The organism is Sulfitobacter sp. EhC04, from assembly GCF_001650875.1.
In the GTDB taxonomy this organism is placed as follows: domain Bacteria; phylum Pseudomonadota; class Alphaproteobacteria; order Rhodobacterales; family Rhodobacteraceae; genus Sulfitobacter.
In genome coordinates this window covers 1-168,211 of the sequence record NZ_LXYI01000005.1, presented here as the reverse complement: position 1 = coordinate 168,211, position 168,211 = coordinate 1, and the positions used below count along the sequence as shown (strand labels likewise).

The 168,211-nt window shown below is 63.0% G+C and carries 156 protein-coding genes and 1 tRNA gene; 90 read left to right on the top strand and 67 right to left on the bottom strand.

Features of this window, described 5'->3' with window-relative positions:
• Window positions 1-66 precede the first annotated feature (66 nt).
• The gene (locus tag A8B82_RS02730) at window positions 67-279 is read left to right on the top strand and encodes a hypothetical protein (protein WP_067287902.1); all 213 of its coding nucleotides are present in this window, start codon (window positions 67-69) and stop codon (window positions 277-279) included.
• A gap of 61 nt (window positions 280-340) precedes the next feature.
• On the opposite strand, the gene A8B82_RS02725 is transcribed toward A8B82_RS02730, so the two are convergent.
• A complete protein-coding gene (locus tag A8B82_RS02725; RefSeq protein WP_067287897.1) occupies window positions 341-967 on the bottom strand; it encodes a J domain-containing protein in 627 nt (208 codons plus the stop codon).
• An 86-nt stretch (window positions 968-1,053) separates the two neighbouring features.
• On the opposite strand from A8B82_RS02725, the gene A8B82_RS02720 reads away from it, so the two are divergent.
• Window positions 1,054-1,311, top strand: coding sequence for a BolA family protein (locus A8B82_RS02720; protein ID WP_067287896.1), 258 nt, complete (start codon window positions 1,054-1,056; stop codon window positions 1,309-1,311).
• Between the two features lie 9 nt (window positions 1,312-1,320).
• Here A8B82_RS02720 and A8B82_RS02715 read toward each other — a convergent pair whose 3' ends face one another.
• From A8B82_RS02715 to A8B82_RS02690, 6 genes are all read right to left on the bottom strand, one after another.
• Window positions 1,321-1,824, bottom strand: a complete 504-nt coding sequence (locus A8B82_RS02715) for a DUF4177 domain-containing protein (RefSeq protein ID WP_067287894.1) — start codon at window positions 1,822-1,824, stop codon at window positions 1,321-1,323.
• A gap of 160 nt (window positions 1,825-1,984) precedes the next feature.
• The gene (locus A8B82_RS02710; protein WP_067287893.1) at window positions 1,985-2,551 is read right to left on the bottom strand and encodes an HNH endonuclease; all 567 of its coding nucleotides are present in this window, start codon (window positions 2,549-2,551) and stop codon (window positions 1,985-1,987) included.
• Window positions 2,548-3,528, bottom strand: a complete 981-nt coding sequence (locus A8B82_RS02705) for a DNA cytosine methyltransferase (RefSeq protein WP_067287892.1) — start codon at window positions 3,526-3,528, stop codon at window positions 2,548-2,550. The genes A8B82_RS02710 and A8B82_RS02705 overlap by 4 nt, the downstream gene beginning before the upstream one ends.
• A 132-nt stretch (window positions 3,529-3,660) precedes the next feature.
• Window positions 3,661-4,128: a thioesterase family protein gene (locus A8B82_RS02700; protein ID WP_067287890.1), complete on the bottom strand. Its 468-nt coding sequence runs from the start codon at window positions 4,126-4,128 to the stop codon at window positions 3,661-3,663.
• 108 nt (window positions 4,129-4,236) lie between these two features.
• Window positions 4,237-5,748 (bottom strand): Asp-tRNA(Asn)/Glu-tRNA(Gln) amidotransferase subunit GatB, encoded by a 1,512-nt coding sequence (gatB, locus tag A8B82_RS02695; protein ID WP_067287889.1) that lies wholly within the window; start codon window positions 5,746-5,748, stop codon window positions 4,237-4,239.
• Between the two features lie 109 nt (window positions 5,749-5,857).
• Window positions 5,858-7,150, bottom strand: a complete 1,293-nt coding sequence (locus A8B82_RS02690) for a hypothetical protein (protein WP_235604601.1) — start codon at window positions 7,148-7,150, stop codon at window positions 5,858-5,860.
• Between the two features lie 253 nt (window positions 7,151-7,403).
• On the opposite strand from A8B82_RS02690, the gene A8B82_RS02685 reads away from it, so the two are divergent.
• The gene (locus A8B82_RS02685; protein ID WP_235604600.1) at window positions 7,404-8,261 is read left to right on the top strand and encodes a transglycosylase SLT domain-containing protein; all 858 of its coding nucleotides are present in this window, start codon (window positions 7,404-7,406) and stop codon (window positions 8,259-8,261) included.
• A 16-nt stretch (window positions 8,262-8,277) separates the two neighbouring features.
• Here the strand turns inward: A8B82_RS02685 and A8B82_RS02680 are convergent, their stop codons facing one another.
• From A8B82_RS02680 to pepN, 3 genes are read right to left on the bottom strand one after another with little or no spacing between them, the layout of a single operon-like run.
• Window positions 8,278-8,715 (bottom strand): hypothetical protein, encoded by a 438-nt coding sequence (locus A8B82_RS02680; RefSeq protein WP_067287933.1) that lies wholly within the window; start codon window positions 8,713-8,715, stop codon window positions 8,278-8,280.
• A 17-nt stretch (window positions 8,716-8,732) separates the two neighbouring features.
• Entirely contained in the window at window positions 8,733-9,476 is a 744-nt protein-coding gene (locus A8B82_RS02675; RefSeq protein WP_067287887.1) for an SDR family oxidoreductase, read from the bottom strand.
• Window positions 9,473-12,028 carry an aminopeptidase N gene (gene pepN, locus A8B82_RS02670; protein WP_067287885.1) on the bottom strand — a complete coding sequence of 852 codons (2,556 nt, stop codon included), beginning with the start codon at window positions 12,026-12,028 and terminating at the stop codon, window positions 9,473-9,475. The genes A8B82_RS02675 and pepN overlap by 4 nt, the downstream gene beginning before the upstream one ends.
• 114 nt (window positions 12,029-12,142) lie before the next feature.
• Between pepN and A8B82_RS02665 the strand changes: the two genes are divergently transcribed.
• The 4 genes from A8B82_RS02665 to A8B82_RS02650 all read left to right on the top strand — a co-directional run bounded on the left by A8B82_RS02665 (window position 12,143) and on the right by A8B82_RS02650 (window position 16,047).
• Window positions 12,143-12,364 carry a hypothetical protein gene (locus A8B82_RS02665; protein WP_067287883.1) on the top strand — a complete coding sequence of 74 codons (222 nt, stop codon included), beginning with the start codon at window positions 12,143-12,145 and terminating at the stop codon, window positions 12,362-12,364.
• Window positions 12,365-12,572: 208 nt separating this feature from the next.
• Window positions 12,573-14,705 carry a malate synthase G gene (locus tag A8B82_RS02660; protein ID WP_067287881.1) on the top strand — a complete coding sequence of 711 codons (2,133 nt, stop codon included), beginning with the start codon at window positions 12,573-12,575 and terminating at the stop codon, window positions 14,703-14,705.
• A gap of 73 nt (window positions 14,706-14,778) precedes the next feature.
• Window positions 14,779-15,204, top strand: a complete 426-nt coding sequence (locus A8B82_RS02655; RefSeq protein WP_067287880.1) for a GlcG/HbpS family heme-binding protein — start codon at window positions 14,779-14,781, stop codon at window positions 15,202-15,204.
• Window positions 15,205-15,270: 66 nt separating this feature from the next.
• Window positions 15,271-16,047, top strand: a complete 777-nt coding sequence (locus tag A8B82_RS02650) for a gamma-glutamyl-gamma-aminobutyrate hydrolase family protein (RefSeq protein ID WP_067287878.1) — start codon at window positions 15,271-15,273, stop codon at window positions 16,045-16,047.
• 53 nt (window positions 16,048-16,100) lie between these two features.
• On the opposite strand, the gene A8B82_RS02645 is transcribed toward A8B82_RS02650, so the two are convergent.
• Complete coding sequence (locus A8B82_RS02645; RefSeq protein ID WP_067287874.1) at window positions 16,101-16,661, bottom strand: REP-associated tyrosine transposase; 561 nt, start codon at window positions 16,659-16,661, stop codon at window positions 16,101-16,103.
• Window positions 16,662-16,971: 310 nt separating this feature from the next.
• On the opposite strand from A8B82_RS02645, the gene A8B82_RS02640 reads away from it, so the two are divergent.
• The 5 genes from A8B82_RS02640 (at window position 16,972) to A8B82_RS02620 (ending at window position 22,773) form a co-directional block, all read left to right on the top strand.
• The gene (locus A8B82_RS02640; protein WP_067287872.1) at window positions 16,972-18,546 is read left to right on the top strand and encodes a Re/Si-specific NAD(P)(+) transhydrogenase subunit alpha; all 1,575 of its coding nucleotides are present in this window, start codon (window positions 16,972-16,974) and stop codon (window positions 18,544-18,546) included.
• Between the two features lie 13 nt (window positions 18,547-18,559).
• Window positions 18,560-20,002, top strand: a complete 1,443-nt coding sequence (locus tag A8B82_RS02635) for an NAD(P)(+) transhydrogenase (Re/Si-specific) subunit beta (RefSeq protein ID WP_067287870.1) — start codon at window positions 18,560-18,562, stop codon at window positions 20,000-20,002.
• Between the two features lie 579 nt (window positions 20,003-20,581).
• The gene (locus A8B82_RS02630) at window positions 20,582-20,956 is read left to right on the top strand and encodes a MerR family transcriptional regulator (protein WP_067287868.1); all 375 of its coding nucleotides are present in this window, start codon (window positions 20,582-20,584) and stop codon (window positions 20,954-20,956) included.
• The gene (locus A8B82_RS02625; RefSeq protein WP_067287866.1) at window positions 20,953-21,333 is read left to right on the top strand and encodes a carboxymuconolactone decarboxylase family protein; all 381 of its coding nucleotides are present in this window, start codon (window positions 20,953-20,955) and stop codon (window positions 21,331-21,333) included. The genes A8B82_RS02630 and A8B82_RS02625 overlap by 4 nt, the downstream gene beginning before the upstream one ends.
• 156 nt (window positions 21,334-21,489) lie before the next feature.
• A complete protein-coding gene (locus A8B82_RS02620) occupies window positions 21,490-22,773 on the top strand; it encodes a DUF3422 family protein (RefSeq protein WP_067287865.1) in 1,284 nt (427 codons plus the stop codon).
• On the opposite strand, the gene A8B82_RS02615 is transcribed toward A8B82_RS02620, so the two are convergent.
• The 4 genes from A8B82_RS02615 to A8B82_RS02600 form a co-directional block, all read right to left on the bottom strand.
• Complete coding sequence (locus A8B82_RS02615) at window positions 22,770-23,810, bottom strand: YeeE/YedE family protein (RefSeq protein WP_067287863.1); 1,041 nt, start codon at window positions 23,808-23,810, stop codon at window positions 22,770-22,772. The genes A8B82_RS02620 and A8B82_RS02615 overlap by 4 nt on opposite strands.
• A 303-nt stretch (window positions 23,811-24,113) precedes the next feature.
• Window positions 24,114-25,112, bottom strand: coding sequence for an ABC transporter permease (locus tag A8B82_RS02610; RefSeq protein WP_067287858.1), 999 nt, complete (start codon window positions 25,110-25,112; stop codon window positions 24,114-24,116).
• Window positions 25,105-26,142 (bottom strand): ABC transporter permease, encoded by a 1,038-nt coding sequence (locus tag A8B82_RS02605; protein ID WP_067287857.1) that lies wholly within the window; start codon window positions 26,140-26,142, stop codon window positions 25,105-25,107. The genes A8B82_RS02610 and A8B82_RS02605 overlap by 8 nt, the downstream gene beginning before the upstream one ends.
• Window positions 26,143-26,269: 127 nt before the next feature.
• Complete coding sequence (locus A8B82_RS02600) at window positions 26,270-27,982, bottom strand: peptide ABC transporter substrate-binding protein (RefSeq protein ID WP_067287855.1); 1,713 nt, start codon at window positions 27,980-27,982, stop codon at window positions 26,270-26,272.
• A gap of 308 nt (window positions 27,983-28,290) precedes the next feature.
• On the opposite strand from A8B82_RS02600, the gene A8B82_RS02595 reads away from it, so the two are divergent.
• The 5 genes from A8B82_RS02595 to A8B82_RS02575 all read left to right on the top strand — a co-directional run bounded on the left by A8B82_RS02595 (window position 28,291) and on the right by A8B82_RS02575 (window position 35,303).
• A complete protein-coding gene (locus A8B82_RS02595) occupies window positions 28,291-30,123 on the top strand; it encodes an ABC transporter ATP-binding protein (protein WP_067287853.1) in 1,833 nt (610 codons plus the stop codon).
• A gap of 85 nt (window positions 30,124-30,208) precedes the next feature.
• Window positions 30,209-31,372, top strand: a complete 1,164-nt coding sequence (gene argE, locus A8B82_RS02590; RefSeq protein ID WP_067287852.1) for an acetylornithine deacetylase — start codon at window positions 30,209-30,211, stop codon at window positions 31,370-31,372.
• A 130-nt stretch (window positions 31,373-31,502) separates the two neighbouring features.
• The gene (locus A8B82_RS02585; protein WP_067287851.1) at window positions 31,503-32,846 is read left to right on the top strand and encodes an NAD(P)/FAD-dependent oxidoreductase; all 1,344 of its coding nucleotides are present in this window, start codon (window positions 31,503-31,505) and stop codon (window positions 32,844-32,846) included.
• A 24-nt stretch (window positions 32,847-32,870) separates the two neighbouring features.
• A complete protein-coding gene (locus tag A8B82_RS02580; RefSeq protein ID WP_067287849.1) occupies window positions 32,871-34,037 on the top strand; it encodes a M20 aminoacylase family protein in 1,167 nt (388 codons plus the stop codon).
• A 102-nt stretch (window positions 34,038-34,139) separates the two neighbouring features.
• Complete coding sequence (locus A8B82_RS02575; RefSeq protein WP_067287847.1) at window positions 34,140-35,303, top strand: M20 aminoacylase family protein; 1,164 nt, start codon at window positions 34,140-34,142, stop codon at window positions 35,301-35,303.
• 136 nt (window positions 35,304-35,439) lie between these two features.
• On the opposite strand, the gene A8B82_RS02570 is transcribed toward A8B82_RS02575, so the two are convergent.
• Genes A8B82_RS02570 through moaA form a run of 3 tightly spaced genes read right to left on the bottom strand, consistent with a single transcriptional unit; the run spans window position 35,440 to window position 38,768 of the window.
• A complete protein-coding gene (locus A8B82_RS02570) occupies window positions 35,440-36,474 on the bottom strand; it encodes a glycosyltransferase family 4 protein (protein WP_067287846.1) in 1,035 nt (344 codons plus the stop codon).
• On the bottom strand, window positions 36,467-37,753 hold the full coding sequence (locus A8B82_RS02565; protein WP_067287844.1) for a 3-deoxy-D-manno-octulosonic acid transferase: 1,287 nt from the start codon (window positions 37,751-37,753) through the stop codon (window positions 36,467-36,469). The genes A8B82_RS02570 and A8B82_RS02565 overlap by 8 nt, the downstream gene beginning before the upstream one ends.
• A 7-nt stretch (window positions 37,754-37,760) precedes the next feature.
• Window positions 37,761-38,768: a GTP 3',8-cyclase MoaA gene (gene moaA, locus A8B82_RS02560; RefSeq protein ID WP_067287842.1), complete on the bottom strand. Its 1,008-nt coding sequence runs from the start codon at window positions 38,766-38,768 to the stop codon at window positions 37,761-37,763.
• Between the two features lie 85 nt (window positions 38,769-38,853).
• Between moaA and A8B82_RS02555 the strand changes: the two genes are divergently transcribed.
• On the top strand, window positions 38,854-39,378 hold the full coding sequence (locus A8B82_RS02555; protein ID WP_067287841.1) for a lipoprotein: 525 nt from the start codon (window positions 38,854-38,856) through the stop codon (window positions 39,376-39,378).
• Window positions 39,379-39,718: 340 nt separating this feature from the next.
• Here A8B82_RS02555 and A8B82_RS02550 read toward each other — a convergent pair whose 3' ends face one another.
• Genes A8B82_RS02550 through glmU form a run of 4 tightly spaced genes read right to left on the bottom strand, consistent with a single transcriptional unit; the run spans window position 39,719 to window position 44,127 of the window.
• Window positions 39,719-40,405, bottom strand: a complete 687-nt coding sequence (locus A8B82_RS02550; RefSeq protein WP_067287839.1) for a DNA alkylation repair protein — start codon at window positions 40,403-40,405, stop codon at window positions 39,719-39,721.
• Window positions 40,398-40,952, bottom strand: a complete 555-nt coding sequence (locus A8B82_RS02545; RefSeq protein WP_067287837.1) for a pyridoxamine 5'-phosphate oxidase family protein — start codon at window positions 40,950-40,952, stop codon at window positions 40,398-40,400. Before A8B82_RS02545 ends, A8B82_RS02550 begins: the two co-directional genes overlap by 8 nt.
• Window positions 40,952-42,772: a glutamine--fructose-6-phosphate transaminase (isomerizing) gene (gene glmS / locus A8B82_RS02540; protein WP_067287836.1), complete on the bottom strand. Its 1,821-nt coding sequence runs from the start codon at window positions 42,770-42,772 to the stop codon at window positions 40,952-40,954. Before glmS ends, A8B82_RS02545 begins: the two co-directional genes overlap by 1 nt.
• 2 nt (window positions 42,773-42,774) lie before the next feature.
• Window positions 42,775-44,127, bottom strand: coding sequence for a bifunctional UDP-N-acetylglucosamine diphosphorylase/glucosamine-1-phosphate N-acetyltransferase GlmU (gene glmU, locus A8B82_RS02535; RefSeq protein ID WP_067287834.1), 1,353 nt, complete (start codon window positions 44,125-44,127; stop codon window positions 42,775-42,777).
• Window positions 44,128-44,256: 129 nt separating this feature from the next.
• On the opposite strand from glmU, the gene A8B82_RS02530 reads away from it, so the two are divergent.
• Window positions 44,257-44,931: an HAD-IA family hydrolase gene (locus A8B82_RS02530; protein WP_067287833.1), complete on the top strand. Its 675-nt coding sequence runs from the start codon at window positions 44,257-44,259 to the stop codon at window positions 44,929-44,931.
• Window positions 44,928-46,121, top strand: coding sequence for a DegT/DnrJ/EryC1/StrS family aminotransferase (locus A8B82_RS02525; protein ID WP_067287831.1), 1,194 nt, complete (start codon window positions 44,928-44,930; stop codon window positions 46,119-46,121). The genes A8B82_RS02530 and A8B82_RS02525 overlap by 4 nt, the downstream gene beginning before the upstream one ends.
• 32 nt (window positions 46,122-46,153) lie before the next feature.
• Here the strand turns inward: A8B82_RS02525 and A8B82_RS02520 are convergent, their stop codons facing one another.
• Complete coding sequence (locus A8B82_RS02520; RefSeq protein ID WP_067287829.1) at window positions 46,154-46,627, bottom strand: pyridoxamine 5'-phosphate oxidase family protein; 474 nt, start codon at window positions 46,625-46,627, stop codon at window positions 46,154-46,156.
• A gap of 149 nt (window positions 46,628-46,776) precedes the next feature.
• On the opposite strand from A8B82_RS02520, the gene A8B82_RS02515 reads away from it, so the two are divergent.
• From A8B82_RS02515 to A8B82_RS02320, 41 genes are all read left to right on the top strand, one after another.
• Window positions 46,777-47,940 (top strand): isovaleryl-CoA dehydrogenase, encoded by a 1,164-nt coding sequence (locus A8B82_RS02515; protein ID WP_067287930.1) that lies wholly within the window; start codon window positions 46,777-46,779, stop codon window positions 47,938-47,940.
• Window positions 47,941-47,943: 3 nt separating this feature from the next.
• Window positions 47,944-48,228: a hypothetical protein gene (locus A8B82_RS02510; protein WP_067287827.1), complete on the top strand. Its 285-nt coding sequence runs from the start codon at window positions 47,944-47,946 to the stop codon at window positions 48,226-48,228.
• Window positions 48,229-48,253: 25 nt separating this feature from the next.
• Window positions 48,254-48,655: a DUF1622 domain-containing protein gene (locus A8B82_RS02505; protein WP_067287825.1), complete on the top strand. Its 402-nt coding sequence runs from the start codon at window positions 48,254-48,256 to the stop codon at window positions 48,653-48,655.
• A gap of 66 nt (window positions 48,656-48,721) precedes the next feature.
• Window positions 48,722-50,239: an AMP-binding protein gene (locus A8B82_RS02500; RefSeq protein WP_067287823.1), complete on the top strand. Its 1,518-nt coding sequence runs from the start codon at window positions 48,722-48,724 to the stop codon at window positions 50,237-50,239.
• On the top strand, window positions 50,236-50,712 hold the full coding sequence (locus tag A8B82_RS02495; RefSeq protein ID WP_082899098.1) for a lysozyme inhibitor LprI family protein: 477 nt from the start codon (window positions 50,236-50,238) through the stop codon (window positions 50,710-50,712). Before A8B82_RS02500 ends, A8B82_RS02495 begins: the two co-directional genes overlap by 4 nt.
• Before the next feature lies 1 nt (window position 50,713).
• Window positions 50,714-52,318 carry a carboxyl transferase domain-containing protein gene (locus A8B82_RS02490; protein WP_067287819.1) on the top strand — a complete coding sequence of 535 codons (1,605 nt, stop codon included), beginning with the start codon at window positions 50,714-50,716 and terminating at the stop codon, window positions 52,316-52,318.
• 152 nt (window positions 52,319-52,470) lie between these two features.
• Window positions 52,471-54,417 (top strand): acetyl/propionyl/methylcrotonyl-CoA carboxylase subunit alpha, encoded by a 1,947-nt coding sequence (locus A8B82_RS02485; protein ID WP_067287817.1) that lies wholly within the window; start codon window positions 52,471-52,473, stop codon window positions 54,415-54,417.
• Window positions 54,414-54,698, top strand: a complete 285-nt coding sequence (locus tag A8B82_RS24125; RefSeq protein WP_161489408.1) for a hypothetical protein — start codon at window positions 54,414-54,416, stop codon at window positions 54,696-54,698. Before A8B82_RS02485 ends, A8B82_RS24125 begins: the two co-directional genes overlap by 4 nt.
• A 19-nt stretch (window positions 54,699-54,717) precedes the next feature.
• A complete protein-coding gene (locus A8B82_RS02475) occupies window positions 54,718-55,383 on the top strand; it encodes a glutathione S-transferase family protein (RefSeq protein WP_067287814.1) in 666 nt (221 codons plus the stop codon).
• A 47-nt stretch (window positions 55,384-55,430) separates the two neighbouring features.
• The gene (locus tag A8B82_RS02470) at window positions 55,431-56,297 is read left to right on the top strand and encodes a hydroxymethylglutaryl-CoA lyase (protein WP_067287812.1); all 867 of its coding nucleotides are present in this window, start codon (window positions 55,431-55,433) and stop codon (window positions 56,295-56,297) included.
• Window positions 56,290-57,072 (top strand): crotonase/enoyl-CoA hydratase family protein, encoded by a 783-nt coding sequence (locus A8B82_RS02465; protein WP_067287811.1) that lies wholly within the window; start codon window positions 56,290-56,292, stop codon window positions 57,070-57,072. The genes A8B82_RS02470 and A8B82_RS02465 overlap by 8 nt, the downstream gene beginning before the upstream one ends.
• A 77-nt stretch (window positions 57,073-57,149) precedes the next feature.
• Complete coding sequence (locus A8B82_RS02460) at window positions 57,150-58,121, top strand: ABC transporter transmembrane domain-containing protein (protein ID WP_235604599.1); 972 nt, start codon at window positions 57,150-57,152, stop codon at window positions 58,119-58,121.
• A 68-nt stretch (window positions 58,122-58,189) separates the two neighbouring features.
• Complete coding sequence (locus A8B82_RS02455; RefSeq protein ID WP_067287809.1) at window positions 58,190-59,089, top strand: NAD-dependent epimerase/dehydratase family protein; 900 nt, start codon at window positions 58,190-58,192, stop codon at window positions 59,087-59,089.
• A gap of 158 nt (window positions 59,090-59,247) precedes the next feature.
• Window positions 59,248-59,613 (top strand): NADH-quinone oxidoreductase subunit A, encoded by a 366-nt coding sequence (locus A8B82_RS02450; RefSeq protein ID WP_067287807.1) that lies wholly within the window; start codon window positions 59,248-59,250, stop codon window positions 59,611-59,613.
• Window positions 59,604-60,149: a NuoB/complex I 20 kDa subunit family protein gene (locus tag A8B82_RS02445; protein ID WP_067287805.1), complete on the top strand. Its 546-nt coding sequence runs from the start codon at window positions 59,604-59,606 to the stop codon at window positions 60,147-60,149. The genes A8B82_RS02450 and A8B82_RS02445 overlap by 10 nt, the downstream gene beginning before the upstream one ends.
• A 24-nt stretch (window positions 60,150-60,173) precedes the next feature.
• Complete coding sequence (locus tag A8B82_RS02440) at window positions 60,174-60,782, top strand: NADH-quinone oxidoreductase subunit C (protein ID WP_067287804.1); 609 nt, start codon at window positions 60,174-60,176, stop codon at window positions 60,780-60,782.
• Window positions 60,782-60,955: a hypothetical protein gene (locus A8B82_RS24305; protein WP_162841701.1), complete on the top strand. Its 174-nt coding sequence runs from the start codon at window positions 60,782-60,784 to the stop codon at window positions 60,953-60,955. The genes A8B82_RS02440 and A8B82_RS24305 overlap by 1 nt, the downstream gene beginning before the upstream one ends.
• Window positions 60,956-61,070: 115 nt before the next feature.
• Window positions 61,071-62,315: an NADH-quinone oxidoreductase subunit D gene (locus A8B82_RS02435; protein WP_067287802.1), complete on the top strand. Its 1,245-nt coding sequence runs from the start codon at window positions 61,071-61,073 to the stop codon at window positions 62,313-62,315.
• An 82-nt stretch (window positions 62,316-62,397) separates the two neighbouring features.
• Complete coding sequence (locus tag A8B82_RS02430) at window positions 62,398-63,657, top strand: NADH-quinone oxidoreductase subunit E (RefSeq protein ID WP_067287800.1); 1,260 nt, start codon at window positions 62,398-62,400, stop codon at window positions 63,655-63,657.
• Window positions 63,658-63,696: 39 nt separating this feature from the next.
• On the top strand, window positions 63,697-64,545 hold the full coding sequence (locus A8B82_RS02425; protein ID WP_067287798.1) for a hypothetical protein: 849 nt from the start codon (window positions 63,697-63,699) through the stop codon (window positions 64,543-64,545).
• Between the two features lie 27 nt (window positions 64,546-64,572).
• Entirely contained in the window at window positions 64,573-64,800 is a 228-nt protein-coding gene (locus A8B82_RS02420; RefSeq protein WP_067287797.1) for a DUF5337 domain-containing protein, read from the top strand.
• A gap of 66 nt (window positions 64,801-64,866) precedes the next feature.
• On the top strand, window positions 64,867-66,162 hold the full coding sequence (gene nuoF / locus A8B82_RS02415) for an NADH-quinone oxidoreductase subunit NuoF (RefSeq protein WP_067287795.1): 1,296 nt from the start codon (window positions 64,867-64,869) through the stop codon (window positions 66,160-66,162).
• Window positions 66,159-66,569, top strand: coding sequence for an MAPEG family protein (locus A8B82_RS02410; protein ID WP_067287793.1), 411 nt, complete (start codon window positions 66,159-66,161; stop codon window positions 66,567-66,569). Before nuoF ends, A8B82_RS02410 begins: the two co-directional genes overlap by 4 nt.
• Window position 66,570: 1 nt before the next feature.
• On the top strand, window positions 66,571-67,062 hold the full coding sequence (locus A8B82_RS02405; RefSeq protein ID WP_067287791.1) for a DUF3291 domain-containing protein: 492 nt from the start codon (window positions 66,571-66,573) through the stop codon (window positions 67,060-67,062).
• Between the two features lie 15 nt (window positions 67,063-67,077).
• Window positions 67,078-67,566, top strand: coding sequence for a DUF3291 domain-containing protein (locus A8B82_RS02400; RefSeq protein WP_067287790.1), 489 nt, complete (start codon window positions 67,078-67,080; stop codon window positions 67,564-67,566).
• 67 nt (window positions 67,567-67,633) lie between these two features.
• Window positions 67,634-68,347 (top strand): class I SAM-dependent methyltransferase, encoded by a 714-nt coding sequence (locus A8B82_RS02395; protein WP_082899097.1) that lies wholly within the window; start codon window positions 67,634-67,636, stop codon window positions 68,345-68,347.
• Window positions 68,344-68,685: a hypothetical protein gene (locus A8B82_RS02390; protein WP_235604598.1), complete on the top strand. Its 342-nt coding sequence runs from the start codon at window positions 68,344-68,346 to the stop codon at window positions 68,683-68,685. Before A8B82_RS02395 ends, A8B82_RS02390 begins: the two co-directional genes overlap by 4 nt.
• A gap of 102 nt (window positions 68,686-68,787) precedes the next feature.
• On the top strand, window positions 68,788-69,189 hold the full coding sequence (locus tag A8B82_RS02385; RefSeq protein ID WP_067287788.1) for a DUF5333 domain-containing protein: 402 nt from the start codon (window positions 68,788-68,790) through the stop codon (window positions 69,187-69,189).
• A gap of 4 nt (window positions 69,190-69,193) precedes the next feature.
• Complete coding sequence (nuoG, locus tag A8B82_RS02380; protein ID WP_067287787.1) at window positions 69,194-71,209, top strand: NADH-quinone oxidoreductase subunit NuoG; 2,016 nt, start codon at window positions 69,194-69,196, stop codon at window positions 71,207-71,209.
• Window positions 71,210-71,229: 20 nt separating this feature from the next.
• The gene (locus tag A8B82_RS02375) at window positions 71,230-71,589 is read left to right on the top strand and encodes a hypothetical protein (RefSeq protein ID WP_067287921.1); all 360 of its coding nucleotides are present in this window, start codon (window positions 71,230-71,232) and stop codon (window positions 71,587-71,589) included.
• A 6-nt stretch (window positions 71,590-71,595) separates the two neighbouring features.
• Window positions 71,596-72,636, top strand: a complete 1,041-nt coding sequence (gene nuoH / locus A8B82_RS02370; RefSeq protein ID WP_067287786.1) for an NADH-quinone oxidoreductase subunit NuoH — start codon at window positions 71,596-71,598, stop codon at window positions 72,634-72,636.
• 1 nt (window position 72,637) lies between these two features.
• Window positions 72,638-73,132, top strand: a complete 495-nt coding sequence (gene nuoI, locus A8B82_RS02365; RefSeq protein WP_067287785.1) for an NADH-quinone oxidoreductase subunit NuoI — start codon at window positions 72,638-72,640, stop codon at window positions 73,130-73,132.
• Window positions 73,129-73,530 carry a carboxymuconolactone decarboxylase family protein gene (locus A8B82_RS02360; RefSeq protein WP_067287783.1) on the top strand — a complete coding sequence of 134 codons (402 nt, stop codon included), beginning with the start codon at window positions 73,129-73,131 and terminating at the stop codon, window positions 73,528-73,530. Before nuoI ends, A8B82_RS02360 begins: the two co-directional genes overlap by 4 nt.
• Window positions 73,527-74,129, top strand: coding sequence for an NADH-quinone oxidoreductase subunit J (locus A8B82_RS02355; RefSeq protein WP_067287782.1), 603 nt, complete (start codon window positions 73,527-73,529; stop codon window positions 74,127-74,129). Before A8B82_RS02360 ends, A8B82_RS02355 begins: the two co-directional genes overlap by 4 nt.
• 240 nt (window positions 74,130-74,369) lie before the next feature.
• Window positions 74,370-74,675 (top strand): NADH-quinone oxidoreductase subunit NuoK, encoded by a 306-nt coding sequence (gene nuoK, locus A8B82_RS02350; protein WP_025048953.1) that lies wholly within the window; start codon window positions 74,370-74,372, stop codon window positions 74,673-74,675.
• 5 nt (window positions 74,676-74,680) lie between these two features.
• On the top strand, window positions 74,681-76,807 hold the full coding sequence (nuoL, locus tag A8B82_RS02345; protein ID WP_067287781.1) for an NADH-quinone oxidoreductase subunit L: 2,127 nt from the start codon (window positions 74,681-74,683) through the stop codon (window positions 76,805-76,807).
• A complete protein-coding gene (locus A8B82_RS02340; protein ID WP_067287918.1) occupies window positions 76,807-78,369 on the top strand; it encodes an NADH-quinone oxidoreductase subunit M in 1,563 nt (520 codons plus the stop codon). Before nuoL ends, A8B82_RS02340 begins: the two co-directional genes overlap by 1 nt.
• A gap of 13 nt (window positions 78,370-78,382) precedes the next feature.
• On the top strand, window positions 78,383-79,825 hold the full coding sequence (gene nuoN, locus A8B82_RS02335; protein WP_067287780.1) for an NADH-quinone oxidoreductase subunit NuoN: 1,443 nt from the start codon (window positions 78,383-78,385) through the stop codon (window positions 79,823-79,825).
• 52 nt (window positions 79,826-79,877) lie between these two features.
• Window positions 79,878-80,612, top strand: coding sequence for a biotin--[acetyl-CoA-carboxylase] ligase (locus tag A8B82_RS02330; RefSeq protein ID WP_067287779.1), 735 nt, complete (start codon window positions 79,878-79,880; stop codon window positions 80,610-80,612).
• A gap of 17 nt (window positions 80,613-80,629) precedes the next feature.
• A complete protein-coding gene (locus A8B82_RS02325; protein ID WP_067287778.1) occupies window positions 80,630-81,406 on the top strand; it encodes a type III pantothenate kinase in 777 nt (258 codons plus the stop codon).
• A 1-nt stretch (window position 81,407) separates the two neighbouring features.
• Complete coding sequence (locus A8B82_RS02320) at window positions 81,408-83,075, top strand: ribonuclease J (protein WP_067287777.1); 1,668 nt, start codon at window positions 81,408-81,410, stop codon at window positions 83,073-83,075.
• A gap of 225 nt (window positions 83,076-83,300) precedes the next feature.
• Here the strand turns inward: A8B82_RS02320 and A8B82_RS02315 are convergent, their stop codons facing one another.
• The gene (locus A8B82_RS02315; RefSeq protein ID WP_067287775.1) at window positions 83,301-84,107 is read right to left on the bottom strand and encodes a class I SAM-dependent methyltransferase; all 807 of its coding nucleotides are present in this window, start codon (window positions 84,105-84,107) and stop codon (window positions 83,301-83,303) included.
• A 100-nt stretch (window positions 84,108-84,207) separates the two neighbouring features.
• On the opposite strand from A8B82_RS02315, the gene A8B82_RS02310 reads away from it, so the two are divergent.
• Window positions 84,208-84,897: a winged helix-turn-helix transcriptional regulator gene (locus A8B82_RS02310; RefSeq protein WP_067287771.1), complete on the top strand. Its 690-nt coding sequence runs from the start codon at window positions 84,208-84,210 to the stop codon at window positions 84,895-84,897.
• 254 nt (window positions 84,898-85,151) lie between these two features.
• Here A8B82_RS02310 and A8B82_RS02305 read toward each other — a convergent pair whose 3' ends face one another.
• The 8 genes from A8B82_RS02305 to A8B82_RS02270 all read right to left on the bottom strand — a co-directional run bounded on the left by A8B82_RS02305 (window position 85,152) and on the right by A8B82_RS02270 (window position 93,998).
• Window positions 85,152-85,877 carry a hypothetical protein gene (locus A8B82_RS02305; protein WP_067287769.1) on the bottom strand — a complete coding sequence of 242 codons (726 nt, stop codon included), beginning with the start codon at window positions 85,875-85,877 and terminating at the stop codon, window positions 85,152-85,154.
• 102 nt (window positions 85,878-85,979) lie between these two features.
• Window positions 85,980-87,482: a DEAD/DEAH box helicase gene (locus A8B82_RS02300; protein WP_067287767.1), complete on the bottom strand. Its 1,503-nt coding sequence runs from the start codon at window positions 87,480-87,482 to the stop codon at window positions 85,980-85,982.
• A gap of 135 nt (window positions 87,483-87,617) precedes the next feature.
• Complete coding sequence (locus tag A8B82_RS02295; RefSeq protein ID WP_067287766.1) at window positions 87,618-88,556, bottom strand: glycosyltransferase family 2 protein; 939 nt, start codon at window positions 88,554-88,556, stop codon at window positions 87,618-87,620.
• Window positions 88,553-90,172 (bottom strand): peptide chain release factor 3, encoded by a 1,620-nt coding sequence (locus A8B82_RS02290; protein ID WP_067287764.1) that lies wholly within the window; start codon window positions 90,170-90,172, stop codon window positions 88,553-88,555. Before A8B82_RS02290 ends, A8B82_RS02295 begins: the two co-directional genes overlap by 4 nt.
• Window positions 90,173-90,228: 56 nt before the next feature.
• A complete protein-coding gene (locus tag A8B82_RS02285; RefSeq protein WP_067287914.1) occupies window positions 90,229-90,996 on the bottom strand; it encodes a DNA repair protein in 768 nt (255 codons plus the stop codon).
• A 167-nt stretch (window positions 90,997-91,163) separates the two neighbouring features.
• A complete protein-coding gene (locus tag A8B82_RS02280) occupies window positions 91,164-91,598 on the bottom strand; it encodes a paraquat-inducible protein A (protein ID WP_067287763.1) in 435 nt (144 codons plus the stop codon).
• Window positions 91,595-92,629, bottom strand: a complete 1,035-nt coding sequence (gene alr, locus A8B82_RS02275; protein ID WP_067287761.1) for an alanine racemase — start codon at window positions 92,627-92,629, stop codon at window positions 91,595-91,597. Before alr ends, A8B82_RS02280 begins: the two co-directional genes overlap by 4 nt.
• A 31-nt stretch (window positions 92,630-92,660) precedes the next feature.
• Entirely contained in the window at window positions 92,661-93,998 is a 1,338-nt protein-coding gene (locus A8B82_RS02270; protein WP_067287759.1) for an MBL fold metallo-hydrolase, read from the bottom strand.
• Here A8B82_RS02270 and A8B82_RS02265 point away from each other — a divergent pair.
• Together A8B82_RS02265 and A8B82_RS02260 are read left to right on the top strand one after the other, a co-directional pair.
• Complete coding sequence (locus A8B82_RS02265) at window positions 93,975-94,796, top strand: sterol desaturase family protein (protein WP_235604596.1); 822 nt, start codon at window positions 93,975-93,977, stop codon at window positions 94,794-94,796. The two genes, A8B82_RS02270 and A8B82_RS02265, sit on opposite strands and share 24 nt — an antisense overlap.
• Before the next feature lie 73 nt (window positions 94,797-94,869).
• Window positions 94,870-96,183, top strand: coding sequence for an alpha/beta hydrolase family protein (locus A8B82_RS02260; RefSeq protein ID WP_067287757.1), 1,314 nt, complete (start codon window positions 94,870-94,872; stop codon window positions 96,181-96,183).
• Window positions 96,184-96,286: 103 nt separating this feature from the next.
• Here the strand turns inward: A8B82_RS02260 and A8B82_RS02255 are convergent, their stop codons facing one another.
• The 9 genes from A8B82_RS02255 to A8B82_RS02215 form a co-directional block, all read right to left on the bottom strand.
• Window positions 96,287-97,786: a replicative DNA helicase gene (locus A8B82_RS02255; RefSeq protein WP_067287756.1), complete on the bottom strand. Its 1,500-nt coding sequence runs from the start codon at window positions 97,784-97,786 to the stop codon at window positions 96,287-96,289.
• A 150-nt stretch (window positions 97,787-97,936) separates the two neighbouring features.
• Window positions 97,937-98,614, bottom strand: a complete 678-nt coding sequence (locus A8B82_RS02250) for an orotate phosphoribosyltransferase (protein WP_067287754.1) — start codon at window positions 98,612-98,614, stop codon at window positions 97,937-97,939.
• A 52-nt stretch (window positions 98,615-98,666) separates the two neighbouring features.
• The gene (gene pyrC / locus A8B82_RS02245) at window positions 98,667-99,698 is read right to left on the bottom strand and encodes a dihydroorotase (protein ID WP_067287752.1); all 1,032 of its coding nucleotides are present in this window, start codon (window positions 99,696-99,698) and stop codon (window positions 98,667-98,669) included.
• Between the two features lie 247 nt (window positions 99,699-99,945).
• Entirely contained in the window at window positions 99,946-100,878 is a 933-nt protein-coding gene (locus A8B82_RS02240; RefSeq protein WP_067287750.1) for a phosphoadenosine phosphosulfate reductase, read from the bottom strand.
• A 370-nt stretch (window positions 100,879-101,248) separates the two neighbouring features.
• On the bottom strand, window positions 101,249-102,298 hold the full coding sequence (locus tag A8B82_RS02235; RefSeq protein WP_067287748.1) for a glycosyltransferase family 2 protein: 1,050 nt from the start codon (window positions 102,296-102,298) through the stop codon (window positions 101,249-101,251).
• Window positions 102,299-103,009 (bottom strand): FkbM family methyltransferase, encoded by a 711-nt coding sequence (locus tag A8B82_RS02230; protein ID WP_067287747.1) that lies wholly within the window; start codon window positions 103,007-103,009, stop codon window positions 102,299-102,301. It abuts the gene before it with no gap.
• Between the two features lie 3 nt (window positions 103,010-103,012).
• A complete protein-coding gene (locus tag A8B82_RS02225) occupies window positions 103,013-105,367 on the bottom strand; it encodes a glycosyltransferase family 2 protein (RefSeq protein ID WP_067287745.1) in 2,355 nt (784 codons plus the stop codon).
• On the bottom strand, window positions 105,368-106,003 hold the full coding sequence (locus A8B82_RS02220; RefSeq protein WP_067287743.1) for a sulfotransferase: 636 nt from the start codon (window positions 106,001-106,003) through the stop codon (window positions 105,368-105,370).
• Complete coding sequence (locus A8B82_RS02215) at window positions 106,000-107,034, bottom strand: glycosyltransferase family 2 protein (protein WP_067287741.1); 1,035 nt, start codon at window positions 107,032-107,034, stop codon at window positions 106,000-106,002. The genes A8B82_RS02220 and A8B82_RS02215 overlap by 4 nt, the downstream gene beginning before the upstream one ends.
• Before the next feature lie 232 nt (window positions 107,035-107,266).
• Here A8B82_RS02215 and A8B82_RS02210 point away from each other — a divergent pair, with 232 nt between their 5' ends.
• Both A8B82_RS02210 and A8B82_RS02205 read left to right on the top strand, forming a co-directional pair.
• The gene (locus A8B82_RS02210; RefSeq protein WP_067287740.1) at window positions 107,267-108,175 is read left to right on the top strand and encodes an AAA family ATPase; all 909 of its coding nucleotides are present in this window, start codon (window positions 107,267-107,269) and stop codon (window positions 108,173-108,175) included.
• A 63-nt stretch (window positions 108,176-108,238) separates the two neighbouring features.
• A complete protein-coding gene (locus A8B82_RS02205; protein WP_067287738.1) occupies window positions 108,239-109,516 on the top strand; it encodes a vWA domain-containing protein in 1,278 nt (425 codons plus the stop codon).
• 222 nt (window positions 109,517-109,738) lie between these two features.
• Here the strand turns inward: A8B82_RS02205 and purL are convergent, their stop codons facing one another.
• Window positions 109,739-111,898 carry a phosphoribosylformylglycinamidine synthase subunit PurL gene (gene purL / locus A8B82_RS02200; protein WP_067287736.1) on the bottom strand — a complete coding sequence of 720 codons (2,160 nt, stop codon included), beginning with the start codon at window positions 111,896-111,898 and terminating at the stop codon, window positions 109,739-109,741.
• Window positions 111,899-112,211: 313 nt separating this feature from the next.
• Window positions 112,212-113,117, bottom strand: coding sequence for a LysR family transcriptional regulator (locus A8B82_RS02195; RefSeq protein WP_067287734.1), 906 nt, complete (start codon window positions 113,115-113,117; stop codon window positions 112,212-112,214).
• A gap of 165 nt (window positions 113,118-113,282) precedes the next feature.
• Between A8B82_RS02195 and A8B82_RS02190 the strand changes: the two genes are divergently transcribed.
• The 9 genes from A8B82_RS02190 to A8B82_RS02150 all read left to right on the top strand — a co-directional run bounded on the left by A8B82_RS02190 (window position 113,283) and on the right by A8B82_RS02150 (window position 124,107).
• Complete coding sequence (locus A8B82_RS02190) at window positions 113,283-116,696, top strand: indolepyruvate ferredoxin oxidoreductase family protein (RefSeq protein WP_067287733.1); 3,414 nt, start codon at window positions 113,283-113,285, stop codon at window positions 116,694-116,696.
• Between the two features lie 467 nt (window positions 116,697-117,163).
• The gene (locus A8B82_RS02185; protein ID WP_067287731.1) at window positions 117,164-117,973 is read left to right on the top strand and encodes a glutamate racemase; all 810 of its coding nucleotides are present in this window, start codon (window positions 117,164-117,166) and stop codon (window positions 117,971-117,973) included.
• 38 nt (window positions 117,974-118,011) lie between these two features.
• Entirely contained in the window at window positions 118,012-119,040 is a 1,029-nt protein-coding gene (gene argC / locus A8B82_RS02180; RefSeq protein ID WP_067287729.1) for an N-acetyl-gamma-glutamyl-phosphate reductase, read from the top strand.
• A 15-nt stretch (window positions 119,041-119,055) separates the two neighbouring features.
• On the top strand, window positions 119,056-119,499 hold the full coding sequence (gene ccmE / locus A8B82_RS02175; protein WP_067287728.1) for a cytochrome c maturation protein CcmE: 444 nt from the start codon (window positions 119,056-119,058) through the stop codon (window positions 119,497-119,499).
• A gap of 79 nt (window positions 119,500-119,578) precedes the next feature.
• Window positions 119,579-120,190, top strand: coding sequence for a holin-associated N-acetylmuramidase (locus tag A8B82_RS02170; RefSeq protein WP_067287726.1), 612 nt, complete (start codon window positions 119,579-119,581; stop codon window positions 120,188-120,190).
• Window positions 120,181-120,753, top strand: a complete 573-nt coding sequence (locus A8B82_RS02165; protein ID WP_067287724.1) for a holin family protein — start codon at window positions 120,181-120,183, stop codon at window positions 120,751-120,753. Before A8B82_RS02170 ends, A8B82_RS02165 begins: the two co-directional genes overlap by 10 nt.
• Before the next feature lie 85 nt (window positions 120,754-120,838).
• Window positions 120,839-122,806: a heme lyase CcmF/NrfE family subunit gene (locus A8B82_RS02160; protein WP_067287909.1), complete on the top strand. Its 1,968-nt coding sequence runs from the start codon at window positions 120,839-120,841 to the stop codon at window positions 122,804-122,806.
• A complete protein-coding gene (locus tag A8B82_RS02155) occupies window positions 122,803-123,255 on the top strand; it encodes a cytochrome c-type biogenesis protein (protein WP_067287723.1) in 453 nt (150 codons plus the stop codon). The genes A8B82_RS02160 and A8B82_RS02155 overlap by 4 nt, the downstream gene beginning before the upstream one ends.
• Before the next feature lie 75 nt (window positions 123,256-123,330).
• A complete protein-coding gene (locus tag A8B82_RS02150) occupies window positions 123,331-124,107 on the top strand; it encodes an enoyl-CoA hydratase-related protein (RefSeq protein WP_067287721.1) in 777 nt (258 codons plus the stop codon).
• Window positions 124,108-124,745: 638 nt separating this feature from the next.
• Here the strand turns inward: A8B82_RS02150 and A8B82_RS02145 are convergent.
• The 3 genes from A8B82_RS02145 to gltX all read right to left on the bottom strand — a co-directional run bounded on the left by A8B82_RS02145 (window position 124,746) and on the right by gltX (window position 128,366).
• Entirely contained in the window at window positions 124,746-125,057 is a 312-nt protein-coding gene (locus A8B82_RS02145; protein ID WP_067287719.1) for a hypothetical protein, read from the bottom strand.
• A gap of 495 nt (window positions 125,058-125,552) precedes the next feature.
• Window positions 125,553-126,848 (bottom strand): citrate synthase, encoded by a 1,296-nt coding sequence (gene gltA / locus A8B82_RS02140; RefSeq protein ID WP_067287718.1) that lies wholly within the window; start codon window positions 126,846-126,848, stop codon window positions 125,553-125,555.
• 117 nt (window positions 126,849-126,965) lie between these two features.
• Complete coding sequence (gene gltX, locus A8B82_RS02135) at window positions 126,966-128,366, bottom strand: glutamate--tRNA ligase (RefSeq protein ID WP_067287716.1); 1,401 nt, start codon at window positions 128,364-128,366, stop codon at window positions 126,966-126,968.
• Between the two features lie 113 nt (window positions 128,367-128,479).
• On the opposite strand from gltX, the gene A8B82_RS02130 reads away from it, so the two are divergent.
• A complete protein-coding gene (locus tag A8B82_RS02130) occupies window positions 128,480-130,591 on the top strand; it encodes a ComEC/Rec2 family competence protein (RefSeq protein WP_067287714.1) in 2,112 nt (703 codons plus the stop codon).
• On the opposite strand, the gene lexA is transcribed toward A8B82_RS02130, so the two are convergent.
• From lexA to A8B82_RS02095, 7 genes are all read right to left on the bottom strand, one after another.
• Window positions 130,555-131,250 (bottom strand): transcriptional repressor LexA, encoded by a 696-nt coding sequence (lexA, locus tag A8B82_RS02125; RefSeq protein ID WP_067287713.1) that lies wholly within the window; start codon window positions 131,248-131,250, stop codon window positions 130,555-130,557. The two genes, A8B82_RS02130 and lexA, sit on opposite strands and share 37 nt — an antisense overlap.
• Before the next feature lie 82 nt (window positions 131,251-131,332).
• A complete protein-coding gene (locus A8B82_RS02120) occupies window positions 131,333-132,505 on the bottom strand; it encodes a molybdopterin molybdotransferase MoeA (protein ID WP_067287711.1) in 1,173 nt (390 codons plus the stop codon).
• Window positions 132,502-132,975 carry a cyclic pyranopterin monophosphate synthase MoaC gene (moaC, locus tag A8B82_RS02115; RefSeq protein WP_067287710.1) on the bottom strand — a complete coding sequence of 158 codons (474 nt, stop codon included), beginning with the start codon at window positions 132,973-132,975 and terminating at the stop codon, window positions 132,502-132,504. Before moaC ends, A8B82_RS02120 begins: the two co-directional genes overlap by 4 nt.
• On the bottom strand, window positions 132,975-133,787 hold the full coding sequence (gene trpC / locus A8B82_RS02110) for an indole-3-glycerol phosphate synthase TrpC (protein WP_067287708.1): 813 nt from the start codon (window positions 133,785-133,787) through the stop codon (window positions 132,975-132,977). The genes moaC and trpC overlap by 1 nt, the downstream gene beginning before the upstream one ends.
• On the bottom strand, window positions 133,784-134,449 hold the full coding sequence (locus A8B82_RS02105) for a uracil-DNA glycosylase (RefSeq protein ID WP_067287707.1): 666 nt from the start codon (window positions 134,447-134,449) through the stop codon (window positions 133,784-133,786). Before A8B82_RS02105 ends, trpC begins: the two co-directional genes overlap by 4 nt.
• On the bottom strand, window positions 134,449-135,465 hold the full coding sequence (gene trpD, locus A8B82_RS02100; RefSeq protein ID WP_067287705.1) for an anthranilate phosphoribosyltransferase: 1,017 nt from the start codon (window positions 135,463-135,465) through the stop codon (window positions 134,449-134,451). Before trpD ends, A8B82_RS02105 begins: the two co-directional genes overlap by 1 nt.
• Window positions 135,462-136,043: an anthranilate synthase component II gene (locus A8B82_RS02095; protein ID WP_067287704.1), complete on the bottom strand. Its 582-nt coding sequence runs from the start codon at window positions 136,041-136,043 to the stop codon at window positions 135,462-135,464. Before A8B82_RS02095 ends, trpD begins: the two co-directional genes overlap by 4 nt.
• Before the next feature lie 175 nt (window positions 136,044-136,218).
• Between A8B82_RS02095 and A8B82_RS02090 the strand changes: the two genes are divergently transcribed.
• Entirely contained in the window at window positions 136,219-137,892 is a 1,674-nt protein-coding gene (locus tag A8B82_RS02090) for a divergent polysaccharide deacetylase family protein (protein ID WP_067287702.1), read from the top strand.
• Window positions 137,893-138,227: 335 nt separating this feature from the next.
• Here A8B82_RS02090 and A8B82_RS02085 read toward each other — a convergent pair whose 3' ends face one another.
• From A8B82_RS02085 to fabI, 8 genes are all read right to left on the bottom strand, one after another.
• The gene (locus tag A8B82_RS02085; protein WP_067287701.1) at window positions 138,228-138,728 is read right to left on the bottom strand and encodes a hypothetical protein; all 501 of its coding nucleotides are present in this window, start codon (window positions 138,726-138,728) and stop codon (window positions 138,228-138,230) included.
• 55 nt (window positions 138,729-138,783) lie between these two features.
• Window positions 138,784-139,824 (bottom strand): succinylglutamate desuccinylase/aspartoacylase family protein, encoded by a 1,041-nt coding sequence (locus A8B82_RS02080; protein WP_067287699.1) that lies wholly within the window; start codon window positions 139,822-139,824, stop codon window positions 138,784-138,786.
• Between the two features lie 2 nt (window positions 139,825-139,826).
• Window positions 139,827-141,338, bottom strand: coding sequence for an anthranilate synthase component I (gene trpE, locus A8B82_RS02075; RefSeq protein ID WP_067287698.1), 1,512 nt, complete (start codon window positions 141,336-141,338; stop codon window positions 139,827-139,829).
• 12 nt (window positions 141,339-141,350) lie between these two features.
• Complete coding sequence (locus A8B82_RS02070) at window positions 141,351-143,192, bottom strand: peptidyl-prolyl cis-trans isomerase (protein ID WP_067287696.1); 1,842 nt, start codon at window positions 143,190-143,192, stop codon at window positions 141,351-141,353.
• Between the two features lie 88 nt (window positions 143,193-143,280).
• Window positions 143,281-144,459, bottom strand: a complete 1,179-nt coding sequence (locus A8B82_RS02065; protein WP_082899095.1) for an aminotransferase — start codon at window positions 144,457-144,459, stop codon at window positions 143,281-143,283.
• Window positions 144,460-144,530: 71 nt separating this feature from the next.
• Window positions 144,531-145,049 carry a xanthine phosphoribosyltransferase gene (gene gpt / locus A8B82_RS02060; protein ID WP_067287695.1) on the bottom strand — a complete coding sequence of 173 codons (519 nt, stop codon included), beginning with the start codon at window positions 145,047-145,049 and terminating at the stop codon, window positions 144,531-144,533.
• 4 nt (window positions 145,050-145,053) lie between these two features.
• Entirely contained in the window at window positions 145,054-145,659 is a 606-nt protein-coding gene (locus A8B82_RS02055) for a LysE family transporter (protein ID WP_067287693.1), read from the bottom strand.
• Between the two features lie 9 nt (window positions 145,660-145,668).
• Complete coding sequence (gene fabI, locus A8B82_RS02050; RefSeq protein ID WP_067287691.1) at window positions 145,669-146,475, bottom strand: enoyl-ACP reductase FabI; 807 nt, start codon at window positions 146,473-146,475, stop codon at window positions 145,669-145,671.
• 209 nt (window positions 146,476-146,684) lie between these two features.
• On the opposite strand from fabI, the gene pdxH reads away from it, so the two are divergent.
• The 5 genes from pdxH (at window position 146,685) to A8B82_RS02025 (ending at window position 153,060) form a co-directional block, all read left to right on the top strand.
• Entirely contained in the window at window positions 146,685-147,290 is a 606-nt protein-coding gene (gene pdxH, locus A8B82_RS02045) for a pyridoxamine 5'-phosphate oxidase (RefSeq protein ID WP_067287690.1), read from the top strand.
• Window positions 147,291-147,430: 140 nt separating this feature from the next.
• Window positions 147,431-147,940, top strand: a complete 510-nt coding sequence (locus A8B82_RS02040; protein ID WP_067287904.1) for a cold-shock protein — start codon at window positions 147,431-147,433, stop codon at window positions 147,938-147,940.
• Window positions 147,904-148,416, top strand: a complete 513-nt coding sequence (locus tag A8B82_RS02035; RefSeq protein ID WP_067287688.1) for a DUF192 domain-containing protein — start codon at window positions 147,904-147,906, stop codon at window positions 148,414-148,416. The genes A8B82_RS02040 and A8B82_RS02035 overlap by 37 nt, the downstream gene beginning before the upstream one ends.
• Window positions 148,417-148,461: 45 nt before the next feature.
• A tRNA-Pro gene (locus A8B82_RS02030) sits at window positions 148,462-148,538 on the top strand.
• An 871-nt stretch (window positions 148,539-149,409) separates the two neighbouring features.
• The gene (locus tag A8B82_RS02025; RefSeq protein WP_067287687.1) at window positions 149,410-153,060 is read left to right on the top strand and encodes a vitamin B12-dependent ribonucleotide reductase; all 3,651 of its coding nucleotides are present in this window, start codon (window positions 149,410-149,412) and stop codon (window positions 153,058-153,060) included.
• Window positions 153,061-153,758: 698 nt separating this feature from the next.
• Here the strand turns inward: A8B82_RS02025 and A8B82_RS02020 are convergent.
• A complete protein-coding gene (locus A8B82_RS02020) occupies window positions 153,759-154,670 on the bottom strand; it encodes a LysR family transcriptional regulator (protein WP_067287685.1) in 912 nt (303 codons plus the stop codon).
• A gap of 127 nt (window positions 154,671-154,797) precedes the next feature.
• Here A8B82_RS02020 and A8B82_RS02015 point away from each other — a divergent pair, with 127 nt between their 5' ends.
• On the top strand, window positions 154,798-155,196 hold the full coding sequence (locus tag A8B82_RS02015; RefSeq protein ID WP_067287683.1) for a RidA family protein: 399 nt from the start codon (window positions 154,798-154,800) through the stop codon (window positions 155,194-155,196).
• Between the two features lie 16 nt (window positions 155,197-155,212).
• On the opposite strand, the gene A8B82_RS02010 is transcribed toward A8B82_RS02015, so the two are convergent.
• Both A8B82_RS02010 and A8B82_RS02005 read right to left on the bottom strand, forming a co-directional pair.
• The gene (locus A8B82_RS02010) at window positions 155,213-155,737 is read right to left on the bottom strand and encodes a CatB-related O-acetyltransferase (protein WP_067287681.1); all 525 of its coding nucleotides are present in this window, start codon (window positions 155,735-155,737) and stop codon (window positions 155,213-155,215) included.
• 47 nt (window positions 155,738-155,784) lie between these two features.
• Window positions 155,785-156,306: an RNA polymerase sigma factor gene (locus A8B82_RS02005; RefSeq protein WP_067287679.1), complete on the bottom strand. Its 522-nt coding sequence runs from the start codon at window positions 156,304-156,306 to the stop codon at window positions 155,785-155,787.
• Between the two features lie 240 nt (window positions 156,307-156,546).
• Between A8B82_RS02005 and A8B82_RS02000 the strand changes: the two genes are divergently transcribed.
• Complete coding sequence (locus A8B82_RS02000) at window positions 156,547-156,804, top strand: hypothetical protein (RefSeq protein WP_067287678.1); 258 nt, start codon at window positions 156,547-156,549, stop codon at window positions 156,802-156,804.
• A gap of 115 nt (window positions 156,805-156,919) precedes the next feature.
• Here A8B82_RS02000 and A8B82_RS01995 read toward each other — a convergent pair whose 3' ends face one another.
• The gene (locus tag A8B82_RS01995) at window positions 156,920-158,458 is read right to left on the bottom strand and encodes a trimethylamine methyltransferase family protein (RefSeq protein ID WP_067287676.1); all 1,539 of its coding nucleotides are present in this window, start codon (window positions 158,456-158,458) and stop codon (window positions 156,920-156,922) included.
• Between the two features lie 429 nt (window positions 158,459-158,887).
• On the opposite strand from A8B82_RS01995, the gene A8B82_RS01990 reads away from it, so the two are divergent.
• The gene (locus tag A8B82_RS01990; RefSeq protein WP_067287674.1) at window positions 158,888-159,487 is read left to right on the top strand and encodes an outer membrane protein; all 600 of its coding nucleotides are present in this window, start codon (window positions 158,888-158,890) and stop codon (window positions 159,485-159,487) included.
• 74 nt (window positions 159,488-159,561) lie between these two features.
• Here the strand turns inward: A8B82_RS01990 and A8B82_RS01985 are convergent, their stop codons facing one another.
• Complete coding sequence (locus tag A8B82_RS01985) at window positions 159,562-160,740, bottom strand: pyridoxal phosphate-dependent aminotransferase (RefSeq protein ID WP_067287672.1); 1,179 nt, start codon at window positions 160,738-160,740, stop codon at window positions 159,562-159,564.
• Window positions 160,741-160,964: 224 nt separating this feature from the next.
• On the opposite strand from A8B82_RS01985, the gene cysS reads away from it, so the two are divergent.
• The 5 genes from cysS to A8B82_RS01955 all read left to right on the top strand — a co-directional run bounded on the left by cysS (window position 160,965) and on the right by A8B82_RS01955 (window position 166,634).
• Window positions 160,965-162,350 (top strand): cysteine--tRNA ligase, encoded by a 1,386-nt coding sequence (gene cysS, locus A8B82_RS01975; RefSeq protein ID WP_067287669.1) that lies wholly within the window; start codon window positions 160,965-160,967, stop codon window positions 162,348-162,350.
• A gap of 184 nt (window positions 162,351-162,534) precedes the next feature.
• Window positions 162,535-164,148 carry a citramalate synthase gene (cimA, locus tag A8B82_RS01970; protein WP_067287668.1) on the top strand — a complete coding sequence of 538 codons (1,614 nt, stop codon included), beginning with the start codon at window positions 162,535-162,537 and terminating at the stop codon, window positions 164,146-164,148.
• Window positions 164,149-164,153: 5 nt separating this feature from the next.
• Window positions 164,154-165,134: an alpha/beta hydrolase gene (locus tag A8B82_RS01965; protein WP_082899093.1), complete on the top strand. Its 981-nt coding sequence runs from the start codon at window positions 164,154-164,156 to the stop codon at window positions 165,132-165,134.
• Entirely contained in the window at window positions 165,124-165,870 is a 747-nt protein-coding gene (locus A8B82_RS01960) for a class I SAM-dependent methyltransferase (protein WP_067287664.1), read from the top strand. Before A8B82_RS01965 ends, A8B82_RS01960 begins: the two co-directional genes overlap by 11 nt.
• Entirely contained in the window at window positions 165,870-166,634 is a 765-nt protein-coding gene (locus A8B82_RS01955; RefSeq protein ID WP_067287663.1) for a squalene/phytoene synthase family protein, read from the top strand. Before A8B82_RS01960 ends, A8B82_RS01955 begins: the two co-directional genes overlap by 1 nt.
• 10 nt (window positions 166,635-166,644) lie before the next feature.
• Here A8B82_RS01955 and A8B82_RS01950 read toward each other — a convergent pair whose 3' ends face one another.
• Entirely contained in the window at window positions 166,645-167,916 is a 1,272-nt protein-coding gene (locus A8B82_RS01950) for an MFS transporter (RefSeq protein ID WP_067287661.1), read from the bottom strand.
• Window positions 167,917-168,211 lie beyond the last annotated feature (295 nt).

Sequence of the window (168,211 nt, the reverse complement as noted above, 5' to 3'; positions counted from 1 at the left end):
TGAATAAGAGACTGGGAGGGGGGCGCGGGCCTGCTGCGCGCGCTGCTCAGCTTTCTTGGGGCCACTGTGCTGGGGGCCGTGCTCGCGGTGTTGCTGATACCGCTGGATTTGCTCTGGTCCCAGGTCGTGCTTTTGGCGGCTCTGCGGGATTGGATGGCAGGCAGCGTTGCCGGACCGATTCATGTTCTGGGGGTTCTGGCAGATGATCTGCTGGTCTTTGCCGTCTGGGCGGGCGGGGTTGCGGCCAGCCGCGCCGCTCACCTGATTTCCCGAACCTAAGGTGCGGGGACCCGTACCTTACCGGGTCGCGTAGGGTGCAGCCATGCTGCACCCTGGCCGGTCAGTCCTTGAAGCTGCGGCTGCCCTTGATCTGGTCCCAGGCCCACATGACCTGCTGCAACTGGTCCTCCTGCGACCGGTCGCCGCCGTTCATGTCGGGGTGCAGCACCTTGATCAGCAGCTTGTAGGCCTTGCGGATCTCGGGCTTGGTCATCGTGTCCTTGACCTCCAGGATCTCGACCGCGCGGCGTTCGGTGGGGGGCAACCTGCGCCCCGCCTGACCACCGCGACCGGGGTTCTGGGTGGCGTTCTTGCCCAACACCTGATGCGGGTCCTCGATGCCCAGCCGCGCCCATGCCCGCGCCTCCGGATCGCCCAGCGGCTTGGTCTTGCGTTCCCAGACCTTGTCCTCGGAAAGCTGCGCGTTCATCTCCGCCTCGGTGGTGCCGTCAAAGAAGTTCCACTTGAGGTTGTATTCACGGACATGCTGCTGGCAGAACCAGAAGTAATCGTCCAGCACATCGGGCGCTTTCGGCGCACGGTATTTCCCGGCCTCCTCGCAGCCCTCGTGATCGCAGATCCGCGTCGATGTTTCGGATGCGCCCGACATGCCACGGCGGCCGCGGGGGTTTTTCTTTTTCGAAGACGACACGGACATGTCGAATCCGAAGGGATCTGGTTTGGACATAACGATTGACCTTTTCGACTCGAAGAGAGGAGTTTAGACTTTCCGGGCAGAGATAGAAGGGGCTTGACAGGAAAATGACGGTAAAAATGTCGAAGACGGAAGAGATCAGATCGGCATTGCAGTCCGCCTTCGATCCGCGCGAGCTGGAGGTGGTGGACGACAGCGAGAGCCACCGGGGGCATGGCGGCTTTCGCGAGGGCGGGGAAACGCATTACAACCTGCGCATCCGGTCGGCGGCTTTCAAGGGGCAGTCGCGCATCGCGCGGCATCGTGCCGTTCACGCCGCACTTGGCCCCGACCTGATCGGGCGCATTCATGCGCTGGCGCTTGATCTGGACGTTTAAGTACGCCGCTTAAGGACCTGAATCAGAAGGTTTCCTTGCCGCTGCCAGTTTCTCCAGCGAGGTGCTCACATTGCGCACATCGCTGGTGTCCTCGACGCCGTTGTCCCAGGGCTGATCATCGGATGGCGCTTGAGTGACGTCGGGTTTCCGTGCGGGATTCGGCGCGGGTTCGACCGGCGTTTCCGCCGCCGCCGCCACCGGTTTTTCCGCCACATCCCCCGGCGCCGGGTCCTCTGCCGGGGCGGGCAGCAGCTCGGGGGAGAAGGCCTCTGCGTCGCTGTTGCGCAGGCGGCGGAAGACCAGCACGTTGCGCCATTCGGTGGTGGTGGAGGTCAGGCCAGCGCGTTCGACCGAGGGCAGGGTCTCGGCCCGCTGATATTCCCATCCATCGCCCGCAAGCCCGTTCATAAGCTCTTGCAACGCATGGGAAAACCGGGCCTCGGCCCCTTTCACACCTTTGCCCTTGAGACCCCTGGAGGGGGCGGGGACAACTTTGTACTCGTAACGGGGCATGGGCATCCTTCGACGGAGGTTTCGGAGGGGTTCTTAACCGATTGGAAAGGGTCACACAACGTACACAGGGCGTGCACAGGCCGTGCACCGAAAGGACACCGGCGCGCCGGGGTCATTCCGGTGGCATGGCGGCGAGGCGATAATCCGCCCATTTCCATAGTCAGCTTTCAAACTTGGACTTTAGCCATAGCATCACTTCCTTCTGGTCGGATGCCGTTGCACGTCGCACTTGCACCAACAATTTGTGAAGCGACGGACGGTCAAGCGTCAGGTTTGCGGCCCCTTCATTGCAGACGGAGCAGAGCGCGCGCAGATTGTTCGGCTCATCGCTGCCGCCTTGCGACTTGTCGATGACATGCCCGATCTGAAGGCGGGTCTTGCGGGATTGATCGTAAGGATGCGCTTCGCCGGCAACGGCGCCGCATTGCTGACAGGTGAATCCATTTCGGTCGAGAACGTAGGCTCTGGTTTCCTTGGAAATGCCACGCTCGAAGGCTGGTTGCGGCTTTGGATCTCGCAAAACATATTGTCCGGGCTTCAGTTCCGCGAGATCGTTGTGGGTAAGGATGCGATATCCTTCTTCCGTTCGCAGTTCCCTGATCCTGCGCGCCCATTCTGTTATTCCGCCAGCCACTTCCCTAAGTTCGTCAGACCCCATGACCCTGCCGAGGTTGTCGAGAAAGTGCTGACGGAGAAGTGTGCGCGCTCCACCCTTCTTGTTGGTCATTCTGCTGCCGCAAGCGACGAGGTCGCAGCATCCGCATCAGAGATCGCTTGTGAGATTGCAGTGCCCAACACGCGTGCCACTGGCGGCGGGAAAGCATTGCCAACCTGCCTGTAGGCTGCTGTCTTTTTCCCTGTGAATATCCAGTCATCAGGAAATCCCTGAACACGTGCGACCATCCGATTTGTCAAACGCGGCAGATCGGAATGCCCTTTGGGGGGAGCCATTTCGGCAATGGAACTGCCGTTTACGCCTAGGCTGCGCCACGCTTGTCTGGCACGGGTTGGCCCCAGATCGGGACCGCCGTGTTTTTTGGAACCACCCACAATCGTTGGCGCGATCCCTCTTGCGCGGGCTTGCCAATTTGGCGCACCCTCCCAGTGATTTTCCGCCATCAGGTCAACCAAGAGGTCTCCGACTGTCTGAACAGGTTGGGCAACCGGCGTAGGGAATGAGAAATACGGCCAGTCATCCTTGCGCGCCGCGACAATTGCGACGCGCGAGCGGCTTTGGCAAACACCGAAGTCCCTGGAATTGAAGAGCCGCCAGTCCACGTCATACCCGAGTGCATTGAATGCAGATTTGAGCTCGTTTCGATAAGGCGTAAAAGACTTTGATAAGAACCCGCGCACGTTCTCTATGAGAACAAAACGCGGTTGATATGCTTCGATCAACTGCAACGCTGCGGGAAAAAGATTGCGATCATCCTTGGCCCCAAGTTGTTTGCCCGCAATCGAGAAAGGCGGGCAGGGCAGGCCTGCGGCGAAAAGATCGACCAATCCCAGATCGTTTGGTTCGAATGTCGCCATGTCCGCACAGACCACATTCCATCGCGGACGGTTTTCGGCCAGCGTATTGCAGCAATCCTGATCGTTGTCGACAAGCAGGCGATGTGAAAAGCCCGCTTGTTCCAGACCCAGTGCTTGACCGCCCGCGCCAGCACAAAACTCAACAGACGTAAGAGAACGGCTACTTTTCATTCACTCCACATACCAGACCATAATCATTGAGATCAACTATATCTTGTGCCACATTTGTCCATACTCCCGGTTTCCGCTTAAGGTAGTGTTAACCACGAAACGGCAGCAGATATTGAGTCGGTAAACCCCACCCTACCGCCGGATGCCGATGCGTCGGCCCACGCGGGCTTCGGGGGGCAGCGCGCCCTGGCGGGCCTTGAAGGCCGCCAGCGCGTCGAGGATGTTTTGTGGCATCGGCGCGACGCGGGGGCCGGATTGGTCCACATGCAGGGTCAGCCCCTCGGCAGTGGCGGCAAGCCAGCCGTCCTCGTGGAACAATTCCTGATAGCAGTGAAAGCGTTTCTCATCGAAATCAATAAGATGGAAGGAGGCGTTCACCCGGTCGCCCGCGTGTAATTCACGCAGGTAGCAGATGTGGAATTCGGCCACATAGGTGGTGCAGCCGGTCTTTTGATACTCCGGACCAAAGCCCAACTGCCCATAAACCTCATCCACCGACTGGTCGAACAGCACGGAATAATAGGCCATGTTGAGGTGGCCGTTGAAGTCGATCCACTCGGGCTTGACGGTCTGGATGCTGGATCGGAAGGGGGCTTTCATGGGGGCTTCTCCGGCGGCTTTTGGCGTTGGTGGCGATGCGGGCAAGGGGCGCGAACGGGCATCTTTCAGATGCCCTGCCTCGCGCTGATCGTGTCGTCCAGGCGGGCGCTACGCGCCGAGCTTGGCCGCCACGATCTGGTTTACCGCCTTGGGGTTCGCCTTGCCGCCGGTCGCCTTCATCACCTGGCCCACAAACCAGCCCGCCAGCTTGGGGTTCTCGCGCGCCTTGGCGACCTGATCGGGGTTGGCGGCGATGATCTCATCCACTGCCGCCTCGATGGCACCGGTGTCGGTGACCTGCTTCATGCCTTCGGTCTCGACAATCTCGGCGGGGTCGCGGCCGGTGGTATAGCAGATCTCGAAGACGTCCTTGGCGATCTTGCCGCTGATCGCGTCAGAGGCAATAAGGTCAACGATACCACCCAGTTGGGCGGGGGTGACGGGGCTTTCCTCGATGTCCCTGTCGTCTTTTTTCAGGCGGCCGAACAATTCGTTGATCACCCAGTTCGCCGCCATCTTGCCGTCGCGCCCTGCGGCCACGGCTTCGAAGTACCCTGCGCTGTCCAGATCGGCGGTCAGCACGGAGGCGTCATAGTCGGTCAGGCCGAAGTCCCCGATAAAGCGGGCTTTTTTGGCGTCGGGCAGTTCGGGCAGAGTGGATTTGATCTGGTCGACCCAATCCTGTTCGATCTCAAGCGGCAGCAGGTCGGGATCGGGGAAGTAGCGGTAGTCGTGGGCTTCTTCCTTGGACCGCTGGGTGCGGGTCTCGCCCTTGACGGGGTCAAAGCCGCGGGTTTCCTGATCGACCGTGCCGCCCGCCTCCACAATCGCGATCTGACGCCGGGCCTCGACCTCGATGGCCTGCTGGATGAAGCGGGTGGAGTTCATGTTCTTGATCTCGCACCGCGTGCCGAGATGCGCGAAATCGCCGGTTTCGCGGTAGCGTTCGTAGGCGCCGGGCCGGCAGATCGAGACGTTGACGTCGGCGCGCAGGTTGCCGTTCTGCATGTCGCCGTCGCAGGTGCCGAGATAGCGCAGGATCTGGCGCAGTTTCAGGATGTATGCGGCGGCCTCTTCCGGGCCACGGATGTCGGGGCGCGACACGATCTCCATCAGGCAGACCCCGGCGCGGTTCAGGTCGACAAAGGAGCTGTCGGGGTCCATGTCGTGAATGGATTTGCCCGCGTCCTGTTCCATGTGGATGCGCTCGACGCGGACCAGCCGCGCGGTGCCGTCACCCATTTCCACCAGCACTTCGCCTTCGCCCACGATGGGTTCGTAAAGCTGGCTGATCTGATAGCCCGCCGGTTGGTCGGGGTAGAAGTAGTTCTTGCGGTCGAAAGCCGATTTCAGGTTGATCTGCGCCTTCAGGCCCAGCCCGGTGCGGACCGCCTGTTCGATGCAGTATTCGTTGATCACCGGCAGCATGCCGGGCATGGCGGCATCCACGAAAGCGACGTTGGAATTGGGTTCCGCCCCGAAAAGGGTGGAGGCGCCCGAGAACAGTTTGGCACTGGAGGAGACCTGGGCGTGCACTTCCATCCCGATGACCAGTTCCCAATCGTCCTTGGCCCCGGCGATGCGTTTGGGTTTCGGGGTCTCGTAGGTCAGGTCAAGCATGGCGCACCTTGGTCTGGGATAAATAGGTTATCCGGGTCATAGGATAGCGCGCGATATGTCGCAAGAGCCGTCAGAAACCGCTGGCCCCCGCAGCATGAAGATACAGGCCCTAGGCCGGGATCACCTGCGGGCCGGCGTCGGTAAAGACGATGCGCTGGCCGGCGGCGATTTCGCGGCTGAACAGCGAGGTGATGATGCGCATGGCGTCCTCGCGGCCGGTGGCGGCAAAGCGCGCGGGCGAGCGCACCCGCAGGTTGTTGTCGAAACCCTGCGCTGCATGGGCCCAGATCATCGGATGCAGTTCGGTCAGGTGGTCGCGCACGATGTCATGGGCGCAATCCGCGATCTGCATGCGGTTCTGGTCGGCATGATCGTTACCCGAAAAGGCCTGGCCGACGGAATTGGCGCAATAGGCGGCCAGCAGGTTGGCGGTATAGGCATTGGGGCGACGTTTGAGAATGTCGTGCAGCCCTTCGATGAAAAAACCCACGTCGAGGTTGGCACAGGCCTGATCATCGCAGGCGATGGCGTCGAACTGGACCCAGGTATAGCCACCCGCGCCCCAGATATCTTCGGTACGCGATGCGGTGCGGCGCGCTTCCAGCTCAAGCTCGGCGTAGGACCCGAACCAGCGCGGCAGCATGTGATTGCCCAGGGCCCGCATCGAACGGGGGTTGGCAGGGTTCAGGTCGATCAGGGCCTCGTAGTGATTGGCAATGCGGTGTTCGCTTTGCGAGGCATTGGCCAGCAGGGCGCAGCTTGTCGATGCCAGCAGGGGCGAGCCGCGGTCCTGGTCGAGGTAGGTTGCCACGATATCGCGTGCGCGATCGAAATGCGCGGCAAAGGCGGCGCGGTTGCGTTCCGGGATTTCCGCGTCCCAGCCGGTGCCGCGCCAGGCCCAGCCAATGTCCATATGTGCCTGGGCGACAATTGCGCCGACGATGTGGTCATCCGGGCGTTCGGCCAGGATATGTTCCAGCGCTTCGATCCCGGCCATCAGCGGTGCGCCCTTGGCCGGTTTGCCGTCAAGCAGCGCATGTTCTGCCGCCATGATCACATCCGAGCGCGCGCCATAGGCAAGCAGTTCGGCCACCGGCATGAAGCCTGGTGTCAATTCGCGTTTCATGTCGGTTTGGCGGATCAGATCCGAGAGTGCGTCCCAGTCTTCCTGCCGGGCCATGCGCTGGCCGATATTGAGATAATGGTCGCGCAGCTTTTCTTCCGCCGTGGGATCGGGGCAGGAAATGCTCAGCATGGCGGAGGGCACGCCGTTGGCGGGGCGTGGGCGGCGGCGCAGAATGGTGGTTTTCAGCGGCAGCACCGGCTCCGGTTCCGGGCGGGGTCGCAGCCGGTTCCCCAAGGGGTGGAGGTGTTTGCTCAGAAGGGTGCGCAGCGTTTTCATTCAGGGAAAGTCCGACAGATTTCTCGATAGGTTCGAACCTGCCCTCGCAATCGGGCTGAAACATGGCTGGGGTGCGGAGATATCGGGGAATTAGTTCAGCCTGAGCGTGTATTTTCCACACCAGTGTCTCAAACTTTAACGATTGTTCCGGGCCTCACACCGATCAGGCCGAAACGCGGGTATTGTTGCGTTTTACCGCCGCTTGTCGGCAGCATGCTTGCCAGCCTGAAACCGGCGGCACATAGTGCGCGCCATGAGATTTATCGGATTGACCATCGGGCTTGTCATGATTTCAGAGCCGCTTTGGGCCGAGACGCGTTCGCCGCTTCGGCCGCAGCCGCGCGCGATTCCGGTTGAACAACCGGTGGTTGATGTCGTTCCGGTCGAACCTGGTGAGGTGGACCCTGTTGGAGCCGCCGCCGTTCCGACGCTTCCTGTCCGGGCGCAGGCCGCGCCGCTGGACCTGTCAGACGACGCGGGAGTTCCCGACTTGGCTGTTGTACCTGATGTGCCAGATCTGCCTGTTGTAATGGTGCCTGGCCCGCCACCGCTGCGCCCGAAAGCGCGCGCGCCGAACCTGCCGCGCACACGGTGGCAGCATATGGCGGGTCATGCGCTGTGGACCCGGACCGCGCTGGCGGCGCTCAAGGCGCATGGCAAGCCGCTGGTGGATATGGTGCCGGGCGACATCAAGACCTGGTGTCCGGCCTATCCGCAGGCGGACGCGCGCGGTCGGCGCGCCTTCTGGGTCGGATTTCTGTCGGCATTGGCGAAGCACGAAAGCACCTACAAGCCCTGGGCTGTGGGCGGTGGCGGGCGCTGGTACGGGCTGTTGCAGATTCTGCCGGGCACCGCGCGGGGCTACAAATGCAACGTCGGGGATGGTGCGTCGCTGAAGAACGGAGCGGCGAACCTCAGCTGTGCTGTGCGGATCATGGCGCATACCGTGCCGCGTGACGGGGTGATATCCGGCCCGCGCGGCAACAGGGGGGTTGGTGCCGACTGGGGGCCGATGCGCTCTGCCGCCAAGCGGCGCGAGATGGCCGGCTGGCTGCGGCAGCAGAGCTATTGCAAGCCGATCAGCACAACCCGGCCACGGGCACGCCCCTGAGCGGCCTTTCGGGCGGTTATTGCAGTAGTTGAAAGTGGAACCGTTTCACGCTGACGCCCTGGGCGGTCAGCGCGTCTTCGAAGGCCTGATGCGGCGGCGTTGCTTCAAAAGGCACCCTGACCTTGCGGCCATTTGGCAGGACGATGCTGGCGCGCACGGAAAAATCGAGCCGCGTGTCCAGCCGGATATGATCAACCTCGGTGAGGGCGACAAGCGCATCGCGCGGGCCGGTGAACCAGCGCAGATGGGTTGCGCTCAGGTCGATGCCTGCCAGCGGGTTGCGGATCAGGTCCCAGAGTGCGGGCAATGTAAAGACGGCAAGGATTGCCACCACCACCGGCGCGGCCTCAAGCGCGATCAGCAGATACAGCAGCACCGCCCAGACTCCGGCCAGGGTTGACATCCCCCGCAGGCTGCGTCCCGCACGGCGGTAGCTGAAGACAGTGTCGGTCATGGCCTCGGTCACGGGGCCTATCTGCCGCCCGATACATCGAGGGTAGAGCCGGTGACATAGCTGGCCTCGTCCGACAGCAGCCAAAGGGCGGCCTGCGCGACTTCCTCTGCCGTGCCCGCGCGGCGCATGGGGACGTTCCCGGACAGGCGGATGGCGCGGTCGGGGGTGCCGCCCTTGGCGTGGATGCCGGTCTCGATCAGACCGGGGCGCAGCGACATGACGCGGATGCCCTCGGCGGCGACCTCATCGGACAGGCCCTTGGTAAAGGTGTCGATGGCGGCCTTGGAGGCGGCATAATCCACGTATTCATTGGCAGAGCCCAGCCGGGCCGCCGCCGACGAGATATTGACGATGGCCCCGCCGTCGCCCTGCGCCTGCATCCGTCTGACGGCGGCCCCCGCAATCAGGATCGCGCCGATCACATTGATGTCGAACATCCGGCGCAGGCGGTCATGGGTCAGCGCGGCGACGGAGGAGGGATGATCGACAATGCCTGCATTGTTGATCAGCGCATCAAGCTGGCCGAACTCGGCGTCGATCTGGGCGAACATGTCCTCGATTGCATCCGGGTCGGCCACATCGGCGGGACAGAGCAGGGCATGCGCCCCGGCCTTTTCCACGTCGCTTGCAACCAGATGGGCGCTGTCATGGTCGGATCGGTAGTTCAGCACCAGGTCATAGCCGCGCGTCGCCGCCAGCCGCGCACAAGCCGCGCCGATCCCGGAGGAGGCCCCGGTGATCAGGCAGACAGGCCGGGTCACGAGGCCCCCCGGATACGTGTCAGCATCTCGGTGGTGTCGCGGCTGAGGTTCGGTGTGGCCAGCATCCGGTCCAGTTCGGCGGCGATCAGCACCTGACGGTCGGCGTCATAGCGTTTCCAGGTCTGGAAGGCAGAGCACATGCGCGCGGTGGTCTGCGGGTTTTTCGGGTCCAGCCGGATCAGCCAGTCGGCCAGCAGCCGGTAAGCCTTGCCCGAGGCGTGGTGGAACCCGGCGTGATGCATGGCCAGCGCGCCAAAGACCGCGCGGAAACGGTTCGGGTTCTGCCAGTTGAAATCCGGGTGGCGGGTCAGGTTCTCCGCGACATCGGCGGCATCCTCCGGCTCCGCCTGCTGCACCTGCAGGCCAAACCATTTGTCCATCACAAGGCGGTCGTCCTGCCACTGTGCCTCGAAGGCGGCGAGGGCCTTGTCGCCCTTGCCAATGTGCAGCAGGGCCGCCAGTGCGGCCAGCTGGTTGGTCATGTTGTCCGCCGCATCATATTGTGCCTGTGCGGCCTCGCCCCCGTCGCGGCGGGTGATCAGGGACAGCATCGCATTGGCAAGGCTGCGCTGGCCGGCCTGTTCGGCGCCGGGATCATAGGGCGCCGTGACCAGGTTGGCGGCGTGGATCTGCTGTGCGGCACCGCCCAGGGCATCGGCCATCGCATCGCGCATCCCCTCGACTCCTGAATGGATGTTCTCGGGCGTCGGGGTGCCGCCCTGGGCGTGGATCAGCGCGGCCAGTTCGGACTGTGTGGGCAGGCCCAGCATCAGCGCGCGATAGGCGGGGTCCAGCGATGTGTCGCTGACCACTGTGGTGATTGCGGCCAGATAGGCGGGATCGGCATCGGCCCCGTCGTGGATCATCGGCATCAGCGCCTTGCGGGCCAGCATCCGCGCGGCTTCCCACCGGTTGAAAGGGTCTGTGTCATGGCTCAGCAGATGGGCGCGGTCGGCGTCGCTGAGATCGTGTTCCAGCATCACCGGCGCGGAAAAGCCGCGCAGGATCGACGGGGTCGGACGGGCGGAGAGCCCTTCAAAGGTGAACCGCTGCGTCGCTTGCGACATCTCAAGGATGCGGGTTTCGGCCACTTCGGACCCGTCCGGGCCGATCAGGCCGGTTGCAATGGGGATCACCTGCGGCATCGGATCGGGGGAGGCGGCGCTGGGCTTGGTATCCTGCCGGAAGGTCAGGGTCAGGGTGCTGCCGTCCCAGTCTTCGGTGACCGTCAGGCGCGGGGTGCCCGCCTGGGCATACCAGCGCTTGAACTGCGACAGGTCGCGCCCGGTGGTTTCCGCGAACACCTGCAACCAATCCTCGATGGTGCAGGCCTGACCGTCATGGCGTTCGAAATAGAGGTCCAGCGCCTTGCCATAGGCATCGTCGCCCACAAGCGTCTTGAGCATGCGGATGACCTCGGCCCCTTTTTCATAGACCGTGGCGGTGTAGAAGTTGTTGATTTCCTGAAAGCTTTCGGGCCGCACCGGATGGGCAAGCGGGCCCTGATCCTCGGGGAACTGGCGTGCGCGCAGGTCGATGACGTCATGGATGCGCTTGACCGGGGCAGAGCGCATGTCGGAGGTGAACTGACTGTCCCGGAAAACCGTCAGCCCTTCCTTGAGGCACAGCTGGAACCAGTCGCGGCAAGTGATCCGGTTGCCGGTCCAGTTGTGGAAATACTCATGCGCGATGATCGCCTCGATCCGCTCGAAATTCATGTCGGTGGAGGTTTCGGGGCTGGCCAGCACAGCGGAAGAGTTGAAGATGTTCAGCCCCTTGTTCTCCATCGCGCCCATGTTGAAATCGTCCACCGCGACGATGTTGAACAGCTTTAGATCGTATTCACGGCCATAGACGTCTTCATCCCATTTCATCGAGGCCTTGAGGGCCTGCATCCCGAAGGCGCATTTGCCCTCGTCGCCGGGGCGGACATAAAGGTTCAGGTCCACCTCGCGGCCATTCATGGTGGTGAAATGATCGGAATGCGCCACGAGGTCCCCCGCCACCAGCGCAAAAAGATACGCGGGCTTGGGCCAGGGGTCGTGCCATTCGGCCCGGTGTTCTGAGGCGCTGACCGGGTTGCCATTGCTCAGCAGCACCGGATGGGGGCCGTTGATGGTGACGGTAAAGACGCTCATCACGTCCGGGCGGTCGGGATAATAGGTGATCTTGCGAAACCCCTCGGCCTCGCATTGGGTGCAATACATGCCGTTCGACATGTAGAGCCCCTCAAGTGCGGTGTTGTGCGCCGGGTCGATCTCAACTTCCGATTCCCAGATGAAAGGGGTGTCGGGGACATCGCAGGTCAGCCCGTCTTCTGACAGGCTGGGTGTGACGTCCTTTCCGTCGATGCGGGCAGCGATCAACGACAGGTTTTCACCGTGCAGAAAGAACCGCCGGTCGGTTGCATCGGGGTTGGGGCGGAATGCGATCCTGGATTTTACGCGGGTCTTGTGCGGGTCAAGGTCAAAGTCCAGTGCGACACTGTCGACGACAAACCCGAAGGGCGTGTAGTCGGACAGATATATCGTCTTGGGGGCCGCGTCGCGCATGGAAATACCTCTTTTTGCCGGAACGGTTCGGTTGGCCTGCACGTTAGGTCCATGAGACGTGCCCTGCAACGGGTCGAATGGAACGAAAGATCAAACGACAACGAGGAGAGAGTCATGTCTGCACCCGACACAAATATCGACAAGCAAGAACAGCGCCACAAGCCAGCATTGCTGGGGATCAAGGGGGCCATGATATTCGGCCTTGTGATGGTGCTGATTGTCTTCTTTCTGGCCGTGATGGGCGGCGGTGATGACACTGCGCCCGCAATTGAGACGGGCAGCACGGTAAACAGCACCGATGACACGGTGGCCCCTGTGACAAGCGATTCCAACTAGGTTTTTGCCTGAATTCACCATCATGGCGGCATCCGTTTTTTCGGCGCCGCCATTTTGTTGTGCATTGCGTGAGGCGAAGGAAGGGTCGGGTGCGCCGGGGGCCGGTCAGGTTTGTTCGAACTGGTAAGATTTTATTACCAAGAAACTTGTCGGGCAGAAGCAATCGCCGTACACCTTTGGAAATTTCCGGGTGAAGGGAGCGCAAGCAATGTCAGACAGGATGAACAAGCACGATTTGCAGGTGGATTCTGCCCTTGTCTCTTTCATCGAGGAGGAAGCCCTTCCGGGCAGCGGTGTGTCGCCTGACACCTTTTGGCAGTGTTTCTCGCGGCTTGTGCATGGGATGGGCGACAAGAACCGCGCGCTTCTGGCTGAGCGGGCGGCGCTTCAGCAGCAGATTGATGATTGGCACATCGCGAACAAGGGCAAGATGCATGATGCCGAAAGCTACCGCAGCTTTTTGACTGATATCGGCTATCTGGTGCCGGAAGGCCCTGATTTCACGATAGAAACCGCCAATGTGGACTCCGAGATCGCAACGGTGCCGGGGCCGCAACTGGTGGTGCCGATCACAAAAGCGCGGTTTGCGCTGAACGCCTGCAACGCGCGCTGGGGCAGCCTTTATGATGCGTTTTACGGCACCGACGCGCTGGGCGATCTGCCTCCGGCGGGTGGCTATGACGCGGCGCGCGGCGCACAGGTGGTGGCGCGGGCCAAGGCGTTTCTGGATGATGCGACACCACTGGCCAGCGGATCGCATGTCGATGTGACAGGCTATGCCGTGGAAGGCGGCGCATTGGTGCCCGCGCTTGCAGATCCTGCGCAATTAGCGGGCTATCGCGGGGAAGCTGCGGCACCCTCTGCCATCTTGCTGCGCAACAACGGGTTGCATGTTGAAATCACGGTCAATGCGGAGCACCCGATCGGCAAGACCGACCCGGCCCATGTGGCCGATGTCCTGCTGGAAAGCGCGGTCTCCACCATCATGGACTGCGAGGACAGCGTGGCGGCAGTGGATGCCGAGGACAAGGTGGGGGCCTATCGCAACTGGCTGGGCCTGATGAAGGGCGATCTGTCGGAGACTTTCGAGAAGAACGGCAAGCCGATGACACGGGTGATGCACCCGGACCGGAGCTATACCGCGCCTGATGGCGGGGAGGTGACGCTGAAAGGTCGCGCGCTGATGTTGGTGCGCAACGTGGGCCATCTGATGACCAACCCGGCGGTGCTGGACCGCGCGGGCCGCGAGGTGGGCGAGGGGCTGATGGATGCCATGACCACCACGCTGATCGCGATGCACGACCTTGCCCGCGAAGGCGGAAATTCGGTGCAGGGGTCGGTCTATGTGGTCAAGCCAAAGATGCACGGCCCGGCAGAGGTCGCCTTTGCGGACGAGATTTTCACTCTGGTTGAAAGCGTGCTGGGATTGCCAGCCCATACCGTGAAGCTGGGCATCATGGACGAGGAACGCCGCACCAGTGCCAACCTCAAGGAATGTATCCGCGCGGCGAAACATCGGGTGGCTTTCATCAACACCGGTTTTCTGGACCGGACCGGCGACGAGATCCATACCTCGATGGAGGCCGGGCCGATGGTGCCCAAGGGCGACATGAAAAACGCTGTCTGGATCGGTACTTATGAGGACCGCAATGTCGATATCGGTCTGGCCTGTGGCTTGCAGGGGCGGGCGCAGATCGGCAAGGGCATGTGGGCGATGCCGGACTTGATGGCGGACATGATCGCGGCCAAGGTGGGCCACCCGATGGCCGGGGCCTCCTGTGCCTGGGTGCCGTCACCGACTGCGGCCACCCTGCATGCGATGCATTATCATCAGGTCGATGTTCTGGCGCGGCAGGATGAGATCCGGGCAGGCGGGCCGCGTGGCACGCTGGCTGATCTGCTGGAGATCCCGGTGATGGAGGGCCGCAACCTGAGCGATGCGGAAATCACCCGCGAGATCGAGAACAATGCCCAGGGGATTCTGGGCTATGTCGTGCGCTGGGTCGATCAGGGGGTTGGCTGTTCCAAGGTGCCGGACATCAACGATGTCGGCCTGATGGAAGACCGCGCCACCTGTCGCATTTCGGCGCAGGCGCTGGCGAACTGGCTGCATCACGGGGTGATCGACGCAGGGCAGGTCATGGCCGGGCTGAAGAAGATGGCCGAGGTGGTGGACCAGCAGAACGCCGGTGATCCGGCCTATCGCCCGATGGCGCCCGGTTTTGACGGCATTGCCTTTCAGGCGGCCTGCGATCTGGTGCTGAAGGGGCGGGAGCAGCCTTCGGGTTATACCGAGCCGGTGTTGCACGCGCGCCGGCTGGAGCTGAAGGCGGCAGGCTGAGCGCGGGTTGAAACCTGCGTGGGGCGCTGCCCCACACCCCGGGAATATTTTTTGCCAAAAAGAGGAGAGGCACGTGGCCATTTCATTGAGAAAAGCACGCACGATCATGCGCAAGGCGTTGGAGAAGGGGCGTGAGATGGAGCTGAAACCGCTCTCTGTGGTGGTGCTGGATGCAGGCGGACATGTGCAGGCATTCGAGCGTGAGGACGGGGCGGCACCGGGGCGTTTTGCGATTGCCCATGGCAAGGCTTACGGCGCGGTGATGCTGGGTATGGCGGGGACCGCGCAGATGAAACGCGCGGAGGATCAGGCCTATTTCATGGCGGCGGTGAACGGGGTCTATGGCGGGCAGGTGATTCCGGTGCCGGGCGGCGTGTTGCTGCGCGACCGCAAGGGGGCGGTGATCGGCGCGGTCGGCGTGACGGGGGATACGTCTGAAAAAGATGCAGAATGTGCCATGGCAGGCATTGCCGCTGCCGGGTTGCAGGGCGAAATCTGACGCAGCGCTTGAGCACGCGGCGGGCATGGCCTATGTTTGTGCAATTGCAGCAATAGTAGGTGACCCATGGCGCGTCCTGTCGTTGGCATTATTGGAAATTCGCACCTGATCAATGATCAGTACAAGGTGCATGCGGGGGGGCAGATGAACACCGATGCGGTGTCTGCGGTTTCTGACTGTGTGCCTGTCATCATTCCCGCCGACCCCAAACACCTGTCGGTCACCGAGTTGATGGAGGTCTGCGACGGGTTTCTGTTCACCGGCGGGCGGCCAAATGTTCACCCCGAGGAATATGGCGAGGCGGCAACCGAGGCGCATGGCGCATTCGACCGCGCGCGCGATGCGATTGTCCTGCCGCTGATCCGGGCCTGCGTGGAGCGCGGACAGCCGTTTTTCGGCGTTTGCCGGGGGTTTCAGGAAGTGAACGTGGCGATGGGGGGCACGCTCTATCCCGAGATCCGCGACCTGCCGGGGCGGATGAACCACCGCATGCCGCCCGACGGCACCATCGAGGAAAAGTTCGAACTGCGCCATGATGTGACCTTTTCCCAGGGCGGCGTCTTTCACAGCTTGATGGGGTCGCAGAAAGTGCGCACCAACACGCTGCACGGGCAGGGGATCAAGACGCCCGGTGCGCGGATCGTGATGGATGGTTTCGCCGATGACGGCACGCCCGAGGCGATCTATGTCAAGGGAGCCTGCGGGTTCACCCTGTCGGTCCAGTGGCATCCGGAATGGAATGCCGGGCAGGACCCGGTGTCGCGCATTCTGTTCCAGGCCTTTGGCGACGCGGTGCGCAGCTGGGCGGCGGGCGAAGTGGCACCTGCGCTGAAAGCAGTCTGAGCCGGGCATGGGGCCGGGTTGTCCGGCGTGTCGGTGCTGGCGGGGCGACCGCCTTATTGCAGAACAAAAACCTGATCTCGTTCAAGGGCCGGTGCGACCAGTGGCGCGGTCGTGCAATGGCCGATGGCGGCAGGTGCGGGCAGGCCGCGTTTGAGGTCGCGGTGCAGCGAGCTATGCGGCCAGTCCTGCGGTCGCGCGACCAGACCTGCTTGCACCGGGGCGATGTGAATCAGATCGCGGTGGCGGTTGAAATCGGCCCTGTCCCGAATTTCGTGTTCCCAGTAGCGGCGTTGCCATATGCCCTTTTCCCCGCGCGCGATCTGCGCTGGCGTGCGATGCGGCGGCATCGGCAGGGCGCGGGAGAAGCGCGACTTCAGCATTCCGATGCGGTTGGGGTAATCGGCGCTGTCCCCCGGCAGGGTCCAGATCGTGTGGATCAGCGCAGGCAACACGGCAATTGCATCAATCCGGAACGGGTGGTGTTTCAGCGTGTGGCGCATGGCGCGGCGCAGGTCGGCGATACGGCGGACCAGTGCATCATCCTGCGGGTTGGCCAGGCGGATGGTGAAGAAGTATGTGCCGCACGTGCGGCGTCTGTGGATGAAATTCGGCATGACAAAGGCTAGGCGCGCGTTGGTTAAGACGGGGTTAAACCCAGTGGCTGGACGCCTTCATGCTGCGCTGCGGAATTTTCTTGCTGTCTTTGGGGTTTCATTGTTGCGTTTCTCTCCGCTCATGTGAAATAAAGTTTCGAAGTCGAATCCGCGTCCGCTGCCTGATAATGAGGCGCTTCAGCGTTTGGTTCCGGCCTGCAGATTACCTGTCGGTTGGTGTTCTACTTGTGGATCAATGGGGCGCGCGGTAAGTGCAAACAAAGCGGGACCACTGCGCGTGCGTCTGCGTGTCCAGAATGGGGGAAGAAGTGTGAAGATCGGTACGCCGAAGGAATTATTCGAGGGTGAGAACCGCGTTGCGATGACGCCTGAGTCAGCACTGCAGTTGCAAAAGCTGGGTCATGATTGCGTGATCGAGAGCGGTGCAGGCATGGCAGCGGGATTTGCCGACGCCGCCTACAAGGATGCGGGCGTCGAGGTGGTCAAGACCGCCGCCGCCCTGTGGAAGGCCGCTGATGTGGTCGCCAAGGTGCGGGTGCCGTCCGACGCGGAAATGAAAAGACTGCGGGACGGGCAGACGCTGATCTCCTTCTTCAGCCCGGTGGCCGATGAAGCCAAGATGAGCCAGGCCGCCGATTTGGGTGCCACTGTTGTCGCGATGGAGATGATCCCGCGCATCAGCCGTGCCCAGAAGATGGATGCGCTGTCTTCAATGGCCAATATCGCGGGTTACCGTGCGGTGATCGAGGCCGGCAACAACTTTGGTCGTTTCTTTACAGGTCAGATCACGGCGGCGGGCAAGGTGCCCCCGGCCAAGGTTCTGGTTGTGGGGGCCGGTGTGGCCGGTCTTGCCGCGATCGGCACGTCCACCTCGCTGGGTGCGATCACCTATGCCTTTGACGTGCGCCCCGAAGTGGCCGAACAGGTCGAGAGCATGGGCGCCGAGTTTGTCTATCTCGATTTCGAGGAAGAACAGCAGGACGGGTCCGCTTCGGGCGGCTATGCCTCTGTTTCCTCACCGGAATTCCGCGAGGCGCAGCTGGCCAAGTTCCGCGAACTGGCCCCCGAAGTGGACATCGTGATCACCACCGCGCTGATCCCGAACCGCGAAGCGCCGGAATTGTGGACCGAGGACATGGTCAAGGCGATGAAGCCGGGATCGGTGATCGTGGACCTTGCGGCGGAAAAGGGCGGCAACTGCAAGCTGACCGTTGCGGACGAAAAGATCGTCACTGACAATGGTGTCACCATCATCGGCTACACCGATTTCCCCAGCCGGATGGCGACCCAGGCCTCGACGCTGTATGCGACCAACATCCGTCACCTGATGACCGATCTGACGCCGGAAAAAGACGGCGTGATCAACCACAACATGGATGACGACGTGATCCGGGGGGCGACGATTGCCCACGGCAAGGCCGTGACCTTCCCGCCGCCACCGCCCAAGGTTGCGGCGATTGCCGCCGCACCGAAAAAGGACAAACCGAAAGAGTTGACCCGCGAGGAGAAGGCGGCGCAGGAACTGGCAGCCTTCAAGACGCAGACCCGCAATCAGGTGAGTTTGCTGGCCATCGGCGGTGCGCTTTTGCTGGCGGTTGGTCTGGTGGCGCCTGCCAGCTTCATGCAGCACTTCATCGTTTTTGTGCTGGCGGTCTTTGTCGGCTTCCAGGTAATCTGGGGCGTTGCGCACAGCCTGCACACGCCGCTGATGGCCGTGACCAACGCGATTTCGTCGATCATCATCCTGGGCGCGCTGATGCAGCTTGGATCAAGCGCGGGCATCGTGGTGATCCTTGCGGCGCTGTCGGTCTTCATGTGTGGCATCAACATCTTTGGTGGCTTCCTCGTGACACGGCGCATGCTCGCCATGTTCCAGAAATCTTAAAGGAGCCAGAGCAATGGAATTTGGTTTTACAACAGCGGCCTATGTTGTCGCGGCTGTCCTGTTCATCCTCTCGCTCGGGGGGCTTTCGGGCCAGGAGAGTGCAAAACGTGCGGTCTGGTACGGCATTGCCGGCATGGGGCTGGCGGTGCTGGCCACGCTGATCGGACCCGGTTCGGGGCTTTGGATCCTGTCGGTGGTTCTGGTGGCTGCCGGTGGGGCCATCGGCTATCAGCTTGCGACGCGGGTACAGATGACGCAGATGCCCGAACTGGTCGCGGCGATGCACAGCCTTGTGGGTCTGGCGGCGGTTTTCGTCGGATTCAACGCACATTTCGAGATCGCGAACGTGCAGGAAACCCTGCTGAACCCCAACTATGACGTCTCGCAGTTCGGCACTTTTGCCGCGCTGATCGCCAAGAAGACGGCGGTCGAGATCAACATCCTTCGGGTGGAGCTGTTCCTGGGCATCTTTATCGGTGCGGTCACCTTTACCGGATCTGTCATTGCCTATGGCAAGCTGGCGGGGCGGGTGAATTCATCGGCGGCGAAACTGCCGGGCGGGCATATCCTGAACGCATCTGCGGCCGGTCTCTCGGTGATCTGCCTGATCTGGTATTTCAGCACCGGCGGGTTCTTTCCGCTGTTTGTCATGACGCTTTGCGCGCTGTTCATCGGGTATCACCTGATCATGGGCATCGGCGGGGCGGACATGCCTGTCGTGGTGTCGATGCTGAACAGCTATTCCGGCTGGGCGGCGGCGGCGATCGGCTTCAGCCTTGGCAACGACCTGCTGATCGTGGTTGGCGCGCTGGTCGGCTCGTCGGGTGCGATCCTGTCCTATATCATGTGCAAGGCGATGAACCGCAGTTTTGTCAGCGTGATCCTGGGCGGCTTTGGCGGTCCGGCGGGCGAGCAGATGGCAGTCGAGGGCGAACAGATCGCCATTGAGGCCGACGGTGTCGCCACGGCGCTGAACGAGGCCGACAGCGTCATCATTATTCCGGGCTACGGGATGGCGGTGGCCCAGGCCCAGCAGGCGGTCAGCGAGCTGGTCAAGAAGCTGCGCGCCCAGGGCAAGAACGTGCGTTTCGCCATTCACCCCGTTGCGGGGCGTCTGCCGGGGCACATGAACGTGCTGCTGGCGGAGGCCAAGGTGCCCTATGACATCGTGATGGAGATGGACGAGATCAACGATGATTTCCCGTCTACGGATGTGGCGATCGTGATCGGGTCCAATGACATCGTGAACCCTGCCGCTCAGGACGATCCCAACAGCCCCATTGCCGGGATGCCGGTGCTGGAATGCTGGAAGGCCAAGACGGTCTTTGTTTCCAAGCGGGGGCAGGGCACAGGCTATTCCGGGATCGAGAACCCGCTGTTCTTCAAGGAGAACACACGGATGTTCTATGGCGATGCGAAGGCCAGCCTGGACAAGCTGCTGCCGCTGATCGACTAGACGATTTTTTCGAAAAAATCGGTCCGGAGGTTTTGAAACCTCCGGCGCAGATTGAAGACACCCCGTTTGATAGAGCGGGGTGTCTTTTCGTCTGGGGGTCCGTTTTCTTCGAAGAAAACGGGTCGGAGTTTTTGAAAACTCCGGTGCAGGCGGATGGCGCCCCGTTCAACCTGACGGGAGCCTCTAGCGTTTGGGATCGCTGCGGGTGCTGCCTTGCAGCGTTTTCTTTGAAGAAAACGGGCCGGAGTTTTTGAAAACTCCGGGGCAGACGGATGGCACCCTGTCCAACCTGACGCGCGCCTCTAGCGTTTGAGATCGCTGCGGGCGCTGCGTTGCAGCGTTTTCTTTGAAAACTCCGGTGCAGCCACACGGCACCCCGTTCAACCTTATGGGTGCCTCCGGCTTTTGAGATCGCAGTGGGCGCTGCCTAGCAGCGTTTTCTTTGAAGAAAACGGGCCGGAGTTTTTGAAAACTCCGGTGCAGGTCGCAAAACCTTACAGCGCCGCCAAAAATTCGCTTGAGCTGGAGTGCACTCCAGCTTGTACAGTCGATTCGTGACCTGGAAAAAGGAACAACGACATGATGATCGGCGAAGTATCCGACCGCACCGGGCTCAGCGTCGACACGCTGCGGTTCTACGAAAAGATCGGCCTGATCGCGCCACCGATGCGCAATGACGCGGGCAGGCGAGTCTATGGAAATGACGTGTTGGGCTGGGTCGGTTTTCTCGAACAGCTTAACGCCACCGGGATGAAACAGGCTGACCGCATCCTTTATGCCAGGCTGCGCCAGCAGGGTGACAGCACCCTGCGCGCCCGGCGCGAGATGCTGGAGGCGCACCGCGCAGTGATCCGGGAGAAACTGCATCTGATGCAGCAGACCATGGCGCTTATGGACCACAAGGTCGCAATTTATGAAACGCTAGAGGCAGAAACGGAGACACCACAGATATGACCGATGCAACCTTGATACGCGGCCGGGCCCATGTGGCTGAAATGAACCCCGGTCTGGAAGCCGCGCTGGCGGGAAAATACGATGACCTGGTTCCAGGCATGTCCGAAAGCCTGATCGACTGGGCTTACGGGCAGCATTACACCCGCGACGGTCTGGACAACCGCACCCGGCAATTGTGCACGGTGGCTGCACTGGTGTCGCTGGGCGGCTGGACCGGCCCGCAGTTGAAGGTCAACATCGAACATACCCTCGCCGCCGGGGCGAACCCGCGCGAGATCGTCGAGGCGATCTGGCAGATGTCGGTCTATGCGGGGATGCCTGCGGCGATCAACGGGCTGAATGCGGCGCTGGAGGTGTTTGACGCGGCCAAGAGCTGACGCTTTACGGAGAGCCGGCTGTGGATTGCGGCCTTTCAGCGGGTTGTCGGTATACATTGGTGTACCGACAACCTGTTGAATAAGTTCACTTTTCTATACCAAAACTGGATAATTCGCCTATGGTCCGTCGAATCGCAACTGCAAGCCGGACCCACCATGGCCCCGATCAAGGACTATCCACAACGTTATGCGCTCACGGGCGAACTGCACGCGCGGCCTTTTCCGTCGCTCAAGGCCCCGGCGACGGCGGCTTTTCTGGCGATCAAACAACCCAGTGATGCGGCATCCCGTGACCGAACTGCGGACTTTGAGCATCTGGCGGCCCTGCTGGATCACTATGGCGCGCCGCGCCCTGATGCCAATGCGACGCATTACTTTGGCGCGATGGGGAAGTACTGGCTGAAGTGGGAGCAGCACACCGAGTTGGTCACATATATGGTGATCCGGGAGGACCTGAGCGCGCGGCCCTTCGATCCTGCGGAATTCGATGTCTTTCCTGACTACTGGTTGAATGATGCGCCCGGCGGACGGATCACCTCGGCGTTGTTGCGGGTCATGGAGCGGCCTCAGGAGGACGAGACCATATCGGCCCACCTGCGCGACTGGTTTGTGCCGGAAAGCCTTGCCGTGGCCTCGGTGCTGGACGGGGCGGCGGTGGTGGCCAGCGATTTCCGCATCGATTCATCGGGCCATCTGCGTATCGCTGTCTTTCCCGACGCCGCCACCGGCAGCCGCCGGATTGGTCGCATTGTGCAGCGGCTTTGCGAGATCGAGCTCTATAAGTCCGCCTCCATGCTGGGCTTTTCCATGGTGCGCGAGGTCGGCCCGCAGTTGAATACGCTGGACACCAAGCTGACCGACCTGATGGCAGAGATGCGCGGGCCGGCGGCGCGGGCCGAAGACACGCTGCATGCGCTGTTGGACATTTCGGTGGACCTTGAGACATTGGCGGCACAATCCGCGTTCCGCTTTGGGGCGACGGGGGCCTATCAGGCGATTGTGGATCAGCGCATAGAGGCGCTGCGCGAGACGCGGTTCATGGGGCGGCAGGGCTTTGCCGAATTCATGATGCGCCGCTACGAGCCTGCGATGCGCACGGTGCAATCGGCAGAGCGGCGGCTGGGCACCATGTCGGCCCGGTCGATCCGCGCTTCTGATCTTTTGCGCACGCGGGTGGATGTGGAACGCTCGGCCCAGAATCAGGCGATCCTGGCCAGCATGGACAAGCGTGCCGATCTGCAACTGCGCCTGCAGCGCACCGTTGAGGGGTTATCGGTGGTGGCGATCAGCTATTACGCGGTGTCGCTGGCGGGATACCTGCTTTATCCGGTTGCCGAGGCGACGAGCCTCAGCAAGGGGGTGCTGACCGCCGCCGTGACCCTGCCGGTTGTGGCGGTGGTTTGGGGGCTCATCCGTCGCCTGCGCAAGCATCTGGATTAGCCTATGACTGGGTGGGCCGCGTCTCTGAGCAGGGCATGGGTCGCCTTGGCCCCCAATGCGATCATCACAATGGCGAGGATGGCGGCGACGGACAGGGTCGGCACGCCGGACAGGCCCGCGCCCAGAGTACAGCCGCCTGCCAGCACGCCGCCGATGCCCATCAGGACCGCGCCCAGCAGGTAGCGCCCGGTCTGGCGCGGCGTCTCGAAGCTTTGCCAGGCGAAGCCGCCAAAGATCAGGCTGGCCAGCAGGGCACCGGCGACAACCCCGCCCAGCAGCCCCACACCGAATCCTGCCGGGATCGAGGTGCTGGCGATGCCCCAGAACAGGGTTTCGGCAGAGGGAGAGGTGAAGGACAGGCTTTCCATCGCGATGGGATCAAAATCGTCGAAGAGGATGAACCCGGTGCCGACCCATGCCAGCGGCACCAGCAGGCCGATAAGCACCGCCAGAGCCAGGTGCAGCGGGCGGTTGCCCGACCGCAGGCCGATGGCCAGTGCAGCCGCCGCGATCAGCCCGGACCAGAGCAGCGGGCCGCCGGGCAGGGCGGCAAGGCTGACGGCTTCTCCCATATTCACCGTGACCTGACCCAAAGCGACGCGAATAGGGGCCAGCACCCCTTTCAGGGTCATATGCGCCACCACGGCAAAGCTGAGCAGGACAAGGGCGGCGCGCAGGTTGCCGGTGCCACTCAGCACCGTCAGCCGCGAGATGCAGCCACGGGTAAGGACCATGCCAGCGCCGAACAGCAGCCCGCCCACTGCAATGGCTAGCACGGGAACCTCGGACACCATGAAACGATGCGCGTCAAAGCTGATCCAGCCCAGCGCGACCGCGCCCTGGGTGCCCAGAACTGCCACGGCAAGTGCCGTGAACCAGACACCGGCGGCGGCGCGGCTGTCCTCTCCGACAAGGGAGCGACGAAAGCAGAATTTGGTGATCTGTGCCAGGATGCCAAAGACAACCCCGATGGCCAGGGCAAAATAGACAACCGCCTGAGGCGCGGTCAGAGTCTCGAAGCCGAATGATTCAAACATCGCCAAAATCCCCCAAGGCGCCCCAAACTGCGCCGGTCATGCAGATAATCTGTCTTGCTTTCAGCATGATTTCCGGCCTGATCCGGCAGGAAATTCGCGAATGTCGGCAAATCCAGAATTATTTCCCATTTGGCGGGGTGCGGGGCAGGGATCAAGCGCCGCTGTGCGGGTCACCACCACATTAGAGGGAATGGTATTCCGGAAAGGGCTTGGGAAACGGGAAATCATTCAGCCCATTGCGCGCCGATGGGGCAACCCGCCCCCGGTCAGGGGCGGGGGCGGTGTCGTGGTCCTTTTTTGCGGTTATCTGCCCCGGATGCGGGGGTCGAGCGCATCGCGCAACCCGTCACCAAGGTAGTTCACGCCCAGCACGGTCAGCGATATCGCGATCCCCGGCAACAGCACCCTTTCGGGGAAATCCTGCATCCGCGGCACCGCGTCGGCCAGCAGCTTGCCCCAGGTGGGGTAGTCTGACGGGAAACCGACGCCAAGAAAGCTGAGCGCGCTTTCGGTGATGATCGCGGTGGCCAGGCCCAGCGTGGCCGAGACCATGATCGGCGAGATCACATTGGGCAGCAGGTGGCGGCGGATGATCTTGCCCGATGTCGTCCCGATGGAGCGGGCGGCAAGGATGAACTCCCGTTCCTTCAGCGCCAGAATGTCGCCGCGCACGATCCGCGCGGTCTGCATCCAGGAGGTCAGCCCGATCACGGAGACGATGAGGATGAACATGCCGCCCTCGGGTCCGAAACGCGAATTCAGCGGCTGTCGGAACAGGGTCACGGCCAGCAGCACCAGCGGCAGGATCGGCAGCGACAGGACCAGATCGGTAAAGCGCATCAGCCAGAAATCGAGCCATTTGAAATAGCCTGCGATCACCCCGACCGCGGTGCCGATCACCAGCGCCAGCCCCATGGCAAGCCAGCCCACGGCCATCGACACCCGCCCGCCAGAGATCATCTGCGCAAGGATGTCGCGGCCCAGTTGATCGGTGCCAAAGGGATGTGCCCAGCCCGCGTTGGCCCCGCTCTCCCAGAGCAGGGTGTAGACGGGACGCCAGTTCTTGTTGCGGATGTCCAGCGCCTTGGGGTCCACATCCCAGATATAGGGGCCGAAAACCACTGCGAAGGTGATAAACAGCAGGAACCCACCGCCAAAGACAGCGCCCTTGTGTTTGCGGAACTGGTCCCAGACGTCGCGCCACTGGCTTCGCGGCGGTTTGGAAGGTTCCTTGTCCATCAGCGCGCCGATGGTTTCGATATCGGCTTCCAGCGGGCTGGCAGGTGTCGCTTGCTCAGTCATAGCGGATCCTCGGGTCAAGCAGACCGTAAAGCACGTCTGCGATGAGGTTGAACAGCACGATCAGGATCGCAAAGATGAAGGTCAGGGTCATTACCATCGGCAGATCGTTGGCAAAAAGCGCGGTCAGCAACAGCTGGCCGATACCGTTCACCTTGAACACGTTCTCGGTGATGATCGCGCCGCCAAAGATCGCGGGCATCCCCAGCGCAATGACCGTGACGACAGGGATCATCGAGTTGCGCAGCACATGAACCATGACCACCACGCCTTCCTTCAGGCCCTTGGCGCGGGCGGTGCGCACGTAGTCCTGATTGAGGTTGTCCAGCATAGCCCCGCGCATGTAGCGGCTGATCTGTGCGGTGGTTTGCAGTGCCAGCACCATCACCGGCATGATCATCTGAAAGAACTGCACCTTGAAGCTGGCCCAGTCGTTGACGACATGGGTGGTGTCATAGATCGAGGGCAGCCAGCCCAGATAGACCGAGAAAATCACGATCAGCAGGGGGCCGGTAAAAAACGGCGGAATGGAAAAGCCGACCATGGTGATGAACGTCCCGGCCTGATCGAACACCGAATAATGCCGGTAGGCAGAATAGATGCCGATCGGAATGGCGATCACGATCCCCACGATATAGCTGAGGCCGACAACCCAGAGGGTCTGCGGCATCCGCTGGGCCACGATGTCCATGACAGGGCTGCGGGTCTGCCAGGAGATCACGCGCAATTCACCATTGTACAGCGATGTGTCCGGCAACCAGCCCAGCAGGGTGCTGGAATTGGTCAGGTAATCGACAAAGACCTTGGGTTCGATCCAGAAGAACTGGACCAGCCACTTGTAGTATTGCACGTACCAGGCCTGCCCCAGGCCAAGCGCCTCGCGCATCTTCTGTTTCACTTCCGGTGGCACGGTCAGCGGAACCTGCGCCATCGGGTCGCCGGGGGCCAGTTGTAACAGGCCGAAAATAACAAGACTGATCAGCAAAAGCGTCGGGATCGACAACAGCAATCGTCGGATGGTGAAGGTCAACATAAGCGCCGCCTTTGCTTATCGTTCTTGGGGAGGAAATGTGGGTCGGATCGGGTTGGGCAACCGCAAACCGCGACGGGACAGCCACCGGATAGGAGCGCGCAATTGCTTGCGCGCCCCACCGGCTACATCATTCCTTGATGCGATACCAATCGGCAATGTTCCACAGTTCGGAATCCCATGTATTCAGGATCACACCGCCCAGCGTGTTGGACGCCGCAGAGACACGGCCACGGTCCACCAGCGGCACGATGGTCATCGTGTCCTTGGTCACCATGTTGTTGAGCTGCTTGGCGATCTCGCCGCGCTTGTCCAGCTCGCCTGTGCGGGACAAATCGTCCAGCAGGGCGTCGTATTCTTCCGAACAGAAGCGGTTGATGTTCTCACCCTGCCACTGGCTGCTTGGCTTGGGTTCGTTGCCGCAGCGGTACGCCGCCAGATAGGCCTGCGGGTCGGTGCCGTCGAAGTTGTTGGCGTACATTTCCACGTCCGCATAGAACTTCTGGAAGGTGTCGGGCGAACCGGGGTCACCGCCAAAGAACACGGAAGCATCGAGGTTGCGCAACTCGGTTTCGACACCGATCTGGCTCCACCAATCCTTGATCAGCGCCTGAAAGTCCTGACGCACGGCGTTGGTCGATGTCTGATAGAGCAGGGACAGTTTCTTGCCGTCCTTGTCGCGCACGCCGTCACCATCGGTGTCGGTCCAGCCGGCTTCTTCCAGCAGCGCCTTGGCCCCATCAATGTCCTGCGTCAGACATTCGGTGTTGTCAGAGGCATAAAGCGCCGGTGCGGGCACCAGGTTGCAGGTCGGGCGACCGGCCTGGCCATAGCCCACTTCGACCAGCAGTTCGCGGTCGATGGCCATGGACAGCGCCTTGCGCACCTTGAAATCCGACAGGATCGGGTGCGGATGCGCCACGGTGGAGCGTTCACCCTCTGCCAGATCAGGCGAAGGATCGGTCAGGTTCATCTCAAGCCGTTCGACCAGCGTACCAAAGGCCGAGATCGGCTTGCCCTTGCCCGCTTCGGCCATCTTGGCCAGTACGTCGGGGGCCAGTTGCATGTTCCAGGCATAGTCGTATTCGCCTGTTTCCATGACGGCACGACCCGCCGCGACGGCATCGCCGCCACCCTTGAAGGTCACTGTCGCAAAGGCAGGCTTGCTTGGGTCGCGGTAATTCGGGTTGGCTTCCAGCTGGATCACGTCGTTGGGACGGAAGTCTGTCACCATGAAGGGACCGGTGCCGATCGGGTTGAAGTTGGCCTCGGTGCACTCGGGTGCCTTGGCACCAAGGCAATCGGCGAACTGGGCTGCCTGAATGATGGGCGATTGCGCGCCCATGAAGGGGCCATAGGGGTTTGGCTTGGCTTCGGTGAAGTTCACCGTCAGCGTCAGGTCGTCGATGATCTCGATGGTGTCGACGCCATCGAACTTCGCACCCTGTGCACAGCCGCCTTCGGGATGCATGCAGTATTCGGCGGTGAATTTCACATCAGCCGATGTCACCGGTGTGCCGTCGGACCACAGCAGACCCTCTTTCAGCTTCCAGGTGATGGATTTCAGGTCTTCGCTGACGCCGCCGTTTTCGACGGTGGGGATTTCGGTCGCGAGAAACGGCACCAGAGCGCCGGTTTCGTCGTAGCGGCCCAGCGGTTCGATCACGAGGCTGGCCGCCTCAAGATCCTTTGTGCCGCCGGACAGATAGGGGGTCATGATGGAGGGGGCCTGCCAATAGATGATCTTGACCTCGCCGTCCCTGCCGCGCTCGCCCTCGGCCAGCGCGAGTGGTGCAAAGGCCGTTGTGGCGATTGCACCCATCAGTATGGTTCTCAGTTTCATATTATACTCCTTGTTGGACGCTTTGGTGCGCCGCGTTCTGCAACGGGGTTGTACCCGTCTTGTCTTGCCACCCGAAGGCCGGATTAACTTTGGTCCCTAACCTTGCGTAAACTTGGAAAAATACCAAAAAAGTGCGGACCCGCCCGCCGGAGCGCATGCGCAGTATCGAAACAGTTTTTCGCAGAAATGCAAGCCCAGAGATTTGCCGAATGCAATTTCAACCCTGTTCGGGCGACAGTGGTTTGACGCAGGTTCGGATTGGCCGTAGCGTTTGCCAACTGCATTCGCGGATCTCACCGGGGGAAGTCATGCTGGATTACTCAAGCGCGGCACCGATAGCGCAAATCAAGGGCTTACGTGTCGAATTTCAAACCAAGGACGGTCCGGTTGTAGGGGTCGAAGATGTCAGTTTTGACATCAAACCCGGCGAAACCGTCTGTGTTGTGGGCGAATCCGGTTCCGGGAAATCGGTGTCCTCGCTGTCGCTGATGCGCCTGATCGAATATGGCGGCGGCGAAATCGCGGGTGGTCGCCTGCTTTTTAATCGCTCGGAGGGAGGGGAAATCGACCTCGCCCAGACCGATCAGGCCCTGATGCGCCGCATCCGGGGCAATGAGATCGGGATGATCTTTCAAGAACCGATGACCGCGCTGAACCCGGTTTTCACGGTCGGCCGCCAGATGACCGAAGGGCTGCGCCTGCACAAGCACCTCAGCAAGGCGCAGGCGGAAGAACGCGCGCTGGCGCTGCTGAAACAGGTCCGCATCCCGGAGCCGGAGCGGCGGTTGAAACAATATCCGCACGAGCTGTCGGGCGGCATGCGCCAGCGCGTGGTGATCGCGATGGCGCTGGCCTGCGAGCCGCGCCTGCTGATCGCGGATGAGCCGACCACGGCGCTGGATGTGACGATTCAGGCAGAGATTCTGGCCCTGATGGACCGCCTCAAGCGCGAGACCGGCACGGCGGTGATGTTCATTACCCATGACATGGCGGTGGTGGCCCAGATGGCGGACCGCGTGGTGGTGATGTTCCGCGGTCTCAAGGTCGAGGAGGGCCCCGTCGAGGAGATATTCGAAAACCCCAAGCACGCCTATACCAAGGCGCTGCTGGCGGCTGTGCCCAAACTGGGCGAGATGACCGGCAAGGCCTATCCCGAGCCGATGAAGCTGTTGGGCACCAGGGGCCAGGAGATCAAGCCGATCAAGGGCACCAACGAGACCCTGCTGACGGTCAGGAACCTGACCACGCGGTTTGCGGTCACAGGTGGGTTCCTGCGCCGCACGGTGGCCAATGTTCATGCGGTGGAGGATCTGTCGTTCAGCATCAACAAGGGGCAGACCCTGAGCCTGGTGGGGGAATCGGGCTGCGGGAAATCCACGGCGGGCCGGTCGATTCTGCGGCTGGTGGAGCCGCTGTCGGGCGAGATCAACATTGACGGCAAGGACATCATGGCGCTGAACCAGCGCGATCTGCGTACCGCGCGGCTGGACATGCAGATGATCTTTCAGGATCCTTTCGCCTCGCTCAACCCGCAGATGCAGCTTGCCGATCAGGTGGCGGAGCCGATCCACAACTTCAGAACGCTCAAGGGGGCCGATGTCGGCAAACGGGTCGAGATGCTGTTCGACCGGGTCGAACTGCCACGCAGCTTCATGCGCCGTTTCCCCCATGAATTGTCGGGCGGGCAACGCCAGCGGGTCGCGATTGCCCGTGCGCTGGCGCTGAACCCAAAGCTGATCATCGCCGATGAGGCGGTCAGCGCGCTGGATGTGAGCGTTCAGGCGCAGGTGCTGAACCTGATGATGGAATTGCAGGCCGAACTGGGGCTGTCGTTCCTGTTCATCAGCCATGACATGGCGGTGGTCGAACGGGTCAGCCATCAGGTCGGCGTGATGTACCTGGGGCGCATCGTGGAACTGGGGCCGCGCAGCAGCGTTTTCGAAAATCCGCAGCATCCCTATACCCAGGCCCTGATGAAGGCCGTGCCGGTGGCGGACCCGCGCCAGCGCAAGAAGGAGAGCGAGCTGAATTTCAAACCGATCCCGTCGCCGATCCATTCGGTCGATTACGTCGCGGGCCCGTCTGAGTACAGGGAAGTCGAGCCGGGGCATCTGGTGCTGACCAGCGACAGCGGCTATTGACGGTGGGGGTCCGGGTGCCGAAATTTTGGAAAATTTCGGTCCGTTTTCTTCGAAGAAAACGGGCCCCTTAGCAGATGGAGCCGTAATGACCGACCGCATGACCCCGTTTCAGCTGATGGAGAAACTGATCAGCTTTCCGACCGTCAGCCGCGACACCAATATTCCGCTGATTGACTGGGTGGCGGATTACCTCGGCAGCCACGGCATCGAAACCCACCGCTACATCGACCCCGAACAGCCCAAGCACGCGCTTTTTGCCCATGTGGGCCCGTGGGAAGAGGGCGCGGTGGTCCTGTCCGGGCACACCGACGTGGTGCCGATCGACGGGCAGCCCTGGGACAGTGACCCGTTCACCGTGGTCGAAAAGGACGGCAAATACTTTGGCCGTGGCACCTGCGACATGAAGGGATTCGACGCGCTCGCGCTCTGGGCGCTGGTGGAGGCGAAATATGCCGGTGTCACCCGGCCTTTGCAGGTGGCGCTGAGTTTCGACGAAGAGGTCGGCTGTACCGGCGCGCCGCCGATGATCGCGGCGATGCAGCCGGTGCTGCCCAAGGGCTCTGCCGTGATCGTGGGTGAGCCATCAAGTTTGCAGGCTGTGACCGGGCACAAGGGTGGCATCGGTTTTGACACCCATCTGATCGGCTTCGAGGTCCATTCCTCGATGCTGCACAAGGGTGTGAATGCGATCATGGCCGGTGCCAAGCTGATCGAATGGGCCAATGAAATGAACACCGAAAACATGGCCTCCAAACCCACGGCGCTGGCCGCGATGTTCGATCCGCCCTTCACCACCTTGCATGTGGGTGTGATCTCGGGGGGGACGGCGCATAACATCACCGCCAAGGACTGCAACTTTGCGATGGATTTCCGCGTGGTCCCCGGCGAGGACAAGGATGCCTGGGCCACCGCCTATCTCAAGAAGGTGCGCACGGTGGAAAAGCAGATGCAATCGGTGGTGCCGGAGGCGCGGATCGACATTTCCGAGCGTTTCGACGTGCCTGCATTGCAGCCCGAGGAAGAGGGTGCCGCCGAGACGCTGGTGCGCCAGATCACCGGCGACAATGCCAGTCACAAGGTCAGCTATGGCACCGAGGCCGGGCAGTTCCAGGCGGCGGGCTATTCCGCCGTGATCTGCGGGCCGGGCAGCATCGACCAGGCCCATCAGCCCAATGAATTCATCGAGGTCAGCCAGTTCGAGGCGGGCCATGATTTCATGAAGAAGCTGGTAGCGCGTCTGGGGGCCTGATGCAGCTTAGGGATGAATGCCGGGGTAAGAGATCATCCTTGCCGTGGCGATCTGTGGCGGCCTTCGTTCCGAGTATTTCTGGCATAAAGAAGTGGGGCCTGCGCCCTGTTCCGGGACGGGGGCACCTGAATTGAGCGGGTTTCCGATCACGCTGGACAATCGGGCGGTCTATCCCGGACCGCCGCCATCGCAGACCGATGTGGTGGTGATCGGTGGCGGCGTCATCGGGGTCTGCACCGCGCTTTATCTGGCGCGCGCCGGGCGCCGCGTCACCCTGTTGGAAAAGGGACGCATCGCGGGCGAGCAATCCTCGCGCAACTGGGGCTGGATACGCCAGCAGGGCCGCGACCCTGCGGAATTGCCGATCATGATCGAGGCGCTGCGGCTGTGGCGCGAACTGGCTGACGAGGCCGATATGGATATCGGATTGCGCCAGACCGGGGTGACCTATCTTGCCGACAACGCCCGGCAGATGGCGGGTTATGAGGCCTGGGCCGGGATCGCGACGGCACATGGGGTGGACACGCGGATGCTGGACCCCGGCGCGGTGGCGGCGATGTTTCCGGGGCTTGCGCGGCGTTATGCCGGGGCAATGACCACGCCCTCCGACATGCGGGCCGAGCCCTGGCTGGCGGTGCCGGCACTGGCGCGCATTGCCGCGCGCGCAGGCGTGCGAATCGTGGAGGGCTGCGCGGTGCGTCGGCTGGACGTCGCGGCGGGGCGGATCACCGGGGTTTTTACCGAAGCCGGGCGCATCACCTGCGCACAGGTGGTTCTGGCAGGCGGGGCCTGGTCGGCCTTGTTCCTGCGCAATCACGGCATTTCCCTGCCGCAACTTTCGGTGCGCGAGACGGTGGTGGCGACCGCCCCGATCGCGGATGTTCATGCCGGGGCCGCAGCGGACAAACGGCTGGCTTTCCGGCGGCGTGCGGATGGTGGCTATACGCTGGCGGCGGGCGGTGTGGCGGAACTGTTCATCGGGCCGGATGCTTTTCGCGCATTGCCGCATTACCTGCCGCAGTTGCGTGCGGCCCCCTTCGATCAGACCTATCGCCCGGCCGCGCCGCGCGGTTTTCCCGATGGCTGGCGCACGCCGCGCCGCTGGGGGGCAGAGGATCAAAGCCCGTTTGAGCGGATGCGGATACTGAACCCCGCGCCGAACGCCCGGCTGGTGGCGCGGGTCCGGCGCGATTTCGCGGCTCTGTATCCGGGTCTGGGGCCGGTCACGGTCAAGGCGGCCTGGGCAGGGATGATCGACACCATGCCCGATGTTGTCCCGGTGCTGGACCGCAGCCCCGACATAGAGGGGCTGGTGATCGGCACCGGCATGTCAGGCCATGGATTTGGGATCGGGCCGGGGGCGGGGCGTTGCCTGGCCGCTCTGGTCATGGGGGACGAGGTGGGCCATGATCTGACCAGATTCCGCGCCAGCCGATTCACCGATGGAAGCCCGATCCGGCTGCCGCCTCTCTGACACACTTCATGCGAAGGACATTTCATGCCTATCAAGAATCGTTTTGCCGAGACCCATGCCGAGATTACCGCCTGGCGCAGGCATCTGCATGAAAATCCGGAACTGCTGTTCGATGTGCATGAGACGGTGAAATTCGTCGAGGAGAAGCTGCGCAGTTTTGGCATCACGGATATCACCACTGGCATCGGCAGGACCGGGCTTGTGGCGGTGATCGAGGGGCGCACGAACACCTCCGGGCGGACGCTGGGGCTGCGGGCGGATATGGATGCGCTGCCGATCACCGAGGCGACGGGGCTGGACTATGCGTCGAAGGTGCCGGGAAAGATGCATGCCTGCGGTCATGACGGGCATACCGCGATGCTGCTGGGCGCGGCGCAATATCTGGCCGAGACACGCAATTTCGATGGCCGCTGTGTGCTGATCTTTCAGCCCGCCGAAGAGGGCGGCGGCGGCGGCAACGAGATGGTCAAGGACGGCCTGATGGACCGTTGGGGTGTGCAGGAAGTTTACGGCATGCACAACATGCCGTTCTTTCCGGCGGGTGAATTCGCGATCCGTCACGGGGCGCTGCTGGCGGCGGCGGATGAATTCGAGGTCATTATCGAAGGGCGCGGCAGCCATGCGGCGGCCCCGCATAACGGCGCGGACAGCAACCTTGCGGCGGCGCATGTGGTGGTGGCGCTGCAAAGCATTGCCTCGCGCAACGTGGACCCGGTGAAACAGGTGGTCGTGTCCGTCACCACGGTCCAAAGCGACACCGACAGCCACAACATCCTGCCTCAGTCCGTGCGGCTTCGGGGCACGGTGCGCACGCTCGACGAAGAAGTGCGCAACCTCGCCGAAGCGCGGTTTCACGAGGTGGTGACCCATACCGCAGCGGCCTATCAGTGCAAGGCAGGGATCACTTATACGCGCGGCTACCCGGTGACGGTCAACCACCCCGACCAGACCGATTTTGCCGCCGACATGGCCGACAAGGTGGCCCCCGGCGTGCTGCGCGACCTGCCGCCGGTGATGGCGGGCGAGGATTTTTCCTACATGCTGAACGCGCGGCCCGGTGCCTATATGATGATCGGCAACGGCGACAGCGCATCGCTGCACCACCCGGAATACGACTTCAACGACGAAGCGATTCCGGCGGGTTGTACGTGGTTTGCCGAACTGGTGGAAACCCGGATGCCGGTGGGATAGACCAAGGCGAAAGGTGGGCGGATCGCCCATCTGCCGGACATTTTGCAGGCAGCCGACTCTTCGAGGCGGCCCCGTGCCCCAAACCATCGAAAAGGATACCCGATGCCCGTCAAGAACCGCTTTGCCGAACTGCATGATGACATCACCGCCTGGCGGCGTGATCTGCATGAACACCCCGAAATCCTGTTCGAGACGCATCGCACCTCGGCCACGGTCGCTGAAAAGCTGCGCGGCTTTGGCTGTGACGAGGTGGTCGAGGGGATCGGCCGCACCGGGGTGGTGGGCGTGATCAAGGGCAAGTCCACCGCATCGGGCAAGGTGATCGGGCTGCGCGCCGACATGGACGCGCTGCCGATTCACGAGCAGACGGGGCTCGACTATGCCTCCAAGACAGCGAATGCGATGCATGCCTGCGGCCATGACGGCCATACCGCGATGCTGCTGGGGGCAGCGCAATATCTGGCGGAAACGCGCAATTTCGACGGTACGGCGGTGGTGATCTTTCAGCCCGCCGAAGAGGGCGGCGGCGGTGGCAAGGTCATGTGCGATGACGGCATGATGGAGCGCTGGGGCATTCAGGAGGTCTATGGCATGCACAATTGGCCCGGCATGCCCACCGGCAGTTTCGGCATTCGCACCGGTCCGTTCTTTGCCGCGACCGATCTGCTGGAGATCGAGGTCGAGGGCCTGGGCGGCCATGCGGCCAAGCCGCAAGAGACGATTGATACCGGGGTGGTGACGGCGCATATCATTACCGCGTTGCAGACCATTGTCAGCCGCAATGCGGACCCCATCGGCAATATCGTGGTGTCGATCACGTCCATTGAATCCTCCTCCAAGGCGTTCAACGTGATCCCGCAGCGGGTGAACCTGATGGGAACCGTGCGCACCCTGAGCAACGATCTTCGCGATCTGGCAGAAAAGCGCGTGACCGAGATTTGCGAAGGGATCGCGGCAACGTTCGGGGCCGTGGCGCGGGTGAACTACAAGCGCAACTATCCGGTGATGGTGAACCACCCCGAGCAGACCGACTTTGCCGCCGATGTGGCGCGCAGCGTGTCTGGCCAATGCGACGAGGCACCGCTGGTCATGGGGGGGGAGGATTTCGCCTTTATGCTGGAGGAACGGCCAGGGGCCTACATCCTTGTCGGCAATGGCGAGGGCGCGATGGTGCATCACCCGATGTACAACTTCAACGACGAGGCGATCCCGGCGGGATGCAGCTGGTGGGCGGGCGTTGTCGAACAGCGGATGCCTGCGGCCTGATCATTTGCGCGGGGCGGGCCGGGATCCGTCCCGTTTCGCGTGACCCGGGTGGTGCGCGCCGCGCAGGCGTTTTTCTGGAGTATTTTTGGCATAAAGAAGCGGGGGATGCGCCAGGAAGCCAACCGGAGCGCCCGTGTCAGCCCTGCCAGAGCGATTGATAGACCGCATCTATACCATCGGCTTCGGCGCGGGCGCTGAACCGGGTCAGGGCCGTTTGGCGGGCGGCCTCTGCAATGTCATCGGTTCGGTCAAGCAGGGCCGCTGCGGCGGCGCTGGCGGCTTCGGCATTGTCGAGGGGCACAATTGTGCCGGTGCGGCCCGCATCGGAAAAGCTGCGGTAATAACCAGCCTCGCTGCCCACGAAGGGGGTGCCGCTGGCCATCCCTTCGAGCGGGACCATGCCATAGCCTTCGTAGCGGGGCAGTTGCATGACCAGCGACAGGGCGCGCATCAGGGCGGGCAGGTCGGGGGCCGGGATTTCACCGACAAAGCGCAGGCGATCTGTCAGCCCCGCCGCCGTGACTTTGTTCCTGAGACTGGACAGAAAGCTCTCGAACTTGCCGCCCGCGCGCCCGACAACAAGGGCGGTGACATCCGGATGATCGGGCAGGAAACGCAGCATTGCCTCGACAAAGACATCTGTTCCCTTTTCGGGGCGGATGCGCCCCACGGTGGCGATCCCGCGCCTGCCGCCGAACCCCAGGGCGCGCCATGCGGCGGCGCGGTCCGGTGCCGGGGTGAACAGATCGGTATCGACCCCGTGCGGCACAACGGCGCGGACATGGGGGACAAATCCGGCGGCCTTGTCGGTGGTGGCGATGACCGCATCCATGCGGCTGATCAGCCAGCGCGGATAGGCGGAATGCAACCGCTGTGCCGCAGAGGTAAAGACGATGCGGATCGGCGCGCGGCGGACATCGCGCAGCCAGATCGCGCTGCGCATCTCGGGGTTGCGGCGGACGTGCCAGATCGCGAAAGGGTGGTTTTCCGGCGGGCCGATGCGGCTGGCTAGATGGGCCTGTGCCGGGGACAGCGGCACCGGGCAGCCGGGCAGGGGCTGGCCCACCAGCGCAAGCTCGTAACGCGTCATCTGCTGCCGGATCACATTGGCCGCTGTTGCCGAGACGCCGGTGAAGTTGGGATTGTAGTTGGTGACAAAAAGCTCAGGCATCGGGGCCAAGCTCCAGCGCCTTGACCAGCCGCGCGGTGATGCTGTCGAGCAGGTCGGTCTGGTCGCGGGCATAGGCAGCGGCGGCGGCCCTGGCCTTTTGCAGGGCGTCCTTGTCGGCCAGCAGGTCTGCAACTCGGTGGGCCAGGTCGTCGCCATCCGCGATCAGCCGCGCCGCGCCGCGTGTTTCCATCACCGCATAGGTTTCCGCAAAATTGGTGACATGGGTGCCGGACAGGACCATGGCACCTGCCTGTGCCACTTCGAACGGATTATGCCCGCCGATGGGCCGCAGGGAACCGCCGAGAAAGACGATATCGCCAAGGGCATACCATGTGCCCAGCTCGCCCATGGTGTCGGCTAGGAAAACCTGCCCCCCCGGCATGTCGCCGCGGGTGCGGCGGGTCAGGCTGAGGCCCGCGCCCGCGATCAGGTTCATCACCTCCTGACCGCGTTCAGGATGGCGCGGGGCCAGGATCAGGCAGAGGTCGGGCCAGCGGTGCAGCAGGTTTTGGTGCGCGGCCAGCACCGCCTGTTCCTCGCCCGGATGGGTGGAAGAGGCGATCCAGACCGGGCGGCGGCCAAGGGCGGCGCGGGCCTCGAACAGGGTGTCCTCGTCCTGGGGCAGCGGGCCTGCCATCGACTTGAGATTGATGCCGCGGGCGACCCGGTCGGGGGGCGCGTTGATTTCGACCATGGCCTTTGCCATCGCGTCATTCTGGGTCAGGATCAAGTCGAAGACCGAGAACAGATAGCGGGCGGTTTTTGGAAACCTGCGCCAGTTGGCGATTGATTTGGCCGAAAGGCGGGCGTTGACCAGCGCCATCCGCGCGCCCTGGGCGCGGGTGCGGCGCAGCATCTGCGGCCAAAGCTCGCTTTCCACAAAGATCGCCGCATCGGGCCGCCAGTGACGCAGAAACCGGCGCAGGGGGCCGGGCGCGTCCAGCGGCGCGAACTGGTGCACGCAGCGCGGCGGCAAACGGCGCGCCACCAGCGCGGCGGATGTGGCGGTGCCGGAGGTGATCAGGAACTGCGCCTGCGGCAGGGCCACACCCATGCGGGTGATCAGGGCGAGCACGGACAGGGTTTCGCCAACGGAAGCCCCGTGAAACCAGATCAGCGGCGCGTCAGGATCGCGCGGTTCGGTGGCATGGCCCAGTTTTTCATGGCAGCGCACCACCGGTACGCCCGCGCGGCGCAGCTTGCGGGTGACAGCCCAAGCGGCAAAGGGCACCAGCAGCATGCTGGCCCCCACCCAGGCGCGGTAGAGCAAGGGGGCCATGCCGGGCTCAGCCGCCGGTGTGGCTCATGTGCCGGGGCATCTGGCCGTCGAGCTGCTGGCGGGAATAGTCGAAATCATGGCCCTTTGGCTTGCGGTCGATGGCCGCGCGGATTGCCGCCTCAAGCGGGGCGTCATCGGAGGGATTGGCGCGCAGGGGCGCGCGCAGGTCGGCCACGTCTTCCTGACCGAGACACATGTAAATCTCGCCGGTGCAGGTGATGCGCACGCGGTTGCAGCTTTCGCAGAAGTTGTGGGAAAGCGGGGTGATGAAGCCGATTTTCTGACCCGTTTCCTCAAGCCGGACATAGCGGGCGGGGCCGCCCGAACGCTCTGCCAGATCGGTGACGGTGTAATGTTCCGCATAGCGGGCGCGGACGTCCTTGAGGGACCAGTACTGGCCCAGGCGGTCCTCGTTGCCCAGATCGCCCATCGGCATGACTTCGATCCAGGTCAGGTCCATGTCACGTTCGGCGCACCAGCGGGTGATGGTGGGCAGTTCTTCCTCGTTGAAGCCTTTCAGCGCCACCGCGTTGATCTTGACCCGCAGGCCCGCCTTTTGCGCTGCATCGACGCCGCGCAGCACCTGGGGCAGGCGGCCCCAGCGGGTGATATCGGCGAATTTGGCATCATCCAGCGTGTCGAGGGAGATGTTCACCCGGCGCACACCGGCGGCATAGAGATCATCCGCGAAACGTTCCAGCTGGCTGCCATTGGTGGTCAGGGTCAGCTCCTTGAGCCTGCCTGTGTCCAGATGGCGGGTCATGCTGTCAAAGAAAGTCATTATGCCCTTGCGCACCAGCGGCTCACCCCCGGTGATGCGCAGCTTTTGCACGCCAAGGCCCACGAAGGTGGAGCAGAGCCTGTCCAGTTCCTCAAGCGTCAGCAATTCCTTCTTGGGCAGGAAGGTCATGTTCTCTGACATGCAGTAGACGCAGCGGAAATCGCAGCGGTCCGTGACAGAGACGCGCAGGTAGGTGATGGCGCGGGCGAATGGGTCGATCAATGGAGCATTCATGTCTCATAGGTAATAGCCCGCCGGAAAGCCCGCAAGCGGCATTTCTCAGATTGATGTGGGGCCGGGCGGGCGGTAGCCTGCGGTCATGAAAAGAATTCTGATACTGACAGTGCTGGTTCTGGGCGTGGCGGGCTGCGCCGCGGTGACAGAGCGTTTTGGCCTCGGGCGCAAGGCGGGCGCGCCTGTGCAGGAGGGGCCGATTGATCCCTTTGTCTCGTCTGATACGGACGAGATACCGACGCTTGACCTTGCCACGGCGGCCCCGCCGCCACCGCCCGCCGCGCGCTCGGCCGAGGCGCTGGACACCACGACACCGGAACAGCGTGCCGCGGCGGCTGTGCCTGCGGCGGCCGGAGGAGGGGTGCTGGGCACAACGGTGGCGTCCCTGGGGGATCCGACCCAGCCGGGGTTGTGGTTGAAGACACCCCTGGTCGAGGCGGAGGCGAAAGGGCGGGTGATCAACCCGGCGACGGGGAAATCCTCGGCGGTGACACTGCTTCCGCTGGGCGGTGCCGCGACGGCGGGCAGCCAGATGTCGCTGTCGGCGCTGCGTCTGATCGGTGCCTCGCTGACGGAACTGACAGAGGTCGAGGTGGCGCTGGAGGGCTAAAGCGCCCCGCCTTAAACTTGAATCGCCGATACCCTGCCGCGCTTCGCGCTCTTGGGACATCGGCGATACTGAGTGTATCATGTTAAAGGCGGGACGCTGTGGCGTGATCCGAAGGACTGCGCTGCGCGCAGATTACATTATAAAATTCCACTGCGGGCCCACCATCCCAGGAAGGTCTGACACCGCCCTTGATTGATCTCTTTCATGGCACCATCCGCCCGTCTTCCCAAGCACAATAGCCGTCTCCCCCTGCGGGGGCCCCTCGGCGATTGTGCTTGGCAATCCGGTCGTCTGGCGCCCTGACGTTCTCAAGCAAGGGCGGCGCCAGACCAGGGATGATTCAGGTCGTTTTCTTCAGGTGGCGCAGGGCTTCCTTTACCGCGAAGGGTTTCATCGCGGTGCCGTGGGTGTCGATGAAGGTCTGGGTGCGCGGGGCGTCGTGTTTCGACAGATCGCGCAGCCACCAGCCGATGGCTTTCTGGATGAACCATTGATGATCGTGCACGAGGGTTGCGGCCCAGCCCAGGATGCGGTCGCGTTGGGTCAGTTCATCGGGTTTCGGGTGGTTCTGCCTGGTCCAGGGGAGGGTGGCGACAAGGGCGGCGCGGCGGGTCCACATATGGTCACTGGTGACCCATGTCGCCACGGTATCAAGGCGCCTGGGGTCGCTGGTCAGGCGTTTGGCCCCTGCCATGCAGGCGTGATCCGCGATGGCCCAGCTGTCGAAATCAGGGGTCCAGGAGGCGATGAGGTCCCATGCGGCGGCGTCATCGGGGCGGATGCGCGCCTGGGTCAGCAGCTTGGCGGCGGCAAGGCGCGCCTCGTAGATGTTGGTCTGCCAGAGGGCATCGGCCAGGGCGACGCGGGCGGGTGCGTCTGTTTCGGCGCGCCAGGTGGTCGTCAGATCGTTGATCTGCGGATTGGTCAGGCCAAGGTAGGGGCGGTCCACCTTGTGATAGGCGCGCATCTGGGCGGCGCGGTCAGCGTCGCCCAGGGCTTCCAGCGCGGCCAGGTAGGGTTCATGCATCCGCGTCGCCAAGAATATGGGTCGGCAGCCCGTCGATGGTGTGCTGGTTGCGATCCCGCCAATAGGTAGCGATGCCATCCGCGCCGCGGTCTTCTGTCCATTTTTCGAGCGTGTCGCGGGGGCCTTTGTGGTCGTAGAACGGCACGGCATAGCCGCAGCTGGTCTGCATCATTTCGACGGTCATGTCGTAGATCTGGCGCGCGCCGTCGCTCGGCGGAAAATGCGTGTTGAGCGTTGCGAAATCCGCATCGCGCGGATGCAGGGTGCGCGCCGCCCCGTAGGCGCGCATGATCATCGGGCGCGTCTCGAACCCGCACCACATCAGGGTCATGCGGTTGATTTTCCCTAGATGTGCGGCGGTCTCATTGCCCGACCCTGTCAGGTTGCGCCAGATGATCCGGTGGGGACCAAGCACGCGCAGGCTGTCCATGCCCTTGGGCGAAATGTTCACCCGGCCCGTTTCGGCAGCGGTGCCGCAAAAGAACATATGCTGGGCTTCGATGAAGCGTTTGTGGTCGTCGGTTATGCTGTCAAACTGCTTTGCCATTATTCCACCGTCACCGATTTTGCGAGGTTGCGGGGCTGGTCCACGTCCGTGCCCTTGGCCACCGCCGTGTGATAGGCCAGAAGCTGTGCCGGCAGGGCATAGAGGATCGGGGCCAGCGCATCGGCGATGGCAGGCATTTCGATACAGGACCAGGTGCCTTCGCTGGCCTCGGCCAGACCCTTGGCATCGGAGATCAGGATCACCTTGCCCTTGCGCGCCATGACTTCCTGCATGTTGCTGACCGTCTTGTCGAAAAGCGCGTCGCGCGGGGCCATGACGATCACCGGCACATCTTCGTCCACCAGCGCGATGGGGCCATGTTTCAATTCGCCGGAGGCATAGGCTTCGGCGTGGATATAGCTGATTTCCTTGAGCTTCAGCGCGCCCTCCAGCGCCAGCGGGTACATCTGTCCCCGGCCCAGGAACAGCACGTCGCGGGCTGTTGAAAGCTTGTAGGCGGTGTCGCGCATGGCCGGGTTCTGCTCCAATGCGGTGTTGATCACCGAAGGCAGGCCGCGCAGGGCATGGATGTGATCGGCAAGGGCGGCGTCATCCAGCGCGCCGCGATCGCGGGCGGCTTTCAGGACCAGCATGAACAGCACTGTCAGCTGGCAGGTGAAGGCCTTGGTCGAGGCGACGCCGACCTCGACGCCCGCATAGATCGGCAGGGCAAGGTCGCTTTCGCGCGCGATGGAGCTTTCGGGGACGTTGATCACCGATGCGATGGTATCCACCTTGCCCGCGCAATAGCGCAGCGCCGCCAGGGTATCGGCGGTTTCGCCCGACTGGCTGACAAAGATCGCCAGGGTGCCAGAGGTGATAGGGGGTTCGCGGTAACGGTATTCGGAGGCGACATCGACTTCGACGGGGATGCGGGCAATCTGTTCGAACCAGTATTTCGCGGTCAGGCAGGCATAGAACGCGGTGCCGCAGGCGACCATGGTGATGCGTTCGATCCTGGAGAAATCGAGCCCGTCGCCGGGCAGGTGGATCTGCCCGTCATTGCTGAGGTAATGTTGCAGGGCCTGGCCCAGGACGCCGGGTTGCTCGGCGATCTCCTTGGCCATGAAATGCTTGTGGCCGCCCTTGTCGGTGCGGGTGCTGTCGATCTGGATCGTCTTGATCGGGCGCTGCACGACCGCCCCGGTGCTGTCGGTGATCAGGACGGAGGTGCGGGTGATGACGGCGGTGTCGCCTTCTTCCAGATAGGATATCCGGTCGGTGAGGGGCGACAGCGCGATGGCGTCGGAGCCCACGAACATTTCGCCCGTGCCATAGCCGATGGCCAGCGGAGAGCCCTTGCGCGCTGCGATCATCAGGTCGTCCTCGCCATCGAAGAGGAAGGCCAGGGCAAAGGCACCGGTCAGCCGGGACAAGGCCTGTTTCGCTGCCGCCGCCGGGGCGGCCCCCTGTGCCATGTAGTGCTGGGTCAGCAGGGCCACGGTTTCGGTATCGGTTTCGGTCACGAAACTGACGCCCTGGCCTGCAAGTTCCTCGCGCAACTCGCGGAAGTTTTCGATGATGCCGTTATGAACCACCGCCACGCCGCCTGCACGGTGCGGGTGCGCGTTGCTGACGGTAGGCGCGCCGTGGGTGGCCCAGCGGGTATGGCCGATGCCGGATTTCCCGGCCAGGGGCTCATGCACCAGCAGGTCCGACAGGTTGACCAGCTTGCCCACGGCGCGGCGCCGGTCGAGCGTGCCGCTGTTGACGGTGGCGATCCCGGCGCTGTCATAGCCGCGATATTCAAGCCTTTTCAGCGCCTCGACCAGGATGGGTGCTACTTCGTTGTTGCCCAGGACCCCTACAATTCCGCACATAGTCAGCTGCCTCGCTGCATTCTGGCCTTTTTGGCCTTTAACATTTCGAACAATTTCCGTGCCATGCCGGGTTTTTCGACCTGTGGCGCACGGGCCAGCGCCAGCGCATCCGGCTCCACGTCCGATGTGATGACCGAGCCGGAGCCGGTCATAGCGCCGTCTCCGATGTTGACCGGGGCCACCAGCATGGTGTTGGAGCCAATGAAGGCGCGCGCGCCGATATGGGTGTGGTGTTTCATCACGCCGTCGTAGTTGCAGGTGATCGTCCCGGCGCCAAGGTTGGCACCGGCACCGACAAAGGCGTCGCCGACGTAGCTGAGGTGATTGATCTTGGCCCCTTCGGCGACCTGCGCATTCTTGATTTCGACAAAGTTGCCGATGCGCACGTCTTCGGCCAATTCCGCACCGGGGCGCAGGCGGGCGTAGGGCCCGACGATGCCGCCACGCGACACATGGCAGCCTTCAAGGTGCGAAAAGGCCCGGATCGTGGCACCGGATTCGACCGTGACGCCGGGGCCAAAGACCACGTTGGGTTCGATCAGCGTGTCGCGCCCGATGATGGTGTCGCGCGCCAGATAGACGGTTTCCGGGGCCATCAGGGTCACGCCATCCTCAAGCAGGGCGGCGCGGGCGCGGGTTTGAAATGCGGCATCGGCCAGGGCCAGATCGGCGCGGGAGTTCACGCCCAGGGTCTCGGCCTCGTCACAGGTGACTGCGGTGGCGCTAAACCCCCGCGCGCGGGCCAGTCCGACAATGTCGGTGAGGTAATATTCGCCAGCGGCATTGTCATTGCCGACCGCGTCGATCAGGTCGAACAGCAGCTCCGCACGGGCGGCGACCACGCCGGAGTTGCACAGGGTAATGGCGCGCTCTGCCTCTGTTGCGTCCTTGAATTCGACGATACGTTCCAGCCTGTCGCCCTGCATCACCAGCCGGCCATAGCGGGCGGGATCGGCGGCCTGAAAGCCCAGAACCACCACGTCATGCTGTGCCTGCGCGGCCTGCATCCGTTCCAGGGTCTCGGGCTGGATAAAGGGAGTGTCGCCGTACAGGACCACGGCCATGCCGTCGAACCCCGCCAGCGCCGGGCGGGCCTGGGCGACCGCATGGGCGGTGCCAAGCTGTTCCTGCTGATCGACCACGATCGCCTCGGGGTCATGGGCCAGAGTGGCGGCGCGCACCTGATCGGCGCAGTGGCCCGCGACGATGACGGTGTGTTCCGGCTCCAGCACGCGGCCCGATTCCATCGCATGGATCAGCATCGGCTCACCCGCGATCGGGTGCAGGACCTTGGGCAGGTCCGAATTCATCCGTGTGCCTTTGCCTGCGGCAAGGATGATCAGTGACGTTTTCATATCGTTCTCTTTATGCTCTACCTTGCATTCTCTTTACCCCCTACGCACAAAGGCGCAAGGGTGGCGGGCATCAAGATAGGTTGCGGCTTGCAACAAGCGCGGGCGGGGAACCGCGCAAACGGGGGTGGCATGAAGACGGTTATTTTCGATCTGGACGGGACACTTGCGGACACCAGCGGCGATCTGATTGCCGCCGCGAATGCCTGTTTCCGGGAGATGGGCGCAGGCGATCTGCTGGACCCGGTGGCCGATGCGGGCACCGCGTTGCGTGGCGGACGGGCGATGCTGACGCTGGGGATGGGGCGGCTGGGACGGGCCGGGGATATGGACACCATCAACGCCTGTTACCCCAAGCTGCTTGAGGCCTATGCCCGCAACATCGACACTCACACCACCCTGTATCCCGGCGCGATGGAGGCGGTGGCAAGGCTGAAACGCGCAGGCTACCGCGTGGCGATCTGCACCAACAAGCCCGAGGGGCTGGCCGAGACGCTGCTGACGCGGCTGGGGGTGCGCGAGGCTTTCGATGCGATGCTGGGGGCAGATACGTTGTTGGTGCGCAAGCCCGACCCGGAACATCTGTTCGAGACCGCGCGCCGTGCCGGAGGCGACCCGGCGCTTTGCGTGCTGATCGGGGACAGCGACACCGACCGCAACACCGCGCGCAACGCGGGCGTGCCTTGTGTGCTGGTCACTTTCGGACCGGCAGGGGGGGACATGGCGGCGCTGGAGCCCGAGGCCCTGCTGAACCATTATGACGATCTGCATGACATCATCCTGGACCTGGTGGGTGCTGCGGCGTGACGGAAGTGTTCAGCGGCAGTTTCACCCAGCAGGAGCCGATCCCCGAAGAGGGGATCGAGGCGGCGGTTGCCGTCATGCGCTCGGGCCGGTTGCACCGCTATAACACCGCCCCCGGCGAGGTGGCGCAGACCGTTTTGCTGGAACAGGAATTCGCGGCCAAGGTTGGCGCGCGTTATTGTCTCGCGGTGGCCTCCGGTGGCTATTCCCTGAGCACGGCCTTGCGTGCGATTGGTGTCGGGCCGGGCGACCGGGTGCTGACCAACGCCTTTACGCTGGCCCCGGTGCCGGGGGCGATTGCCGCCATCGGCGCGCTGCCGGTCTTTGTGGGCGTGACGCCGCAGCTTGTGATCGACCTGGAGGATCTGGCGGCAAAGGCCGGTCAGGCCGATGTTCTGCTGTTAAGCCACATGCGCGGCCATCTTGCCGACATGGAAGCGGTGATGGCGCTTTGCGACGCGCATGGGATCACGGTGATCGAGGATTGCGCGCATACCATGGGGGCCGCCTGGAAGGGTGTGCCATCGGGGACGCACGGAAAGGTGGGCTGTTATTCCTGCCAGACCTACAAACACATGAACGCCGGCGAAGGGGGGCTGCTGGTGACTGACGATCCGCAGGTCGCCGCCCGTGCGGTGATGCTGTCGGGCTCTTACATGCTTTATGAAAGCCACCGCGCCGGACCGCCGAAAGAGGCGTTCGAGACGATCCGCTATGAGACCCCCAATGTCTCGGGTCGGATGGACAATCTGCGCGCCGCGATCCTGCGGCCCCAGTTGCGTGATCTGGACCGGCAATGTGCGCGCTGGAATGAACGCTATTACGCGATAGAGGCGGGTCTGCGGGACACGCCGGGCCTGACGGTCATCGACCGCCCCGCCGAAGAAACCATCGTGGGATCCTCGATCCAGTTCCTGTTGGCGGGCTGGGAGGCAGACGGGGTCACAGAGGTTCTGCGCCGCTGTCTGGCGCGCGGGGTTGAACTGAAATGGTTCGGGGCCGCAGAGCCGGTGGGCTTTACCAGCCGCTACGATTCATGGCGCTACGTGTCGTCGGAAAAAATGCCCGCCAGCGATGCGGTGCTGGCAGGCATCATCGACATGCGGGTGCCGCTGACCTTCTCGCTGGACGATTGCGCGCTGATCGCGCGGATCATCCGGGCAGAGGTGAGCGCGGTCTTCCAGAAGGCCTGAGGGAAGGCGGCAGGGCCTGCCCATTCGACCTGTCAGAATGTGAGGGTGCCGTGCTGGCCCATGTCCGGTTTCTTGCCGGTCACATTTGCCCTGGCGACATCGAACAGGAACTTGAGATTGCCATCGGTCATCCAGACTTCGGCTTCCGACAGGTCCATGCGGACCAGTTGAATGTCGGGGTCGTTCTGATCGCCCTCGAACCAGGCGGCGGCAAAGGCATTCCAGATGTCGTCCAGCTGCGCAACATCTTGCGAGACGGTGATACGGCCATGGATGCGTGCATAAAGGTGTTCGTCTTTGCTGGAGACAATATACTCTGCCTCCGCGCCCGATGCGGCCGACTTGGCGATGTCGGTGCCCTTTGCCGTGATGAACCACAGGGTCCCCGGTGTGTCGTCATCAACAAAGTGGCTCATCGGAACGCTGCGTGCCCCGGTTGCACCCAGCATGCCGGAACGGACGTCATCCATCCTGTCCCAGAATTCCTTTCTCAGATCGTTTGTCATTGCTGTATCCTTTGCTCACATTGCTGTGCTGTTACCGCCCAACGACCGGAAGGGGAGCCGGGTTCCCGAAGCACAGAGGCTTGACGCAACCACGGGCGGAGCGTAAGTAATGAACGTGCGTTCAATAAATGACCTTGGGGGAGGCGAAGATGTTCAACGCGAGTATGAGTTTCGATTTGGGTGAAGACGTCGCGGCACTGCGCGAGATGATCCACCGCTGGGCGCAGGAACGGGTCAAACCGATGGCGGCGGAGATCGACGCCAGGAACGACTTTCCGCCCGAGCTTTGGACCGAGATGGGCGAATTGGGCCTTCTGGGCATGACCGTAGACGAGGAATACGGCGGTTCCGGCCTTGGCTATGTTGCCCATGTCGTCGCGGTGGAAGAAATCGCGCGCGCCTCTGCCTCGGTCTCTTTGTCCTACGGGGCGCATTCCAACCTTTGCGTCAACCAGATCCGGCTGAACGGCACGCCGGAGCAGAAGGCGAAATACCTGCCCAAGCTTTGTTCGGGCGAGAACGTCGGCGCGCTGGCCATGTCAGAGGCAGGGGCTGGCAGCGACGTGGTGTCGATGAAACTGCGTGCGGAAAAGCGCAACGATCATTTCCGCCTGTCGGGCAACAAGTACTGGATCACTAATGCGCCCAATGCAGAGACTCTGGTGGTCTATGCCAAGACGGACCCGGAGGCCGGGTCCAGGGGCATCACGGCCTTCCTGATCGAACGTGGCATGAAGGGGTTCAGCACCCCGCATCACCTGGACAAGCTGGGGATGCGCGGCTCGAACACCGGTGAGCTGGTCTTTGACGATGTGGAAGTGCCGTTTGAAAACGTGCTGGGCGAAGAGGGGCGCGGCGTTGCGGTCCTGATGTCGGGGCTGGATTATGAACGTGTGGTGCTGGCGGGCATTGGCCTTGGCACCATGGCGGCCTGCCTGGACGAGGTCATGCCCTATGTGAGCGAGCGCAAGCAGTTCGGCCAGCCGATCGGGAACTTTCAACTGATGCAGGGCAAGCTGGCGGACATGTACACGGCGATGAACTCGGCGCGGGCCTATGTCTATAGCGTGGCGCAGGCCTGTGACCGGGGGAATGTGACCCGCCAGGATGCGGCGGCCTGCTGTCTTTATGCATCGGAACAGGCGATGGTGCAGGCCCATCAGGCGGTGCAGGCGATGGGCGGTGCGGGCTATCTGAACGACACGGCCGTGGCGCGCATCTTCCGCGATGCCAAGCTGATGGAGATCGGCGCGGGCACTTCGGAAATCCGGCGGATGCTGGTGGGCCGCGAGATGATGGCGGTAATGAGCTAGGCGATGCCGCGCTGGTTGTGGTGGACCCCACTGGCGGTGCTGACACTGTTGGCGGGGCTGTTGCTGTTCCGGCAGGGCTGGATCGCCGCACATATGACGGAGACGGATGTGATCGACCATTTTGCCGCGCGATATGTGGCCGACCATGCCGGGCAAAAGTCCGATTGCGTCGCCTTGCCGGGCCGCGCGGCGCAGGTCTGGATCGAGGTGCATTGCGGCGATGCGGTAATTTACCCGGTGGACCGCGCCGGGCGGCTGATCACCCTGCCAGAAGGGCCTGATGCATGAGTGACGTATCAAGGGAGCGACCGGAATGGACAGCCTGATCGACCTCGAAGCGGAGAGCGGCATTCTGCATGGCCACCTGCACGGCCTTGTCGTGGTGCTGGAGTGGTGCGCCACCTTCATTGATCTGGCGGCCATCGCGCTGTTGCTGGTTGGTGCCGCGCGCTTCATCCTCGGGGTGACGCTGGCAGAGATTGCACGCCGCGGTGCCGACCGGGTGCGCCGCACCAACCGCGAGCGGGTCGAACTGGGGCGTTATATCCTGGCCGGTCTGGAGCTGTTTATCGTGTCGGACGTGATCCACACCGCGCTCAGCCTGCGGTTTACCGACCTGATATTCCTGCTTTTGCTGGTCATCATCCGTTCGATCACCTCTTTCTTTCTGGATCGGGAGCTTGGGCAACTTCAAAGGGAGCTGGGCAATGACTGATGTCAGCGCTCTGCCAAAGGCCGATTGTGGCTGGATCGGAATGGTAAACCCGGAGCAGTTGACGTGATGGACCTGCAAGGGCTTCGCAAGGATGGATCGTGGGACCTGCCCGAGCGGTTGAACATGGCCGAACAATGTCTCGCAAGGCCTTCGGATGCATTGGCGATTGTCGATCTGACCGGGCCGGGGCGGCGCGATGTCAGCTATGGGGAACTGGCCCGGATGACGGATGGTCTCGCGCGTGCCCTGATCGCGCGTGTCGCGCCGGGCGACCGGGTTGGCGTGTTGCTGAGCCAGGGACCCTGGTGCGCGGCGGCACATCTGGCGATCTGGAAAATCGGTGCAATCTCGGTCCCGCTGTTCAAGCTTTTCAAACAGGATGCGCTGGCGGCCCGCGCAGGCGACGCCGGTTGCGCCATCGTGCTGACGGACGCGGAAGGGTCCGATCTGCTCGGGGGTCTGGCAGAGCCGTGGATCGCAGCGCAGGTCGGGATTGACGGTGCGTCCGTGGATTTTGCCGACACCGGGCCCCAGGACCCCGCCGTGTTGATCTACACCTCCGGCACCACCGGCACGCCCAAGGGGGCCTTACATGGCCACCGGGTCCTGACCGGGCATCTGCCGGGCGTGGCGATCAGCCACGATCACCTTGGCCAGCCCGGCGATTGCCTGTGGACCCCTGCGGACTGGGCATGGATCGGCGGGTTGTTCGATGTGCTGATGCCCGGCCTTGCGCTGGGCGTGCCCGTCGTGGCCGCGCGGATGGCCAAGTTCAGCCCCGAAGGCTGCGCCGATATCATTGCACGCGGCAATGTGCGCAACGTGTTCTTTCCACCGACGGCCCTGCGGATGCTCAAGGCGGCAGACCGCGCGTTGCCGGGCCTGCGCTCTGTCGCCAGCGGCGGCGAGCCGCTGGGCGCAGAGATGCTGGCCTGGGGGCAGGGTGCCTTCGGCCTTCAGATCAACGAATTCTACGGCCAGACGGAATGCAACATGGTCGCGTCAAGCTGCGGGGTGGACTATCCCGCCCGCGCAGGTTGTATTGGCAAGGCGGTGCCGGGGCATGAGGTGGCGGTGATCGACGATGCGGGCCAACCGACGGAGGGCGAGGGCGACGTGGCGGTGCGGCGCGGATCGGCCTCCATGATGCTGGGATACTGGAACCGGCCCGAAGCCACCGCCGAGAAGTTTCGCGGCGATTGGCTGGTGACGGGGGACCGGGGCCTGTGGGAAGGGGATTTCCTGCGCTTTGTGGGGCGTGAGGACGATGTGATCACTTCGGCAGGCTATCGGATCGGTCCGGCGGAGATCGAGGATTGCCTGCTGACCCATCCGGGCGTGGCCACCTGTGGCGTCGTGGGCAAGCCTGACGCGCTGCGCACCGAGATCGTGAAGGCCTATGTGGTGCGCAAGGACGGGGCAGGCGTGACCGCACAGGAATTGCAGGACTGGGTCAAGGAACGGCTTGCAGGTTACTCATACCCAAGGGAAATTGCGTTTCTGGAGGAACTGCCGATGACCGTCACTGGCAAGGTGATCCGCCGCGCGCTGAAACAGATGGCGACAGAGGAGACCCGGCAATGAGACGGATGATGATTTTGGCAATGGTCGGGTCTGGCCTATGGAATGGGCTTTGGCCCGGTGGCGCCTGGGCGCAGCAGGTCGACAGCGGCACGGTCCGGTCCTGTTTCGCGCAGACCCCGACCGGAGAGATGTCGCCGGATTGCCTTGGCGCTGCATCGAACACCTGCCAGGATCAGGGTTTTGATACCACTTTGGGCATCACCCAGTGCATCCAGGCCGAAACAGAGGTCTGGGACACCTTGCTGAATGAACAATACAAGAGCACCCGTGCGGTTCTGGGGGCACAGAATCCGGCGCTTCAGAACTATTTGCTGGCGGCGCAACGGGCCTGGATCGCCTTCCGCGATGCGGAATGCGCGCTTGGTTACGCACGCTGGCAGGACGGATCTATGCGAAACATCGTCCATGCCAATTGCATGATGGTGATGACGGCCCGGCGCACGCTGGAGCTTCGCGACATGAAGGGAAATTGATGTGAAACTGTTATCTCAGGCTCTGCCGTCTTCCGAAAGCTTCAAGGCCAACGAAGCGGCCCATCTCAAGGCGCTGGAACCCGTCGCAGCCGCGGCAGAGGCGGCGGCCCTTGGCGGCGGCGAGAAATCGCGCGCGCGCCATGCCAGCCGGGGCAAGATGCTGCCGCGCGAGCGGGTGGCGAACCTGCTGGACCCCGGATCGCCCTTTCTCGAAATCGGCGCGACAGCGGCGCATGGGCTGTATGGCGGCGCGGCCCCCTGTGCGGGTGTGATTGCGGGCATTGGCCGGGTGCAGGGCCATGAGGTCATGGTGGTGTGCAACGACGCCACCGTGAAGGGCGGCACCTATTATCCGATGACGGTCAAGAAGCACCTGCGCGCGCAGGAAATCGCAGAGACGAACCATCTGCCCTGCGTCTACCTTGTGGACAGTGGCGGCGCGAACCTGCCGAACCAGGATGAGGTCTTCCCCGACCGCGACCATTTCGGCGCGATCTTCTACAACCAGGCGCGGATGTCGGCCAAGGGGATACCGCAGATTGCCGTGGTGATGGGGTCTTGTACCGCAGGCGGGGCCTATGTGCCTGCGATGTCGGATGTGACCATCATCGTGAAGGAACAGGGCACGATCTTTCTGGCCGGACCGCCGCTGGTCAAGGCGGCGACGGGCGAGGTGGTCAGCGCCGAGGATCTGGGCGGCGGCGACGTGCACACGCGCCTGTCCGGTGTGGCCGACTATCTGGCAGAGGATGACGCCCATGCGCTGAGCCTTGCGCGCCGCGCGGTGGCGCAGCTGAACCGCACCCGGCCTGCGACTGTCCAATGGGAAAGCCCGGAGGAGCCCGCCTATGACCCGGCGGAACTGCTGGGTGTGGTGCCTGCCGACCTGCGCACACCCTATGACATCCGCGAGGTGATTGCCCGGCTGGTGGACGGCAGCCGCTTTGACGAATTCAAATCCCGCTTTGGCGAGACACTGGTGACGGGTTTTGCCCATCTCAAGGGCTGTCCCATCGGGATCGTGGCCAACAACGGGGTGTTGTTCTCGGAAGCGGCGCAAAAGGGCGCGCATTTCATCGAACTGTGCAGCCAGCGCAATATCCCCTTGGTTTTCCTGCAGAATATCACAGGATTCATGGTGGGCCGCAAATACGAGAACGAAGGAATCGCGCGGCATGGGGCCAAGATGGTGACGGCAGTGGCCACCACCAATGTGCCCAAGATCACCATGCTGGTCGGCGGCTCCTTCGGGGCGGGCAACTATGGCATGTCGGGGCGCGCCTATCGGCCGCGGTTCCTGTGGACCTGGCCCAACAGCCGGATTTCCGTCATGGGCGGCCCGCAGGCGGCGGGGGTTCTGGCCACCGTCAAGCGCGACGCGCTGGAGCGGGCGGGCGAGACCTGGACCGAAGAAGAGGAGACTGCCTTCAAGCAGCCCACGATTGACATGTTCGAGGAGCAGTCGCATCCGCTTTATGCCGCTGCGCGGCTCTGGGACGATGGCATCATCGACCCGCGCAAGAGCCGGGATGTGTTGTTTTTGAGCCTTTCGGCCAGCCTGAATGCCCCCATCGAGCCGACACGCTTTGGCGTGTTCCGGATGTGACCATGGCCTGTGCATTGCCAGTCACAGACCGTGCACAATCCATGCACCGCCTGTGCACGGGGGGCGCTGCCCCCGCAGTCTGCGACTGCTCCCCCGGTGGTATTTGAGGAACAATGAAATGATGAGTCGAGATCAATTGGAGAGGATGCGCGATGTTTGACACGATCCTGATTGCGAACCGGGGCGAGATCGCCTGTCGGGTGATGGAGACGGCGCAGGCCATGGGGGTGCGCTGTGTCGCGGTCTATTCCGACGCGGATGCAGCGGCGAAACATGTGGCCATGGCGGATGTCGCGGTGCATATCGGGGCCTCGGCACCGTCGGAAAGCTATCTGCGCGGTGACGTGATCATCCAGGCGGCGCTGGACACGGGCGCGCAGGCGATCCATCCGGGCTATGGCTTTCTGTCCGAGAACCCCGGTTTCGTGGATGCGGTGGAACAGGCCGGGCTGGTGTTCATCGGCCCTTCCGCGAAAGCCATCCGCGCGATGGGCCTGAAGGACGCGGCCAAGGCGCTGATGGTCGAGGCGGGCGTGCCGGTGGTGCCGGGGTATCACGGCGCGGACCAGGACGATGCGCTGCTGGCGGCGGAGGCGGAGAAGATCGGCTATCCGGTGCTGATCAAGGCCGTGGCAGGCGGTGGCGGCAAGGGGATGCGGCAGGTCGATGCGGCATCGGGCTTCCAGGCGGCGCTGGCGTCGGCCCGGTCCGAGGCGAAGACCGCCTTTGGCAATTCGGATGTGCTGGTCGAGAAATTCGTGACCAAGCCGCGCCATATCGAGGTGCAGGTCTTTGGTGATGGCCAGAAGGCCGTCCATCTGTTCGAGCGCGATTGTTCGCTGCAACGCCGCCATCAGAAGGTGATCGAGGAAGCCCCGGCACCGGGCATGAATGAAGAGATGCGCGCCGCGATGGGCGCGGCGGCAGTGCGGGCGGCCGAGGCCATCGGCTATGCCGGGGCGGGGACGGTGGAATTCATCGTTGACGGCTCGGAGGGGCTGCGCGCGGAAGGGTTCTTTTTCATGGAGATGAACACGCGGTTGCAGGTGGAACATCCGGTGACGGAAGCCATCACCGGCGTCGATCTGGTAGAATGGCAGTTGCGTGTGGCGGCGGGCGAAAGCCTGCCCAAGGGACAGGATGCGCTGACGATCAACGGCCATGCCTTCGAGGCGCGGCTTTACGCCGAGGATGTGCCGAAAGGGTTTCTGCCCGCCACCGGCACGCTGACGCATCTGGAATTCACCGATCAGACCCGTGCCGACAGCGGGGTGCGGGCGGGCGATACAATCAGCCCGTTCTACGATCCGATGATTGCCAAGGTGATCGTGCATGGCCCGACCCGCGACGTGGCGCTGGCGCGGTTGCGCGCGGCGCTGGCGGGCGCGCAGGTGGCGGGCACGGTGACCAACCTGGCCTTTCTGGGGGCGTTGGCGGGTCACGCGGGATTTGCCGCAGGCGACGTCGACACCGGGTTGATCGCCCGCGACATCGAGGCGCTGACCGAACCCCCCAAGGTGGCGCCATGGCACATGGCGCTGGCAGGTATGGCGGCCCTGGGGCTGATGGCACCGCAGGCCGAGGCCGGGTTTACCCTGTGGCGTGCATTGCGGCGTCAGGTGATGCTGGCGCAGGGCGGCGCGGAAACACTGCTCAAGGTCCGGGTGCTGTCGCCTGACCGGCAGTCCTGGTCGGTGGGCGAGGCCGAGGTCAGCGCCGAGCGCCGGGCGGGGCGCTGGTATCTGGACGGGCATATGGCCCCGTCGGTGGCTCTGGCCGGGGCGGTGGTGACGGTCTTTGACGGCTATGGCATGGGTTTTGAGGTGATCGACCCGCTGGCACGAGCGGCGGGCAAGACCGGCGACGGCAATCTGATCGAGGCACCGATGCCGGGGCTGGTGCGGCTGGTCGATGCGGCGGTGGGCCAGAAGGTCACCGCAGGCGACAGGCTGGCGGTGCTTGAGGCCATGAAGATGGAGCACAGCCTGCTGGCCGCCCGCGACGGCGTGGTGGCCGAGGTGCTGGCCGCCGAAGGCGACCAGGTGGAGGCCGGTGCCGCGCTGGTCCGGCTGGAGGCAGAGGCGGAAACCGCCGCGTGAGTTGGCAGGAGTGGCGGGGGGATCGGATGGTGCCGGTCGCACTGGTGGCTGCCGTCGTTATCGCTTATGTCCCTGGTCACAAGCTGCCAATCATGGCGGCGATCCTGTTGATGACGTGGCATATTGCGGTGCTGCGGATGTCGGGGCGGGGCTGGTTGCAGGTTGCGTTTCGCGCGGCTTGCATGCCCGCGCGGCAAAGGTTGACGCGGCAGATCGGAACGCTGCCGCCGGGCACCTTGATGGCCGATAATGCGCCCTGCGCCATGATGGCAGGTAGATGATTTATGCGAGGTTTCCCAGATGATTACATTGCATCACTGTCCGCAGACGCGGTCGATGCGCACGCTTTGGCTGCTCAACGAAATGGATGTGGAATATCAGGTCCGTACCTATGCCTTTGACCGCTCGCTGCGCGATCCGGCCTATCTGTCGCTGTCGCCTGCGGGCCGCGTGCCCGCGCTGGAGATCGACGGAGAGCGGATGTTCGAGACCGGCGCGATCACCGAGTACCTCTGCGAGCGTTTCAGTCCCGAGCGGCTGGGCCGGATGCCGGGGGTGCCGGACCGCATGGCCTGGCTGGTCTGGCTGCATTTCGCCGAGACGATCAGCCAGCACGCGGCGGCCCTGACCCAGCAGCACATCGTGCTGCGCGAGGATCACATGCGCAGCCCCTTCGTGATGAAGCTGGAGGCCGCCAGGATCGGCAAATGCTACGACGCGCTGGAGGCGCGTTTGTCGACGCCGGTCGAGAACCGCGACTATCTGTTGACCAGCGGGTTCTCTGCGGTGGATATTTCTGTAGGGCAGGCGGTGTACATGGCGCAGTTCTTTGCCAGGCTGGACGCACATCCGGCGGTGGCGGAATGGTACGAGCGTATCACCGAGCGCGAGAGTTTCGCCGAGAGCTTGCCGCAGGGGGAGGGTATCTATGAAAAGGACTATTATCCGCCCTGGCCGATTGAATGACCCGGTTGGCACCCGTTTGTGCCTGACAACACCTGAAAGGGGACGATATGAGCCTTGGACCTTGTGAGATATTTGAAGTCGGCCCCCGCGACGGGTTGCAGAACGAGGCGCGCGAGATACCCGTAAGGGAGAAGATCGCGTTGGTCGATCTGCTGTCGGGTGCGGGCTTTGGGCGCATCGAATGCGCGTCTTTCGTGTCGCCCAAATGGGTGCCGCAGATGGCCGGCTCGGGCGAGGTGATGGCCGGGATCTCGCGTCGCGAGGGGGTGCGCTATGCCGCGCTGACGCCGAACATGCGCGGCTACGAAGATGCGCTGGCGGCAGGTGTGGACGAGGTGGCGATCTTTGCCTCGGCTTCCGAAGGGTTCAGCCGCAAGAACATCAACGCCTCGGTTGCGGAATCGATCGAACGCTTCGCGCCGATTCTGGAGGATGCGCGGCACCGGGACATACCGGTGCGGGGCTACATCTCCTGCGTGGTCGAATGCCCCTATGACGGGCCGGTGGCACCGGGGGCGGTGGCGGCGCTGGCAGACCGGCTGTTCTCGATGGGCTGCTACGAGATTTCCCTGGGCGACACCATCGGCGCGGGCAGGCCCGACAGCATCGCGCGGATGTTGCTTGCGGTGCGCGACGTGGTGCCGGTGGGGCGGCTTGCCGGGCATTATCATGATACCCATGGCCGCGCGATGGCCAATATCGACACCTCGTTGTCGCTGGGCCTGCGGGTCTTTGATGCGGCTGTGGGGGGCCTGGGCGGCTGTCCCTATGCGCCGGGCTCGGCCGGGAATGTGGCCACCGAAGCGGTGAATGCGCATCTGTTGGCGCTGGGCTACAAGACGGGGGTCGACCAGACCATCGTAGAGGAGGCCGCCGCCATGGCGCAGGCGATGCGGGGGGCGGTGGATGCCTGAGACGATCACGATCGAAACCGACGCGCGCGGCGTCGCCACATTGACCCTGAACCGCGCCGACAAGCACAACGCCATGTCGGCGCAGATGCTGGCGGACCTGACGGCGGCGGCGGCGCAACTGGGGGCGGATGACGCCGTGCGCGTGGTGGTGCTGACCGGGGCGGGGGCCTCTTTCTGTGCGGGCGGCGATCTGGGCTGGATGCGCGACCAGCGTGACATGGATGCCGAGACCCGGTCGGCAGAGGCGCGCAAGCTGGCGGATATGCTGGGCGCGCTGAACCGGTTGCCCAAGCCGTTGATCGGGCGTGTACAGGGCAATGCATTCGGCGGCGGGGTCGGCATGGCCAGCGTCTGCGACGTGGCCATCGGCGTGGACGGCCTGCGTATGGGGTTCACCGAAACCCGGCTGGGGATCATCCCGGCCACCATCGGCCCCTACGTGATCGCCCGGATGGGCGAAGGCATGGCGCGGCGGGTTTTCATGTCTGCCCGGCTGTTCGATGCGGCAGAGGCGGTATCGCTGGGCCTGCTGGCCCGTGCCGTAGCGGCCGAAGACCTTGACGCCGCGGTGGAGCGCGAAGTGGCACCTTACCTCTCCTGCGCGCCGGGTGCGGTGGCTGCGGCCAAGGCGCTGGCGCTGGACCTGGGCGGAGCCGCCACACAGGCGGCGGTGGAGATGTCCATCGCAGCCCTTGCGGCCCGTTGGGAGACCGAGGAAGCCGCCGAGGGGATTGGTGCCTTCTTTGACAAGCGCAAACCGGCCTGGGTGGCGTGAGCCGCCATCGCTGCTTGTGCTGGCCGTTCATTTGCCGCACCTCTACGGCGACCCTGACCGCAATGCCGGAGTGACGATTGAAATCCATTGTTGACTACTTCAGCCCCCGCGAGGTCGAACTGACCGGCGACGACAGTGCCGCCAGCACGGTCTGGGGCTATGTCTGGCGCATGACCGGCTGGCACCAGGTTGGCTGCTGTATCGGGGCGGTGATCGTGGCGGCGCTGAACCTCGCCCCCATCGAATTGCAGCGCCGCATCGTGAACGAGGTGGTGGAGACGCAGAATGTCCCGCTGCTGATCCGGTTCGGGCTGGCCTATCTGGCTGTCATTGTCCTGCATCAGGCCGGGAAATTCGCCCTGCGCGCCTATCAGTCATGGCTGACGGAAAGCACCAACATCTATACCCGGCGGCACCTGCTGGGGCTGTATGGCGACAAGATCGAAACGACCCAGGACAGTGAGGGGCGGGTGGTGTCGATCATCGGCTCCGAGGTCGAGAAACTGGGCGGCTTTGTGGGAGAGGCGCTGTCACAATCCTGCGCCAATGTGGCAATTCTGCTGGGCGTGCTGGGCTATATGTTCGTGGTGCAGCCCAGCATCGCGCTGTTTGCACTGGCCTTTATGGTGCCGCAGATCATTCTGACGCCCTTTTTGCAGCGCCGCCTGAACGAGCTGGTGGAGGAGCGGGTGGGCTATATCCGCGAGCTTGGCGACCGGATCTCGGACATGGACGCGCCGGTGCAGGAGGAAGGCGCGCGTATCCTTGACCGGATCTTTGACAACCGCATCCGCTTCAACCTGCTGAAGTTTGCGCTGAAGGGGGCCCTGAACCTGCTGAACGCGCTGGGGCCCCTGTCGGTGCTGATCTTTGGCGGATATCTGGTGATGCAGGGGGAAACCCAGGTGGGGGTGATCGTCGCCTTCATCTCGGGCTTTGAGAAGATCAGCGCGCCTGTGCGCGAATTGGTGAGCTTTTACCGCGTGGCGGAACAGGCGCGGGTGCAGCACGACATGATCGCCAGATGGATGGCCAGGGTCGCGTCCTGAACCGCGTCGGACTGAACCGTATCCGGCGCTGATGCGTTGGGCCTTTGACAGAAACAGGAGTACCAACGATGCGCATTCTATTTACCGGCGGCACTGGCAAGGCCGGGCGGCATGTGGTGCCTTACCTTCTGGCGCAGGGGCATCAGGTGCTGAACGTCGATCTGGCACCGCTGGAGCACGCGGGCGTCGACAACCGGATCGCCGATCTGACCGATGCGGGGCAGGTTTTTGATGTCATGCAAAGCTATGCCAACCTGTCCGAACTGGAACCGGGCGGCGGCGTGCCTGCCTTTGACGCCGTGGTGCATTTTGCCGCCGTGCCGCGTATCCTGCTGCGGTCGGACAACGAAACCTTTCGCAACAACACGCAAAGCACCTACAACGTCATCGACGCGGCGGTGAAAAACCGCATCCCCAAGATCATCTTTGCCTCTTCCGAAACGACCTATGGCGTCTGTTTCGCCGATGGTCCGCGCAAGCCTGCCTATCTGCCGGTGGACGAGGAACACCCCACCGTGCCCGAAGACAGCTATGCCATGTCCAAGGTCTGTAACGAGGCGACAGCGCGCAGTTTTCAGGCCCGGTCGGGGGCCAATATCTATGGGCTGCGGATCAACAATGTGATCGAGCCGCATGAATATGAAACGCTTTTCCCCGACTTCATCGCAAACCCCGGCATGCGCGAACGCAACATCTTTGCCTATATCGACGCGCGCGACCTCGGCCAGATGGTCGAGCGCTGTTTGCAGACCGATGGTCTGGGCTATCAGGTGTTCAATGCGGCAAATGCGGAACATTCCGTCGATCTGTCAACACAGACCTTGCTGGACAGGTATTATCCGGACGTCCCGGTGATGGGCGAGATGGGCGAGGACGAGACCTTTTACAGCATCGCCAAAGCCCGTGATCTGCTGGGGTTTGAGCCGATTTACCGCTGGCGTGATCTGGTCGATCTGCACGGCGTTTAGGCAATGATGATCCCGCCGTGCGGCTGTCGGTTTCGCCCTGCCAAAATCATGGCCCCTTGGTTGACCCTGTCGGGACGGCAGAGTAAACCCGAAGCCAAGCCATGACTGGCCCGAGCGCCCCGGCGCATCTGTGCCCAGCACCATAAAGGAGCCTCCCCTTGGACGACATGCTGCGGGAATATCTGCCTATCCTCGTTTTTCTGGCCGTGGCCATCGGATTCGGAGCCATCCTGATCCTTGCCGCCGTCATCGTCGCCGTGCGCAACCCGGACCCTGAAAAAGTGTCGGCCTATGAATGCGGGTTCAATGCGTTCGACGATGCGCGCATGAAATTCGACGTTCGGTTCTATCTGGTCTCGATCCTGTTCATCATCTTTGACCTTGAGATTGCCTTCCTGTTCCCCTGGGCGGTCGCGTTCAAGGATATTTCGATGGTCGGTTTCTGGTCGATGATGGTGTTCCTGGGCGTGCTGACGGCAGGCTTTGCCTATGAATGGAAGAAAGGGGCGCTGGAATGGCAGTAACGGACGCAGGCACACCGGGCAGCTACAAGGCCGGTCCGGACCGCGAAGTCGATACGCAAAGCCTGAATGCGGCCTTGCAGGACAAGGGTTTCCTTGTCACCTCCACAGCGGACATCATCAACTGGGCGCGCACCGGTTCGCTGCACTGGATGACATTTGGTCTGGCCTGTTGCGCGGTCGAGATGATGCACACCTCCATGCCGCGCTATGACCTTGAGCGTTTCGGCACCGCACCGCGCGCCTCTCCGCGCCAGTCGGACCTGATGATCGTGGCAGGCACCTTGACCAACAAGATGGCCCCCGCGCTGCGCAAGGTCTATGACCAGATGCCCGAGCCGCGCTATGTGATCTCCATGGGGTCCTGCGCCAATGGCGGCGGCTATTACCACTACAGCTATTCCGTGGTGCGCGGCTGTGACCGGATCGTGCCGGTGGATGTCTATGTGCCGGGCTGCCCACCCACCGCAGAGGCGCTGCTGTACGGGATCATGCAGTTGCAACGCAAGATGCGCCGGACCGGGACAATCGTGCGATGAACCGCGCGTCTGGAAGGATTTAAGATGAGCGAGCAACTTCAGGAACTTGGTGCCTATATCGAGGCCAAACGCCCCGATTGCATCCTGGCGTGGGACATTGCGCAGGGTGAGTTGAACATGGACGTCACCCTGACCAATATCGCCGGGCTGGTGGAGTTTCTCAGGGGTGACCCGACCTGCCGGTTCTCCACCCTCGTGGACATCACGGCAGTGGATTATGCCGGGCGGGCCAAGCGGTTCGACGTGGTCTATCACTTTCTGAGCATGTACCAGAACCACCGCATCCGCCTGCGGGTGGCGACACGGGAAAAGGACATGGTGCCAAGCCTGGTCAATGTCCACCCGTCGGCCAACTGGTTCGAGCGTGAAGTTTTCGACATGTACGGCATCCTGTTCTCCGGTCACCCGGATCTGCGCCGCATTCTCACCGACTATGGCTTTCGCGGCTATCCGCTGCGCAAGGATTTTCCGACCACGGGCTATACCGAAGTGCGCTATGACGAGGCGCAAAAGCGGGTCGTCTATGAGCCGGTGTCGCTGGTGCAGGAATACCGCCAGTTTGATTTCATGTCGCCCTGGGAGGGTGCGGAATACATCCTGCCCGGTGACGACAAGGCGGAAGGAGCCAAGTAATGGGCGGCATGTGGTGGCTTATCCTGTCGGCGCTGACGGCCATTCCGATGCTCAAGCTGCTGCCGTTCTTTGGCATCAACAAATACTGGGCGGCGGTCTGTGTCGTCCCTTTCGGAACCATCGCGCTATTGTGGTGGATGGGGCTGAAGCTGCAAGAGTTGGAGAAACTGTGATGATCGCATTTCTGGAAGAATTGTTTGCCCGTTTGCTTGGTGCGCGCCAACAGGTTCCGCTGCGCATCCGCCGGGATGACCCGCAGCCGCTGGACCGCCAGTCGAAGGGACGTAAATGATGGACGGCGATATTCGCGTGAACCGCTATGACGACGGATCGACCGACGCCCTGACAGGCGAACAGAAGATCCGCAATTTCAACATCAACTTCGGCCCGCAACACCCTGCGGCGCATGGGGTTTTGCGGCTGGTGCTTGAACTGGACGGCGAGATCGTCGAACGTTGCGACCCGCATATCGGCCTGCTTCACCGTGGCACCGAAAAGCTGATGGAAAGCCGGACGTATTTGCAGAACCTGCCGTATTTCGACCGGCTGGATTACGTGGCGCCGATGAACCAAGAGCATGCCTGGTGTCTGGCCATCGAAAAGCTGACCGGCACACCGGTACCGCGCCGCGCCTCGCTGATCCGGGTGCTGTTCTGCGAAATCGGCAGGGTGCTGAACCACCTGCTGAACGTGACCACGCAGGCGCTGGACGTGGGCGCGCTGACCCCGCCGCTCTGGGGCTTTGAAGAGCGCGAAAAGCTGATGATCTTTTACGAGCGGGCCTGCGGCGCGCGTCTGCACGCGGCCTATTTCCGGCCCGGCGGCGTGCATCAGGACCTGCCCGATGCGCTGATCGACGATATCGAGGCCTGGTGCAAATCCTTCCCCGATATCCTTGCGGACATTGACGGGTTGCTGACCGAAAACCGCATCTTCAAACAGCGCAACGTCGATATCGGCGTGGTCAGCGAAGAGGACATTCTGAATTACGGCTTCTCCGGTGTGATGGTGCGGGGATCGGGCCTGGCCTGGGACCTGCGGCGCGCGCAGCCCTATGAATGTTATGACGAATTCGACTTCCAGGTGCCGGTGGGCAAGAACGGCGACTGCTTTGACCGTTACCTCTGCCGGATGGAGGAAATGCGCCAGTCCGTTCACATCATGGAACAGGCCATCGAAAAACTGCGCGCGCCCGAAGGGCAGGGTGATGTGCTGGCGCGCGGCAAGATCACGCCGCCCAGCCGCACCGCGATGAAAACCGACATGGAAAGCCTGATCCACCACTTCAAGCTTTACACCGAAGGGTTCCACGTGCCTGCGGGCGAAGTCTATTGCGCAGTCGAGGCCCCCAAGGGGGAATTCGGCGTTTACCTTGTGGCCGACGGCTCCAACAAGCCTTACCGCTGCAAGATCCGCGCACCCGGCTTCCTGCACTTGCAGGCGATGGACCACATCTCCAAGGGTCACCAACTGGCGGATGTCGCCGCGATCATCGGCACCATGGATGTGGTGTTCGGGGAGATTGACCGGTGAGCGCGTCTTTGCCTCTTTACCCTTTTGAAAATACCCCTGCCGGAGGCACCTGCCGTCTCTGCACTTACGAAAGCCTGACCTGATGCTCCGCCGACTGCACCCCGACCAACCCGAGAGTTTCGCCTTCACGCCCGCCAACCAGAAATGGGCCGAAGCGCAGATCACCAAATACCCCGAGGGGCGGCAGGCCTCTGCCATCATCCCGCTCTTGTGGCGTGCGCAGGAACAGGAGGGCTGGCTGAGCCGTCCGGCGATCGAGCATGTGTCGGAGATGCTGGGCATGGCCTATATCCGGGGGCTTGAGGTTGCGACTTTCTACTTCATGTTCCAACTGCAACCCGTTGGTTCCGTGGCACATATTCAGGTCTGCGGCACCACCTCCTGCATGATTTGCGGGGCAGAGGACCTGATGGCGGTCTGCAAAGAGCGGATCGCGCCGAATGCCCATGAGCTGTCGGCGGATGGCAAGTTTTCCTGGGAAGAGGTCGAATGCCTCGGCTCCTGCGCCAATGCGCCGATGGCGCAGATCGGCAAGGATTATTACGAGGATCTGACCGCAGAGGGTTTCGGCAAGCTGCTGGATGAGATGGCGGCGGGCAAGGTGCCGGTGCCGGGTCCGCAGAACGGGCGCTATGCCTCTGAGCCTCTGGGCGGGCTGACCAGCCTCAAGGATCACGACAGCGGTCGCACGCAGTATAACGCCAGCGTTCAGCTTGCGGTCGATATTGGCGACACGATCAAGCGGATCGACGGCACCGAGGTGCCCCTGCTGACGCCCTGGCAGGGCAAGGCCGCCAATGCGGGCGGCAAACCGTCCAAGGCAAAGCGGGACGACATGATGCCGCCCAAAGGCCCCGATGGCGCGCAGGCGGGCCGCAGCAAGGCGGAGGCGAAGGCCCCGCGCAACAAGGGTGACAGTTCGGACAAATACGCCGAAGCAGAAGGCGAGGCACCCGATGTCAAGGCCAAGGCAAAACCGGCCGAAGGCAGCGTCGCCCCCAAGGCCAAGCAGGACGTGAAGGCGCAATCCGGTGCGCCTGAAGGACCGGGGACCAAGCCCGCCACGATGGCTGCGGCGCGTGATTCCGGGGCGGATGATCTCAAGATGATCAAGGGCGTCGGGCCCAAGTTGGAAAAAATGCTGAACGAAATGGGTTTTTTCCACTACGATCAGATTGCCGGTTGGGGCGCGGAGGAAGTGGCCTGGGTCGATCAGAACCTGAAAGGGTTCAAGGGCCGCGTGTCGCGTGACAGCTGGGTGGATCAGGCCACGCGTCTGGCCGCAGGTGAGGAGACCGAGTTTTCCACCCGTGCCAGCAAGGATGGTCTTTACGACACTTAATCCGGGCCGGAACCGGTCTGACGGGAGAGGGAACATTAGATGGCTGAGAATGACAATGCGATGAGCTGCACCACGAGAAGCTGGGCGCTGGCCATTATTGGCGGCCTTGTAATCGGGGTTTTGTTTATGCTGGTCGGGGGCTGGGGCTTTGCCGCAGCCGTGATATTGGCGGTTGTCATCGCGCTGGTTGTCGGTCTGTTCCTTTCTCTGGCGATCTGTCCGGGTGCGTCTGGCAGCAGTCCTGCTGCAGCGCCGACGGCGGATGCCGTTGCCGCGCCGACGGCGGCTGCATCGGCAGTGGCCCCCTCCGTGACCGACGCGCCAAAGACGGCTGAGGCACCCAAGGAGGCGGAGAAACCAGCGGCCTCCGCAGCGGCCGATACGCCAAAAGCGGCTGCTTCCGATTCAGCTGTCAAACCCTCCGCACCTTTGGCCGGTCAGGCAGAACTGGCGGCGCGCAAGGGCGATTGGAAATACGAGAAAGACAGCGCGGATGCGCCTGCCAAGAAGGATGCGCCTGCCAAGGCTGCGGCAACTGCGTCCCCCGCCGTGGCGGAGCCTGCACCGGCGGCAGAGGCCGCACCGGCCAAGGCCAAGCGCGCGCCGGTGGCTGCGGACGGCAAGCCCGAGCTGATGGATGGCCCGCGTGCCGAAGGTGCCGATGATCTGAAGCTGATCAGCGGCGTCGGCCCCAAGCTGGAGCAGACCCTGAACGGCCTGGGCATCTGGCATTTCAGCCAGGTTGCGGGCTGGCGCAAGAAAGAGATCGCCTGGGTCGATGAGCGCCTGCGCTTCAAGGGCCGGATCGAGCGCGACGACTGGATGAGCCAGGCCAAGATCCTTGCCAAGGGCGGCGAAACCGAGTTTTCGAAGAAGAAAAAGAAGTAAACCGCCAAGGGGGCAACCGGGCCGCGCATGAGTGAGCAGAGCGATAAGGCACTGTCCCGCAAGGGTCAGACCGTGGCACTGGTGATTGCCGGGACCATGCTGATCTGGCTGGCTGCGAACTGGGCTGGTCCGGCGTTGGGGTTGCCGGGCCGCTATGCGCTGCTGATCGACTTTGCCGCACTTGCGGCGCTGTTCTGGGCGCTGGTATTGGCCTATCAGCTCTGGCAGGCCCGCCGGTCTGCGGATGATGGATAGAACGCTCCTTTCGGGGCAACAGACAAACGGCCCTCAGGGGCCGGGACAAACGTAGGGGACGCAGCAATGCTTGCAGATCAGGACCGCATCTTTACCAACATCTACGGGATGCATGACCGCAGCCTGAAGGGCGCGCAACAGCGTGGCCATTGGGACGGGACCGCCGGGATTCTCAAGAAGGGACGCGACTGGATCATCGACCAGATGAAGGCAAGCGGCTTGCGTGGCCGGGGCGGCGCGGGCTTTCCCACCGGGCTCAAGTGGTCCTTCATGCCCAAGGAAAGCGACGGGCGTCCGGCCTATCTGGTGATCAATGCGGACGAATCCGAACCCGGCACCTGCAAGGACCGCGAGATCATGCGCCATGATCCGCACACGCTGATCGAGGGCTGCCTGATCGCGTCTTTCGCGATGAATGCGCATGCCTGCTATATCTACATCCGCGGTGAATACATCCGCGAGCGCGAGGCGCTTCAGGCCGCCATCGACGAGGCCTATGACGCGGGCCTGCTGGGCAGGAACGCGGCGAAATCCGGCTGGGATTTCGACCTGTATCTGGCCCATGGCGCGGGCGCCTATATCTGCGGCGAGGAAACCGCCCTGCTGGAAAGCCTTGAGGGCAAGAAGGGCATGCCGCGCATGAAGCCGCCGTTCCCGGCGGGCGCGGGTCTTTATGGCTGCCCGACCACCGTGAACAATGTGGAATCCATTGCTGTGGTGCCCACGATCCTGCGGCGCGGGCCGGAATGGTTTGCCGGTTTCGGGCGGGCCAACAATGCGGGCACCAAGCTGTTTGCCGTGTCGGGCCATGTGAACAACCCCTGCGTGGTCGAAGAGGCGATGAGCATCTCCTTTGAAGAATTGATCGAGACCCATTGCGGCGGCATCCGGGGCGGCTGGAGCAATCTCAAGGCGGTGATCCCCGGCGGGTCTTCCGTGCCGCTGATCCCCGGTGCGCAGATGAAAGACGCGATCATGGATTTTGATTACCTGCGCGAGCAGCGGTCGGGCCTTGGCACGGCGGCGGTGATCGTGATGGACAATTCCACCGATGTGATCAAGGCGATCTGGCGGTTGTCGAAGTTCTACAAGCACGAAAGCTGCGGCCAGTGTACACCGTGTCGTGAAGGCACCGGCTGGATGATGCGGGTGATGGACCGGCTGGTCTCTGGCGATGCGGAGCCCGAGGAAATCGACATGCTGCTGGATGTGACCAAGCAGGTCGAGGGCCACACGATCTGTGCGCTTGGCGATGCGGCGGCCTGGCCGATTCAGGGGTTGATCCGGCATTTCCGGGACGAGATCGAGGACCGTATCAAGCACAAGCGGACCGGGCGGGTCAGCGCGGTGGCAGCGGAATGACCGGGGGCTTTGACGCCTACGGGCATGCGATCCTGTCGCTGGCGCTTTGGTCGGTAGTCTGTTTGGTTCTGGGCATGGTTGCGACACGGGGCAAGAATGCCGAAAACACCTGCACCTGCGGTCATCCCAAGCGCGATTACAGCAATGTGGTCTATCGTCGGGGGCGTGCCTTTGCCAATGCGATGGAGATATCCGGCCCCTTCATAGGGGCGACTGTCGCCGCGATTCTGGCCGGGGCCGATCCGTTCTGGGTCAATCTGCTGGCCTCCGTGTTCCTTGTGTCGCGCATTGCGGTGGCGGTGGTGCATATCGGCACGGAAATCCAGGCCCTGCGCTCCGCCGTCTGGATGATCGGTTTCACGTGCGTGCTGGGACTGGTGGGGATGGCTGCCTGGACCGCTATCTGAAGTGATTGCCCCCCAAGGACATCACCTGGCGGAGCTGAACCTTGGCATCCTGAAATACGACTGGGACGATCCGCGCGTGCAGTACTTCGTGAAGGGTCTGGACCTCGTGAACGGTGTCGCCGCACGATCGCCGGGTTTTGTCTGGCGCATGGATGATGCGGAGATGGAGTTCGAACAGACCCACGCAGACGGCGTGATGGGGGCGAACCCCCGCATGGCCTCGACGCTCAGTGTCTGGGAGGACGTGGCGAGCCTTGAGCATTTCGTGTGGAACACGGTTCACAAACGATTTTATGACCGCAAGGCGGAATGGTACGACATGGGGGCCAGCCTGCGGTTTTGCATGTGGTGGGTGCCGGTCGGGCATCGGCCCACAATGACAGAGGCGATGGCGCGGTTCCGGCATCTGGAAGACCACGGGCCAACCGATCATGCCTTTGGCTGGGAGCACCTCAAGGAGGCGCAGCTTTGGAAGGCAAGTGCCTGCGGATAGGATAGGGGAGAGACGATGAAAGACATGCATCTGGCGGAATTGAACGTCGGCAGGCTTGTCGCCGCGCAGGATGATCCGCGCGTGGCGGAATTCATGGCGAACCTCGACCGGATCAACGGGCTGGCCAAGCGGATGCCCGGTTTTCAGTGGATGATGGAGGGCGAGACCGGGGCAGGCAACACCGACACGGCAATCGCGGGCGACCCGTTGTTTATTCCGAACCTGAGTGTCTGGGACAGTATCGCCACGCTGGAAACCTTTGTCTGGGGTACGGTGCACAAGAAATTCTACGAACGCCGCGCCGAATGGTTTCAGGTGCTGGGTGAGATGCATTTCGTGATGTGGTGGGTGCCGCAGGGCCACCAGCCTGACCTGAGCGAAGCGCTCAATCGGCTCGACCATCTGCGCGCCCATGGCGACAGCGATCATGCCTTTGGCTGGGGCCACCTGCCTGCGGCAACAATGCACAGGACCCACGGTTGTCGCCAGACAGAGGTTGCCTGACACCTCGAATTGGCGGATATGTTGAGAAATAAGGGAAAAACCCCAAGGGCCGTGCAGGAGACCGCCGATGAAGAAGTTCAGATTTCCCGACGACGGGGATGTCGCCGCCGACATCAGGGAACGATACGGATTTGACGGTGACCTGCTGGACATCTACGCGCAGAACGATGGGGTGAAGGTGCACAAGTGGCACCACTATCTGCCGCTCTATGACCGCTATTTCAGCCGTTACCGTGACACGCCGGTCAGGTTCCTTGAGATCGGGGTGAACAACGGCGGGTCCTTGCAGATGTGGCGGCGGTATCTGGGCAAGGATGCGGTGCTGTGTGGCATCGACATCAATCCCGACTGTGCGCAATACGACGGCCAGTCCGGCATGGTGCGCATCGGATCGCAGGACGATCCGGCATTCCTGGCCGCCGTGGTCGAGGAGATGGGCGGCGTTGATGTGGTGCTGGACGACGGCAGTCACCGGATGCCCCATATCGAGGCATCGCTGCGGGTGTTGTTCCCGCTGCTGACGACGGGGGGCACCTATATGATCGAGGATCTGCACACCGCCTATTACCCGCGTTTCGGCGGCGGCTTTGACGCGCCGGATAATTTCTATAACACGGTGCGCAGGATGATAGATGACATGCACATGTGGTATCACAACAACAAACCGGCGCAGCTTCCGCAGATGAAGCGCGAAATCAGCGGCGTGCATGTGCATGATTCCATCGTCGTGATCGACAAGGCCGAAGCGCAACGCCCCACCCATTCGAGAGTGCAGAAATGATGAAGACCCGACATAGCGTCATGGCGCTGCTTTGCGCCGTTCTGGTTGCTGGCTGTTCCGAGGACAAGAACCGCTTTGCCTTTGACGGCAAATATTTCCGCACCAAGGTCAAGCGGGTCGACAAGCAACGCGACGAATTCGTGGCGACGGTCAAAGGTGTTTCGCAGTCCTTTGAAGGGGCGCGGGGGGCCGTGCTGCATGCCGCAAACGGGTATTGCGTGGCGACCTATGGCAGTTCCGACATCGACTGGGTGGTGGGGCCGGACACGCCGGCGGACCAGCTGCGCATCGTCGATGACACGCTGACCTATCAGGGCACCTGCCCGCAAGCCCAGTAGGGGGTGCGCTGAAACCTGCGGAAAATGGCTGTGTTGGCGGGGTGTTATTGCATATCAGTGCCGGGTCACCCACCTGTCGGTCACCTTCCATAGGAGAGTGAAATGCGTTTGATGATGATTGCCCTGTTAAATCTGGGAGTGCTGGCCGCCCCGGTTTCGGCCAAACCGCCGCTGCGCGAGGTTGCCGCGATCGACGATGCCCTGCTGGATGTCGGAATCGCCGATGCGATCCGCAAGAACTGTCCCACAATCAATGCCCGGCTGATCAGGGCCACCAGTTTTCTGTGGAAAATCAAGGGTCAGGCCAATGACCTGGGCTATACGGATGCTGAAATTGACGCCTATCGCAAAAGCGATGCGGAAAAAGAACGGCTCAAAGCGCGCGGACGGGCGTTTTTCAAGGCGAGAGGGGTCGATACTTCCGATCCACAAAGCTATTGTGCGCTTGGACTCGAAGAGATTCAAAAACAGAGCCGGATCGGTTCGTTACTGAGAGCAAAGTGAACCTATGAGCGACCTGCGCAAGATCATCATTGATGGCAAGGAAATCGAAACCGAAGGGGCGATGACGCTCATTCAGGCCTGTGAGCAGGCGGGCGTCGAGATCCCGCGCTTTTGTTATCACGAGCGGCTTTCGATTGCGGGCAACTGCCGCATGTGTCTGGTCGAGGTTGTGGGCGGCCCGCCCAAGCCCGCCGCCAGTTGCGCCATGCAGGTACGCGATCTGCGCCCCGGTCCCGAGGGCCAGCCGCCGGTGGTGAAAACCAACAGCCCCATGGTCAAGAAGGCCCGCGAGGGCGTGATGGAGTTCCTGCTGATCAACCACCCGCTGGATTGCCCGATCTGCGACCAGGGTGGCGAATGTGATCTTCAGGATCAGGCCATGGCCTATGGCGTCGATTTTTCGCGCTACCGCGAGCCCAAGCGCGCGACCGAGGATCTGAACCTTGGCCCGCTGGTCGAAACCCATATGACGCGCTGCATTTCCTGCACCCGCTGCGTGCGCTTCACCACCGAGGTCGCAGGTGTGCACAAGATGGGCCAGACCGGCCGTGGCGAAGATGCGGAGATTACCTCCTACCTGGGGGAAACGCTCGAATCGAACCTGCAAGGCAATATCATCGACCTTTGCCCGGTGGGGGCGCTGGTCAGCAAACCCTATGCCTTTACCGCACGCCCCTGGGAGCTTTCCAAGACCGAAAGCATCGACGTGATGGATGCGCTTGGCTCCAACATCCGTGTCGACACCAAGGGTCGCGAAGTGATGCGGATGCTGCCGCGCAACCATGACGGCGTGAACGAGGAATGGATTTCCGACAAGACCCGCTTTGTCTGGGACGGGCTGCGCCGCCAGCGGTTGGATACGCCCTACATTCGCGAGAACGGCAAGCTGCGCAAGGCGGACTGGCCCGAGGCGCTGGCCGCTGCCGCTGCCGCGATGAAGGGCAAGAAAGTCGCCGGTCTGGTTGGCGATCTGGTGCCGGTCGAGGCGGCCTATGCATTGAAAACATTGATCGAAGGGCAGGGCGGTGTTGTCGAATGCCGCACCGACGGGGCCAAGCTGCCGGCGGGCAACCGCTCCGGCTATGTCGGGACAGCGACCATCGAGGATCTGGACAGCGCCAAGATGATCCAGTTGATCGGCACCAATCCGGCGGTCGAAGCGCCGGTGTTGAACGCGCGTATCCGCAAGGCGTGGTCGCGTGGGGCCGACATTGGCCTGATCGGCCAACCCGTTGATCTGACGTATGAATATCATCACATGGGCGACGATCCCGCCGCGCTTGAAAAGGTTTTGGGCAATACGTTCAGCCGGGTGCTTGAGGTGCCTTCCGTCGTGATCGTGGGTCAGGCAGCACTGGCCCGCGCGGACGGCGAGGCGGTGCTGGCCGCTGCGATGGAACTGGCCGAAAAGACCGAAAGCAAGCTGATGGTTCTGCACACGGCGGCAGGCCGCGTGGGCGCAATGGACATCGGTGCCACTGCCGAAGGCGGCATCACCGAGGTGATGGGGGCCGACGTCATCTACAACCTGGGCGCCGACGAGGGCGACATCCCCGCCGGTCCTTTCGTGATCTACCAGGGCAGCCACGGCGACCGGGGTGCGCATCGTGCCGACATCATCCTGCCCGGTGCCGCCTATACCGAAGAACCCGGCCTGTTCGTGAACACCGAAGGCCGCCCGCAGGTTGCGCAACGCGCCAGCTTTGCCCCCGGTCAGGCCAAGGAGAACTGGGCCATCCTGCGCGCGCTGAGCGCCGAGATGGACGCCACCCTGCCGTTCGATTCCATTGCGGCCCTGCGCCGTGCGCTGGTCAAGGATGTGCCGCATCTGGGCGATGTGGACGTGGTGGCGGAGAACGACTGGCAGCCGGTTGCAGGCGGCAAGATGGACAAGGCCCCCTTTGGCACCGCGATTGCGGATTTCTATCTGTCGAACCCGATCGCACGGGCCAGCCAATTGATGGCGGAACTGTCCGCCAATGCGGCGGCGCGCCGTACAAAACCCATGGCGGCGGAGTGAGAACAACCGCCGTCCTTGCGATGATGGCCTTGGGCGCATGTGAACCGCAGGTGCCTGTGGCCTCTGATTTTATCCCGGAATACAAGGGGGTAGAGACCGTTTTGCTGGATGGTGACCTGGTGCAGTTCAACGTGGCGATGACCAAGGCGCTTTCCACGCAGGACGTGGCGGATTATGCCGAATGCGCCGCCGCACGCTATACGCTGATCCGGGGCTACGGATTTGCACGCCATGTGCGCACAAATGTAGAGCAAGAGGGTGGCATCTGGCGGGCGGATGCTGTTTATACAATCTCGCCAAGCTTGCCACGGGGCATAAAGACAATTGATGCTGAAGTGACCACGCAGAGCTGCGTGGAAAAAGGCATACCGACGGTGTGAGGGACAATGGCTGACTTCTTTACGAACACGGGGTTGGGGATCGGGCTGCTGGTCACGGGGCAGGTCATGTTGATCCTGCTGCCGCTGCTGGTGTGCCTGGCGTTCCTGATGTACGCCGACCGCAAGATCTGGGCCGCCGTGCAGATGCGGCGCGGGCCCAATGTGGTGGGTGTCTTTGGCCTGCTGCAAAGTTTTGCCGACCTGCTGAAATACGTGGTCAAGGAAGTGGTGATTCCCGCCGGGGCGGACCGGGCGGTGTTCCTGCTGGCGCCGATGGTCAGCCTGGTCATGGCGCTGATCGCCTGGGCCGTGATCCCCTTCAACGACGGCTGGGTGCTGTCGGACATCAATGTGGCGATCCTCTATGTCTTCGCGATTTCCTCTCTGGAGGTATATGGCGTGATCATGGGCGGCTGGGCCTCGAACTCGAAATACCCGTTCCTGGGCTCGCTGCGCTCTGCCGCGCAGATGATTTCCTATGAGGTCAGCATCGGTCTGATCATCATCGGGGTGATCATCTCGACCGGGTCGATGAACTTCTCCGCCATCGTCGCGGCGCAGGAGGGGGCCGGGGGCATCTTCAACTGGTACTTCCTGCCGCATTTCCCGATGCTGATGCTGTTCTTCATCTCGGCGCTGGCCGAAACCAACCGCCCGCCATTTGACCTTCCCGAAGCGGAAAGCGAATTGGTGGCGGGCTATCAGGTTGAATATTCATCCACGCCCTTCCTGCTGTTCATGATTGGCGAACTGGTGGCCGTGGTTCTGATGTGCGCGCTGGTGTCGCTGCTGTTTCTGGGCGGCTGGCTGTCGCCGATCCCCTTCCTGCCGGACGGGTTCCTGTGGATGTTCCTGAAGATGCTGTTCGTCTTCTTCATGTTCTCCATGGTCAAGGCGATCACCCCGCGCTACCGCTATGACCAGCTGATGCGCCTGGGCTGGAAGGTGTTCCTGCCGTTCTCGCTGTTCTGGGTGGTTTTCGTGGCATTCGCGGCAAAATTCGAATGGTTCTGGGGCATCTACGCCCGCTGGCCCGTAGGAGGCTGATATGACACAAATCGACTATTCCCGCGCCGCCAAGTATTTCCTGTTGCAGGATTTCGCGCTGGGTTTCGCGCTGGGGTTCAAACATATGTTCCGGCCCAAGGCGACGGTAAACTATCCGCATGAAAAGGGGCCGCTGTCGCCGCGTTTCCGTGGTGAACATGCGCTGCGCCGCTATCCCAACGGCGAGGAACGCTGCATCGCCTGCAAGCTTTGCGAGGCGATCTGCCCGGCGCAGGCCATCACCATCGACGCGGAACCGCGCGATGACGGCAGCCGCCGCACCACGCGTTATGACATCGACATGACCAAGTGCATCTATTGCGGTTTCTGTCAGGAGGCCTGCCCGGTGGATGCCATCGTCGAGGGGCCGAATTTCGAGTTCAGCACCGAAACCCGCGAAGAGCTGTACTATGACAAGGACAAGCTGCTGGCGAACGGCGAACGCTGGGAAGCCGAGATTGCCCGCAACCTCGAAATAGATGCGCCCTACCGATGAGTGATCCCAGCAATCCCTTTGAGGCGATGATGCGCCAGGCCCAGGAGATGGCAAAATCGTTTCCGGCGATGGATGCCTTTTCGCCCAAGGTGTTCGAGGCGATGATGGGCACCATGCCCAAGGACATGATGGAAATGATGTTCGGCAACACTGTCAACGAGGGCGGGCTGGACGCGCGGACGCGGCTGCTGCTGACCCTTGCGGGGCTGACCATGCAGGGCGCGCAGAACGATGTGGCCCTGCGCCAGACAGTGCGGCACGCGCTGGAGGCCGGGGCAACCAAACAACATATCACCGAGACAATCGGCCAGATGTCGGTTTTTGCCGGTGTCCCGGCGATGAGCCGCGCCTTGGAACTGGCCGGACAGGTCTGGGACGAAAAAGAGGGTAAGGAATGACGGTCTTTTCATTCTATCTGTTTGCCATTTGCGTGATCACGGGCGGGCTTTTGACCGTGGTCAGCCGGAACCCGGTGCATTCGGTGCTCTGGCTGATCCTGGCCTTTCTCAGCTCTGCGGGGCTGTTTGTGCTGCTGGGGGCGGAATTTGTCGCGATGCTGCTGATCATCGTCTATGTCGGCGCGGTTGCGGTGTTGTTCCTTTTTGTGGTCATGATGCTGGACGTCGATTTTGCCGAACTCAAGGCAGAGATGGCGAAATACATGCCGCTGGCGCTGCTGATCGGTCTGGTGATTCTGATGCAGTTCGTCATGGCCTTTGGCGTCTGGGAAACCAACGACGCCGCCGAGGGGCTGCGCGCGCAGGTGACGGACCCGAACACTTTCAACACCGAGGCTCTGGGCCTGATCCTCTATGACCAGTATTTCCTGCTGTTCCAGCTTGCAGGTCTGATCCTGCTGGTGGCGATGATCGGGGCCATCGTGCTGACCCTGCGCCACCGCGCGGATGTGAAGCGTCAGGACGTTGTGGCGCAGATGATGCGCGACCCGGCCAAGGCGATGGAACTGCGTGACGTGAAATCGGGGCAGGGATTGTGAAACCCGGCGTGGCCATAGCGGTGGCGGTGGCAATCATTGTCGGCGTGTTGGTCGCAAACGGATATTTTGGCGGATAGGTCAGGAAATCAAATGTCTAGAAATACCATCGTGGTGCTGATTGTCGTGCTGATCGTTTTGATCGGCGGCTACGGATTTATCGGCTGACCGGCGGGTTCCCGGTGGAAGTCGGGAACACGAAAGACTAGAAGCCCGGCAACAGGGCGCGAGACGAGGGACGACATGATCGGACTTGAACATTACCTGACAGTGGCGGCGACGCTGTTTGTCATCGGCATCTTCGGGCTATTCCTGAACCGCAAGAACGTGATCATCCTGCTGATGAGCATCGAACTGATGCTCTTGGCGGTGAACATCAACTTTGTCGCATTCTCCAGTTTTCTCGGCGATCTAGTGGGGCAGGTCTATACGCTGTTCGTGCTGACCGTTGCGGCCGCAGAGGCGGCGATTGGTCTGGCGATCCTGGTTTGTTTCTTCCGTAATCGCGGCACCATCGCCGTCGAAGACGTCAACGTGATGAAGGGCTGAGGGCAATGGAAACCATACTCCTTTTCGCCCCGCTTGTCGGTTCACTGATCTGCGGTTTCGGCTGGAAAATCATCGGACAGCCAGCGGCGCAGTGGGTTTCGACAGGCCTGTTGTTTCTCGCGGCGATCCTGTCCTGGATCGTATTCCTGACTTTTGACGGGCCGACCGAACATATCACGATCATGCGGTTCATCGATTCCGGCACCCTGGCCACCGACTGGTCGATCCGGCTGGACCGGCTGACCGCGATCATGCTGATCGTTGTCACCACGGTGTCCAGCCTCGTGCACCTTTATTCCTTTGGCTACATGGCCCATGACGAGAATTTCAAGGACACCGAGCAATACCGCGCCCGGTTCTTTGCCTATCTGTCGTTCTTTACCTTCGCCATGCTGATGCTGGTGACCTCTGACAACCTGGTGCAGATGTTCTTTGGCTGGGAAGGGGTGGGCGTTGCCTCCTACCTGCTGATCGGCTTCTACTATCGCAAACCCAGCGCCAATGCTGCCGCGATCAAGGCGTTTGTGGTCAACCGGGTGGGCGACTTCGGCTTTTCCCTGGGCATCTTTGCGCTGTTCCTGATGACGGACAGCATCCGGTTTGACGATATCTTTGCATCGGCCCCTGATCTGGCAGAGCAGAGCATTTCGTTCCTCTGGACCGACTGGAACGCGGCGAACCTGATCGCTTTCCTCCTGTTCGTGGGTGCGATGGGCAAATCGGCCCAGCTCTTCCTGCACACCTGGCTGCCCGACGCGATGGAAGGCCCGACACCGGTGTCGGCGCTGATCCATGCCGCGACCATGGTGACGGCGGGTGTCTTCCTGGTCTGCCGCATGTCGCCGCTGATGGAATTTGCACCGCAGGCGATGACCTTTGTCACCGTGATCGGGGCCACGACGGCCTTCTTTGCCGCGACCGTGGGTCTGGTGCAGACCGACATCAAGCGCGTGATCGCCTATTCCACCTGTTCGCAACTGGGTTACATGTTCGTGGCCGCAGGCGTCGGCATGTATTCGGCGGCGATGTTCCACCTGTTCACGCACGCGTTCTTCAAGGCGATGCTGTTCCTGGGCGCGGGCTCTGTCATTCATGCCATGCACCACGAGCAGGACATGAACAACTATGGCGGGTTGCGCAAAAAGATCCCCTATACCTATGCCGCGATGATGATTGGCACGCTGGCGATCACCGGCGTCGGCATACCGCTGACACATATCGGTTTCGCCGGGTTCCTCAGCAAGGACGCGATCATCGAAAGCGCCTGGGGTGGCGGGTCCATGTATGGCTTCTGGCTGCTGGTTGTGGCCGCAGCGATGACCAGCTTCTACAGCTGGCGGCTGATCTTCCTGACGTTCCACGGCAAGCCGCGTGGCGACAGGCATACCCATGACCACGCACATGAAAGCCCGATGACCATGCTGGTGCCGCTGGGTGTTCTGGCCCTGGGCGCGGTGTTCTCGGGCATGTTGTGGTACGGCAGCTTCTTCGGCTCGACCGAAGAGATGGCGGAATTCTATGACATTCCGCTGGCGGAAATGGCCGCAGGTGGTGACACCCATGCCGAAGGCGCGGGCGAGGCGCATGCCGCAACCGAAGAGGGGGCAGAGGCCGGACACGGCGACGCAGCGGAAGCGGGCCATGGTGGCGGACATCACGCTGCCTTTGGCGGTGCGCCGGGCGAGGGGGCTTTGTACTTTGGCCCCGAGAACCACGTTCTGGATGCCGCGCACGAGGCCCCGACATGGGTCAAGGTCAGCCCCTTTATCGCGATGCTGCTGGGCTTTGTGCTGGCGCTGTGGTTCTACATCTGGAACCCGACGTTGCCGGGCCGTCTGGCCGCAAACCAGCAGCCGCTTTACCAGTTCCTGCTGAACAAATGGTACTTTGACGAAATCTATGACGTGATCTTTGTCCGTCCGGCCAAGGCGATTGGCCGCTTCCTGTGGAAGCGCGGCGATGGCAATGTGATCGACGGCACCCTGAACGGGATCGCGATGGGCATTGTGCCCTGGTTCACGCGGCTCGCCGGCAAGGCGCAGTCTGGCTACATCTTTACCTATGCCTTCGCCATGGTGATCGGGATCGCGGTTCTGGTCACATGGATGACGATGACCGGAGGGTCCCGCTGATGGACACGCATCTTCTTTCCATCATCACCTTCATGCCCGCCTTTGCGGCGCTGGTCCTTGCGGTGTTCCTGCGCGGCGATGATGCGGCGGCGGCGCGCAATGCCAAGTGGCTGGCGATGATCACCACCTCGGCAACCTTCCTGATTTCGCTGTTCGTGCTTTTCGATTTTGACCCAAGCAACACCGGATTCCAGTTCGTCGAGGAATCGGAATGGCTGCTGGGGCTGAAATACCGGCTGGGCGTCGATGGCATTTCGGTGCTGTTTGTGATGCTGACCACCTTCATGATGCCGCTGGTGATTGCCGCCAGCTGGAACGTCGAGGTGCGGGTCAAGGAATACATGATCGCCTTCCTGCTGCTGGAAACCCTGATGCTGGGCGTCTTCATGGCGCTGGACCTGATCCTGTTCTACCTGTTCTTCGAGGCCGGTCTGATCCCGATGTTCCTGATCATCGGCATCTGGGGCGGGGCCAACCGGATCTACGCCAGCTTCAAATTCTTCCTGTATACCTTCCTTGGCTCGGTGCTGATGCTGGTGGCCATGGTGGCGATGTACACCGATGCGGGCACCACCTGCATCGGGGCCTGCGATGTCAGCCTGCTGAAACATACCTTCGCCTCTGACAGCTTCAGCCTGCTGGGCGTGCAGGTGATCGGCGGGATGCAGACGCTGATGTTCATCGCCTTCTTCGCCAGCTTTGCGGTCAAGATGCCGATGTGGCCGGTCCATACCTGGCTGCCCGATGCCCACGTTCAGGCCCCCACGGCTGGGTCGGTTGTGCTGGCGGCGATCCTGCTCAAGATGGGGGGCTACGGTTTCCTGCGGTTCTCTCTGCCGATGTTCCCGGTGGGGGCTGAGGTGCTGACCCCGCTGGTGCTGTGGATGAGCGCGATTGCCATCGTCTATACCAGCCTTGTGGCGCTGGTGCAGGACGACATGAAAAAGCTGATCGCCTATTCCTCGGTCGCACATATGGGTTTCGTGACGATGGGCATCTTTGCCGCGAACCAGCAGGGGGTCGATGGTGCGATTTTCCAGATGATCAGCCACGGCTTCATCTCGGGCGCGTTGTTCCTCTGTGTCGGCGTGATCTATGACAGGATGCACACCCGCGAGATTGACGCCTATGGCGGCCTTGTGAACCGGATGCCTGCCTATGCGCTGATCTTCATGCTGTTCACCATGGCCAATGTGGGCCTGCCGGGCACTTCGGGTTTCGTGGGTGAATTCCTGACGCTGATGGGGACCTTCCAGGTCAACACCTGGGTGGCCGCCGTGGCGACCACCGGGGTGATTTTTTCCGCCGCCTATGCGCTGTGGCTCTATCGCCGGGTGGTCATGGGTGACCTGATCAAGGAAAGCCTGCGGTCGATCACCGACATGACCACGCGCGAGCGGTGGATTTTCGCGCCGCTGGTGGTGATGACCCTGCTGCTGGGCGTTTACCCGGCACTGGTGCTGGACATCATCGGCCCCTCGGTCTCGGCGCTTGTTGAAAATTATGACCTCGCGCTGGAGGCGGCGGGCGCCGCAGTCCAGACCGCCGAAGTGTCGAACTAAAAGGACCCGTGCGATGATTTCCGCTGATCTGAACATCATCCTGCCAGAAATCCTGCTGTCGGGCTTTGCCCTGCTGGGACTGCTGGTGGCGGTCTATACCACCAAGGACAAGGTGGGCAGCCTGCTGATCTGGCTGACCTCGGCGGTCTTTGTTCTGCTGGCCGCCTGGATCGGCTTTACCGGCGAAGGCACGCGCGTGGCCTTCAACGGCATGTTCATCGAGGACAGTTTCGCCCGCTTTGCCAAGGTCACGATCCTGCTCAGCGCCGCAGCCGTGCTGCTGATGTCAGAAGGCTATATGAAAGCCCGCGGATTGCTGCGGTTCGAATATCCGATGCTGGTGGCCCTGTCTGCCGTGGGCATGATGATGATGGTCAGCGCCGGTGACCTGATGGCGCTTTACATGGGGCTGGAGCTGCAATCGCTGGCGCTTTACGTGGTGGCCTCCCTGCGGCGCGATTCCGTGCGCTCGACCGAGGCGGGGCTGAAATACTTCGTGCTGGGCGCGCTCAGCTCGGGTGTGCTGCTTTATGGGGCGTCGCTTGTCTATGGCTATGCGGGCACCACGCTGTTCTCCGGCATCATCCAGACCGCGCAGGCGGGGGAAACCTCGCTTGGCATGCTCTTTGGCATCGTCTTCCTGATCGCGGGCATGGGTTTCAAGGTTTCCGCCGTGCCGTTCCACATGTGGACGCCGGATGTCTACGAAGGCTCACCCACGCCGGTCACCGCCTTCTTTGCCACCGCACCCAAGGTGGCGGCGATGGGCCTGTTCGCGCGCGTCCTGCATGACGCTTTTGGCAATGCGGTCAGCGACTGGAGCCAGATCATCGCGCTGCTGTCGGTGCTGTCGATGTTCCTGGGCGCAGTTGCGGCCATCGGCCAGACCAATATCAAGCGCCTGATGGCGTTCTCTTCAATCGCGCATATGGGCTATGCCCTGATGGGGCTGGCCGCAGGTACGGCTCTGGGTGTGCAGGCGATGCTGGTCTATATGGCGATCTATGTGACCATGAACGTGGGCACTTTCGCCTTTATCCTGTTGATGAGCCGGGATGGCGCGCCGGTGACCGATATCGCATCGCTGAACATGTACTCCAGGACCAATCCGGGCCGGGCGCTGGCGATGCTGGTGCTGCTGTTCTCGCTGGCCGGTGTGCCGCCGATGCTGGGCTTTTTCGGCAAGCTTTACGTGCTGCGCGCCGCCTATGACGCCGGGTTGGCCTGGCTGGCGGTGGCCGGTGTGATCGCATCGGTGATCGGGGCCTATTATTACCTGCGGATCGTGTTCTACATGTATTTCGGGTCCGAGCAGACCGATACGCTGGACCGCTCCGGCAGCAGCGTGTTGTCCGGTTTCCTGATGGCGTCCGCCCTGATCATGGTGCTGGGCATCATCAACATGTTCGGTGTCGAAGGCGTGGCTGCCGCCGCCGCCGGGGCACTTGTCAACTGACCGGCGTGCGGTCTGACAGGCTGAGCTTGCCCAAGTCACGGACTCTCACCCCATGATGGGCTGGCCCGACGGATATGGGCGGCTGGTGCTGGACACTGTCGATTCCACACTGGCAGAGGCCGGGCGCAGGATGGGTGATCTGTCCGGCCCGGAATGGATACTGGCAAAGGAACAATCGGCAGCGCGGGGCAGGCGGGGCCGCGCATGGTCCACCCCTCGGGGGAACTTCGCGGCGACACTGGTCCTGCCGAATGCAGAGGCACCGGGCATTGCCGCGCTGCGGTCCTTTGTGACCTCGCTGGCGCTTTTCCGCAGCTTTGTTGTCGTCACCGGGCGGCCCGATCCCTTTGCCCTGAAATGGCCCAATGATGTGTTGCTGAACGGTGGCAAGGTTGCGGGCATCCTGCTGGAAACCAATGGCCCGCACCTGCTGATCGGGATCGGTGTCAACCTGGCCCATGCACCGGGCGCGGATCAGGTCGAAGCGGGGGCGGTCACGCCTGTCAGCCTTGCCGGGGCCTTTGGGCTTGGCGTCACGCCAGAGGCGTTTCTGGAGGTGCTGGCGGCGGAATACGCGGTGCTGGAGACCCAGTTTACTACTTACGGGTTCGATCCCATCCGGACCGCCTGGCTGACCCATGCGGCACGGCTGGGCGAGGTCATCCGCGCCCGCACCACCCGCGATGAGACCACGGGCGTCTTTGAGGATGTGGACCGGAACGGGAATCTGATATTGAACACCGCAAAGGGCAGGGTCGCGATTGCCGCTGCGGATGTGTTTTTCTGAAAGAAGGGGGGCCGGGGATGCTCTTGGCAATTGACTGCGGGAACACCAACACGGTCTTTTCCATCTATGAAGGGGGGCGGGCGCTGTGCACCATGCGCACATCGACCCATCACGCGCGCACGGCGGATGCCTATTTCACCTGGTTTTCGACCCTGCTGAACCATCACCAGATCAAGCCCGACATCACCGATGTGATCATCTCCTCCACCGTGCCGCGTGTGGTGTTCAACCTGCGGGTCTTTTCCGACCAGTATTTCAACTGCCGTCCCATGGTGGTTGGTAAGCCCGACTGCCTGCTGCCGGCTGATCCGCGCGTGGACCAGGGCACGATCGTGGGGCCGGATCGTCTGGTCAACACCTCCGGGGCCTATGACCGGCACGGCGGCAACCTGATCGTGGTCGATTTCGGCACCGCCACCACCTTTGACGTGGCGGGCCATGATGGCGCTTACGTGGGCGGGGTGATTGCACCGGGCGTGAACCTGAGCCTTGAGGCGCTGCATATGGCGGCGGCTGCACTGCCGCATGTGGACATTACCAAGCCACAACGTGTAGTAGGCACCAATACGGTCGCTTGTATGCAATCGGGCGTGTTCTGGGGCTATGTCGGTCTGGTCAAGGAAATCTGTGCCCGGATCAAGGCCGAACGCGACCAGAACATGAAGATTATCGCAACCGGCGGGCTGGCCCCGTTGTTTGCCCAGACCGAAGACCTTTTCGATGTCATTGAAGATGACCTGACGATGCACGGCCTGACCGTGATCCATAAGTATAACAAGGAAAAAGCTGAATAATATGAGCAGCGACAGATTGATCTACCTTCCCCTCGGCGGGGCGGGTGAAATTGGCATGAATGCCTATGTGTATGGCTACGGGAAACCGGGCAAGGAGCGGCTGATCGTCGTGGATATGGGCGTGGCCTTTCCCGATATGGATGGCAGCCCCGGTGTGGACCTGATCCTGCCCGATATCCAATGGCTGAAGGACCGCCGCGACCGGATCGAGGCGATTTTCGTGACCCACGCGCACGAAGACCACGTTGGCGCGGTGGCCCATACCTATGAGGCCCTTCAGGCGCCGATCTATGCCCGGACCTTCACCGCCAACATTGCGCGGCGCAAGATGTCCGAACACGGGCACCCCGAAGACGCGGTGCAAACCGTGGGGGCCTGGCCGCACCAACAGGGCGCGGGGCCGTTCCAGGTCGGCTTCCTGCCGATCTCGCATTCGATCCCTGAATCCTCCGCGCTGGTGATCGACACGCCCGAGGGGCGTCTGATCCACTCCGGCGATTTCAAGATCGACCTGACCCCCGGCGTGGGCGAGGCCTTTGACCCCGCGCTTTGGGCCGAGGTCTGCAAGGATGGGGTCAAGGCGCTGGTCTGTGACAGTACCAACGTGTTTTCCCCGCTGCCGGGCCGGTCCGAGGCAACGCTTGGCCCCGACATCGAAAAGCTGATCAGTGGCGCGTCGGGCATGGTGGTTGCGACCACTTTTGCCTCCAACGTGGCGCGGGTAAAGACGCTGGCGGTTGCGGGTGACAAGGCGGGGCGGTCCATCGTCCTGCTGGGGCGTGCGATGAAACGTATGGTCGAGGCGGCGCTGGAAACCGGCGTGATGAAGGATTTCCCGAACACCGTCAGCCCGGAAGAGGCCCGCGGCATCCCGCGTGAGAACCTCCTGCTGCTGGTCACCGGGTCGCAGGGCGAACGCCGCGCGGCCTCGGCACAGCTTGCCCGTGGCAAGTATCAGGGGATCGAGATGAAGGAAGGGGACATGTTCCTGTTCTCCTCCAAGACGATTCCGGGCAATGAACGCGGCGTGATCCGCATCATCAACCAGTTCTCCGAAATCGGTGTGGATGTGGTGGACGACAGTTCCGGTCTTTACCATGTTTCCGGCCACGCGAACCGGCCTGACCTGGAAACCCTGCATGACGTGGTCAAGCCACAGGTGCTGATCCCGATGCATGGCGAACACCGTCACCTGCGTGAACACGTCAAGATCGCGGATGCCAAGGGCATCACCGGTGTGCTGGCCGTCAATGGCATGATGATCGACCTCAGCGGCAATAAACCCACTGTGGCCGAATACGTCGAGACCGGGCGCACCTATCTGGATGGGTCGGTGCAGATCGGCGCGCTGGATGGGGTTGTCCGCGACCGGATCCGCATGGCGCTGAACGGGCATGTGACCGTGACGGTGATCCTGGACGAGGATGACGAGCCGCTGGGCGACCCCTGGGTCGACATGATGGGCCTGCCTGAGACGGGCCGCTCCAAGGCACCACTTGCCGATGTGATCGAAGCCGACCTGAGCCAGTTCCTGGGCCGGTCCAAGGCCGCCACGCTGCGCGACGATGACAAGCTGAACGAGGGTCTGAAACGCGCCGTGCGCCAGTCCGCGCAGAACGAGATCGGCAAAAAGCCCGAAGTGACAGTTGTGGTCAGCCGGTTGAGCTGATCCGGCTGGGGCAGCAATAGCGTGTCGCGTTCATTTTCTTTCACAGAATGCGCTCCAACCTGTTGATTTTGCTTAACCGAGGAACTCATCACCAGTTCCCACTATTGAGCAATATGCTCTGATGCAAAGCGCTAAGGTCGAACAGGGGGCAGCCGGAAGGCTGCCCTTTGCAAAGCTGTCGTTTCCGTTCATGCCAAGGACCGGGTCTAGACCGAATACTTCGCGTTACGGGTGCGTCCAGACAGCGATATGCGCAGGGGCCGGAAAGGTAACCGAGCCGTCGCTGGCGGCGAACCGAACCATCCGCTCCTCAGCTTTCGCGACCAGTTCTTCAAATCCGGCATCGTCGATCAAGTCCGCCAGGGTCCAGCCGCGCACATCCATCCGAACCCAGTCCCGAATTGACGCAAACCGTGCGTTCCCAGAGCAAATGGCCAGCCTGGCACCCTGAAGACCGGCCTTGTCCAGCACAGCGCGCAATGCAGCCCTGTCGCCCAGAACGAAGGGCGCACGCAGGGCGTCAGCGGCGACCGTTCCGAACATTTCGTCGATCAGCGCGATCATCTCGGCATAGCCGGGCGAATTGTCTGCGCTGTCCCAGACAGACAGGGCGATCCGCCCGCCGGGGCGCAACACCCGCCGCATTTCCTGCAACGCCTGTACAGGATCTTCAAAGAACATCAGTCCGAATTGGCAAAGTACGGAGTCGAAGGAATTGGCATCAAATGGCATGTCCTCTGCCATGCTTTCGAACCACTCGATCGACGGCGCTTTTGCTTGTGCCACTGCCAACATGCCACTGTTCCGGTCAAGCCCGGCAACCCTGCCATTTGGGCGGTTGCGTGCCGCCGCTTCGCGTGTCGTTGCCCCCGTTCCGCAGGCAACATCCAGCACGGCGTCACCCGGCTTGATCCCTGCGGCATCGCACAGAGGCCCTGCCCATTCACCGAACAAGGCCGGTACGAAGAATTCGTCATAGATCTCTGCGGCCGATTTGGTGACCTGTCCTGTCGTTGCGGCGTTCCTTGGCATGGTTGCACTCCTTCTTTTCCTACTTCTGACAGGTCCAGAGTGACGTAAGCGGAGGAACGGGATATAGTTCTAAAACTGTAGCAAAACGAAGGTGAACGGCATGAAGTCCTATGGCCAGTTCTGCCCGGTTGCCAAAGCGGCAGAGCTTTTTTGCGAGCGCTGGAACGCATTGATCATACGTGATCTTGCCGCCGGTGCGCGACGGTTTTCCGAACTGCAACGCGGTGTGCCATTGATGTCGCCCTCGCTGCTGTCGTCGCGACTTAAATGGTTGATCGAGGAAGGCGTGGTCATGCGTCACGACTTTGGCGAGCGCCGCCAAGGGTATGTCCTGACTGAATCGGGTCGCGAGTTCGTGCCGCTGGTCGAGGCTTTGGGGGTCTGGGGCCAGCGCTGGACAAGGCGCGAGCTGAAGAAACACGAAATGGATCTGGGGCTGCTTGTATGGAGTCTGGAAAGCACCTCGAATCCAAAGGCTTTCGGCAACAGGCGCTGCCTGATCCGGCTTGAATTGACCGACCAAATTCCGTCGAAAAGATTCTGGTGGTTTCTCAATCAGAAAGACCGCTGCGAGCTATGCATCGACGATCCGGGCGGAGAGGTGAACCTCTATCTTGCCTGTACACTGGCGGACGCAATCTACATCGTTCGCGGCGATTGTACCTTGCCCCGCGCCATGGAAACGCAACAGTTGGAGGTGCTGGGGGATACCTGGGCGCAAGGCAAGCTGTCGGAATGGTTCAATCTGGGGCCGCTGACCAAGGTCGCATCCAGCCGAACCCTACGGTAAATGCATGTCTGCTTATGGCGTCCGGCCTTTGACCTGAGGCAAATGACAGCGCCAATGTCCCGAAAGCGCACAGCGCGGCAGGGTGTTGGCCGTTCAAGTTCAAGGCGCGGCGGCCCGCGGCCTTGGCTCCGCGCGAGGGGAAAGCGGAATGGGCCGCTGACCAGTCCCCTGCTGCTTCAGGCAGAATTGATGCATATTCAGGCCTGAAGCGCTGCCCGTTCCATTGCTGCGAAAGCCGCCCCCGACCAAACCGCTCAATCGGCGGCGTCTTCCAGCGGCGCGTTCTCCTGGTCGAGGGGGGCATCCAGCACGGGGACATCCTCCACCGGGGCCGCGACGGGCAATACCTCTTCCGCCCCGCTGCACATATAGACGGCCCCGCCCACTGCGAGGACAGAGACACCCACCGCCGCCAGCGCGGCGGGGGTGGACAGGGCCGTGACCACCGTTGAACTGGTGCTCCCGATGTTCGAGATCAGCGTGCCGGCACTGCCCGACAGGATCATCGCGCCCGATTTATGCGCCACGGCAATCGCGGCGGCAGGGTCCGTCACCGTTGCCACGGCGGTGTTTGCGATGGATCGCGTCACCGCCACTGTTTCGGCCTTTGTCGTGTTCACCCGCTGGCAGACAGTGGTGCGGCAAAGCCCGCGAAAGTTGCGCTCACCGGGGACCAGGAAAAACCCGGTCTTGTCGTCCTGTGTCAGGCAATAACCGTCGATCTGGTTGTCCGGCACCGTGGTCGCAAGATAATCGTAGAGCACGCCGCTCAGGCAGGCGGGGGGCGTGCCCCAGGCGCGATTCCACTTGGCCGAGGGCCAGTTCAGCAGTTTTTCACGGGTTTTGACGTCTTCGGCGAAGGTGGCGAAATTGTCCGCCTCGATCACGACTTCGCTGCCATTGACCATGGCGCGGCAGCGCTCTGCCGTGGCGGCAGAGGCGTAAAGAACAAGCAGCAGGGAAAGGAACAAGCGCAGCATCTGTCGGGCCTTATGCGGTTTGACCGAACGTACCATGCCAATGCGGCGGCACCACGGGATCGTGCTGCCGCCTGCTGTTTTTTGCCGATCAGCCCCGAAGGCTCAATCGCGGTCCTCGAAGCTCAATCCGATAAAGTCCGGGGTGTGATCGCCCAGGCCCACGACGCGGTTGTCGTTTCCACGGCTGTTCTGGCTGCGGCTGCGCGAACCGGAGTTGCGGTCCTGCGCTTCGTTCCGGGTGGATTGCGCGGGTTTTTTCGGCTCGGATTTTTTCGGTTCGGACTTCGGCTCCGGCTTTTCCTGAGCCTCGACAGCGGGCTTTGCCTCGGCTGCCGGTTTTGCCGCCGCCTCGGGCTTTGGCGTGTCCGACTTGGGCTTGCGGCTGCGCGAGCGGGTCTTTTTGGGCTTGTCGGCGGTATCGTCGGCAACAGGTGCCGCCTCTGCCGCATTGCCGCCGCCCAGCGGGTTGTCCATTCGCGGGATCTCACGCTCGACCAAACGCTCCACATCCGCGAGGTTCTTTTCGTCGCGGGGGATGCAGATCATGATCGCCTTGCCGTCACGGCCGGCGCGGCCGGTCCGACCGATGCGGTGCACGTAATCCTCTGCGTGGCTGGGCACGTCGAAGTTGAAGACATGGCTGACCGCAGGCACATCGAGGCCGCGTGCGGCCACATCAGAGGCCACGAGAAAGCGCAGATCGCCCGCGCGGAAACCATCGAGGGTGCGCGTGCGCTGGCTCTGGTCCAGGTCACCGTGGATCGGGGCGGCGTCATAGCCGTATTTTTTCAATGACTTGGCCACCACGTCCACATCCATCTTGCGGTTGCAAAAGATGATCGCGTTGGTGCATTTGTCGCCTTCGCCGTCGATCAGCGCGCGCAGCAGGTTGCGCTTTTCGGTGGCTTCGTGGTCCTTGCGGGAGGCTTTGAACATCACCACGCCCTGGGTGATATTCTCGCCCGTCGTGGCCTGCCGCGCCACTTCGATGCGGGCGGGGTTGGACAGGAAAGTGTTGGTGATCCGCTCGATCTCGGGCGCCATGGTGGCCGAGAAGAACAGCGTCTGGCGGGTAAAGGGCGTGAGGCCAAAGATACGCTCGATGTCGGGAATGAACCCCATGTCGAGCATCCGGTCAGCCTCGTCCACCACCATGACCTTGACGTCGTTCAGGATCAGCTTGCCGCGTTCGAAATGGTCAAGCAGGCGGCCCGGTGTGGCGATCAGCACATCGACGCCCTTGTCGATCAGCTTGTCCTGCTCGCCGAAGGACACGCCGCCGATCAGCAGCGCCTTGGTCAGGTTCACGTGTTTGGCATAGGTGTCAAAGTTCTCGGCCACCTGGGCGGCCAGTTCGCGGGTCGGGCACAGCACCAGGCTGCGCGGCATCCGCGCCCTTGCGCGGCCCCGCGCCAGCATGGTGATCATCGGCAGCGTAAAGCTGGCGGTCTTGCCGGTGCCGGTCTGGGCGATGCCCAGAACGTCGCGACCTTCAAGGGCAGGGGGGATGGCCCCGGCCTGAATGGGTGTGGGGATTTCATAGCCCGCTTCGGCAATCGCCTTAAGGACCTTGGGATTCAAGTTCAGATCAGAAAATTTTGTCATGTGTGTCCGTGTTTTGCGGACACTCATTTGGCCCGCAGCAGCAATCATGCAGGCCCCCGTGGCCCAAGGCGGCCCTGCCGCTACATGTTGCGACCGCATAGCAACATAACGGCCTGCGGTCAAACAGATGTCCGTTCAGCCCGCCCAATCGGGGAAATGTGTGGCCAAATGGGTGCTTAGCCGTAGATCGGCACGGTGCAGCAGATCATGGGCGGCCAGCCGGGCGCGGTGGTCGGGGGTGTCGGCGCAGACTTCGTCATAAAAGGCGCGCAGACCGGTTTCACCCTCTTCGGCCTCAAGGATGGCGAAGAATTCGTTCAGGGTCAGCCCGCCGCGCACGCGCGGCTTGGCGGGGCCAAGTTCGGCACGGTATGACCCTTTCTCAAGCCGGAACCGATAGGCGGCCTGCCAGTCTTTCCAGGATTTTGCATGGGCGTGGGCCAGCCGCAGTTCTGACAGTTCTTGCGTGCCTTCGATCATGTCGGACCCGCGAAAGGCGTTGTGGATGCGGATCGTGATGCCATCCATTCCCGTCCTGACAAAGACCTTTCCCGCCAGATGGCTCAGAAACCCGCCTTTGATGTATTCGCCGAAGGTCGGATAGACCGCGTTCACGATGCGCTCGCGCGCGGGGCCGTTGGGGATAAAGCGTTTGAAGGCGGTGCCGTCGCCGCCCAGCATCTCCATCGGGCGGGCGCGGGCGGTTTCCACCTGCGCCGGGACATCGGCCAGATGATCGGCCACGGGGCGGTCGCTGACCAGAAACTCGTCCACGTCGATATGGGCGAGCCAGTCCACATCCCCCGCGCGGCCATAGGCATGGGTGGCATTCAGGGTCTGGCGCGACTGGTGTTTGACCGGCGGCTTGCCGATCAGCGCCTGCCAATGCGCAGTGTCGCACAGGGTCACCCGGCATTTCGGGTGGTTTTCCAAGGCCGTCTGCGCTGCCGGGTTCGGTGCGTCCAGATAGATGAACAGCCGGTGCGCGCCTGCCTCAAGGTGATAGGCGGCAAAGCGCAGAATTTCCTCTGCCGGGGCCTTGATCGTCGCGACAATGCCCCAGCGCGGGCTCACGCCATCATTTCCTTGGTCGCGGTCAGGCGCACATCGGGATAATCGCGGTCGACCCGGTCGATATCCCATTGCAGGCGCGTCAGATACACGATGTCGCCGTCGTGGTCATGGGCGATGTGCTGCTTGTTGGCCTCGGCGAACTTGTCCACCGCCTGTTTGGTGCCATTGACCCAGCGGGCCGAGGTGAATTGCGACGATTCAAACCGCACTGGCAGCCCGTATTCCAGCTCGATCCGGCTGGCCAGCACCTCGAACTGCAACTGGCCCACAACGCCCACCACAAAGCCGGAGCCGATGGAGGGTTTGAAGACCTTGGCGGCGCCTTCCTCGGCGAATTGCATCAAGGCTTTCTCAAGGTGCTTTGCCTTCATCGGGTCGCCCGCGCGCACGCCCTGCAACAGTTCGGGCGCAAAGGACGGGATGCCCGTCACCCGGATCGCCTCGCCTTCTGTCAGCGTGTCGCCGATGCGCAGCTGGCCGTGGTTGGGAATACCGATGATGTCACCGGCCCAGGCTTCCTCGGCCAGTTCGCGGTCAGAGGCAAGGAACATCACCGGATTGGTGATCGCCATCGGCTTTTTCGACCGCACATGGGTCAGCTTCATGCCCCGTGTGAAATGGCCCGAGGCAAGCCGGACAAAGGCCACGCGGTCGCGGTGCTTGGGGTCCATGTTGGCCTGCACCTTGAAAACAAAGCCCGAGACGTTCTTTTCCTCCGGCAGGATCTGGCGCGGCTCGGCGGATTGGATCTGCGGCTCCGGCCCATAGGTGGCGATGCCGTCCATCAGTTCCTTGACGCCAAAGGAGTTGATGGCCGAGCCGAACCAGATCGGGGTCAGCGACCCTTCGGCCATCAGTGCAGCATCCAGCGGCGGCATCAGTTCGCGAACCATCTCAAGGTCCTCGCGCAGCTTTTCCAACAGGGCGGGCGGCACGTGCTGGGCCAGCTTGGGGTCATCCAGCCCCTCGATCTTGATGCTTTCCGACACTTTGTTGCGGTCGGCGCGGTCCATCAGTTCCAGCCGGTCGCGCAGGATGTCATAGCAGCCCAGAAAATCGCGGCCGACGCCGATGGGCCAGCTTGCCGGGGTCACGTCGATGGCAAGGTTTTCCTGAATCTCGTCGATGATCTCGAACACATCGCGGGATTCGCGGTCCATCTTGTTACAGAAGGTCAGGATCGGCAGGTCACGCATGCGGCAGACCTCGAACAGCTTCTGGGTCTGGCTTTCCACACCCTTGGCCCCGTCGATCACCATCACGGCGGCATCCACTGCTGTCAGCGTGCGGTAGGTATCTTCGGAAAAGTCAGAGTGGCCCGGCGTGTCCACCAGATTGAAGCGGTAATTGCGGTCCTTGCCCTGAAAATCGAAGGACATGGCCGAGGCCGAGACGGAAATGCCCCGGTCCTTTTCCATCGCCATGAAGTCGGAGCGCGTGCGCCGCGCTTCGCCCTTGGCGCGGACCTGTCCGGCCATCTGGATCGCCCCGCCAAACAGCAGGAATTTCTCCGTCAGCGTGGTTTTTCCCGCGTCAGGGTGGCTGATGATCGCAAAGGTGCGACGCCGCGCGATTTCGGGCGGCAATTCGGGGCGGTTTTGGGGGGTGTCCAACATGGATTGGCGTATATATTCGGGGCCAGTCCGGGGCAAGCGCGACCTGAGCCTGCCGGTTATTCAGCGGCTTTGGGTTGCAGGTCGACGATGGTATTGTCCAGCGCGGTCGGGTCGCTGCGCATTGTTTTCTCAAGTCCTAGTTCGGGCATGATTTCATGCATTTCACTGCGCAGCCTGTCCAACTGGGCGGCAGCGACGCTTTCTTCCAGTTCGATCTCATGGACCCAGTGCTTCAATTCGGTCGAAATGCTCTTGGCCTGTTCCAGCCTGCTGTTGAACAGTTCGATCTCCTGTTGGCGCTGCTCAAGGAAGTTGCGCGCGCGGGCGATCTTGTCATCGGCATAGACGGTCGCCAGCTCGCGGCTGATGTGGCTCATCTGGGCGGCGACCTCCAGCAGGGTGGGTTCCAGGGTGCTGAGATCCGGGTGGTCGCGCAGATAGGCCAGACGCTCGCGCACCGCATCGAATTCAGAGCTGAGCTTGAAGGTCTGCGCGCGGTCTGCGGCATGGACCGCGTGATAGGCCTGCGCCACATCGCGCATCCCGATGGAAAAGGACCGGTGCGAGTTTTCAAGCTGCATGATGCGGCGGTTGGAGGGCAGAAAGAAACACAGGCCCACCGCCAGAACCGTCAGCCCGATCTGTGCATACATCCCGGCCTCCGGCACGGGCTGGCCCTGAAAATAGACTGTCAGGCTGACCCAGGACCATTGACCAAGCACCGCCATGGCAGTGGCCCCCAGCAGGGCCAGCGCGGCAACAAGAAATATGGCCAATGCAAGGCGCTGCATCAGGTATTGGAGCAGGTAAAGAACAGCGCGAATATGCGACAAGAGATTATTCCCCCACGGATAACCTTCATCGGCAAGTTTATGCTTATCGCGGATTATTACTATGAAAAAGAACGGGCTGGGCCTGAAAAGTTAACGAATACGCGTCCTATGACATATTCCGTCATTTCGTTGTTTCCCGATTTTGGCCAATCCGGGTGTTATCCCGTCGATTGTTCAGTCCGCCATGCGACCAGGATTGAGGCGAGAATGCAGCCGGTGAACAGGTACAATCCCCACGCCGTTTCAATCCGTCCGACGCCGATTCCCTTGGCCAGGGTGATGTAGAGCGCGATCAGAAAGATGTCCGCCATTGCCAGCTTGCCCAGAAACGACAGCACGGGCAGGGCGCGGCGGCTGAGCAGGTCAAAATGGACCAGCGACAGGCCGATGGTCTTGAGGTAGGGCGCGAAGAGCGCAAACAGGGTGACCACCAGCGCCAGAAAAATGTCCGAGGCCCAGAGCGATTGCAGCCCGGTCAGCACGGAAATCTCCTCCAGCCCGAACAGCGGCAGCAGGCCCGCCCGCATCAGCGGTGCCGCCCATGCGACGGGGTAGAGAACCAGCAGCGCAAGGTTCAGCGCCTTGAGGGTCACTTCAGATAGACCCGGTCATAGCGCGCGCCCAGCGAGGTCAGGATCTCGTACCCGATGGTGCCGGCAAAATCTGCGACGGTGTCGACAGACTGGTGCAACCCGATCAATTGCAGATGTTCCGGCACGTCCGCCAGGGCGGTGACATCGACCGTGAGCATGTCCATCGACACGCGGCCCGCCAGCGGCAGCTTGTGCCCGTCATGGGTCAGGGTTGCGTTGTTTCCCATCGCGCGGATCAGCCCGTCGGCATAACCGCCGCAGACGGTTGCGATGCGCATCGGGCCAGGGGCGACAAAGGTGTTGCCGTATCCCACTGTCTCGCCCTGTGCGACTTCGCGCACCTGAACGACGGGAAGGTCCAGCGTGACCACCGGCATTGCATCGACAAAGGGCAGCCCGCCATAAAGCCCGACTCCGGGGCGTGTCATGTCGAAGTGAAAGGCCGGTCCCAGCAGCGTGCCGCCGGTTGCGGCCATGGACCGGGGCACATCCAGCCCTTCGGTCATGTCCTTGAAGTTCTGCAATTGCATGGCATTCATCGGGTGGTCCGGTTCGTCGGCACAGGCCAGATGCGACATGATCAGCCTGGGCTTTTGCGCCAGCGCGATGTCACGCAGGGCGGACCATTCGGCAGGCTCCATCCCCAGCCGGTTCATGCCGCTGTCCAACTGCAAGCCAAAGGGGTGGCCCGGCACCGATTCCACATGGATCAGAAGCTGATCGACCGAGTTGATCATCGGCACCAGGCCCGCCTCGCGGATCATGTCGGCGTCGCCGGGCATATGGCCCGAAAAGACGTTGATCGCGGGGCCGGCCCCGATGACACGCCGCAGCTGCACGCCTTCTTCTGCCGAATGTACGAAAAAGCTCCGCGCCCCGGCTGCGGCCAGGGCTGGCCCGACGCGGGCGACGCCAAGACCATAGGCATCGGCCTTGATCACGGCCGCAGTCTCGCAGGTGGAAAGGGCGTCCAGAGCGCGCCAGTTGGCGGCGATGGCGGGCAGGTCGATGGTCAGGGTCGGTGTGGTCATGGGGCTGTGCTGGTCCTATCGGGGAAAAGGGTCAAGTGTCCCTGCGCTTCATCTTGGCGCTGACGCCGCGCAGGCGTTCCAGGAAAATTCCGATGATCTTGGGGTTCAGGAAAAGACCGGGGCCAAAGCGGATGCCGAGATTGTTCAGGTTCTCGATCGAGATCGAGCGCGCGGCGCGGGAAAATCCGCCGCTGCGGGCCTCTTCGAAGGTGCCGTTGACGCCCAGCGTGTCGAACCCGAAGGAATTCGAGAACAGGAAGTTCAGGCTTTCGGAATGCATGATCAGATCGGCGGGATCATCGGTTTTTGTCAAGGTGCCGCGCGGCGGGTCGATCCGCCAGCTTTGGCCGGTGTCGTCCAGATGCACCACGACGGGCTGCAACACCCGGATTGGGGACAGCGCCTGCGCCAGCCGCATTGCAGGGCGGGAATTGTTGGTGAACACGCGGTCGCGCCATGTGGCGAAACTGGCGCGCAGGGTCGCTTCCTCGACACTGTCGTAGGTCATCAGGTCGCGGCCCGCGCGGTCAAAGTGGTCGGCCCAGAAGGCCACGGCAGCCGCGTTCTGGCCGGGGGGCACGGTGCCGCCCGTCACATCGCCCGGTTGCATGACACAGAGCGCGAAGGGCGCATCCTGAAACGCCTCGATCACGTCCTCGGGCCGGTTCGCGGCGTCGTTCAGATAGGCGTTGCGCTGATGGGCAAAGCTGACAAAACTGGCAAAAGGGATGACGGTTTTTGGTTCAAGAACCTCTGCCTGTATCCTGATATTGTTCAGTTTTTCCTGCGCTGCATCTTCGCGCCAGTCGCGGTTTTCCCGCCCGCCTTTCCAGGCGGCATAGCTGAACTGGGTCAGCAGGATGTCACAGGTGCCAACCGCGTCGCGGATCTCGCGGGCGCGTTCCGCTGTGCGCACCGCGCAGTCGTTCAGGTTCAGCACATGGCTGTCGCCCATGCGCACGGACAGCGCCGAATCGTAGAATTCATCCTTCAGACAGGTCACGGAAACGCCGCTGCCCAGATCATGCGCCTTGCCGAATGTCAGTTCGGTCAGGTCCATTCCCTGCGCGCGCAGGAATTTCGCCACCCGCTGGTCGTCGATGTCCTGGAACAGCAGCTTGATGCCGCGCTGGCGGATCACATCGCCCCAGCGCTTGAAAAACCCGATGGAGAAATGATCGGGGTGTTCATGGCTGATCCAGATGTGGGTCACGCGCGCAAGCAGGTCCTCGATGCGGTCTTCCGGTGTCTCCACCAACAGGCGCCAGCCCTTGTGAAAGGCGGGGCCGCTGTACCAGGGGTCGGACAGCAGGCCAACCTGACCATGGGTCATCAGGACCGAGGCATGGTTGACGAATTCGATCTGCATCACGATGCTCCGCTGGGCGAGGGTTGTTTCCGTCTAACCAAGACCGTCAGGGGGGTAAAGCAGATGCAGCGGGTGAAGATCATGGCGTCGCATCTGTCACTTGTTGTCATGGCGCTGGCCTTTGTGCTTGGCGTGGCGGCGCTGGCCATCGCCGGACCGGGCTGGGTCTGGGCGCTGGTGCCGCTGGGGATTGGGGCGCAATTGCTGAATGAATACAACCTGCATCGCTTTGTCTTTCACCTGAAACCGCCGCGCCGGCAGTGGGCTTTTGACCTGCTCTATCGTGCGCATTACGGGCATCACGATTTCCCGACAAATAGCGGGCTGTTCTTTGTCCCCGTCTGGGTTGCGCTGCCGATGCTGGCCGGCAATTTCCTGCTGGTCTGGGGCATCACCGCCCTGATGGGCCTGCCGGATGCGCTGTGGATCGCGGTGGCCATCGTGCCGGTGGGCGGGGTGGCAATGTTCATGGTCTATGAATGGTTCCACATGACCGCGCATTTGAACATCCCCAAGTCCCGCGCCGCCGCCCATGTCACACGGCTGCACAACCAGCACCATTTCCGCGATTTCTCGAAATGGTTCCACGTCAGCCCCGGCGGGCTGATCATCGACCGCGCGATGGGCACCGATATCGACCGCGAGGCGCTGAAGACCCGGCAGCGCATCGACTTTATCCGCACGTTGGGCATGCGGCCCGACGATCCACGCCTGATCGCGGCGCGGGCGCGCTTTGCTCCGCGCTTTGGCATCAGCGGCGCGCAGGTGACGCAGGCCGCAAGTGTGAAGTCTTCGTAACGTCACCTTATCATTGCTTGCCCTGTCTCAAGATGCGCCTAAGCTCTGGGTACAATCATAAAGGGAGAGGACCATGAAACATATCATCGTCGCAACGGCGACAATTGCCCTGGGGGTGGGCGGCGCATTGGCCGAGAACAGGATTGACACGCAACTGCCCAACGCCCCTTCACTGGCGGCCTATGGCGACATGCCCGTGGGCGTGCGGACGATTGAAATGGTCCACCCCGACCAGATCGACATTCTGGCCATTGACCCGCAGGCCGAGAAGCCCGCCGAATGGCCGCGCTATGACCGTCCGCTGACGGTCGAGATGTGGTATCCGGCGGCCGAGGGCGCGACCGGCGATACCAGCATGAAGGCCTTCCTGCGCGATGGCACCACCGAGGTCACGCTGCAGGGCCAGGCCCACCGCGATGCGGCCCCCGCCGGGGGTGCCGAGGCCTATCCGCTGGTGCTGATCAGCCATGGCTATCCGGGCAACCGGTTCCTGCTGGCGCATCTGGCGGAAAACCTGGCTTCCAAGGGCTATGTCGTGGCCTCCATCGACCATACGGACAGCACCTATCGCACCCAGGCGGCGTTTGGGTCGACCCTGGTGAACCGGTCGCTGGACCAGCTCTTTGTGCTGGAGCAGATGGCGCAGGAGGCCGCCGAGGGCGGTGAATTCGCCGGGCTGTACGATGCCGACAACACCGGGTTGATCGGCTATTCCATGGGCGGCTACGGCGCTGTGATCACGGCAGGCGGCGGGGTGACCGAAGCCTCTGTCGGGTATCCATGGGGCGGGCCGCATGGCACGCTGGGCATCCATCAGGCGGGGTCCGAAACCCATGAAAACCTGCCCGATCCGCGTATCAGGACCGCCGTGGCCTTTGGCCCCTGGGGAATGAACACAGGGTTCTGGGATGCCGAAGGACTGGCCGGTGTTCAGATTCCGATGCTGTTCATCGCAGGCTCGCAGGACGATACATCGCTTTACGAAAAGGGCGTGCGGGCGATCTGGGACAACGTGTCGGGCGTCGAGACGGCGCTGCTGACCTATATCAACGCCGGTCACAATGCCGGTGCGCCGATGCCTGCGCCCGAAGAAAGCTATTACTTCAGCGAAGACAAGGGCTTCAACATTTCCGAACACTATACCGATCCGGTCTGGAACACCGCGCGGATGAACAACGTCGCGCAGCATTTCGTGACCGCCTGGATGGATGCCCGGCTGAAAGGCGACGGGTCGGCGGCCGAGTATCTGGACCTGGTGGAGAATTCCAACGATGGCGTCTGGTCGATGAACGAGGACGGCACCGAAAAGGAAGACCACAGCTATTGGAAGGGTTTTGCTGAAGGCACGGCAAAGGGGCTGATGTACGAGGTCAAGACCCCCGGATAAGCGGGAAAGGGCACCGCCATAATGCGGTGCCCTTTCGTAACAGGTTCGAATTTTTCGAAAAATTCGGTCCGGAGTTTTTGAAAACTCCGGCGCGTGACGCGGATCAGAATTCCTGATCGCCGCCGCCGTTTTGCTGCCAGGGTTTGACCAGGTTGCCAAAGCGGGTAAAGCGCCCTTCAAAGCTGAGGTCGACCGTGCCGATGGGGCCGTGACGCTGCTTGCCGATCACCACCTCGGCGCGCCCGTGCAGGCGTTCCATTTCCTCTTGCCAGGCGGCCATTTTCTCAAGCTCGTGATCGCCCGGTTTTTCGCGTTCCTTGTAGTATTCCTCGCGGAACACAAACATCACCACATCGGCATCCTGTTCGATGGAGCCTGATTCACGCAGGTCCGACAGCTGCGGACGTTTGTCTTCGCGGTTTTCCACCTGGCGGCTGAGCTGGGACAGCGCGATGACCGGAATGTCCAATTCCTTGGCAATTGCCTTGAGCCCCATGGTGATCTCGGAAATCTCGTTCACCCGGTTTTCCGACTTGCCGGTGCCGCGCACCAGTTGCAGGTAGTCCACGATCAGCAGGTCAAGCCCATGGGTCCGTTTCAGGCGCCGCGCGCGGGCGGCCAGCTGGCTGATCGGCAAGGCGGGCGTGTCGTCGATGAAAAGCGGGCAGGCCTCCAGCGCCTTGGCGGCGTCCACGAAGCGGCGGAATTCGGTTTCGGTCATGTCGCCGGAGCGGATCTGCTGGCTGGGAATCTCGGCGGCCTCCGACAGGATGCGCGCGGCAAGCTGTTCGGCGCTCATTTCCAGCGAATAAAAGCCGACCACGCCGCCATCGACAGCCCCTTCGGTGCCGTCATGGGTCATCCCGCGCTTGTAGGCCTTGGCCACGTTGAAGGCGATGTTGGTTGCCAGCGAGGTCTTGCCCATGGAGGGGCGTCCCGCAAGGATCAGCAGGTCAGAGCGGTGCAAGCCGCCCAGCTTGGCGTCCATGTCGATCAGCCCGGTAGAGACACCCGAGAGCCCGCCATCGCGCTGATAGGCGGCGTTCGCGACATTAACAGCGTCTGTTACCGCCTTGAGAAAGCTTTGAAATCCGCTTTCGACCTGGCCCTGTTCGGCCAGTTGGTAAAGCTTCTGTTCCGCTTCGACGATCTGTTCGCGCGGTTCTGATTCCACGTCGACCTGCGCGGCCTTGGCAGAGATATCACGACCAAGCTGGATCAGATCGCGGCGCACCGCGAGGTCATAGATCATCTGCGCATAGTCGCGCACGGCAAAGGCGCTGATTGCGGCCCCTGCAAGGCGGGCAAGATAGGCGGGGCCGCCGAGTTCCTTCAGGCCCTCGTCGTCTTCCATGAAAGCCTTGAGGGTCACCGGGCTGGCAAGGTTGTTCTTGGCGATCCGCTGGGCTGCAATGTCATAGATGCGCGCATGGACGGGGTCGTAGAAATGCTTGGCCCCGATGATGGAGGCGACGCGGTCGTAAATGTCGTTGTTGGTCAGGATCGCGCCCAGAAGCTGCTGCTCGGCCTCGATGGAATGCGGCATCGTTTCCGGTGCCTGCACGGCGATATTGCTCGCGTTCAGCGATGTGATCTCGTTCATTGTCTCACCCGTTTGTCCCGTGGGCTGTCATAGGCAGCGCGGTGCGCGGGGGCAAATTGTATGTTTTTGTGGATATCTGGTGGAGAACCGCCCGCACACCACATCTTGCCCGGTAAGGGGGGCTCGGGTCAAGATGAGGTAGCGGAATCCTCAGGATTTATGGGAATCCTGCCATGCCTTTGGCGCGTTGAGGAAGTTTTCCACCTCTTGAAGGGTGCCCGTGTCAAATGCGTTTTGCGCCTTTGCCTCGGCCAGCACATCCCACCAGGTGCAGAGCGCATGCAGGGTAACGCCATGATCGCCCAATGTCTTTTCAGTCTGCGGAAAGATGCCGTAGTAGAAGATCACTGCCGTGTGGCCGCAACTGGCCCCGGTGTCGCGAATCGCATCCACGAAGCTGAGCTTGGATCCGCCGTCGGTGGTCAGATCCTCGACCAGAAGCACCCGCTGGCCCTCACTCATGTCGCCCTCGATCCGCGCATTGCGCCCGTAGCCTTTTGGCTTTTTTCGCACATAGGTCATGGGCAGGCCCATGCGTTCGGCGACCAATGCGGCAAAGGGGATGCCTGCCGTCTCGCCGCCCGCGATGTTGTCAAAAGCCTCGAAGCCCGCGTTGCGCATCACGGTCACGGTCAGGAAATCCATCAGCGTGGCGCGGATGCGGGGGTATGAGATCAGCTTGCGGCAGTCGATATAGGTCGGGCTGGGCAGGCCGGAGGCCAGGATAAACGGCTCTGCGGCGTTGAAATGGACCGCCTTGATCTCAAGCAGCATCCGGGCGGTGAGGCGGGCCATTTCCTGTGGCGAGGGATAGCTGGTTGGGATCATCGGGAGCGTCCTTTGCTGGCGGTGCTTTGGTGTATTTTTGGGAACAATGAAATCAGGCGGTCCAGTGCAATGGCATGGCCGGGTCGAAAACCGTAACCGGGCCATCGGGCGTGTCGATATGGCCGGGATGCTCTGGCGTTTCGCGCACCAGGGTCAGGGTGTCCTCGTTCACCGGCAGGCCATAGAAGGCCGGGCCGTTGCGGGAGGCAAAGGCCTCCAGCCGGTCAAGGGCGGCGTCCTGTTCAAAGACTTCGGCGAGGATTGACATGGTGTTGGGGGCGGTGAAACAGCCCGCACAGCCGCAGGGCAGCAGCTTGTTGGCATCCGTGTGCGGCGCGCTGTCGGTGCCCAGAAAGAACCGTGCATCGCCGCTGGTCGCGGCGCGGCGCAGGGCCAGGCGGTGCTGTTCGCGTTTGGCGACCGGCAGGCAGTAGTAATGCGGCTTGATGCCCCCGGCGAGGATATGGTTGCGGTTGATCACCAGGTGATGAGTCGTGATCGTTGCCGCGAGGTTCCGGCCTGCGGTCATCACATAATCCACCGCGTCCGAGGTGGTGATATGTTCCATCACCACGCGCAGCTCCGGGTGGGTCTTGCGGATCGGGTCCAGCACGCGGTCGATGAACACCGCCTCGCGGTCAAAGATGTCGATGGCGGGATCGGTGACTTCGCCATGGGTGCAAAGCGGCAGGCCGATCTGGGCCATCTTTTCCAGGACGCTCGCCACGCGGGAAAAGTCGGAGACGCCGCTGGCGGAATTGGTGGTGGCCCCGGCGGGATAGAGTTTGACCGCGTGAATCAGCCCCTCGGCATGGGCTTTTGCCACGTCTTCCGGGTCGGTGTCTTCGGTCAGGTAAAGGGTCATGAGGGGGGTGAAATCAGCCCCCTCGGGCAGGGCCGCAAGAATGCGGTCGCGGTAGGCTTCGGCATCGGCCCCGGTCACGACCGGCGGCACCAGGTTGGGCATGATGATGGCGCGGGCGAAATGCTGCGCGGTATGGGGCAGGACGGCGCGCAGCATGGCACCATCGCGCAGGTGCAGGTGCCAGTCATCGGGGCGGCGGATTGTCAGCGTCTGTGTCATGGCCTCGCGCTAGCACAATGGTGGCGGGGGGACCAGTATCCTTTGCGCGGTTGTGGCGTGGAAGGTGGCTGGTGGCGCGGCGGTGATGGGGCCGGGCTTGCTGCCAAGACATGTCAAAAATGACATGTCATCATTTGCAGGAATGCAGGAATGCAGGAATGCAGGAATGAGGGAATGCGGGGCTGGCAGGTGATGCGCGTAGGGGGCAGGCCGCAGCGCAATGGGGCCGGGCCGGTGCGGGATCAGATCACCCTTCGCCGCGCGCCTTTTCCAGCTGTGCCAACCGGTTCACAAAGCGCCGCCCGCCGATGCGCTCGGCGACATTGCGGCACAGCATTTCCATCAGCCCGTCGCGGTCGTCATAGTCCAGCGCATTCAGCAGATTGCGCAGATAGGGGCGGTAATCGCGCCGCGCACGATAGGCGGTGGCAAAACTGGCCGCATCAAGGCTGCCGTCGGCCGCCGCGCCAAGCAGGGGCACCCATTGTTCCATTTCCAGCAGATCGGTCTGCAGCGCATCGCCCATGAACCGCATCCGCAGTTTGGTCACATTGGGCCGGGTGAACAGCGCCGCATGCATCGCATCCAGCGCCTCGCGCGGGTCATAGAGCACATAGGCGTGGTCGGCGGCATCCAGCATGTCGGGGGCATAGCCATAGCGGGAGGTGAAATCCTGCATCCGCATGTCGGTGAACCGCGGGTCCCATTCGGTGACGCGCGGATCCAGCGTGGCCTGCGGCTGGATCGCCAGCACACGGGCGCCGGGTGAGGCGACGGAATAGGCCGCAGCCGCATAGCCGCAGGGCCCCGCACCGTAAAACAGCACGGTCTCGAATTCGTCAAAGAAACCATCGTCGATCAGCCGGTCAAAATAGCCATGCACCGCCTTGTCGCGAAACCATGTATCCCCGTCGCTGGCAAGACACAGGTGGGACCAGTTGCGGGCCTCGACCATTTCCCAGCCCAGCGGCTGCGCCCTGTCCGACAGCGCATGCATGCCCTGAATGGTTTCAAAGCTGACCAGAAGGGTTGGTTCGCGTTCGATAAAGGCGGCAAAGTGGCGTTTGCCGAGCGGTTCGAAATAGCCGTCCTCCTCACACAGTTCAGCCACCGCCGCGAGCCAGTCCCGTTTGGACAGGCCAGCCAGCGAAGACTGTAGGGTAAGGGGTTCGTCAGCCATTGCTGCATCCTCAAGCCGGGTTTCATACGTCTTTGGCGCATGATTATGCAGGCAATACCCCGAAATTGAGGCAAAAATTGGGAGAATTTTCGCGCAATTGCGGCTAGGGCCTGTGGACGTTCATCTTCCGCCACCCGCGCGAGTCGGATTTTGCCGCTGGCGCCCTGATGTGAGCGCAGCAATGTGATCATTGGAAGCGAACATCCGGGATGGCAGAGGCAAAATCCGCCGCGCCCCGCAGGGGTTTCGCCAAAATTGCCCATTTCTGCGTTAAGAGAGCTTGAAATAACTGGCTATTCCGGCGCTCTCTTGCCTGGAACTGAGCAATTTTGGACTGAAACGGGTGGTGGAAGATGAACGTCCACAGGCCCTAACTGCCCTTCGCCTGCCGTGCCAGATTGGCGTGATGCACGAGGAAGCGGGCGGCCTGAACCGGCAGCGGCTGTGTCGGCTGTGCCATCATCAGCCTGCCAAAGAGGGCGCGGAAGGGCTCAAGGCGCAGCAATGCCTCGAACCGCTGCTTGCGCCAGGTGACGGCCGCGTCATGCAGCGCTGTCAGGGTGGGATCGGCGCGCAATTCGTTCAGCACGGCATCGCGCCGGGGAAAGATCGCCTGAATGCTGCTGTCTTCGTCGGTGTTGAAGTTCCGTTCGACAAAGTAATCCAGCCCCAGCAGGTGATCGGAATGTACCGCGCGGCCCCGGTCGGCCTTGAGCACATAGGATTCCAGCGCGCCCAGCGGATAATGGTTGAGCTGCGCCAGACCGTAATTGTCCTGGCCGAAATTGGAAAAGATGCGTTTGGTCCTGAACTGGTCGGGCAGGGGGCGGCCATGGCCATCGAACCAGCGGGCTTGCTCCAGCCGCGCGGGGTCGGGCGCGCGGGGGCGGTGGACGCCCGGTTTGCCGTAGGTGCCGTCATTGCGGTAAAGCGTCTTGAACATCGCCGCCCGCCAAGGCCAGTGCAGCACGGCAGGGGCGCAGCGGGTAAAGGTCTCTGTCACCGGGGTGTCCTGATAGCGAACCTGACCGGAGGTGCCGAACAGACGCCATGTCAGCGTGATCGCCGTGGCCTCCGGCAGGGCGGTGTGCAGGGCGGTGAGCGTATGATCGCCAGTGTGGATGTTCACAAATTCATCCACGTCCAGCGGCAACAGCCAGTCGGCCTGGGCAATCTCGTCCCGTTTCGCCGCCGCCTTCAGCGCGGTGAACTGGATGCCGCCCTTGTCATAGGGGCCGTCATTGCGCAGATGGGTCAGCCAGCCCAGCGTCGCCAGATGATCCAGCATGTCATCGGTGCCATCCTCGCAGTCGTTTGAAAACACGACAAAATGGTCAAAGCCCACCGCGCGGTGATGGGCCAGCCACTCCAGCAGGAACGCGCCCTCGTTGCGGACGCATAAAAGGGCCGTGTGGGTCACTTACCACTCCGTGCGAAAACACACGACCTTGCCCTGCGAGCCGCGGTGGTAATAGGCGAGGCCCGCCTCCATGAAGGCGCGGAAGATCTTGTTGATCCCCTCGGGGCCGATCCATTGGGGATGGGTTTCCAGGATCGCCGCGCGCAGGCCTGACAGGTCCATCTGCGGGATCAGGTCCGCCTCGGCCCCTTCGATGTCGCAGATCAGCACATTGGGTTTGATGTCCTTCATCACCGTGTTCATGTTCAGCACATCGACCTTGGTGGCAGGCGGGTCCACTTCACCCTCCAGCACCTGCAGGGACGACCCCAGCAGCGCGTCGCGGACATAGAAATCGACGCTGCCCTTGCGGGGCCCCAGAATGGCATTGGTCACTGAGGCGTTCTCGACCCCATTGGCCGCATGAACCGTCTGGATATAGGGGATCAGGTGCGGATTGGCCTCGAAGGAATGGACCGAGGCGATCTTGCGTTTGGTGGCGACCAGTGTGGACATATAGCCGATACCGGCCCCCAGTTCCATCACCACGTCGCCCTCGCGCACCACCCGCAGGGCGGCCTCGGTCTCCTTGGCTTCGTACTGGTTGGTGCGCAACAGCTTGCGCACGCGGCCCTGGATGATGTCGGGATGTTTGGGAAACCGCATGCCGCGCGACATCACGAATTGTGCATTCACCTTGCGTTTGGGCGCATCGACTGTGTTACCGTCCATGTCTCAACTCTCCATATCAAGCGAAAGCGCATAGGCCACCCGCTCCGTTTCGTTCAGTTTGACCTCCAGCGCCTGGCTGTAAAGGTCGCGGAATTCCGGCATGCCATGCAACTCGCGCGCCTTGGCCTTGTGCCATTCAAAGCCCGCCTCATGGGCGGCACGCAGGGTGTCATCCTGCATCAGCCGGTCAAATTCGGCGCGCACGCGGGGGATGTTGCGCTTGATGGTGATGTCGCGGAAATCGGACCAGTCCATGCGGATCCAGTAGTTGATCCCGATCGACCGATCCACATGCAGCGCCCGGCCACGCTGGCGCTTGATGAGAAAAGATTCGGCTGAGCGCAGGGCATAATGGTTGAGTTGCAGCAGGTCATAGCCCACGTTCTTTTTCGACGATCGCCAGCCGTTATGGGCGGCGTCGCGGGTCATGTCGCGGCCCGATCCATTGACCCATTTCACCTTGTTCTCAAAAGGTTGTGCCAGTTTGTTCGGCCTGTGGCAGGACAGTTTCGCATAGGCCCCGATGTTACGGAACATGGTCTTGAAGCCCCAGACCGTATGCGGCTTGGGGCAGTATTTCGGCGCGCAGCTGTCGAACTGGTCGATCACAAAGGCATCGCGCAGTTCTCTCACGCCGTTATGGCCGAACAGCCGCCAGGTCATCGCGACATTGGTGGCATCGGGCACAGCGGCAAAGAAGTCGTCGAGCGTGCCGTTCCCGGTGCGCACGTTCATGAATTCATCAACGTCGATGTGAATGATCCACTCTGCATTTTCGATCACAGGTTCCTTCATCGCCTGGTTCAACGCGTATTGCTGCGGCGAATTGCCTTTCCAGTTGTCGTTGTTGCGGTGTTGGATCACGCCCATCTCCTGCAACCGGCCCAGCACCGCATCGGTGCCGTCGCTGCAATCATTGGTATAGATCAGAAAGTTATCGACCCCGATGGCGCGGTGGTAGGCGATCCATTCCACGATATAGGGCGCTTCGTTCTTCATGCAGCCGACGATCACATTGCCGGTTGAGCCGGGTTTCAGCACCCGTGCCGGGGCGGGGGTATAGGCCGCGCCCAACTCCTCCTCGTTCACCGCACCAAGATTGTTGTGGGGCCGGAATTGGGTCGAGAGCACCATCTGGTGGTTGACCTTCACCCGGTTCAGCAGCCGCGTGTTGGCATCCTGTTCGGCGTCGTCCTTACTGTCCGCAGGCAGCAGGTCGTCGAATTTCTCCGCCGCTTCCTCCACCGCTTGCGCTTCGGCCAGCTTGCTGGCGATCGGCGTGGCGTTCTTGTTGATGCCAAAGGCAAAGGCGGCAAGGTACTGGGTTGCGCGGAACCCCAGGGTGGGGTCCGCTTCCTGCCAGTCGGGGGCAGGCGCATCCGGCGTCAGTGCCGGTTTGAGGTCGGGAAAGCGTTTGACCAGTGCCGCATTGGCAGACGTGAAGTGTTTGGAGATGGCATGCAGGCTGCCCGGCTCGACCACCGGCCCGGCAACGCGCACGGCGGCGCGCATCTGCTGGCAGAAATCACGCGCTATGATGATCTGCCGGGCCTGCGCATAGCGTGCCAGCCCTTCGTTCATCTGCCTGATCCGGGTGAGGGAGGCCGCGGCCTCCTGTTGCGGGATGCGGTCCGGCTGGACCTTGCCAAGCGATTTGACCCCCAGCACGGTTTCCAGTTCCGCCGTCCCCTTTTCGGAACAGAGGGCTTCAAGGTCCAGCGGGCGCAACGTGACCCGGCCCTTGCCGAACGCCTTTTCCCATGCCGCCAGCAGCGCCTTGTAATCCAGCCAGAAAGGCGGGCACTGCACATCGTTGAACTGCGCCAGATAGCTGTCGTTTTCACCCCTGAGCGCCAGCGCCCCTTTCCACCAGTCCTTATGCCCGGCCAGCGCCAGTTCCTCCCCCAGATCGCGCCGCCGCCCCTCCAGCACCGCAAGGTTGTAATGCTGGGTCAGCGCGCGCGCCTGTTCGTCCAGATGCGCCACGATCTCGATCCGGTTGAAATGGGGCGACAACAAATCATGCAACCGCGCCAGTTCGGCGGGCTCGGACAGCAGGCTGCCCAGTTGTGCGGCGGCCAGCACCACATGGTTGCCCTTCATCTCGGGCAGGTCCTTGGCCAGCAGGGCCTGAAATTCCGCCGTCAGGGTCTGCTGCACCAGCGGATTGTCCAGCCCCCGTTTGTGGCGCAGCGCACTGATTTCCTCAGCCTCGGCACAGGCCGCGTAAAGCCGCACATGGTTCCAGTCAGGGGCGATGACGCCCTGCTTGGCCAGCGGCCCTTCCTTTTCCTTGAACAGCCCGCGCAGACGCATCGCGGCTTTCTCGGACGGGCCGATGAACAGGGTCAGACGCATCTATCCGGCCTCCCGCGTCTGGGGCTTGCCGATGTTGCTCTGGCCCCACCAGGGCAGGTCAAGGCCCAGGTACTGGCCGATCTTCTCTGGCGATTCGCTGTCTTCGATGTCGTATTCCATGAAATTATCGGCCCCTGCAAAGACACGGCGGCAAAAGGCGTAATGCCCCGCCATCCAGCGCGCCAATTCGTCCTCCGTACTGCCGAAACCGCGCGGCAGGCCGGGGATATCGGCCTGCGGCAACCTCCGTTTGCCCAGATTGTTCCAGCGCATCATGGAGTTGGCTGATTTCGCCGGGTCGCGGGTGGTCAGGATGAACCGCACACCGGGATGATGTGCGGCAATGGCACTGATCAGCCCCCAGTCAGTCTGCGGCCAAAGCGAGCGATCCTGCCGCACGGCGGACATTTCGTTGATCACGTCGAATTCATCCAGCCGCGCCAGCGGATCGCCACTGGCAAAGTAATCCTCGTAGATCACCTTGCCCAGATGCTGGCGGGGGATGTCGCTGCGGCTGCTCTGGCCGGGGCGTATTTTCCAGTCGGCCACGGTCAGCCCCGCCTGGCGCAGCGCATCCGTCAGCGTGGTGGTGCCGGTTTTCGGCAGGGCGAGGTTGACGACACGCAAACGGCTCAAAGCAGGTCCCCCGGCGCGAGCCCGATTTCGTCGCGCAGCGCGGCTTCGGCGGCGGCATAGGGGGGGGCGGCGCGCAATTGGGCCTGCATCTCGCGGTAGCTGTCCTGCGCCAGCAGGGCATCGCGTTTCTCGCGGTGCAGGCGCACGGCTTCGGCATGCAGATCGCCGACACCGTCCAGCGCCATCAATTGGTCCATTTCGGTCCGCAGTGCCGCTTCGTAGCGCAGGATGCTGTCGTCGAACCAGGCACCGTCGTTGCGTTCGCGCCAATAGGCATCGTCAAAGGCGCGGTGTTCGCGATTCACATCGCCCCGGTCGTTCTTGACCAGATAACTGTCGAGCGAGCGCAGGGCATAATGGTTGAGCGTGGCAAACTCCCGCGCACCCCGTGCGGGGTAGGCGCGGATGCGGCGCTTGTTCAACTGCTTGCGAAACGGCGGCGGCACCGGGCGGCCTGATCCGTCGGTCCACTGCGGGCGTTCTTTTTCCTCGTCGTGAAAGGGGCGATGCGCGCCGAAATACTCCAGCGGGAAATCGCTGCGCACCAGGCTTTTCACCTCGATCGCGGTCTCGGCACACCAGATGTCGGGGTTGTGGCTGCGCAGGAACTGGCTGATCACCGGCGCATCCTCGAACGTTTCCACGCCGCCATTGGCCATGAACTGAAAGGTGACCGAAATCGCCTTGGGGTTGCCGCAGGCGGCAATCAGCGCGGGGATTGTATGGTCGCCCACATGGATGTTTAGGAATTCGTCCACATCCGCAACCCAGACCCAATCGGCCGATTTGATCAGCGGATGCCGCCGCGCGGCCTTCAGCGCCTGCATCTGGTAATTGCGGTTGGTTGCCGGGTTCGGCAGATGCACACAGATCCCATGCCCCTCAAGCCGGTCCAGCAGACGGTCTGTCGCATCGGTGCAATCGTTGGAATAGAACAGGAAATCGGTCACGCCGATGAGACGATGAAAGGCGATCCATTCCAGCAGGAAGGGCCCTTCGTTCTTGACGCAGGTGACTGCCGTGATGCGCATGGCCTCAGCCGCCGACCATGATCGGGGTATCTGGTGTCTGTCTCATCTTCCGCCTCTGGGTTCGGTGGCAGGATGCCCCAAACCTCGTCTTTATTCGTAAATATTATGGCAGCGCGGTGGAATCGCGTCAATCTGGCGCGTATCTGCCGGGGTGCGCGTGACAAATCGGCACTTTTTGGCACCTTGACCCCGCCGGGTGCAGATGCACCTTTGTCACCAGCGGGGAGGCACCATGACAGAAATGACATCCATCGACGCGGTCCAGAAGATGCTGGATGCGCAAGGCTACGTTTGCGGGCGCGCGCTTGCCACCGTTGTGTTCCTGAGCCTCAAGCTGGGCCGGCCGCTGTTCCTTGAGGGGGAGGCGGGCGTGGGCAAGACCGAGATTGCCAAGGCGATGGCGGCAGGGCTGAACCGCCGGTTGATCCGGCTGCAATGCTACGAAGGCCTGGACGCGGCCTCGGCGGTTTATGAATGGAACTTTCCGGCCCAGATGGTGGCCATCCGCACCGCAGAGGCGACGGGCGGTGCGGACAGTGCCGCCCTGACAAAATCGCTTTTCAGCGACGAATTCCTGATCGAACGCCCGTTGCTGCAGGCGTTGCGCCCGGACGAGAACGGCGCGCCGATCCTGCTGATCGACGAGCTGGACCGCACCGATGCCCCTTTCGAGGCCTTCCTGCTGGAAGCGCTCAGCGATTTTCAGGTGACGATCCCCGAGATGGGCACAATCAAGGCCCCCGAGCCGCCGATTGTCATCCTGACCTCGAACCGCACCCGCGAAGTGCACGACGCGCTCAAGCGCCGCTGTCTCTATCATTGGGTCGATTACCCTGACTTCGACCGCGAGATGGAGATATTGGCCGCCCGTGCGCCAGAGGCCGCCGAGGCGCTGAGCCGCGAGGTGGTGGCCTTTGTCCAGCAATTGCGCACCGAGGACCTGTTCAAGAAACCCGGCGTGGCCGAAACCATCGACTGGGCGAAATGCCTGCTGGCGCTGGATGTGCTGACGCTCTCGCCTCAGGTGATCGCGGACACGCTGGGCGCGGTGCTGAAATACCAGGACGATATCGCGAAATTGCAAGGGTCCGAGGCCAAGCGGATACTGGATCAGGCGCGTGCCAGCCTGGAGCCGGCATGATCTTCTTTTTGGCAGAAAATATCTCGGGAGGTTTGGAGGGCAGCGCCCTCCATTCAGCCAGTCATGGCTGAACTGCCGCCGCTTGATCTGCCCGAGGATCCCAAGCTGGCGGGCAACATCACCCATTTCGCCCGCGCTCTGCGCCGCGCAGGCCTGCCGATTGGCCCCGGTCGCGTGATCGACGCGATCCGTGCCGTTCAGGCGGCGGGGTTTTCCGACAAGCGCGACTTCTACTGGACCCTTCACGCCTGTTTCGTGAACCGCCCCGAGCATAGGCGCGTCTTTGCCCAACTGTTCCGGCTGTATTGGCGCGATCCGCGCTACCTTGAACATATGATGGCCGCCATGTTGCCCGCGATCCGCGGCGTGCAGGAGGACCGGCCCGCCCAACCCGCCGAGAAACGCGCAGCGGAGGCCCTGCTGGACGGGGCAGAAGCGCCGCCGGGCGAGGACGCGGAAGAGCCGCGCGACGAGGAGACGCTGATCGAGGTGGATGCGAGCCTGACCATGTCCGCCTCGGAACGGCTCAAGACGCTGGATTTTGAACAGATGAGCCTGGCGGAGATGGCCGAGGCGAAAAGAATGTTGGCGCGGCTGAAGCTGCCGGTGAAACCGATCCCCTCGCGGCGCGGGATGGTGTCGCACCGGGGCCGGATCGACGCGGCCCGCACCCTGCGCGGCGCCCTGAGGCGGGGCGGGGAGATGGACAGGCTTGCCTTCAAGACGCCACGCCCGCGCTACCCCAACCTTGTGGTGCTGTGCGACATTTCCGGGTCGATGAGCCAGTATTCCCGCGTGATCCTGCATTTCCTGCATGCGGTCAGCAATGCGCGCGGGGCGGGCTGGGCGCAGGTGCATGCCTTTACCTTCGGCACCCGGCTGACCAACATCACCCGGCACCTCGCCACTCGGGATGTGGACGCCGCACTGGCCGCCGCCGGGGCGGAAGCGCAGGACTGGGAGGGCGGGACGCGCATCGGTGCCTGTCTGGAGACGTTCAACCGCGACTGGTCGCGCCGGGTTATGGGGCAGGGCGCGGTGGTGCTGTTGATCACCGATGGGCTGGACCGGGATGCGGGCGGGGACGGCGTGAAAGAAAGTGACCTTGCGCGGCAGATGCAGCGTCTGCACCTGACCGCCCGGCGGCTGATCTGGCTGAACCCGCTGCTGCGCTGGGACGGTTTCGCGCCTAAGGCGGCGGGCATCCGCGCGATGCTGCCGCATGTGGACAGTTTTCGCGCAGGCCATTCCATCGCCTCGCTGGAGGAACTGGCGGCAGTGATCTCGAAACCCGATGACGCGGGAGAGAAGGCGCGCCTGATGGGGGTGTTGGAGAATTGAGCGCCTTAAGGCGCATTACATTATTGTTTTTTGCGCTGCAGGTCTCACCAAAACCAATGGATTTCGAACCCGTCTTTGATCGCGCCCGTCATGGCAGCGCGCGCGGCGCTTCCCAAGGGAAATAGCCGTCTCCCCAAAGGGGGCCCTCGGCGATTTCCCTTGGCAATCACCCCGCGCGTTGCCGTTCCTTGCGCAAGCAAAGGCGGCTCCGAAACCAAAGGTTCAGGCGAAAGTGGCGGCGAAGGTGGTGCGGTAGGTCTCTGACAGGTCGGCCAATGGGGCGGAGACGCCGCCGAAGCTGACCTCGCTGCCGCCGAATTTGCCGACGCTGGTCACGGTCACGCCCGCGCGGGAGGCTGCGATCATCAGCGCCTCGGCCTGGTCGAAGTTGCAGGCGATCAGGTAACGGGCCTGATCCTCGCCGAAGAGGGTGGCGGTGTCGCCCGCGTCCAGGGTGACGCCGACGCCCGCCCTTTCGGCCAGCTCGAATGCCGCCAGTGCCAAACCGCCGTCGCTGAGGTCGGTGCAGGCCTTGATGTTGGCCCGGTTGGCGCGGATGAAATCGCCATTGGCTTTTTCCGCCGCCAGATCGACGGGCGGCGCGTCGCCTTCGACGCGGCCATGGACACGGGCGAGCAGGGCGGACTGGCCCAGGTGGCCTGTGGTTTCGCCCAATACCAGCGCCACATGGCCGTCGCGCACCTCGCAGCCGATGATCTCGTCCGGGTGGCCGATCAGCCCCACCGCGCCAATGGTCGGGGTGGGCAGGATGCCGGTGCCGTCGGTCTCGTTGTAGAGCGATACGTTGCCGGAGACGATCGGCATGTCGAGCGCGGTCACAGCGGCCCCGATCCCTTTGATGGCACCCACGAACTGGCCCATGATCGCGGGCTTTTCAGGATTGCCGAAGTTCATGTTGTCCGTGGTTGCCAGCGGTGTCGCGCCCACGGCGGTCAGGTTGCGGTAGGCTTCGGCGACGGCCTGCCTGCCGCCCATCTCGGGGTTGGCCATGACATAGCGCGGCGTCACGTCCGAGGTGAAGGCGATGGATTTGTCGGTGCCATGCACCCGGATGATGCCTGCGCCCAGGCCGGGCGTGCGGGCGCTGTCGCCCATGACCATCGTGTCATATTGTTCGTACACCCAGGCCTTGGAGGCGTAGTTCGGATCGGACAGCAGCGCGCGCAGCCCGTCGATGGGATCGACCCCCGGCACGTCCGTCAGCGGGGCGGCGGCGGGTGTTTCCTCCCAGGGGCGGTCGTATTCGGGCGCGGTGGAGGCCAGCTTGCTCAGCGGCAGGTCCGCCTTGACCTCTCCGTTCAGGGTGATCAGGAAACGGTCCTCGGCAATGGTTTCGCCGACGATGGCGAAGTCGAGGTCCCATTTGACGAACACGGCCCGCGCCTCGGCCTCAAGCTCGGGCTTGAGCACCATCAGCATGCGTTCCTGGGATTCCGACAGCATCATTTCATAGGCGGTCATGTTCTCTTCGCGCTGGGGGACGGCTTCGAGGTTCAGCCGCACGCCCAGCCCGCCCTTGTCACCCATCTCCACTGCCGAACAGGTCAGGCCCGCGGCCCCCATGTCCTGGATCGAGATCACGGCACCGGTGGCCATCAGCTCAAGTGTCGCCTCCATCAGGCGCTTTTCGGTAAAGGGGTCGCCGACCTGCACGGTGGGGCGCTTTTCCTCGATGGTGTCGTCGAATTCGGCAGAGGCCATGGTGGCACCGCCAACGCCGTCGCGGCCGGTCTTGGCACCCAGATAGACCACTGGCATCCCGACGCCCGAGGCGGCAGAGTAGAAAATCTTGTCCGCATCCGCGAGGCCCGCGGCAAAGGCGTTGACCAGGCAGTTGCCGTCATAGGCCGCGTCAAAGCGGACCTCGCCGCCCACGGTGGGCACGCCAAAGCAATTGCCGTAACCGCCGACCCCTGCCACCACACCATGCACAAGCTGGCGCGTTTTGGGGTGGTCGGGGCGGCCAAAGCTGAGGCTGTTCATCGCGGCGATGGGCCGCGCGCCCATGGTGAAGACATCACGCAGGATGCCGCCCACGCCTGTCGCCGCCCCCTGATAGGGTTCGATGTAGGAGGGGTGGTTGTGGCTTTCCATCTTGAAAACCAGCGCCTGACCGTCGCCGATATCGACCACGCCCGCGTTCTCGCCCGGACCGCAGATCACCTGGGGGCCGGTGGTGGGCAGGGTGCGCAGCCATTTCTTGGACGACTTGTAGGAACAATGTTCGTTCCACATGGCCGAGAAGATGCCCATTTCCGTATAATTCGGTGCCCGCCCCAGGATCGCATTCACCTCGGCGAATTCCTCGGGCGTGAACCCGTGCGCTTTGATGATTTCCGGTGTGATCTCAGGTTCGGTCATGTGCAGGTATCCCCGATGGCGTTCATGGGCCTGTCTTAATTGAAGCGCAGGTAGGGGAAAAGGGCAAAGCGGCGCTTGGGGTCCTGACCGGGAACTGCCGCGGATCTGTCACCGGCGGCAGGTCGTGACGGTGCGAAAAAAAAGGCCGAGCATAAAGCTCGGCCCAAGTCCAACAGGGAGGTATGAAGCGATGCGCTGGGAACTGGTTCGAAGCGCTTCAATCTTCATAACGCTGAATTAGGTAGCAGCGTGCCTTGGATCAAGTCAGTTTTTCGATTTATATGGCATGCCGGGTATGCTCGTGACGCATAGCTTAGGCGTTTTCTTTATCCCGCAGGCGTTTACGGTAAGTGATGATCTCATCCTGAACGAAATCCCGGAAGGCGGCGATGCGTTTTGATTGCCGCAGTTCCTCCGGATAGGCGAGGAAAACCGGGACATCCGCCGACTCGATATCCGGCAGGATCTGCACAAGGTCGGGGAAATCCTGCGTCAGGTAGTCGGGCAACACCCCGATTCCCAGATCATGCAGCACACCCTGAAGCACGCCAAAGTAATTGTTTACCGTCAGCAGGGACCGCACGTCGTTCAGCATAAGCTGCTGGACAAGGTTCTGACCGGCGGCCACCTGTGCGCTGTCGGTGTTCTGGCAGATCAACCGATGGTCGGACATGTCCTCAAGCCGGGTGGGCGTGCCGTTCGCCTTCAGGTAGGCGGGGGTCGCGTAAAGGCACATGCGGATCATCATCAGCTTCTTGCGGATCAGGTCCGCCTGGCTGGGTTCCTTCATGCGGATGGCGACATCGGCCTCGCGCATCGGCAGGTCGAGCACGCGTTCCTCCAGCATCAGATCGACGGAGAGGTCGGGATATTTCTCATAGAGCTTTGGCAGGCGCGGTGCGAGCCAGAGCGTGCCGAACCCGGTTGTGGTGGTCACGCGCAACTGGCCAAAGACCTCTTCCTCGCTGTCGCGGATGCGTGCGGTGGCGGCATCGACCCGTTTGGTCATCGACCGCGTTGCATCGAACAGCAATTCGCCCTGTTCTGTCAGGATCAATCCGCGCGCGTGGCGGTGGAACAGATTGGTGTTCAGCTGTTCTTCCAGCCCCCGGATCTGGCGGCTGACAGCGGATTGCGACAGGTTCAGCTTGTCGCCCGCATGGGTGAGAGACCCGGCATCCGCCACGGCATGAAAAATTCTGAGTTTGTCCCAATCCATGATCAGCGCTTTCTTTGGCTTTGCCTGTCTCTACCCTAAATAGATACAAGATAAAGGCACACAGTGGGAATATTGCTGGGGATACGTCAAAAACCCGCTATACAGGTCAGCATCAATGACCTATATATCCCGTATCACGCGAGACCGACGTTCGGGGAGGACGCCATGACGACGCAGAAGATCTCACTCAATGATCGTTTCGACCTTGATAAGAGCCCTGTGCTGCTGAACGGCACGCAGGCGCTGGTGCGGATGACGCTGATGCAATCGGCGCGCGACAAGGCGGCGGGGCTGAACACGGCGGGCTATGTCACCGGCTATCGCGGCAGCCCGTTGGGGGCCGTTGATCTTCAGATGGCGCGGGCGGAAAAAGTGCTGACCGAACATCAGGTCCGCTTTGAGCCGGGTCTGAACGAGGATCTGGCAGCAACCGCGCTTTGGGGCAGCCAGCAGGCCGAACTGCGTGGGGAAGGCCGATACGACGGCGTTTTCGGGCTCTGGTACGGCAAGGGGCCGGGCGTGGACCGGTCGGGCGACGTGATGCGCCATGCCAACATGGCGGGCAGCAGCAAGCATGGCGGCGTGCTGATGGCGATGGGTGACGACCATACCGGTGAATCCTCCACCGTGCTGCACCAGTCCGAATGGGCGATGGTGGATGCCTATATGCCTGTGGTCTCGCCCGCAGGTGTGCAGGAAATTCTGGATTACGGCATCTATGGCTGGGCGCTGAGCCGTTTTTCCGGCCTTTGGGTCGGCCTGAAGACGATGAAGGACACGGTGGAGGCGACATCGGTCGTCAACGGCGATCCGCATCGCATGCAACTGGTGGTGCCGGACATCGACTTGCCACAGGGCGGGCTGAACATCCGTCTGCAGGACACGCCGCACCTGCAGGAGGCGCGGATGATCGACCACAAGCGATTTGCTGCAGAGGCGTTTTCGCACGCCAACAAGATGGACAAACGTCTGTGGGGCAAGCGCGGGGCCAAGATCGGCTTTGTTGCGGCGGGCAAGAACTGGCTCGATCTGATCCACGCGATGAGCCTGCTCAACATCGACCAGAATGAGGCGGAGCGGCTGGGCATTACCCTTTACAAGGTGGGGCAGACCTTTCCGCTGGACATGCATGGCTTCCATGACTGGGCAGAGGGGCTGGACCTGGTTGTGGTGGTCGAGGAGAAGCGCAAGCTGATCGAGATCCAGATCAAGGAGGCGCTGTTCAACGACACCCACCGCCGCGTTTATGGCTGGCACAAATCCGGTGCCGGGATGGAGCACGGCGAAGAGCTGTTCCCGACGCGCGGCGCATTGGACCCGATCTGGATCGCGGAAAAACTGGGCGGCATCCTTCTGGAAGAGGGCCGCGACACCGATGGTATCCGCGCCGGCATGCAATCGCTGGACGATGCGCGCCGTGCCGACAACGCCGAGGATATCGCGGCGCGCACCCCCTATTTCTGTTCAGGCTGTCCGCACAACACTTCGACCAAACTCCCCGAAGGCGCGCGTGCCTATGCGGGGATCGGCTGTCACTACATGGTGCAGTGGATGGACCGCGAAACCACCGGTTTCACCCATATGGGCGGCGAAGGGGCGAACTGGATCGGCGAAGCGCCCTTTTCCAACCGCAAGCACGTTTTCCAGAATCTCGGTGACGGCACCTATAACCACTCCGGTGTGCTGGCGATCCGCGCTGCAATCGCGGCGAAAACCAACATCACCTACAAGATCCTCTATAACGACGCGGTTGCCATGACCGGCGGCCAGCACAACGAGGGCGATCTGGACGCGCCCCGCATCGTGGCTGAACTGCGTGCCATGGGGGTCAAGGACCTGGCTGTCGTCTATGACGAGAAGGAAGACGTGGATTTTGCCGCCTTCAAGGGTGTCGCGGTGCATGAACGCGCCGAGCTGATGAATGTGCAAAAGAAGTTCGAACAGATCGAAGGCGTGTCGGCCATCGTCTATATCCAGACCTGCGCCGCCGAGAAACGCCGCCGCCGCAAGCGGGGGCTGTTCCCCGACCCGGACAAGCGGGTATTCATCAATACGGATGTCTGCGAGGGTTGCGGCGATTGCGGTGTGCAGTCGAACTGCGTCTCCATCGTGCCGCAGGACACGGAACTGGGCCGCAAGCGTGCGATCGACCAGTCGTCCTGCAACAAGGATTTCTCCTGCGTCAAAGGGTTCTGCCCGTCTTTCGTGACGCTGGAAGGGGCCAAGATGCGCAAGGACCCGACCACAGAGATCGACATTCCCGATCTGCCTGCTCCGGTTCTGCCCGCGATCAAGGGCACCCATAACGTGGTGGTTACCGGGGTTGGCGGCACCGGGGTTGTGACCATCGGCGCGGTTCTGGCGCAGGCAGCGCAGCTGGATGGCAAGGGTGCCGGCATGATGGAGATGGCGGGCCTGGCCCAGAAGGGCGGCGCAGTCCACATCCATTGCCGCATCGCGGAACGACCCGAGGACATCAGCGCCATCCGTGTCGCCACCGGCGAGGCGGATGCGCTGATCGGGGGGGACCTTGTGGTGTCCGCCGGGCATATGACGCTGGGGCTGACGCGGGGCGGGCGCACCGGCGCGGTGGTGAATTCGCACCAGATCATCACCGGCGATTTCACCCGCGATACCGAATTCCAGATGCCCTATGACCGGCTGACCCTCGCGCTGGAAGCGCGGCTGAAAGAGGATGTGGCGCTGTTCGACGCCTCGGACCTTGCCAAGGCGGCGCTGGGCGACAGCATCTATTCCAACATGATGGTCTTTGGCGGGGCCTGGCAGAAGGGGCTGATCCCGCTGAGCCTGCAAAGCATCGAGGACGCCATCCGCCTGAACGGTGCAGCGGTTGACCGCAACCTGCGCGCCTTTGAGATCGGGCGCTGGGCGGTGCTGTACCCCGAGGAAGCCGCCGCCGTGATGCAGCCCAAGGTCGTGTCGCTGCCCAAGTCGCTGGAAGACAGGATCGCCTACCGCAAGGAGCATCTGACCGGCTATCAGGGCAAGGGGCTGGCCAAACGCTATGGCAAGTTGCTGGACCGGATCAGCGATCCGAAAGTGAAGGAAGCGGTGGCACTGGGGTATCACAAGCTGTTGTCCTACAAGGACGAATACGAGGTTGCCCGCCTGTTGCTGCGCAGCCGCGAACAGGCCGCAGCCGAGTTTGACGGTGATTTCAAGATGACCTTCCACATGGCCCCGCCGATCATCTCCAGACAGGGGCCGGACGGCCGCCCGGTGAAGCGCGAATTCGGCGCATGGCTGGAAACCCCGCTGCGTGTCATGGCGCGGATGAAACGCCTGCGCGGCACGCCACTGGATGTTTTCGGCTATAGCCAAGAGCGCAAGATGGAGCGCGCGCTGATCAAGCAGTTTGAAGGGGATATGGCCGATGTGCTACCAATGCTGACGGACCAGACCCGTGATGCGATTGTAGCCTTGGCCGAACTGCCGCTGCAAATCCGGGGTTTCGGCCCGGTCAAGCAGGCGAATGAAGCGAAAGCCGCGAAGCGACGCGAGGAACTGCTGGCGGTGATCCGGTCAGGCGGGGCCGAAACCGCGAAGGCGGCGGAGTAGGCCCTGTTCTCAGGACCCACCATTCCTACGTGTTCAGTTTGACAGATCATATCACCAATGTCCCCAGAGCACGCAGCCGGGCACCGGAGTTTTCAAAAACTCCGGTCCAAACTTTTCGAAAAGTTTGGCGCGCAAATCCTGACCGCGCGGGTGCTGGTGGCAGGTGGTAAGGCTTCCGGGCCTACAGCCCCCCGCTCCTGGATAGGCTGTAGCGTGGCACGGCAGCCGGGCAGCGGAGTTTTCAAAAACTCCGGGCCAAACTTTTCGAAAAGTTTGGGCGCGCTGTCCGCTCGGTTGCAGGTGCTGGGTTGCATGGCTCCCGGGCAGACAGCCTCCTGCCGCACGGTGACGCTAAAGCGATGATGGATTTCCTCCGCAAAGCGACATATGAGTTGCCCGCGAACCCGGTTCATGCGCATGAATCAGGGTATGAATTCAAAGAAAGGCATCGCGCCTGAAGGGACGACATGGCGGTTGGTATTTTTGACAGTGGGCTGGGCGGTCTGACCGTCTGGCAGGCGGTGCAGGCGCGTTTGCCCGAGGTGGATTTCGCCTATATCGCCGACAGCGCCCATGCGCCCTATGGCGTGCGGACCTCTGACGACATCTACAACCTGACCACGGCCGCGGTGCAGCGGCTGTTCGATGCCGGCTGTGATCTGGTGGTTCTGGCCTGCAACACGGCTTCTGCCGCAGCGCTGCGGCGGATGCAGGAATCATGGGTGCCCACGAACAAGCGGGTGCTGGGGGTCTTTGTCCCGATGATCGAGGCGCTGACCGAACGGCAGTGGGGCGACAACTCCCCGCCGCGTGAGGTGGCGCTGAACCATGTCGCATTGTTTGCCACCCCCGCGACCGTCGCCAGCCGCGCCTTTCAGCGCGAATTGTCGTTCCGCGCCATCGGCGTGGACGTGGAGGCGCAGGCCTGCGGCGGTGTGGTCGATGCCATCGAAGAGGGCGATTTCATCCTGGCAGAAGCGCTGGTGCGCAGCCATGTGGACGCGTTGAAGCGCAAGATGCCGCATCCGCAGGCGGCTATACTGGGCTGTACCCATTATCCGCTGATGCAGGATGCCTTTCAGGCCGCGCTGGGCGCCGATGTGCAGGTGTTCAGCCAGGCCACTCTGGTCGCTGAAAGCCTGGCCGATTACCTGACCCGGCATCCCGGCATGCTGGGCACCGGCGACAGCGCCTTTCTGACAACGGGCGATCCCAAACAGGTGAGTTCCCGCGCGACCCAGTTCCTGCGACGACCGATCACCTTTACCGCCGCCTGAACCCCCGATATTCCATCCCCTGCAAGAGGGACCACGACATGACCCATAACATCGCCATTCTTGGCGCATCCGGTTATACCGGCGCAGAACTGATCCGGCTGATCGCCGGTCATTCCTCCATGAAAATCAAGGCTTTGGGTGCAAACTCAAAGGCCGGGCAAAGCATGGCAGAGGTGTTTCCGCATCTGCGCCACCTTGATCTGCCCAGGCTGGTGACCATCGAGGAGATTGATTTCTCGCAGATCGACCTGTGTTTCTGCGCCCTGCCGCACAAGACCTCGCAAGAGGTGATTGCGGCACTGCCCAAAGACCTCAGGATCGTCGACCTGTCCGCCGATTTCCGGCTGCGCGACCCGGCGGCCTACAAGAAATGGTACGGCAACGATCATGCCGCGCTGGCGCAGCAGGAGGAGGCGGTTTACGGCCTGACCGAATTCTACCGCAAGGAGATCGCCGCCGCGCGGCTGGTGGCGGGCACGGGGTGCAACGCGGCCACCGGGCAGTTTGCCCTGCGCCCGCTGATCGAGGCGGGTGTGATCGACCTGGATGAGATCATCCTGGATCTGAAATGCGCGGTGTCGGGCGCGGGCCGGGCGCTGAAGGAAAACCTGCTGCATGCGGAATTGTCCGAAGGCTATCACGCCTATGCGGTGGGCGGGACGCACCGGCACCTGGGCGAGTTCGATCAGGAATTCTCGGCGCTTGCGGGACGGCCCGTCAAGGTGCAGTTCACGCCGCACCTGATCCCGGCGAACCGGGGCATCCTGGCCACATGCTACGTTAAGGGTGACGCGCAAGCCATTCATGATGCACTGAAAAGCGCATATGAGGTCGAGCCGTTCATCGAGGTTCTGCCATTGGGTGAAGCCCCCAGCACACGGCACATTCGCGGGTCGAACTTCTGCCATATCGGGGTGGTTGCGGACCGGATCGAAGGGCGCACCATCGTTGTCGCGGCATTGGACAACCTGACCAAGGGATCAAGCGGTCAGGCATTGCAGAATGCCAACCTGATGTTAGGTATTGAAGAGACCGAGGGGCTGATGATGGCACCCCTGTTCCCGTGAGGCCGTGTTAAGCCGATGAAAAGCCTGAAAAAGCAACGCCGTATTCAAGTGATTGCCGTGGCGGTGGTGGCGCTGGTCGCCGCCACCGCGCTCATTGGCTATGCAATGCGCGACGGCATCAACTTTTTCCGCGCGCCGTCTCAGGTCATGGCGGAGCCGCCCGCGCCGACCGAGGTGTTCCGCATCGGCGGGCTGGTCGAAGAGGGCAGCCTTGTCCGCGGCGACGGCGAGGTCGTGCGGTTCAGCGTGACCGATGGCGGGGCCACAGTGCCGGTGACCTTCGGCGGCGTCCTGCCGGATCTCTTTGAAGAGAACCAGGGCATGGTCGGCACGGGCCGCTACATCAACGGTGTCTTTGAAGCGACTGAAATTCTTGCAAAACACGATGAAACCTACATGCCAAAAGAGGTCGTGGACGCGCTCAAGGCGCAGGGTGTCTATCAGGAGCCCGAAGGCTGAGCAACGCGCGCTGCCGTCAAATCCGTTAACCATTCTCTGAGCAGTCTTTGCCCCGATCATTGGGCAAGGAGCAGCAGCAATGCAGACGGTCAGGCAGATCGCCGATGCCATCGTGGCGCGGGAAGGCGGATTCGTGAACGACCCGGACGATCCGGGCGGGGCCACAAACTTTGGCGTGACCATCCATACGATGCGGCGGCTGGGGCTGGACCTGACCGGGGACGGGCAGGTCGATGTCGGCGACGTGCGCAGCCTGACCCGCGCGCAGGCCGTCGATATCTTTATCCGGCATTATTTCGAAAGACCGCTGATCGGGGAATTGCCAGGCATCCTGCAACCCAGCGTCTTTGACATGTATGTCAACGCGGGGGCCAATGCGGTGAAGATCCTGCAACGGCTGCTGCGCGACATGGGCTATGACGTGGTGGTGGACGGGGCGCTGGGGCCGCAAAGCATCGGCGCGGTACGCGGCGCGATGCGACGGGGTGCCGACGCCTTTGTCGATGCCTATGGGATCGCGCGGCGGAACTATTATTTCCGACTGGCCGACCGCCGACCGGCCAGCCGCAAGTATGCGCGCAACCGGGCGGGCGGCAAGGGTGGCTGGATCATCCGGGCAGAGGAATTCATCTCGCCGCAATACCACCTCAGCAAGGCGGCATTTCAGCAAAGGGTTTCGGTATGGGGATGATCGCGCGGATCTTCGGGCTGGTTTTTGGCGGCGAACGCAATGTGGTGCGCGAAACGGTGGAAGTGTTTCGCGAGAACGCCGAAGCGGGGGCGGTGCGGGCGGCGGCGGCGCAGGGGCAGGCGATGTCGCAATATGGCGCGGAATTCGCAGTGGCGCGGCAGGGTGGCTTTGACCGCTTCATGGATGGGCTGAACCGCCTGCCGCGCCCGGCGCTGGCGCTGGGGACAATGGGGCTGTTCATCTCGGCCATGGTCAACCCGCTGTGGTTTTCCGAACGGATGCAGGGCATCGCGCTGGTGCCGGAGCCGCTGTGGTGGTTGCTGGGGGTGATCGTGTCGTTCTATTTTGGCGCGCGCCATCAGGTCAAAGCCCAGCAGTTCCAGCGCGAGATCGCAGGCAGTATCACAAGGGTGCCGCAGGTGCTGGAGAACATCAGCGCCATCAGGGCCCTGCGCAGCGACAGCCCGCGCGCGGCAGAGACAGGCAATGACGCAGGCCTCTCGCTCGCCGTGATCGCGCCCGACAGCAACCCGGCACTGGAGGCCTGGAAACGCGCGGCCTGATAGCAGAACAAGCTGCGACGCTTTGATGCGCCGGGCATGACAGAATCCCGTGGCGGGGGGCCTGGCATCGCCCTATAATCGGGGCATGATCACAGAACTTGGACATTTCGCGCTGATCCTCGCCTTTGCGGTGGCGATCGTTCAGATGATCGTGCCCCTGATCGGGGCGCACAAACGCTGGCCCGGCTGGATGGCGGTGGCCGAACCGGCGGCGGGCGCGCAGTTTGCCCTGACGGCGCTGAGTTTCGGCGCGCTGATGTGGGGTTTCGTCAATTCCGATTTCTCGCTGCGGCTGGTGGTGCAAAACAGCCATTCGGCGAAACCGATGCTTTACAAGATCAGCGGCACCTGGGGAAATCACGAGGGCTCCATGCTGCTCTGGGTGCTGATCCTGACGCTGTTCGGGGCGATGGCGGCCTGGTTCGGCGGCAACCTGCCGCCCAGCCTGCGGGCGCGGGTGTTGGCGGTGCAATCGGCCATCGCGGTGGCGTTTTTCGCTTTTATCATCTTCACCTCCAACCCGTTCCTGCGGCTGGAAACGCCGCCCTTTGACGGGCGCGACCTGAACCCGTTGTTGCAGGACCCCGGTTTGGCCTTTCATCCGCCGTTCCTTTATCTTGGCTATGTGGGCCTCAGCATGGCGTTCAGCTTTGCCGTGGCGGCGCTGATCGAGGGGCGGGTGGATGCCGCTTGGGGGCGCTGGGTCCGGCCCTGGACTCTGGCGGCCTGGATATTCCTGACCATCGGCATCGCGCTGGGATCCTGGTGGGCCTATTACGAGCTGGGCTGGGGCGGTTTCTGGTTCTGGGACCCGGTGGAGAACGCCTCCTTCATGCCATGGCTGCTGGCGGCGGCGCTGCTGCATTCGGCCATCGTGGTGGAGAAACGCGAAAGCCTGAAAAGCTGGACCATCCTGCTGGCGATCCTCGCCTTCGGCTTTTCGCTGATCGGCACGTTCATCGTGCGGTCGGGGCTGCTGACGAGCGTTCATGCCTTTGCCAATGATCCCGAGCGTGGGGTGTTCATTCTGGGCATCATGGCATTTTTCATGGGCGGCGCGCTGATCCTGTTTACCCTGCGGGCTGGCACGATGGAGGCCAAGGGCGTCTTTGGCCTGGTCAGTCGCGAATCCGCATTGGTGGTGAACAACCTGCTGCTGGCGGTGGCCTGTTTCGTGGTCTTTGTCGGCACCATGTGGCCGCTGCTGGCCGAGATGTTCTTTGACCGCAAGCTCAGCGTCGGGCCGCCGTTCTTCAACGCGGCCTTCACCCCCTTTATGGTGCTGTTGGGCCTGGTCCTGCCGGTGGGGTCGGTGCTGCCGTGGAAACGCGCGCGGATCAGGCGCGCGTTGCGGCCGCTGCGCTATGCCTTTGTGCTGGCGCTGGCGGTGGGCGGGCTGGCCTGGGCGATGCAGTCGGGGCGCAGCCTGCTGGGGCCGATGGGCCTGTTCCTGGGGGCCTGGCTGATCATGGGGGTCATCGTGGAACTGGCGCAGCGCAGCGGGCGCGGCGCGGGCCGCTGGGCGCGGCTGCGCCGTCTGCCGCGTGCGGACTGGGGCAAGGCCGTGGCCCATGCCGGTCTGGGCGTGACGATGGCGGGCATCGCCGGGCTGACCGCCTGGACGGTGGATGACATCCGCGTCGCCCAGCTCGGCCAGCCCTGGGATGTGGGCGGCTATACGCTGACCCTGAACGAGGTGAACGAGGTCCGGGGCCCGAACTATCAGTCGACGCAGGCCGAAGTGACCCTTTCCAGGGATGGCAGCGTCATCTCGCAACTCTCGCCTGAAAAGCGGTTCTATCCCGTGGCCCGTATGCCCACGACCGAGGCGGCCATCGACTACAACCTCGCGCGGGACGTCTATGTCGTGATCGGGGACGCGCAGGACAATGGCGGCTGGACCGTGCGGGTCTATATCAAGCCGCTGACAAACTGGATCTGGATCGGCTGCGGGTTGATGGCCTTGGGCGGGCTTTTGAGCCTGAGCGACCGGCGCTTCCGCGTGGCGGCAGGGGCGCGCAAGTCACGTGCCACGCCGGTGCCTGTGGCATGAAACGGCTTGTCCTGATCCTGATGCTGCTGGCCTCGCCGCTGGTCGCCGTGCAGCCCGATGAGATGCTGGATGATCCGGCCCTTGAGACGCGGGCGCGGGAACTGTCCAAGGGGCTGCGCTGCCTGGTCTGCCGCAACGAAAGCATTGACGAGAGCAACGCGAGCCTTGCGCGCGACCTGCGCATCCTGCTGCGCGACCGACTGCTGGCAGGGGACACGGACGCCGAGGCGGTCGATTTCATCGTGCGGCGCTATGGCGAATACGTGCTGCTGCGGCCCGATGTGACCGGGGCGAACTGGCTGCTCTGGGGCGCGGGGCCGCTGATGCTGCTGATCGCGGGCGGCGTCGGGTTTGTCTACCTGCGCGGCCGGTCGCGCGCCGTTCAGCCCGGAGAGACCCCGCTGAGCGCCGAAGAACAGGCGCGGCTGCGCGAGATTCTCAAGGACTGACGTGCGGTTTTGCTGGTCCGCGTGACCTGCTTTGGTATCAAGGGGCAAAGGCCTCAAGCGAAGGATACCTCAGACATGGAATATCAGACGATCACCTATGATGTGGCAGACGACATTGCCACGATCACGCTGAACCGTGCGGACAAGATGAACGCACTGACCACGCAGATGCGCGCCGAGATTGCCCATGCAGCGACCCAGGGCGGCAAGGAAGCGCGGGTGGTGGTGATCACCGGGGCGGGCAGGGCGTTCTGCTCCGGCCAGGATCTGGGCGATCGGGCCACTGCGGCCTCTGTCGATCTGGAACGCACCCTGCGCGACGAATATGCGCCGATGCTGCGCGCCATCGTGAACTGCCCGGTGCCGACCATCGCCGCTGTGAACGGACCGGCGGCGGGAGCAGGGGCAAACCTCGCGCTGGCCTGTGACGTGGTTTTCGCGACCGAAAGCGCGTATTTCATGCAGGCCTTCACCCGGATCGGCCTGATCCCCGATGCGGGCGGCACCTATGTGATGCCGCGCACCATGGGCACGGCCAAGGCCATGGGGGCGGCGCTTTTTGCGGACAAGATCAGCGCTCGGCAGGCCGATGACTGGGGCCTGATCTGGGAAGCGGTTGCGGATGCGGATTTTGCCGCCCATTGGCAGGCCCGCGCGGCGCAACTGGCGCAGGGGCCGACAGCCGCCTATGCCGGGGTCAAACAGGTGATCCGCGGCACATGGGAAAATTCCTATGAAGATCAGCTGGCGCAGGAGGCCCAGACCCAGGGCCAATGCGGCGCATCACGCGACTTCAAGGAAGGCGTGCTGGCCTTTACCGAAAAACGCAAGGCGACCTTCGAGGGGCGATGAATGTCGGCCCCGGTGGCCCGGTTCGGGCTCCGGGGCTTTTGCAGCTTTTCGCATCAGCCTTGAGACACCCCTGATCTGAAATCCGTGACTTCGGGCAGTTGCTGGTGGTTGCACATATCGACGGCCTTGGGCATCGACTTTCATCAGAACGGGGCAGTCAAAACCGACATCCTCAGCCCGCATGAGCCACATTGAAAGTGGATATTCAGACTGGCCAGATCGGGAGTCTGCTGTGCGGGACATTGCTGCCGTTTGCTGCGAAACGTCAAGCCGCGCATCGACGGGCCGTGGTTCGGCGATCCGACCTCAGTGACTGGCACTTAATGGCAGCCAAGCACATCCTACCTGTCTGTCAGGCAAAACAGCAACCAAATCGCCGTGCCAGGGGACGGCCCGTCATGTCGGAGACATGCCTCTGGCATGATGCGCGGCGGCCTGCGGCCTTGATTCCGCGCGAGGGTAGAGGAAAGGGCTCTTTCCTGACCTTCGCCGCGCAGTCCACGAACGGCCGCTCGAAAGCAATCCAGTTGAAAGGCTTGCACAATTCTGTCGGTCTTCCGAGCCGATGGGTGATGAAATGGATGCAAATCAGCAGGTGGTTCAAGTTTGACGTGAAACGCGTCGGCTGCGCGATGCGGTCAGACCGAGCGTTCGACCAGCAGCACATCATCCTTGCTGGGGGCGGGGCCATTGGCGCTGGCCACCACGGCAACCGCCACACCGTCCGCCAGAACCGTATGCACCGAACCCGACACCTGTCGGATGGTGATTTCCGGCGGGGTCTGCCCCTTGTCATAGATCACCGCAATCTGGTCGCTGTCGCGCAGGCCGTCTGGCACCAGCGCGCCCTGCGGCCCCGGCCCTGACCGGGCCGCGGTTGGCAGCAGGCTTGCCGCGCGGTCCCAGCGCAATCGGCCTTCCATCGGGCGGTCCGAGCGGCAGTCGGTCATTTGAGCCTCCGCGTCCGCGCGGAGGCAGGCCTGTCGGCATCACACCGGACCTTGGCCACGGCAGGTTGCCACAGCCTTTGGTCTGACCGTAATGTCCGGGTCAGTGTGGCAAAGACCAGCACAATTGACCCGCATAGAAACCAAAGCGACATGGTGCTTCCTCGCTATATCTATGATCAGGTTAACGGTGCTTTTGAACGACGGTCAAGCGCCGTCGCGGATTGTCAGGGGGCGGGAAACAATGCCACAATTTAGCCATGTTTCGGGGGCCGGTGTTTCGCATTGGGCAATGACGGCTGAAACAGTTTGCAGACTCAGCGGCTTTTGGTTCTTGGACGTGGTGGTCTCGGCTTGATTCTCAGAGTGCCATTGAACGGGCACCGGGTCTGCCAGGGCGCAGCAAATGTCAAAAAGTCGCGCTATGGTTGAATGTTTGTTTACCTATCGGCAACAAAGCGAAACGCCCCGTTGGACGGGGCGTTTGCTTGGATCAGATCAACGGTTTTCGATGTCCGTATAATCGCGGGCGGTCTGGCCAAGGTACAGCTGCCGGGGCCGCCCGATCTTGTTCTGTGGATCGGCGATCATTTCCTTCCACTGCGAAATCCAGCCGACGGTGCGCGACAGCGCGAAGATCGGTGTGAACATCGACGTGGGGAAACCCATGGCCTCAAGAATGATGCCGGAATAGAAGTCCACGTTCGGGAACAGTTTCTTCTCCGCGAAATACGGATCTTCAAGGGCGGCTTTCTCAAGCTCCTTGGCGACCTGTAGGATCGGGTTGTTCTCGACACCCAGCAGCTCCAGCACCTCGTCGGCGCTTTCCTTCATCACGGTCGCGCGGGGGTCGAAGTTCTTGTAGACCCGGTGGCCAAAGCCCATCAGGCGGAACGGATCGTTCTTGTCCTTGGCGCGGGCAATGAATTCGGGGATGCGGTCGGGCGTGCCGATCTCCTTGAGCATCTCCAGACACGCCTGGTTGGCACCGCCGTGGGCGGGGCCCCAGAGACAGGCAATGCCCGCCGCGATACAGGCAAACGGGTTGGCCCCCGAGGAGGACGCCAGACGCACCGTGGAGGTGGAGGCGTTCTGCTCGTGATCCGCGTGCAGGGTAAAGATGCGGTCCATCGCGCGGCTCAGGATCGGATCGACGACATATTCCTCTGCCGGGACGGCAAAGCACATGCGCAGGAAGTTGGAGGCATAGTCCAGATCGTTGCGCGGATATTCGAACGGCTGGCCGATGGTGTATTTATAGGCCATCGCGGCAATTGTCGGCATCTTGGCGATCAGGCGGATCGAGGCGACCTCGCGCTGCCACGGATCGTTGATGTCGGTGCTGTCGTGATAGAATGCGGACATTGCGCCCACAACGCCGACCATGACCGCCATCGGGTGCGCATCGCGCCGGAACCCGCGGAAGAAGTTCATCATCTGCTCGTGCAGCATGGTGTGGTTGGTCACGCGGCTTTCGAAATCCTCAAGCTCTGAGGGGGAGGGCAGCTCACCGTAAAGCAGCAGGTAACAGACTTCGAGGTAATGCGATTTGCCCGCAAGCTGGTCGATGGGATAGCCCCGGTGCAGCAGCACCCCGGCATCGCCGTCGATATAGGTAATGGTGCTGTCACAGGCGGCAGTGGAGGTAAAGCCGGGGTCATAGGTAAAGACATTGGCCTGCGCATAGAGCTTGCGGATGTCGATCACATCGGGGCCTGCGGTTGGCGAAAAGATCGGCAGATCATAGTCCTTGCCGTCGATGGTTAGCTTTGCGGATTTCGTGCTCTCAGTCATGCGGTCCCTTCCCCTTGAGTTGGCGGCAGGGCGTAGTGCCCGCCGTCACGACCAGGCCCTGAGACAGGACCTGCAGATGTGTTATCGCGCGTGGCGTTGCCAAGGGGTTAACCTTGTTCACGCCGCCGCATCCGTCAGTCGGGCGAGGGTCTCATCACGTCCCAACACGAGCATCATGTCAAAAACGGATGGGGTGACCGCGCGCCCAGCAAGGGCAGCCCGAAGGGGCCCTGCGAGTTTGCCGAATTTGGTGTCATGTGCAGCCGCAAAGCTGTTCATTACCTCTTCCAGCGTTTCCTTGGTCCAGCTAGCATCTTGCAGGTGCGGCGTCAATTCCGTCAGAATGCCACGGGCCTCTGTATCCAGCGCCTTTTGCGCCTTCTCGTCGGGTTCGATAGGCCGGTTTGTCAAAATAAAGTGCGCTTTTTCAATGAGTTCAGGCAAGGTCTTTGCCCGTTCCTTGAGGCAATACATCGCCCGTTCCAAACCCTGCGTCAGATTGGAATCAAGCGGGGGCAGACCAGCCGCTGCAAGATAATCCTGACACTCTTGCCGCAGCGCGGCATCATCTGACACCGCGATATGCTGTCCGCAGATGTTTTCCAGTTTTTTCAGGTCGAATTGCGCCGGGCTTTTGCGGATTCCGTCCAGATCGAACCAGTCTTTTGCCTGCGCATCGGTAAAGAATTCATCGTCGCCATGGCTCCAGCCCAGCCGGGCCAGATAGTTGCGCATGCCGGCAGCCGGATAGCCCATCGCCTGATATTCCTGCGCGCCCAGGGCACCGTGGCGTTTTGACAGTTTCTTGCCATCGGGTCCGTGGATCAGCGGGATATGCGCCCAGACCGGCACGTCCCAGCCCATCGCCTGATAGATCATCATCTGGCGCGCGGCATTGTTCAGGTGGTCATCCCCCCGGATCACATGGGTCACGCCCATGTCATGATCATCCACGACAACCGCCAGCATGTAGACCGGTGTGCCATCGGAGCGTAACAGCACCATGTCATCAAGCTGGGCGTTGGAGATGGTCACATCGCCCTGCACCCGGTCGCGGATCACCGTCTGGCCCTCCTGTGGGGCCTTGATGCGGATCACATAGGGGGCATCGGGGTGGCTGGCCGGGTCCGCGTCGCGCCAGGGCGAGTGGTAAAGGGTGCTGCGGCCCTCGGCCTTGGCCGCCTCGCGGAAGGTGTTGATTTCCTCTTGGGTGGCAAAGCATTTATAGGCCTTGCCGGCATCCAGCAGTTCCCTGGCGACCTCGGCATGGCGCGGCGCGTTTTCGAACTGGCTGACAATCTCGCCGTCGTGGTCCAGACCAAGCCAGGCCAGCCCCTGCAGAATCGCATCCGTGGCTTCGGGGGTCGACCGCGCGCGGTCGGTATCTTCGATCCTCAGAAGGAACTTGCCACCCTTGCCGCGCGCATAAAGCCAGTTGAACAGCGCGGTCCGCGCGCCGCCGATGTGCAGGAAACCGGTGGGAGACGGGGCGAAACGGGTGACAACTTCGGCGGACATGAGGGATGTTTTCCTAACAAATTCTGACGTGCTCAGCCCGGTGTTAATCACTTGTTCACCACGGGGCCTCTAGGGTGCCGCCTGTTTATCCAGTGCGGTGCGCGGGGGCAAGCATGGGCCTTTGGAGACGATTTTCCGATGATGCGGGCGCAATCCTGCTGGCGCAGCGGGGCGGCCTGATCTGCTGGGTGCCGGTCTGCCTGGCGGCGGGCGTCGGCACTTATTTTTCCCTGGCGTCCGAACCGGGCGCGCCGGTGCTTGCAGGGCTTGCTGTCGTGGCGTTGCTGCTGCTGGTGCTGGCCCGCTTCCTGCCTGAGCCGGTGTCGCCCCTTGCGGTGGGCGCGGCGCTTTGCCTGATCGGGGTGCTGCTGGCGGCGGGCCGCGCGCACAGTGTCGCGGGGCCGGTGCTGGGCTGGCGCTATTATGGCCCGGTGGAGGGGCGGATCGTCGCCATGGACCGAAGCCAGTCCGACGCGCTGCGCCTGACGCTGGACCGCGTCCGACTGGCGCGGGTGCCGCCCGCGCGGACGCCTGACCGGGTGCGGCTGTCGCTGCACGGCGGTGACGGGATCACGCCCGAACCGGGGCTGCGGGTGATGACCACCGCGCATCTGTCGCCACCCGCCGGGCCGGTGGAGCCGGGCGGCTTTGATTTCCAGCGCCACGCCTGGTTCGCGCGGCTGGGGGCTGTCGGCTATACCCGCGTGCCGCTGCTGGGTGTGGCAGAGGCGCGGGATGGCCATGCGGGGCTGGCGGTGTTTCGCATCCGCATGGCGGCCTCTGCCCGGATCCAGCAGGTTCTGCCCGGTGACATCGGCGGCTTTGCCGCTGCCATCACCACCGGCGACCGCAGCGCCATCAGCCGCGAGGCGCTGGAGGCGCTGCGCGCCAGCAACCTGGCCCATCTGCTGGCAATCTCGGGGCTGCACATGGGGCTGCTCAGCGCGGTGGTGCTGGGCGCCTTGCGGCTGTTGCTGGCGGCACATCCGGTCACGGCCCTGCGCTGGCCGACCAAGGGCATTGCCGCCGGGGGCGCGCTGATCGCTGCGACGGGGTATCTGGCGCTGTCGGGCGGCAATGTCGCGACGGAGCGGGCCTATATCATGGTGGCCGTGGCGCTGGGGGCGCTGATGATCGGACGGCGCGCGATTTCCCTGCGCGCGGTGGCGGTTGCGGCAACGCTGGTGCTGATCCTGCGGCCAGAGGCGCTGATGGGGCCGGGGTTCCAGATGTCTTTCGCCGCGACAACGGCGCTGGTTGCCGTCTTTGGCTGGCTCAGGGCGGTGGACATGGGGTGGATGCCGCGCTGGCTGAAACCCGCTTTTGCGGTCTTTGTCTCTTCGGCCGTGGCCGGGTTGGCAACCGCGCCGATCGCGGCGGCGCATTTCAACACCATCGCCCATTACGGGCTGATCGCGAACCTGGCGTCGGTGCCCTTGATGGGGGTGCTGATCATCCCCGCCGCCGTGGCGGCGCTGGTGCTGGCCCCCTTTGGGGCCGAGGCATTGGGGCTGTGGGTGATGGGGCTGGGCCTGCGTTGGATTCTCGGCGTGGCCCATTGGATCGCGGGGCTTGAGGGCGCGCGTGGCTATGTTGTCGGGCCGGGGGGCTGGGTGATCCCGCTGCTGGCGCTGGGGTTTCTGATGCTGATCCTCTGGCAGGGCCGGTTGCGCCTTGCGGGGCTGCCCGCGATGGCGTTGGCCTTTGTCCTGTGGCAGGGGGCGGTACGGCCTGCGGTGCTGATCTCTGACACCGGCGCTTTGGTCGGCGTCATGACCCCGCAGGGCCGGGCGCTGAGCCGGGAAAGAACCGCCGGGTTTGTCGCGCGCAACTGGCTGGAGAACGATGGCGATGGCAGCGGGCAACTGGCCGCAGCATCGCGCTGGCCGGAGATGGGCCGACCGGATCAAGATGGGCCGGGAAAGGGCAAGGTCATCCACCTGAGCGGCAAGCGACGTCTGGCGGCATTTGAAGGCTGCGCAGCGGGGCAGGTCGTGGTGGCCTCTGTCCCGGCGGCCGATCTGGCGCAGGCGCCTTGCGATGTCTTTGACCCGGCACGGCTGAAACACACCGGCGCGCTGGCGCTGACACCGGGCAAGGGGGGATGGAAAATGACAACGGCCCGCGCGCGGACCGGTGACAGGTTATGGACCCATTGGCCCCCGGCAGTGCCGGAAGCCGCGCGGCGTCAATATGTGCGGATCAGCCCGACCAACCGGCCCTGAACCTTGACCCGGTCGGCTGCCAGCACACGCGCCTCATAGGCTGGATTGGCGGCCTCAAGCGCGATGGAACTGCCGCTGCGCTTGAAGCGTTTCAGCGTCGCCTCCAGGTCATCGACCAGCGCCACGACGATATCGCCGTTGTCTGCGGTAGAGGTTTCGCGGATCACCACCACATCGCCGTCGTTGATGCCCGCCTCGATCATCGAATCGCCTTTGACCTCAAGCGCATAATGTTCGCCCTTGCCGGAAACCATACCGCCGGGCACGGAGACGCGGTGGGTTTCGTGGTTGATCGCCTCGATCGGGACACCGGCGGCAATCTGGCCCATCACCGGCAGATCCAGCGCCGTGCTTTCCACCGCCATGGCGCGGGCAGGCGGCGGGCTGTCGGGGCGGTCCCCCTCGATCACGCGGGGGGTAAAGCCGCCGGGCGCGCCGCCCAGGCTTTCGGGCAGTTTCACAATCTCAAGCGCGCGGGCGCGGTGCGCCAGACGCCGGATGAAACCGCGTTCCTCAAGCGCCGTGATCAGGCGGTGGATGCCGGATTTCGACCGCAGATCAAGCGCGATTTTCATTTCGTCAAAGCTGGGCGGTACGCCGTCGCGCTGCACGCGTTTCTGAATGAATGCCAATAGATCGAGTTGTTTTTTGGTAAGCACGGCCCGTCCCTTTTTGGTCAGTTGTTTCTTTTTGTTCTAGGGATGTTCTTGTTTTGTGTCAACGCTGAAGGGGCGCGGGTGGTCAGAGCGGGATAATGCGGACAGTATCGCCAACCCTGCGCGCCGGGTCGTCGACCGGGCGGACCAGCAGCGCATCGGCATGGGCCAGCACCGACAACAGCGAGGAATCCTGCCGCGTGTCGGGGTGCACCGCGCCATCCCGCAATTGGGCGCGCATGTAATGGGCGCGCGGGCCGTTGGCGGGCAGGTCCACGCCCAGCACCGCATCGCGCAGCGGGGCGGGTGCATCGCCCAGACCCAGCATCCGGCGCAGCATCGGGGCCACAAAAACGCTGCCACAGACCATGGCGGAGACCGGATTTCCGGGCAGGCCGACCATCGCGGCCCTGCCGATGCGCCCGGCCATCAGCGGTTTGCCGGGGCGCATGGCCACCTTGTAAAAGGCCTGTTCCATGCCCAGTTCCGCGGCCACCGGTGCCACAAGATCATGATCACCGACCGAGGCCCCGCCGATGGTGATGATCAAATCGGCCCCCTGTGCCAGCCTGAAAGCCTGGGTCAGGGAGGCAGCAGTGTCGCGCGCGATGGGCAGCAGTTGCACCTCGGCGCCCATCGCTTCGAACAGTGCGGTCAGCCCGTGACTGTTGGAGGCGACAATCTGGTCGGGGCCGGGGTCTTCGCCGGGCTGGACAAGCTCATCGCCGGTGGCAAGGATCGCCAGCCGTGGTTTGCGGGTGACCGGCACGCGGGCGATGTTCATCGCGGCCAGCAGGGCAATGTCCGTGGGCCGCAGCAACAGCGGGGCCGCAACCCTGTCACCGGCGGCAAAGTCACCGCCTGCGGGGCGGATATTGTCCTTTTCCCCGATGTCATGGCCCAGGGTTATCAGATCGCCGCGCCGGGTGGTGTCTTCCTGAATGACAATGAAATCAGCACCTTCCGGCACCGGCGCGCCGGTAAAGATGCGCACGGCCTGACCGGGTTTGACCCTGCCGTCAAAGCGGTGACCGGCGGCGGATTCGCCAATCACCTTGAACATCGCGTCCGGCTCCACCTCGGCCCGGCGCAGGGCATAGCCATCCATCGAGGACGCTGCAAAGGGCGGCTGGGTGCGGCTGGCGGTCACATCACGCGCCAGCACCCGACCGGCGGCGGCGCGCAGCGGCACCTCTTCGACCTCAAGCGGCGAGACAAGCGCCAGAAGCCGCGCCAGCGCCTCCTCGACAGGGATCATGGGGCGGTGTAGCGGCCCGATTTGCCGCCATCCTTGAGAACCACGCGCAGCCCGCCGATTTCCATGCCCTTGTCCACGGCCTTGGCCATGTCATAGACCGTCAGCGCCGCAACGGAGGCGGCTGTCAGCGCCTCCATCTCCACCCCGGTCTGGCCGGTGGTCTTGACCGTGGCGGTGATGCGGATGCCGGGCAGGGCGCTGTCGGGGGTCAGTTCCAGGCTGACCTTGGTGATCGGCAGCGGATGGCACAGCGGAATCAGGCTGGCGGTCTGCTTGGCCGCCATGATCCCGGCCAGCCGGGCCACGCCCAGAACGTCGCCCTTCTTGGCGCGCCCTTCGGTAATTATATCAAGGGTTTCCGGCTGCATCTTGATGTGGTTTTCGGCGGTTGCAATGCGGGCGGTTACCGCCTTGTCAGAGACATCGACCATATGGGCATCGCCCTTGCCGTCGAAATGCGTCAGCGCCATCACATGCCCCCGGCGGTCAGCGGATCAGCCAGTAATTGCCGCGTCGCCTGTTCCACGTCAGGCTGGCGCATCAGGCTTTCCCCGATCAGAAAGGCCCGCGCGCCGAACAGCGCCATGTCAGCGAGGTCCTTTGGCGTGTGCAAGCCGGATTCGCAGACGATCATACGGTCAGGCGGCACCTGTTTGGACAGGCGGCGTGTCACATCAAGAGAGGTTTCGAAGGTATTGAGGTTGCGGTTGTTTATGCCGATCATCCGGCTGCTCAACCGGGTGGCGCGTTCCAGTTCCTCGGCGTTATGCACCTCGATCAGCGCGTCCATGCCAAAGTCGGTTGCGGCGTCTTCCAGCTCTATCGCCTGGGCATCGGAAACCGAGGCCATGATGATCAGGATGCAATCGGCCCCCAGCGCGCGGGCCTCTGCCACCTGATAGGGATCATAGAGAAAATCCTTGCGCAGCACCGGCAGGTCACAGGCCGCGCGCGCCTCTGTCAGAAACTCTTTGGCCCCTTGAAAACTGGGGGTGTCGGTCAGCACCGACAGGCAGGTCGCGCCGCCCGCGGCATAGGCGGCGGCATGGGCTGCCGGGTTGAAATCGTCCCGGATCAACCCTTTGGACGGGCTGGCCTTCTTGATCTCCGCAATCAGGCCATAACCTTCCCGCGAGGATTGATGCAGGCTTTCGGCAAAGGGGCGCACCGGGCCTGCCGCGCGCGCCTCTGCGGTGACGGCCTCAAGCGGCTTGGCGGCCTTGTCAGCGGCGATTTCTTCCAGCTTGTAGGCTTTGATCTTGTCGAGAATGGTCTGTGTCATGCGGTCTCCGGGTTGTCCCAGTTTATGGCGGGCAGGCCCTGTGCGTGCAACCATGCATTGGTGCGGGAAAACGGGCGCGAGCCGAAAAAGCCCATGTTGCCGTACATGCCGACGGGGTGGTGGCTTTCGACCTTGAGGTTCGTCACCCCGTCCACGTTTGCGGCGGCCCTCTGTGCGGTGCCGCCCCACAGCAGGTAGGCGCGCGGGCGGTCGGCCAGCCGTGCCAGCACCTGATCGCACAGGCTCTGCCAGCCGAGCGTCTCGTGGCCCTTGGGCTGTCCTTCCGGCACGGTCAGTATGGTATTGAGCAGCAACACCCCCTGATCGGACCAGAACCGCAGGTCGGCGGTGGCCGGGGCCGCGCCGATGTCGCTGCGCATCTCCTTGAAGATATTGGCAAGCGAGCGTGGCAGGGGCCGGGTGTCTTCCTCGGCGGAGAAGGCATAGCCATGGGCGTGGTTCACGGTTGGATAGGGGTCCTGGCCCAGAATGACCACGCGCACATCGCCGGGTGCGACATGTTCCAGCGCCGCGAATATCTGATCTGACGGGGGAAAGACGCTGCGCTTTTCGGCGCGTAATGCGGTCTCGATCGCCGGGAAGGTAGTGCTGAAAAAGGGCAGTTCGGCCCAGTCGCCCAGCCGTGCAAGGGGGGATTTCATCACTTTTCCTGCGATACTTCTGCCACGCGGCGCAGCTTTTCACGGGCGGCCCCGGAATCAAGGCTGCTGCGGGCCATTTCAACACCTGTTTTCAGGTCGGCAGCAGCGTCCGCCACCACAAGGGCTGCCGCCGCGTTCAACACCACCGCATCGCGATAGGCGGATGCCGCGCCGTCCAGCACGGCATGGAAAGCCTGTGCATTTTCGGCAGGGCTGCCGCCCACGATTGCCTCGAAGGGGTGGACAGGCAGGCCCGCGTCTTCGGGATGGATTTCGAAATCACTGATGGTGCCATCGGCCAGGCCGCTGACCCAGCTCACGCCGGTGATGGTCAGCTCGTCGGTGCCGTCAGAGCCATGGACAAGCCAGGCCTTGTCACTGCCAAGCGCTTGCAGGGTTTCGGCCATCGGGCGGATCAGATCGCGCGAGAACGCGCCGGTCAACTGGCGTTTGACGCTGGCGGGGTTGGTCAGCGGTCCCAGGATGTTGAAAATCGTCCGTGTGCCCAGTTCCGACCGTGTCGGCATCACATGGGCAATCGCCGGGTGATGCATGGGCGCCATCATGAAGCCGATCCCGGCCTCGGAGAGTTCACGCTCCACAACCTTTGGGCCCACCATTACGTTCAGGCCCATCTGGGTCAGCGCATCTGCCGCCCCGGACTTGGAACTGAGGTTGCGGTTGCCGTGTTTGGCCACAACCACACCGGCCCCCGCCACGACAAAGGCGGTCGCCGTCGAGATGTTCAGCGTGCCCTTGCCATCGCCACCGGTGCCGACGATGTCCATCGCGCCCTCCGGCGCGCGCACGGCGTGGCATTTGGCGCGCATCACGCTGGCGGCGGCGGCGTATTCATCCACCGTCTCGCCGCGGGTGCGCAGCGCCATCAGAAAGCCGCCGATCTGGCTGGGGGTGGCTTCGCCGTCAAACAGGATTTCAAAGGCCTCTGCCGCCTGTGCGCGGGTCAGCGGGCCGTTGGCCGCGGCGTCGATCAGGGGTTTGAGAGTATCGCTCATGCCGGGACCTTCATCAGGTCGAGGAAGTTCTGCAGCATCTTGTGGCCATGTTCCGAGCGGATCGATTCCGGGTGGAACTGGACCCCGTGCAGCGGCAGCTCGCGGTGTTGCAGGCCCATGATGGTGCCGTCCTCAAGTGCGGCGGTCACCTGCAGGCAGTCGGGCAGGCTGTCGCGCTCCACCACCAGCGAATGATAGCGCGTGGCGGGGAAGGGGCTGGGCAGACCGGCAAAGACGCCCTGACCCTCGTGGTGCATCAGCCCCAGCTTGCCATGCACGATGTCGCCCGCGCGCACGACCTTTCCGCCAAAGGTCTGGCCGAGGGTCTGATGCCCCAGGCAGACACCCAGCAGCGGCAGGCCCGCATCGGCAGCCGCCTGTGTCAGGTCCAGGCAGATGCCGGCCTTGTCGGGGTCGCAAGGACCGGGCGACAGCAGGATGCCCGCAGGCCGCAGGGCCAGCGCTTCCTCCACGGTGATCTTGTCATTGCGGTGCACGACCACCTCCGCCCCCAGCTCGCCCAGATAATGGACGAGGTTGTAGGTAAAGCTGTCGTAGTTATCTATCAGGAGCAACACGTCTGAATTCTTTGTCCTTATGACCGGATTGGCACTGGTTTTGAGGCCCCTGAGGGGAGTATAGTTGCGCCCTACATGTTCAGGGTTGTCCGCTGGCGTCAAGAGCGGTCGGCGCATAAGAACAGGGCAGGCAAAGTGGTGTTCACATGCCGCTGAAAGAGCAGGGAGTGCGACGATGGCACGGGGTTTTCTAAAAGGGGCCGTTCTGGGCGGCGTGGTGAGTGTAAGCGTGGCCAGTATCGCCTCGGTTCTGCTTGAGCCGCCGATGCCGCCCGAGGTCACCGATGCGGCCCCCGGCGGGACGCAGGCACCGGCTGGCCCCGATGGCACGGCCACCGACACCGCCAGCCTGACCGATACGGCACCCGCCAGCGCGCCTGCCGCGCCCCAGGGGGTGCCGCCCGACCCCGATACGCTGGCCACGCTGGATGAAAGCGCAACCAGCCCCGCCGCCGCCCCCAGGACGGGCAGTGTCGAGGGGTTGAACGCGCCGGAGGGCGGGGCGGACAGCAGCGGTGTCGCCGCCGAGGCCGAAAGCCCGGTCCTGCCGAACCCGCAGGCTTTGGCACCGATGGCCCCGCAGGACCCCGACACGCTGTCGATCAGCACCGAACCGGCGCAGCCGCCCGCACCGCAGGCGGAAAGCGGCCCCTTTGAGACCACCGAGACCGCGCCCTCTGTGCCCGCTGCGCCAGAGCAGCCCGCGACACCGGATGTGGCGGAGGATGTGGCTGACACGCCCGATGGTGTCGACAGCACCGCCGATGCCACGCCGGTTGTGCCGGAAACCGAAACACCGGTTCAGACCACCGAGGCAGAACCGATGCCGCAGGCCCCCGAACCCGAAACCGCCGAGGTCACGCCGCAAGCCGATCCTGACACGCCGCCAGCAGTGGCCGAGGCTGTGCCTGAAGCCGAGACTCCGCCCGCCGCAGAAGCGCCCGAGATACCGCCGGTCGCAGAAACGCCCGAGACGGCAGAATCCGACGCGCCCGCGACAGACAGCGGCACACGGCCCGCGATCGGCACGCCTGCGGTGACACTGACAGACCGCAACAGCGGCGTGACCGTGAACCGGCCCGGCAGCGCCACAGCCACCGAAGACAGTCAGCAGGCGCAGGCCGAAGCCCCGGCAGAGGAGGGCGACATCACGCCGGAAAGCACGGTGCCGCCGCTTGAGGCCTATGCGCAGCCCTATCCGCCGACCGATGGCAAACCGCTGATGGGGATCGTGCTGATCGACGACGGCTCTGGCCTGACCTCAGGGGCGCAGGGGCTCGCCGCGCTGCGCAGCTTTCCCTACCCGCTGAGTTTCGCCGTGGATGCCAGCAAGCCCGATGCGGCGGAACGGATGGCGCTCTACCGTGAAGCCGGATTTGAAGTGGTGGCGATGGTGGGGTTGCCCGAGGGCGCACAGCCCAGCGATGCGGAAACCACGTTCAATGTTGTGCTGCCGCGTCTGGATCAGGTTGTCGCGGTGCTGGAGGCCCCCGATGGCGGCTTTCAGGCCAGCCGCGACCTGTCGGACCAGATCACCGCGATCCTTGCCGATACCGGGCATGGGCTGATCACCCAGGACAAGGGGCTGAACACGATGCCCAAGCTTGCCCGCAAGGAAGGCGTGCCTGCCGATCCGATCTTTCGCGATTTCGACAGCAGCGGGCAGAGCGCCACGGTGATCCGTCGGTTCCTGGATCAGGCGGCGTTCAAGGCGGGGCAGGAAGGCGCTGTGATCATGCTGGGCCGGTTGCGGCCCGATACAATCTCGGCGCTGTTGCTCTGGGGTTTGCAGGACCGGGCCAGCAGCGTGGCGCTGGTGCCTGTATCGGCTGTTCTGACACGGGAATAGGCCTGGGGTCGGGGGCGATTTTTTTGAAAAAATCGGACCGGACTTTTTGAAAAGTCCGACGTCTCTGGCGGATGCAGGGTGCAATCGGAATGAGCTCGCTGATCCCGACATCGGCGGGTTTCACGGGCAAACAGGCCTGCGACCTGAGGCGATTTTTTTGAAAAAATCGATCCGGACTTTTTGAAAAGTCCGACGTCTCTGGCTGATGCAGGGTGCAATCGGAATGAGCTCGATGGTTCCGACATCGGCGGGTTTCACAGGTAAACAGGCCTACGACCGGAGCCGATTTTTTTGAAAAAATCGGTCCGGACTTTTTGAAAAGTCCGGCTCTTTCCCTAGCCGATGCAGGGGGCAATCGGAATGACAGCGCTGGCCTGATCGGAGAATGCCATTTCAAGCGTCGTCTCGCCCATCACCAGTGTGACCACCGCGCCTGCGATCTCGCTGCCGGAGATGGTTTCGGGACGGCCCGTGCCGGTGTCGTCCACATCCAGCGAGAAGCTGACAACGCCCCCCGCCGCCAGCCCCGCAAGGTTCAGGCTCAGCACCGTGTCGCCGTCCGCCAATTCAGGCAGGCCCAGAAGCGCGCCGCGTCCTTCGATCACCTCGAACGGCTGGTAGACATCCACACCAGCCCCACCCGGTGTTGCGTCGAACAGCAGCCCTGCGGCGGCGGCACCGATGTCCAGCGTCAGCGTGGCCTCTGCCAGCGGGCAGGTGCCGGTGTTGGTCAGGACAAACCTGTCCTTGGGCGCGCCTTCGAAAAAGTGCAGGCTCAGGTCGGCCTGGGCGCTGCCGGCGCATAGCATCAAAAGGCAGGTGGCAATGCGGATCATCTGGTGGCTCCTTCGGGGTCGCAGGAACAGGTAGTGCTGCCGCGCGGAAGAACAATCAGATGATTTCATCCTCGTCGAACAGCGGGTCGCTTTCCAGCTGGGTGGCCAGGTCGTCCACCGTGGCCTCCGCCGCGCGGGGGCTGAGCTTGGCCAGGTGAAAGACCGCATCGCCTTCGTTCACCACGGGCAGGATCGCGCGGCCGATCAGGATGCCGGGTTCGGGCGCGATCAGGTCCGTCTCCACCGCGCCGAAAGGGTCCGAGACCGTGGCCAGCACATCGCCTTTTTCGACGGTTTCGCCTTCTCCGCGAAAGGTGCGCAGCAGCCCGCCCGCAGGCGCCCGCAGCCAGTGGGAAGAGGTGCACAGATAGGGCGCGACCCGCGCCCTTGCGATGCCCTTGGCGGGCAGCATGTCATGGCCGCGCATCACCCGCAGGATGCCCGCGACCCCGGCACGCACGGCCATTTCGTCAAACCGCAGCCCTTCGCCCGCTTCATAGAGCAGGATCGGCACGCCATGTTTGCCTGCCACCGCGCGCAGGGACCCTTCGCGCAGACCCGATGTCAGCACCACGGGCGCGCCGAAATCCAGCGCCATCTTCTGGGTCACCTTGTCGGAGGGCGAGACCCGCACCTGCGGCAGGTTGGTGCGGTGGATCGCGGCGGAATGCAGGTCGATCCCGAAATCGCAGCGCAGCACGACCTCTTGCAGGAAAATATGCGCCAGCCGCGCCCCCAGCGAGCCGGAGGGATGGCCCGGAAAACAGCGGTTCAGGTCGCGCCGGTCGGGCAGATAGCGCGAGCGGCTGAGAAAGCCGAAGGAATTGACCACCGGGATCACCAACAGCGTGCCGCGCAGGGATTTGAGCTGTGGCGCGCGCAGCAGGCGGCGCAGGATCTCGACCCCGATCACCTCGTCGCCGTGTACGGCAGCGCTGACGAACATGGTGGGGCCGGGGCGCTTGCCGTGATGTACTTCGATGGACAGGTGAACCGGCGTGTGATCGGGCAGGATCGAGACCGGCAGGTCAACGCCAAGGCTGGTGCCGGGGGTGACGGAGTGCCCCGCGATCTCGAAAGGCGCGCGGCTGGGCACGGTCAGCGGTTCCCCTGTCCGCCAAAGCGTGCGGCATCTGCGGCGGCCCGCCGGATGGCGTTGGATTTATGCACGGTCTCCATGTATTCGGAGTCAGCATCGCTGTCATAGACCACGCCGCCACCGGCCTGGATATAGAGGATCTCGTCCTTGATCACGGCGGTGCGCAGGGCGATGCACATGTCCATGTCGCCGCCCGCGCTGAAATAGCCGACACCGCCGCCGTAAAGGCCGCGTTTCTCGGGCTCAAGCTCGTCGATGATCTCCATCGCGCGCACCTTGGGCGCGCCCGACACAGTGCCGGCAGGCATCCCGGCAAAGAAGGCGTCCAGCGCATCGCAGCCTTCCTTCAACTCGCCCACCACGTTTGAGACGATGTGCATGACATGGCTGTAGCGTTCGACGATGAATTCTTCGGTCGGGCGCACGGTGCCGACCTTGGCCACGCGGCCCACGTCATTGCGGCCCAGATCCAGCAGCATCAGGTGCTCGGCCAGTTCCTTTTGGTCCAGCAGCAGGTCAGCTTCCAATGCGCGGTCTTCTTCCGGCGTGGCACCGCGGGGCCGGGTGCCTGCCACGGGTCGGATGGTGATCTGATTGCCAAAGACCCGGACCAGGATTTCGGGGCTGGCGCCCACCACATTAAAGCCGCCGAAGTTGAAATAGAACATGAAGGGCGAGGGGTTGGTGCGCCGCAGGCTGCGATAAAGCGTAAAGGGGTCCTGGGTGAAACCCTGCGCCCAGCGTTGGCTTGGCACCACCTGAAAGATGTCGCCCGCCGCGATATAGTCGCGCGCCTTTTCCACAGCAGCCTTATAGCCGTCGCGGGTGAAGTTGCTGACGGGTTCCGGCGCTTCATGCGCGTCGCCCAGATCGCGCGAGGTGGCAGGCATGGCGCGTTCCAGATCGCGCACCGCGTCCATCACCCGCTCGGCGGCCTGCGCGTAGGCGGCGCGTGCCGATTGCCCGTCAGAGACCCAGGCGGGGGAGACCACGGTGACCTCGCCCTTGACCCCGTCGAGCACGGCAATGACCGAAGGGCGCACCATCACCGCGTCGGGCAGGCCCAGCGGGTCGGGGTTCACATTCGGCAGATGTTCGACCAGACGGATCATGTCATAGCCCAGGTAGCCGAACAGGCCCGCCGCCGCCTGCGGCAGATCGTCGGGCAGGTTGATCCGGCTTTCAGCGATGACGCCGCGCAGCACGTCCAGCGGATTGCCGGGCATCTCTTCGAAAGCATCGGCGTCATAGCGGGCGGCGCGGTTCACCGCCGAGCTTTCGCCCCGGCAGCGCCAGATCAGGTCAGGCTTCATCCCGATGATGGAATAGCGCCCGCGCACCTCGCCGCCGGTGACCGATTCCAGCACAAAGGCGTTTTCGGCGGCCCCGGTGAGTTTCAGCATCAGCGACACAGGTGTGTCCAGATCGGCGGCCAGCCGGGTAAAGACAATCTGGTTTTCGCCTGCGCCATAGCCTTTGGCGAAATCCTCAAATGCCGGTGTCAGTGTCATAAGTGCCGCCGATCAGGGAAAGTTGACATGAACGGCTTGCAGCGCGCGCTGGTCCACCTTCGGCCCGGCGCGGCGCACCACGTCATCGGCAAAGACCGAATAGAGGTCCTGCGACAATGTCTGGCTGAGCTGATCGGAAAGCCGCGCGCGCAGGGCGGCGGATTCCTCGTTCTCGCTGGCCTCGTCGATCGCGTCCAGGCGGACGATCACCACATTGCCGTCCCCCGGCAGCACGGTCACAGCGCCCGGTTCCATGCCGAACACCGCCTCCATGAAGCCGTCGGGCGTGCCGTCGATAAAGGCGCGGCGGGTCTGGTTTTCCTCGATGATCGCATCAAGCCCCGCCTCTTCGAAGGAGGCGGTGCCGCCCAGCGTCTGGACCAGCTCCTTTGCCTGCTCGGTCAGTTGCGCAACGGTTTGGTCGGCGGTCCATGCGGCAAGCACGTCATCGCGGGCCTGCTCGAACGGCTCGGGGCGTTCCTCCAGCCGTTCGTCCAGACGCAGCGCAAAGACGCCGCCGTCTTCCATTTGCTCGATGCGCGGAAAATCCTCTGCCGTGACATCGGCGGCCACGTCGCGGAACGCCGTGTAGGCGGCGATGCCTTCGCTGCTTTCGGGGGTCCAGTCGATGGTGCCAAGGGTCATGTGGGTTTCCTCGGCCATCTGTTCCAGGGTCACGCCACCGGCAAGCTGGTCGTCCAGCTCCTGTGCGCGGGCCTCTACCGCGCGCACGGCGCGGCCTGTGGCCAGTTCCGCCTGAAGCGCCGGGCGGGCTTCCTCGAATGTGGTGTTCTGCGCGGGCAGCACGCCGTTCACCCGGAACAGGGCGGGGCCCAGCGGGCTGGGCAGGGGGCCGACAATGTCGCCCACCTCGGCGGCAAAGACCGCTTCGCCTGCGGCGTCCAGTTCCAGCCTGCCGACATCGCCCAAGTCGATGTCCGCCAGTTCAAGCCCGCGTTCCTCCACCAGCGCGTTGAACGTGGTGCCATCGACCTCAAGCGCGGCAGCGGCCCGGTCGGCGCTTTCCTGATCGGCGAAGACCAGACGCTCCACCAGGCGGCGTTCAGGCTGCTGGAATTCGGCGGCGCGGTCGTCATAGGCGCGGCGCAGTTCCTCTTCCGGCACTTCAACCTGGTCCAGCATGGCATCGGGAGACAGCCAGGCATAGGTGATCTTCTTGGTCAGGGGCAGCATGAAAGCGTCCTGATTTTCATCGTAAAAGGCGCGCAGCTCCTCTTCGGTGGGGTCTGCCAGCGGGGTGGTCAGATTGCTGTCGTCCAGCACGCTCCAGGTAAAGCTGCGTTCCTGGGCGATATAGGTCATCAGCGTATCGGCATAGGTGGCGGGCATCACCACGCCTGCGGTGACCGAGCGTTGCAGCAGGGTGCGTGCCGCTTCCTCGCGCAGGGAGGTTTCGAATTCGCCCTCGGACAAGCCGCCCTGTTGCAGGGCAAAGCGGTAGGCATCGCGGTCGAACTTGCCATCTACGCCCTGAAAGGCGGGAATGTTCAGGATGTCCTCGCGCAGTGCCTCGTCGCCGATGGACAGGCCCAGTTGCGCGGTTTCATGGTCCAGCGCCCGGTTGCGCACCAGCCGTTGCAGCACGGCACGGTCCAGCCCGATTTCCTGCGCGCGGGCAAAGGGCAGGCTTTCGCCGGTCTGCTGTTTGATGGCGCGGATTTCGTTCTGCAACTGACGTGCATAGGCGTCCACCGGGATGGATTTGTCACCCACCGTGCCGATGGAGCGCAGATTGCCCGACAGGTTGACTGCGCCAAAGCCGCCCAGACCGAGGATCAGAAGACCCATCAGAATCCAGACCGCGGTTTTTGAAATGCTCGACCCTTTGGCCATGTGCCATCACCCTTTTTTACTTTCGCAACTGTCTATGCGCCCGACCGGCGCGGGGCAAGCAACTATGCAGGTTTTGCAGCGCTTTGGATCAACCGGGGTTGAGGTCCGCCAGCCGGTCGAACAGCACAGCGATCCCGGCGGCGTCGAGATTGGCAAAGGCGATGCGCAGTTGCCGCTCTCCGGTGGCGTCGCCCTCGGGGCAGAACATCGTGCCGGGCAGGCAGAGGATGCCAGCCGTGCGGACCAGTTCGGGGGCAAGTGTGGCGGCACTTTGTGCAAAGGGATGCTGCATATAGGCGAAATAGCCGCCCAGCCCCAGCAGTTTCCAGCCCAGCGGTTCCAGCCGGGGCATATTGGCCGTGATCGCGGCACGGCGCGCGAGGATTTCGTCACGTTCCCCGGCCAGCCATTGCGACAGGTTCTGCATGCCCCAGAGCGCCCCATGCTGGCCCAGTTGCGCGGGGCAGATGGCCACGGTGTCGAGGAATTTTTCCACTTCCGCCAGCCGCCGCTCGGAGGTGATCATCGCACCGACGCGGTGCCCGGTCAGCCGGTAGGCCTTGGAGAAGGAATAGAGGTGGATGAGTGTCTCGGCCCAGTCCGGGTCCTGGAACAGCGCATGGGGCGGGCCGCTGCGGCTGTCGAAATCGCGGTAGGTTTCGTCCAGGATCAGCGCGATGCCATGGCGGCGGGCAAGGTCGAAGAAGGCCTGCACCAGATCGGCGGGATATTCGACACCGCCGGGGTTGTTGGGCGTGACCAGGGCGATGGCGCGGGTGCGCGGGGTGATCAGCGCGGCGGCGTGATCGGGATCGGGCAGCAGGTCGGGGCGTGTGGCCAGCGGGATTGCCGCAACGCCGGACATGTCGAGCCACATTTTATGATTGAAATACCAAGGGGTTGGAAGGATAACTTCATCCCCTTCGGCGCAGAGCGTCGCGATGGCGGCGGCAAAGGCCTGATTGCAGCCGGAGGTGATGCAGACCTGCACCGGGGTGACGGACCCGGCGTAGTGCTGGCCGGTCTGCGCCGCCAGTTCCGCGCGCAGTTCCGGCAGGCCCAGCACCGGGCCGTAAAGATGTGCCTCGTCATTGGTCAGGGCGGCATCGGCCATCGCCTGGCGCAGCGCCGGCGGCGGCGGGTCCACCGGGGCGGCTTGGCTGACGTTGATCAGCGGGCGGTCGGGGGCAAAGTCCACGCCCTGCAACCAGCGGCGCGCCTCCATCACGGGCGGGGCAAAGGTGGTGGCGGTGCGCGGGAGTGTCATGCGTGGGGTCCTTGCTGCACGGACGGGAGCCTCCGGCGGGGAATATTTAAGGCCAAAAAGAGGGGAAGGGGTCAGTCCTTGCCCCGGTAGGGTTCGACATATTGCAGGGCCATGTCCCAGGGAAAGAAGATCCATGTGTCCTGGCTGACCTCGGTGATGAATGTATCGACCTGGGGGCGGCCCTTGGGCTTGGCGTAGACGGTGGCGAAATGGGCCTTGGGGTACATCTTGCGGACCACTTCGAGGGTTTTGCCGCTGTCCACCAGGTCGTCGATGATCAGGATGCCGGTGCCGTCGCCCATCAGCGTTGCATCGGGGGCCTTGAGCACCTGTGCCTCGGACTGGTCCTGATGGTCATAGGATTTGACCGAGATCGTATCGACCGTGCGGATGTCGAGTTCGCGCGCCGCGATCATCGCCGGGGCCATGCCGCCACGGGTGATGGCAACCACGGCACGCCATGCGCCGCCATCGGGCCCTTCGCCATCCAGCCGCCAGGCCAAGGCGCGGCTGTCGCGGTGGATCTGGTCCCATGAGATGTGAAAGCCTTTCTCGTGGGGCAGGCGGTTGGCGTCGCGGGGGTCGGACATGGGGTTACCTTTCGATCAGCAGCCGGGCGCCGAACGCTCCCAGCAGCAGGGCGGCGATGCGGTCGAAGACCGGTTTCAGGCGCAGATAGCCCTGCCGCGCCACAGGCGTGCTGAGCAGGGTGGCAAAGAGGCTGTAGAACAGGATTTCCAGCACCACATGATTGAACACGACAAAGGCAATTTCGCCCGCGTTCATGCCCCTTGGAAAGACCACGAGGATCAGGGCGGCGGCAAACAGCATTGATTTGGGGTTGCCGAGGTTGACCAGCGCACCGGCCATCAGGTTGCGGCCGGCTGGTCGCGGCACCGCATCGCCGGGGGCCTGGCGGGCGTGCCGCCAGGTCTGCACCGCAATCCAGATCAGATAGAGCGCGCCGGCAACCTTGAGCGTGACATAGGCCCAGGGGGCCAGCGCCAGCAGCCGGTCGAGCCCCAGAAAGGCCGAGGCTGTCCAGCAGCCGGCCGCCAGTGCCAGCCCGACGCCGCTGAGCAGCCCCGCGACCCGGCCCGCGCTGACCGTGGTCTTGATGACAAAGATCATCGCCGCACCCGGACTGGCGAGGGCCGCCAGCAGCAGCAGGTTAAAGGCGACCAGGCTTTCCAGGGTCATCGGTCAGGCTCACTCCTTGGCCATGTCGGGCGCGTCCACGGCCTTCATGCCGACAACATGATACCCGGCGTCCACATGCAGGTTCTCGCCGGTGGTGCCGGAGCCGAGATCGCTGAGCAGGTAGAGCGCCGCCTTGCCGACGTCGTCGATGGTGACATTGCGGCGCAGCGGAGAGTTGTATTCGTTCCACTTCATGATGTAGCGGAAATCGCCGATCCCGGAGGCTGCGAGCGTCTTGATCGGGCCTGCGCTGATTGCGTTGACGCGGATGCCGTCCTTGCCCAGATCCTCGGCCAGGTATTGCACGGAGGCCTCCAGCGCCGCCTTGGCCACGCCCATGACATTATAATGCGGCATGACCTTTTCCGCACCGTAATAGGTGAGGGTCAGCGCGCTGCTGCCGGGCGACATCATCTTTTCCGCGCGCTGCATGACGGCGGTAAAGGAATAGACGGAAATATCCATCGACATCGCGAAATTGCCGCGGCTGGTATCGACATAGCGGCCGCGCAGCTCGCTTTTGTCAGAAAACCCAATGGCATGAACGACAAAATCAAGGGCGCCCCAGCGGTCCTTGAGGCCGTCGAACAGCGCGTCCAGGCTGGCCTCGTCGCCAACGTCGCAGGGCAGCACGATATCGCTGCCGAGCTGAGCGGCCAGCGGATCGACCCGCTTTTTCAGCGCATCACCCTGATAGGAGAACGCCAGTTCCGCCCCGGCCTCGGCCAGGGTCCGGGCAATGCCCCAGGCGATGGATTTGTCATTGGCAAGGCCCATGATCAGCCCACGCTTGCCTTGCATCAAAGTGTTTTCCATGGGCACCGAACCTTTGCATTTTACATTACCGCATACCTCTAGGGCATTGCGGCCATGCCATCAAGATGTCAGCCTTTGGCATGTTAGCGCCAACTACCGGATTGGTTGTACAAAAATCGGTCCGGCGGCTTGTTGCGTTATGTCATTTGATATAGCGCTATGGGGATCGGTGCGTTTTGCGGCGTTCGATTATGAAATTGGGATACCACATGGAAAAACGCACCGGTATTTTTGCGGGGCAGGATCCGTTCGAAATCGCCCGGCAGTGGCTGGGCGAGGCGGAAGTCAAAGAACCCAACGACCCAAACGCGATCGCCCTGGCGACGGTGGATGATGAAGGTCTGCCGAATGTGCGGATGGTGTTGCTCAAGGAGATCGAGGCGGATGCCTTTGTCTTTTATACCAATTACGAGAGCGCCAAGGCGCAGGAACTGGACAGCGCGGGCAAGGCGGCCTTTGTCATGCATTGGAAATCGCTGCGCCGCCAGATCCGGGTGCGCGGGCTGATCACCCGCGAGGAGGGGCCGAAGGCCGATGCCTATTACAAGAGCCGGTCGCTGGGCAGCAGGCTGGGGGCCTGGGCCTCGGCGCAGTCGCGCCCGCTGAAAAGCCGTGCGGCGCTGGTGGCCGAAGTGGCAAAGGTGACGGCAGCAAAGGGCACGGACCCGGCACGGCCGCCGTTTTGGGGAGGATACCGGATCACGCCATTGGAGATCGAGTTCTGGGCCGATGGTGAGTTTCGGCTGCACAACCGGTTTCGGTGGCACCGAGGCGATTTCTTGTCCCCCTGGGACGTGACACGCCTTAACCCCTGAGTATCAAAGAACTGTTTTTTGTGATAGGTTTCGTGAATTTTCCGGCCCCAGGGCTCGGAGACAACTGATAAAGGACGATTGTGCAGGACGACCGCGACATACCGAATGAGACAGGACCCGAAGCGCCCGAGGGAACGGCGGTGTCTGGCGTCGTGAAATGGTTCGACCCGATAAAAGGGTTCGGCTTTGTCGTGGCGGACGAGGGTGGGCCGGATATCCTGCTGCATGTGAATGTGCTGCGCAACTTCGGCCAAAGCTCTGTCACGGACGGCGCGCGGGTGGAGGTTATTGCGCAGCGCACCGACCGGGGGGTGCAGGCCACCGCCGTTCTGGCGATTCAGCCGCCCGAGAACATCCAGTCCGCCGCACTGCCGGATATCGTGGGGCTGGACCGCAGCGCGGTGGCGGCGGCACCTCTGGAACCTGCACGGGTAAAGTGGTTCGATAAATCGAAGGGATTCGGGTTTGCCAATGTCTTTGGCAAGCCGCAGGATGTGTTTCTGCATATCGAAGTGCTTCGTCTGTCCGGCCTGTCCGATTTGCAGCCGGGAGAAGCACTGGCAATGCGGGTGATCGAAGGCAAGCGCGGCCGTATGGCCGCAGAGGTGCAGGCATGGGAAACCGTCTTGACGGAACGCGAAGACGAATAGGGATCTGTGCCGCCACGCTCGCCCTTGCTGTAATGATGCCCTTTGCGGCGCAGGCCCGGTCTGACTGTCGCGCGGATACGGTCCTGTTGCGCGGCGATTGGGGAACCGTGCGGTTCAACGTCGAGATTGCGGATGACCCGCAGGAGCAGCAACGCGGGCTGATGGGGCGCACCTCAATGCCGGTGTCTTCGGGGATGTTGTTTGTCTATCCTGGGCCGCGCCGCTCAAGTTTCTGGATGCGCAATACGCTGATTCCCCTCGATATGCTGTTCATCGACGCCACCGGCGTCGTGCGCCATATCCATCACAACGCCATACCGCTGGATGAAACCGCTATTTTCGGCGGGGACAACGTTTTGGCGGTGCTTGAGATCAACGGCGGTCTGGCCAATCGGTTGGGGATCAATGAGGGCACCCAAGCGCGCCATCCGGCATTTGCGCGGTTCGGGGCGGCATGGCCGTGCGAGACACCGTAATCTAGGTCTTTTCATTCGCGAAGCCAGCGACTAAAGAGGCCAGGTCGGAGCGTGGCGCAGCCTGGTAGCGCACCTGTTTTGGGTACAGGGGGTCGGAGGTTCGAATCCTCTCGCTCCGACCACTTTCATATATGTTAGATTTCAGGCCAGATAGACGTTTGGGTCACATCGCTGATCCGGTGCCCGTTGCTGCGTCAGAAGGACGGGGCAGGGGCTAAGCGGTCATTCGTGAAAAATGCAGCGAAGGCCCGGCACCTTCGGCTTGTTCCGGGTTTTGGCTACCAGTGATCGACGGCAACAGAGTCTACCAACCGGACCCTGGCGGCCGTCGCGCCGCTGTGTGCCAGCCCGGCCCGATGCGGCTGACCCCCTACATGTGGTGTGTTTGCCTCATTCACCTTCCAGATGCGGTGGGTGTTTGCCGGCGATTCTTGACCTGAGGCACAGGCCAACGTGACATTTTTGTGAATCGCGGCAGGATTTTTCGATAAAACCAAATCGCCACCTTTTGGCCAAGTTGTTCACAGCACCTCTGTGGATAACTTCATGCAATGGGTGAGCCATTACCCCTAAATGTGCCGTAACATTTGGAGAATAGCGCTGGGGACGGGACCTCCCCCATCCGGGGGGGGCTGGGGATATTAACCGTATGAATCGGAGCCCGACAGGTCGCGCAAAAATACTGGCTTCGGTCAACCATAAAGATTGGAAGAATTTTCAAAAAATTCGTTGACCCGAACCCCCATGATACGTCAGTTTGTGTAGACCGACGATGACGCCACAATATGTAGTGGTTAACGCTCGCAGGGCGCATCAGGGCAGAAGACAGGCACCAGACGTAACTTCGTTAAATGCTGCAAGAACGCAGAGGGACAGGTTCCTTCCGTGGTCGGTCCTTCCGTGCCTTTTGTCGGCAATGAATGGGGTGGGGACGGCCTGCAATGACAGGTGGGTTTCCGTAGATTGTAAATGCTGGATATGAGGCAGTAAAAAATGAAAATTGAACGTCAGTTTACGACCGCAGGCAAAGACGCATACGCGGACCTGGATTTTGTCAGCACAATTTCCGAAATCCGCAATCCGGACGGCTCCGTCGTGTTCAAGCTCGACGATGTCGAAGTGCCTTCCGGCTGGAGCCAGGTCGCAAGTGACGTCATCGCGCAGAAATATTTCCGCAAGGCGGGCGTGCCCTCCGCGTTGAAAAAGGTGAAGGAAAAGGGCGTGCCCGAATTCCTGTGGCGCTCTGTGCCCGCTGAAGGGGCCGAAATGGGCGGTGAAACCTCTTCCAAGCAGGTGTTCGACCGTCTGGCCGGTGCCTGGGCCTATTGGGGCTGGAAAGGTGGCTATTTCACCACCGAAGAAGACGCCCGCGCCTATTTTGACGAAATGCGCCACATGCTGGCCAGCCAGCGCGCGGCCCCCAACAGCCCGCAGTGGTTCAATACCGGCCTGCATTGGGCTTACGGCATCGACGGTCCCGCGCAGGGCCATTACTATGTCGATTACAAGACCGGCAAACTGACCCGTTCCAAATCCTCTTACGAACACCCCCAACCGCACGCCTGCTTTATCCAGTCGGTCGCGGACGATCTGGTAGGCGATGGCGGCATCATGGACCTGTGGGTCCGCGAGGCGCGTCTGTTCAAATACGGCTCCGGCACCGGCACCAACTTCTCCTCGCTGCGCGCAGCCGGTGAGAAACTGTCGGGCGGTGGCAAATCATCCGGCCTGATGGGCTTTCTCAAGATCGGCGACCGTGCCGCCGGTGCCATCAAATCGGGCGGCACCACGCGCCGCGCGGCCAAGATGGTGATCGTCGATGCCGACCACCCCGATATCGAGGAATTCATCAACTGGAAGGTGCTCGAAGAGCAGAAGGTCGCCTCCATCGTTGCGGGCTCCAAGATGCACGAACAGAAGCTGAACCTTCTGTTCAAGGCGATCAAGGAATGGGACGGTGCAGTGGCAGATGCCTATGATCCGGCCAAGAATGACGCGCTGAAACAGGCGATCCGCGAAGCCAAGAAGGTCGCCATCCCGGAAACATACGTCGAACGCGTGCTGGACTATGCCAAGCAGGGCCACACCAGCATCGAATTCCCGACCTATGACACCGACTGGGATTCAGAGGCCTACAACTCCGTTTCCGGCCAGAACTCCAACAACTCGATCCGCGTGACCAACGCCTTCCTGACCGCCGTTGAAAAAGACGCCGACTGGGAATTGACCGACCGCACCACCGGCAAGGTGGCCAAGACCATCCGCGCCCGTGACCTCTGGGCCCAGGTTGGCCATGCCGCATGGGCCTGTGCCGATCCCGGCATCCAGTACCACGACACGGTGAACGACTGGCACACATGCCCCGAAGACGGCGCGATCCGCGGCTCCAACCCGTGCTCCGAATACATGTTCCTGGACGATACCGCCTGCAACCTGGCGTCGATGAACCTGCTGACCTTCCTTGAGGACGGTGTGTTCAACGTCGAAGCCTATATGCACGCCGCGCGTCTGTGGACCGTGACGCTGGAAATCTCGGTGATGATGGCGCAGTTCCCCTCCAGGGAAATCGCGCAGCGGTCCTATGACTTCCGCACGCTGGGTCTGGGCTATGCGAACATCGGCGGCTTGCTGATGAACATGGGCTATTCCTATGACAGCGACGAGGGCCGCGCGCTTTGCGGGGCGCTGACCGCGATCATGACCGGCGTGTCCTATGCCACCTCTGCCGAGATGGCGGGCGAGCTGGGGGCATTTCCGGGCTATGAAAAGAACGGCAGCCACATGCTGCGCGTCATCCGCAACCACCGCAATGCGGCCTACGGCAATGACACCGGCTATGAATTGCTGTCGGTCAAGCCCGTCCCGCTCGACCACGCCAACTGCCCGCAGCCCGGTCTGGTCGATGTGGCCATGTCCACCTGGGACGAGGCGCTGACCCTGGGCGAGGAACACGGCTATCGCAACGCGCAGGTTTCCGTGATCGCGCCGACCGGCACCATCGGTCTGGTGATGGATTGCGACACAACCGGCATCGAGCCTGACTTTGCCCTGGTGAAGTTCAAGAAGCTGGCCGGGGGTGGCTATTTCAAGATCATCAACCAGTCGGTGCCTGCGGCGCTGGAAAAGCAGGGCTATGGCTCCGCCCAGATCGAGGAAATCGTGTCCTACGCCGTGGGCCACGGCACCATCGGCAATGCGCCCGGCATCAACCACACCTCGCTGGCAGGCCACGGCTTTGGCCCGAACGAACTGGCCAAGGTGGACAAGGCGCTGGCCTCGGCCTTTGACATCCGCTTTGTGTTCAACCAATGGACCCTGGGCGCGGATTTCTGCAAGAACGTGCTGGGCATCCCGGCGGACAAGCTGAACGATCCGACCTTCGACCTGCTGAAATCGCTTGGTTTCACCCGTGCCGACATCGACGCGGCCAACGACCACGTCTGTGGCACCATGACGCTGGAAAGGGCACCGCACCTGAAGCAAGAGCATTACAGCATCTTCGACTGTGCCAACCCCTGCGGCAAGAAGGGCAAGCGCTACCTGTCGGTCAACAGCCACATCTACATGATGGCAGCGGCGCAAAGCTTCATCTCGGGCGCGATCTCCAAGACGATCAACATGCCCAATGACGCAAGCATCGAGGATTGCCAGAAAGCCTATGAACTGTCCTGGAGCCTGGGGATCAAGGCCAACGCGCTCTACCGCGACGGCTCGAAACTCAGCCAGCCGCTGGCCGCGGCCCTGATCGAAGATGATGACGAGGCGGCGGAGGTGCTGGAAAGCGGCTCCCTGCAGGAGAAAGCCACCGTGCTGGCCGAAAAGATCGTGGAAAAGGTGATCGTCAAGGAGATCATCAAATCGCACCGCGAAAAGATGCCCCAACGCCGCAAGGGCTATACCCAGAAGGCCAACGTGGGCGGCCACAAGGTCTATCTGCGCACCGGTGAATACGGGGACGGCAAGCTGGGCGAGATCTTTATCGACATGCACAAGGAAGGTGCCGGGTTCCGCGCGATGATGAACAACTTCGCCATCGCGGTGTCGGTCGGGCTTCAGTACGGCGTGCCGCTGGAGGAATTCGTCGATGCCTTCACCTTCACCAAGTTCGAACCTGCGGGCATGGTGCAGGGCAATGACAGCATCAAGAACGCGACCTCGATCCTTGACTACATCTTCCGCGAGCTGGCGGTCAGCTACCTCGACCGGACCGATCTGGCCCATGTGAAGCCGGAAGGTGCCACATTTGACGATCTGGGCCGGGGCGAAGAGGAAGAAGGCGTGGCAAATGTCTCCGAAATCTCGGAAAGCGCCGCGACCAAGAGCCTCGAAGTGCTGCGACAGATCAGCTCGACCGGCTATCTGCGCAACCGTCTGCCGCAGGAACTGGTGGTGCTTCAGGGCGGCCAGCGCGAGATGGCAGCCGCCGTCGCCGCAGCCGCGCCGCAGGTCAACGGCAATGCCGCTGTCGCGATGTCGGCAAGCACATCGGTGGCCACCGGAGCGGTCAGCATGGATGCCCGGACCAAGGCCAAGATGCAGGGCTACGAAGGCGAGGCCTGCGGCGAATGCGGCAACTACACGCTGGTGCGCAACGGGACCTGCATGAAGTGCAACACCTGCGGTGGGACGTCGGGCTGTAGCTGAAGGGAAGATCAAATGTTGTGGGATGAGCGAAAGCACAAAATGCCTCGCATAAAGCCCTTACGGCCAAAACTACAAGAACCCGAGCCGCTGCTCAGGCCGATTGAAGTACCAGAGGAGGCGAGATGGTGTGGGTTTTGCACTTTTTATATCCTTCCTAAGGATTTGAACCGAAAAGACTGCGCGCTTTGCGGCGGACAGTTTTGATAACAAACCGGGTGGGTTCTCATGGTTTGCGGTGCAAACCATCGCCACCCACTCCGCAGCCCCGGCACAGCCGGGGCGCGGGACACGGAGCGCGTGCGCGTGCTCTGGACGACGTTCAGGCCGCAGGCAAAAAAACACCGAGCGGTTAACAAATTGAGCTTGAACGGCGAAACTCAAGGGGGCACTTCGGTGCTCCCTTTTTCTGTCTGAAAGGATGAGAGCTGACTCCGGCCTTTTCAAGGAAAGGCCTCTGTCAGGGGAGATTGCGTTTGAAGGGTAAACGCAATCGGAACGGCGAAACTGGAGGAGGGCTTCGGCTCTCTTTTTTTTCTGTCTGAAAGGATGAGAGCTGACTCCGGCCTTTGAAACAAATGCCCTTTGCCGTACATGCAGCCCACGCAGAGAACGGCCGGCTTGAGCCCATGTTGAACGATGCCTGCCAGGCCAGGTTCGCTGATGCAGCGATACGATCTGCACCGCGTGCCGGGCCGCACTTACGCAGGTCGGGACAAGCGCCGACTATGGGCGACGAGCGCATCCGCAAAGGCGGACATCGCGTTGGATATGTCGCGCGACGGGTAGAAAAGGAAGAAACCCGGAACCGGCGCAAGGTGGTCGTCCAGGACGGTCACCAACCGGCCCGCATGAAGCTCCTCACTCACCATATGATGCCATAGGTAAGCGAGCCCCAGCCCTTGCATCGCCGCTTGCCGCAGCAGGGCACCGTCATTGAAGACGCTGCCGGCAGGTTTGTGGTGGTCCGTCTTGCCCGAAGCCCCGGTAAACCGCCACGGCATCACCCGACGGCCGGACTGCATGCGGTATCCCAGGCAGGTATGTTGACCCAGGTCGCCGGGGCATTCGGGTGTTCCCGCGCGGGCAAGGTAGTCCGGTGCGGCGACCACGACGGGACGGGTTTCTGTCGTGAGGCGCCGCGCAATCATGTCCTGTTCAAGCCGATCGCCGAGGCGAATGCCGCCGTCGAAGCGCCCCTGGACCAGGTCATCGAGCGTGTCCGTGGCCGCGATCTCGACCCTGACGCCGGGGTAGTCAGCTTGAAAGGCGGGGAGCATCGGCAGCACCAGCAGCTCCGCCGCATCTCGCCCCATGGTAAGGCGGAGGGTGCCTGTGGGTTGGTCCGCGCTGGCATCTAGTTGCGACAGGGCCGCCGCTATTTCATCAAGGGCAGGGCCAAGCCGCGAGAGCAATGCTTCGCCAACAGCCGTCGGCGCGACCGAGCGTGTGGTGCGCGACAACAGACGCTGGCCGATGTCCGTCTCGAGGCGGCGGATTGCGTGGCTCAACGCGGATTGCGATACGCCCAGCTCCGCCGCGGCCTTGGTGAAGCTGCCCTGTTCGGCCACGACGCGAAGCGCCGCAAGGGTATCAAGTCGGTCGCGTGCCATTTATGACTCCATTTCATTAACCCCAGAGAAATGACGGACTTCCGGCGCAAATGAAAGGTCCATATCTGTTGGTCATGAAACACAGCGCGCCCCGAATGCGGCACCGCGAGAGAAATAGGATACCTCAATGACTGACATGATCACCCGGATGAACCCGCCCTCCCTGCCAGACACTACGGCAATCGGCTATGCGCAGATCTCGGTCGCAGAGCCAGGGCGCATGGCCTTCGTGTCGGGACAAGTGGCCAGCGCAGAAGCCGTTGAAATAGGTTTTGACGCGCAGGTGGCTGACGTGATGGCGAAAGCTGCCGCCGCGCTTGAAGCACTGGATGCAACCCCCGCAGACATCGTCATGGCGCGGGTCTACGTGGTCGACCTTGACCAGGCCCGGCTGGGCGCGACGGTCGAAAGGTTCAACGCCTTCTGCAACGGAGCCACGCCGTCGCTGACCGGTGTCGGCGTCGCCGCGCTGGCCGGTCCCGGTCTGCTGATCGAAATGGAGTTGCAGGTTCGATTGCGCACTTGACCTCCCGGACTTCGGGTCAGGCCAGGCCGTGCTCTTTTTCCAGACGGTCGATGATCCGCCGTGCTTCGCCGGGCTCTGCCAACCACCATTCCGATGCCAGGATCGCCTCCTGCACCGGTGGCTCGAACCTGTAGCCCACGATCCGGGCGGGAGAGCCGACGGCGATGGCAAAGGGTGGTATGTCCTTGTTGGCAAAGGAATTCGCGCCCAGGACCGCACCATGCCCCATGTGCACACCGCGCCGCACGATGGCATCGACGCCGATCCAGGCGTCGTGGTCGATCACACAGTCACCACGGGTCAGGACGGCATAGCCATCCTCATAGAACATGCTGCTGGTCGAGACCCGCGTCAGCGCATGTTCCCCGTTGCCGATGGACACGTGATCGCCAATCGACACATAGCGGCCGATCTGTGCCTTGGTGACGGAACAGTTCTGACCCAGATAGCTATGCGCGCCAATCTGGGTGTCCTTGCTGATGCGGCACAGGCGGCTGATCTTGACCTGCGGGTAGCGGCGGCGTGTGCGGAACAGCTTCATCGGATTCTCCTGAATTCTGCCCGTTGTGTCGCCTTGCCGCGCAGGGATCAAGGGGGTGTGGTTTCGCCCAGGGTTTCGCGCAGCTTCGCACGGCCCCTGGCCAGCCGGGACATGACGGTGCCAAGCGGCAGGCCCGTGGCCTGCGCCAGATGCGCGGGCGAGGTCTCGCCGCGGGCCACGCGCCACAGCAGATCGGCCTGATCCTCCGGCAGGGTCTCCATCGCGCGCAGCACATCGGCGCATTCCAACCGGGCCGGGGCCAGGGGCGCGGTCACTGCCATCTCCTCGGTCAGTTCTTCGGTCTGGCGGGTGCCGCGCCAGCGGTGCCGCGCGAGGTTGTGCAGCATGATCATCGCATAGCGGTCGGGGGCCTGAATATCCGCATCCCCCGCCAGCAGTTGCCACAGCTTCAGTGCCACCTCCTGGGCCAGGTCTTCGGCGTCATCCGCGCTGCGGGCCAGTTTGCGGGCGCGGGCACGCAGGCGGGGCATCAGGGCGTCAAATGCGCATGGGTCGGTCTTGGGGCCAGTCTCGGGGCCGGTGCCGGGGGCTGTCAGGCGGTCTGTCATGGTGCTGCCTCGTGCAATTTTCCGGCAGCATGCCGATTTAACCCGACACAACCAGTTGGGGAATTTCCGCCGAAGTGGCATAGCGGGGCTTTTTGGGCGGCGCATTGCCCATGGCCAGGGGCCGGGTCGGCAGGCCTTCGCGCGCCGCATTGGGGGGATGAACGCAAACCGCCCCGGATGCGTCTAACCCTCTGAAGGCAGCAAGACCTTCGACAACAAACCACGAAAAGGAAGTATCACATGACACATGTATCCAAAGTCACCCTCGCCGCACTGACAGCCCTCTGCCTGCCCGCCTATGCGATGGGGGCCGGGGTCGCGGATCTGGACGCCAACGGCGACGGGTTGCTCAGCGTGACCGAGGTGCAGGCGGTCTACCCGGATGTGACGGCAGAGCAATACTCGGCCATGGACCTGAACGCCGATGGCGCGCTGGACGATGCCGAAGTGCAGTCCGCACAGGAAGCGGGCGTGATGCCCACCTCCGACGAGGGCTGAGGCCTTTCACAGGTTCGGGGCATGGGGGCGGCACGGCAGCGACATCAGACCCCCCACGCCCCGATGAGGTCCGGTGCCACGGCGCCGGACCTTTTTTCTTGTGCAAAGGGGCGTCTCAGCCGGGCAGGTGGATCTTGAACCGACGGCGCAATGTGGCATCGGTCACCGGGTCGAAGCGCGCAGGCGCACGCCGGGCCAGGATTTCCTCCTTGCGCCGCGTCGCTTTCACGATCAGGTCCGGCTTGTCCTTTTCCGCCCATTCCTTGGGCGAGGTCCGGTCGCCCAGCTTCGGATAGACGTGATCCGATTCCATCCGGCCCAAAGTCTGCTCGGTGCCCAGGTAATGACCCGGCCCGCCGATGCAGACCGCGCGGATTTCCTCCACCGCCAGCGTCTCCTCCGTCACCTCGATCCCGCGCACGCAGCGCAGGGCCTGGCCGATCAGGTCGTCGCCCAGGATCAGGCTTTCGTGGCAGAACCCCAGCAGGGAGGCATGCATCCCTGCCGCCTCATAGATCATGTTGCAGCCCGACAGCCCCGCCATCACGTTGGAACACATCTGCTCCCAACCCGCCTGCATGTCCGGCAGCTTGCTGTCTGCGATCCCGGCGGCGGCCCCGCCCGGCAGGCCGTAGAATTTGTGCATCTGCGCGCAACCGGCAGTCAGCAGCGCCTGTTCGCCAGACCCGCCTGTCATCGCCCCCGACCGCAGGTCCAGCCCGAAGGGCCAGGTGCCAAAGATCGCCGGATGCCCCGGTCTGACCGCGTTGACATAGACCAGCCCGGCCAGACATTCGGCCACAGCCTGCACGATGGCGCCTGCCACGGTCGAAGGGGCGGTGGCCCCGGCCATGCCCGCCGACAGCAGCAGGACCGGCATGCCACCCGCGATACAGGCCTCCATCACCATGCAGCTTTCGGTGGCGAATTTCATCGGCGGCACGACAAAGCAGTTGGAGTTCGACACGAAAGGCCGTTCGCGCCATTTGTCCTCGCCGCCCGCGATGATGTGCAGCATTTCCAGCGCCTCTGCCACATAGGACGGATCGGTAAAAGAGGTGCCCACATGTTTGCCGGTGCCTGCGCAGCAGGCATAGATCGTGTTCAGGTCCATCTCGCGGTTGTCGGGGATGTCGCGGCAGACCATGGGGCGTTGCAGAAAATGGATGTTGTCCAGCGCGTCGCAGATGCGGGCCGCGTCATGCAGGTCCTGCACGCCGCATTCGCGGTAGCTGCGGCCCAGGGCATCGACCATATGCACCGCCGCCCCGGCGGTGCCGTAATGCACCCGGTTGCCCGAGAGTTCCAGATCATGCAGGCGATCCCGGCTGAACAGGGTCACGCTGCGGTTGGCGCGCGCGATGGTGTCCTCGACCAGCGCGCGGGGAAAGCGGATGCGCCCGTCCTCGCCCAGAATCGCGCCTGCGCCGGTCAGATGGGCAATGCCGCTGGGCGGCGCATCGGCCAGGCCGATTTCCTCAAGCGCTGTCAGGGCGGCGTTGTGAATGTCGGCCATGCCCTTGTCGCTCAGCGGGCGATACTGACCGCCCTCCAGGCCGGGGCGGATCGGGCGCAGGTGCTGCGCAAGCGGGGCGGCACGGGCGGCACGGCGGGCGGCGCGGCCCCCTGTGCGTGTCGGTGAAAGATCTGTCATGATGATGTTCCGATGGAAGAGGTGCAGGGCAGGCGGGGGTCAGCGCCGCTGCGGCGCGCCACGGGCTGCACGGCCCCGTTCCGCCCCGATCGTGCGGATGATGCGTGAAATGATGCACAGATCGGCGTTCAATGGCGTCTCCCTTGCCCTTACCGTGCAAAGCGCGCCGCATCCCGTCTGTTCCGTTTACGACCGCGCGGCCCGTTTGCGACCCGTGCAGATGCGGCATGATTTTGCCTGCGCAGCGAAAGGTTCCGCGCGTTTTTCACCTCAAGCTGAAAGCAGCCGATGCAAAACCGGCAATTGCGCAACTTCCGGCCCATCGCGGGAGCGTGAGCAGACATTGCGCAACCGATACCTATGTTCCGGGTTCATCCAACAACCGCGCATCACGCGGGATGAAGAAAAGACAATGCCAAGGAGCAGAACATGAACAAGTATATCAAGATCAGTGCCATCACACTTGCCGCAAGCACAGCGATGGGTGGCGCGGCCTATGCGGGTAATCTGGCAGAGCCGGTGGTCGAAGACCCGGTCTATGCGCCCGCACCTGCACCGCAGCAGATTTCCAGCGACTGGACCGGCTTCTATACCGGTCTGCAACTGGGGTATGGCGATGTTGACGGTCCGGGCGTGCTCGACGGCGACAACGGCACCTATGGTTTCCACGCCGGGTACGACTATGACCTGGGCAACTACGTCATCGGTGGCGAACTGGACTATGACAAGACCGACATCGACCTGAACGGCGGCGCGGCGAATGTCGATTCCGTGGCCCGTCTGAAGTTCAAGGGCGGTTACGACCTTGGCAACACGCTGATCTACGCAACCGCCGGTGCGGCCCGTGCCGACACCTCTCTGGGTGATGAAACCGGCCCGTTTGCCGGTATCGGCGCGACCTACAAGATCACCGACAGCTACACGGTCGGTGCCGAAGTGCTGCATCACAAGTTCGATGATCTGGGCGGTGTTGCAGGTGCGGACGCTGATGCGACAACCTTCACCGTGCGCGGTTCCATGCGTTTCTAAGGCGGTCAGCCGAAAATGTGACAAAGGCCGGGGTGGCAACGCCCCGGCCTTTTGCGTTTGATGCGCGCCGTGCCTTACGCCGCTTCGGCGCGCTCCCGGGCAAAGCCGCAGAGGGTGGAAAGGGCTTCGGCAAAACGGTTGTCATCCACCGTCATCGCAACCCGCAGATGTCCGGCGGCGGCACGGCCAAAGCTTTCCCCCGGCATCACAGCGATATGATGCGCCTCCAGCAGCGCCTCGGCAAAGGCCTCGCCGCTCAGCCCGGTACTGCGGATGTCCAGCATCAGGTACATGGCACCGTCCGAGGGCACCAGCGTGACCGCATTCTGCCCGGCCAGAATGTCATGCGCCAGCGCCCGGCGACGGCGGAAGGGTTCACCGACCTCCGCCTCGAACGCCGGTCCCTGATCCAGCGCAAAGACGGCCGCATCCTGAATGAACCCCGGCACGCCATAGGTGGTATGGGTCGCCAGGTTGGTCAGATGCTCGATCATCTCGACCGGCCCCACGATCCAGCCGCAGCGCGAGCCTGTCATGGCGTGGGATTTCGACATCGAACCGATCACCAGCGTGCGATCCGCCATGCCGGGCAGGGCGCGGGGGCTGATGTGCTCGCCCTTCCAGACCTGGGTGTCATAGACCTCGTCCGAGATCAGCCAGAGGTTGTGATCGGCGCAGACCTGCGCGATGCCCTCCAGCGTTGCGCGGCTGTAGACGACGCCGGTGGGGTTGTTGGGCGAATTGACCAGCAGCGATTTAGCGCCCTTGGCCACAGCCGCGATATCCGCCGCACGGGGCTGGAACCCCGCGTCAGGGTCCGCCGCGATGGCCAGCGGCTCGGCGCCCGCGCCACGGATGGTGCCGGGGTAGGTGGCATAATAGGGGTCGATGAACAGCGCGGTGTCGCCCGCATCGCAGCAGCCGATGTGGGTCGCAAACAGCCCGGCCTGACCGCCCGGCGTGATCAGCACGTTGTCGCGGGTTGTCGGCACGCCGGTGCGTCTGGCGACCCGCGCGGCCACCCGGTCGCGCAGCGCATTGGTGCCGGGCACGGCGGCATATCCGGTGTGACCCTCGATCGCCGCGCGGTGCATGTCCTGCAGGATCGGGGCAGCGGTGCCGATGTCATGTTCCCCGATGGTCAGCTCGGTGACCTTCGTGCCCTCGGCGATCATGCGGCGCGCTTTGGTAAAGACGCCCCATCCGTCAGAGCCGCCTCCCAGGATGTGGCTGATACGGTGTGATGCTTGCATGGCGACGCTCCTTGTTGTGACGCGCGCAGGGGCGCAGAGGCGGCGCGATTTGTCAATCAGCCTTGACCTGCGGCGGGCTTGGGCGTACCCCATCCCCCATGACCACGATGACCTGCAAAACACGCATCATTATTACCTGCTGAGATTTCTCGCGGGCGTGCTCATGTCGTTTTCATTCTGAACCAGATGTGGCATCCCGCGCCAGACATGGCCGAGGACGACCGATGACGACAATCAGACTGCACAATACCAGGACCCGCAAGCGCGAGGACTTCGTGCCGATTTCAGCCGATGACGTGCGGATGTATGTCTGTGGGCCGACGGTCTATGACCGCGCCCATATCGGCAACGCGCGGCCCGTGATCGTGTTCGACGTGCTCTACCGGCTGCTGCGGCATGTCTATGGCGCGGGTCACGTCAGCTATGTGCGCAATTTCACCGATGTGGACGACAAGATCAACGCGCGCGCCGCCGAAAGCGGCCAGCCGATAGCCGAGATCACGGCAAAGACGACGCGCTGGTTCCTCGAAGACATGGCAGCCATCGGCGCGCTGGAACCCTCGCTGAAAGGGGCGGAACACGATCGCGCCATGCCCCGCGCCACCGCCTATATCGACGAGATGATTGCGATGATCCAGGACCTTGTTGCCAGGGATCACGCCTATGCCGCCGAGGGGCATGTGCTGTTCCGGGTGCGGTCCTATGCCGAATACGGCGCGCTGTCGGGGCGGTCTGTCGATGACATGATCGCCGGTGCGCGGGTCGAGGTTGCGCCCTACAAGGAGGATCCGCTGGATTTCGTGCTGTGGAAGCCGTCGGACGACGCGACGCCGGGATGGGACAGCCCCTGGGGCCGGGGCCGCCCCGGCTGGCACATCGAATGTTCCGCCATGGCCGAGGCGCTGCTGGGCGATACCTTTGACATTCATGGCGGCGGCAACGATCTGACCTTTCCGCACCACGAGAACGAAATTGCGCAATCGAAATGCGCGGGCCACGGCTTTGCCAATGTCTGGATGCATAACGAGATGTTGCAGGTCGAGGGCCGCAAGATGTCCAAATCGCTGGGCAACTTCTTTACCGTGCGGGACCTGCTGGATCAGGGGGTGCCGGGCGAGGTGATCCGCTTTGTTTTCCTGTCCACACATTACCGCAAGCCGATGGACTGGACGGACAAGAAGCGCGAGGAGGCGGAGCGCGTGCTGCGCAAGTGGTACACCCAGGTGGCCGGGGCCGAGGCGACAGCCCCGACGTCCGAAGCGGTGGCGCTGCTGGCCGATGATCTGAACTCCCACGGCGTGCTGACCCTGTGCCACAAGCTGTCGGGCGAGAATGACATCGCCGGGCTGCGCGGCGCGCTGGGGCTGCTGGGGCTGTTGGGCGACAAGATACCCGAATGGGCGGTGGAACAGGCCTATGACCTGACCGACGTCGAAGCCTTCCTGAGCGATGCGCGGGTGACCGCGATGGAAACCAAGGATTTCGCCGAGGTGGACCGGATCAAGGCGGCGCTGACCGGGCTGGGGATCGAGGTGCAGATGGGCAAGGACGGCGTCAAGCTGAAAGCGCCGCCGGGCTTTGACGGTGCCGGTCTGGAAGGTGTGTTATGACGGATTTCGCAACAGAGGGCCGCGGCCGACCTGGAGGGGGCGGCGTGCCGTTGGCTGACCGCGCTGCCGCTGCTGGCCCCTGCACCGGCTTGGCCAAGTCGGACCTTGCAATCGCGCCCTCCCGGGGGAGGTCGGGCGCGGCCCGGCGATGCCGGGCGGAACAACTGCGCGGGAGGGCACAGCAATGAAAACCCGTCTATACCTCTATGACACCACCCTGCGCGACGGGCAGCAGACGCAGGATGTGCAGTTCTCCACCGATGAAAAGCACCAGATCGCCCGCGCGCTGGACGCGCTGGGGGTGGATTATATCGAAGGCGGCTGGCCCGGTGCCAACCCCACCGACAATGCCTTTTTCGATGCGGCACCAAAAACCACCGCCAAGCTGACCGCCTTTGGCATGACCAAACGTCTTGGCATCTCGGCGCAGAATGACGATGTGCTGGCGGCTGTCATGAACGCAGGCACAAAATCGGTCTGTCTGGTGGGCAAGACCCATGAATTCCACGTCACCCGCGCGCTTGGCATCACGCTGGACGAAAACCTGAGCCTGCTGCGCGACAGCATTGCCCACCTGACGGCATCGGGCCGCGAGGCGCTGTTTGACGCGGAACATTTCTTTGACGGCTACAAGGCCAATCCGGACTATGCCCTGTCCTGCCTGAAAACCGTGCTGGACGCGGGCGCGCGCTGGATCGTGCTCTGTGACACCAACGGCGGCACCTTGCCTGCCGAAGTGGGGCGGATCACGGCGGAAGTCATCGCGGCGGGCATTCCGGGCGAAAAGCTCGGGATTCACACCCATGACGACACCAACAACGCCGTGGCCTGCACCCTGGCCGCCGTGGATGCGGGCGCACGCCAGATCCAGGGCACGCTGAACGGGCTGGGCGAACGCTGCGGCAATGCCAACCTGACGGCGCTGATCCCGATCCTGCTGCTGAAGGAACCCTATGCCAGCCGCTTTGAGACGGGCATCAGCCAGAAGGCGCTGAAGTCGCTGACCCGGACCAGCCGCATGCTGGACGAGATATTGAACCGGGTGCCGCAGAAACAGGCCGCTTTTGTCGGGGCGTCGGCCTTTGCCCACAAGGCCGGGCTGCACGCCAGCGCAATCGCGAAAGACCCCAGCACCTACGAACACATTGAACCCGCGACCGTGGGCAACGCGCGCATCATCCCGATGTCCAATCAGGCGGGCCAGTCCAACCTGAGAAGCCGCCTGACAGATGCGGGGCTGAAGGTTGCCAAGGGCGATCCGGCCCTGGCGCAGATCCTCGAAGAGGTGAAAGCCCGCGAGGCCATCGGCTATGCCTATGACACGGCGCAGGCCAGTTTCGAATTGCTGGCGCGCGAGGCTTTGGGCCAGATGCCCGACCTTTTCGAGGTCAAGCGCTACCGGGTCACGGTCGAACGGCGCAAGAACAAGTATGACAAGATGGTCACCGTGTCCGAGGCCGTGGTGGTGATCAAGGTCGATGGCGAGAAACGCCTGTCGGTCAGCGAGTCGATGGACGAAGACGGCAACGACCGCGGCCCGGTGAACGCGCTGTCCAAGGCGCTGGCCAAGGATCTGGGCCAGTATTCGGCGCTGATCGAGGACATGCGCCTGATCGACTTTAAGGTGCGCATCACCCAGGGCGGCACAGAGGCGGTGACCCGCGTCATCATCGACAGCGAGGACGGGCAGGGCAACCGCTGGTCCACCGTGGGGGTCAGCGCGAACATAGTGGACGCCAGTTTCGAGGCGCTGCTGGACGCGATCCGCTGGAAGCTGATCCGCGACCTGAAGGGGTGAGGGGCATGGTGCTTGCCATTCTCAAATTTCTGGCGATTTCGGTTGCGATCACCGGGGCGATTGCCCTGATCCTGATTGCGTCGGAACGGCCCGGTCGGCTCAGCGGTACGGCAGGCCTTGATTTCAGCGGGCCACTGTCGGCGGCAGGCACGCCTGCGCAACCACAGGAAACCGTCCCCCTGCGCGACGGGTTCGGGATGCAGGTCCGGTCTTATGATAGCGGGCGGGAAAGTGCGCCGCTGCTGGTGCTGGTGCATGGGTCGGGCTGGCACGGCTTGCAGTTCGATGCACTTGCCCGGCGCTTGTCGGCCCGCGCCGATGTGCTGGTGCCGGACCTGCGCGGTCACGGGGCGCAACCGGGCAAGCGCGGCGATCTGGCCTATATCGGACAATTCGAGGATGACCTCGCCGACCTCATTAACGCGCGCCGCAAGCCGGGGCAAAAACTCATTCTGGGCGGTCATTCCTCCGGCGGCGGGCTGGTGGTGCGCTTTGCCGGTGGACCATATGGCGACATGCTGGACGGGGCGGTGCTGCTGGCCCCCTTCCTGAAACACAACGCCCCGACAACCCGGCCCAACTCCGGTGGCTGGGCACAGCCGCTGACCCGGCGCATCATCGGGCTGAGCATCCTCAACACGTTCCGCATCACGGCGCTGAACCATCTCACGGTGATGCAGTTCAACATGCCGCAGGCGGTGCTGGACGGCCCGCTGGGCGATACGGCGACGACCGCCTATTCCTACCGGCTGAACACATCCTACGCCCCGCGCGGCGATTATCTGGCCGATGTGGCAGCGCTGCCGCCCTTCCTGCTGGTGGCGGGCGAAGCGGACGAAGCCTTTGACGCCGCCGCCTACCAGCCGGTGATGCAGGCAGTGACCGACAAGGGCCGTTACCTGCTGGTTCCCGACACGGGCCATCTGGCGATTGTCGATGCCCCTGAAACCGCCAATGCCATAGAAGGTTTCCTTGATGACTTCTGACGACATGACCGCCTTTTTCCAACTGCATCGCGACCTGCCCCGCGAGGGGCCGGGCGAGGCGGCGGATGTCGCCTGGGCCACCGCCCTTGCGGATATCGCACCCACCGCGCGGATGGCGGATGTGGCCTGTGGTCCGGGGGGCGACATCCCGGCGCTGCTTGAGGCCGCACCACAGGGTCACGTCACCGCGCTGGACAAGACCGCGCATTTCGTGAAAGAGGCCCGCACCCGCTGGCAGGCCGACCCGCGCGTGACGCTGCTGCGCGCCGACATGGCCGCGATCCACAATGAATATGATTTCATCTGGTGTGCGGGGGCAGTCTATTTCATGGGGGTGACAGAGGCGCTGACCGCCTGGCGCAGGGCGCTGCGCCCCGGCGGCGTGATCGCCTTTTCCGAGGCCTGCTGGTTCAGCGACAGCCCGTCACCCCGCGCGACGCAGCAGTGGCAGCATTATTCCGCGATGACCGATGCCGACGGAATCGCGGCGCGGGTCACGGCCGCAGGCTATGAGACCATCGCGACCCGCAGGCTGTCGGATGCGGCCTGGGAAGGCTATTACACCCCGATCGACGCCCGCATTGCCAGCCTGCGTCCGGGCGCGGATGCCGCTTTTGCCGCCGTGCTGGACCAAGCTGAAGAGGAAGCCGCCTGCTGGCGCGCGCACCGGGATGAATTCGGCTATCTGCTCAGCCTCGTGCGGCCCTTGCCCCGGTCCGGGTCTGCTGGCCGCTGATGGCTTTTGACGCTGATCTGACAGCCTGTGCCGCCTTGGTTGAGCGGGGCGACCCGCTGCGCTTTCGCGCGGCGATGGCAGCGCCGGTTGCGGCGCGGCGGGTGCTGTTCCCGCTTTATGCCTTTAACGTCGAGGTGGCGCGCGCGCCCTGGGTCACGCAGGAAACCATGATCGCCGAGATGCGGCTGCAATGGTGGCGCGACGTCTGCGAAGAGATCGCGCAGGGTGGCCCGGTGCGCCGCCACGAGGTCACGACACCACTGGCGGATCTGATCGACGCCGATGATGCAGGGCTGCTCGATGAACTCGTGGCCGCCCGGCGCTGGGATGTCTATCGCGATGCCTTTGAGGATGTGGAACATTTCGCCCGCTACATGGATCAGACATCGGGCAATCTGACCTGGGTTGCGGCCCGCAGGCTGGGGCAGGCGGATGAAGCCGTGGTGCGCGATGCCGCCTTTGGCGCGGGGGTTGCCGCATGGTTCCACGCGATCCCGGAACTGGTGGCGGCGGGCAGGGTGCCCCTGCTGGACGGCAGGGCCGAGGGTCTGCGCGCGCTGGCCCGCGAGGCGCAGGACCGTCTGGCGCGGGCACGAAAAAACCGCAGACAAGTGTCCCGCGATGCCAGGGTCGCCTTGCTGCATGTGGGGCAGGCGGATGCGGTGCTAAAGGCGGTGATCAATGACCCTACGGCGGTGGCCGAGGGGCGCTTGCCCACCGCCGATCCCGGCCTCGCCTGGCGCGCCCTGACCGGGCGCTGGTAGGCCCTGTCCCTCAGGCGGCCTGCCGCGCCTTGCGGCTGAACACCAGCCAGATCAGCGAACCGCCCGCCAGCGTCAGAAACGGGATCATCGCCCAGTTCACCGCCGCCCAGCCTTCGACAGGTGAACCACCCGAGCAGTTCATCAGCCCGCCCGAGGCCAGCGAGGCCATGGTCACGCCGCCAAAGACGATCAGATCGTTCAACCCCTGCATCCGGCCCCGCTCATGCGGCGCATGGGCCCCGGCCAACATCGTGGTGGCCCCGATGAAGCCAAAGTTCCAGCCCAGCCCCAGCAGGATCAGCGCGATAAAGAAGTTCTCCAGCGCCACCCCCTGCAGGGCCACAACACCGGCGGCCCCCAGGATCAGGATGCCCAGCCCCATGATCCGTTCGACCCCGAAGCGGGCGATCAGGTGGCCGGTGAAAAACGATGGCGCGAACATCGCCAGCACATGGCCCGTGACCACGTTTGACGCGATGTCGAGGAATGATTTCAGCCGCTCGGTCTCGGTCATGCCCGCGGTGGCATCCGGGCCTATCAGATCACCGCTCAGCCCGCAGCCGACGACGGCCAGCGGCGTCGAGGTCATCACCAGGTTCATCAGCGCATAGGACACGGTCGCACAGATCACCGCCACGGCAATGCGCGGGGTGCGGATCAGTTCCATCCGGCTGCGGCCGCGCGGCGCGTCATGGGCCGGGACCGGCGGCTTGGGAATGTCGATGAACAGGAACAGCAGGCTGCCCACGACATTCACCCCGATGGCGGCGATATAGGTGCCAAGGAAGGGGATCACATAGGCATCCGCCGTCCATTTCACAATCTGCGGCCCCATCACGGCAGAGACAAGCCCCCCCGCCATCACATAGGAAATCGCCTTGGGACGAAAGGCATCCGAGGCGGTATCTGCGGCGGCAAAACGGTAGAACCCCTGCGCGGACATGTAGATGCCGGTCAGCAGCGAGCCTGCCAGAAAGATCGGGAAGGAGGCGATGTAAAGCCCGTAGGCCCCGACAGCGCCGCCAAGTGCGCCCCCGGCCGTTCCCAGAAAGAACCCCGCGCGCCGCCCATAGCGCTGCATGATGGCCGAAACCGGCGTGGCCGAGAGCATCGAGCCGAGCACGATCATCGAGATCGGCAGCGTGGCAAAGCAGATGTTGCTGGCCAGTGATTGCCCCGCAAGGCCACCCACCACAAAAAGCATCGGCATTTGCGCGCCCAGCAGGGCCTGCGCCAGAACAAGGATGGTTACGTTGCGCTTGGCGCGGCTGTCATCAATCATGGGGTCTCGTCCGTTTGTTGGGGCTAGGGGTACTCCTGCTCTGGCGGGGGGGCAAGCCCCCGGCACCTTCGGCTTGAGACCGGGCTTTTGTGGTTCTGTTGAGCGTCAATGTCGAACGTCGCGCACCTGTGACAGGATGCACGGGATTTTTGTGAATCCTGCCAACGAGCCGCGTCACGCAATATTGGCGCAAACGTCAAGCATTCCTGGCCCAAACCCGACCTTCGACGCGGTTTGGGTCAAAGTCGGCAGAGCGGACTTGGACGAAACCGCTCTCGCGGTATTGGTGCTTGTG

Excerpts from the sequence above, each read along its gene's own strand:
- A8B82_RS02725 (WP_067287897.1), bottom strand. The coding sequence starts at position 967 with ATGTCCAAACCAGATCCCTTCGGATTCGACATGTCCGTGTCGTCTTCG.
- A8B82_RS02720 (WP_067287896.1), top strand. The coding sequence starts at position 1,054 with ATGTCGAAGACGGAAGAGATCAGATCGGCATTGCAGTCCGCCTTCGAT.
- A8B82_RS02715 (WP_067287894.1), bottom strand. The coding sequence starts at position 1,824 with ATGCCCCGTTACGAGTACAAAGTTGTCCCCGCCCCCTCCAGGGGTCTC.
- A8B82_RS02710 (WP_067287893.1), bottom strand. The coding sequence starts at position 2,551 with ATGACCAACAAGAAGGGTGGAGCGCGCACACTTCTCCGTCAGCACTTT.
- A8B82_RS02705 (WP_067287892.1), bottom strand. The coding sequence starts at position 3,528 with ATGAAAAGTAGCCGTTCTCTTACGTCTGTTGAGTTTTGTGCTGGCGCG.
- A8B82_RS02700 (WP_067287890.1), bottom strand. The coding sequence starts at position 4,128 with ATGAAAGCCCCCTTCCGATCCAGCATCCAGACCGTCAAGCCCGAGTGG.
- gatB (WP_067287889.1), bottom strand. The coding sequence starts at position 5,748 with ATGCTTGACCTGACCTACGAGACCCCGAAACCCAAACGCATCGCCGGG.
- A8B82_RS02690 (WP_235604601.1), bottom strand. The coding sequence starts at position 7,150 with ATGAAAACGCTGCGCACCCTTCTGAGCAAACACCTCCACCCCTTGGGG.
- A8B82_RS02685 (WP_235604600.1), top strand. The coding sequence starts at position 7,404 with ATGAGATTTATCGGATTGACCATCGGGCTTGTCATGATTTCAGAGCCG.
- A8B82_RS02680 (WP_067287933.1), bottom strand. The coding sequence starts at position 8,715 with ATGACCGACACTGTCTTCAGCTACCGCCGTGCGGGACGCAGCCTGCGG.
- pepN (WP_067287885.1), bottom strand. The coding sequence starts at position 12,028 with ATGCGCGACGCGGCCCCCAAGACGATATATCTGTCCGACTACACGCCC.
- A8B82_RS02665 (WP_067287883.1), top strand. The coding sequence starts at position 12,143 with ATGTCTGCACCCGACACAAATATCGACAAGCAAGAACAGCGCCACAAG.
- A8B82_RS02660 (WP_067287881.1), top strand. The coding sequence starts at position 12,573 with ATGTCAGACAGGATGAACAAGCACGATTTGCAGGTGGATTCTGCCCTT.
- A8B82_RS02650 (WP_067287878.1), top strand. The coding sequence starts at position 15,271 with ATGGCGCGTCCTGTCGTTGGCATTATTGGAAATTCGCACCTGATCAAT.
- A8B82_RS02645 (WP_067287874.1), bottom strand. The coding sequence starts at position 16,661 with ATGCCGAATTTCATCCACAGACGCCGCACGTGCGGCACATACTTCTTC.
- A8B82_RS02635 (WP_067287870.1), top strand. The coding sequence starts at position 18,560 with ATGGAATTTGGTTTTACAACAGCGGCCTATGTTGTCGCGGCTGTCCTG.
- A8B82_RS02630 (WP_067287868.1), top strand. The coding sequence starts at position 20,582 with ATGATGATCGGCGAAGTATCCGACCGCACCGGGCTCAGCGTCGACACG.
- A8B82_RS02625 (WP_067287866.1), top strand. The coding sequence starts at position 20,953 with ATGACCGATGCAACCTTGATACGCGGCCGGGCCCATGTGGCTGAAATG.
- A8B82_RS02620 (WP_067287865.1), top strand. The coding sequence starts at position 21,490 with ATGGCCCCGATCAAGGACTATCCACAACGTTATGCGCTCACGGGCGAA.
- A8B82_RS02615 (WP_067287863.1), bottom strand. The coding sequence starts at position 23,810 with ATGTTTGAATCATTCGGCTTCGAGACTCTGACCGCGCCTCAGGCGGTT.
- A8B82_RS02610 (WP_067287858.1), bottom strand. The coding sequence starts at position 25,112 with ATGACTGAGCAAGCGACACCTGCCAGCCCGCTGGAAGCCGATATCGAA.
- A8B82_RS02605 (WP_067287857.1), bottom strand. The coding sequence starts at position 26,142 with ATGTTGACCTTCACCATCCGACGATTGCTGTTGTCGATCCCGACGCTT.
- A8B82_RS02600 (WP_067287855.1), bottom strand. The coding sequence starts at position 27,982 with ATGAAACTGAGAACCATACTGATGGGTGCAATCGCCACAACGGCCTTT.
- A8B82_RS02595 (WP_067287853.1), top strand. The coding sequence starts at position 28,291 with ATGCTGGATTACTCAAGCGCGGCACCGATAGCGCAAATCAAGGGCTTA.
- argE (WP_067287852.1), top strand. The coding sequence starts at position 30,209 with ATGACCGACCGCATGACCCCGTTTCAGCTGATGGAGAAACTGATCAGC.
- A8B82_RS02580 (WP_067287849.1), top strand. The coding sequence starts at position 32,871 with ATGCCTATCAAGAATCGTTTTGCCGAGACCCATGCCGAGATTACCGCC.
- A8B82_RS02575 (WP_067287847.1), top strand. The coding sequence starts at position 34,140 with ATGCCCGTCAAGAACCGCTTTGCCGAACTGCATGATGACATCACCGCC.
- A8B82_RS02570 (WP_067287846.1), bottom strand. The coding sequence starts at position 36,474 with ATGCCTGAGCTTTTTGTCACCAACTACAATCCCAACTTCACCGGCGTC.
- A8B82_RS02565 (WP_067287844.1), bottom strand. The coding sequence starts at position 37,753 with ATGGCCCCCTTGCTCTACCGCGCCTGGGTGGGGGCCAGCATGCTGCTG.
- moaA (WP_067287842.1), bottom strand. The coding sequence starts at position 38,768 with ATGAATGCTCCATTGATCGACCCATTCGCCCGCGCCATCACCTACCTG.
- A8B82_RS02555 (WP_067287841.1), top strand. The coding sequence starts at position 38,854 with ATGAAAAGAATTCTGATACTGACAGTGCTGGTTCTGGGCGTGGCGGGC.
- A8B82_RS02550 (WP_067287839.1), bottom strand. The coding sequence starts at position 40,405 with ATGCATGAACCCTACCTGGCCGCGCTGGAAGCCCTGGGCGACGCTGAC.
- A8B82_RS02545 (WP_067287837.1), bottom strand. The coding sequence starts at position 40,952 with ATGGCAAAGCAGTTTGACAGCATAACCGACGACCACAAACGCTTCATC.
- glmS (WP_067287836.1), bottom strand. The coding sequence starts at position 42,772 with ATGTGCGGAATTGTAGGGGTCCTGGGCAACAACGAAGTAGCACCCATC.
- glmU (WP_067287834.1), bottom strand. The coding sequence starts at position 44,127 with ATGAAAACGTCACTGATCATCCTTGCCGCAGGCAAAGGCACACGGATG.
- A8B82_RS02530 (WP_067287833.1), top strand. The coding sequence starts at position 44,257 with ATGAAGACGGTTATTTTCGATCTGGACGGGACACTTGCGGACACCAGC.
- A8B82_RS02520 (WP_067287829.1), bottom strand. The coding sequence starts at position 46,627 with ATGACAAACGATCTGAGAAAGGAATTCTGGGACAGGATGGATGACGTC.
- A8B82_RS02515 (WP_067287930.1), top strand. The coding sequence starts at position 46,777 with ATGTTCAACGCGAGTATGAGTTTCGATTTGGGTGAAGACGTCGCGGCA.
- A8B82_RS02510 (WP_067287827.1), top strand. The coding sequence starts at position 47,944 with ATGCCGCGCTGGTTGTGGTGGACCCCACTGGCGGTGCTGACACTGTTG.
- A8B82_RS02505 (WP_067287825.1), top strand. The coding sequence starts at position 48,254 with ATGGACAGCCTGATCGACCTCGAAGCGGAGAGCGGCATTCTGCATGGC.
- A8B82_RS02500 (WP_067287823.1), top strand. The coding sequence starts at position 48,722 with ATGGACCTGCAAGGGCTTCGCAAGGATGGATCGTGGGACCTGCCCGAG.
- A8B82_RS02495 (WP_082899098.1), top strand. The coding sequence starts at position 50,236 with ATGAGACGGATGATGATTTTGGCAATGGTCGGGTCTGGCCTATGGAAT.
- A8B82_RS02485 (WP_067287817.1), top strand. The coding sequence starts at position 52,471 with ATGTTTGACACGATCCTGATTGCGAACCGGGGCGAGATCGCCTGTCGG.
- A8B82_RS02475 (WP_067287814.1), top strand. The coding sequence starts at position 54,718 with ATGATTACATTGCATCACTGTCCGCAGACGCGGTCGATGCGCACGCTT.
- A8B82_RS02470 (WP_067287812.1), top strand. The coding sequence starts at position 55,431 with ATGAGCCTTGGACCTTGTGAGATATTTGAAGTCGGCCCCCGCGACGGG.
- A8B82_RS02465 (WP_067287811.1), top strand. The coding sequence starts at position 56,290 with ATGCCTGAGACGATCACGATCGAAACCGACGCGCGCGGCGTCGCCACA.
- A8B82_RS02455 (WP_067287809.1), top strand. The coding sequence starts at position 58,190 with ATGCGCATTCTATTTACCGGCGGCACTGGCAAGGCCGGGCGGCATGTG.
- A8B82_RS02445 (WP_067287805.1), top strand. The coding sequence starts at position 59,604 with ATGGCAGTAACGGACGCAGGCACACCGGGCAGCTACAAGGCCGGTCCG.
- A8B82_RS02440 (WP_067287804.1), top strand. The coding sequence starts at position 60,174 with ATGAGCGAGCAACTTCAGGAACTTGGTGCCTATATCGAGGCCAAACGC.
- A8B82_RS24305 (WP_162841701.1), top strand. The coding sequence starts at position 60,782 with ATGGGCGGCATGTGGTGGCTTATCCTGTCGGCGCTGACGGCCATTCCG.
- A8B82_RS02435 (WP_067287802.1), top strand. The coding sequence starts at position 61,071 with ATGATGGACGGCGATATTCGCGTGAACCGCTATGACGACGGATCGACC.
- A8B82_RS02430 (WP_067287800.1), top strand. The coding sequence starts at position 62,398 with ATGCTCCGCCGACTGCACCCCGACCAACCCGAGAGTTTCGCCTTCACG.
- A8B82_RS02425 (WP_067287798.1), top strand. The coding sequence starts at position 63,697 with ATGGCTGAGAATGACAATGCGATGAGCTGCACCACGAGAAGCTGGGCG.
- A8B82_RS02420 (WP_067287797.1), top strand. The coding sequence starts at position 64,573 with ATGAGTGAGCAGAGCGATAAGGCACTGTCCCGCAAGGGTCAGACCGTG.
- nuoF (WP_067287795.1), top strand. The coding sequence starts at position 64,867 with ATGCTTGCAGATCAGGACCGCATCTTTACCAACATCTACGGGATGCAT.
- A8B82_RS02410 (WP_067287793.1), top strand. The coding sequence starts at position 66,159 with ATGACCGGGGGCTTTGACGCCTACGGGCATGCGATCCTGTCGCTGGCG.
- A8B82_RS02400 (WP_067287790.1), top strand. The coding sequence starts at position 67,078 with ATGAAAGACATGCATCTGGCGGAATTGAACGTCGGCAGGCTTGTCGCC.
- A8B82_RS02395 (WP_082899097.1), top strand. The coding sequence starts at position 67,634 with ATGAAGAAGTTCAGATTTCCCGACGACGGGGATGTCGCCGCCGACATC.
- A8B82_RS02390 (WP_235604598.1), top strand. The coding sequence starts at position 68,344 with ATGATGAAGACCCGACATAGCGTCATGGCGCTGCTTTGCGCCGTTCTG.
- A8B82_RS02385 (WP_067287788.1), top strand. The coding sequence starts at position 68,788 with ATGCGTTTGATGATGATTGCCCTGTTAAATCTGGGAGTGCTGGCCGCC.
- nuoG (WP_067287787.1), top strand. The coding sequence starts at position 69,194 with ATGAGCGACCTGCGCAAGATCATCATTGATGGCAAGGAAATCGAAACC.
- A8B82_RS02375 (WP_067287921.1), top strand. The coding sequence starts at position 71,230 with ATGATGGCCTTGGGCGCATGTGAACCGCAGGTGCCTGTGGCCTCTGAT.
- nuoH (WP_067287786.1), top strand. The coding sequence starts at position 71,596 with ATGGCTGACTTCTTTACGAACACGGGGTTGGGGATCGGGCTGCTGGTC.
- nuoI (WP_067287785.1), top strand. The coding sequence starts at position 72,638 with ATGACACAAATCGACTATTCCCGCGCCGCCAAGTATTTCCTGTTGCAG.
- A8B82_RS02360 (WP_067287783.1), top strand. The coding sequence starts at position 73,129 with ATGAGTGATCCCAGCAATCCCTTTGAGGCGATGATGCGCCAGGCCCAG.
- A8B82_RS02355 (WP_067287782.1), top strand. The coding sequence starts at position 73,527 with ATGACGGTCTTTTCATTCTATCTGTTTGCCATTTGCGTGATCACGGGC.
- nuoK (WP_025048953.1), top strand. The coding sequence starts at position 74,370 with ATGATCGGACTTGAACATTACCTGACAGTGGCGGCGACGCTGTTTGTC.
- nuoL (WP_067287781.1), top strand. The coding sequence starts at position 74,681 with ATGGAAACCATACTCCTTTTCGCCCCGCTTGTCGGTTCACTGATCTGC.
- A8B82_RS02340 (WP_067287918.1), top strand. The coding sequence starts at position 76,807 with ATGGACACGCATCTTCTTTCCATCATCACCTTCATGCCCGCCTTTGCG.
- nuoN (WP_067287780.1), top strand. The coding sequence starts at position 78,383 with ATGATTTCCGCTGATCTGAACATCATCCTGCCAGAAATCCTGCTGTCG.
- A8B82_RS02330 (WP_067287779.1), top strand. The coding sequence starts at position 79,878 with ATGATGGGCTGGCCCGACGGATATGGGCGGCTGGTGCTGGACACTGTC.
- A8B82_RS02325 (WP_067287778.1), top strand. The coding sequence starts at position 80,630 with ATGCTCTTGGCAATTGACTGCGGGAACACCAACACGGTCTTTTCCATC.
- A8B82_RS02320 (WP_067287777.1), top strand. The coding sequence starts at position 81,408 with ATGAGCAGCGACAGATTGATCTACCTTCCCCTCGGCGGGGCGGGTGAA.
- A8B82_RS02315 (WP_067287775.1), bottom strand. The coding sequence starts at position 84,107 with ATGCCAAGGAACGCCGCAACGACAGGACAGGTCACCAAATCGGCCGCA.
- A8B82_RS02310 (WP_067287771.1), top strand. The coding sequence starts at position 84,208 with ATGAAGTCCTATGGCCAGTTCTGCCCGGTTGCCAAAGCGGCAGAGCTT.
- A8B82_RS02305 (WP_067287769.1), bottom strand. The coding sequence starts at position 85,877 with ATGCTGCGCTTGTTCCTTTCCCTGCTGCTTGTTCTTTACGCCTCTGCC.
- A8B82_RS02300 (WP_067287767.1), bottom strand. The coding sequence starts at position 87,482 with ATGACAAAATTTTCTGATCTGAACTTGAATCCCAAGGTCCTTAAGGCG.
- A8B82_RS02290 (WP_067287764.1), bottom strand. The coding sequence starts at position 90,172 with ATGTTGGACACCCCCCAAAACCGCCCCGAATTGCCGCCCGAAATCGCG.
- alr (WP_067287761.1), bottom strand. The coding sequence starts at position 92,629 with ATGACCACACCGACCCTGACCATCGACCTGCCCGCCATCGCCGCCAAC.
- A8B82_RS02265 (WP_235604596.1), top strand. The coding sequence starts at position 93,975 with ATGGTTGACGAATTCGATCTGCATCACGATGCTCCGCTGGGCGAGGGT.
- A8B82_RS02270 (WP_067287759.1), bottom strand. The coding sequence starts at position 93,998 with ATGCAGATCGAATTCGTCAACCATGCCTCGGTCCTGATGACCCATGGT.
- A8B82_RS02260 (WP_067287757.1), top strand. The coding sequence starts at position 94,870 with ATGAAACATATCATCGTCGCAACGGCGACAATTGCCCTGGGGGTGGGC.
- A8B82_RS02255 (WP_067287756.1), bottom strand. The coding sequence starts at position 97,786 with ATGAACGAGATCACATCGCTGAACGCGAGCAATATCGCCGTGCAGGCA.
- A8B82_RS02250 (WP_067287754.1), bottom strand. The coding sequence starts at position 98,614 with ATGATCCCAACCAGCTATCCCTCGCCACAGGAAATGGCCCGCCTCACC.
- pyrC (WP_067287752.1), bottom strand. The coding sequence starts at position 99,698 with ATGACACAGACGCTGACAATCCGCCGCCCCGATGACTGGCACCTGCAC.
- A8B82_RS02240 (WP_067287750.1), bottom strand. The coding sequence starts at position 100,878 with ATGGCTGACGAACCCCTTACCCTACAGTCTTCGCTGGCTGGCCTGTCC.
- A8B82_RS02230 (WP_067287747.1), bottom strand. The coding sequence starts at position 103,009 with ATGGACGGTAACACAGTCGATGCGCCCAAACGCAAGGTGAATGCACAA.
- A8B82_RS02225 (WP_067287745.1), bottom strand. The coding sequence starts at position 105,367 with ATGCGTCTGACCCTGTTCATCGGCCCGTCCGAGAAAGCCGCGATGCGT.
- A8B82_RS02215 (WP_067287741.1), bottom strand. The coding sequence starts at position 107,034 with ATGCGCATCACGGCAGTCACCTGCGTCAAGAACGAAGGGCCCTTCCTG.
- A8B82_RS02210 (WP_067287740.1), top strand. The coding sequence starts at position 107,267 with ATGACAGAAATGACATCCATCGACGCGGTCCAGAAGATGCTGGATGCG.
- A8B82_RS02205 (WP_067287738.1), top strand. The coding sequence starts at position 108,239 with ATGGCTGAACTGCCGCCGCTTGATCTGCCCGAGGATCCCAAGCTGGCG.
- purL (WP_067287736.1), bottom strand. The coding sequence starts at position 111,898 with ATGACCGAACCTGAGATCACACCGGAAATCATCAAAGCGCACGGGTTC.
- A8B82_RS02195 (WP_067287734.1), bottom strand. The coding sequence starts at position 113,117 with ATGGATTGGGACAAACTCAGAATTTTTCATGCCGTGGCGGATGCCGGG.
- A8B82_RS02190 (WP_067287733.1), top strand. The coding sequence starts at position 113,283 with ATGACGACGCAGAAGATCTCACTCAATGATCGTTTCGACCTTGATAAG.
- A8B82_RS02185 (WP_067287731.1), top strand. The coding sequence starts at position 117,164 with ATGGCGGTTGGTATTTTTGACAGTGGGCTGGGCGGTCTGACCGTCTGG.
- argC (WP_067287729.1), top strand. The coding sequence starts at position 118,012 with ATGACCCATAACATCGCCATTCTTGGCGCATCCGGTTATACCGGCGCA.
- ccmE (WP_067287728.1), top strand. The coding sequence starts at position 119,056 with ATGAAAAGCCTGAAAAAGCAACGCCGTATTCAAGTGATTGCCGTGGCG.
- A8B82_RS02170 (WP_067287726.1), top strand. The coding sequence starts at position 119,579 with ATGCAGACGGTCAGGCAGATCGCCGATGCCATCGTGGCGCGGGAAGGC.
- A8B82_RS02165 (WP_067287724.1), top strand. The coding sequence starts at position 120,181 with ATGGGGATGATCGCGCGGATCTTCGGGCTGGTTTTTGGCGGCGAACGC.
- A8B82_RS02160 (WP_067287909.1), top strand. The coding sequence starts at position 120,839 with ATGATCACAGAACTTGGACATTTCGCGCTGATCCTCGCCTTTGCGGTG.
- A8B82_RS02155 (WP_067287723.1), top strand. The coding sequence starts at position 122,803 with ATGAAACGGCTTGTCCTGATCCTGATGCTGCTGGCCTCGCCGCTGGTC.
- A8B82_RS02150 (WP_067287721.1), top strand. The coding sequence starts at position 123,331 with ATGGAATATCAGACGATCACCTATGATGTGGCAGACGACATTGCCACG.
- A8B82_RS02145 (WP_067287719.1), bottom strand. The coding sequence starts at position 125,057 with ATGACCGACTGCCGCTCGGACCGCCCGATGGAAGGCCGATTGCGCTGG.
- gltA (WP_067287718.1), bottom strand. The coding sequence starts at position 126,848 with ATGACTGAGAGCACGAAATCCGCAAAGCTAACCATCGACGGCAAGGAC.
- gltX (WP_067287716.1), bottom strand. The coding sequence starts at position 128,366 with ATGTCCGCCGAAGTTGTCACCCGTTTCGCCCCGTCTCCCACCGGTTTC.
- A8B82_RS02130 (WP_067287714.1), top strand. The coding sequence starts at position 128,480 with ATGGGCCTTTGGAGACGATTTTCCGATGATGCGGGCGCAATCCTGCTG.
- A8B82_RS02120 (WP_067287711.1), bottom strand. The coding sequence starts at position 132,505 with ATGATCCCTGTCGAGGAGGCGCTGGCGCGGCTTCTGGCGCTTGTCTCG.
- moaC (WP_067287710.1), bottom strand. The coding sequence starts at position 132,975 with ATGGCGCTGACGCATTTCGACGGCAAGGGCGATGCCCATATGGTCGAT.
- trpC (WP_067287708.1), bottom strand. The coding sequence starts at position 133,787 with ATGACACAGACCATTCTCGACAAGATCAAAGCCTACAAGCTGGAAGAA.
- A8B82_RS02105 (WP_067287707.1), bottom strand. The coding sequence starts at position 134,449 with ATGAAATCCCCCCTTGCACGGCTGGGCGACTGGGCCGAACTGCCCTTT.
- trpD (WP_067287705.1), bottom strand. The coding sequence starts at position 135,465 with ATGAGCGATACTCTCAAACCCCTGATCGACGCCGCGGCCAACGGCCCG.
- A8B82_RS02090 (WP_067287702.1), top strand. The coding sequence starts at position 136,219 with ATGGCACGGGGTTTTCTAAAAGGGGCCGTTCTGGGCGGCGTGGTGAGT.
- A8B82_RS02085 (WP_067287701.1), bottom strand. The coding sequence starts at position 138,728 with ATGATCCGCATTGCCACCTGCCTTTTGATGCTATGCGCCGGCAGCGCC.
- trpE (WP_067287698.1), bottom strand. The coding sequence starts at position 141,338 with ATGACACTGACACCGGCATTTGAGGATTTCGCCAAAGGCTATGGCGCA.
- A8B82_RS02070 (WP_067287696.1), bottom strand. The coding sequence starts at position 143,192 with ATGGCCAAAGGGTCGAGCATTTCAAAAACCGCGGTCTGGATTCTGATG.
- A8B82_RS02065 (WP_082899095.1), bottom strand. The coding sequence starts at position 144,459 with ATGACACTCCCGCGCACCGCCACCACCTTTGCCCCGCCCGTGATGGAG.
- gpt (WP_067287695.1), bottom strand. The coding sequence starts at position 145,049 with ATGTCCGACCCCCGCGACGCCAACCGCCTGCCCCACGAGAAAGGCTTT.
- A8B82_RS02055 (WP_067287693.1), bottom strand. The coding sequence starts at position 145,659 with ATGACCCTGGAAAGCCTGGTCGCCTTTAACCTGCTGCTGCTGGCGGCC.
- fabI (WP_067287691.1), bottom strand. The coding sequence starts at position 146,475 with ATGGAAAACACTTTGATGCAAGGCAAGCGTGGGCTGATCATGGGCCTT.
- pdxH (WP_067287690.1), top strand. The coding sequence starts at position 146,685 with ATGGAAAAACGCACCGGTATTTTTGCGGGGCAGGATCCGTTCGAAATC.
- A8B82_RS02035 (WP_067287688.1), top strand. The coding sequence starts at position 147,904 with ATGGGAAACCGTCTTGACGGAACGCGAAGACGAATAGGGATCTGTGCC.
- A8B82_RS02025 (WP_067287687.1), top strand. The coding sequence starts at position 149,410 with ATGAAAATTGAACGTCAGTTTACGACCGCAGGCAAAGACGCATACGCG.
- A8B82_RS02020 (WP_067287685.1), bottom strand. The coding sequence starts at position 154,670 with ATGGCACGCGACCGACTTGATACCCTTGCGGCGCTTCGCGTCGTGGCC.
- A8B82_RS02015 (WP_067287683.1), top strand. The coding sequence starts at position 154,798 with ATGACTGACATGATCACCCGGATGAACCCGCCCTCCCTGCCAGACACT.
- A8B82_RS02010 (WP_067287681.1), bottom strand. The coding sequence starts at position 155,737 with ATGAAGCTGTTCCGCACACGCCGCCGCTACCCGCAGGTCAAGATCAGC.
- A8B82_RS02005 (WP_067287679.1), bottom strand. The coding sequence starts at position 156,306 with ATGACAGACCGCCTGACAGCCCCCGGCACCGGCCCCGAGACTGGCCCC.
- A8B82_RS02000 (WP_067287678.1), top strand. The coding sequence starts at position 156,547 with ATGACACATGTATCCAAAGTCACCCTCGCCGCACTGACAGCCCTCTGC.
- A8B82_RS01995 (WP_067287676.1), bottom strand. The coding sequence starts at position 158,458 with ATGACAGATCTTTCACCGACACGCACAGGGGGCCGCGCCGCCCGCCGT.
- A8B82_RS01990 (WP_067287674.1), top strand. The coding sequence starts at position 158,888 with ATGAACAAGTATATCAAGATCAGTGCCATCACACTTGCCGCAAGCACA.
- A8B82_RS01985 (WP_067287672.1), bottom strand. The coding sequence starts at position 160,740 with ATGCAAGCATCACACCGTATCAGCCACATCCTGGGAGGCGGCTCTGAC.
- cysS (WP_067287669.1), top strand. The coding sequence starts at position 160,965 with ATGACGACAATCAGACTGCACAATACCAGGACCCGCAAGCGCGAGGAC.
- cimA (WP_067287668.1), top strand. The coding sequence starts at position 162,535 with ATGAAAACCCGTCTATACCTCTATGACACCACCCTGCGCGACGGGCAG.
- A8B82_RS01965 (WP_082899093.1), top strand. The coding sequence starts at position 164,154 with ATGGTGCTTGCCATTCTCAAATTTCTGGCGATTTCGGTTGCGATCACC.
- A8B82_RS01960 (WP_067287664.1), top strand. The coding sequence starts at position 165,124 with ATGACTTCTGACGACATGACCGCCTTTTTCCAACTGCATCGCGACCTG.
- A8B82_RS01955 (WP_067287663.1), top strand. The coding sequence starts at position 165,870 with ATGGCTTTTGACGCTGATCTGACAGCCTGTGCCGCCTTGGTTGAGCGG.
- A8B82_RS01950 (WP_067287661.1), bottom strand. The coding sequence starts at position 167,916 with ATGATTGATGACAGCCGCGCCAAGCGCAACGTAACCATCCTTGTTCTG.